We start from the raw sequence: 225,999 nt of genomic DNA, 5'->3' as shown, positions 1-225,999 counted from the left end.
GGATGAATCCAGCAATAACGCCATACGTTGCCGGTAACGAATCCCCAGATAACGCTCTCCGAACAACAGATAAAGCACCACCCCGACATAAGGCAGCAATGTAAGCAACAACAACCAGGACAGAGAAACGCCCACAGATGAGCGCTTTAAAATGACACGCACCGAAAACCCAACGATAAAGCAAAAGTGCAATACCACCAGAGCGGTGCTTAAAAAGCTCGACAGGGCGCCGGCGCTTTCAATGAACATGAATTCGTGCTCCTTTCCATGATGGCAAAACTTTACAGGGGCAGTCACACGAATTCAATGTTTTAGCAAAACCGGCCGACATAGCCGGAAGCAGACTAATTTGGAGTGTAATCCACGAAGAACATAGCAAACAGGCCTTCTGTGTTGTAATCGGTGATTTCGATATAGTCTTTATCCAGCACGTTATCAATACGAGCTCGCAATTTCACTTCCGGCGTTAATTGGTAGCCGGCACGCAACGCCAAGGTGCCGTATCCGGCAATATCTTCACCTGCATTATCCAGCTGTTTACTCTGCACGTACCATGATAGACCGAAACTGCCTTTACCGATGTCTTTATCCAGATCAAGCGAGGCAAATTTACTTGGAATTAAAGCAAGATCCTCTTTGCTTACTTCATCGATCGGGCGCTGATAGGTCATACTAATACCCGTGTTCACCCCGTAAAGCACCGTGCCCCACTGAAATTCAACGCCGGTCACCTTGGACTCCGCTATATTTTCAGGGCCGTATATAGCCGGGTTATATGCGATCAGATTATCCGCTTTGGTTTGGAAAAGATGCAATGAAGCAACGGAGTCATCGCGGTAAAAATCCAGTCCCAGCTCTGCCGTTTTGGATTCCTCAGGCAACAAAGTAGGATCGCCGTAGCCAGGAAAATACAAATCGTTATTACTCGGTGCCTTAAACGCATTACCGGCCGTGGCAGAAATACGTAACTGCTCATTAATCCAGTAACCAATTCCTGCGTCACCGGTCAGTTCACTACCAAACTGATCGTCATCGTCGTGGCGCACGCCGGCTTCCAGAACAAACCCGCCCAACTCCGTCCGCGCATTCAGGTAACCGGAAAACTGATCATGATCATCGGCATCGTAACGACCGAATCCCAATATGTATTCCGCATCGCTAACCGTATATTCCGCACCAAAATTAATTTTGGTCTTATCGTTTATCTGGAATACGTTTTCCCAAATGGTCTGATCCAAAACGCTGTGCAATTCGCCATAGTTAAAGGTGTTGCGGGGATCGGTTGAATCATCGCTCAACGCATCTTCTTTGTAACGGCCGTATTGCAACTTTGTGGTAATTTTCTCGAACCGGTATTGCCCTCCGATAGTCGCGATGGAGGCATCAGAATCCGTGTAGGGTTTTATACCGCCATCGAATTCACCGGAGTTCTCACTGCGATTCAGCGTCACAAATATTTCTGCATTGTCGGTGAGATCACTGCTGCCGCTAAAACTGAAGTCGCCCTTGCTATAGCTATCGTCGTCAAACGGATACGTGTTGGGTCCGGTCTGGGTGTCATCGCCATACTGCACATCGTAACCATCGGATTCTGAATATGACACTGTTGCATTATAAACCGCGCTTTGCGTGGAACCACTGGCACTGATCATGGTGTCGCGGGTATTGTCGCTACCGGCGCCCACAGAAACCGTAATGCCGTCTTTTTCCCCTTTACGACTGAATATTTGAATGACACCGCCCAACGCGGAGGAACCATAAAGGCTGGATTTGGAGCCGCGCACAATTTCAATACGATCAATCTGGTCAACATTAATCTGTTGCAGGTTGGTGGTCCCACTGGTGCCACTTTCAAGGCGAATGCCATCCATTAATATCAATGTTCCACCGGTAGGCATCCCTCTTAAGCTGACCGTGGTTTGGTTTCCCCGCCCACCGTTACGACGCACATAGACGCCCGGGGTCGTTTTCAGTATCTGATACACATTGCGGGCTTGTGAACGTTCAATCTGCTCACGATTAATCACACTGGTGGAGGCTAACGTTTCTTTAACTGTTTGTGCAGAACGGGATGCAGTGACAACGATCTCGTCACCAAGCCCCGGTACAAAGGCTTCGGCCAGTTGCATATTTTCTTGCGCAACGGCAGCAGCGACCGGCAGCAGGGTGCTACCGGCAATGAAAACAGGTCGAAATTTCATGGAATTTCCTCATGATACAAAACACAGAAAAAAAATTGCACTGGGAGGAAAGACCAAACACATCACGAAGAATTCGTGGAAGCAAGTGAGTCCACCCTCGGCTGCAGCACCTGGGTTTCGTCACCATGACGGTATCCGCACCAATAAAAACCCGTTACTGGTAGGTGACGAGCACAACGCTGTGCCGATTCAGGAGATTCGACAGGGGCAGTTGCGTGATGGCAGGTCTCCTGGCTTGCGTGTCATTGCACTTTTCGGCCTTCCCAGTTTCCCAGTGGCCGCGGGTGAAAAGCACTCTTCGCTTACAGTTGCGGGGACAGCCACGGACTCCACACATCGGTAATTGCGATGTGTTTCACCGTATTCCCATTTAATCCTTCGCAGGAACCATCGGCGGCATAGTCTAAATATTGTTCAGCATTAGTCAAGGCTTAACGTTCGCTTTCGAAAACGGATTAGGAAAGCAGCCCGGTTTTCAGCGAAGTTAGCGGTGAACGAAATGAGCGGTGGGCGACTTTAGACTTCAGCAACAATCGTCGCCCGTAACGGACCGGGATAGCCTTCCCGTGTTTTTGTCGGATCATCAGGGTCAAGAAAATCCGCAAGCGATTGGAAATTCATCCAGCGGGTGGATCTTTGCTCCTTTGTCGTCGTGGCACTGACATCCACACAGCGAACTTGCTTGAAACGGACTTTGTGCATCCACTGAATCAATGTCGGCACCGACGGAATGAACCAGACATTGCCCATCCGGGCATAACGACCATCCGGCACCAGCGTCTGCCCGGCATCCCCGTCGATTACCAAAGTCTCCAGCACCAGCTCACCGCCCGGCCGTAACAAATCCCGCAGCTCAATCAAATGATCGAACGGGGAACGGCGGTGATATAACACCCCCATTGAAAACACCGTGTCAAAGCAGCGCATTGCTTTGGGTAACTGCTCTATTCCGATCGGCAGATGAAACACCGGGTGCTTCCCGATAAAGTGCTCAATGGCCTTGAACTGCATGTTAAACAATAAGGACGGGTCAACACCCACCGTCATTGCAGCCCCCTCACCACGCATACGCCAAAGGTGGTAGCCACTTCCGCAACCAATATCCAGAATGGTGCGGTTTTTCAGTGGTTGTATATGGGGAATCACACGATCCCATTTCCAGTCGGAATGCCACTCGGTGTCGATGTGCACGCCAAACATATCGAACGGGCCTTTTCGCCAGGGGTGCAATCCCATTAATGCCTGCTCTATCTGTTGGCGGGTTTGAGCATCGCATTCACCCGCTGCGCCGGCGCTGACCGCGGCTTGGTTTAATGCAACAGACGAAGGCGTTAAATCCGGAAGTTGATCCAATGCCGCTTGCCAGCGGGCATAATCCCCGTGTCGATCCGGCACCACGTAATGTTGCAAATTCTGCCGTAACGGGGTGATCCAGGGTGCCAGTGGCGTGTCGGAGCAGTGCCGGAAAAAATCGGAAAAATCCATTATTTGATCGCCACCAGTGAAGCAAAATTAAAACATTGAAACCAGCAATAGGCTTCTGAAAATCCTGCGGATTGCAATCGTTGCTGGTGGTCTTGTAGCGTTTCCGGGACCAGTACATTTTCAATAGCCTGGCGCTTTTGACTGATCTCGAGGTCACTGTAGCCATTCAGACGCTTGAATTCGTGATGCCAATCCGTGACGCGCGCCTGCTCGATGCTGTCTGCACACTGTATTTTTTCAGACAGCACCAAGGCGGCACCCGGCAACATGCCTTGGTAAATATCGGAGATAAGCTGATCCCGTTGCGCTAACGGCACAAACTGCAAAGTGTAGTTTAAAGTCACCAGCGAGGCGTTTTGGATCGGTGTACGCTGAACGTCCTCACAGTGCAATTCCACCGGGGCAGGCGCCAGATCCGCTGCAACATTGCTTTGGCAACGATCGATCATCGCCTGGGAGTTATCCACCGCCACCAAAGTCACGCCGGCGCAGCGAATATGCCTGCGCAACGCCAATGTTGCAGCCCCTTGGGAACAACCCAGGTCATACACACGCGAGTTTGGTGTAACAAAACGACTGGCAAACACCCCCAACATGGCGATTACGGTTTCATAACCAGGCACGGAACGACGTATCATATCGGGGAATACACTTGCCACCTGCTCATCGAATACAAAATCCACAAGGTGGGAGAGCGGCTTAGCAAACAGGTCGTCTTTGGGGGGGGTGCTGGGCATGGGTTGGCTCAAAAGCGGAAACGGGCGAAGGCGGAATTCTACCCCGCCCCACCCTCAAATCCAAATGAGCTTAACGTTGGGCAGAGATGAGCAAGGTATCGAAGTAGTTAACCAGCCGCACCATTTGATCGTCATCCAGTTTCTTGAACACTTTGTTCACCACACCATGGCCCGCAGCCTGGCAGGTGGCTATCGCTCCGTCAGCGATCTTGCGTACCACAAAGCCCTGTTTTAACAGGCCCACCGATCGCTTCATCATGCCGTCCAGCAATAAATCCACAGTCAGGCTCATCAGCTCGGTCAGTTCACTGCGATTCGCGTCAATATTGCCGGCTCTGATTTCGCTGATAACGCGCTTTATACGCTGATAGGTGGTTTCGTCTATTTCACACCCCGTATGGGCTTTTCCGTCGACCGCCTCTTCCGGTCGCACATAAATCTCATCCACAAACCCCACCATCGGCGCCAATTCCTGATTGCTTTTCTTTTTCAGCAATTGCGGTACCAGCATGCGGCAGCTTTTACTGATGACATCCGCCGTGGAGTGAACCACTTTGGTAGCCATGCCGCTCAAGCCGATGGCATCCACGGTTCCCACCAGAAAGGCGTTCATCATTTCCGGAATAAACAGCTCCAGGGTATCTTCCATTAAAGGGATGTGGCTTTCTTTGGCACCGCGTTTGTGTCGGTCGATTAATTCCACTGCTGCACCTTCCAGATCCCTGGAAGATTCAAAACCCAGATAAAATTTCTCAGGCATAGTTAATTCCTTTGCTTGTTATTATTGGTGTGTCCTGAAAAGCATCACGTGCCCCATTTAAAAAATTCGTCTTTCTCGGACAGGTAATATTTCGACAACACCATTTTATGGATTTCCGAAGCACCGTCTACCAATCTGGCCTGTCGCGCGTATCGGTAAATCCATTCAATCATAGTGTCTTTAGAATAACCCCGTGCGCCGCACAACTGTATGGCCGTATCGGCGGCTTTGTGTAGCGTATCAGCCACCTGAATTTTGGCGATGGATATCTCTTTGCGGGCAAAATCCCCCTGATCCAGTTTCCAGGCCGCGTTCATTGTCAGTAGCCGTCCGATATGAATTTCCTTTGCCACCTCCCCCATCATCCACTGCACCCCTTCATGTTGCGACAAGGTGGAGCCAAAACTCATTCGGTTTTCTACGTACTGCGCTGCGACCTCCATACAGCGTTTCGCGAGCCCAAGCCAGCGCATACAATGCGTCAGCCGCGCAGTCCCCAGGCGAATCTGGGTCACTTTCAAGCCGTCCCCCACTTCCAGCAAACGATTTTCATCCGGAATTTCCAGACCATCAAATCGCAATTCGCAATGACCTCCATGTTCTTCCGGACCCATAATCGGAATCCGGCGGATGATTTCCCATCCGGGCTGGTCCTTGTCGAACAAAAAGGCCGTCAGTCCTTTTCGCTCATCGTCGGACGTTTTGGCGATCAGGATAAACGTTTGTGCGCCTTCGGCTCCGGTAATAAACCATTTGCGTCCATTAACGATCCATTTGTCGCCGACTTTTTCGGCGCGCGTATATGTCAGGCCGGGATCAGAACCGCAGCCGCCGTCCGGTTCGGTCATGGCGAAAGCAGAGCGCACTTTGCCGTCGATGATGGGTTGCAACCACCGATCTTTCAGCGCTTCGGTCTTAAGAATTTTATTTAACACAATCATATTGCCGTCGTCCGGCGGCGCGCAATTAAAAGCAACCGGACCAAAGGGTGAACGGGCTGCTTCTTCATACAACGCAGCCATGCCCACAACACCCAGATCCAGGCCGCCGCGGTTTTTCGGCAATTGGAACCCCCACAAACCCTGAGCTTTGGCTTTGCGACGTAATTCCGCAACAACGGATTCCAAAAGGTTCTCATGGTCATCAAAGCGGGACTTATCGGCTTCCAATGGCATCACTTCGCTTTCCACAAAGTGGCGCACTTTCAGTCTTAACTGCTCAATTTCAGCTGGTAACGTAAAATCCATAGTACCCTCGGCACAAAAAATCAGTTCAAAAATTTCAGTTCAATAAAAGTTATAATTTGCTGATCGAGTGGCCACCGTCGACCGTCATTACCGAACCCGTCATATAACGGGACGCATCGGACGCCAACAATATCAGGGGACCAAATAAATCGTCGATATCACCCAATTGCTTTTGCGGTATGCGCTGAATCATGCGCTTGCCGCCGTCGGTTTCAAAGTAGTCGCGATTAATGTCCGTCAGTATGTAGCCAGGACAAATCGCGTTGACCCGGATGCCGTAATCCGCCAGCTCCAGCGCCATCGATTTGGTGAGCTGAATCAGTCCGGCTTTGGAGGCGCTGTAGTGGCTCAGGTGGCTGGCCACCCGTAACCCCAGAATCGACGCTATATTGATAATGCTGCCGTGTTTGCCTTGGCTGTTCATGCGTCGCGCCCCTTCCTGCGCCACCATAAAGGCGCCCTTCAAGTTGGTGTCAAGCACCCTATCCCACTCGTCTTCCGTGACTTTCAGCAGCGGATTACTCAGACCGATACCCGCATTGTTGATGACCACATCGACACACCCGAAGGCCCCTTCCGCCTGGTCAAATGCACTTTTGATACTGGCCTGATCCGACACATCCATAACCACAGCCAAACAGCGGCCACCGTCCTGTTCGATGCTTTCCTCCAATGCCAGCAACGGGTCACGACGACGGGCAGCCACCACCACATTCGCACCCTGGCGCGCCAGCACCGGCGCGAAACGCTGGCCAAAACCGCTGGACGCGCCCGTCACCAGAACCACCTTGCCTTGCAGACCAAAATCGACATCACTCATGGAAAAACCCTTCTTCAGCGTGTTTATATGACTCAGTGGTCAACGAGGATACGGCAATCACTATCCGCTTCCAATTCACCACTCCGACAGATTTGTACCCATAAATAACAGCCAGCGTGTAAAATGACGAGCCCCGATGTTGTTTCAACCATGAGTGCAGTCCGTGAGCAAGCTGAATCCCCGCCAATCCGAAGCCGTCAAGTACATAGACGGGCCCCTACTGGTATTAGCCGGCGCCGGCTCTGGAAAAACCAGCGTTATCACGCAAAAAATTGCCTATCTGATTCAGCAATGTGATATCCCCGCGCACCGTATTGTAGCTCTTACCTTCACCAACAAAGCCGCTCGTGAGATGAAGGAGCGCGTCAGCCAGATCGTAAAGGGCAAGCAAGCCCGCGGATTGACCGTATCCACATTCCATAATCTGGGGCTGAATATTATCCGCAAGGAGCTGAGCGCGCTTGGACTTAAAAACGGATTCTCCATATTTGATGATCAGGACAGCCGCACCCTTTTAACCGAGCTGCTGCACAAGGACAGCGAAGTGGGCGCGGATGAGATCGGCCAGGTACGCAACGCCATCAGCAGCTGGAAAAATGATCTGGTGTCCCCTTCGATCGCAATCTCCCGCGCTGCAGATGAAGAGGACATGCGCGCAGCGCACACCTATGCCCAATATGACCGCATGCTGCGCGCTTATAATGCCGTGGACTTTGATGACTTGATTCTGCTGCCTAGCTTGTTACTGCGTGACAATGAAGACATTCTGGAAAAGTGGCGTAACCGTATTTATTACATGTTGGTGGACGAATATCAGGACACCAATTCGTCCCAATATTTATTGGTTCGCTTACTGGTCGGCAATCGGGCCCGCTTTACCGTGGTAGGCGACGACGATCAGTCCATCTATGCCTGGCGCGGAGCACGACCGGAAAACCTGGCGCAACTGGCGGAAGACTATCCCAGCCTGAAAGTGATTAAACTGGAACAAAATTATCGTTCTTCCGGACGTATTCTGAAATGCGCCAACCAGGTCATCGCCAACAACCCACACGTATTTGAAAAGCAATTGTGGAGCGAACACGGTTATGGTGATCCGATCAGGGTAAAACGTTGCCGCAGCGAAGACCACGAAGCGGAGAAGATTGCCGGAGATATTCTGAATCAGCACATGCAGAACAAACGGCCCTTTAAAGATTTCGCCGTGTTGTATCGGGGCAACCATCAATCCCGCTTAATCGAATTAAAAATGCAGCAATTCCAAATCCCCTACAAAGTCAGTGGCGGCTCGTCTTTTTTTTCCCGTGCTGAAATCAAGGATGTAATGGCGTATTTGCGAGTGCTGATCAACAGCGACGACGACAATGCCTTTTTGCGTATTGTGAACACGCCTCGCCGGGAGCTTGGGCCCACCACATTGGAAAAATTGGGCCAATACGCGCAAAACCGGGAACGCAGTTTGTTTTCCGTGTGCTGCGAAATGGGTTTGGGCGAAGTGCTCAACACCCGGCAGCATTCCATGCTAAAACGCTTCCACGACTGGATTGAAGAAACCCGCGACAATCTGCAACGGGGCCATGCAGTGGCTGCCATCAAACAAATGCTGCGTGACATAGATTACGAAAACTGGCTGGTAGAACAATCCTCCAGTTCCAAAATGGCCGAACGACGCATGGAAAACGTCTGGCACCTGGTGCAGTCCATAGAGCGCATGCTGGAAAAATCCGATGATGAAAACGATGTGGAATCGGTGATCAGCAAACTCATTCTGTTGGATATTCTGGAACAACAAAAAGAAGAGGACGATTCTGACAAGGTGCAGTTGATGACCCTGCATGCCTCGAAAGGACTTGAGTTTCCCTATGTATTCCTCATGGGCATGGAAGAAGAACTGCTGCCCCACCGCTCCAGCATTGAAGAAGATAATATCGAAGAAGAACGTCGCCTGATGTACGTGGGAATTACCCGCGCAAAGAAAGAGCTCACCATGACCTACACCGCTAAGCGCAAACAATACGGTGAAGAGTTTGAACCGACGCCAAGCCGCTTTCTGGATGAAATGCCACAGGATGATTTGGCCTGGGAAGGACGCGGCGAGAAAAAATCAAAAGAGGAAAGTCAGGCCTTGGGGCAGGCACATTTGTCGAATCTGAAAAATTTGTTTGATTAGGATGAAGGAATCCGGGCCAAAAAAAGGCTGGTGCGAACACCAGCCTACTCGGAGAGAAACGTTATCTCAAAACCTTAACCGTCAATTGGCAAGCTGTAATTCAGTACGAATTTCAGGTCGTCATCAACCTCTCCGTCGATCTGCTGACTTAATGTAAATGAAAGATTATCATTGTAAGCATAGCTGACATTAACGTGAGTCATGTTACTGCCCGTGGCAAATCCATCATCATCGGTTTCAGGGCCCCGGATATCATGCTTTCCTACCAAAATTGAGAAAGCATCGTAGCTATAGCCCACGGTGTAATAGGCGTTGCCTGACCCCCCGGCAATATTGTCGTATGCCGTTACGCTAAAACCTGCGAACCCCAGCGACAGAACCGCATCGGTCAATCCACCGAAATCATCAATAATACCACCGGTATCTGCCAATACCTCATCGGGTGCGGACGGATACATATAGTTCCAGAGACTCAGATCAACGCTGAAGCCACTAAATTCCGCACCATAACCTGCGAACAGGTCGTACTCAGTGCCCCAACTGCTATCACCTGAAGAGGCCCATAAACCGGTATAGAAGCCGCTGTTAGAATAGGTAAGATCACCGGAAACGGCTGCACTGCCGTTACCCAGATCGTACCCACGCCACAAATACATATTGGAAACCGCTACTGAAGCCGCTACTTCTGCATTGGCCGCAGAAGGAGCAAAGCTCATGGCACCGGCAATGGCCAATGACATGGCGCTCAATCGAAGCATTTTTGATTGTTTGTGTAACATAACTTTTTAACCCCCAGAGGTTAGACGATAAAGGCTGACGCCTTGGTTAACGAACTCCCGAATGCAAAAGCAACGAGTGTGCCAAATTGCGAATAGGTACAGGATTCGCGGCTCCTACGGGATTGAACGGAATAATCATTTCACATAAATGAAACAGTTGCACCATTGTCGGGCACGCACCAAAAGCGGGCGCACCAGAATAACACGTTGTTACGACTGTCACGGAGCCGATCGCCCTTTGCTGGGTTTAACGGTCGGGAAGCCCCTTGACTTGTTTCTCCAGTTGCTTGATCCGGACGTCCAAGGCTTCCATAGTCTGATTCATTTTGGTGCTCACTTGCTCCAGCTGCTCAGACTGGGATTGCACCGCTCTTCTTAAATCGTCTAATGATTGATCCGGTTTCGGTGGAACCGGCCTGGTCTGGGTTACTGCGCCTGCCACGAAGCCGCCTTTCAGAATGTCCACCGCACCTTTGGAACCGGCCGCGCCGGGCTGTCCAGACGCGCCCTCTTTGCCCTCATCGCCACCGGCTTTCCATTTCTTGTTCCCTGACAGGGTGCGCATATTGATGTATTTGCCGTCACTGCCTTCGCCGCCTTTACCCGGCTGGCCCGGTGCTGCGCCATTGCCCGCAGCCGCATCCACCTCAATCCGCTGGCTGATCGATCCGGACAGCCCGCTGGAAGGCAACAGGTTGTAGTAAATTCGCACATCGCCTCCATTACCCCCCCTGCCTCCGTTGCCAGCCGCACCGCCGGCGCCCCCATCCGGCGCACTACATACGTCGAATGCACCCGCTTGTTGACCCGACCCGCCGTTACCGCCGTTACCGCCTGCGCCACCACGGGTATCCACCTGCAATGAACCTAGCTGCTCTATACTCAACAACAGCGTAATGGCCGCACCGTCCGCGCCGGCCGCACCGGGCTGACCGTCGCCGCCTTGAGCGCCTTCAGCACAGGTTGCCGCTTGCCCGCCCTGGTTTTTTCCGTCGGCACCCGCCTTTCCGTTTGCGCCAGATGCAATAATTTTCACCTGTTTCCCTATGCGCGCTTTTTCCGCACTGATCTGCAATCGTTCCATACCGGCTGGAACCCGCAGAGTTGCACCGTCGTCCAGAATGAGTTGCTTCAGCATCAACTCTTGCGTGCCGGACGGCAGCGTATAATCCTGATTTGCAGTTACGTGCAATTGATCTTCTGCATGAGCGACGGCACACAAAACCACCATCAACCCACCTAAAATTCGCTTCATATCGATTCCTTTTATCTGAGCCTAGCACTAAAAGTGTTGGCTATCTTAACAACTTAATTTCGGGCAAGAAAAAACCCGGTCACCCAGCGGACTACGTTCTCGCCAGATGAGCCGGGCTTCCCGCCTCCCAGACTGCATGGATGGTGTCACACTGCAATAAATCGTCGCACAGTATCTTCTTCCATATCTTTTCCCAAACCGGATAAAACCACTTCACCTCTATCCATGACCGCATAATTATCGGCAAGTTCACGGGCAAAATCGAAGTATTGCTCCACCAAAAGTATCGCCATTTCACCCCGGTCCCGCAGCAGCGAAATCACTTTCTGGATGTCTTTGATAATCGAAGGCTGAATGCCTTCCGTTGGTTCATCCAAAATCAACAATTTGGGTTTGGTGATAAGGGCTCGGGCAATCGCCAATTGTTGCTGCTGACCACCGGATAAATCGCCGCCACGCCGTTTCAGCATTTTGTGCAGCACCGGAAATAATTCGAAGATCTCGTCGGAGACTTTGCGCTCTTTGTGGGGCAGAACGGAAAACCCGGTTTTCAGATTTTCCCACACTGTGAGCTGGGAGAATACATCCCGCCCCTGGGGTACATAGGCAATTCCGTTTTTTGCCCGCTCGTAAGGCGGTTGCGTACTGATGTCCATACCATCCCAGAGAATCTGCCCGCTTTTGATGCCGTGCTGCCCGGCGACCGCCCGCATTAACGACGTTTTACCGACACCGTTGCGACCCATCACACAGGCAACTTTGCCTATTTCAGCTTCAAAACTGACTTTTTTTAACGCCTGGCTGGCACCGTAGTAAAGATCTATATTCTCAATTTTTAGCATATCGCTGTCCTGTAAATCCTGATCCCGTGAAGACGGCTCTGTTAACGGCCCAGATAAACTTCAATTACCTGCTCGTTTTTCTGCACCTGTTCCAGTGTGCCTTCCGCCAATACATGGCCTTCATGCAATACCGTCACAGGACAATCCAGCGCCTTAATAAATTCCATATCATGCTCCACTACCACCACCGAATGTTCTCCGCTGATGTCTCTTAACAACTTCGCCGTAAGCTCGGTTTCGTGGTCTGTCATACCGGCAGCAGGCTCATCCACCAACAACAAATCCGGGTTCTGGTTTAACAGCATGCCGATTTCCAGCCACTGTTTCTGCCCGTGGGATAAATTCCCCCCCAGCCATTGGCGTTTTTCAGACAACCCCACCAATTCAATGGTTTCGTCAATGCGCTTCATCTGCTCTTGGTTCAATTTATGGAAAAGCGCCTTGAACACGTTGCGGTTTCCACTCAAGGCCAATTCCAGATTTTCAAACACCGTCAGGCTTTCGATCACCGTGGGCTTCTGGAACTTACGACCGATTCCCATATTGGCGATGTCCGCTTCATCGAACTTGGTCAGATCCACCGAATCACGAAAAAACACATCGCCTTCATCGGGTTTCAATTTACCGGTGATCACATCCATCATGGTGGTTTTGCCCGCGCCGTTGGGGCCGATAATCGCGCGCAGCTCACCCGGCTTAACCGTGAACGATAAACTGTTCAACGCCTTAAACCCGTCAAAGGATTTGGTCACCCCATCCACGTATAAAATATGCTTGGGAATATGCTTGGTCACAATACTCATGATGGTGCTCCCGAATCGGCGACGGGCGCAGATAGCGCTTTCTTCTCTGCCCGGCTGTCCTTCCATTGCTGAACCACCCCCACCACCCCTTGCGGAAGAAACAGGGTTGACACCACAAACAATCCACCAAGCATAAATAACCAAATCTCTGGAAAGGCACCGGTGAAATAGGTTTTCCCGTAATTCACCAGCACAGCGCCAATCACCGCTCCATACAGGCAACCACGCCCCCCGACCGCCACCCAGATAATAATTTCGATGGAATTAATCGGCGAAAACTCTCCCGGATTAATAATGCCGACCTGCGGTACATACAAGGCACCAGCAACACCGGCCAACATGGCACTCAGAACAAACACAAACAGCTTATAGTGCTCGACCCGGTAACCGGTAAAACGGGTACGGCTTTCGGCGTCACGAATTGCGACCAGCACCCGGCCCAGCTTGGATGAGACCACAAACCGGCATAAAAAATACGCCAGGATCAAGGCGAGTCCAGAACAGAAAAACAAGGTGTTTTTAGTGATATCGGATTGCAGACTGAAGCCCAGTATATCTTTAAAATCCGTCAAGCCGTTGTTGCCGCCAAACCCCATGTCGTTGCGGAAAAAGGCCAACAACAATGCGTAGGTCATTGCCTGAGTAATAATAGACAAGTACACGCCGGTGACCCGTGAGCGAAACGCCAGCCAGCCGAATACAAAAGCCAGTATCGCCGGCGCCACTAACACCATCAGCATGGCAAAACCGAAATTATCAAAGCCATACCAATACCAGGGCAATTCCTTCCAGTCCAGGAACACCATAAAGTCAGGCAGCTCCGGATTACCATACATCCCGCGATCACCGATCTGCCGCATCAGATACATGCCCATGGCATAACCACCCAATGCGAAAAAGGCGCCGTGACCCAAACTAAGAATACCGCAGTATCCCCATATCAGATCCACTGCCAACGCCAGCAATGCAAAGCATAAATACTTGCCCAGCAAACCGATGGTGAACGAGGACACATGGAAAAAGGAATCCTTGGGCACCATCGTATTCAACATGGGCAAAACGATGATTACGGCCAGCACCAACAGCATTAATCGCTTGCCTGCCACGTCATTCAATAACCAGTCTAAACGTTTATTCGTTGTCATAACTTAACCCTCCACAAACCGGCCTTTAAGCGCAAACAATCCGCGCGGCCGCCGTTGAATAAAGAGGATGATAAAAATCAGAATCAGGATCTTAGCCAATACAGCACCGGCCCAGGGCTCGACAAACTTATTCGCCACACCCAAACTCATAGCGGCGACCAGGGTTCCCCAAAGATTACCCACGCCACCAAATACCACCACAAGGAACGAATCGATAATATAGGATTGACCCAGATTAGGGCCGACGTTGGTGAGTTGGCTCAATGCCACCCCCGCGATCCCCGCAATACCGGAGCCCAACCCAAAAGTCATGGCATCCACCCAACCGGTGCGAATGCCCATGGAACTGGCCATGGTGCGATTCTGTGTCACTGCTCGCATCTGCAAACCAAAAAAGCTTTTTTTCAGCAGCAGCATCAAACCGAACAACACCACCAACGCGAAGATAATGATATAGAGGCGGTTATAGGTTAACGATAAAAATCCATTGATATGCAAGGACCCACTCATCCATTCCGGCGTAGTGACTGAACGATTAAGCGGAGAGAAAACCGAACGCACCAGTTGTTGCAGTATCAAACTGATGCCGAACGTGGCCAATAAGGTTTCCAGCGGACGGCCATATAAATGTTTTATGACTGTACGCTCGATAATGACGCCCATTAATCCGGACACCAGGAAAGCCGCCGGAACCGCTACGATCAGGGAAGCTTCAATATGGTTGGGCATCAACAACTGAATAACGTAGGTGGTATAGGCTCCCAGCATAATCATTTCGCCGTGCGCCATATTGATGACACCCATCACACCAAAGGTAATCGCCAAGCCCACCGCGGCCAGCAACAGCACCGAACCCAAACTCACCCCGAAAAACAAATCTTCAACGAACTTGTACCCGGTTTCCATAGCCTGCAACCCCTGCAGCGCGGATTCTGCACCTTCGCGCACCAGTTTGCTGGGCTCGGAAAAAGTTCCGTCGTCGTTCTTACGCACCACTTGCCGCAGCATGGCCATGGTGTACTTATTCGGAAAGCCGCCCATGTCTTTCACTGCCTGAATGCGATCCACCTCGTTTTCACTGTCTAAAAGAATCACCGCACGCGCTACTTGCAGCGCTTTTTTCACGGACTTCGATTTTTCTTTCTTAATTGCACCTTGCAGGACGTCCAGAAATTCCGGGCTGGGCGTTTTAATCAAATCCTCCGCTGCCGTCATACGCAGAGCCGCGTCTTTACTTAACAGCTTATAGCCTGCGACCTGAATACGAAGCTGCTTACGTAATTTGTTGTTGGTCGAAATTTTCTTTACATCGCGCTTACCTACAACACCCAGATCCTCTTCCGTATCAACGGAAGTGAGTTGATAGCCCTCTTCTGCGGCAGCAACGATTACAATGCGTTTATCGGATTTCCGGTAATACAGGTCACCCGCCAACATTGCCTCTAACAACGGCAACACACGTTCATCTTCCAGAGCGGCGACGGATTCTACGGCAGTGGCTTTTTTCTTGAAGCTGGACTGAGTAAGCCCGGCGGTCAGCGATTCAAAACTGGCTTCTTCTGTGTCTGCTGATACGTTGCTGGTGAACAACGACACCAAACAATAGAAAAGCACCAGAAAGACTCCCCATGAATTATTCATAGCGGTGATTTTCATATTGGTGATCTTCTTGTGGGAAGCCCCCATTGCCACAGGCAGGCACCTGTGGCAATGGGGGCTAAGGATTAACGTGCTTTAGTGATTAATAGTTCTGGCCTGAACACTTCTTGGTATCCGTGTTGTAGTTACCACACATTATTTTCGGATCTTTCCAGTCGGCTTCTATTTTGGCACTTTCCGCCAGGAAGTCGGTCCAGGCATCCCCCGGCACTTCTTTTTCAGTTTCCCATACCACTTCGAACTGCCCATCGTCCTGAATCTCGCCAATCAATACCGGCTTGGTGATGTGATGATTCGGCAGCATTTCAGCGCTGCCACCGGTCAGGTTCGGCACTTTTAATCCATAGATAGCGTCGCGCACTTTATCAACGTCGGTGGTTTTGGCTTTTTCTACAGCTTTGGCCCACAGATTGAAGCCGATGTACGTCGCTTCCATCGGATCGTTAGTGACCCGTTTTTTATCTTTTATAAAACCATGCCATTTCTCGATAAAGGCGTCGTTTTCTTCCGTGTCTACACTCATGAAATAGTTCCATGCAGCCAGGTGACCCACTAAAGGCTTGGTATCAAAGCCGGAAAGTTCTTCTTCACCCACCGAGAAAGCAACCACGGGGATATCTTCAGCTGACATGCCCTGATTAGCGAGCTCTTTATAGAAAGGAACGTTTGCATCGCCGTTGATGGTGGATACAACCGCCGTTTTTTTGCCGGCCGATCCGAATTTCTTGATATCAGAGACAATGGTTTGCCAGTCGGAGTGACCAAACGGGGTGTAGTTGATCATGATGTCTTTCGCGTCCACACCCTTTTGCTTCAAATAGGCTTCCAGTATTTTGTTGGTCGTGCGCGGATAAACATAATCCGTTCCGGCCAACACCCACCGTTTGACTTCAACCTCATCCATCAGATAATCGACGGCGGGAATGGCCTGCTGATTAGGCGCTGCACCGGTATAAAAAACATTTTTTGAGGATTCTTCCCCTTCGTATTGAACCGGGTAGAACAGCATACCGTTTAACTCTTCGATGACCGGAAGAACGGATTTACGTGATACCGAAGTCCAACATCCAAAAATCACATCAACTTTCTCTTTTTCCAAAAGCTCCTTTGCTTTCTCTGCAAACAGTGGCCAGTTAGATGCAGGATCAACAACAACCGCTTCCAGTTTTTTACCCATTAACCCGCCTTTTTTATTCTGCTCTTCGATCAACATCAGAACAGTATCTTTCAAGGTGGTTTCACTGATTGCCATCGTGCCGGACAATGAATGCAATACCCCAACTTTAATCGTGTCTGCTGCCATGGCAAAACCCGACACCAATGACAAAGATGCTGCAACCGCCGCCCCTTTTATAGATTTTTTCCATGCGAACTTGTTTTTCTTCATGGGAACTCCCCCGGTGAGTTATAGATTTTTTAGCGCAGGAAGGGGAAAGCATTTTCTATGCCATGGGATTTTCGTCAGGCAAACGGGCATTTAATCTGGTTATTTGGCTTCCTGTTCCGAATCCGGGCTCAGCGCCGCACCAATATGACGCACCCTCATGGGGCACCGTTTCAAAATGGTTCGATATAAGGCTTCCATCGCCAACCGGTTCGATACAGAGAAGAGGAGAGTGCGAAATAAGTGCAAATATGACAGATTTCCAGTGCTCAGCCGGATCTACTGGGGAAACCCGACCACAAAACTGATCATTAATTATGCGATTGCGCCCTAAATCGAGGCATTCGGGGCAATCCTTTGCCCCTTAGCGCCTTATTTCAGCATGCCGTGCTCACAAATAAACTCGATAATGTCCTGTAAGCCGGTCTCATTTTTCATATTGGCGAAGATAAAGGGCTTATCGCCCCGCATTTTTTTGGCATCCCGGTCCATTACGTCCAGCGATGCCCCGACTAACGGAGCCAAATCAATTTTATTAATCACCAGCAAGTCGGATTTGGTGATTCCGGGGCCGCCTTTACGGGGAATCTTGTCGCCTGCAGAGACATCAATAACGTAAAGCGTCAGGTCCGAAAGCTCCGGACTGAAGGTGGCTGCCAGATTGTCACCTCCGCTTTCAATGATCACCATATCCAGATCCGGATGGCGTTGATTTAACTCCGCTACGGCGGCCAGGTTCATAGAAGCGTCTTCGCGGATTGCGGTGTGCGGGCAGCCTCCGGTTTCGACCCCCATAATGCGATCGGGCGTTAACGCTTCGCTGCGGGTTAGGAATTCAGCGTCTTCACGGGTGTAAATATCATTCGTTACCACGGCAATATTGAAGTCTTTACGCATGGCTTCACATAGACGCAAAGTCAGGGCGGTCTTACCAGATCCCACCGGACCGCCTATTCCGACCCTGAGGGTCGGCTTACTGGAGTTGCTTTGTTGTGTCATAAATAACGTTCTCTGCTTGTGCTGGCTGCAAACGATGCCTATACGAGAGGCGTGATGGTGCGGTGAATACGTAGCAATTCCCGTTCCCCACCGGCGCACTGGTTGATTTGACCTGTTCGTAAGGTACTGGAATTACGGTATGATGTTCACCCATTTGATCCGAAAAGTGAACAGGGAGCGCCTTCTATGTCCAACACAGACCTTCAGAATAAACGCATTCTGGTCACTCACGCCGATGAATTTATGGGGCCGGCAATCTGCAATAACCTACGACAGAAACAGGCCCGGGTCATTGCTGACAATCATGCCCTGGGCAGCGAACAAGAAGTCCAGCGTGTCATTCAAGACGCGGGCAAAGTCGATATTCTGATCATCAACCTTTCCATCACGGCACCCACCTCCGCCGCAACCGACGTCACCGAGTCAGAGTGGAGCACCACCTTCGCCCGCCTGGTGGACCCTCTGCCCCGCTTGAGCAAAGCTATGCTGCCGCAGATGATTGAGCGGCAGAGCGGCAAAATCATCATCATCGGGAGTGCCGCGGCAATGCGCGGAATGAAGCGCACCAGCACCTACAGTGCCGCCCGGGGCGCTCAACTGGCGTATACCCAGGCATTGGGAGTGGAAGTGGCGAAACACAATATTCAGGTGAATGCGATTGCCCAGAATTTTGTGGACAATGCTACGTACTTTCCTCCGCACGTTCAGGCTGATGAACGTTTTATTGCGCGCCTGCAACGGGAAGTACCGTTAGGGCGATTGGTTTCCGCTGAGGAAGATGCGGAGTTTGTTGCTTATCTTTGCAGTGATGCGGCTAACTGTTTTGTCGGTCAGGTGTTCCCCGTATGCGGTGGCTGGGCTCACTAAATGTTCAATACAGATTTCAGATAACGAATTAAGGAGAAACACCCATGCGTTCATTGCGGCTAACCGGCATCCTGTCCCTGATGTGCCTTGTTCTAACCCTCAGTGGTTGCGGCATCAATAATATTCCGACCTTCGACGAGCAGGTAAAAGCCGCTTGGGCACAAGTGGAAAATCAATACCAGCGACGCTCTGATTTGATTCCCAACCTGGTTTCCACCGTCAAAGGTTACGCCAAGCATGAAACTGAAACCTTGCAGGCGGTCACCGAAGCCCGCGCCAAAGTCGGTTCCATGCAAGTGGATAAAGACATCATCAACAACCCCGAACAATTACAACAGTTTGAGGCTGCTCAACGTCAATTGGGTAGTGCACTGCAACGTTTAATGGTGGTGGTAGAACGTTACCCCGACCTGAAAGCCAACCAGAATTTTCTGGCGCTGCAGTCGCAACTGGAAGGCACCGAAAACCGCATTTCGGTAGCGCGCCGGGATTTCATCGCCAGTGTCGGCCAATACAATACCGAGATCCGTACCTTTCCCGGTCGCATCTGGCACAGCATCCTGTACAGCGATATGCCCATACGCGATACCTACGAAGCCACCACCGAAAATGCGGAAACCGCGCCCACGGTGAATTTTGAATGAGGGTAAACCGATTTCCGCCGCTGCTGATCTTTATTCTGCTTGCCGGGTTGTTGCTCAACCCGGCTCACGCCGATCCGGTTTTCCCCCAACTGACCGGGCAGGTTATGGATACGGCCAACATGATCAGCCCTGCCACGGAAGCGCAAATCCGCACCCTGTTAGATAGCCACATGAACGCCACCTCCAACCAGATTGTGGTCGCCACTGTACCCGATCTGCAAGGCTACGATATCGCCACTTTCGGATATCAATTAGGTCGTTTCTGGAAACTGGGGCAAAAAGAGGAGGACAATGGGGTATTACTGCTTATCGCCAGGCAGGAACGCCAGTTTCGGATTGAAGTGGGTTACGGACTGGAAGGCGAGCTCACGGATGCCATCAGCTCCAACATCATTTACAGTGTGATCCGGCCCGAGTTCAAACGCGGCAATTTTGACGGTGGCGTTACCGCTGGCGTTGAAGCGATCATTCAGGCACTGGGCGGGGAATATAAAATGCGCGAACGCTCCAACTCCCGCTCCGGTAAAGCGAACTGGGTTTCTCTCATTGTATTTTTGCTGATCGTGTTCGGTTCCATGATGGGCGGAGGAGGCGGCCTCACTGGACGCCGCACTTACCGTCGCGGAGGCGGCATTGGCGGCTACTACGGAGGTGGTTTGGGGGGCGGTGGCTTTGGCGGCGGTGGCGGAGGTGGTTTCTCCGGTGGCGGCGGCGGTTTTGGAGGCGGTGGCGCCTCGGGAGGTTGGTAATGTCATTATTAAATCAGCAGCAACTGGAAACCATTTCCAACGCTATTACCGAGGTAGAAAAACAGACCGATGCCGAACTGGTGACCGTGCTGGCCAGAAAATCCGATGATTATCTGTATATTCCGACACTCTGGGCTGCCTTAATCGCGCTACTGATTCCGTTGGTGTTGAGATTCACCCCCTTCTGGCTCGACGGCAACGAATTGCTCTGGGCGCAATGGTCTACCTTTGTGGTACTGGCCTGTGTATTCCGGATTCCGTTTATCACGTTGCGGCTGGTGCCCAAAAGCACCAAACGTTGGCGCGCCGCCAGCCTGGCGCGACGGCAGTTCCTGGAGAACAATCTGCACTGCACCAAAGATCAAACCGGCATACTGATTTTCGTATCAGAGGCTGAGCATTATGTAGAAATCATTGCCGATCGCGGGATTAGCCAGAAAGTCGACAACCTGATATGGGCCAAAATCATTGATGATTTCACCCGCCAGGTGAAATCCGGCGATACCCAAGCCGGTTTTATCAAATGCATCCAGCAATGCGGCGACCTGTTAAAGCAACACGCGCCCTACACCACTGAAAAGAATGAGTTACCCAATCACTTGGTGATAATTTAAACATACGAGCTTTAACTCTCATCAATAGAGGCTATATACAGACTATTTGAGTCTATATATAGCCTATTTGTCTTATTGATAGTCTATATTCTATGGAGGATGACTGATCTTTCGGATAGGTTTGGATGCCTTTGCCGCATTTTACGGACCACATAGCGGAGAAAACGAAAACCCTATTTTCGGCCCGATTGCCGCTGCAGGTAAGGGTTACGGCTTCCTGCGCTCTACTGATTCTTTCAGTCATGCTCTCGTTCGGGTCACGGGCGTCCGACAACGCCATACACATCAACGCGGACTTTGAACGCGTTTCCGCCAGCCTGCATTCGGAATACCTTCGCGCCGCCGGTGCCCAACTGGAACTGGGCGATATCCTTCAGTTACCAGCGCACCAATGGACAGCAACGAACAGCGAAGCGCCTTTTTTCGGCTATAGCCCAGACCAACTCTGGGTGCGTTTTGAGGTCCTGAACGAGAACCACCAAAAACACCACCTTTTGCTTGAGCTGCCTTACCCGCTACTGGACCAGGTTGAAGTTTATTTACTGCAAAACAGCTCCGTGATTCAGCACTACGTAACCGGAGATCAAGTTCCGTTCCAGCAGCGCCCGGTGGACGCCACTCACTTTGTGTTTCCGATCAACCTGGAAGCCGGGGCGCGCAATTCCGTATACGTCAAAGTAAGCACCAGCAGCGCTCTGGGTGCACCACTAACCCTGTGGTCCAGCGAACATTTTTTCGATCACCAGCAAGCCCCCTTGATGATACAAGGGCTCTACTTCGGCATCATCCTTGTCATGCTGTTGTACAACCTGTTTTTATTCGCCAGCATTCGTCACATTAGCTATCTGTACTATATCGGTGCAGTGCTCGGCTGTGCCACCTATGTAGCTTCTGTCTTGGGTTTCGGATTTCAGTTTTTATGGCCGCATACACCCTGGGTGAACACCTTTGCTGTACCGGCAAGCCTGGCTCTGTTCGGATTAATGGGAACGCTGTTCGCCACCTCGCTGCTGAATGTCCGTGACCGTTCACCGAATATGTATAAGCTACTGGTCGTGCTGGCCTGCTGCTTTCTATGTGTATTAATTTTGAGTTTTATACTGCCCTATCGTTATGCCACCATCGCCGTTTCCCTACTCGGTATGCCCACTACGTTGATCGTTATCGGCTGTGGCTTTGTTATGCTACGGCGCGGTGTGCGGACCGCCCGCTTTTTTGTGCTGGCATGGACCATTTTACTCTCCTCGGTGTTTATAACCGGACTTAGCAAATTTGGTTTATTACCAAGTCACCCGCTTATTACTTATTCCATCCCGTTGGCCTCGGCAATCGAAGTGCTGTTATTCTCGATCGCCTTGGCCGACCGCATTATAGAAATCAGAGAACAAACCTTTGCAGCCCAGAAAACCGCACTGGAAAAAGAAAAGATCGCCCGGGAAGAACACCATCGATTCCTGGAGTTGAAGTTCAGATCGGAACGCGGCGAACTGGCTGCAAAAAAAACGCTGTTGGAAGCCAAAGAGGACAACCGCGCCAAAAGCGAATTCCTGACAATGATGAGCCACGAAATTCGAACACCTCTTAACGGGGTTCTCGGCATGGTGGATTTAATGCGGGATTCTGAGCTGGATGACAATCAGCGGCACTTTCTGAGCGCGATCACGCACTCCGGCGCATCATTACTGGGCATCATTGACGACATATTGGACTACTCCAATATCGTCGCAGGCAAACTGAAATTAAAGACCAGCAACACCGATCTCCAGTTATTGTGCCAGGAATGCATCACCGTTTTCTCCTCCAACCGGGAGCGCCAACATCTCAAGCTGTTTTGTTCTTTTGCTTCGGGCACCCCCGACTGCATACAGGCTGATCCGGCAAGGCTAAACCAGGTCCTGTTTAATCTTTTGGGGAACGCTTTTAAGTTCACGCAAAAAGGTCATGTTTTTCTACAGGTGTCCTGTGACAATCAAAGTGCTGCAGATAGGGTAAGACTGCGATTTGATGTCATCGACACCGGGCCGGGCATTCCGCCCAAGAATCAACAAAAATTGTTCAATGCTTTCAGTCAGGCTGACACCAGTATCAACCGTGAATTTGGCGGCACTGGATTGGGATTGAGCATTTGCAAAAAACTGGTTGAGCTAATGGGTGGCAAAATCGGGGTGATCAGCGTGCCAGGCCAGGGCAGCCGTTTCTGGTTCAGCATCGACTGCCAGCAAGCGGACAACGATTTTCTTCAACAACACAAACTCCAGGCAGACGACCTTAAAAACAAAACCGTGTTGCTGATCAGTGAAACCCCCATTGCGTTGCAGATTTTATCCGATCAAACCAGCTCTGTGGGCATGCTGGCCGAAGTCGCGCACAACACGGACAACGCCATTGAGATTGTTAAATCAGACCGAAAACACTTCAATTTTGTCGTGTTCGACCTAGACGCAAACAACCCTGCATCGCTCGATCAAATACGCTCACTGAAACAACTCGAACCACTCAGGAATACCCATTTTGTTATATTAAGCACACCGGTTTTATTGCCAGACAGCGTCACGCTTCAAACCCTGGGCGTTGACACGGTTTTGCAAAAGCCATTTGCGCCCAAGTATTTTCTGCAAACCTTATCGCAAACCCTGTTAAACGCCAGCCGCCATCCGCTTTATGCCGGTTCCGCTAAATCAGATCACGCGGATACGGATGAATTCCCTCACTGCCATATTCTGGTGGTCGAAGATAATGTGGTCAACCAGATGGTAATATCGGGTCTATTGAAAAAATTGGCGGTACATTTCCGCATCGTGGAAAACGGAGCATCTGCCGTTGATTATGTTACCCAGTCGGGAGCAACGATTGATTTAATTCTGATGGATTGCGAGATGCCGGTGATGGACGGTTTTGCGGCGACCAGCGCCATCAGGGAATACGAATCGAAACAGAAGCTGTCACCCATTCCCATAATTGCGCTTTCTGCCCACGTATTACCGGAACACCAGGAGAAAGCGTTCGCCGCCGGAATGAATGATCACATAGCTAAGCCCATCGACTTTGCTGTTCTCAGAAGAAAACTCAGCCGACACCTTTAGCAACTGACATTTCAGGGGCTAACCACGTTTCAGGAACGAAACAGGCGACTGTATTGGCACTCGTGCCGCATGCTGGCCATGGCCACGCCGGGCAACGACAGGCCGATTTCATCATCTTCTATCAACCGGGCCTGTTCAAACCATGCGGGCAAAAACCCGGTTAAACTTTGATAAACACGTTGCCCCGCTGTCTGCCCTAGGGGGAATAGCTTCAATGCAGCGGCAATCTGGTTCTCCAGCCAGCTCCAAACATACCCAATGCAAGCGGCGTTAACAGGAATCGATTTTTCGCTGGCTGCCAGGGCGAAAGCAGAGACGTAGCTGATGGTTCCTGATCGCCATTGCCTGGCCTGATGGTAATCAAGATCCGTGATCAGGCGCAGTAAAGCAGCCCCCATCTGAACATCTTCCTGTCGTAATTCTGCGGTTTCTCTTAATGCCAGTGAAACCCCGTTCCAATGCACCAGCGCCTGCTGATTGCCCTGCTCTGCTGCTGCGTATAAGCGCATCAGTAACGGCCACTCCTGGTGAATAAAGCTGTGTTGTAATATACCCCGCAGCCAGTCAGAAAAATCCGCTTCGTTCTGTAACCAGCCTTGCTCAATCGCCCCTTCCAACCCTTGCGACCAGGCAAATCCCCCCACCGGCAATGTAGGACTGGTGAGCTGCAATAGTTGCAACAGGGGCAGGGAATCAATGTTCATGGTGGTGACCAGGGCTATCATCATGGCCGTGAGCATGCGCGACGGCATAAGCACCGTCCTCCGGTTCAAACGGGCGCTGCTCTGTGGTAACGGTTAACCCTAATCCACGCACCATGTCGTCCAGCACATGATCGTGCTGGTAACTCAGAAAGCCACTACCCACCTGCAGCGGCACATGTCGATTGCCAAGATGGTAGGCCGCGCGCATCAATAACAGAGCGCGCTCACTGCGCACCACACTCAAGCACTCTTGCGCCGCTTTCACCACGATAATGCGCCCGGTCTCGTCCCGTAACAAAGTGCCGTTTCGCAAAATCTGGCCACGGGGCAACATCAAGCCTAATGGCTCGCCACTTTCTGCGAGGGTCTTTAAGCGGCTTTTTTTGCGTTCATCGAACGGCAAACACACACTCAACTGTGCATCGGCCGTCGTCTCTTCTATCGTTTCGAACACTTTGATCATTGGATTGGCCTAAAACAAAAAGTAGCGTTGCGCTAACGGCAAAATTTTCGCCGGTTCGCAGGTCAACAAGACACCGTCGGCACGCACTTCATAGGTTTGCGGATCAACCGTGATATCCGGCTGATAGTCATTCAGCTTAAGATCTTTTTTGGTCACCGTCCGGCAACCTTTAACCGCCGCTAAAGTACGTTGCAAACCGAGCTGTTGTTTGATTCCGTTATCCAGCGCCGCCTGCGAAACGAAGGTGAGATTGGTATCCAATACAGAACGACCAACGCCACCAAACATCATTCGATAATGCACCGGCTGGGGCGTTGGAATAGAAGCGTTCGGATCGCCCATGGGGGCAGCCGCAATGGCACCACCTTTCAGAATCAACGAGGGCTTGACCCCGAAAAAGGCGGGCTTCCATAACACCAGGTCAGCCCATTTTCCCACTTCAATCGAACCCACTTCGTGACTGATGCCATGCGCAATCGCCGGATTGATGGTGTACTTGGCAATATAACGTTTGGCACGAAAGTTATCGTTGCGATCACTGTCCTCGGGCAACGGGCCGCGCTGCACTTTCATCTTGTGCGCTGTTTGCCAAGTACGGCATACCACCTCGCCAACCCGCCCCATCGCCTGGGAATCGGAAGAGATAATAGAGAAGGCGCCAAGGTCATGCAGAATATCTTCAGCGGCAATCGTTTCCCGGCGGATACGGGAATCGGCAAACGCCACATCCTCGGGTATACCGGAATCCAGATGATGACACACCATCAGCATATCCAGGTGTTCATCTACCGTATTAATGGTGTATGGCCGTGTGGGATTGGTGGACGAAGGCAGCACGTTGTCTTCGCCACAGACTTTTATGATATCCGGAGCATGGCCGCCGCCAGCCCCTTCTGTGTGATAGGTGTGGATGGTACGCCCTTTAAAGGCGGCCACCGTATCTTCCACAAAACCGGACTCGTTGAGGGTATCCGTGTGAATGGCCACCTGCACATCGGTTTTCTCGGCCACGCTCAGGCAGTTATCTATGGACGCCGGAGTGGTGCCCCAATCTTCATGCAGCTTTAAGCCCATCGCTCCGGCTACAACCTGCTCTTCGATTGCTGGTGCCAGACTGCCATTGCCTTTGCCCAGAAAGCCCAGATTCATTGGCAGGCCTTCAGCGGCCTTAAGCATTTGTGCAAGATGCCAGGCACCGGGTGTACAAGTGGTGGCATTGGTGCCGGTGGCGGGCCCGGTACCGCCCCCAATCATCGTTGTCACACCGGACATCAGGGCTTCTTCGATTTGTTGCGGGCAAATAAAATGGATATGGGCATCGATGCCGCCCGCGGTCAGAATCTGCCCTTCCCCGGCGATCACCTCGGTGCCTGGACCGATTATGATCGTCACCCCACTTTGAATATCGGGATTGCCGGCTTTGCCAATGGCCGCAATGCGTCCATCTTTCAGGCCCACATCCGCTTTGACGATACCCCAGTAATCCAATATCAGTGCATTGGTAATGACCGTATCCACGCATTCACTGCGCGGACGTTGGCTTTGCCCCATGCCATCCCGTATCACTTTGCCGCCACCGAATTTAACTTCATCGCCATAACGGGCAAAATCCTTTTCCACTTCAATCAGTAACTCAGTGTCGCCCAAACGCACTCGATCACCGACTGTAGGGCCGAACATTTCGCCATAGGCGCGTCTATCAATCTTTGCCATGTTAAATTCCTTGCTTGCCTATAGTTTGACTACAGTTTGCCCATCACCATGCCACGGAATCCGTACACCGCTTTTTCACCGGCGTATTCCACCAAATTCACTTCCCGGCTCTGGCCCGGCTCAAAACGAATGGCTGTGCCTGCGGCGATATCCAGACGAAAGCCTCTGGCCTTTTCCCTGTCAAAATCCAGCGCGCTGTTCGTTTCATAAAAATGATAGTGTGATCCGACCTGAATCGGTCGATCGCCTGTGTTTGCCACCGTGATGGTTCTTTTCGGCAATCCGGCGTTTAATTCCAACTCACCGGGTTCAGTTATTAATTCACCAGGAATCATGGGTTGTTCCTCTTCATAAGGCGTTCGGTATAGGGACGGTATCGAATCTAAACGATCGGGTCGTGTACGGTGACCAACTTGGTACCATCGGGAAAGGTAGCTTCCACCTGCACATCGTGGATCATTTCCGGCACGCCTTCCATGACCTCGTCACGGGTCAGCAATGTACGTCCATAGTCCATTAATTCTGCAACGGTTTTGCCATCCCGGGCCCCTTCAATAATTTCAAATGAAATGAGCGCGACTGCTTCAGGATAATTCAATTTTAATCCGCGACCCTTGCGACGTTCCGCCAACTGAAATGCAGCGAAAAGCAGCAATTTATCTTTTTCCCGTGGTGTTAATTCCATATTGTTGTCCTGTGGATAGTTAGCCGTATGCCCAAACAGATTATTGTAACTTGGACCTATCAGACTCAGGTAAACCAGATTCGCGGCGCGACCGCAGATTGCTTCAGCAACGCTTGCCGTAAGGTTCTCCAAATCTCGATAAATAGATTTCTTATCGGTGCAGCCTGGGCTGACGTAGCGCGTATTACTATGATTCCCGGTAGCTCAGTGGCCGCCGCCTGCAACACGACACCCTTGTGTACCATACACTGGTCCTGTAATAACTGAATCTCGGTTTTTTGCAATTGTTGTTCCGGGTTCATCGCACAAACCAATGTGCCGGTGGCAGTCGCACCGTTCAGGCCCCAGGGCTGGAACAGTAGCTCGCTGCCGCCCTGAAAACGATTGCGCTCTAACAACACCGGCACACCCTCCCGATACAAATCGAATTGCTGCACTAACTCACCCTGATCGAAACTGTCACCTGAGGCAGGACGCCCCAGGCATGTTATTTCCCAGCCGATAAAGGTGCTGGCGGATTGCAGGTGAATACGGGTGCAATTCCTCGCCTGAGCGCTGTTGAACACGATATTTTCCTGGGGCAGCCATTCGCACACGCCGTCTTCGGCCACACTCAGTTCAACGCTTTGAGTTTGCTGCAAGCGCTGCGCATTGGATTTATAAACCCGCCCCGCAGAGGGCGTGGTTAACAGGCAGTGGGCACCCGGATTCACTTGCGCGCGAATTGAAAGGCTGTCTCCGGCCACAATACCGCCGGGCGGATGCAGCAGATAAACGTGACATTGGCCGCTGTGTTCGGGATAGAAAGGACGCTGTACCCGCAATGGTCCCTGATGGCGGTTGCGAATCAGCGCTGTGCGCGCCCCCCGAAGCGCAAATTCCAGATCCAGCGTCGCCGACCAGCCGGTGTTCACCGGTGTCGCAATTGCATTCATGTTTATTGGCCCCACGGCTCCGCGTTATTATAAGAATAGTGGCGTCCAATATTAATGAGTCGGGTCTAAAAAGCAAAACCTAAACCGGATGAAAGACCAACAATCCGTTAAGCCACGGCACCAAATCCGATCAGGGTAGCCCATTCTGGTGCGCACCACACCCATTGTGCACCCATTGCAGCTGTGCTCACCGTCTTCTATCGTCGCAAGCGCTGACGGATACTTGTGGGAGAGAAATAGCCTTCCTGCGGCGGTTGCAGATAAAATTCCGTTCCATTACCGGCACTGCATTGCATAAAGTAGGCCCGCTGCCCGAAGTCATGATAAGCATCCAGGGATGAAAACATACCGGGCATATCTTCATAATAGGCAGAAAAACGCAGCGCAAAACGCCACAGATCGCCTTTCTTATCATAGTTATCTGCCATCACAATGCTCCAGGTGTCCTCATCGATATAAAAGGTTCGGTGAGCATAGATATGACGCTGCCCGGGTTTGAGTTTGGCCTCCACTACCCACACCCTATGTTTTTCGAAACGCATAGAGTGTGATGATAGATGATGCGGCGTTAGCACCAGACCGTCATCACACCGGTTATATCGCATCTTCTGATTATTATAGGGAATCAACATTTCCCTGCGCCCCAACAGGGTCCAATCGTAACGATCCAATGCACCATTAAACATATCTATTTCATCGGCAACCCGAATCCCTTCTGAGTTAAATAGCGGGGAATCGTAGCCTAAAACAGGTGAGCGCCGCATACGCCGTTCGCCTGCAACATAAATCCAAGCCTGTCTGGGCTTGTGCAACGGTTGCAGGGTGTCATGGATCAGCAGCCCACCACCAGCCAACCGAGCAGGACCAAGAATATAGGAAAAATACAAGGTACTGCGCCAATCCAGCGATGCGAAGGCACGGTCTTCACGATAGTAGCTCGCGTAGGTTTCGATTGAGGTTTCCAGAGTATCGATGGTGCCCCCGTCATACACCGTATTCTCAAACAAATGCAGACGGATAAATAAGCCCTTCCAGCGAGTCTGGTGATTCCACATAATTTCCATTGCGGATGAAGGAAGCGGAAAAGGTGTACCCGGCCAGGCTGCCAGCAACTCATCGCCGGACGGACTCAAGCGCGCATCGATTACATTTTTTCGAGTTGCCTCATAGGTCCACTGCGGTTGCCGCGCCGGTCGGTGAGTCGGATAAACCGGCATGAAAAATGTTTTGGGGTATTGCTGAAACATCTTTTGTAAACCGGCACTCAGCAGTGGTGCATATTGGTCCGAGTGGCCCGCATCGATGGTATATAACGGTTGTTCCTTTTCGATTTTCTGCATCCATTCTAAATGGGCTTTTTCCGTTAATTTATCAGCGTTCCAAGCCGGAATACTGCCATCGGAATTCGCGCTTCGTATCGCACCGATTGGCGTCAAGTCAAGCTCCAGCCTGTCTCCATTGGAAGGGTTGGCCTTCACCCTATCCATACAAAAAATCACAACACAGACCAACAACAGACTCCGTTTCATTCCGCTTTACCTACGACAGTCAAAGCACGGCTGCGCCGGGTCAACATCACCAGCCCCTGGTATAGCAAGTCACGATCCACCGGCTTTTTCATGAACCCGAGCATACCGGCGGCATAGGCCTGCTCTTCATAATCCGTAAGCACATGTGCAGTCAGTGCAACAATCGGTGTTTCCGGCTTACCTCGCCCCCGCTCCCATTCCTTAATTTTTTTGCAGGCCTGCAAACCGTCCATCTCCGGCATTTCCCAATCCATCAGTACACAATCAAACGGCACCTTTTGTTTGGTCACCTCCTGAAAGGCCTTCAGCCCGTTCTCTACAACCGTGACCGTCACACCCACTTTTTTCAATATGCCCTCAACCACCATTTGGTTGACCTTATTGTCTTCCGCGACCAACACCGTTTTGCCATTCAATTCAGAAATATAATATTCAATCCTGGAAACCGCATCCGCACTTTCCATTCCGGACAGCTTATTCTCATCTATGCGCTGCAATTCGATCGTAAACCAGAATTCAGAACCCGCCCCCACCTTACTGTTTACCCCGATGTCGCCGCCCATCAAATGACAAAGACTCTGGCTGATCGCCAAACCCAAACCGGTGCCGCCATACCGCCGGGAAATACTGGAATCAGTTTGGGAAAAATGTTTGAACAGATCCGCCAGTTGCGAACTGTCCATACCGATACCGGTGTCCCGCACGCTACAGGTAAGATAGTGCTTGCCTTGCTTCATATTGGCAGAAAACTCCACGCTGACCTTACCCTGGTCAGTAAACTTCATCGCGTTACCCAGCAGATTAAGCAGAATTTGTCGTAGCCTTGAAGCGTCACAGTTAATTAAATTCGGTACCCGTTGATCGAAACAAAATTCAAGCTCAATGCTTTTTTGTTTGAAAAGCGGTTGAAACAAGTTCTGAATTTCGTGTACTGACTGCCGTAAATTGAACACACCGTTTTCAATTTTCAGCTTGCCTGCCTCTATTTTCGAATAATCCAGTACGTCGTTAATCACCGAAAGCAAGGACTGACCTGAGCTCTTCAGTGCCATCAGAAAGGTATTCTGTTCTTCATTGAGCGGGGTTCCGGATAATAGATCCACCATCCCCAACACACCATTAATGGGGGTACGCAATTCATGGCTCATGGTTGCCAGAAATTGACTCTTCGCTTTATCTGCGGCTTCCGCTGCATTCTTTTCTTTGTGCGCACGCTCACGATTACGGGCGTCACGCAAATCAACAATATAGATAATAATAAAAATCAGCAGCAGCGATACCAGACCCGCGATATAGAAACGTTGCCTGCGCTCAACATCGGTTCGTTCACTTTCGTAACCGGCCAGGAGCAAGGCAAGGATCTGATTCCGGTCCTCCCCAGCAGACACCATATAAGCGCTCATTTGCTGGTAGTATTCACGCCAGGGCGTGTCCAGGTCCGGTGACTGAATGACCTTCCAGTCCAGCGTATCTGCCGCGTCTCTTAGCAAGCTCCAGGGAAGCGTCGAAAACGGTACCTGCAAACGCAACGCAGCGTGAGATTGTGCTAATTGATTGACCCGTGCATTTAGCCTTTCATGCTGCAACATCAACCGCTCATAAACCCGTTCGAGTGTCTCCACACCATCAGAGGGCACATGCCCGATACGCAAATAGAGGCTGCCATAGGATCGAGCCCGACCGAGCTCTACTGTGGACTCCTGAAATTCATCCAGCGCCAGATAAACAAGGTTAAGGGATAGTTCTTTTGAATCATTGAATAGTCCGCCCTGATCCGCCAAGCGAAACTGCATTTGTTGTAACATCTCCACGATTGGCTGATGCTCGCGAAATGCCACATCCGGGGTATAGAGTTCAGCCCCCAGAACAGGGCGCACACCGTCGATCAGATTCATCAGGCGAGGATAGCTGAATTGAACAACCGGATTGTCCTCTGTAAAACCGGAATCCTGAGCCAGTTGTTGCAACAGCGCCTTCAGGCTCGCACGTTGCCGGTTGTATTCTTCTTCAATGTTTTCACTACGGTCATAAACAACGATGACACTCAAATCACGCAACCGCTGCGCCTGATCCACCGCGCTCTGAACCATACGGATATCATTCACGGCGCTGATGCGGCGCTCGATCAGTTCAATCTGTTGGTCGCGACTGTATAGTAGCTGCACCAGCACCACCGCTAACGGCACCACCAGGAACAACGACAACAAGCCAATGCGGGTAGGTAAGTAGAATCGACCATGCTGATTAATCAAACGAGCATTCCCTGTCTATCTGATTTATCCATCACTCACTTAACAATATAGCCGCATCACACTGAATTTACCCAAAAAAAAGCCCCGGACGATTTCTCGACCGGGGCTTTTCTGACGGATCGCTTATTTCGATTCGCTAACCATGTAGTCAACGACGGCTTTAATGTCGTCTTCAGAGCAAGTCGCACAGGTACCCATCGGGGGCATGGCATTCAGCCCCTTGATTGCGTGGGTATACATAGTCTCATTGCCCTGCGCAATTCGGGATGTCCAGCCTGCTTTATCACCCACTTTAGGTGCTCCTGCGACGCCGGTACCGTGGCAGGCAGCACAGGTGGTGTTATAGATTTCTTCTGGCGATTTTGCTTCTTCCGACCCTGCCGCCACGGCGGGTTGAGCGCTGGCGCAATCTTCACCTTGCAAACAAACCTTGGCTGCCGGCTGGGTTCGCGCATCGATTTTAGCCGGGCTCATAATCGAACGCGAACCCAGAGGTTCATCACTACCGGATTGATCCGCTAATTTTGATGCCAGCGCCTGTCCGGAAACAAACAAACCGAGGAAAACAGCAACAGAAACAACAAGTTGCTTCAGCTTATCCATTCTTACGCCCATCTTATCAAGTCCTCTCTACAGATTTTTATTGGAATGCTTCAATGACGGCAGGCAGCCCCTCAGGTCGCCTAACATCGGATTCGAAACGGTTACAAAGCGTTGGAGCGCGCAAGTATACCGTTAAGGGGGAAAGTTGCCCAGCATCTCAGTGACCAGATCATTGATCAGGTCGCTGCGAACCGGTGGCTTCATGTCATTTTCCAGATTTCTATTGGCCTTCGCCGTCCACACCACGTTGCTGCTCGCGGTATCAATAATATCCAGCATCAGCCTGGCTTCCGTTTCCTGTTTTACCGGCGGCGATGTGCTGACGCCCACACCCACCGGGCCGCTTCCGAAACCGAACCCCAGGCTCAGGCCCGACTGCTTCGCTTTGACTTCCGGTTGCAAATAATAAGAAACCAGCATATCCGCCTGGTCCGCTTCTGCTATTTGGTAGCGCCCCTGCAACGACGATTTGATCGCTGCTTCTATGCGCCCGGAATCCAGGCTCTGATTGGCTTGTTTCCGGCTTTGCTGAATCGCGTAGGTTTTATAGCCCGTGAAGGCAGTGTCTGTGGCGTAATCGTAAGTGGCCATCTGCGTGCTGCAGGCTGACATAAACAGAATTGGAAAGAGAAGCAGAAAGCGTAGCATTGAGCGCTAACCTCGTGAACCGCAAGAGTGAAGGCCCAGAATAACCAAAAGCCCGCCAATAGAAAACCACGGCAGCTATTTATCCTAATCAAATCAATATCGTTTGGTCGTTGTATTATGACGCCGGTCGCGATTATAATGGCCCCGCTCAATCACTTGGCTTGTCAAGCACTTAAACAATGCCCTCCCCCGTGATTGAAATCGCAGTCTGTTATCACAACAGCACACGCGCCCGTAGCTCAGCTGGATAGAGTAGGTGGCTTCGAACCACTTGGTCGGGAGTTCGAATCTCTCCGGGCGCGCCATTTCACTATTCGACCCTGAAATGCCACCTAAAGCCTTGAAAGGCAAGGTGGTTTCAGGTTTCGAAAACCTTCTCCACGAACATACGCCAATCTGTCCGCAAAAGTGAGTTTCATCACTGCATGACGGCTTTCCATTCGCTCGGAAGCCCAGAGTTCATGCGGGTTTGCGAGAAAGTCCATCGCGGTTCGAAAACTATCGTCAAAGTCTCTGATTGGACGACCACATTTAGCGATCTTTTCCTGCATAACCTGCTTATCCAGTTGAAGCTGGCTGATGCGTTTCTCGTAGGCGCTCACCACGGTGTTATCCTCAGCCTCCACGATACGATCCAGCAATTGTTCGATCTTGCGCTCAGTCTTGTGTTAAACGTCAATTACTTTGGCCGGTTCGCGTCAATTAACTTGGCCGGTTGATATTTTGTAATTATCGTTAGCGTTTAGTCTGCTTTTCCCTCCTCTTCATGGACATCTTTTTACGGAAGCTTTCACCCTTTATTTCTAGAATGGTGGCGTGATGGACCAGCCGGTCAATCGCCGCCACGGTCATCATGTTGTCGTCGAAGATCTGATCCCAGGCACTGAACGGCTGGTTTGATGTAATAATGAGGCTGCCGGTTTCGTACCGGTGGGCTATTAATTCAAACAGTACCTGCGTTTCCTGGCTACTCTTTTTCACATAACCGATATCGTCCACGATAAGTACCGTGTACTTGTCCATACGCGTGAGTAGCTCCGCCAGAGTCAGATCTGCCTTCGCTTGTTGCAAGCTTTGTACAATACCGGTAGCCGTGGTGAACTTGATTCTGACACCTTGTTCGATCAGAGCGTATCCTATGCCGCATGCCAGGTGGGTTTTGCCTACGCCGCTGGCCCCAAACAGCAAGATATTCTCTGCTTGGTTCACCCATTGCCGCTGTTGGATCAAGGCTGTGATCTGGTTTTTATTAATGCCTAAGGTGCTAGTAAAATCAAATTGGCTGAGTTGCTTAGCCGGTGGCATTTGAGCCTCGCGCAGATACCGTTGTAGGCGTTTTTGATGGCGCTCACCCGCTTCCTGCTCGCACAGTTCTGCTAAATACGTTTGTGGCAGCCACTGTTCATCAATCGCTTTTTGCGCCAGAACTTCCCAATGCTTGGCAAAGTTTGAAAGCTTTAGTTCTTTTAGCAACACAGGTAGAGATGCGACGTTAGCCATGCTGCACCTCCTGCTCCAACAGCTGATCATAGTCGCTCAGGTTGTGCTGCTTGCTGGTAATCAGCGGGATGACCGTCGCCTCAACGCCAAAGCGTTGCCGGCATTGCAGCTCGCTGGGTAATGTGTCATCTACATGCTGCCAGATCCGGTGATAGTCGGGTGACGGCAGCAGGTCGTCGCGCAATTGTGAGTGTCTGAATGCCTGGGGTTTGCGTACGAGCGAGTCAATCACGTGGCGATAGTCGACGCATCGGCCTCGCTGTGTTTTAGTACCATAGACTCTGGGCAGTTCCAGGATTTTCTCGTGTCCATGGAACAGCTCCAAGCGCTCATCATATAGCTGAACATAAAGCCGCTCACCAATAAAGCGCGAAGGCACTGTGTAGATCACCCGTCTGAGATCAAAGGTACTACTGCTGCTAATCAGAACCCGGTACTCCGCATAATCCTGCGTACGTCGCTTGGGTAGCTCTTGTAGGTAAGCACGCTCTTCTTGGAAACGTGCAAGCTTCATGGCCACGAGCCGTATGCGTACCTGAAACACATTTTTAAAGAGCTACCTAAAGCAGAGAACGTAGATCAGTTCGAAGCATTACTGCCCTGGAATTTAGATGTGGACAGCGTAAAGGAAATGGCTCGTGCTGTTTAGTGTGCCGTTCGTGGAGCGGTTACGTTTGTATGTTACCTTTTACGAGTGTAGCAATAGAATTTCGAAGCATCTAGAGCAGCTCTTCTTAGACACCTATGATTTCTACTTGAACAAAAATGAAAACAATGGAAGTAAAACCTTATTTGCAGTATGGGACGAAGAGCGACATCATTTGGGTACAGAGATGCACGAGGTTAGTAGCCGCAGCAATATTCATGGGATCGATGATATTGAGTAGGAAATATCGCGAATACAGTAGATGAAGTAGCCCGTGAATTTACAACTCACGGCTTGCTCGAAAGCCATGCTTCGAGCTGCGCTTCAGTGATACCCAAGCCAATAATTGCGCCAGCATGTAGAGTGCTCAGATCAGCCAGTGTCATGGCTGTAAATTTATCGATATCAGCGATCCCTTGGTTCTGGCAGTAAGTTTCAATCAACTCTTCTGTCGTCGAACCATGTAAGCCTTGCTTTACGATTTGACTCATGATGGCTTTTCGCTGTTGGCGATATTGAATGCGAAAGGCATCAATTTCCCCAAGCGATTTCTTGACCACGCCATACTGTTTGCACGAACGAGTATAAGCCCAGGCAAATAACTCAAGCATGGGTTCAACATCATTTTTCTCGTAAATAGCCAGAAGAGCTGCGGTGTAATCATCCCGCGCAACACCGGTGAAACTAAGCGGACATAGATTGCTTTTGATGAACGGAATATTGCAGCTCAAGCGTGAGGTTCTTTTGTTCACATCCTCAAATGCCTGCAAATAGGATAAATGCACCAGTAAAAAGAAGCTTTGCTCGAAAGGGTCTTTGATCTTTTTTGCTTTCTGCAAAATCAGTTCAAAGAGTTCCTTTAAAACATGGGGATTTGCCAACGGCTTGTAGGTGGATTGGCCGATATCCACTTCCAGTGTTCGGATATTGCCACAAGCTTGAGGATTGGCGAGCAAATCCTGTGATAGCAGGTGGTGCAAATTGCGGATGGTCAGGCTGCTAAGCTCTATATCCTGTGCATTTTCTACCAGAAACAGGATGGCTTCCTTGTGGTTCATGATCATCACGGTTTCTTCATGAACCTTGCCTTCTGCGGATATGCCTTCTTCCACCAGTTTTTGTGTGTCCAAGCGGGAGTAAGTATTGCCTTCCAAGCGGCTGGAGTTATAGGACAGGTCGATCAATAGCCTCTGGCAGATTTGCCGGGCGTAAGTACCTGCCGCTAACTGCTCATCGAAGCGTTTGCCTTCTTGAAAGAGTGCTTCTCGCAGCTTTTTAGGGACATATTGGCTTTGATTAGGGACATAGAAGTCCAATAAATCACGGTTATAGGACACTTTTTCCCGAGCATGGAGGGGCGCATCCAGGAATTTGAGCTTTTCTTGGCTCTTAGGGCTAAATATATTGGCTGAGCTGTCCTTTAAGTGTCCTTTTTTTGTCTCTATAGAAGCTTCAAGAGGGTGATAGCGAGTCGCCTTCCGTTCACCTTTTCTGGCTATCTTGCCTTCATCAACAAGTGCCGTTAGCCGTCTTTGTAAAGTCTTATAATTTATAATAAAACTTAGGGATTCCGAGATTTGACCACGAGAAAGCCCTTCGGGCTTTTCACCCAGAAGGGTGATGATTTCTTCGTTTTGCTGCTCAATTTCTTGTGTCATATTCACTCTCAAAAATGTCCCTTAAATCAACTTAGCGCATTTATAGGACATGTTCAATGTATTTTTAGGACATTAATTCATTTAAAGGACACTAGATTTCCGGCTCATGCCCGCGATCTCGGCTCTTATCCCGCTTTGGCGCGGGTTTTCGCTCCTTCTCATGTTGCTCTGAGCACTTACGGTATTCATCCTTCAGATTGCTAGATTTTCCGGTTTTCAAATCTCGGTAATCCTCAATATCCTGGCGCAACAGCTCGATTTCTAGCTCATGGGTATGGATTTCGCTGCGCTGGCGCAGGCTGAGCTGCTGGCGTTGTTGGATATGCTTGAATATCAACTCGACTTTCTCCTGCCGATCTCGCTGGAAGGCGACAAGCGCATCGAGTTCATTTTGGCGTTTAGTCTTTTCGTACTTACCTGTAAGCCGATGCCAAATACCCATAAGCCCCTTGGATAGGCGCTGTGATCGCTCTTTTGTTTCTGTATCCCAGCGTTTGCTGTGGGATTGCTCCAAAAGTAGTCGCTCTTTGCGCTGTTCTTCCACTAGGCGTTGGCGCTTGAATTCAAAGGCTGCTGAGCGTTTGGTTTTGCATCGGCAAGGTGCTGCTGAAGCTTTTGGGATATATCTGCTGCGATTTTGGCTTTCGTTTGCTCAATAGATGGCAGCGTTTTCGGATCACCCGGGCGATCACGGACTTCTTTGGTCTTAACCCCTGTATATCTTGCGATAGCATAAGTTTCACCACGGTAATCGACCGCAACAAAGCCGCGTCGATCACCACGGGCCAGAACAAAGCCCTTGCTGTGCAGGGCTTGTGAAAAGGCATTACAGTTATCAGAGATGGCCCAGCATTCCTGGAAAGTGCGCTTAATCTCTTTAGGGTTTAGCCCCACGCGGCGGGCTTGTTGCCATTCCTCACGGCTGAAGTTGAGCGGGTTCCGATCCTTGCAGTCAACGATGCCTGGCGGAATTTTCCAGCCATGCTCCAAATACAGCTCCCTGAATAGGTCTTTTAGCTTCATTTTGTAGAAAGGCAGGTTGATGGCCTTCATCTCGTCTGTGTCGATCCTCGGCCAGACCACATGGGCATGGCGGCGACCTTCTTTCTCGTGGAATACGACTGCGCGAGGCTGATCTTCCAGTCCGAGCTTCTGTTCTATCTGCTCAATTGCCGTTTCAAACACCTCAATCGGCACACGCTCATTTGGTGGTGGGCTGAGACTTAGGGAGAAAAATGGCTGCTTTGCGCGAGTACCCTTGCTTGCGGCATGGATTTCATTGAAGGCAGAGGGCAGGTCTTCAGACATAAAGCCCCGCAGCTCATGAACCTCGACATGTTCATTGTCTTCGGTTTTGAGCAAATGAATGGCGAGCTGTCTGCCACCAGAGCGCTGCGCTCCCTTCAAGATCATGGCGGCCCCTTAGCAATCGGGAAGCCCAAAGCCTTCATAAGCTGGTTGCGCATTTCTTGCACGGCACCGCAGGCATCTTGAAGTGCTTTTTCTGTATCAGGGGTGACTGGCAGAGAGCCCGTATTGGCAGCTTTAGCTAACTGGTTAAGGTTATTGGCCAGCCGTGATTTACCCAGCTCACCGAGAACAGAGCCTAAAGCTTGATCATCCTTAAGTGGTTGCCGGGTGCGTGTGCGCACTTTTCGCGGTGTGTCTGTATCCGGTAGAACGATTGAGCGGATATAAGCGCCTAGAGGCTGGTTTCCAGCCTCTTTTTCCAGGGTGGCGCGTTCCTCAAAGGTCAGCCGCAGTGAGAATGGAGTAGGTAAGCTGCTGTTTTTACTCGAATTTGTCGGAGGAGTGCTCATTACGCCACCTCCTTGAAGAATGGCGCATACTTCTTGAGAAAGTCATTCCATTCCTCTAATGTCTGGAAAAGGCGGTTCGAAGTTTCTCCTTCGAAGTGCGCCATTTCAATATTCGACCCTGAAATGCCACCTAAAGCCTTGAAAGGCAAGGTGGTTTCAGGTTTCGAATACCATCGTCAAAGTCTCTGAAGCCTTTCTTGAAGCACATATAATAAGGATGGCGTTCATTTTTACCCTTTGACCAGCATGCCGTTAACGCGGCCCCTTTCTCTGGTCAAATTTTAGGCTCTTGGTTTTCGATGGCTTGCCGGTTTTTCCGGCGGTTGAGTTAATCCTCAAATGCAAAAGCATTGAGGAACTGTCTTTTCCAAAACAGTTTGCGATCAACTGCACTCAAATTTGCTTCATCGCAAACCTTATCCCAATTTAACTCAATCGCTTCGCGCTGCTTTTCGAAAACTACTTTGGCCTCACTTTCAGTTAGCTGGAAATGGGGCGCGGCATCCAGGCAAGACTTGAGTTTGCTTAATCTATTGTCACCAGAAATCAGCATAGCCTGAGTAGTTTTTTCGCGATCAAATCGCTCGATCAACAGAACGTCTTTTTGTGCAGCTTGCAACAGTTTTACATGCGCGACATTTATTCCGGCAAGCGCTGCCAATTGCGTGGCGATGTATTCTGCCTTCACCACACTGTAAAGGTCAGTGCGGGAAGAAAACTTCGCCACGTATTTAGTGCCCTGATCTTCGCCTCGTCCTTGGTATTCGATTAGCGCTTTGGGACGTGCGCCGCCGATAGCGCTGCCATGAAAGAGCGCCTGATCCCGCTCAGGGGTGAGCGGTACGCCTTGTTCAACCCGCGCTGCGGATTGCAGCAGTTCTTCCAGTGGAACATTGTTTGCCGAGCGCGGAACGTATTCACTGGGGGAGCGCTGAAAATCCAGTGCGCCATACGGTCAGAGCCGGATTCCAGCAAATAGGTTAATTCGCCGAGTGCATCGGTATCCGAATCTTTGCCTTTGCTCCCTAGCTTCTTGTTGATGATAACGCGCCGGCCCCAGGCATCCGGTGCGGAATCCCGGATGCATCCGGGCATAGTTAGCCCATCAAGCAGGGGCAACACGCCCGGTTTAAGCCGCAATTCCGGTTCCTTGGCATCAGGCAGCCATATCCAAACAAAAGCTTCTTTATCTGTGCGCTTAATGATGGGTTGTGGCGATGGCGTAACGGGTGCTACGGCCACCACCGGGTAATTTGTATAGGCATTGCTTGTTTAACAGGTCCGCCAGCTCGCGGGTGGCGGTGGCTTTACTCACTTGGGCGAGGCTCATGTATTTGCGGGCATTGATACCCTGGCTGAATTCTTCGCCCTGGCCATCCAGTAGTCGGTTCAGCACTTTGATTTGGCGTTCACTCAGCACGGTTTGTGCGTGCTGCTGCCAAAAGCGGGCTTTTTCGATGACCCGCTGAAAGCGCAGCTGCCCCTGTTGGATGGCGTCGACCAGTACTGAAAGGAACCAGCTTAACCACGGGGTGATGTCGATGCTGTCTGTATTGCTACTGTCAAGCCTTTGGGCTTGTTCCAGCTGTTGGTAGTACTCCTTGCGGCGCGCCATGATGGCCGCGCTTAAGGAGTAGAAACGAATACTGTTTTGCTCCACCTGAGCCAGGGCGCGATCGGTTACGGCTCGGGTAACCCGGCCATTGCCGTCGTCGAAGGGGTGCAAGGTGATCAACCACAGGTGGGCTATGCCTGCGCGGAGTATGCCGTCCAAGTTTCCCGGTGGTTGGTTAAACCAGCGGATAAAGCGTTCAACCTGTTGCTCTAATCCATCCCTTGGTGGTGCTTCAAAATGCACTGTAGGTTGGTCAATGCGTCCGGAGATTACCTGCATGGTGGCTTGGCTGCGTAGCTCTCCAATCAGTAGCTCTCCAATCTTCAGTTGGGTGAGCAGTGGTGGTTCGGGAAACAAGGCGGCTTGCCACTGGCAAAGAGTATTAAGGGCGAGAGGTTGATTGGGCTGGCTGGTAGCCTCAATCAGCAGCTTTACCAGGGATTCGGTTTGCGGCGTTCCACTGGCTTTGCTATCCACAAATCCGGCCCGCTCCAAGCCCAAATGGCGAACAACAGAGGATCGCACCGAGGCCACATTAAGCACCTCCCCTTCTATTTCGCTGGTGCGCAGGGCGGTTTGTAACAAGGCATCCAACTGGGCCGGTGCCTGGATATCATCGGGTAGTGATTCCGCATAGCCCAGCAAGCGGCCTTGTTGCAGGCGTACGTTTCCCACCTGTTCACGCAAGGTGTCTTCCAGCCAGGTAAACGGCGGTGTTGTTCCTTGGTGCCAATGGGGATGCTGCCAAATATAGTTGGGCATAGGGGGTGGAGGGTCCTATTTGCCTTATTTATTGTACTTGTTGTGTGTCGTGAGCCGATTAGATGCGCTTAAACGGCTCAATATATGAGCCGAATAATAGTAGTTATTCGGCTCATTGACCAGCTTCTTCTGCAAACAGGGCCTTTTACAATGGTTTGGATCGCTGCCATGCGGTTGCTATTAGCGTTGATAAAGGTGTTGAAGGCGTTGAGGTAATCCTCGGGCTTTGGACCATCACCGTATCCGGTGGTGACTTGGGTGACTTCATCTGCGCCGTCATGAAACACCACCGGCTTGGTGAAGGGCTGCGGACCTCTACTTTGGCATCCAGCAGTTCTCCAAGGCCGGGGTGCTGAGTAAACCGTTTAACCAGCCCACCACGAACGTCCGCTATCGGCAGCTGGTGCAGATCGTTCAATTCTAGAACTTCCGCGAATTATCGAATCATGAACAAATACCGGCTTTTGAAACTAACGACTTTACTACTCTCCCAGATAAACCTCTCTATTCTGTTAGATTATCGTTAACCACGCACGCACAACGCGAAGCTGAAATCGGTCGAATAGATTTTCCTAACTGGAAATCACCAACAATTTCTCCTTTGCTTGAGCAGCAGCCATACAATTTGCATATCGCTCTGTAGCTTACTTAACCCGGCAAGCAATGCCTGCTTACCTCAGCCTAAATCCGAGTCACCGCTTCCAATCTCTCCCGCATCTGCTGCGTAAGCCGACCAATACCCAGCGCCTGGGAAAACTCAACAAACTGCCCTTTATCACCGCAAAGCTCAAGAATGGCAATCAGCTCGTCAGCGCAAATAAAATCGAGTTTCTTAACATCATCATCACGGTTCAGAGTCCGCGCATAACGCTTGGAATTATTTTCGGGCCAATAAAAACTGCCAACCGTTTCCTGAATGCAGTTTCTTTTTCCTTCAGCAGCCAGCTTCACCCGATCCCGAATCTGCCTTCCTGCCCGCTGGAATCCATGCTCCCTGGCCAAGCGGCGAACAAGGATTTCTTCATGGATCGGACCCTCAGTGTCGATAATGTGCAACACCATATTCAATAAATCAGAATCATAGGCCGGTGAATAAAACTGCTCCGGATCAATTGAAAAGGACTCAAGTGACGCGCGAACGTAACGAGTCACAACGTCACCATCCTCAGCTTCAGACGCTGTTGGGGTCTGAGTATTAGTCTGAATCTGCTCAACAGTGCTTACCGGATTATCCTCAGCTACTTGCTCTGACGCTTCCTCTGCTCGCGCTGCTTCTTTTTGGGCGGCAGCTTCTCTCGTATGATCAAGATGACCACGCAGCGCAATATCAAGCTCATGCAAAGCTTTGGCTTTGTTGGTCCACCAGTCAGTGGACCAGACCCGGAACAGAGTCCAACCCAATCCTTCCAGAACGGCCTGACGAATTTTGTCTCGCTCCCGTGCAAATGCGGAACTGTGGTACATAGCCCCATCACATTCAATCCCAGCAAGATATAACCCTGGCTTGTCCGGATGAACAATTCCCAGATCTATGCGATACGCAGACACCCCGATCTGAGGATGAAGTTCCCACCCCTTTTCCTGTAGCGCTCTGGCTACTGCAATTTCAAACGGTGACTCAAAGTCTCCTAGCGAGCCGTGAACTGCAGCGCCAAGGGCAGATGCCCCACGTTCCGCGTACTCCAGAAAGTGCTTAAGATCCGCTACCGCCCGGGCTTGTGTTCTGGAAAGATCAATGCGCTCAGGCGGCATAGTAGAGAAGACCACCATCTCGGAACGGGCGCGGGTCATCGCCACGTTAAGGCGGCGCTCGCCGCCAGTCCTGTTGAGCGGGCCAAAGTTCATCGTCACATGCCCAGCTTCGTCTGGCCCATAGGTTATGCTGAACAGGATAACGTCACGCTCATCCCCTTGCACCGTCTCCAGATTCTTAACAAACACCGGTTCCAAGGTGGCTTCTTCCGAGAAGGCCCATTCAATCGCAGGGTCATCGGATCGAGCTTTATCCAGCAAGTCTTCAATCAGACTCTGTTGCTCCGTGTTGAACGTCACGACGCCAATGGACTGTGATCGAATGGTTGGATCGGACGAAGTCAAACGGCGCACAATTTCCGCCACTATCGCTTTTGCCTCACCTTGGTTGTGGCGGGCTTTGCCTCTGGCATAGAACCCCTCTGGTCGCACCAAAGACACACCTTTATCAGGGTGCACAGGTGCGGGGAAGGTAATCAACGAGCTGTCGTAATAACGGCTGTTTGAAAACGCAATCAAACTCTCTCTGCGTGAGCGGTAATGCAGGTTAAGCACTCGCTGGGGAATGCTCGCCCCGATCAATTCATCAAGAATGCTTTCGAGATCACCTTCCGCGTCAATATCGCCATCCGGATCATCATCGGACCGCGAGAAGAAATTAGTGGGTGGCATTTGCTTGGGATCGCCCGCCACAATCACCTGTTTACCCCTGGCAAGCGAACCAACAGCATCCCAAACCGTAATCTGGGATGCTTCGTCAAAAATAACCACATCGAAAAGCGCTTGATCAGCAGACAGGAACTGAGCGATCGACAAGGGCGACATCATCAAACAGGGAGCCAATGACGTAATGACATCCGGAATTTCTTCCATCATTTCCCTGACCGGCTTATGCCTTGTTTTCTTCTGCAGCTCATGGCGCAGCACGCCCCACGAGGAACTGCGCTTGATATCCTCAGGATCGGGAATGTCGCCCGACAATTTCGCAGCAATGTATTGTGCCGTGAGCTTGCTGAACTGATCGTCCATTTGACGGAACTGCAGGATGGCCGACTCATGCTCCGGTGACGAGAAGGTCCTTAAAATTTCATCTTCACCGATCACAGCAGATGACCACCAGGCACAATAAGCGGCCTCAAATACATCCACCACCTCATCGGAATCCACTGCACCCTGTTCCAGTGCCGCAACCAGATTTCCCAGCTGATAATCGAAAGCCTCGGATCGCCTGCGCACCCAGCCACACCAGTCTTTGAGAGAGATATGGTGCTCGATGACCTCATGACTAAGATTAGCAATGGCATCCAGTGCCGGTTGTTCATCAGGCAGATGATCATCAATCATATTACCGATCAGGCCTTCGAACTGCTCTTTCACGATACGGAACTGACCCAATGCTGCCAAATAGTCGGTAATGGTTCGACCTACGCTGGCTTCAGGCGCCAGCAAATCATTTGCATCAAACAACAATGTGCGAAGTTTTGAACGCATGGTTGCCAAAGTTTCTGCGTCTTCTGCGAGCTTTCCTACTGCAACCCGGGCACGACTGCCCAGCAACTTTAATGAGGCAATAGTTTCAGGGTCAGAAGAGTAGGAATTCCATTCCCGCAACCCATTCAGCACACCGTCCAAACTGTCAATATTTTGCCCTGTCTCCCGCAACTGCCGCAGCACAGGTATATCATTGTCCGGATCCGGAATGCCTTGGGCGCCATTTTCGCGCATAAGCTTGCGAACTTTTCGCTTGGCGAAGTAACTCTTTGGCCACCAGGTCTGATTCGCATTTTTCCAGTGCGTCCCCAAAACATCCGCATCCAGTTTTTTCCAGGCCAGCGCCTCATAACCACAACTCAGCTTGGACTGCGTTTCAATGTACACCTTCAACTGTCCAACGGCTTCTTCCAGAGCATCCAAACGGTCCGGAGCATCGGGCTCCAATGCAAATGATGCATGCTGGCGATACGAATCAAGCAACACCTGACCCAGCTCGGCAATGACCTCAAGCTTTTTTAAACTCACCAAGCCAAAGCTGAGGCCGATTGCATCCTGCAAGGCTGTCAGATGTCGCCCCACCTCCTTGGCATGGGTGGCAAGCTTGCGTGCAACACTGACCACCTCCTCCTGCCATTGGGGGCGCCAATCATAATTGGATATCGGCTGCAACGGGTGGGCAACCACATTGCCCACGGCCTTGGCCTGAATACCCAGCAGACTCACCAATTCTCGAAGCGCCTGAAGCTGAGCCTCATCGTGATGATCCGAGTTGGGCCAACTGAGCTTAACCTTGGCAGCCAAATCTTCATCGCGCACCTTCACACCAATAGCGTAGTGAGCGGTCAATCCATTCCTGCGGCGCTGATGCAGAGTATTCACCACCGTGTTCAGACGATCACGCAATACCTTGATACGATCCGCTTCCTGCTGCCATTCACTCACGCTGTTTTGCGAAAAGCTATTCCAGGAGGAACGAAGCTGCGCCAACACATCGGCCTTTTTGGCTTTATTGGAATGCAGTTCAAGACAAAAGTGCGCCAAACCAATATCTCTCAAACGACGATGCACCACTTCCAGTGCCGCTGTCTTTTCGGACACGAACAGCACACGCTTGCCTTTGCCCATCATATGGGCAATCAGGTTGCCGATCGTCTGACTCTTACCCGTCCCCGGTGGGCCAATAATGACAAAGTCCTTGCCACGATCCGCCGTAGCAATGGCCGACATCTGCGACGAATCAGCCGGTAACGGAGTTAGCAAATCGGCCGGAGCAAATTCCTTATCAATATCCGCCGCATCAACAAAACGAATATCACTCTCGAATGGGTCTCTGGGGGTTTCGAGCAAGTGATTGACCACCGGGCTTTGCTTTAGCGCCTCAGAGCGATCCACCAGGTCCTTCCACATGAGATATTTGGCAAACGAGAAATGGCCCAGCACCACCTCTTCCACCACCTCAAAACCGGGTATAGCCTTGATGGCGTGCCTGACCCGGTTCCACACCCCATCCACATCGACGCCACTTTGATCCTGAGGCAATTGACCGTGCAGCCCATTAATCTCAATACCAAAGTCTTTATGTAACATTTCCAACAGCGTTGTATTGAATCGAGGCTCATCGTCGCTGGCAATCATCTTCACACCACTGCGAACCGATTTTCGCTCAAGGGATACCGGGAGTAATATCAAGGGTGCCCGGTAGCGTCGATCCTCTTTCTCCTTTTGCTTCCAGAATAGGAAACCAACCGCCAGGAATAGCGTATTGGAGCCGCCTTCCTTTAATGAGGTTTGCGCTTTTCGGTAGATTTCCACCGCCCGCTTGTCCAGCTCCTCCTGATTAAGATCCACCAGAACCTGGTTCTTGGAAAGCGCATCTTTCGCATACTCTTCCTTCAAATCCTCGCCGGTGCGTTGACGGTAGATTTCTTCATCCTGATCCTGAGACTTAAATTTGGGGAACGGCGAAATAGAAATTCGAGCACCAGACGCCAACACATCTTCCAAGGCACCCGGGTCACTGCAAATAAACGTCAAACTGGTTTTGCCCGGTCTGTGGTTTAACAACGGATTGCGGGCAGACAAGTCCAGTAATTTACGTTGCCAGCGATCCAATCGCCCTTTCAGCGTCTCCTCCGCAGGCAAATCGGCTTCCAGGTGGGAGAAACCGGGCAGCGTCGGTGAATCCTCCAAGCCGGGCTCAAAGCCATCATCATGACTGCCGTCAACGGTTCTATTGCCAGGCGCATTCTGTAATCCAATAGGATTAATATGATGGCCCCGAGCCCGCCGCACGTCGATCGCGGCCTCAAACGTCTTATCCTTTTCAAGCGAAACAACCTGGCTTCCCAGTTGCACCGCCTTTGAAAACGGCACTATCGGATGGGAAGTGGTCGCCGTAGTCTCGATTAAAATAAGTTCCTTCAGCGGAATGCGTTGCCTTAATATTTCCGCCTCATCGATTACTACGCTGGAAAGGTCTTCTGGCTGCAACCACAGCCCCACCAGCGCATGGCCCTCAACCAAAATCAATATCGGGTTTAAGCCTGCCTGCTCGAAAGCCGCCGCAAACAAGAGCGTTGTATCCAAACAGGTGGCGACTCTTGCTTCTTCAATTTGACTGGGCAAGCGAATTTTTTGCCCGTTGCGTTCGAAGCTGCTGGGTGGCAGGGCATATCCAATCTGCATTTTGGCGACCGCGGAATAGATCGCTGACGCCATCAACCACACCCGTTCCCGACTCTGCGATCCATAACCATTTAATGCGTCGGGCTTGCCGGCTTTACGCAGAATCTGACTCGCCTGCCCTAATAGACGATCGACCGCCGGATCATTTGGAGTGGAGAACGCAGCGAGCAACTCCGGCATAAAACCAGCGCCGCCCCATTCATTTCTGGCGAGCAGTTCAACGGGGATAACCTGCTCATCCAAGACCTTATCGCCACTGGCAACGCGAATGGTGACTAACCCGCGCAGGGACTCTGAAAGCCCGAACAGAAAGCCGCCATCCAACTCGACGTCTCTGTCCTTAACCGACAAACTTGTCAATTGCGCTATCTTATCAATGGTCCAAGTCTTACCTTTGAGGAACGCTGGGGATGATTCCAATGTCACCTTGATATCTGAGAGCTCCGCCTCTTCGCTCAGATTTTCAATTTTGAGCTCGCGCAGCACCGCAAATGCGCTCTGATGGCAAGCAAAATTGATCTTCTCCACGAAGGTAACGTGAAGTTTGCAACGGCGATTTTCCAACTCAGACATATCAATTACCTAATTTAAAACGACAAATGCCAAATCTCTTTCAACCGTTTAACGGTATGAACCCACTTTGGCGTGCGAGGCCTGGCCACAGAGTTCTGGTTACCAAACAGACCCACCTCATTGACGGATTGTGCCTCTGATACCTGATGCAACCAGGAAACCGGCACAAAGTACTCGGCTTCATCTTCACCACAATCAGCCGCCAGATTGTAATGTCCTTTCAGGTTCAGCTCGGGCGTAATAAACTCATCCGCCATCACCGCATTATCCTTAACCTGAGCGACTCCGACGTAGCCAGTTCCGGGAATGTTCACCCAAACCCTATCTCCAGGTTTCAAACCAAATAACGTTTTACTATACCATCGGCCACCACCAGCGGAGATAAAGCCATAATTAACGGCATCCTCCCAATTACGACTACCCGGACCCACTCCATAACTACAGTAGAACTCGCCATTCCATTCGCCTACTTTGCCCGTATTCACTGCATGCTCTTCGGTCTCAACGGGATCGATCATCCAGGCTCGACTGAGATACTGATTATCCCCGTCCTGAAACACGGAAAAGAACACAGCATTCACTGCCACGCTGGCTTTATCATTTAGGTAATTGATGATCCGCTCGGTACTCGCATCCAATTCAGCAGCAACAATCACCATCTGGTGCGAGCTATTGATCTCGTCCTCAACAGGCAGCGCTCCGAATTTTGCCCGGAAAGCTTCATCAAATGTCTTCTCACCCAAACCCTGTTTAGTCGCAAACTCGGAGTAAATCTGAACAAATTTTTCAGGGGGCAGGTTTTCAATCCAGGCGGCATAATCAATGGCCTGCGCCACCACATCTCGGGGTGTTTTATGTTTCTTCAATTCGACAATGATGATTGAACCTGTGGCGTCAATGGCGAGCAAATCAATATACTTGCCAAAATCCGTATAGACCTGACGTCCGATTAACATCCAGCTGCTATTGAGAATTGATATATCGCGAGTGATCTTCTCTTCGAGCAGAGATTCGCTATCAAGCCTGACAGCTGCCAAAGGCTGAGGTTTATCACCGATTTTCCAGATGCCGTGTTGGACTGACATTAAAAAATCCGCCGCAATTTGTATTAATTTCTGACTGTTGCGAGACCGCGCCGACTCGACAAAAGAGCCACATCCTTGTTTCTGTTGATCTTTTGCAAGCGTTTAATCACTTTCTGCTGGGTCTCTGGAGTCCAGAAGATTTTTAATCGATCTCGAGTTCTTGTGATCGCTGTATAAAATATGCTATGGGAGATGTCGTCTTCGTTAGCATCAGTGATTACTACCTTCACAGAGTCATACTCCAATCCCTGAGCCTTATGTATCGATACTGCGTATGCAACCTGGAAAGGTACTGTTATATTGAAAGCATCATCATCGTCATCACTGTTTCTCAATTCATAAACACAAAAACGCACAGTCGATCCTTGCACCCACTCTAGCTCTGTGCCTATAACATCCAGCTCAGTCAAAGGTCGATCCAGATCGATGTCAAACTGGATATAGCCTACAAATCGCTCAATATGGACAATCCGTCCTTTGAGGTTGTTATATATAATCGGCCTGAATCGTTCAGCGTCAAAAAAGAGCACAGGATCTCCCACTTTATAAGTAGAATCCTCCCAAGTGATTGGCTCATTAGGATTGCTGCTCTGCAGGAATCGATTAATATTGTTAATACCATAAAGCCCGTCATAGTTTAGGCATAGAATAATTTCATCGTTTCCTTGGGGCTGAAAAATGCTGGCATCCAATACAGAGGAATAATTGTTTCTCGCCATCACCTCGGTCAAATCATCATCTATTGCGCGAACCTTACTCCAGAATTGCAACAAATAACTATTCTGCGTCCTAAACGGTGTCGTCAATTCAAAAATAGATGTACTTGGAATAAACGAGCGAACTACCTCGAACCAATTTCCAAATTGAATGGACTCAATTTGATAGACATCCCCAACAAGCACTATCAACTTTGCAGTGGTCTTTTCTATGACTTTTAAAAAGTCTGAGTTACTAACGGTACTGCATTCATCAATAACAAGAAGATCGTAATCTGGAAAGAATGCATTGTTGCTACGTATTTCGCCACTTACTGTACGAAAATCTGAGTTCTGCGCCATAACTTTACGCTTTAAATTGTCAATCGCTGGATTAGTATGAGCGAGAAACAACTTCTTTTTATCACTGAAATAGTGAGCAATGTGATCCACCATGGTGGACTTTCCAGTTCCAGCTGCCCCATAAATTAGAGCCACCCTTGATTCACTAAATAACTGCATTAATGCTTGGCTTTTTGCACTATCATCAATATAGCGAGCGGATTCACTCAACCAACGAGCTACAGATTTGCTATAACCAGCGACCCCAGTTGAAGAAAACTCGTTTAACTTATTCAGGATTCTGTAGGTATCTTCTTCATAACCATTGATAAAAACATGCCGCTTATCAAGAACAAGCTTGCGAATTTCCCTATGTTTTCTGTAAATCAAATCATTGTAGCGACCAATCAAATCCTTGAGATCATCGCCAAAGTCTACGAACTCCGTTATAGGGGAATATAAAACACCTCTGCTCTCGACATTAGTTCGCACTCGACGGGCAAGCAGCTCATGACGACGATCGCTCATATCGATACAATCAGTCAGATCCCAGAACCTTGGGTTATGTCCTGGAAGTGATGTACAAAGTGGCATTTGATCGAACGGTATACATCCATAGTGAAGGTTTAGGTTTGATAGCAGACCACAACCTTCTCGATAAAATTGCGATTTCAAAGTTTGGTTGTGCATCCTTAAAAGAAGATATCTGAGAACATTACCTCCTGCATGAAAGTTCCTAACTAGTCGGCGCACTTCGTCTATAACTGGGAATATTTGAGGTACAGCTGTTGAGTTAGTCGCCGCAACTTTCAACTGCTGATAGTGGTGATCAGTCATATCAAGCAAATCAACCAAATTTCGATGACCCTTCGTCAAAAAAGCCATCAAATAACGGTATTCATTAGATGAGGTAGGTCCAGTTATGGAAACACCCAAAATACGCGAAAAATTTTTAAGCTCGCAGGAACGAATCGAAACTTCCCAATCAAGAATTAGAGTAATAGGCATTGTTTGCCCTAACACTTCTATTTGATTCCGCCTGAGCGTCAGGTTAACTGCATATTTGTCTGACAACTCTAAGTCCGTAAATGCAATGACCCGGTCAAACTTACTTACTTTATTGACCGCTCGACAAAAGGTAACCTCATAATATATTCGTCCGCGGGTGAAAAACGGGCGAATTCTTTGAATGTAGTACCGATCTTTCTTGTCGCCAGCTTGACTGAAGCCACGCATAGCATCGATTCGAGAGGCTATTTTCTCATGGTACTCACGCAAAGAAGGGTCCAGGTCAACAGGAAAGGACTCTAGATTGGGAACTATATGAAGCGAACAGTACTGATGAACGCTGGCTCTAATTCGAAAAAGGTATTCGTAATACTTAAGCATCAGTCGCTCTGATGCATCTCCATCCAATGTATAATGCGACGCAATTTTCTGGATCAGATTATGAAACCGACTAATGAAATTTAGCTTTCCATTTGATTTTACGAACGCAAGACCAGGCTCAATTTGGTCATACTTAAATTCTTCATCTAATGATTTGGTGTAAAAAAGTACAACCACCCCTTCAACCAAATTCCTAATCTGTGAAAGCACGTTCTGAGATAGGAGTGCCCGGCTATCACATATCGATGTAATATTCTGGGAAATCGCGTTACTGGAGTTCTCTATTTGGTTTCGTACTGAAATCATTACCGATCTGCTCTTTTAGATTGCTGGAAAAGAAACATTGGCAAAACCATAAAAGTCGGATTCTTACCAAACATCCGCAGATTACAAATTGGAGAAATAGAAGCAATGCCACATGTTTGCGCACGCTCACCTAAACAATTAGCATTTACCCATGACTCGAAATCCAATTAAAACCCTCCAGCAAATGCTTTTTGACTAATTGATTCAAACAAGGGAATCTCGGCAGCCACTGCTCTCACGTTTTCAGATTGCAAAACAACCATCCTGATAGCATCGAATTTATTCTGCAGCCCTAAAGGTGGAACTCTAATTTTAAATTTTTTGCACTCCGGCACAGACAAATGTGTAACTGTGGAGCCCGCATGCATTTTTTCGATCTGCCTTTTCACTCCGCTTCCCATTAGCTCAAACATCAAGTACTCACTCGAAATTTGCTTTCTATCGGGCCGAAAGTGCATTGTTCGCTGGCCAAGAAATATTTTCTCATCTGTGGACACCACGGCCGCTTCACCTGCTGGCGCTTCACGGGTAAAAATTAGATCACCGATTTTAGGTTCCAGTCGGCGTATCCATTTCAAATAAGTATCTTGGCTCACATAACGAACATTATTAGTCTCAAGTGAATAGTTTCGAACATTAGTTGTTCGGATCATCTTATAGGGTGTTGGATAATCTACTGTAGGAGCTGTCCTATTCACACAGTCGACTATTTCCGTACAAAGTTCATCGATAGATCTGACATCCCACCCCTTCGGATTAGTAACCGGATCACCAAACATATCCAGGAACACAGCGCGGAGGAATTCGTCGGCGAGCTGGATGGCTTGCTGGCGTTTGCGGCGGATGGCATCGGCTTTGTCGAGGATGGCGGCGATGCGTTTTTGTTCGGGTAGGGGTGGGAGGGGGATTTCCAAATCTCGGATATTCCCAAGTGACACGAACTTCTGTGTTCCTCCCCTAGATTTATTCTCAAACTGACGTGTAGCTAATGGACTATTAAGAAAATGGTATATATATCTATTAAAAACTTCACTTTTTTCAAATTTGAACAGCGCTACATTTTTAATGGAAAACTCATGAGTTTTTTCCACTATCACCGGATTTCCTATTGTACCAATCATCGCGTAAAGAATATCACCATCATCCACCTTCGAGCGCTTTGATATTGCGTGATGGTCTTCCTCACTTATATAGCTACATGTCGAGAAATCTATCGAACCACTAATTAAGTTTTTAGAGGTTACCAAGGGTATTCCTTCCGCGACAGATTTTGGCGAATCATGCGTCCCGTCTCTAATATCGATGGAATCTTGGGCTTTGATCCAAGACCAGCCAGAAGGTAGGGACTCTGAACATCCAAGTTTGATCACAACATCCCCTCCAACTCGTCCAGATCCGCCATAATCTCTTTTTCCAGAGCTTGCAGTTTTTTCAGGATCACTTTCGGGTCTTCATACTGCTCTTCCTCATACACCACTTCTTTATAGCGGTTGATGGAAAGATCGTACTTGTTGTCGGCAATGAGGCTGGCGTCCACCACAAACGCTTTTTTGGTTTTATCGCCAAAGTGCTTTTCGATATCGTCGCTGCTGGCATTGGCCAATACCAGTTCACGGTATTGTTTCCATTTGGTGATGGCGTCGGGCAGGTCGTTGTTGCCATCGCCTTTTAATGGAGTGCGCTTGTCGTCCAGGCTGTAGCCATCGGCTTGCAGGTCGTAGAACCAAACGCGTTCGGTGCTGCCGCCTTTGGTGAACATGAGGATGGCGGTGCTGACTCCGGCATAGGGTTTGAATACACCGCTGGGCAGGCTGATGATGCCTTCCAGTTGGTTGTCTACCAACAGTTCCTTGCGCAGTTGCTGGTGGGCCTTGCTGGAGCCGAACAGCACACCGTCGGGCACGATCACGGCGGCACGGCCACCCAGTTTGAGGGCGCGCAGAATGTGGGCCACAAACAGCAGTTCGGTTTTTTTGGTTTTGACGATGCCTAGCACGTCGGGGTTGGTGTTGGCTTCATCCAGGCTGCCCTTGAAGGGGGGATTGGCCAGGATGACGTCGAAGTAATCCTGTTCCTGTTGCGGGTAGTGTTCCTTGACGGATTTGTTGAGGCTGTCCTGATAGAGGATGTTGGCGCCGTTAACGCCGTGCAGCATCATGTTCATGCTGCTGACCCGCAGCATGGTGGTGTCGAAGTCGAAGCCCCAGAACATCTGTTTGTTGATGTGGTCGCGGTAGGGTTCCAGCAGGTCGCCACTGTAGTGGGTGTTGCCGTCTTCATCCTGAAAGGTGCCCGCCTCGCTGGAGTGAACCCGGTTGAGGTATTCCATGGTGCGGGCCAGAAAGCCGGCGGTGCCACAGGCGGGATCGCCGATCACGTCGCTGGGCTGGGGGTCGATCAGTGCAATCATGGCGTCGATGATGTGCCGGGGTGTAAAAACAATGCCATCTTCAGTGTTCTGAAAAACTGTTACATAGAGATTTGGCGGGACCTGTAGGGCTGTAACACTTTTATCTTGATTGAGTGCTTAAAAGCTTAGAATTTCATTCTGACAGTTACCGAAGTGTTACATCAAGTGGCACCGCAGCAGTGTAGAACATCCATTAAGAGCAATAACTTAATATTTGACATTCGTTTGATTGTCACGCAATTTATTCAGAGCCTCGACATGCTCTTCAGCCAATTGGTCGTACATTGAATAGACTTGTTGAATATGGGCCAGTAAAGCAGGAACCTCGCTTTCTTGCTCCTGTTGAAGCTTCTGAGACTTTCTTTTAGCTGACGATAGTTTGTTTTTTAGCTTTTCTAGCTCTGCTCTATCCTTATCACGTTGCGACCGTTCAGATTGCTTTGTCTGCTCGTCTTTAATTATGCACTTCAAATCTGGATAACGGTTATAAATAACGGAATGACTTAATCCCGCTCTGTCAGCAACTGACTTAATGTTTACCTTTTTACCTTCGCCAACCAGTTCAAATAAGGCTTCTATTAGGATTTTTCTGGTATCTTCACTCATGCTTGATTAATCCCTTTTGAAGGTTCTAGCTGTTTAATAACAACTCTTGCTGCCGCCAAGTTACTTTTCAAAACGGTACTAAATGAATCCAACTTTGCTCGAACACCATCGGGAGCAGATTCTATTTTCTTGATTTTATCTTCGCAGTTAATCTCAATTGTTTTCCAGTAAGTTAAGTGCCTAGCTGTAGCAATGTATCCGTCGCAGTAAATACAATGGCTAGGATCAGCTACATTCTTAACCTTACAATCCTTGGCTTTCGTACAATAGCCGTGCCCAACTCCACGTAGGTCACTTGAGTTTTTCGATATAAAGTCCACCAATTGATTCATATCTTTGAAATGTGGTTGAACAGTGTCGGTAGCCTGGCTACCCAACATTTCTTTAACACGAGCAGAGAACCGAGCGCCGCCATGTCCGGCGATACTTCCATCCAGTGAGGCCTCGACAATCTCACTAACAGTAAGATTGGTAATATGATCTGAAAACTCGTCTGCTATATTTAGCAGTTCTCCAATAGACTCATACCCACGCTGGGCATAGACCAGCGTCATATTTTGCCATAAATGCTTGTACTGATATCTGATATCATCCAGCTCACCTAATCGGTTAGCGATGATAAACCAGGCAAATGTGTGCCTGAACTGATGAGGGGTAAAGTTGAAGTAATCTCCTGGTTTATAACGTTGATGCCGGTCAGAATTGTTAGGAGCAACTGATTTGTAATTACACCCAAGGCGCTCAAGTTGCTCTATGTCAGATGGGCCAACAGGAATCTTGAAAAAATCACTGATGTTGAACGCAGCTGAATTTGGCCTCTTGTTCATTCGATAGAATCCGCAGCTGGCAAGTGAGTAATTTGCCACAAATAAGTACTTATGTTTTAGTCCTTGTTGCAATTCATTTAGATAATCATCTGATACTTCAGATGACAAGTGCTCAATAATTACTCTGGCTTTCTCATAAACAACATCATTTAAAGAAGATATTAGGTTTAAATACTTTGCAACAACTTCTCCGCAAACCCATTCCACATGCTGAGAGCCTTCTGTTGTTTTTGTTAGTTCTGATATCAACGAGTATTGAACATCACCGGACTCTGACACTCTACTTGTCAAGCAATCATTAGCCAGAGATAAGACCTCTCCATCTCGCATTCCGGTGAAGGCTAGAACCAAGGTATTTACTAAGCCTTTCACTCTGCTAATTTTTGATGCTACTGAAGAAGCACCTGATCTTAATAGGCTTCTGTATCGACCATTCACAATTCTGAATTGACCACTTTCAATTCTACATATCTCTTCTGATTGAAGACGAATCCATTCATTTCGATGTTCTTCAACTATATCTAACTCGGAAATAACTTTTGATATTAGTTGCTTTAATACTTTGCTAGGGATAACTGGATGTTTCTTCCTAATATCCTTCTGATATGACGCGACGACAGGTCCAATCTTATTTGAGATTAAATTGAATGATTTATCACCTAACAATCCATAGCAATTCAGCCATTTAATAGCAGTGTTAATTGATACGCACAACCTAGGCTTACTGGTAGCTTCAATATAATTAATAGCCTCAGAACAATAGTAAGATCTTGCCAGAATTTTTAGTCCATCAAACTCCATCCACGAGTGAATATTCTTAACGAAAAGAAATTTGGCAATAGATCTTAAACTCCTTACCCCATGTGTAATGGTGCTCCATTTCAGCGGGGGCATACCTTCACCAATCCCTGATGTGTATAGAGCCAACATCAGTATCTTGAATTCATATTCAAACTCGACGCTGAGTTCATTGAACGATATCCCAATCTTTTCTCCGATCGGCTTCCATGCGGAATCTGAAAGCCTAACCTCCCGTGAGTAACCGATACGATCAGAACCACTCCAGACAATTTCATCGCGTAAAGATAGCCAACGTTTTTCGCAATATGGCTTTATATTGTATTCCCCAGTGCCACTGAGGCACTCGGAAAGTACGAAGGAAATACTCATACAACACCTGCGATATCAGATATGGCATAGTTCCAGACTGGATGCAGCCCATTATTTTTAAACAATGTTCGCCCCAGACTAACCTGACTAGAGTTTGTGATTTTTAGTCTGGATATGATTTCATCAACTCTTTCAGATAAAGCGTGATGAGCCTGCTTTTGCAGGCTAACATCGGAGAAATGCGCGATAGCCCCCTGCATATCGCCTAGGACATAATCTTTGAAAGACAGTAATTGCCACACATGATCGGCATCGGCTACAACCCGATAGTGTCTACACCATATGCACGCCATAAAATCACCGCATCTGTCGATTTCATTAGAAGCTAATATCCTGTTTTGCTTTGCATAATAGTATGCTTCTTTTGAGCCTTTCTCTGCGTTACACCCTCCTACCGGGGTTAGTTGAGTGTCAGATTCATATTCAGTGACAATTACGATATTAGAGGATAACTCCTTTCCAACAAAATACTGCTCCATAATCTTGGTTGCATCGCTCAGTGTTGTTTTTGAAGATGCCTCACTGACTCGTTGGTAATTTTTTATAAAGGTCGGGTATGAATGCTTAAAGGTATCTTTGTATCTTCTAAAATCTTTTGAAAGTTGGCGATAGACTTCATTAGAACCAGTTTTTCTGAGTTTTACGGAGTTGTATTTTACCGAGCACCCAAGCCCCATCAGAATCGTAGCTATCCTGGCTACAATAACGTTGTAATCTATCGTTTTGAGTTGGCCTAGCTCTTCATGAATAAATAGAAATCTTGAATTATCATGTCCACCATACTTTCTCCTGGTAGCGCTTGTTAATATATCCCGTACCTTTAGTAAATCATGAATAGCTGATCGCGATGATTTATAGTCAAAGTTGAAGTGATCAGTTTGATAGCCTTTTCGTGGCTTTTGAATAAGTATTGTAACCGGGCGTGTGCTGGTCGGAACATCAACCTGCCTAATGTCCGAGCACTCAAGATTTGCTATTACTGATGTATTCCAGCACGTCTTTATTTGAATTCTGGCAAAGTACATTGACAGCCTGTCTTGTAACGGCCAGTCATGTTTTACAATCCCTTTCTCTATATGAAACGCCAGCTCCCGTACTTCATCTAAAGTATATGTGTCACTACTTTTCATCCTCAAGGCATGAACAGCATGTCTATTGCTAGTTATCCGATACGCATTGATATATTTTTGACGAGTTATGCCGCATAGCCATCTTATCGAGGAAATATAGCCTTCAGCTGTTCGCCTTGAAACAGACTTTGCGAGAACATCTGCCTGTATTTTCGACAAAACATCAAGCTGAATCTCGCCGTCATTAGCAGATAAAAAGCTCACTCCAAGCCCATTTACAGTGACTCGGTCACAGTACGCTGAAAATACTTTTATTAGTTTTGAGAAGCGGGCATGAAGGGTTTCAGCCCCATAGTTTTTCTGGCTAAGAAGTTCGGTCTCTTCTTGGTGAATGGATACAATATCCTCCCTAAGCTTTAAGCATATTTCGGATACAATGGATATATCTAGGGTTCTGACTTTCCCGCTTTTATCGTTTTCAAAACATAATATGTCTTGAAATAATATTCGCTGGTTAACCTTCATCCCTGAATAGTGCTCGTATAGATTTGCAACTGCCGTGGCTTCATGTTGCTTGTAGTGCCGGAAAATATCTCTTAGTGGCTGATATCCTTCCGACGACAAGGCATCCAGCCCAATTTCCACAAACTGGCTTTTGAAATTATGATCCTTTTGGGAAAACCTTAGAATTGTTCTTATAGAGCATGATAGCCGCCCTTTAAGCCCGCTCGAACCATGTCCAAATTCGCCTGAATAATAGGCGTTTTCAGCGAGCGACTTTATCTGCATCAATGCTGCTTTTGATGTGGCATGGAGTTCAGTGACATCCAGGCTTCGTCCGCCAATCAACAGTTTTTGTCTATAGAAAAGATCGGGATATGCAGCCTCAACAAAAGACCTTAGCTGTGATCTAACAGGTATTACCCTGTGTCTCTTAATACCTGCATCGATCAGATGTCCCTCATCGAGCGCAGATTCTAGAAGCACTACAATATCAGAGTTCTCATCAGATGCTAACGCTTTAATAATGCTTACAACTTGTTGTACGATCGCTACTTTAGTGGCTTCAGATAACGCTTCTGAGTCAACAAATTTCGTTATTGCATTTTTTACAGAATCTCCAAGAAGCTCGGATTTCAGGTAGATATCTAATAACCCAACAAAGGTACCATAAACCGCAACAGAAGTTGGTTTGCCTGTGTAGTTCTCTGGATGTGTAAATCTATACAGGAAGTCCAATGATCGGGTGAATGCAACGGCCTTTTGCTTTTCCAAATTGCTAAATGCAGCAATTTCTAAACGAAGCCAATATTTTTGATCACTGAGTGCTTCCACTCCATAATTTTGAAGGTAAACAAGCTGATCTGCACACGATTTAGGCCAGGATTTCATGCCTTGTATAAGTCCAGCGCGATAACCATTCACTGTAACCTTGTTGGCCGTAATTGAACCATTTTCAAGTTTGTGTTGAAGCTCCTTGAATTCCCGTTCTAGCACCGGGGATATATCACAAAGCCTTTGTCTAGGATTGGTCATCATCCCCCCTTAGCAAGTGCTGATAATCGTCAACCAGCCGCTCATCAATGCCGTCGAAGATGGTGTCTGACCACCCTCTCATTTCACTATCGAATGTTACTGCGCGTGCAAAGTTTAAATACTTCCGGGTCGTCGAGAAATTTGAGTGTCCAAGTAAAGCCATCAGCTTAAACTCTATAAATCCGGGCTCTAAGCCTTTGTCGAGCATGTACTTGGCAAGGTTGGTTGCATATGTTGACCGTAAGTCATGAAAGCTTCGCTCCAAAGCAATGCCAGCAAGCGACAACTCTTTGCGAGCAAAGATTACAGTATTACTAACTGACTTTTCAGATACTCCTATGCCTGAACGATTTATGAAAAGTGGCTTTACGTGATAAATGCCGTTATTCACCTCCCACTTCATAACTCTATGCATTCGTTCATCGCTATTCTTGTAGACCCACAATCGTTGCATCAATGTCCGAGGTATTAATATCTGTCGCTCCTTATTCCCCTTGCCAGTAATGGTCGCATGATATGAAGGCGTATTGCTTGTAGAAGGATCGACCACATGAACTTCCTGAAACTGAGCAATTTCGAATGCCCTCATGCCAGTGAAAAGGGCTAAATCTACCCATAAGCGTCTTGCTGGAGACTTCAGGTATTGGGTGTCATATAGAGCGCAAAGCTCATCATGGGCGTATGGAGACAATTGATCACTAGGTAGTGACTTCTGCCGATATTTTCTTGGTATCGTTAAGTCGGATGTTTGAACGGTCAATCCTGCTGAACGATAGTTCGTAGAAAATATTGAGTTAATGTCCGAGTCTTCATTTCTGCGCTTTATATGCAGCTGTTGATATTCGAAAGGCAGTTTTTCGATAGTGCCTCTGCGACGAGCCCATTCGTAAAACTGTCTAACGTGCGTCATATACAGATTGGCGCTATCGCGGCCTAGAGCGTTCACCTGGACCAAATCGATTAGAAACTTTCTAAAACGGTATACAGGGAGCCAATATTTGGCACGTTGTGTCGTTGCCTGGGCAATGACCTGACGCCAATCAACCCCCTCCGCAGCAAGCCAAGAAAGAAAAACACACAACGAGTTGGCTATTGAGTGCAGCGTCTTTACAGATACACCGCCCAATGAATTCGCTCTAGCGGCTCGTCTAGGAGCGCGATACAGCCCTTTGTAGCGGTGTTCCAGATATAAGTTCATTTCCAGTGCATCAAACTGGCGTTCATGCGACCAGATGAGAGGGAAATTATCTACCCACTGGTCTTTCCTGTATTCAATGACTCTTATCCCCTGATTGTCAGCCTTGCCCGAGAACACTGGTAAGGAACCGACATTGAATCGCACCCTATACACTTTTGAGAGCTTTTTTTGCATCATCACCAATGACGTTATCCGTATAACCAACAAAAAGCCCTTGAGCAACTTTATTTGCATCAAAGGCGATGAAACAACTTTATCTTGACATTTGGCTGGAATCAACAGATTATTTCTGCATCATTGGCTATGAATAGATAAAGACATGAAGCTCAAACAGGTCGCAACCATCAATGCAGGCTATCCATTTAGGGGGAAAATCCCTGATGTGGCAGGCTCTGCTGTGGTCGCGGTTCAGATGAAGGATGTTTCCCTAACTGAAGGGATTCGTTGGTCAAGCTGCCTGGAAACAGAGCTAACCGGCAAACGTGAACCCGACTACCTCGCCACCGGCGATATTTTAGTGGCCGCCCGAGGTAGTCATAACTACGCCGTACATGTGGATGAGTCACTGGCCTTGACCGGCAAACAGGCCATCGCTGCGCCGCACTTTTTTGTGATCAGCCTGAAGAAGAAAGACATTCTGCCTGAGTTTATGGTGTGGTTACTGAATCAGACACCGGCTCAGCGTTACTTTGAGCAGAATGCCGAAGGCACATTAACAAAGAGCATTCGTCGCAGTGCATTGGAAGATGTCCCCGTAGTTGTTCCGCCCCTGGCAAAGCAGCGAGCGATTATTGCTATGGCGAGTACCCTGGGCGAAGAGCAAAGGCTGATACAGAAGTTAGCAAACAACGGCGAGCGCATGATGGGTGCAATCGCCAACGACTTATACCAGACGCATGGCCACTAAACAGGCAGCATAACGAATTTAAGACTTGAACCGGGCCAGCCAATGATTTGGCCCCACTAAAAGGAAGCAATGGATGAACGACAAGATTAACCAAGAAAGCATCAACAAAGCGCTGTGGAACGCCTGCGATACCTTCCGTGGCACCATCAGCGCCGACACCTATAAAGACTTCATCCTGACCATGCTGTTCCTCAAGTACATCTCCGATGTATGGCAGGATCACTATGATGGCTACAAGGCCGAGTACGGCGACGAGCCGGAACTCATCGAAGAGATGATGAAAAACGAGCGCTTTGTGTTGCCCAACGCGGCTAGCTTCTACGCATTGTACGAACGCCGTCACGAACCCGGTAATGGTGAACGCATCGACCAAGCGTTACACGCCATTGAAGAAGCCAACGGTACCAAACTCAAAGACGCCGGTAAAAGCGTGTTCCAGGACATCAGCTTTAACACCGACAAACTGGGTGAAGAAAAGCAAAAGAACACCATTCTACGTCACCTGCTGGAAGACTTTGCTAAGCCCGAGCTGAACCTCAAGCCCAGCCGCGTAGGCACGCTGGATGTCATTGGAAATGCTTACGAATACATGATCAAACTCTTTGCCGCTAGCGGAGGCCAGAAGGCCGGTGAGTTTTACACCCCACCCGAAGTCAGTGATCTGATAGCCGAGCTATTAGACCCTCAACCCGGTGACAGCATTTGTGACCCGGCTTGTGGTTCTGGCTCGCTGCTGATGAAGTGTGGCCGCAAAGTTGTGGCCAACCACGGTAGCAAGCAATACGCCCTGTATGGGCAAGAGGCCATTGGCTCGACCTGGTCGCTGGCCAAGATGAACATGTTCCTGCACGGCGAAGACAACCACAAAATTGAATGGGGTGACACCATTCGTAACCCCAAGCTGTTAGATAAAAACGGCGATCTGATGCTGTTTGACATTGTGACTGCCAACCCACCGTTCAGCCTTGATAAATGGGGCCACGATGAAGCCGAGCACGACAAGTTCAGCCGCTTCCGCCGTGGCGTTCCGCCGAAAACCAAAGGCGACTATGCGTTTATCCTACACATGATTGAAACCTTGAAACCAAAAACAGGACGAATGGGCGTTGTGGTGCCACATGGCGTACTGTTCCGAGGTTCCAGTGAAGGCAAAATTCGCCAGCAACTAATTGACGAAAACCTACTCGATGCCGTCATTGGTCTGCCAGAGAAGTTGTTTTACGGCACTGGCATTCCAGCGGCAATCCTGCTCTTTAAGAAAAATAAGAGCGACGATAACGTCATGTTTATTGACGCCAGCCGCGACTTCAAAGCCGGTAAAAACCAGAACCTGCTGACTGAAGAGAATATCGCCAAGATTGTAGCCACCTACCACGCTGGCAACAACGTGGACAAATATGCTCATGTCGCAAGCCTCAATGAGATAAAAGAGAACGATTACAACCTGAACATCCCGCGCTATGTCGATACCTTTGAAGAAGAGGAAGAGATCGACCTGATGGCAGTGCGTGCTGAGCGTGAGAAATTGAAAGCGCAACTGACCGAGCTGGAAACTGAGATGGCTAAGTATCTGGAGGAGCTGGGATATGGTGCCTGAAGGTTGGTTGAAGACTAATTTCGGCGCGGTAACCGAAATTGCTAACGGACAAGTGGACCCTAAAGTGGAGCCATACTCGAATATGTTGCACATCGGTCCAGAAAATGTGGTTTCAGACTCTGGTCAAATTGTCGATGTTGTAACCTGTAAAGAATCTAGTCTCATCTCTGGAAAGTACGAGTTTGATGAGAACGCGATTGTATATTCGAAAATCCGCCCGAATTTGAACAAAGTTTGTCGGCCTGGATTTAAGGGGGTTTGTAGTGCAGACATGTACCCAATATGGGCAAAGAGTGAATTAGATATTGAATTCTTGCTTCACTACATGATCGGTCCCCAGTTTTATAAGGTTGCTGTCGCAATGTCTATGCGCACGGGAATGCCGAAAATTAATCGAAGTGATTTGAATACAGTACCGCTTCTTCTTCCTCCAGTTGATGAACAAAAGAAAATCGCCCAAATCCTATCTACTTGGGATCAGGCCATCACCACCACAGAACAACTACTCGCCAACAGCCAGCAGCAGAAAAAAGCCCTAATGCAACAACTGCTCACCGGCAAAAAACGCCTGCTGGATAAGAATGGGCTTAGGTTTATTGGGGAGTGGAAGGTATCTAAGCTTTCAAAGCTATTCGCACGTGTAACGACAAAAAACAATGGTCAAAGCACAAACGTAGTTACCATGTCTGGACAACATGGCTTGATTCGGCAGGAAGACTTTTTCAAAAAAACTGTTGCTTCAGAAATTCTTGATGGCTACTTCCTGCTAAAGCAAGGACAGTTCGCCTACAACAAAAGCTATTCAAACGGCTATCCAATGGGTGCAATCAAACGACTGAATCGCTACCCAGATGGCGTTGTAACAACGCTCTACATTTGCTTTGAACTATTAGATTCGGATCGCGCCAATAGCGATTTTTGGGAACACTACTTTGAATCAGGCCTTCTGAATAAGGGGTTGTCTCAAATTGCACACGAAGGTGGTCGCGCTCATGGTTTGCTCAACGTAAAGCCTTCGGATTTCTTTTCGTTGAAGGTGCCTACCCCCAGTTTTGCGGAACAACAGAAAATCGCCGCCGTACTTTCCACCGCCGATCAGGAAATCTCCGCCCTGCAACAAAAGCTCAATGCCTTAAAGCAAGAAAAGAAAGCGCTTATGCAGCAGTTGTTGACGGGCAAGCGAAGAGTTTTGGTGAGCTAAGGGGGATGCACGTGGAGCTAACAAAGGACGTTGCATATCAAGCGATTGCTGAGTTTTTTACAGACAAGCCGTTTGTATTATTTGGCACAGGAACTTCATGTGCACTTGATCTGAATTTTGGGATGCCAGCTCTTGAGCGCCACCTTCGAGCCGAGCTTGATCATGGAATGACCGAAGCACAAGCACAGCAGTGGCTACAAGTGGTCTCTGCTCTTGATGCCGGTAGTCATGATTTTGAATCTGCAATGGACTTCATCAAAGATGAAGCTCTGACCAATCGAATAGTCGAACTTACTGCCAGCTTTGTTGCGCACCACGATACTGCTTACGCTCACTCAATCATGTCTGGCTCATGCGATTGGCCCGCAGGCTCGCTATTGAGAAAGCTGGTTGAAGCTTTGCCGCAGGCTGATAAACAACTTCACGTCGCTACGCCAAATTACGATTTGCTGGCTGAATACGCCTTAGTTCGGCACAAGATCCCCTACATTACCGGGTTTCACGGTGGGTTTCTTCGTCGCTACGACTGGGATGGGGCAAAAAAGTCAGTTCAATCCATTCAGAAAGGTCTTGGTAAGACAAGGCCGCCATTAAGAATTGTTGAATGCAAGCATATCCGACTACACAAGCCGCACGGTTCGTTAAATACATTTGAATGGGAGGCCCAGCTTATTGAATGTAACAGCTGGATACTCAACAAACCTGACGGCGTTGTGCGGGCCATGATCACTCCTGGTACGGCCAAATATCAACGATTACACCAGGACAGAGCACAGTTAGCCGAGTACGACACAGCTGTCGGAAACCATACTAGCTTCCTATTTTTGGGGTTTGGCTTTAACGATTCCCAGCTTGTTAACAACGCATTTAGGCAAAAGCTTGAACAAGACCAATGCCGTGCTTTGGTGATTACTCGGGATTCGAACCCGAGAATTGAAGAGTGGCTAGGCAAGTGTCCGAACATGTGGCTCATCTGCAAACAGACTGACTCAGACAAAAGCAGGATCTACAACTCAAAATTTGAAAACTGGCTACATATTGATGACAAGGAATTATGGCGTTTTGACGCTTTTACCAACGAATTTTTAGGAGGGTAACATGGCACTTTTTACTTTCAATGATGACAGCTACACGCTTGGCAACATCCGTGAAGTTGACACCCGAAAAGTAACCATTCTGGTTAACAGTGATAAAGATCTACGTAAAGCCAGAGTTGGACAGCTTGTAACCGTGCAACTCAGCGGTGCAACTGAATGTTGGCTGATTGGCATGATTGATAAAGTCATCAAAGCGGTGGTCACTCAGCCACTTACACCGGAAATAGCTGAAGATGATGCTGACGAGATAGATGCTTTTGAAGATAGCGTAGTCAATACAGTTAAGATCACCTTGATGGGTGCAGCCCGCTGGGATGCAGTCGATCAAAAATATAAGTTTTCACGATCACTTGATCACGTCCCAGAAATCGACTCAACCTGTTACGTACTTAAAGACGCTCACCTAGAAGAATTTATGCGTGTGATTTCTGAGTGTGGCGATGGAGAACACTCACTGGAACTGGGCTCTTATAAGCTTAATGAAAACGCACACGCTTATGTCGATGGCAATAAGCTTTTCCAGCGGCATGCCGCTTTACTTGGCAGTACCGGCTCTGGTAAATCATGGACGGTTGCCTCTATTTTGGAAAGAAGCTCGCAGCTACCTTCTTCAAACCTAGTTGTATTCGACCTGCATGGTGAGTACAAGGAACTTTCTTATGCTAAACAGTTGAGAGTACCAGGGCCGGATGAGGTTGACGTAGATGATGACTCTCTGCTCTTCCTGCCGTATTGGTTGCTCAATTCGGAAGAGATTCAATCATTATTTGTTGATCGCAGCGAGTTCAGTGCGCATAACCAAGTGGTGGTTGTACAAGATGCCATAACAGAGCAAAAGAAAGCATTCTTACAAGCGAATGGTCGAACCGATTTATTGCAATCTTTTACTCTAGACAGTCCAATTCCATACTCCTTGGATGAGGTTATTGGAAAGCTTCAATATCTGAATGAAGAAAAGGTTCAGGGAGCGAAAGGCCTAAAAAACGGTCCTTTCAATGGTGAATTCTCTAGGCTGTTAGTTCGCATGGCCAGTCGCTTGAATGACCGACGTTATGGCTTCCTCTTCAATAGCCCGGATAAATACAACCAATACGATTCGTTGAGTATGATTGCTGAAAAACTGATGGGTTTTGGCAATCAAAAGCAAAGCATTAAAGTAATCGACTTCTCAGAGGTTCCTGCTGACATACTGCCAGTCATCATTGGCCTGGTTGCTCGTATTATCTATCAGGTTCAATTCTGGACTGATCCGAATAGCCGCAGACCAGTTGCTTTTGTCTGCGATGAGGCTCACCTATATCTACCAAGAAAAGAAGGCAACCCAGTTGAGCGCAGAGCGGTAGAAGCATTTGAGAAGATCGCTAAAGAAGGTCGAAAATATGGCGTTGCACTCATGATTGTGAGCCAACGGCCTTCAGATGTAAGTGCCACCATTCTAAGCCAGTGTAACAACATCATTTCATTGCGTTTAACAAACGCGGATGACCAAGCAACTGTTCGAAAATTACTACCAGAAAGCCTAGAAAGCCTCTTAGAAGCATTACCCATCATGGATGTTGGCGAAGCCATGGTTGTAGGAGACTCGGTACTGCTGCCGAGTAGAATAAAAATTGATCCTCCTACTGAAAAGCCATTGAGCGCAACAATAGATTTCTGGTCTCGTTGGCAAGAAGACGTTACCAATGCCGATTTTGCATTGGCCGTAGAAAACATGCGCCGACAAAACAGAACAAAACCATAACCCGAAGCTGCACCTCGGGTATCAGGGGTTGAAGAGAGATAACGAATGACACAATACACACCCAAATTTCAGGAAGAATACAGTGCCAAGTTACCGGCTCTGACGCTATTGACCAACCTAGGGTGGTCGTTCCTCCCTCCTGAACACGCGTTAGCCGCCCGAAGTGGCAAGGCCGATGAAGTAGTTTTACGCCAGGTGCTGCGCGGTGAGCTTCAAAAACGTACTTTTACCTTCGCCGGTAAGAGCTACCCGCTGTCTGAAAAGGCCATAGACAACCTTATTGCCGAGGTGTGCAGCCCCGCGCTTAATGAAGGCCTGTTAACTGCCAATGAGCGCCTGTACAACCACCTGCTGTATGGCATTTCGGTCACTGAGTTTGTGGATGGTAAAAAAGCCAGCCCGACGGTTGCGCTGATTGACTGGCAGAACCCGGCCAATAACAGCTTTGTATTTACCGAAGAATTTACCGTTACCCGCTCGGGGGGAGTGGAAAGTCGCAGACCCGATATTGTGTGCTTTGTAAACGGTATTCCTTTGGTGGTGATAGAAGCCAAACGCCCGGATGGCATTGCAAAAAAGGGCCCCACAATTGACGAAGGGATTTCGCAAAGTCTGCGTAACCAGCGCCATGATGAAATCCCGTTACTGTTCGCCTATAGCCAGATGCTGCTTTCCATAAACGGCAACGAAGGCCGTTATGGTACATGTGGCACGCCCGCTAAATTCTGGGCCGCCTGGCGTGAAGAAGATATCTCCGATGCCGAGATGTACGCTATCAAAAACAGAAAGCTCAAAGACGAACAGCAGGCTAGTCTGTTCAGCCACCGACCGGCAAAAGACCTGGATTGGTATCAGAGCCTGACTGCTGCGGGCGAGCTGGCTGTTACAGGCCAGGATCAATTACTGATCAGCCTGTTAAGCCCTGCTCGGCTGCTGGAGATGACCCGTTACTTCACCTTGTTCGATAAAAAGGCAGGCAAGATTGTCGCCCGTTATCAGCAGGTGTTTGGCATTAAACGGCTAATTGAACGCATCAATACCCGCAGCAGCACCGGTGGCCGTGAAGGTGGTGTGATTTGGCACACCACGGGTTCTGGTAAGTCATTTACTATGGTGTTTTTAAGTAAGGCGCTGATCCTCCACGAAAGCCTAAAACAATGCCGTATCGTGGTGGTCACCGACCGGGTAGACCTGGAAACACAGCTCAGTAAAACCTTTGCCTCCGGCGGCGAGCTGGCCGGTAAAAAAGACAAAGAAGCGGCAATGGCCACTTCCGGTAAGCGACTGGCTGAGCAGATTGGTAAAGGCACGGAGCGGATTATTTTCTCACTGATCCAGAAGTTTAATATCGCTACCAAAATGCCTGAGTGTATCAACACCAGCTCTGACATCATTGTGCTGATTGACGAAGGCCACCGCAGCCAGGGTGGAGAAAACCATATCCGTATGAAGCAGGCGCTGCCCAATGCAGCCTTTGTCGCTTTCACGGGAACGCCGCTGTTAAAAGACGACAAGACTACCAATAAGTTTGGCCCCATTGTGCACGCTTACACCATGCAACGCGCCGTGGAAGACCAGACGGTTACGCCGCTGCTGTATGAAGAGCGTATCCCCGACTTAGATGTGAATGAACGGGCTATCGATAGTTGGTTTGAGCGTATTACTGAGGGGCTTTCGGACGACCAGAGAGCTGACCTGAAGCGCAAGTTTGCCAAGAAAGGCCAGGTATACGGTGCGGATGATCGTATTCGCTTGATTGCCTTGGATGTCGCCAACCACTTCGTTAAAAACATCGACGAGGGTTTAAAAGGCCAGCTAGCCTGCGACAGCAAAGCCTCTGCTATCAAGTACAAAAAGTACCTGGACGAAGCAGGCTTACTTGAATCTGCCGTAGTAATGAGCCCACCTGATAGCCGCGAAGGTAACACAGCTGTCGATGAAACCACCACTCCGGAAGTTACCCAGTGGTGGAAAGACAATGTTGGCAACCAGGATGAACAGGCTTACACCAAACACCTGATTGAGCGTTTTGACCAAGACGATTCACTGAAGATACTGATCGTCGTCGATAAGCTGCTCACCGGCTTTGATGAGCCGAAGAACGCTGTACTGTACATCGACAAGCCACTGAAAGAGCACAGCCTGATCCAAGCGATTGCACGGGTAAACCGTCTACACCCGAAGAAGAAATTTGGTTTACTTATCGACTATCGCGGCATTCTGTCGGAACTGGATACCACCATTCAGAAATATCAGGATTTGGCCTCCCGCACTCAGGGCGGTTACGACATCAATGATATTGCTGGCCTCTACAACCAGATGAGTACCGAGTACAAGCGCCTGCCACAGCTTTATAAGCAGCTATGGGCCATATTCGATGGCGTGAAAAACAAGAACGACATCGAACAATTGCGTCAGGTGCTGGTACCAAAGATTGATGAGCGTGAAGGCGAGCTGGTTGACGTGCACCTTAAAGTGCGTGAGGACTTCTACGAAGCCCTGACGGCCTTCGCCAGCTGCTTGAAGGTAGCGTTGCAATCAGCCACCTTCTTTGAAGACAAGAGCTTTAGCGACCAGGATCGTCGCCACTACAAAGAAACGGTGAAGCAATTCTCCAGCCTGCGTCAACTGGTTCAGCAAGATACGGGCGAAAGGATTGATTACGACGAATACGCCGAACAAGTAAAAAAGCTGCTGGATAAGCATGTGGTGGGTATTGAGGTTAAAGAACCCGGTGGTGTGTATGAAGTGGGCAAGATGGGGCAAAAGGGACAGCCAGAAGACTGGAGCGAAGATAAAACCCGCAACGAAACCGACATTATCAAAACCCGTGTGACACGCATGATTGAACAAGAGCTACGGGATGACCCTTACGCTCAGGAAGCGTTCTCCAAGCTGTTGCGCCAGGCCATTGAAGAGGCCGAAAAGCTATTCGACCACCCATTGAAGCAGTACATGCTGTTCCGTGAATTTGAAGAGCAAGTACAAGACAGACGCTTGAACGACATACCCGATGCGTTTGCCGGTAATCGTCATGCTCAGGCTTACTTTGGTGTATTCAAAAAGGTGCTGCCGGAAGCCTTAGCTTTGCTGGATCAGCAGGTCCAGGATAAGTGGGTCAAAGTAGCCTTTGAAATTGACCAGGCGGTAGAAACCTCTGTCGCGGAGAACTCCATCAACCCGCAAAACATTGAAGCCGACATTCGTAAGAAGCTACTACCGCGTATGTTCCAGGAATGCAAAGGCATTGGTGGCGGTATGGATCAGGCCAAGAAGATTGTTGAGATGATTGTTCAGATCACTCGTGTCGGCTTGAGCGAGAGTTGATATGAAAATTTATTTTTCTGATTTTTTCGAAGTGCCGCCCAAAGAGCTTGAGGCATATGGCGCATTTGACCCTTCTTTAATCAATGATCTTCCTCTTTTCATTGACCCCTTCCTCTTATTCAATAGCGACAAACCGGATTATCAGAAACTACACGATGACATTATCCAATATGTTGCATTTCTGCGTGACCGTTCTGAAAAGGAAGGAATCAGCAAAGGGTTAATAAAAGCATGGTTCTTATTCCCGGAAGTGAAACAAACATGGTTTGGTTACAGCAAAATTGGCAATGGTGGTAGCGGCCTTGGCCAGAAGTTCGCAAAGTCTCTTAACGAAAACCTAAATACAGTATTTACGAATTTTGGCACTGAGGAGATTACCAACGGCAGTCACCTTGAAAAGCTTTGCTTAATCAAAGATGGTGTTGGAAGAGATAACATAAGTGACTTCACAACCAATCTTATCAAAAAGTTTTTACTTGATTACACTCAAGCGTTCGCTCAGGAGCATATTGATACTCGTTTTTTATCCAATCATTTAGTTGAAAAAGTCGAGTTTAACTACAAGACAAGATCATGGATGGCGAAAACCTATACGCTACCAACATTTCAACATGATTATGTACTTTTGACTCCGAAAGACATCCTCACGAAAGATGAAAACTGGATTAACAAGTCCGATATGATTGGTGATTTTAGAGGTGTACTCGAAAGTATTCCCAATGACCAACTAAGAGCACAGTTGAATGATTATCTTGCCAGGATGCTTCCTGAAGATCCTAATAAAAAAGAGTTTGATAAAGCCGTCATAAGCACGATCATAAAATTCCCTCAATATATTGATTATTTCATAAAACTTAAAGAAGAGAATGGTGATCAGGCCGTTAAGCTTAGCGAACTGAAAGTGAATGAGACAGAATATCTGTTCATTCAGAAAGTTAAAGAGCTTGTAAGCAGTCTAGAGCAAGATACGTCATTTTATGATCAACCATCAACATCAAACTCCTTAGACGAAGCATATCAGAGGGTACTCTTTCTAAAGCAGATGATAGAGAACAATGATGGCTACAGGTTTTTCTATGTAAAAGGAAACCCAATAAAACGAGAGCAAGACCTTCAGCTCCTATTCAAGCTAACATGGTTTGCCAGTAAATATGATGTAAACGCAGAAGTTAATAATGGCCGGGGGCCTGTTGATTTCAAAATATCAAACGGGAGCAAAGATAAATCTCTGGTCGAGTTTAAGTTGGCATCAAACAAAAAGCTTAAACAAAACCTGAAACACCAAGTTGAGATTTATGAGGCTGCAAACTGCACTCACCAGTCAATTAAAGTTATTCTCTTTTTCAGCGATTCCGAACTCGAAACCATCAACAAGATTATGAGGGAATTAAAGCTAAAAGAAGACAAAGGCTTAGTACTAATCGACGCACGCCCGAATAAAGTATCCGCTTCAAATGTCAGAGATATGTTTGAAGATGACTGATTCTAAACTCTTTGAATTCCGCTACGGTGAGCATCTTATCTCGTTCATGCGAGTAACGAGAAAATCCGACTCACATAGAATACTGATCAAAGTTCATCCAGATTGCAGGGTAATCGTATCGAGCCCTGTAGATGCTAACAACGAAGAGGTTCTTTCTGCCGTTAAAAAGCGTGGCCGTTGGATATATGAACAACTCAGAGACTTCCGCAAACAGCTTGAGTTTAGCACCCCGCGTCAGTACATCAGTGGCGAAAGCCATTACTACCTCGGTAAACAGTACCTGCTTAAAGTGATTGAGGCTCCTGAGCAGGCTCAAGGCGTGAAACTGCTACGCGGTAAGCTGGAAGTTTCGGTACGAACTAAGAGTACTGAAAAAGTTAAAGAGCTGCTAACTGAGTGGTACAAGGTACGAGCAAAGGAAATCTTCGCCAAGCGCCTCGAAGCCATGCTGGAGCAAACCCTATGGGTAGATGAACGGCCACCGCTGCGCATACTGACTATGCAAACCCAATGGGGCAGCTGTTCACCCAATGGTCGAATCACTCTGAATCCGCACTTGGTAAAAGCACCTCGCGAATGCATCGACTATGTGATTTTGCATGAGCTTTGCCACATCGCCGAACATAACCATAGCGAGCGCTTCTACCGGTTAATGGGCCAAGTAATGCCGAACTGGGATCGCATTAAACATAGGCTGGATAGCCTAGCAAACCATACAATTTCAATCGAGAGCAATATTAAATGAAGAGCTTGTTATCTGAAATCAAGCAATTTTTCACCGTTAAATTGCTTATATCCATCGTTACCATTGGTGGAATATTGCCGTTAGTCCAGGCGCTATATTGGACATTTGAAGCCTCATATTTTGGATATTTCGGCGTCAGCCCTGAAATATTTAGTCGACCTATATTTTCCAGTGGTTTTATTAGCGTATGGCTTTTTGTTTCTTCGGCGTATCCTGCATTTTTAACATGGTCTGGACTTATGGGAATACTTTTTGTGTTCTTGACAGTTTTCAACTTTGAACCCCCTGAATTCGCGAAAACCAAAAGCTCAGACGGGGATCAGCCACAAACCAGAGAAAAAACGAGCGAACAAAACTCAAAAACAAAAAAACTCTCGAAACATACTCTCCAACTTATGTACAACCTCGTAGATGCGATCTCGAAGTCATTAAACTTACCACTTGTTTTTTGGGCGGGCGGCTTCTTGGTTCTTATGATTTCTCTTCTATTGTTTGTTGGTGCGGATAACGCTGGAAGAAAACTAGCTAAAGAACAGATAGATAACTATTCTAAAGAAAATTTTGAGTGCTTAGACGGCATTAATAATAACAATATTGGTTGCTTTTCAATAAGTGGGATTAAAGGCGATGATCATTTAGTTATTACCAACAATAAGACTCACTTAATTTACCTGAGCAGGAATAAAACCCCGGGAACTGATCAAGCATCTAAGACTAAATCAGCAGAGATCGAGCTTCACATCATTGAGAAAACGGATGCCCAAACCTTTCATATTTCAAGGAAATACAAGCAAAAGTTATAATAAATCCAACTACTTCTAAATTACTTATGCCAATGTTCCTGTAGGAAATTTGACACTTTATCGGACAAATTATACCAACAAGCTTCATTGTTTTTTGCATCGACAACAAATAATGAGTCGTTGGAATCCATCTTACCCCAAACTCTTTCAGCGGCTTTAGAGGCAGACAACGTCGAGTCCACAAACCAAAAAGATTTGTGAACTTTAGCCCAACTACCAAGCGACTTTATTTCCTCTATCACTGAATCATAGTTTTGGCCTGGAGCATATAAATCGTATGAAATAAGCAACGTGTTCGCCATAATATGATTCCTATTTTAAGATGTGTGGCAGGCGTTCGAGCAGTAGTAGCACCCATTTGACTTTGGGTACGTTTTCTTTGCCTCTGCTACTGCCTCATAACAAGTGTTGAATTTCCCCAGGTATAAAGCATTGTTATATGCAGGAAAATAACTACAACCTGTCGTATGAACTTCATGATCACCATTAAGCTGAGCATTTTTGTTTACGTAGTAATCTTTCATAATTGTTTCCTCGAATAGTTTAATTTGATATTACCGCCGCAATTCCAACAGAAGTGATACCAATAGCTAAAGCTGCGTATGGAATAGGACTTTTTTCAGATGGGGTTAGTGCGCAAGCCAATGCCACAGACGCAAATACAGCCTTAATTGCCGGGTTTGGAGCAATCAAGACCATCGCTGATGCGCCGCAAGCAATCAGATACTTCTGGACTTGTGTCGACTCAACATCTAAGCCATTGCACATGCGAACAAAGTGTTCGCAGTTACTTTGAAAGAGATCGTAAGCAGCCCCGACAAACCGGAGGGCACGGTCATACGCAAATGTATCTTTTCCAATAATGCTTGGACTCGGAAAAATTCTGCGGCCGCACGAAAACTCATTTTCAGTTTCTATAACTACCTTTTTATGCGCTTTTGAACAGTGGATAACATTTCCTCTGCCATCTGCAATACCGTAATGCCAATAGCTAATCCCCCGGTCTAGCATTCGAACCATGACCGTTGCTCCAACATCAAAAATGGTTAAGTTAGTCATGTTGATTACCTCCCCACCCGTTCCCAAGTCCTGCCCGGTTTTTGAGTAGGGGGTAGCGGCTTGTCACCTGGCTCAATTGTGACTTGGCGAGGCTTCGGTACAGAACCTCCCCGTGGACCTCTTTCTTGGTACTCACCAGGGCGTGGTGGGTTTTCTCCAGGTTTATACGTTTTAGTCATGATTTGTCTCCTTCAGGCAAGGTTCAATTTATTTATTGAACAATATAGAGCAAGACAACGTTCAAATCAATAATTGAACGTTAAATTTTTCTGGTTTACCTAACGGATGGGATAATAGAAGTATTCAAGCCCAGGCCCAGCTGTGGAATCCTGCGCTCTCAGAACAAACCCTTGCTCCAGAAGCTGCTTTAATTTGGTACTAGCATTTGTTAACTGAAGACTAAGTGCTTTAGCTAATTCAACAGCCGTTGCATGGCCATGTGATTGGATATAGTCCAAGATTGGCTGGTTTGTTTTAGATGGCGCATTTTCCCTATTAGGGCCGATAATCTGATAGCTATTGTCAATTTTAATAAAAACTGGCTGCTCAAGCTTAACTGCCGGAGAGAACAAATTATCTAGGTAGTCTGGATTTTCGATATCGGTAAGGCAAAACCCCTTACCAGGGCGATAGTTTTTTATCGTTTTGACAATTGCTTCACGACTAAAAGACGCATCAATATTTTCTATGCCCTCCATTGATAGATAAATGATATGGACACTGGTCAGTTTGTCTATTTCTTTAACCAAACGGCTACGAACCTCCACGCCATCATCGCTTCCCCATAAGGTGGGAGATGATATTGGAAGATAATCTTTTAGTGCTAGAGTACGTGAGGATAGGGCGTTCATAAAAAATATTGAAGCAGTTTGTCCTCACTAAGTCAAGTGATCAAGAGGAATCTGAAATGTTATATAGGTTCCATTCATGTGAATTAGGTTGTGAGGAAGCGGTTGCGTATCAATAACATAGTATTTACCGCAAGGCTTTAGCAAAGTCAGTGTATTGTTAGTTCTAATGCTAATAGTGGACTTGAACTTCATGGCTTGTGTTGCGCAGGAGACCAAACCGCTACCACCATCGTTGTCCCCCTTTGATGAAATTCCCTCTAGAAACATGTTTAGTATCAGTTCCTCATCGGGCATTTTTTGATACTCGGGGTGCTCCGAATAATGAATTGGGAGTGCTGGCCTAATAGTATCCAAAATTCCAACGCCGCTATCACAAACGCTAACATGAACAATAGGATTATTGTCTGGGGAGTACCTCTGACAAACAGCATAGGCTGGTAATGTCGATCTGCTGTGGAGACAAACATTGGACGTTAATTCTGAGAATAGTGTTTCTATAGCTGTTTTTAATCGCCTTTTAAGCTCTGGACTTAGGTCAGCCTCATTCACAACCCCTTCCGCTAGTCGGTCAGGAAGTGACGTGTCTTGACTATCCAAACTCAATTTTTCTATTTCCACAACCGAAACATTCTTTCTTTGATGTTGCGTTTCGCGGCTTCCCTTTCGAAGGACAGGCATAACGGAGACAGTCTGATCAAGCTGTTTGAAGAAATTGATCCTCTTTAAATAATTCATTGTTCCTGACCAACCCGCTTCGAACTCAATCGTTACGCTACAAGATAGGGCCAATAGCTGGTTAACAAACGATAAAAGCTGGACTGCCGCAGAAACCATAATGCTGCAGCCAGACGGAACAAAGATATGAATATTCGAGTGATTGGAAATCGGTGAACTAAACACTGTGGACAACGTTTTTTCTAACGTTAAATGGTCAATCCAAAATGCAGGCAACTCAACTCGTAAGGAGCCGGCGGCACATAATCGCTCTATAACTTCGAGCAGTGCCCGCTGGCGCCTTTTCTGGCTCCGGTGCCCAAGTTCCTTTTTGACGCCCTGGAGAACAGATCTATTGCTTTGGTTTTCTTCGACCAGTGCCTCCAATTGATCAATGGAGTACGATGAATACGCCCTCAAGCCGACATCCTATATCAATATCCAATTTCTGAAACATAAAATAAGGGAAAGCCCTAACAACTACTCAATTTAAATCGCTTGTTGTAAAACTAACATTCTAGCAGCTCACTTGCGTCGATGTTTAACGCCTCAGCAATCTGATAAATTTTAGTCAATGTAATGTTTTTTTCGCCGCGCTCAATATGCCCCATATAGCTTCTATCCACGCCAGCAATGTCAGCAAGGGCTTCTTGTGATAGCCCTTTTGATTTTCTGATTTCTCTTACTTTCTGGCCGAAAGCGACCAAACGAGCATCTTTCATGAAAGCCCTGCCCAAAAGACAGGACTATCACTTTTTGATGCCTATTGATCCACGGACTATAATACCCATTTTCAATAGAGGACAACAATGTGAACAATAGGCTGTGGCAGGCGAAATCACTATTATACACTTTGCCTTTAGAGAAACTCATAGAACTGTCTCAGGGGAAGCTGGCAATAGTCTGGAATGGGAATGCTTTTCAAATGGACGTAGCCGATCATGGGCCGCTTCAAGTGCTCTTCTCAGGGGATGAAAACTGGCTGGATACCCACGTTCCCGACGACGAGCGAGAAACTGAGTCAATACGTGATTATCTCATTTCCTATATAAATGAGATGTTTAAATACATTACCGAAGATTGGGAGTGGTAACAGTGACGTAGATTCTAGGTTACTTATCTAGGTTATAAATTTTGCGAATTTCTGAAAAAGCTAATTTACCTTCGATCACTTTGCCTTGTTCGAGATCTTTGACCCCTTCGGCAACTGCTTGTTTTAAAAAACTTTCTTTGTGCTTATCTAGGTCTTGGATAGTTTTATTTTCCATGGCAATTACTCAATCAGCATAGTTAGATTCGTCAGTATATTCGGTTAAAGGGCTCCATGACAGGAGCTTTACGCCAATTTAGCTAGAGCATTCTTTAATAAAAAACAGAAGTAACAGAATGCTCAAATTGGCCAAGATGGCATTTGTCGTAACATGTTGCAGATGACCTTATGCGGAACTGGCCGTTGATGCCCGCGGTGGTGAGCTTGCTGAGCAGGTATTCGTAAATGTCGCCTTTGACGTCACTCTGGTTAAGGGGCAGTTCGTCTACCATTTCCACGGCGGAGACCAGCACGGATTCGTTTTTGATTTCCAGATCGGCATCCTGCATGTATTCGCCGATGTGGCCGAGGGCTTCGATGGCACTGCCCTCGCCACCCAGGCCATCTTTGGCATCGGATTGCTGGCCCAGTCTGGCGAAGTAGGGGAATACGTTCTGCTTGAGGTGTTTGTGCAGTTCCTTGCCGCTCAGGTTTTTGAAGTTCTTCCAGCGCAGGAGCTGGCCATCCGGGGTATTGGGGAACAGGCGGTCAAAGTCTTTACCGGTGCGGGCGGCCTTGCGTTCGGCCACGTCTTCCTGCATGTCGAGCATGCGGGCGAACATGAGGTAGCTGATCTGTTCGATCACTGTTAAGGGGTTGGTGATACCACCGGTCCAGAATTTTTCCCAAAGTTTGTCGATGTTGTTACGGATTTGGCCTGTTAGCATGAGTTTCTCGTTTGGTTTTTCTTAAATTTGTTTGATGTGGAAATCTTTCATTTTTTGGTTCGTACGCGTTCTAGGGGTTTGCCGGCTTGCCGGGACCGGGTTCTTAATACCATCAGGTTATTTTTTAAGTCTGATGGATACGCCTCTAATGCCGCCTTCAGGAGCTGCTTTAGCGGCTCCATAAAGGCATAGCGGGGATTGAGTTCATAGTTTCGCACCGAGCCGATCAGATGGCTGACAATGACGCCATCGGATTCCAGGCGAGCCAGTTGCTTTTGTATGGGGTTGGTCGGCACGCCATAAAATTCGGCGATGCTTTTGCCATAACCGTCTCCCCTGGCCATCAGATACATCAATACTTTTTCCTGAGTTTCCGCCCTAAGCAGGCCTTTTAGTACAAACATGCGCACCTCACTGCCAAACCATTCAATGGTATTCGTATACCAATTATTGGTAAACCTATACCAACTATTGGTATAGAGCAAGAGAGAAAGCAGCACCCACTAGGCATCCGGCGTTTCCTGACGTAGGTAGGGTTTCAGCACGGCAATCAGTTCGCCCACATCATCGGGAGTAAAGACGCCATCAATGCCTTCGTGGGAAATGCTGTCGAACGGCGGTTCGTATAATTTTTCCACTACGATGGAGCCGTGCTGGGCGATGTAGTTTTTCAGCAGGTTCATAAAGCGCACCTGTTGCGCCGTTAACGTCGGGTGGGCATGCAGAAAATCTTTAAAATGGTCTTCGATGGCCTGGGGGTCCAGCCCGATGATTTCACGGACCGTCAGGTGGAGCTGGTCGGCGGTGCGGCCATAGAATTCGTTCAATAGATCCAGACTGACACCGGGGTGACTGGTGAGGATGGTGGACGTTAATGTTTTCAGTTCCAGCTCAGCCAGGGGCTCCCCTTTGCGAATTTTCTGCAAGGTGGGATTCGTCGGCGATGATCAGGTCAAAATAGCCGACATCCAGCTGCGCAAAGCGGTTCATCATGCCGGGATAGGTAGCGATGTATATCCGCGCGGTTTGGTCGATTTTATTGGTTTCACCGATGACACAGCGGGGCTCGGAAGGCAGATTCTGCTTGAAGGCTTCGTCGGCCTGGACCCGCAGCTCTTTACGATCGCATAGGAACAAAACGCGCTTGGCCCAGCCGGTGCGAAGCAGCAACTCCGCCAGGGCGATGGCCACCCGGGTTTTGCCGGTACCGGTGGCTTGGATAATAAGGGCTTTACGGCGCTGGCTTTGAAAATGGGCCGCCACGGATTTGATGGCTTCAATCTGATAAGGGCGATCAGCAATGCTGAGTTCCGGGTTGAATCTTTCCAGCTCTGCGGCTCGGTAGTGCCGTTGGTAGATCAGATAATCCAGGCTGTCTTTGCTGTAGAAACCATACACCGGGCGGTAGGTGTTGTACTGGTGGTCATCCCAGATAAAGGTTTCGTAGCCGTTGGAATAGAAGATCACCGGGCGCTGGAAGCCCATGAACTCAAAGGCATCCGCATAGCGGCGCGCCTGCTCACGGCCTGCCTGAAGATTGGTGTTACCGGACCTTTTGGCTTCGATCACGGCTAAGGGATGGCCGTTGTCGCCCCACAGCACATAATCGACTTTGCCTTTGCCGGTGGTATTACTGTTGGTATCAGGGGGGAACTGCACTTCCACTTCCCGCCCTACCTGATCGGGGTTTTTAATATCCCATCCCGCTTGCAACAACATGGCGTCGATCAGCATGTCTCGGGTTTTGGCTTCGTTCCATTGCAGGCTGTCGGCCACCTGCTGGCTTTGCTGCTGGCGCTTTTGCTGGTCTGGCTTGGCGGGTGGATCGATCTTATCGCTGTTTTTGGTGCGTTCGCGATCCAGTTGCTCCATTACCCGTTGTAATTCGTCCTGCTGTTTTTGCAGCTCTTTTTCGTAGCTGGAGACAGACTTTTGCAACTGGTTCAGTGTTGCTGTGGGGTCTTTGATATCCTCAAAGGCAGGAATCTGGTCTTTCTTTTTACAGTAGTACTTGATGGCCATGTACATGGCGAGTTGGTGAGCCGTGCCCAGCGCCATTTGGGCGTTACGCAAATCGCCTTCGGCGCCATGGGCCGTATCGTTACCTTGAATACGCAGAAAGTTAATCTGATGAATCAGTGGACGGGATACGCAATCTTCGAATACCGGGCTTTTGATCAGCTCATAGAAGCTGGATTGCGGCAGGCGCGGCAGCAGCTCTTCCTTGTAGATGGCTTTAGTGACTTCTTCGGCGAAGCTGCGCAAGCGGGTCAGGGCGCTGCCCGGATCGATGTGCAGTACGGCTTCAGCCAAGCCGCCCAGGTTAGCCAGCAGTTCGTTTTCTGGTCGTAGAAATTCGAAGTTCACTGATGTCATAAAAATAATTCTGTCCATGACCGGCTTATAGCGAAGGCCGTGCCAATGTTTGTTTTATCGTCAGGAAATGCCGTACTTTTCCATCCAATTGTTCAGGGTCTGGTAGTTTTTAAGGCCCAGCAGCTGGGCTGCACGGGTTTTATTTTGACCGCTACAGTCCAATGCCCGGCGAATATAGTCGCCCGCAAATTGACCTATTAACTGTTGTATATCAATACCTTGTGAAACATCCCTTTGCGTGATACCCGATTCCTTTTCGGGCATTTGGAACAGCGACTGACGAAGATCCTCAGCCGAGATGGTGTCACCCTGACACCAGAGAGCCGACCTCAACAGAGTAGACTGCAGCTCCCTCACATTACCCCGCCAAGGGTGCTTCAGGATAATATTTTTTGCGTCGGGAGAAATTTTTTTATGCTTTAGAGCCGCATCCTGGTCTCCCAAGCCCGCTAACAGCGTATCCGCTAGTAAGGATAGATCACCCTCACGCTCGCGCAACGGGGGCAGGTGCAATACACCAACGGCAACGCGGTAGAAAAGATCTTCACGGAAAGCCCCGCTGGAGACCGCTTCCATCAGGTTACGGTGGGTGGCGGTTATTAAGCGAACGTCTACCGACTCCTCTTTGGTGCCGCCTACCGGCGTGCAGATTCCTTCCTGCAACACCCGCAGCAGGCGTACCTGCACAACCGGCTCCAGCTCGCCAAACTCATCCAGAAACAGGGTACCCCCTTGAGCCTGCTGGAATACGCCGGGCTTGTCTGAGATCGCCCCGGTAAATGCACCTTTCTTATGACCGAACAGAACCGAATCCACCAACTCGGATGGTATAGCCCCACAGTTGAGCGCAATAAAAGGATTGCTGGCCCGGCTACTGGCGTTATGGATGGCGCGGGCAAACAGCTCTTTGCCGGTGCCCGTTTCCCCATAGATCAACACCGGGACTTCGCGCTGAGCCAAGATCTGCGCCTGCGCTTTAAGCGTCTGCATACGTGGGTTGCGGGTAACGATGTTATCGAACGCCGCGTTGATTGGGGCATTGGCCTCCGCCAGCTGACTGATTTTTGTGGCGCTTAGCCCGCTGGCGGCAGGGACGTATTCAACCGATAATTCAAATGGAATTTCGATCTTTTGCACACCTTGCTCCAGGGAGGACTGGTAAAACTGGCAGGGATAACGGGTTTTACCCAGCAAAATCCAGACAGCCTGCATCGCCGGTGTGCCTGGACTTAACAAAATAGAAAGCTCTGGTCCGCTTGATGTAATCCTTGCAAGGTGACTATCAGCTTGTTGGTAAATCTCACCCAGGTTCACCGGGGATGATAAGGAAACAGCATGAGCCTGAAAGTCGGCATTCACTTTTTCTGCTAACCAGACTAGATATGGCTTTACCTCGTCCTCCGGGTAGTTGTACAGCAACTCAACGCGATCGAATTCCACGGCCGTAAGCGTGGAGGCAAGCGGGCCTAGACCGTTTCCGTCCAACGCGTTGAGGTCATTGCGACCTATCCAGCTGATCAACACGCGGGGCTTGGCTCTATTCACCTACACACTCCAACACATCAGAGATCTTCATTTTCATTCCCCCATCAAGCTAGCAAGATGGCAACATATCATGGCTAAATCCTGTCACTTACGCGATTTAGCCTGATACTAACGGATCGATCGGAAAGATTTAAGTTGATCTAAAATATTTAGGGTTGAGAGGAAAGCCTAAGTTAATTAGCTCGCTTACACGAACAAACTTCCACTTGCTTCAGATGTCAACTAAAGTGTAAAGTGTCAACCCGTTTGTAAACCTAGCGAGCACTCAGGAGGCGTTATGGGCAACAAAATGAGCAATGCGCCGGTATTTTTCACGCTGGCCCAGGTGAGATTCAACCCACTTCTCAAGTTGAATGACTGCATTCCAGATATTCAGGAGAAGCTGAGAGTCGCTCACTTTCCAGACTTTCGCCAGGAAAACGTACAAGTCATAGCCTTCCAAAACGGAGGCACAAACACCACTCAACAGGCACGCTATGTGTTTGGCGACATCCCAGGCACATCCAATTTTGTGCTGGATAACAACTCGTTGACGTTTCAAACCACGGACTATGAGACTTTTGTCGAATTCTCAGACCGGGTTGAGCTTGGCATAGAAACTTTGAATGATTCCATTCCCAACGGACTGGATTATGTATCGCGTTTAGGCATCCGATATTTTGATGCGGTTCAACCGCAACCAGGCGATGCGCTTTCACAATACGTTGTGAAAGAGGTGATGGGGTTGTCTGAGCGCGTTAAGCAGCTCACCCACTCCTTTAGCGAAACCGTGTCGAAAAGCGAGCATGGCACCCTGATTACACGCGTTATCATTCGTGATGGTCAGCTTGCGCTGCCAGCAGAGCTGCACTCAATGGCGCCACAGCTGGACGAAAAGTTTCTGGCACACAAAGGACGACATGCCATTGTCGATTCAGATGCCTTTAATGATAGACGGCAGATTTTTAATCTAAGTAGCATCATGACCAACCTGACAGGCCTGCATGACGACATTGAGAGTTCGTTCAAGGAACTGATTACCAACCACGCACTGACAGTTTGGCAATAAGGAGGCTTTATGCTCGCTTACGATATCCGAGCCACCGGAGGCTGGACTGATGCCAGCCCGCAAACCGGAGAAAGCTCAACAACACAAAAAAGCGTTTTTCTGATGGCTTCGTTGCTTGGTGAAACCACAACACCCTTGTCAGTGTTCCTCCAGCATACTGGCTATGGAATCCCCACCAGCTCAATAGAGCACCCCTTCATCGTAAGCCCGGAGTCTCCGGCAGAGGGCGCATCCATTTCTTTGGATGCAGAATATGTTACCGACCGAATCAAGGAATTATTCGGTTTAAGCATTTCTCGACAAGCTCAACTTTTAGGGGTGTCTCGAACGGCAGTATATAACTGGCGAAATGGCGAAAAGCTTACAGAGAAAAACCTGGCGCGTTTAGCAGATCTCAACGATACAGCAGATCTGTTCGAGAACGAGAACGTCGAGGTTACCGGACTGTTAATGAAGCGGCCCTTTACGCAAGGCAAAAGCCTGTTGGATCTATTGGCCGGCGGTGAATTAATTTACGAGCCAAGCAAAAAGCTGATAGCACAAATCAAGCAAGAAGCTGAAGAACGTACCAGTCTGGCTAGCCGCCTGCGGAGCCGAAAATTACCGCGAATCGATACCAACATTGATTTGGAGTAATTCTCGCCAATGGAAACCTGGTCCAGAGCAACACCCTGGCGACAGGGTAAATTTCTAACTAAGAATTCTGCCACAGCACTGGGTCTGTCAGCAGATGGTTTCGACAGCCTGGTAGTAGTCGCGTCACACGACTGTGATTTGTCTCAGCTACCTGAATCCGAACCTTATGTGGAAGTTGTGGTGGGTAGGGAAGTTACCGGCGAAGAGTTAAACGGAAACTTCACCAATGGCAAAAATGCGCGGAAGCTGCACCTGCCGATTGAAGGCGGAGATACGCCTTATATTGAACTTGAAGTGCTGAGCAAACAATCTGTTTTAAAAACCGAGCTTGCCGAACACGCACCGTCGGATGTGCACCTCAATTAGTCTGCAAAGGTGATTTTTCAGCGCTGGCTGGCCAGCCGATACAGGCGCTCAGCCTTTCCCGATCAATTCGAGCAAAGATTGACTCGACACAAGCTGGATAGAAAGATTGTAGATGCTGGTAAAAAACTGGGTAGCGACATTGCAGCGATATACTTCGACCTAACCAATGAAGAAGCGAGCCCAGACGAAACCTACCTTCTGGGTATCGTTATTATGTATCAAACAGAGGATGATACGGCACGAGCCAAAGCAGCAGCAACGTCAATGAAGTCAAAAATAGAGACCGCTTTTCAAGCGAAGCTCTATAGTAATACCGACCACAAGTGGAAGGATATAGAGCTTGAATATGTTGATGTGATTTCCGATGAAGGGTTTAGCTACCGGATATCACAGATTCTGAAACCTTGGCGGTTGGAATACATCAGCCTCGGAGCAGACCCTCAACAACCAATTAATAAAGAGTCATAAATTCAAATTGGTCCAGACTCTTCACCGGAGCCACCTCAATCCATCTTCGCCTTAAAAACCAAAGCTGCAAAGTAAACCGTTCGCTTTTCCTACGCACTCAACGTCGCCCGTGCCGCTGGAATCAGTGCCAAACTAAAGTACACCGAACTTCCCAAAGAAACAGTCACTGACTTCACCGGCAAGAATGACAACTCTTCAAGCTTTCCACGTCATTGTGCTGGTTAATGTAATGGTGGGCACTGATGAGGAAACCGCCGGTGCCTGCGGCGGGATCAACCATGGCGTCGTCGAGCCGGGGCTTCATCAGTTGCACCATGGTGCTGATCTCCAGCAGGCCTTCATACATGTCCCCAAGGCTTTCGGTTTTGGCGCTGTACCAATCCAGTTTCTCTATTTCCACAATGAGTTTGTTCAAGGTGGCGGGTATGCGGATTACGGTACTGGCGTTGTTGTAGATGGCCTGGGTAATGCCGGAACCGTGGGCAACCGGGGGGGGGGGAAATCAGTTTATCCTGACCGTCATCTTGCACCCTTGATTTACCGGCCCACCCAGGACAGAACCCAACGCTTGCTCATCTTAAGTGGTTGCGGGATTCACGTGCGTACTTTCAATACTCACCCCCCCACTAACTGAATTAGCTTTGAATTCACCTCAAATTCACCCATAAAATGTTCAAATCCAGGATCCTTGCTTATTCTTAATGAGTACCCACACCAAGCAAGGAGCTGTTTTGAAATGAGTACAGCAGAGCTTACCCGCCCCGCCCTTGATATGCAGGACATTGACCAACTGGTTAAACATGGGCATCGCCGCAGGCACCCAAAAAACGGTCTGATTCTGGAGCCGGGAGACAACAGCGATAGCTTGTTTTACGTCGTGGATGGCACCGCAACCGTCAGCATTCAAAGTGATGAAGGTCGTGAAATCATACTGGCTTATCTTAATCCGGGCGCCTTCATAGGCGAGATCGGGCTGTTTTACCCTGACACGCCAAGAGAAGCCTATGTCCGGGCTAAAACCGATTGCGAATTGATCCAGGTTGACTACACCGAGTTCCGCGAACTAGCCAGGCAAATGCCGGATTTGCTGTTCGCCATTAACCGCCAGCTAACCAGGCGCCTGACCCAGGCGACCAAAAAGGTCGGTAATCTCGCCTTTCTGGATGTTGCAGGGCGGGTAGCTTCCACGCTTATTGACCTGTGCAAGCAGCCCGATGCTATGACTCATCCGGATGGTATGCAGATCAAGATCACCCGCCAGGAAATCGGGCGCATCGTGGGTTGCTCCCGGGAGATGGTTGGCAGGGTGTTGAAAGAACTGGAAGCAAAGGGGTTGGTGGACGTTGCCGGCAAAACCATGGTGGTACACGGCACGCGATAATCGCCCCTTAGGGAAACACATCCCTGCAACGCGCCTGAATACGCGATCGGCTGGTGCAAATTCCGATGGCGTAGGCGTTCTTGTATTTCGTAATGAGCTGCCCGATCGGACCACGTGCTTATACCGGGGTGGCAATGGATCTCTACGATTCAGGTAGGTAACGCAAACAATCCAGAGCGCGACGACTAACTACACCCCACAAAAATGTTCGTTCACCAACACCGCCTCCCCTTGCCAGCGATACGCTACCAACTTGCCGCCCTTCGCCACAGAATAATCCAGGCAGGCCACATTATCGGCCAGTTTTGTTGGCTGGCCTTTTAACCAATAATGGCCAACGAAGACCGGCTTCTCCGATTCAGGGTAACCTAACAGGTCGCTGGCAGCGACGGGGTGGTTAGCGATGGACTCCTCCAGGACATCTATCGGCATGCAAACTTCCCCCAAGGTGGAATTCTTTTTGATCCACCATTGCGTGCGGACCCTGCTGCGGGCATGACCGTCTTTATCAAAAAATACGCCACCATCAGGAAGTTCGATTTCAACCCCTTTTAATAATGTTTCGATGGCCTCATAGGCCGGTTCGCCTGCGGTGCTGGCAGCAACCAGCAGCTCTGGAGTCAGGGTGTTGTCGTGCGGTGTTCGGGTTTCCATCATTTCGATATACAGGGGATGCCAGCAAGCATGAACAACACGCAACCCATCCAGGTCCAGCCAAAGCGGCAACGAGCGGAAAAAGTCCAGCACGTCGTCTAATTCGTGCTTGCAATTTGGGCTCACATATTCCGCTAAAAATGCCAGGTGTTGAGCCATGTTTTTATTATTTCTGGGGCGCAGCCATTGCCCCGGCCTATGGGGATCAAGGGTATGGAAGGCCAAGGCATTAAATTCGTGATTTCCCATCACAGCCAGCGCCGCACCGGATTTCACCATGGGCATGACCACTTGCAAAACACCCCGTTGTTGGGGACCACGATCAATAAAGTCACCAAGGAAAATCACCTGCCGGTCAGGGTGACGGTAACCCACGCCGTCATGCCGATAGCCCATCAACTCAAGCAGCGCGACCAGCTTATCGGCGTGGCCGTGAATATCTCCGATAAGATCGTAGCCTTTCGTGTTCACATTCAATTCCTTGTACGCTGCGCCAGAACGGCAAAGGCTGGCAACGCTCATGAGGGGCGTGCCGACCTCTATGGCGTTAGCTTTATCCCGATCGAAATAGTGGACAGTGAAATATCCCGGCTGACCGCCGAGCCGGTTTCGAAATCCAGATACCTTGCAGCAACATAAAAGGCAGTCAGCTTGTCGTATTTCAGTTCGGCACCGATCCCGACAGGATAAGTAAGACCGTTATCGGAATCACTTAATCCGTAATCGGTGATGTCCATTGACATATCCCAGCGAGAAATCCCCAGGCTGGCAAATGCCGAAATTTTCTGCGTGAAAGGATAGCTGCCGCGAAAAGCCAGGGCTTTGTTTTTCACCCGGAAATTGCCTTTTATCGGAGCCGGCGGATCACCCGGACTGCTTCTCAGGTCAATGTCTGCATTGAAATTCTGGGTATCAAAATAGGACGCCTCAATCGAGAAATAAGGGTCAAACGCGTATCCAGCCAGAAACCGGTTTGAGGTTTTGTCCTCTTTAATATCCACGATGTAATCAGAATTGTAGCGAAACTTGGTATGCCCCAGCTCAAAGCCGAAATAGCCACCGGAGTAGCTGTTGCTACTGGCCACCAAAAGAATCAGGAAAATCCGTTTCATACGCTGCATCCCACCGCCCAAAGTCACAGCTAAGCTTAGCAGAAATAGAAACACCGATGGCCCATCAGGCCAATCCCGGCGATTTCAGGCCAAGTTCCTGTTTCGGGCATCACCGTAACGGGATGAATGTGGCCCATGCCTGCTTTCCAATTACCGCTTTCTGCTAGCGTCCAGCTGCATACAAGAACCAACAACAAGGACTGATTTTATGGAAAGGCACTTCATCCGCCTGGTCGGCACCGGCCTGGCCCTGTTACTTCCCACTCTCGCGCTGGCGGACGCCGAAGTCACCCGCAATAGCAATGGCTCCTGGCAATCCAGGGTCGAAGGTTCCACCGTTTACAACGGCTCCCGCTTCTTTGATGCGGTCAACGCAGCGGCGAATAGCATGGGGCCCGGCACCATCAACATACGCAACTCAGGCAATTCCGGCCCCGATGGCGGCAACGTCTACGGTATCCGCCCGCAGCCAAATCAAACGCTGGATTTTCATGACAATACCGTTCATGCGGATGGCGGAGAACTGATCGTGCCCGTGTACTGTGACCGGCGTGACAATATCACCGTACGCAATCTGAAAGTAACCGGCAGCCCGCGCTACGGCGTCTGGTTTCGGGGATGCTCCGACATCACCCTGGAAGACATCGAGATGGATCTGAGCTACCACCCGGCCGTGGGTCTGGGTATCCGCGTGGATTATTACACCGGGCCGTCCAGCAATCTGACCATCCGCGGCAATATCAATATCAACGGCTCCACCACCCATGCAATCGAAACCTACGGTGTTGAAGGGTTTAGTATCGGCGATGTCACCGTTACCAACAGCGGGGGTTCTGGTTTATTGCTGAACGACAGTCGCAACGGCACCGTAGGTCATGTACGCGGCCATCACAACAACCTGGGCGGAGGCTACGCTACCTTCCGCGTTGCCAACAATAATGGCCCCAATGTAACCGTGGAAAGCGTCTATTCACGGGATTCCGGGCGCGGTTTTTTCAGCGTCACCAACAGCCACGGCACCACCATTAAACAGGTCGATATCGCCAACAGCACCAAGCAAAATATCTTATTGCAGAACGCCTGGGATACCCACGTGTTAGCCGGCAAGGTATCCAACGGCAATCCCAATTGCCAACTGGTTTCCACCGACACCTCAAATTCCTCTTTGCGGGTCAGCGGCTGTAGTTACGTGGGGACACCGCCTTCCGATACAGGTGACGGCTCCGATAACGGATCGGGTGGCGGATCGGGTGGCAGTAACAGCAATGGCACCGTCAACGGCACCTATCAGATCCGGCCACTCCATAGCGGCAAAGCATTGGATGTTAATTACTGCAGCGCATCCAACGGCACTAATATTCAGCAGTGGGCATGGTTGAACAACGACTGCCAGAAGTGGAAGATCGAACCGGTGGATGGTATCTGGCACCGGATTTCACCGCTGGTAGCAAGCAATAAGGCACTGGATGTTTCGCGCTTTTCTACTTCCAACGGCGCAAACCTGATGCTGTGGGACTATTGGGGCAGCAGCAACCAGCAGTTTCGCTTTCAGTCAGCAGGCAGCGGCAAATGGCGTATCATTAATCGCAATAGCGAACTCTGTGCCGATGTGGCGAACCGATCCGCCGCCAACGGGGCAAACCTGGCGCAATGGGAGTGTATTGCCGGCAACGACAATCAGGTTTTCGAGCTTATAAGACCATAAATCTCCAGTAGCATTCAAAAGCGGCACAGTGGGGGTTATCGCTTCCCCCTGTGCCTTTTCCACTAACGCCCCCACTCAACACCACAACATTAGCCCGCGCGGGGTAAATCCCTCAGACAATTACACCCCCTTTGTAGAAATTACACGGAAGCGCGACTGTCGTGACGCGCCCCCGCCTGCAACACCACAGCAAGAATCACAGAAATTTCCGGACGATACCGTCTTTTTAGCGCTTTAGCGCACTAATTAGCTTCTGGCACGCTACTTGCGATACCACACATGAAACTTAATTAACGTATTTCAGGAGCTATCTCCGTGTTTGATAAATTACCGCTAGTCCTCGATATTATTCCGTCCAATACGATTGACGATAAGGCGGGTTACCCCATTGAGCTGGGCGTTGCTATGAATGGCAATGGGTTAACGTTCGCCAAACTGGTTCGGCCCGCAACTTGTTGGACCGAGTGGAACGAAGAATCAGAACGTCTTCACGGGTGTTCGCGCCAAAAGCTCATTACTGACGGCGAACCCGCCAGAAAAATTGCCAAAGAACTGAATCAACTGTTCCCGAATCAGACGTTGTATTCAGAACACTGGCAACGTGACCAAAGACACCTGGACCGCTTGTATGAAGTTGCAGGTATTGTTCCGCAATTGAAGGTGGAATGTATTAAACGAATTCTGAACAAGACGCAGTCGAAAGCGTGGTCCTCCAGTCGCAGGCGCGTTCTGGAACTGACCGGGTTATCACCGCGTCGGGCCGATACCTCTGCGCTGATTACCCGCAGTACCTATCTGTATTCTCTGGCACCGCAAACATTCGAAAGCCGCTTCGCTTTCAAACGCGACAGTGACTACCAGCAAAACATGACCGCAGCTTGAACTTGAATCAAGTCTAGATTTCGCCATCGCCTTCGGTAGATGAAACCGGCGCTTTGTGGCTCACAACATCGAAGCCTGTATCCGCCGCCGCTTGCTGCAACCGAATATCGTACATCAGAGCAGGTTCGCCGACAGCGCCCTTTTCATCCCGGACGGCGATAGCAACGTGGACCGTTGCGGGCTGAAGTGTCAAGTCAGTGGGTTCGGCTACATCGTACTCGAAGGCATACTCGCCAAACATATTGCCCGCAATTGTGGAAACCAGATTCGACTTGCTGAGCAAGCTCTCTTTGTCGGCGGACACATATAACAGATAACTCAAACTATCCTGCGCCCGTTTCTCGTCGCTGGCCGCCTGCCAGAGGATGGATATTCGGGTGGGGCTCAATCCGGTCACGGACTGAAACACCGGCTTCACCGGATTCAATATCAGGCTTTCTGTGGGCAGAAAATGCGCCTGCACCCGGCCACCGCGGTTCAGGGTGCATTCTCGTTCTGTGCCGGTACACGCGCCGGACCACTCACTAAAGGTGGCCGAGCCGTCGGAAGGATCCCTGGCGACCAGGGTGACGCTTTTCTCAAATTCGTTTGAACAATCGTTCCCGGCCCAGCAATTAAATTCACCATCTGCGGTGGACACACTGCCGAAACCTTCGACGTTAACCTGGACTTCAGAGCTACAACCCGCCATTAGCAATATCGCTACTGCGCCCAGTTGCTTAAATGTATTAGTCATCATTCCTTTGACCCGGATATAAATGTATTGGGATTTCATGTCATCAGATAATATTCAACCGGGACTCGTACAGAATGCGACGAACTGACGCGGGCTGCCTATTTCATTTTCAGGTGTTGCTTTTAGCTGGAATCAATCAAGTAGCGTCAATGTAACAAATTAGTTACAAAATCTAAACAGGTTCCCGACGACGTGCTCCGCGGCTATTTTTTCACCGGACGCTTTTGCAGTTTGCGCTGCAGCGTCCGGCGATGCATATTCAGCGCACGCGCCGTGGCCGATATATTGCCATCGTTTTCCATCAAAACCCGTTGCACGTGCTCCCATTCCAGGCGGTCCACCGACATCGGGTGCTCCGGTTCCACTTCTTCCTCATCCGCGGCTATCGGCTCCGCTTCAAACAGCGCAACAATGTCGCTGGTTTTGATCGGCTTACACAAATAGTTGTCCGCACCCCGCTTTATCGCGTCCACCGCGGTGGCAACGCTGGCGTAAGCGGTCAGCATCACAATGCGGGCTTCGGGCTGAATGCGTAACATGTCGATCAAAAGCTTTAACCCGCTCTCACCGGCCAGATTCAAATCCAACAGAACCAGATCAAAACGGCTGGCTTCGATCGCAGCCAGGGCCGCAGTAGATTCACTCAGCATTGTCACGTGAAATTGCTTACGTTGCAGCGAGCGACCCAGAGTCTGCAAAAACACCGGATCATCATCTACTAATAAAACGGATTTGCACGTGTCCATGGCGATGCTACTCCCCGGCCAATGGCAAGGTGACTTCCATAACCGTACCCAGCTCCGACGCCATTAAACTAATGGTACCCCCAAGGCGGTTAATAGTGGCATGGGACAGAAACAGACCCAGACCGAGGCCATCTTCCCGCGACGTAACAAAGGGTTCCCCCAGCTGGTTTTTGATGGCATCGGGGATGCCCGGCCCGTGATCCCGAATGCGGAAGCGCACCTGTTGTTGCACAACATCGGCCTGCAATTCAGGGTCATGCTCACTGACCCGGGCCGCATTATCCAGCAGGTTTAATAACGCCTGCAATAGGGTATCGTCCGCCAACACCTGTTCATGGAAAATATTATCTGCTTCGACTTTTAATGTGCGCAACGGATAGAGCAAATTAAATTGCTCCCGCAGCTGCTTTATTAAATTGGCAACGTTCATTGGCTCACGGGCGTTATTACGCAACTTGTCTGCCCGATTCATCAATTCGTGCAAGGTGGTTTTACATACATCAATTTGTTGCGCCATCAGGTCGGCTTCCTGCTGCCACTCACCACGCTCGCTTAATACCTCTTTTAAGTCTTCAGTCAACACAGACAAAGTGGAAAGCGGCGTTCCTAGTTTATGCGCAGCACTGGCGGCAAAGGTCGCCAGCGTTACTAGCTTTTCATCCTGCAACATCTGCTCGCGCTGCTGCGCAATCAGGCGCTGTTGCCGACGACCGGACAGGGCTAACGGCAGCACCAAACTCACCAGCAACAACACCGATAATGCGAACGTCAACCACATACCGATCAAATGCAGCTGCATAAAATGACTGCTGTGATGACCGTGCGCCTGCAGCGGAATATACACCTGAGTGAGCAAGGTATAAAGAGCAAGCACCGCAATCGCGATGATGCCGGTGGACTGCCACCCCAACAACGCTGCGCTTAGCGCCAGCGGTACCAGCAATAAGGAAATAACCGGATTAGTATGGCCGCCGGTGGCGAATAAATACCAACCCAGCAACAGGATAGAGGCCAGCACCAACAATAAATACAAACCCACACGAACGGACGTTCGGTGCCGGGCCGCTGCGAAGGTGATGAGTGCCAGCACAAACTGCAGCGGCATCAACAACCAGTAGATCGACGACGGTAAGGTTATGTCTTGGTAATAAAATGCGGTGGCAGACACCACCATCACCAACACCAGACTGAACATATACCAGGACAGGTAATGCAGACTCTTTTGTTGTATCGATTGGCGTATCCAGCAAGGTTCAATCATTTAATCTCTGCGTGAGTGGTATAAGGTCTCCTTCCAGACCAAGCCCAATGCTACACGCTCACCGGACTCAGGCATACTGTCGTCTATTGTGTATTCCAGGCGCAAAGACCAACCGGAATTTGCCCGCCACCGATAAACGATACCGCTGCGCTCCGGCTCATGCGCGTCATTATACAATCCGGTCAAACTCGCCAGCTCCTGTGCCGCCGCACCGGACACCCGATTTTCCAGCACCAGCTGTTCAAAGCGCACCCCAATATCGTGTTGGCCCACGCTGATCACGCCCTGCAACCAACTGCCGGTGTATTCCCCGGTGGTGGTGGCGATGCGGCTGGCATCCCTGATATCGCCTTCCGGTTCCACCTGCATCCATTGTCCTTCCAGAGCCAGTGCAATCTGCTCAGTAGCGTGCCAACGCGCTCTGATAAAGGTGCCTGCCGCATCCGTATCCCCGTCAAAGGCTACCTCCGGTGCGCTGATTTGAGCCGTGTTGCCATGGCTATGACCGCTGCCATACCGCTGATCCACCCGGCCCAGCGCCTGAGCCTGATACCCCCAGAGCCCCGCATGCCAATTCAACGGCCCTCTCCCGCCCTTGTAATGCAAGAACACATCATAGGCTCCCCCACTGGTGCCGGGTGTAGCGGGAAAGGCGCTGCCACGCCAACTTTCGATGCCCAAACAAAAGCCCGACCTGGCGAGCATCGCCCGCATGCCTTCGTCGTTCAACTGCCCGCCAAAGAACGCGTCCAACGCCAACGGCACCTCACTGAAAAGTCGCTGCGTCCCATGCTCAAGATTGGCCGGTGTCAACATCGCGGCCATTCGCCCCACTTCGGCCTGTAGCAACAGCGGCTGCGTATCGGATCGATATCCGGCATAGGCGTGGTGCATCTCTGCTTCCCGGCCATTATCGTGAGTGGCGACCTGAATGCGCCCATACCACCCTGAATCGTCAAAGTGATGCACATCCAGATAGGCATCATCCAACGCCACGCCCTCTTCCACCGGGTACGCTTCCCCACCCATCATGACACCGGGAATTTGCCAGATGCCGTTGCTATTCACAACCACGCCCTCATCACGCCAGGTGGCTGCGAGCGCCGCTTCCACCCGGGTGCCCGGCTCATAATCTGCTTCTTCGCCGTGGCCATAAGCGGAATTTAAAATCAATCCGTTGCCCACCGACAGCGCGACGATGGAAAGGGGCAATGCGAAGCAATAGGAAGATCGGTTCATCAGGGTGTAGTCCAGGGATCACTGAATCGTTCATTAGTGACGAAATCGGTATCGGTTAATGTTTTTAAAAAAGCAATCAGGTCGGCCTTTTCCTGGTCAGTCAAGGTAAAACCTTTAACAAAGCTGTCCTTGAATGGATTTGCCCGGCCATCTCCCGCCAAGGGCCCACTCGCTATATTACGGCCACCGGCTGCGTAAAATGCCACTACGTCTTCCAGGGTGGCAATACTACCGTCGTGCATATAGGGCGCAGTCAATTCGATATTACGCAGAGTGGGGGCGCGGAATTGCCCCATATCAGCAGGGTCGCCGGTGACCTCGAACGCCCCTTGATTATCCGCCGGGTAATCGCCGTTGCCTCCGATATTAAACAACCCCGTGTTATGAAAAGGACGTTCCACAAATGCAATCGTGCGGTCCACATTGGAATCAGAAAAGTTATAGCCGCCGTGGCAATGAAAGCACTCGGTTGTTTCGCTGAAAAACAGGGTTTGCCCGCGTTTGGCGGAAGCCGATATCGCGTTCTGATCGCCTTGAGCAAACTGATCAAACGCACTGCCGAACGAAATTAAACCGCGCACGAAACTGCCGATGGCATTGACGATATTAGGAAAATCAATCGGGCTGCCCTGATCAGGAAACGCCTCAGCAAACAGACCGGCGTACAGCGGCTCGTCGATAATCCGCTGCAACACTTCATCCCGGTTGCTGTCGTTGATACCTTGCTCCACCGGATCTTCGCTAAACAGAGGCACCTGCATTTGACTCTCAATGGAAATAAGCGCCGGATTGGCCCAGGTATAAGTAGCGTTATAGGCCACGTTGGTGAGTGTTTGTGAATTGCGGGGGTGGGCTTGACCGGTGGAGCCCTCTGCAACGACCAAACCATCACTGAACGCTTTGTCCTGATGATGGCAACTGCCACAGGACTGGCTGCCATTACCCGATAAACGCGCATCAAAAAACAAATGCCGGCCCAACTGAAATTTCGCTTCGGTTATGGGATTGCGTTCAGGCTCAACCGGCAAAGGCACGTCAGCCCGCACCCGCCATTCGAACGCGCTTTGATGAATGCCGCCATCGTTTATTTGAGTACTACTACTGCCGCCACAACCCTGGATCAGAATAACGGGCAAACACAGCAGTGCTGCTTGCACACCACGTTGGCTCAAACTGCTCTCATTCATAAACTACGGCGCTACAGAAAACACAGTCTGGGATAACACATTGTCGTTTTCGCCACTGGCCAGGTTTAATCCCAACTGGGTAAAGATCTCAACACAATCCGTATCGTCAACTCCGGACATGCATCCGGCTGCCCCGTTAATATTGGCCGACACATTACTTTCCTGCACTAAGGCGGCGTAATCCAATTGCACTGCATTCAGGTCCGGATCAAAGCCGAACAGCTCGATTTCAGGCCGGTTTGAATTAGTACATTCCACCACTGATTGCGCATTGGCAGCACAGCCGGTCGCGCCCAGATGCATGTTCCAGTCCGGAATATCGATGCGCATGAATTTATAACCGTTAGTCCAGCCCCAATTCAAATTGGTCACGTTGAACGGACTGACGCTGTTCTGTTCCGTGTGGTTAATGGATTCCGGTACCCCCACAGTAAAGCGAATTGCATTAAAGGTTTGTCCGTTGTCAGGCACCGTGCCGGTCACGCTACCATTAATTTCCTGCGTCCCCGTGCACAGACCAGTGGCATCTTCGTAATCCAGTAACGCCACATCCTGAGCCTGCCAATCAGTGGTATCCAGGGTCACAGGCACCTCCTCACCGCCGCTGGTAACCAATCGAATCCGGGTGACAAAAAGACGAAAATCCTTGAACTGAATAGTGGAACCGGCGGTGCCTACCAATTCGTAATCGGTGTTGCAGGCGGCGATCTCATTGCCAACCACAGCGTTAAAACGAATCGTGACCGCTTTATCCGGGGTGGAAAACCCGGGAATAACAGTGTCACTACTGCCACCCCCGCCACAACCAGACAAACACGCGACGACAATAACTCCTGCTCCGATTTCCCGGCCCCACACTTTCATTCCAAACCCCTTATCTATTTAGATGATTACTCAATTGCTTACTGGCGGCTTAAGATCCGCAGGTACGGTTGCCGCCGAACTCATTGCCGACGGAGCGGTATTGGTCAGTGTCGATTGTCCCACTGTGATTTGCCCCGGCGGAGACAGCCGTTGTTTTAACTCAGAAACACTGCGCCCCACATCACCACCCGGCGTAGGCACCTGATCCGCGTTCGAACCGCTACCGCCACAACCGGCGCAGAATACCACACACCACATCAGGCAGGCCGTAGATACGTTTCTATTAATTTGCATCTTGACCTCTTTAATATTTAACCCAAAATGTCTCACCCGGATGAATCTGGCCAAGCACGCTCACATCAGCATCGCTTTCAATCATTTGTACTGTAACCGGATTGGCACTGTAAGCTTCCACGTCGTTTTTCCATACAATCTCGGCATCATCGAAGATGCTCATATCGTGAAGATGGTCAGGTGCCACATATTGGTTCCAGCCAGGAAAACGTTGCGGGAAGATCATCAATGTAGGCGCCGGGTGACTGCCGGCTGCGTGATGATCGTGACCGCCTTCAGCCGGAAGTTCATCCCAGCTCACAAACGTTTCATTACCGTCGGGCGTTTGACAATATTGCGTGGTTGGCAAAGCGGCTACGGTAAACGGCGCGTCCGGCAGGGTGGCCCGAAAACTCAATTTATAATAATGGTCATCGGCAGCCAACGCGTTCTCCACCGGTTTGGTCCAGATTATTTTGCTGATGCCGCCTTCGGAATTGGTTTCAAAAGTTGCCGGGCCAAACACATTATCAATCGGTTGAACTGACGTGAACTGCTCCGGAATATCAACTTCAACCCGAAGCGTATCCATGCCGTCACAGCCATGGGGCACACTCAGGTCGACAATGGTTCTGTCGCCCGCAAACGCCGGACCGGATGCAACGCCGACATGACTTAGGGCGCTCCCGGACAGAATCGCCAGCCCCAGGCCAACTGCGCCGCTTTTCCATACTTGCATCAAAATAACTCCCTGAATTCGAGGTTTACCGTTGTCCGGCCAAACACAAATAACGCCGCAGCTTCGGTGCTGTGAAAGACAACGCGCGAATTGTAACGATGCGTCTGGCCCAGGAGAATGCGACATATTGTCGCAGGCGGGATTCACTTTAGAAGATTTACAATTTCAGCCGCAGGTTTACAACGTGCGACAAGTCCCGGCAAATAGCACCGAAGCCCCTTTTCCGCTATTACCGAAACCACGATCACCATCCAGAAAACTTTATAATCCAACGTTGTTAAGGACCGCGTTCTCAGAATAAATCCTGCGATTGGGTATACAGATCAACGGAACTTTCGTAGCGTGCAAGGTCAACTATAGATAAGGCTAACACTCCGTTTCGCCTCACTAACGTTATCCCTCACGCCGTAAAGGAGATTCCACCCCATGGACCCCAAATTGGATCTACAGGACTCATCAAGCAAAGAAACCTTCTTTGCACACATATTCAGTGCTGCGTTTTTGCAACTGGATCAAATCCGTCACGAGCATAACAGCGTACTCACTTCCGATCGTATGATGAATCAAAAGCTGGAATACATTGCCGGCGTTCTCAAACAACTTTCCGCTTCCGATGAAGCTGTGCCGGGTTCATTGGCCGAGTTAATCGCAGTGCAAATTTCCAAAACATCCCGCTACGCAAAAGACATGGCAGAAGAGGAACAGCGTATTGTGGCAGAAAGTCACAACGAAGCAGATGGCAACGAAGAAGAGGAAGCGGCGGAATACTTCGAAATGTCGGACCAACTTGATTATTGTGCCAAAACGTTACGTCGCAACCTCTATCATCTGGCGCACATGTAAACGAAAGAACCGACCCAGTAAAGACTCAATCAACGGATTAAATTTACCTGCTGTAGGGAGAACACAATGACATTTTTGACCATGATCCTTTTTTCCATCGTGGCGCTGTATATCAGAACCAAGCCCTCTGTCACGTTAATCGGTTTAGCGGTTATCGGGGTTCTGGGTTCGTGGTGGTCTGACTGGAGCGTGCTAACCATCATTAGCGCTTTAATTGTCTTTGGTATCGCTGCAGTGCTGGTTTGGCCCAATCCGTTGCGCAGAAATATCAGCGGCTCGATTTTGGGTTGGGTGCGCAATCAACTCCCCACCTTATCGGACACGGAAAGTCAGGCTTTGAAATCAGGGGACGTGGACTGGGACGGAGAATTATTTTCCGGTAAGCCGAACTGGAATAATTTGCTCAAAGAAAAACGATTCCAGTTAACCGCAGAAGAGCAAGCGTTTATTGACGGTCCGGTAAACCAATTATGCTCAATGCTGGACGACTGGAAGATTACCAAAGAGGATTATGATTTACCCAAACCAGTGTGGGAATTTATCCGTAATAACGGATTTTTCGGTATGGTCGTGGATAAAAAATACGGCGGCAAAGGTTTCTCCGCTGCGGCGCACTCGGAAACGGTAATGAAAATTTCCACTCGCAGCGTCACCGCCGCCGTCACCGTAATGGTGCCCAATTCCCTTGGCCCCGCCGAACTTCTACAACACTACGGCACCCAAGCGCAAAAAGATCACTACCTGCCACGCCTTGCCTCCGGCGCAGAAATTCCCTGTTTTGCCTTAACCTCTGCCATGGCCGGTTCCGATGCCGGTGCCATACCGGACGAAGGTGTGGTGTGCAAAGGGCAATGGAATAATCAGGAAGTCATTGGCTTAAGAGTTACCTGGAACAAACGTTATATCACCCTCGCGCCCATCGCGACGCTGATCGGTTTGGCAATTAAAGTGGTCGATCCAGACGGTTTGCTTAGCGTCGATATCAATCGCGGCATCACATGCGTCATGATTCCCGCTGACACCGAAGGGGTTCATCAAGGCGCGCGACATCTGCCGATGAACCAGGTATTTATGAACGGTCCGACCTGGGGCAACGATGTCTTCATCCCCATGGACTACATCATTGGTGGTGAGCAGATGATCGGCAACGGCTGGATCATGTTAATGGAATGCCTGTCGGTGGGCCGGGCCATCTCGCTGCCCGCGCTGGCTACCGGAGCCGGCAAACATTGCAGCCTTACCACCGGAGCCTATGCTGCAATCCGAACGCAATTCGGTCGTTCGATTGCCGACTTCGAAGGGGTCCAGGAAGCCCTGGAACCTATCGCCGGTTACACCTACATGATGGACTCTGCCCGCCGCATGACCGCAGCGATGCTGGACCGGGGCATCAAGCCCACCATTCCATCGGCGCTACTCAAATTTCGCAACACGGATCTGATGCGGGAAGTAGTGAACGATGCCATGGATGTGGTCGCTGGGCGCGCCGTCATATCCGGCCCACGTAATTTTCTGGCGCGGGTTTACCAATCGTTGCCCATCAGTATTACAGTTGAGGGCGCGAATATTCTAACCCGCAGCCTGATGGTCTTCGGTCAGGGTGCAGTACGCTGCCATCCCTTTTTAATTCAGGAAATCGAAGCCGCCTCAGCAGAGCCCAGCGACGAAGTTTATGCGAAATTCGATAAGGCCTTTTTCGGTCATCTTGCCCACGCGCTTAGTAACGTCACCCGAAGTTTCGTATTGGCGCTCAGTTTTGGATTACTCACCAGAGCACCGGGCGACAGCGGTCCGAAACAGCATTACCGCCAATTAAGCCGCTACTCTGCATCGTTCGCCATGATGACGGATATCAGCCTGGCCCTGGTGGGCGGTGAGCTGAAAGCAAAACAACGGCTATCCGGTAGTATGGCCGACAGTCTGGTCGGTTTGTATTTCGCGTCAGCATCATTAAAGCGGTTTAACGATGAAGGCTGTCCGGATTATCTGTTACCCCTGGTCGACTGGTCGGTGCAGAAATGCTTGTACGACATTCAGATGGCCCTGGATGACAGCATCCGCAATTTCCCGGTTGCCTGGATACGTCCGTTGTTGCGCGTGCTCGTATTCCCGCTGGGTTTACGCACTTCGGCTCCGAACCATGTACTGGGCACCGAAGTAGCACAGCTCATTACCCGTGCGGGTCACGCCCGCGACACGCTGACCCAGGGGGTGTATATCAACAACCGACCTGATGACGCGGTGGGACGGGTACTGAACGCTTTCAAATTAAATACCGCTGCCTACGAATTATCGAAAAAACTGCACCTGGCAGTAAGAAACAGCGACGAAGCGGATGGCATCAAACACCTGGAACTGCAGTTGGAGGATCATCGCGCCCTATTGCTGGACTGGGCGAAGAAACACGGTGTGTTATCAACGCAAGAGATTCAGCAACTGGATACAGCCATGGCGGCTGTTTATGACGCACTGCAGGTGGATGCGTTTGAGCCCGAGGCTTTCGAAGCAACCCAACGCAGCGGGTTATCGGAAGCCGTTGTGGAACAACAGCCACCGGTGGCGAACGTGTCCTGATCCCACACCAGGCAATCAATCCACAACGGCAGTGAAAATTCACTGCCGTTGTGGGAATCTGCAATCAAAAACCATACCCTTCAGCAAACCAATAATCGCAGGCCCCCTGCCGAAAGTTCTCACGATTCACCGGCTCACCGGTGATTTCCAGGTAGTTGTTCTGAGCGGAGTCAAACCCCTGCCACGGCAGCACGCCCTCTCCATTGGGGTTCCCGGTGCGGGCAAAATTACCCCAGTATTGTTGCATAGAACGACGCACCTCACGGTCCGACGGATTCACCATGGCGCTCAGCAGCGGGAAGTCAAACAGATAACCGATGTCTGCGGTGTGGAAGGTTCCGAGTTGCGGTGCATTGCGTTTGAAGCCCAATGATATAGCCGAGAACACCACGCTCTGCACATCCTCTTCCAAAGAATACATCCACACCGGATTGCCCTCACTGTAAAGCCGCGCCATATTCAGGGTCGGACACTTCATTATCATGTCGCCGCGCGCTGCCGCATGGGCGGAACCGGCATTATCATAGTCGTCGAAGGGATACTGGGATGCAATCTCGGCCCCCTCTACGGGATAACGGCTTTGCATAAACTCCAGATAGCCTGCTGCGTCATCCGGATGCGCCAGGAAGCCTGCAAACAAACTGCCCTCATCCTTGTTGGTGCCCAGTATCAACGGAATCTGTGGCGCGGATTCAGACAGTAGCTGCAGCGGACTGCGAGGGAAAACATCGCCATCAACCACCAAACCGATCTGGAACGGCCACTCATCCTGCCGCCAACCAAAGGCGGTAAACAAATTGGTTTTAACGGGCTCACGGATCGCTGCAATCGACAAATCACGAGCACATTGCAAAGGCTCCGGGGCGTCTGCGCACCCCAGGGTTTCGATAAATTCCAATCCGATTTGCCGGGCTTGCGCCAGACTCATAATACCCAGGGTATCGCAGGCGCCACTTTGCATAATTACTTTGTGCAACAGTTGTTGCGGGCTTTTGGTTTTAGGCGTGGCTAACAGAGCACAGGTATTGGTTGAACCGGCCGACTCCCCGAACACGGTCACATTGTCGGGATCGCCACCGAATAAATGGATTTCGCTTTGTACCCACTGCAATGCCAGAATAAGGTCCTTGATCGCCTGATTGCCGCTTAACGCCGGCTCGCTACCCAACGCGGGCGTTGCAAAAAAACCGGACACCAACAGACGATAATTCACAGACACCAATACCACGTCCTGTGCGGCAGCCAGTTTGGCCCCATCGTATTGCAGCTCAGCGGAAGAACCACTCATTTGCGCGCCACCGTGTACCCAAAACATCACCGGATGCGGGCCCGGTGTATTCGGGGTCCAGATATTCAGCGTCAGACAATCCTCGTCAGAGCCAACGATGGGCAGACCACTGCCGTATTGAGTACAGGCGTCGCCTTTTAATTTGGCTGGTCGCACCCCCTCCCAGGGTTGCGCCGGTTGCGGGTCCGCCCAACGCAGATCCCCCACCGGCGGCTGCGCATAGGGAATACCAAGAAACGCATTAACCTCACCCAAATCTTTGCCCGCCAATGTGCCGTAGGTGGTGTCAACCTGAACTTCCGGATTACAGGCACACAACAAAAATACAACACTTATGACAGCCGAAAACTGAACCGGCTTATTCAACCACCCCATCACGTAACCCCATTCTTTTGGTTTTCAGATTTATGCGGCCAGGATAGCGAAACAGACAGTCGAAATATTGTACGGAAGGGTTGATCGTTTAACTCAGGCGGTCATTCTGGCTTAGTAAACGGATCGCCACCGAGGCAGCGGCCGTCCGGTTTTCCACGCCCATTTTTTTGAACACCTGCTCCAAATGCTTGTTCACCGTGCGCGGACTCATCTCCAATATCTGGGCAATATCCCGGTTCGTCTTACCGTGTGCGATCCACAACAGGACTTCCGCTTCCCGGTCCGTCAGGTTAAAGGCTTTTTTCAATAAGTCTGAATCCGGAACGCCTTCCACATCGAACAACTTGAACAAATGTTCGTTATTGTTGACTTCACCCAAATACTTGCACTGCAATTTCTTTATCGGCGCATCCAGTACCAGCTTGCGACCGGTTTCCGGGGTGTGGGCAAGCCAGTTTCGCAACATCGGTGCCATCACCGAATCCAGCCAACCGGTTTCTGCCAAACCGGATTCAAACAGGGCAAAAACCTGTGGCGTACCCCACAACATACGCCCGTCGCTATCCGTGGTAAAAATATTCTGCCCGGCAGTATCCAGTGCCGCCCGTGCGCTTAAAGTCATGCGGGCATTACTCAGATGCACCCGCATACGGGCCAACAGCTCCATCGGGTTAATCGGCTTAGTGATATAATCCACACCGCCGGCCTCCAACCCCATCACAATGTGTTCCGTATCGCTTAATCCGGTCATAAAAATAATCGGAATATTTTTGGTAGTGGATTCCTGCTTCATGCGCCGACAGGTTTCAAAACCGTCCATGGTCGGCATCATGGCGTCCATCAGAATTATATCCGGCGCCATTTTTTTCGCGATATTCAGCGCCTGCTCGCCATCCAACGCAATCAAAACGGTCAGACCGGCGTCATCCAATGCCTGGCTTAACATGGAAAGGGTTTCGGCCGAATCGTCGACGACCAAAACCACATCCACATTTTTATCTGCTGAACTCATGATCCCTCCACCCTGCTTTTTGCAGCGCCCTTGGTGCCTTGCGTCACTTCAATAATCCGGTCCATCCTGACTTGCTGAATTGCCATTTCTAAATACCCAATGAAGTTCGCATCTGCAGTTTGATTCTGTTTCAGTTTCTGTAATTGCTTTTTCAATCCCTGCAAATGACCGATCTCTGCCATATCGTGCAACACACCCAGGGTTTGGGCATCCGGCAAATCCGAATGGTTGAATGTCTTGTGCGGCACCTGCAGCACGGGTTTCGGCCCTTCATCATAAAACCACTTCACATCGAGCAAGGCCGCCAATCGCTCCAACAGGTTGGTAACCCGTATCGGCTTAATCAGATAAGCATCGTGCAATACCGCGTAATCATCGCTATCCCTCTCTGCAATCGGCTGACCCTCGCTGGCATCGGCCGAAATCATGACGATCGGAACCTTAATATTCTGCGCACGCACATTCTCTACCAGCTCCCATCCGCTCATGCCGGGCATCGTCACATCCAGTAAAAAGATATCCGGTTGCCAACCCTGAATCAGACTCAAACACTCCTCAGCGCTGGCAGCCTGAGCAATTTCAAATCCAAGCGGGCCCAGAATATTCACAATCAGACTGCGTTGGTACACATCGTCGTCCACCACCAATACGCGTTTGCGCGGGCCGATATAGCCACGCACCTTTTGCTCCAAGGTGGGTTCAAAACTGGGGTTATCAATCCTCGACAACATCAACGACACGGTGAACGTGCTGCCAGTGCCCGGGTTACTACGCACGGAGATTTCGCCACCCATGATTTCGGTTAGCAAGCGGGTAATGGTCAATCCCAGGCCGGTGCCGGGAATCGGCGCGATGCCCGGCTGATAGATACGCTCGAACGGTTTGAAGATTGTCTCAATGTCAGTATCACTGATCCCGACACCGGAATCCACTACCCTAAATTCCGCTACCTGGTTGCGATAACGCACCTGCAATTCCACCGTACCCTGATGCGTGTATTTGACTGCATTCGACAGCAGATTGATCAGAATCTGCCGCAAGCGCTTTTCATCGGCAGAAACGTATTCCGGGATCGGGCCGTTTTGGGAAAACTGAAAATCAATGCCCTTGGCCTGAGCCTGGAGTTGAAACATGGTCACCAGTTGATTAATCAGTTTCGGTAGCCGAACTTCGTTGCGATGTAATTCCAATCGCCCTGCTTCAATTTTTGATATGTCCAGCAAGCCTTCAATCAGATCGGACAGATGTTCACTGCCACGCAGGATAACATTAACCGCTTCACGCTTGGATTCAGGTACTTCGGTATCGCGCTCCAGCAACTGGGCATACCCCATTACCGAATTGAGCGGTGATCGTAATTCGTGGCTGATACCGGTCAAATACCGGCTCTTGGCATTATTGGCGGCCTCGGCCAACTCCTTGGCTTTTTGTAATTGCATATCCGTTTGCTCGTGTGCCAATATTTCCTGATGCAGCAACTCCGTCTGACGTTCGGTTTCTTCGTGAGCCACCAAGCGGCTTTCATGAGCCAGCACAAATAACCATACGGCCACTCCGGCGACAATCAACAGAATAAAATATTCTTTCCAGATTAATTCACGAATCAACGCCTGCATGCCCGCATCGGGGGCAGACACTTCGAAATACACCATGGTCATAATCAATGACATAAATAATGCAGTCAGCGTCATCAGCGCGAGAAAATGCCCAAAGCGCGAGTTCAAACGAGCAATCAACGGTGACGGAAGAAAAACCCCTAAAAAACTCAAGATTTGTTCAGACAGGCGGGCATGGGGTTTACAACGATCCTGACAGCGCGCATCCAGAGTGCAACATAAAGAACAAATATAACCGCCATAGGCCGGGCATACCGCAATGTCTTCCTGTTCAAAACTGTGTTCGCAAATACAACAGGTCGCCATGTCGTTATCGGTCACGATTGTTTCCGGTTGCCGCGCGATGTAGTAGCGCCCCTGGGTTACCCAGGCGATGGTCGGGGCAATAACAAATGCGCTTACCAAAGTAATATAAGGGGCTAATGCCCGGCTCAGTTCGTTAAACACCCCCATATGCGCACTGATACCAATCAGCGAAGCCACGATCATCGAACCAAATCCCACTGGATTAATATCGTAAAGATAAGCGCGTTTGAATTCGATGCCGGGGGGGCTCAAACCCAGCGGTTTATTAATGATTAAATCCGCCACCAGCGAACCGACCCAGGCCACTGCAATAACCGCATAGACACCCAGAATTTCTTCCAATGCCCGATAGATGCCCAGCTCCATTAACAGCAACGCAATCACCACGTTAAAAATAAGCCACACGACCCGGCCGGGATGATTATGAGTTAAGCGGGAAAAGAAGTTAGACCAGGCAATGGAACCGGCATAGGCATTAGTCACGTTTATTTTTAACTGCGATAGCACCACAAAAACACCCGCCATGGCGAGCGCGAAATCGGGCGACGAGGTAAGGTAGCCGAACGCAATCCGGTACATGTGCGTTGGGTCGGAGGCATCTTGCGCCAACACACCATGGTTAAGCGCCAATACCGCTAAAAAAGAACCGGCAAAAATTTTCAGAATACCCGCGCCGATCCAGCCCGGACCGGCCGCCAGCATTGCCATCCACCAGCGCAGCGGGTGAGCGCTGTCCTTCGGCGGCAGAAATCGCAAAAAATCCACCTGCTCACCGATCTGGGCAATCAGCGAGAATATAACGGCAGAGGCAGCGCCAAATAAAAGCAGATTAAAGCTGCCGCCCGCTTCGTTATTCACACCCGCGAATTGCGACCAGTCCTCGACCGCGTTGACATCGTGAATCGCGATATAGATAAAGGGCAGTAGCTGTAAACAAATCCAAACCGGCTGTGACCACAACTGAAATCGACTGATCAGCGTGATACCGTGGGTTACCAGGGGGATAACAATCAGGGAACTGAGGATATAACCAATGGAAAGCGGAATGCCGAACAGCTGCTCCAGGGCCAGGGCCATAATCGCCGCTTCCAGTGCAAAAAAGATAAACGTAAAGGAAGCGTATATTAAAGAGGTGATGGTGGAGCCAATGTAGCCAAACCCTGCACCACGAGTGAGCAAATCTATATCGATGCCATATTTTGATGCATAGTAACTGATGGGCAGGCCGGTCACGAAAATAATGAAGCCCACTGCCATAATGGCAAACGCAGCATTAGTGAAACCGTAGTTAAGCGTGATAGCGCCGCCAATCGCTTCTAACGCCAAAAACGAAATGGCGCCGAGTGCGGTGTTACTGACGCGCGCAGACGACCAGCGCCGGGCCTTTTTAGCCGTAAAGCGCAGGGCATAATCTTCCAGGGTCTCGTTGGCTACCCATTGATTGTAGTTACGCCGAACACGAAAAATTCTCTGCCTAGCTGCCATATCACCGCTTCTCGAAGCCTAAAGCAACCTGCCTCCTTGCTGACTACCAGGCTCCACTCTTCAGGTTCACTTCTTAATACACTGTGGGGGCAAAATCGGCTTTCAGAGAATCCCTCAGCTAAAAAAGGTTAAACCTTGGAAGAGCAATTTGCGTACCAAACAAAAGCGATTAAGGACGCGGCTTGTTATCTACTCCTTGGCTGGCTTCAGATCAAATTCGATTTTACCGTCGACATTACGACCGTGCAGGGTGATTCCCGCCACTCTGCTCGCGCCAGCCTCACTCCCTTTATCGGCCTGCAACCGGTCCGCTGACAACAAGGCTTCGGCTAAGGGCACCATCAATAAATCCCGCACTTTTCGTTTAATTGAACGTGCCCCGAACAAGGGATCAAAGCCCTGGTCACGTAAATAATCCAGCGCTGACGGGTGCAGCTCAACCTGCACGCCTTGGCGTCGCAAGCGCTGGTTCAGTTGTCGCAGTTCCAACTCCACAATCGCGGTGAGGTGAGCGCTGGTAAGCGGTTCGAACAATTCAATGCGGTCAATGCGATTAATAAATTCGGGATCAAAATGGGAATGCATCGCCTCTTCAATCACGGTGGCACGGCTACGCTGGCGTCCAGTCAACCGGCTTTGCAGACTGGGCAACCACTGCTGCCATTGCCGTATACCACGGCTCCCGGAATGCCGCGCCGTTTGCGCCCACTGCTTCGAGCCAATATTACTGGTCATAAAAACCAGGCTATTGCAAAAAGACAGCTCGCGAGTTCCGGATGCCAGGCGCAGTTTTCCGCTATCAAACACATTCATTAGACTGCGCACCACCGCGGTGTCCGCTTTTTCAATTTCATCAAACAGCACAACACCGGGCCGGCTGCTGCTGCCGGTGATGGCGTCCTCGTTCAATAAAGTCAGGTTTTCCTTACTGCCCACATAGCCGGGCGGTGCTCCGGTGATGGCTGCGCTGTAATGACTTTGCGACAGCGTGTTCATATCGATGCGACAGAATCCCGGATTATTATCGCCGTGTATACAGCGCGCCAGTGTACGCACCAGCTCCGTTTTCCCCACCCCGGTGTCACCAATGAACAACAAAACACACAACGGGCGCTGGCTGTCATGCAAGCCAGCCTTGATCACTTTCAACTGCTGGCACAATGCATCAATAACCGCCTGCTGGCCAACAATGTGTTTTTCCAGTTCGATGCGGATTTGCTCCGGATCAAAAGCAAAACGGGAGCGCAGCCCGGACAAGGATGCCACTTCCCTGGCAAGCTGGTTAGACTGGCTATTGTCGGCCAACACATCGTTTATATACGGCATACGCAGCGCCTATTATTCACCGGCGGCCTTTTCCACTTCCGGCACCGGTAAATTACCCACCGGACATCCGGCAACCCCCACCGTATCCCGTGTCATGGCTTCCACATCCTGTTGAGCCTTCTCGGCATCCATAACCCAGGTGCGATAAAATTCGAACGGGCAATCCGCCACGCCTTTATCACCGTCTCCGGAGTTGTGTACGCCGGTATAACCCCGGTGCAATAATTTAAACAGATGATTTTGCGACTGGTCGTTGGCGCGGGCATCCCGAATTTGAGACACCGAAAGCTGGGCATACTGAATGCCCATATCTTCCTCACCGCATTCGCCCAATGTGCGCCCATCAAAGCCGACGATAGCCGAATGCCCGAAATACGAATACACACCGTCAAAGCCCGATGCATTCGCCACGGCCACATAACAGTTATTCGCCCAGGCCATGGTCTTGGCCATCATCACCTGCTGCTCCTTGGCCGGATACATATAACCCTGACACCGTACAATCAACTCCGCACCGCGCATCGCGCAGTCGCGCCAGATCTCCGGATAGTTGCCGTCATCACAAATAATCAGGCTGATCTTCATGCCTTTCGGACCTTCGGTAACATAGGTTCTGTCACCGGGATACCAGCCCTCAATAGGACACCAGGGTATACATTTTCTGTATTTCTGCACGATCTCCCCCTGATTATTGATCAACACCAACGTGTTATAGGGGGACTTATGGGGGTGCTCTTCATGTTGCTCACCGGTGAGTGAAAATACACCCCAGGTATTGGCCTTACGACAGGCAGCAGAAAATATTTCTGTCTCTTCGCCGGGCACGGTAGCGGCCGTCGCCATCATCTCGTCGGTATCGTACATAATGCCCATGGTGCTGTATTCCGGGAAAACAATCAGATCCAGTCCCGGCAACCCCTGCTTGATGCCGACGATCATATCCGCGATCTGGCGGGCGTTATCCAACACCTCAGCCTTGGTGTGCAAACGCGGCATCTTATAGTTCACTACGGCTACACCTACGGTATCCGCGCTACTGGAAATATCGCCGTGTCTCATGGTCTTTGCTCCATCGGTTAATGCATCAGACTGCAGACACTAGCCCAGCCGAATTTAATACAGTATGCGTCAAATGACGTAGTACCCTGAGTCATTCGCCCGATTGGCCCCTTAAGCTGCCCGCGTAATACTGACTGCCATGACACGATGCGTTTGTCTTTGCATTCGAGTGTCAGATTTGGGTCGTTATTAAAAGAGGTCGAACCATGCTGTCCAACTTACTCAACAAAAAACTGCTTAGCTCGAAAATTGCGACAGCCCTAGCGCTGTCAACTTCCATTCTGCTCTCCCCTGCGCTACAGGCTGATGAAGCCAACTCTACCGGTCTTGCGGTGACAGACAAAACCGTCAAGGTCGGCATCCTGCATTCCGTTACCGGCACCATGGCGATCAGTGAAACCGGGTCCGTTCAGGCAGAAAAGCTCGCCATAGATCAGATCAACGAAATGGGGGGCGTATTGGGGCGTAAAATCGAATACATCCAGGAAGACGGCGCCAGTGACTGGCCGACATTTGCGGAGAAATCCAAAAAGTTATTGGTAAGTGACAAGGTCGCCGCCGTATTCGGATGCTGGACCTCCGCTTCACGCAAAGCGGTTTTGCCGGTGTTTGAACAATATAACGGAATGCTTTACTACCCGACTTTTTATGAAGGGCTGGAAGAGTCACCCAATGTTATTTATACCGGACAGGAAGCAACGCAACAAATCCTGGAAGGCATTGACTGGGCATCCAAAACCAAAGGGGCGAAAAAATTCTTCTTACTGGGTTCAGATTACATCTGGCCACGCACCTCCAACAAAATCGCGCGCAAACACATCGACAAACTGGGCCTGAAAGTCGTGGGTGAAGAGTACTATCCCCTGGGCCACACGCAGTTCAACTCCGTGATCAACAAAATCAAGCTGAAAAAACCGGATGTGGTCTTCATCTCGGTTGTGGGCGGTTCCAACGTCGCATTTTACAAGCAGCTTAAAGCGGCCGGTATTGATATGTCCAAGGAGAAACCACTGTTCCTGACCATCTCGGTAACGGAAGATGAAATCCTGGGCATCGGCGGTGAAAACATCGAAGGTATTTATGCTTCCATGAAGTATTTCCAAAGCTTGCCTAACGACAACAACAAAGCATTCGTTGAAGCCTTCAAAGCCAAATACGGTAAAGACATCGTTATTGGTGACGTAACCCAGGCTGCCTATCTTGGCCCCTGGTTATGGAAAGCCGCTGTTGAAAAGGCCGGTTCCTTCGATATAGATAAAGTACGCGAAGCCTCACCGGGCATCGAATTGACCACCGCTCCCGAAGGTTATGTCCGCGTTCACAAAAACCATCACCTCTGGTCCAAAACCCGCATCGGTGTTGCCGAGCCAGACGGCCAATACAAAGTGGTTTATGAAAGTAAGGAACTGATCGAACCCGATCCATTCCCTAAAGGTTACCAATAAGGCAATCAGCGGTGGTGCGGCAACGCACCACCCGTTTCTCTCCACCCGATTTAAATACGTAGTTCCCGGAGGCCAATATGTTTGCCGACTATACCGCAGCGGAATTGACATCGATCTTTGCCATGCAGGGTTTCGCTGGTTTAACGTTGTTTTCTGTTTTTGTTTTAATGGCGCTGGGTCTGGCCATTATTTTCGGACAGATGGAGGTGATCAATATGGCGCACGGAGAATTCATGATTCTCGGCGCCTACACAACCTATCTGACGTCCACCCTATTTTCTGAATACATTCCAAGTTTGTTCTCGATGTATTTTTTTCTCGCCATGATATTAGCGTTCCTGGTGACGTTTGCCCTCGGAGCGTTAGTGGAATGGGCGATGATACGACATTTATACAAACGCCCGCTGGACACATTACTGGCCACCTGGGGTTTAAGTCTGATTCTGCAACAACTCTACCGCACTGTTTTCGGGGCGCGCGAAGTGGGAGTCACCCTGCCTGACTGGGTAATGGGTTCTTATCCCCTAACCGACACCATCGAAATTCCCATCAACGGTATTTTCGTAATGGCCATCACCATCATGATTTCCGTGGGTGTGTATTTAATGATGTTCAAATCCCGCTGGGGTTGCCAGGTTCGCGCCGTGGTTCAAAATCGTGAAATGGCCGGAGCAGTGGGCATCAATACTGAAAAAGTGGATCGCATCACCTTCGCTTTAGGCTGCGGTATTGCCGGGGTTGCGGGCAGCGCTTTCACCATGATCGGTTCGACCGGCCCCACTTCCGGACAGCTCTACATCGTAGATACGTTCCTGGTGGTGGTATTCGGTGGTGCACAAAGTCTGCTGGGCACCATTGCCTCGGCATTCACCATATCTCAGGCACAGTCCACCATGGAATTCTTCTTAAGCGGCTCCATGGCCAAAGTGCTTACCTTGTTGTTTGTTGTCGGCATTCTGATGATTCGCCCGCAAGGACTATTCGCTTTGAAAATCCGGGTTAAGTAAGGGGTACCGTATGTCTCAGGGATTTCGTTCGTATTTACCAAAATCCGATGCCTTAAACATGGCACTGCTGGCGCTGTTACTGGTCATCATCCTACCCATGTCGATGGACATTTTTCGCCTTAACCTGGTCGGCAAATATCTGACTTACGCGTTCGTCGCGCTGGGCCTGGTATTGTGCTGGGGCTATGGCGGCATTCTTAGTCTTGGCCAGGGTGTGTTCTTTGGTCTGGGCGGATATTGCATGGCCATGTTTCTGAAACTGGAAGCGTCTTCACCGGAAAATACCGCCATACAATCCACACCGGGGATTCCCGATTTTATGGACTGGAACCAACTCACGGCATTACCGTGGTTTTGGGAACCGTTCCACAATTTTAGTTTCACCCTGATTGCCGTGATTATGGTACCGGTGATATTCGCATTCATCATCAGTGTCGCCATGTTCAAGCGCCGGGTAGGCGGTGTTTACTTCGCTATTATTACTCAGGCCGTTGCCGCGATCCTGACCATTTTGATCATCGGTCAGCAAGGCTACACCGGCGGCGTTAACGGCATTACCGATCTTCGCACGCTCAAGGGTTGGGATATCCGTACAGACGAGGCCAAATACATTCTGTATTTCGTCTGTGTGGGATTCCTGTTTGCCAGTCTCTTCCTGGCGCAGTTTATTCGCAAGAGTAAGCTGGGAAGATTACTGGTTGCGATGCGGGACAAAGAAGACCGGGTGCGTTTCTCCGGATACGACGTCTCGAACTTCAAAATCTTTGTGTTCTGTGCTGCCGCTGCATTCTCTGCCATCGGCGGTGCCATGTTCACGCTGCAAGTGGGCTTTATGTCGCCTACCTTCGTCGGCATTGTTCCCTCCATCGAAATGGTGATCTTCTGCGCTGTTGGCGGACGCCTTTCCATCCTGGGCGCGGTGTACGGCACGCTCATCGTGAACTGGGCAAAAACCTCGTTCTCGGAAAGCTTTCCTGAACTCTGGTTGTTCGCCATGGGTGCACTGTTTATCGGTGTGGTAATGGCGTTCCCCGATGGTCTGGCCGGCGTCTACAGCAGCAAAATAGAACCCCGTTTAAAAGCGCTTTTAGCAAGCTTCCGGTCTGCAAAACCGCAACCACCTGCTCAATCCACCCCGCCAGCCGCCCCCAAAGCACCGGTTTCGCCAAAGCCTTTGGAAACGCTGGAAACTCTGGAATCCGGGAGCTGAACATGACTACACCCAACACAGCCACTAACACCGATTTCGTACTCGCGGTAGAAGGATTAACGGTCTCGTTCGATGGCTTCAAAGCCGTAAACGACCTCTCTTTTTATGTCGATGAAAATGAAATCCGCGTCATTATCGGCCCCAACGGGGCCGGTAAAACCACGGTGCTGGATCTGATCTGTGGCCGCACCAAAGCAACCGAAGGGTCTATCAAGTTCCGCAACAAAGAACTCACCAAAATGAAAGAACACCAGATCGTTCATGCCGGTGTGGGCAGAAAGTTTCAGAATCCTTCTATCTATGACGATCTGACCGTGTTTGAAAATCTGGAAATTTCTTTCCCGCGCGGACGCAATGTTTGGGGGGCACTGACTTTCAAACGCACGGCCGAAGTGATCAACAAGGTGGAAGAAATCGCCGATATGATCTTTCTGAAGGATCAACTGAACAAGCAAGCCGCCCTGCTCAGCCACGGCCAAAAGCAATGGCTGGAAATCGGCATGCTGCTGATTCAGGACCCCGAACTGTTAATGCTGGACGAACCGGTCGCCGGAATGTCGGTTGCGGAACGCAAACAAACCGCAGAACTGCTCAACAAAATCACCAAGAACCGATCGGTAATTGTCATTGAGCACGACATGCAGTTTGTAGCGGACATTGCCAACCGCGTGACCGTATTGCATCAGGGCAAAGTGTTATCAGAAGGCACTATGGATCGCGTGCAAAACGATCCTAAGGTCAAAGAAGTCTATCTAGGGCACTAATCTGTTAGTCATTAGGGTCTGAGGAGTTACCACCATGTTAAACGTATCGGATTACAGCGTGGCCTACGGGCAAAGTGAAGTCATCCACAATCTGAATTTTGAAGTCAAGCCCAACGAAATCGTCGCCATTATGGGCCGCAACGGGATGGGCAAAACCACGCTGATGAAATCCCTGATCGGTGTTCTGCCCTCCAGCGGCAACGTCAAACTGGGCAACGTCGACGTCGGCTCAATGAAAAGTCATCAGCGGGTCGCCAACGGTATGAGTTTTGTACCCCAGGGCAGGATGATTTTTTCCACCATGACGGTGAAAGAAAACATTGAAACCGGATTGACCTCCACCAAACAAAAGAATGTGCCACAGGATCTGTACGACATGTTCCCGGTGTTACTGGAAATGAAATCACGCCGTGGCGGCAACCTGTCCGGCGGGCAACAGCAACAACTGGCCATCGCCCGCGCCTTGGCCAGCAAACCCAAGTTACTGCTGCTGGATGAACCCACCGAAGGTATTCAGCCTTCCATCATCAAAGAAATGGCCAGAACCCTACGCCGTATACGCGATGAAAGAGGCTTATCTATTGTGGTTTCAGAACAGGTACTCAGTTTTGCACTGGATATTGCAGACCGCATTCTGGTGATTGAAAAGGGCGAGATAGTCGCGGAAGAAACCCGCGAAAACGTAAACGAAGAAAAGATCGCTGCTTATCTGGCTGTGTAACCCAACACACCGAAACAGCGCATTTAACCAACCAGCTGGAGGCATCTAAAAATGGCTGACACGATTATTAAAATAGATCTCAACAAATCTCCTTATGACCAGGACGATATTCACAATCGCTGGCATCCGGATATTCCCATGGTTGCCATGGTCAAACCCGGTGATGATTTTATTGTGGAGTGTTATGACTGGACGGGGGGACAGATAAAAAATGACGATGACGCATCCGATGTGCGTGATGTCGATCTGTCGCAGGTGCACTTTCTTTCCGGCCCGATTGGTGTCGAAGGCGCGGAGCCCGGTGACTTGCTGGTAGTTGATATTCTCGACATTGGCGCATTCAAAGAAAGCCAATGGGGCTTCAACGGCTTCTTCTCCAAACAGAATGGCGGCGGCTTCCTAACAGAGCATTTCCCGGAAGCGCAAAAGTCCATCTGGGATTTTAACGGCATGTTCACCAGCTCACGCCACATTCCCGGTGTAGAATTTGCGGGTTTGATTCACCCCGGACTGATCGGATGCCTGCCCTCCAAAGAAATGCTGAAGGAATGGAACACCCGTGAGAAAGAACTCTATGACACTGAACCGGATCGTGTACCGGGCTTAGCCAACCTGCCCTACGCAGAAACCGCACACATGGGCAAGCTGAAAGGCGAAGAGAAAAAATCAGCCGCAGCCGAAGGCGCCCGCACCGTTCCACCACGTGAACACGGCGGCAACTGCGACATCAAAGACCTATCGCGCGGTTCCAAAGTGTATTTCCCGGTGTATGTAAAAGACGGTGGCCTATCCGTGGGTGACTTGCACTTCAGCCAGGGCGACGGCGAAATCACCTTCTGCGGCGCTATTGAAATGGCCGGCTGGATTCACATGCGCGTCAACCTGATCAAAGACGGCATGGCAAAATACGCCATTAAAAACCCCATCTTCAAACCCAGCCCGATCACACCGAAATACGACGACTACCTTATCTTTGAGGGCATCTCGGTAGACGAGCAAGGCAAACAGCACTACCTGGATGTGCACATCGCCTATCGGCAGGCCTGTTTAAACGCCATTGAGTATCTGAAGAAATTCGGTTACACCGGCGCTCAAGCCTATGCAATACTGGGAACCGCTCCGGTGCAGGGTCATATCAGTGGCGTGGTAGACGTTCCGAACGCTTGCGCTACACTATGGCTGCCCACCGACATCTTTGAATTCGACATGCAACCCAATGCCGATGGCCCGACCAAATATCTGGACGGATCGATTGACGTTCCGCTCGCACCGGATAAAAAGTAAGGAGAAAGCCCATGCCTGTATATGATTACAAATGTAAGGATCACGGCGTGTTCTTTGAACTGGCCACCCTGGACGAACACGACAAACCCTGTGCCTGCCCGCAATGCGGATTGCCTTCGGCCCGGGTCATCATGATCGCACCGGAAATCCTGGCCATGGCACCGGAGCGCCGCAAGGCGTTCCAAACCAACGAAAAAGCGCAACACGAACCGATTGTTTCAACCAACAAAACCCGATCGGTATCAAAAGCCGATGGGGGCTGTGGTTGCAGTGATCATAAGAAAAAGAATTCAAAACTGATGTATACAGCGCAGGGGGATAAGTTTTTTCCTTCCATGCGACCGTGGATGATTAGCCACTAGGACCGTGGTGCTCGCAATAGTTTTATAAGTGTACAAGGGCAAACTGCAATCTTTTCGCGAACTCGGGGTTGTAGTTTGTCTGTTTTATCTGAGTTTCCCCTCTCCCCTCCCCCAACTCCTATCTGCTTTACACTCTGAATCGTATATAGCTGAGTAGTCGGTACATTTTTTACTTTTATGACTATTATGGGTTTTCAACTATATTTAATGTGGCTATTATTTAGTGCGCTGAGTGTGTGTTGTCCAGCCGTTTTCTGCTGATAAGGGATCACGGTGGTTTATTGAATCACTAGTTTTAAATTCGAAATGGATAGGTGAATCTAGGCTGTATTTCTTTGCGGCTTTGGGCTGTGTTGGATTGCAGACTGGGATTTTTTATCTGGGTATTTTACCGGATATATGGAATTTGGTGGTTGAATAGGGATGTTAAATGCCGGAAACGCCTCGTGCAAATAATCGGAAAATAGAGAGTTATTATGACAGAGAAAAAACATAGATATTCTATTAGCCAAGTGACTCAAGGGCGTCATAAGTTTTATACGTGTACTATTCCTAGCGATGTATTGGCAAGATGTTGCTTCGTAACTACTAGAGATGATGACCCTGTAAAGGGGTTTCAACGAGTCTTGGATAAAAAGCGAGCACAAGAAATTGCTAAGTATATTGACTCTGGGCTTGGAACAATTCCTAGCGCAATAATATTATCTGCACAAGACGAAGCTGATCTAAGGATTATCGGAAAGGGAAAAACGGTAGAGTTCAACGACACCCCGAAGGCTTTCCTAATTCTAGATGGTCAGCACAGGGTTTATGGATTTTCTATTGCAGAATCAAGCCTTCGAATCCCTGTGGTTATATACAATGAGCTTACTCGTCGAGACGAGTCGAGATTATTCATTGATATAAATTCAAAACAGCGAGGAGTTCCAAATGAGCTGCTTCTGGATATAAAAAAGCTAGCTGAGTATGAAAATGATGAAGAGAACCTTCTTCGAGAAGTATTTGATTTATTTAACAATGATGCGGATAGCGTTTTCCTAAATAAGTTTTCTGCTGCATCTAGAGCCAAGAAGAAAATAACTCGAGTGACATTTAATAATTCTATAAAACCCTTGTTTGGACTTTTTAGAGAAAAGGATGCGGAAGAAATATATTCGATATTGAACAGCTATTTCTCTGCTATGAAATCTGGTTTTGAAGAAATCGGGTGTGAAGATACATTGCTAGGTTCCGTTGTTTTTCGCGCCGTTTCAAGCTTCTTTCCAATATCGGCGTCAAAGTTAAAAGATAAATACGGTGCCGATTACACAGTGGATAATTTTTATGCTGTTATGGAGGGCATGTTTTCAAGGATAAAACCAGCGAAGCTTAATAACCCTGGAACTTCCTATAAAGCAATATCTGATTACCTGGAAAACAACATTAAATCTGAATTTACGCTGTAATGAAGCACTATGAGATGCTAAGGCCGCTACTGCTCCAAGGTCTACTAGAAAACGAGATTTCTGATCATTGTGTGGAGTTCAAAAAGTGGGTCTCTTCTGGAAACTATATTGTTCGAGATGTACCGACGAATAAGTCTATAGTAATCGAAGTCAACAATGAGTTTTCGTTTCATAATATGATGGCATTCGATATATGTAGAATGGCTGCCGCATCGTTTGAGACAATGCAGCACATACAGAAGAGTTCGACGTTACCTAAATCTTTCGGGTGGATTGCGATTAAATCATATTATGCGGCTTTTTTTTCAGCACATTCGATAATGCGCTGTTTTGGCTATTCCTGTAGTCAGCTCGAAAGAGGCCACGTGACACAGCTTAATTCCTTTGGGCAAGCGATTGGACTGAGTAACCTAATTAAACCAGAGGCCGGTTATTTTTCTGGTACGTATGATCAGAGTAATAGAATTTTAAAGCTTAAAAAAATGAACAACACACACGAGGACACGTGGCGAACACTTATAGATTGCTTAAATGAAGTGAGCAAAAATATTCTGAACGTGACTGGATTGAATTCTAGAAAGCAGCAGGTATCAGCAAAAATAAGTGATTTAATCGATATTATTACGGATAACGGTAGACTGACTAATGGCAGCTACCTTTCACATTTTAGAAATTCGGTTAACTATCGCCAGGAGCACGATTCTTGGTATCCATATGGTAAATGTTCCATAAAAGCTGAGAAAATCGTTTCTATGATGACTAAGTGGAATGCACAAGAAGATCTTTCCTTTCATATTTGGAAAGAATCTCGAGAGACTTATAATTTTTTTTCTGCCTGCCGAGATATAGTGAATTTAAATTTTGTACTCATTCAGGTTTTAAGTTCTGAATCTACAAATGTAAGGAATTTGTACAAGAGATGGCCAGAAAAATTAACAATGCTATGTTCTGCTGCATAAAAGCATTTAACAAGCGACTGTGATACCAAGTCAACCTATTGCACATAAAAATTACCTCTGTTTTCAGGCTTGTTGCCATGCTTTTCCGTCGCGCACCATCGCATTTAAAATAGTCATTAGTTTTCGCATACAAGCAGTTAATGCGACCTTCTTATGCTTGCCCTGTTCAACAAGTCGAACGTAGAAAGATTTCATAACTGGGTTGTGTTGTATTGCACACATCATGGCCATATAGAGCATCGTTCTGATGGGTGCTCGTCCGCCTTTGATGCGACGTTTCCCTCTCATGTTTCCACTGTCGTGGTTGTAGGGAGCTAGACCGGTTAAAGCTGCAACCTGACGTGAAGTGAGCGACCCGAGCTCTGGCAGTTCTCCAAGCAGTGTGAAAGCAACACCATCGCCGACCCCAGGCACAGAGGTAAGCAGATCATAGGTGGTTTTCCATTCTGCTATTGCGGAGACGCATTTCTCTAATCGAGCATTAACCCACTCTATCTCCTTGTCTAAGATCCTAATGAGTCTTCGGTGGGAAGAGGCTATTACCTTTTCAGCTTTCTGGGCGCGATTCAGTTCCTGGGTTCTGCTCTCTGTCAATTGGCGTTTGCGTGCCAATAAGTCTCTGATATGGCGTATTTTTATGCTTTGAATTGGGCGGACCTGCGGCTTCATAGTCGCGCCGAACTGAGCAAGCATACGAGCGTCGATTTTATCGGTTTTAGCTAGTACACCCTGAGCCTTGGCAAACTGCCTGGCTTGGACCGGTTGAACTACGACAACCGGTAGTCCTTTAGAGGCCAGTAGCTCAACAAGCTTACGTTCATAGCCACCGGTTGCTTCTACAATAATGCGGCTAAGTTTGTACCGGGCCAGCCTGGAAACCAAGGGCTTGATACCCGCTTCTGAGTTGTCTGATTGCCAGTGAATATCAGACTCCAGGACGTGGATATCCAACGTAGTCTTACTGATATCAATACCTACATGACGACCGTTACGATGTATGTTGGGCTTGGACATTGTGTTCATAACTCACCCTTGCTACATTCGAGCTCGAGGCTCCTTCGACTGTTCGAGTTAAAATTGGAGTCAGCATGGCGCCCACGCTTGTTAACGGGCTCGATAAATCGGCGCCTGTGCTGCACCGGGCTACCATGCTGAAAACCTGCGGCAACAGGTTTGAGCCTCACTTTATCGCTATTGTGACCGGGTGGGAAATTGGAGCTTTTTGAACCATACAAGTGGCTGCTAGGGACTGCATTGCGCTTCGCTTCATACAGCCCCAGAGCCAGGCGTTATAGCATCTAAGTGCCAATATTTAGGAATCAAAATGGAAATAAATAGCGTTGAGCTTAGAGAGAAGAGTGTTCTAATTGCGTGTCAACGATATCTCGATAATGAAAATTCCCATAAGAAAAAATATAGATATATTGCTATATTTTTCGTATTTATTGCTTTGTTAATTGGAGTATATATCTATATCGATCCTGAAATATCCTGGAAGAGCTATAAATTTGATTTGTTCTTGAGTGCTCTAGCTGGTGCGTTATTCGCTGGCGGAGTAATAGCCTTGATTCAGATCTCCCATTCCTCGTATTATCTCCGGTACTTTGACGCTCAAGCCATGTCTGATCGCATTGAAGAATTGGGTGGTGCTGATACGGCTCAATCGAGTTCAAGCCAATTTCTAAAAAATCTAATTCTCTGGATAATTATTGCGATAGTTTTATTGTCAATATTTAATCAATCAAAGCTATAACAAGTTGCAGCACGCAGACCCAGTTACGCCGCACAAATATGCGGTCGCTGCGCTTTTACCAGATATTTGTACGTCGCAACTGGGCTGGTGTGCAAGGCGTTATGAAATATGAGGTAAATTGGTGCTCCGCGAGAAACTAGTAAAAGTCACCCTTGAATGGCAAGAAAGATACGGTGTTGCGCCTCAAATCACAGCATCGCTTTCGGAATATGATGCTGCAATGATGGTGGGCATGACAGAAGATGAATATTCTGAATTCATGCAAGATAAAACCGCAGTATCAAAAGGCAGTGATTTTGTGTTTAAAACCATCCGCTATCAAGTAAAGGGGAATAGACCGAGCGGTAAGCCTGGAAGTGTAGTTACAATGGTGCCAAAGGCTACAAACTACGACTGGGATAGATTGATTTGGCTGTTGTACGATAAGCATTATGAAATCCAAGAGGCTTGGGAATGGAATGTGAAAAGCTACAAAGAAGAATTTGATACAATTAAAAGACTATCGCCTTCCCATTATCGAAAGGGAAAGTGTTTGTACGCTAAAAATTCATAACAAGCGCAAGCAGTCGGTCGCTGTTGCCCGGCATTATATGCCCGAAACAATGAAATCCAGCGCTGCAATTATTTCTGAGCGATAAGTTGAAAGGTCATACGCTTCTTTCCCAAGAGTAGATCTATCAACGCCAGCGATTTGTTGAGTCATAGCGACAAAAACCTTTCCCTCGATATCTATCTTTGGGCAAAGTTTCGAGATAGCTGCATTGCCAGATAAAGATTCTGGACTTAATGGGATAACGATAGTGGTGCGAATGTCGTCCAGTAGATTGGATTGAATATCCAGAAGGTATGGAAACAGCTTCTTTGTTCTGCTATTGGGATTTTTATAGGCAACGAACTGCGCCACTAAAAAGCCCTCAAGTCATCACTGAAAGTACCGTTTTCTTCAATCAGTTGATTGTATGCCGCAATAGCGTTCTGGTTTTCTTGTTTCCATAGCTCCCTTTGCTTTGCGCTAACTAACTCTATTAGAGCTTCTTCAAGGGTGGCTGAAAGGTTAATTTTCAAAGCCTTGGCTTTTGTCAGTAAGTCACTGTTTATGCTGACATTTGTTGGCTTTTTAGGGGCTTGGGTGTCAAATGCTTGCTGCATGGCTATTTGTCCAGTACGGTAATGCAGATAGTGTATGCGCATTTCTATTGTGCATCAAGCATATAACGCCCCTGTGCAGTGGACCAAGCTACGTTCCGCGTTTTTTATGGTTTGTCGCTGCGCTCCTCTTACCATAAAAAACGTTCCACTCCACTTGTCCACTGACAGGGGCGTTATGTTTTTAGGCAAGGATTGTTCTAACGTGAAAGTGTATTTCTTAGATTCCTTTTTGAGTTCGTTTTGGGAAGGTAGTGAGTATGAGAAAAAGGAATAGATCAGCGACAAGCCTAGTCAAGAAGAAATCGAGCAGGTGAGCAGGGTAAGGCAGGGGCAAAAAAATATCTATTGCGTCTATTGAAATAGGTGCTGAAGGGAAGACTGAATCAAGTAACAAATCAGAATCACGTATTAAGTTTTCAATCGCTATGGTGTTTCCTGGCATCGAAAATAAAAGTCAACTAGTGCATTTACAGGAAGCCAACTACGCGCACCACAATTGGCTCCACACCGCTGGCTCCCATGATGCCGACGTTATGATTTTTGCAGCTAGCGATTTAAATAGGAGAATATAATGGCGGGATTGCCAGCAATGCCTCCAGGGGCGTGTGTTGAAATGAATATATGGGCAGCTAAAACTCAAGTTGGTTTTGTTTTAGGGCCAATCGATTATGTCTGGTTTTACGAAATGGTTCGAAATGGTGGACCCTGGGATTATAAACAGCGGGATCGAATATGCGAAAACGATGGGTAAATAGTATTGCGTTAGCATTAACAATATTTTTGTCAGGCTGTACTCCTGACAATTATGAAGCAAGTGTGATCAAAACGATTTCTAGTCATGATAGGAATTTAGACATATCTATTGTTAAGTATGGCTACGATGCCACAGTGCCGTTTGTGTATAGAATATATGTTTTGAATGCCGGAAAAAGTCCACTAGAAATTGAGCCTGATTCTGATTATTTAAGAACAGATAGTATCGACAGTATGGAGTTAAGCTGGTCTACCCCATCCTCAGTTTCCATTAAGTGCGCTGAAGGAAAAGTTTATAAATTTAACAATTTCGGGTATTTGGACCAAACTGAGATACGGGTTAATCTTGATACGAATTGTCAGTAGCTTCGGTTTTTTTCTTATTATCAACGTTTTAAGTGCAACAATCACATAACCAAGCCAAGAAATGGAACCACTTAAGTTCTGCCCGTTATATGCTTGAGCACCCACGTCTAAATCAATCATTAACTTGACTTTTAATTAGCTGCCACTCAGGATTCGGAAATGAAATTAAATCTTACGCAAAAGACAGCGCGAATTATCATCATCATTCCATAGGGATGGTGGGATTGTTAATGCGTCACTGAATTATCAAACCCGCCCATGAGGCGGGTTTTCTATTTCTGCCTCTGGGTAATAGTCCTAGATGGAGGAACTAAAATGAAGAAAGTGGCGGTTATAGGGAAGCCCGCTAATGGGAAGTCCACTTTAAGTAGAAAACTTGCGTCAGCTACAGGAATCAAGTTGTATGCCCTGGATTCAATTTTGTACAAACAGAATGGCCAGGAGGTGGATAGGAGGAGTTATGAAGATGCCCACGAAAAGCTTATATCACTCGACGAATGGATCATAGAAGGCTTTGGACCATTAAGCTCAATGAATTCTTTCAACAGGCGCCTTGAAGCTGCGGACACAATTATCTATATAGAGTTGCCTTACTTTATTACCTATTGTTTAGTGACGAAGCGACTAATTAAAGGGTTATTCAAAAAGCCAGAAGGTTGGCCTGATGGAAGCTCCGTGTTAAAGGGAACACTAGAGAGCTACAAAGTATTGAAGCTTTGCCCAAGATTTTGGAATGATGGATTCTTGAAAAGATTGGAAGAATTGTCAAAAAACAAAACTCTACATGTCATTCGGTCAACTTCTGAGTTAAATAGCTTTGTTGATAAAAATGTGCAATAAATCGCATTATACCAGCAGCTGTAGCGGATCAAGTTACGCTGCACTTCAATTGCCCGCTGAGCTGGGCGTATGAGAGAAACAAATGGATAGTTGTTTATTATACGTAGGTGTTGCTGGGGCGGCTATTCTGCAAAACGTGTAGGGTTTCCTTATCTCGCGCCCCATCATCCGCACTAACTATATTGAACGCCTCCCCTGCCCCACCGGTCACATCCAAATGCGCTCGACCACTAGCTACTTGTTCTAAAAAGAATTTTAGTCTGTCTCTAAATTTGGCTTACGCTAACGGCAACCATTTTTATTACCAAATGTACGGGGTTTTCGTACCAGCCTAGCAAACGAGTTATAACAAGGGCAAAGATTGGAATTGCCAGCGTTAGCGTGTCGACTAATTGAGAAATCTTTTGATGTACATAAATTCGACTATAGTTTAGGTGCGAGTTAACCACAGCCAGATCATCTGTGCGTAAGGTAAATCCCTTCTTGCAATTGATAAATAACGGACCGGCTTACCGGTCCGTTACTTTCTGTGTGAATGGGAATAACAAATAATCATTGGGGATTGCTATGAAGCGATTTTTATTTTTACTTTTATTTATTCCGTTAGTTGCTTCAGCCGCAACCCAGAATGGTGCAATTGATTCTCCGGGAGATGTTGCGATCCTCGCCTACAATGGTTATGACGTCAGTCCTTCTGTCGTTTACAACGACGGACTTACTTTTATATTCCTCGATGACTGCCCGAATGGAACCACACTTACCTTCACTGATGAAGAGTGGGATGGTGTTGCATTTTCCACACCAACCGGTGAAGGTAATTTAACCTGGGAAAATAATACTGGCAGTGCTATCGCCAGAGGCACCGTTATCAAAATTAACAATGCGTCTGACGATCCCAGTACTAGTGGTATCGGTGTTAATGTCGGCACAGTTTCTGAAAGCGATACCGGCTTTAATATGATAAGTGGCGATCAGGTTTATATTTATACCGGAACACGGGCGGTTCCTGGTGTCTTTCTGGCTTTTTACGGTGACGAATCAAGTCTTGGTAATGGTGATGTGGCCACTATCGCGGGTACATCTCTTGTTAGCGGACAGACCGCTCAGCTCAATATCTCAGAGGGTTATTACACTGGCCCTGCATCTTGCAACTCGACACTGTCAGATTGCTTATCTCAAATTTATAATTCCTCGAACTGGTCTTTCACTGATAACCCAGGCTATCCAGGCACCTTACCCGATAGCTTTACCGGTTCGGTTTTTGTCACAAATATTGCACCAACGGCTGTAAGTTTTACGGCAAGCCCGATCTATCAGGGAACACCTTATGCATTTTCAACGGCGAATTTTTCGTATTCCGACAGCGACGGTGACCCTTTAGATCATATTCGTATCGCCAGCGCTCCGGCGAATGGCAGCCTTTGGATCGACAATGATGGCAGTGGCACTATTAATAATGCCGAGGCTGCATTAACGGATACCGCGCAAGTCAGTAAAACGAATCTGGATGCCGGGCGACTGAAATATATCAACAGCAATGGCAGCTCCGGCAACTTTACTTTTGAGGTGAATGACGGTATCAGTTACAGCGCCTCTGCTTACACGACAACGCTGACGGTTACCGCATATCCCGCCATTACATTTGCAGCCAGCAATACAAGCCCATTGGAATCTGCCGGTAGTGTTACGCTGACTGCAACCGCCAGTTATGCTTTTAACCAGAATATTACAGTTAATCTGGCGTATTCAGGAACTGCTACTGATGGTGATGATTATACTCCCGTTAGCAGCCTGACCATTACAACGGGCAATACCAGCGCTAATTCTGGCTTGGCTATTGCGGAGGATTTGCTTGAAGAAGCAACCGAAACCATCATCGTTGATATTTCCAGTGTGAGTAACGGCACTGAATCCGGTGTACAACAGCAAACGGTATCGATCACAGACAACGATCAGGTCTACCCGACAGTAGTTATTTCCGGCGCCAGTGGCAGTATTAATGCTTCTTTTACCGCGACCTTTACCTTCAGTGAAAACGTCAGTGGATTTTCTGTTGGCGATATTACGGCAAGTAATGCCTCTGTCAGTGCATTCAACGCAACCAGTGCATCGGTCTATACCGCGTTGATTACACCAACAACGGATGGTGCGGTGACGCTGGATATTGCCGGCGCAGCAGCCCAGGACGGAGTTGGCAATAACAGTTCCGCAGCAACCCAGCTTGCTGTTACTTACGATGCAACGGCACCGACGGTTACGATAAGTGGTGCCAGTGGCAGCATCAATGCGCCGTTTACTGCTACCTTTGCCTTTAGCGAATCGGTAAGTGGGTTTATCGTGGGCGATATCGTTGCCAGCAACGCAACGGTTGGTGCATTCAACGCGACCAACGCCTCCACCTATACCGCGCTCATTACGCCAACCAGCGATGGTGCGGTAACAGTGGATGTGGCCGGTTCAGTCGCTCAGGATGCTGCGGGAAATAACAATACGGCAGCGACACAGCTTGCAATTACTTACGATGGCAGTTTGCCAACAGTAGCGATCAGCGGCGCCAGTGGCAGTATTAATGCCCCTTTTACCGCGACCTTTACCTTCAGTGAAAACGTCAGCGGATTTACGGTTGGCGACATTACGGTAAGTAACGCGTCGGTCAGCACATTCAGTTCGACGAATGCCTCCACCTATACCGCACTCATTACACCAACCAGCGAAGCTGCAGTAACAGTGGAGGTGGCCGGCTCAGTCGCTCAGGATAGTGCGGGCAATAACAATAGTGCAGCTACGCAGTTGTCGATCATTTATGATACGACAGCTCCCGCTGTTACTGTCAGTGGCGCCAGTGGCAACATCAGTGCGCCATTTACTGCGACCTTTACCTTCAGCGAAGCGGTAAGCGGGTTTGTCGTGGGTGATATTACGCTAACCAATGCCAGTGGCAGTAATTTCCAGGCGGTTAGTGGTTCGGTATATACCATCGATATTACGCCATTGGCATTCGGCATGGTCACCCTCAGTGTGGCAGCCAATAAAGCCAACGATGCAGCCGGAAATAATAATACTTCAGGCAGCCTGTCGGTGGATTATCAGAATATCAATACCGATGGTTCTGTCACGGTTTCTGGCCTGGCTATCGAAAGTCAGACCTTGGTAGCTCAGGTCAATGATACTGATGGTATTGATAGTTCGACACTGACATATCAATGGCGACGGGGCTCTACTGTCGTCGGCAGTAGTTCGTCCTATCTCGTCGCTGCTGCCGATGTTGGCGAGCAGATTACTTTGCAGGTCACCTATACCGATGACCTTGGGCGTAATGAGGATCGAACCTCTGCGGCCACGGATACGGTGATCAGTTTGCAGCAACATTCCCTGGTGACTATTTCTGATTCTGCTGCTGGAATTGGTGCGTTCGCCTTAACTCAGAGTCAGTATCGTCAGGCTGGACTGGATTTTCAGGATAACGATACTTTTACCCGTATACTGCCGATTCTGAACAGTGCTGTTGCGCGTTCTCTGGCAGCTAATGTGGATACCCTGGCGGAATTAGAAGCATTAAGCGCTCGTATTATGGAAGCTCAGGATGACGACGGTGATGGTCTGCCGAACAGTTTGGAAGGTACAGCCATCACAGACCGTGACGGTGATGGCATTGTAGATCGTAAAGACACGGACAGCGATCAGGATGGTCTGTCAGACCGTGTTGAACTTGGTTTGGTTCTGTCTGACACCGATAGCGACGGCATTATCGATTTCTTCGATGCTGATATTGATAATGACGGCAATGTTGATGATGGCCGCACGGATGACAACCTCGATGGTGCAGACGACACTCTCATGACCGTGGAAGGTTATCGTGCCGCGAATGCACTGGTAGATGCAGACAATGATGGCCTACTGAATAGCCAGGATCTGGATTCTGATAATGATGGTATCGGCGACTTGGTGGAGAACCTTCTGACTGACACAGATGGTAATCTGATGAAGGATGATCCCGGCATTGAGATCGATGACAGCAACAGTCTGATTGACTATAACAACGATGGTATCTTTAACTTTCTGCAACTGATTAGCGAAGGTAATCAGACGGACTTCTCCCGCAGCGGTCTGCCGCCCCGGTTAGATGCCAATAATGATGGCATGCTCGACAAAACCGGAGATATCGATCGTGATGGCCTGGCAGACGTGGTCGATAACGCCGTTGGGGCGTTTGGTTCTCTAGCGGATATTGATGGCGATGGCATTCCGAATCATCTGGACGATGATGACGATGGTGATGGCATCCCGGATGCGGATGAAAATCCACAGCTGGTGTTTTTCACCGGTTTGGATGCGGACGCCGACGGCATTGATGATGGCGTTGATTACGACGTAAATGGTCTGCTCAGTAACACTGACAATAACGGCAACGGTGTGCGTGATGACCGTGAGCTACCGGATAAAGACAACGATGGCATCGCCGATCACCTGGACCCGGATTCTGACAATGACAACATAAATGACGGCGAAGACCCATCGATTAATACCGGTAACGATATCACTGTGGCTGGCGGTGCATTAGGTCCATGGATGCTGTTAACGCTATTGATGTTGGGTATGGCAAGACGTTTGTCCGGTGGTGCGCGTGCATTGCTGGTGGTGGGGCTGCTCTGGGTGCCGCTGTTACAGGCGAACCCGGCATCTGCGGCAGATGAGCTTTCCGCAGACAAAATGCACTGGCTGCTGGCGTGGGGTGTTGGTTACAGCAAGCTTAATCCGGAAGTGCATGGTAACAATAAAGTCACAGACGACGGTGGATTAGCGGTAAATATTGCCCTGGGAATGCAATTGAACAAAGCGTGGCAGGTACGTTATGAATACGGCATTCCGGGTGACGCCGAAGTGAACGGTGCACCGATTGAATACACAACTCACAGCCTGCTGGCACAATATAGCAGGCCGCTGTATGGCCAGTGGCGCTGGTTATTGGGCGCGGGTTACTCGCATATTGAAGCCGATGTGGCATCAGGTTTTAATTCTCGGCTGGAAAGTAAAGGCCAGCTGAGCCTGCAGGCCGGGGCAAACTATCTCCTAACCAATAATGTTCGTATTGGTGTGCAGGCAACCCGTTATTCAGATGATATAGGGACTATGATGCTGGGCTTCAGTTACTTAATTCCTTAATAAACGAACAGGCACGTGATCTCAAAGTCTTTCATCTACGCTTGGACTGCGTTTTATCCCGCGAGGGCGCTCTCTATTCCGATGATATACACGAGCGCCCCCTCTTTTTTCACGCTACGTCTCCTTACTTACTGCTCAGTTTTTTTGGTTGCGATTCTGTAAACACTCGTTGATGTGACAATTGGTTAAAGATTAGTATCTTTTTTTTCGATTACTAAACCGTCGGATTACCACATGCCTGAAGCCTCTGGAGCCAACTGGAGGTTAGCGGCCTGATAGAAATATAAAAATAATAAGGACAAGGCGCATGAAACAGGGCATTCTATTTTTGTTGTTGATGTCGGTATTAACCCGCACCACTTTCGCGAATGAGATCGAAGCGCCAGGTACTGATGGCCCCGGCGCATTGGCTGGCGATTTCTGGCAAGGCATGCTGGAGCTCGTGCTGAGCAGCCCCGTTATCAGCGCGTCCATCGATACGGTTGCCAATAAAAAGCCATTCTATATTCCGCAAGCCAAAAGCCATGGTCTATCCACCTTCAGAAACCGCCCCATCAGCTTTTCAATGCAGGCGAAGCATAGGTTGTCGTGGTGGGAGTGGAAAAGTCGTGACCGACTTTCGTTTGAGATCATCAGTGCCCCCAAGCATGGCCGATTGGAAGGCGACGCACCCAATCTGGTTTATATCCCCGAAGACGACTACACCGGCTTTGATGAAATCGTTTTTGAAGTATCGGACGGTTGGCACGGTGAGACTACCGGCACTATCGATATCAAAGTGCAAGGATCTTACACACTATTTGAAAGTGGCCAGGTTCGTCCTCTCGCCTTGAATTCAGACGCGTCCCGGTTATATGCACTGAACACCCCGGACGGCAGATTGGAAATTTTCGACGTCACCGGCGACATACCGGTGGCAATGCACAGCATTCCTGTGGGCCTGGAACCCATTGCCATCGCATTGCGCAATGATCAGGAAGCCTGGGTCGTGAACACGTTATCAGACAGCGTGAGCGTTGTGGACATCGCCGCAGCGGTGCCCCATGTGAAGCGTACCCTGCAACTGGGTGACGAACCTCAGGACATCGTGTTTGCCGGCCCTGGAGGCGATAGAGCCTTTATAGCCACAGCCCATCGCGGACAGAATTCACCTTCAGAACACCAACCTACCACACCCGGAATTGACCGCGCAGATGTCTGGGTGTTTGATGCTGACGCAACCCACAATGAACCTTTAAATATTGTCACGCTGTTTGGTATGCCGCCTCGTGGTTTGGCGGTAAGTCCCGATGGACGAACGGTCTATGCCGGCATCTACAAATCGGGCAATCAGTCCACCATTGCAATACATAACTATAAGACCAAGGGCGTCTACAGTACCGAAGACGGAAAGCCCGGCCCGAAGACAGACGCAACCGGAGTCAAGGCACCCAACACCGGTGTAATCGTGCGCTACGATGGCGAAGCATGGAGGGATTATTATGGGACCGACTGGAATCCTTACGTCCTGTTTAACCTGCCTGACTATGACGTGTTCGAGATTGACGCCATGGCGAACAGGCCTGCTGTTAGCAAGACTCACGCTCACGTCGGTAATGCCTTGTTTAATTTAGCGGTAAACCCCAGCACCGGCGCACTCTATGTCAGTAACCTGGAGGCGCGCAACGAACTGCGTTTCGAGGGACACGGCGAGCGCAGCGACGAACAGACTTTGCGTGGCCGCTTCATTGAAAACCGGATTACTGTGATCAAAGACGATGTGGTTATGCCGCGCAACCTGAATCCACACTTAAGTGACAGCAACCCCGATGGCAGCCCTTCAGAAAATGCCCGAAGTCTGGCACTGCCGCTGCAGATGCAGGTGAACAACGCCGGCGACACCCTGTATCTGAACGCGTTTGGTTCCTCTAAAGTGGCGGTATTCGATATTGAGCAACTGGAATCCGATAGCTTTAGCCCGAGTGAAGAAAGTCATATCGAAGTCACCGGCGGCGGACCCAGTGGCCTGGTTTTGGATGAGTCTCGCCAGCGTCTGTTTGTGTTAACTCGCTTCGATAATGGGATATCGGTCATCGACACCCAGACCAAAACAGAAGCCGCTCATATCACCATGTACAACCCGGAACCCGAATTCATCGTTAAGGGCCGCCCCTTTTTATACGATGCCCGGTACAGTTCCGGCCGCGGCGATTCCTCCTGTGCCAGCTGCCACTTGTTTGGTGATACTGATGGCATCGCCTGGGATTTGGGTGACCCCGATCTTAGCTGGTCTTACAACACCCGTGGCTACGTAAACTTCTTCATGCGCATGAATGCATTACGGGTGCATCATCCGTTAAAAGGCCCCATGCTGACCCAGTCTCTGCGCGGTATGGAATTTCAAGGCCCGCAGCATTGGCGCGGAGATCGTACCGGCGGCAGACGCTTCAACGGAGAATCAATGGAGCGGGCCGCCTTCAAAGAGTTTCGGGTCGCGTTCCCTGGCCTGCTGGGACGAGACGCTATGCCCACTGAAGACGAACTGGATTCGTTTGCGGATTTTGTTTTGCAGTTGCGCTATCCACCGAGCCCGATTCGCAATCTGGATGATTCGTTAACCGAGCTGCAAGAAGAAGGCAGAGACACCTACTTTAATGTCAAGACCACGGGTTTCATCGCACCGTCCGGTGGCAACGTGGCAATGATTCCCTGCAACGATTGCCACGAACTCGATCCGGACATTGAGCGCTTTGGTAGCAGTACACTGATGAGTTTCGAAGGCACCGAGACCACCCAGGACATGAAAGTGGCGCACTTACGTAATGTCTACACACGCAGCGGAATGTTCGGTTTGAAATTCCGGCACAAAACCTCCACCGATCGCTTTATGGGTGACCAGGTAACCGGATACGGATTGTCACACGATGGCGGCGCGGATACGCTGGAATCATTTTTGTCGCTTAACGTATTTCATGTACCCCCCGACCGTCTGGAAGGCGTAACCCAGTTTGTGGCAGCGATGCCCACGGGAATGGCGCCTATCGTGGGTCAACAAGAGACCCTGAATGGCACCAGCCCAGCAGCAGCGGATCAACGAATTGATCTCACGATCGAGCAGGCCCTGGCTCACTTGCAGGAAGGCGGCCCCAACAAACCCAAATGCGATTTGGTCGTGCACGGTATAATCGAGGGGCAAGCGGCAGCGTGGTTGATGATGGAGGACGGCCAATTCCACGGCGACAGCGTGGTTTCCGGCACGTTAACCGATGCGGCGTTACGCGAACTGGGACGCAGCCAAAGCAACAGTCTGAACTACCAATGTGCACCACCGGGAACGGGTGTTCGTATCGCATTGGATCGGGATGAGGACGGCATCAAGAATGGGGACGATCCGTTGTTGATGGGCAAAGCCAACACTTCTTTGCAAAATGCCGACCCTGATGCCGAACCCGAAATCGATGAAGTAGTGGATGCGGTTACGGGTGGTTACCAGCGCGAGGAATCCCAGAAAAAACGCGGCATATTCCCTAGCTTTAAAGATTATTGGGCCTTCTGATACCGCCAGCGCCAGGGCATTGTTCGGCAATAGAAAAATGGCAAACCGCAGATCCACCTACGAATTCAGGGTTGCGGTTTGCCTGCTTATTTAGATCAACTGTTTAGCCGTTTTCTGCTGATAAAGGATCATGGTGGCTTATTAAATCATTGATTCTAAATTTAAAATTGGATGGCTCGATCTGGGCTGTGATGGTTTGCGGCATCGTGCTGCATTTAAATGCGGGATTGAGCTGTGTATTTAGATATTTTTCAGTGGATTGTGGGATTATGCGGCTTAATAATAATGTTATGTGCTGGCAAGGTTCCAACCGTAACCTCGTCTATACAAGCCCCTAATATATGATAGAATTTCTTTAATCATGCTGTACATTTGGTGCATTTTATTATGAATATTCAAGAACTTAGCATTTCCGAAAGAATTCTACTTGCCGAACAATTATGGGATAGTGTGGTAAATAGCGGTGTAGAGATAGAGCTTACCGAAGCACAGCAATTAGAGCTCGACAAGCGACTTCAAAGCTTCTCGGAAGATGGGAATCCAGGTTCAACTTGGACTGAAGTAAAAGACCGAATTTTATCTTCGAAATGAGCTATTCGCTATCGATCAGAAGTGAAGCGGAAGCCGATATCGCTAAACAATTCTCATACTACGAAGAGGTCAGGCTGGGGCTTGGTCATGATTTTATTCTTTGTCTTGAAGAGGGGTTCTCGAAAATACAAAGAAACCCACATAACTACCGCGTAATCTATAGAGATCTCAGGTGTGCTGCTATTCGGCGGTTTCCTTTTAGGATATTTTATTTGGTTCAAGAAAAATCTATTGTTGTCATCGCAGTTTTACACGCCCAGAAAAATCCACAAACGTGGTTAAATCGCGCATAACCAAAACAAGCACAGGACCAAGTTACGCTCCGCAATTTTTGTGGTGACGCTTCGCTTGTACCACAAAAATCACTCCACTACACATGGTCCCATGTTGTTGGCGTTCAAGCTGTAGGAAGCGACTTGCTTTTAAGTTAATTGTTCTACAGCTTGGCAATGCAATATTATGCATTACCAAAGTGTATCAACGATAGTAGATTCCCTCAGGTTGGAATCTGCAGTAACTAGCTGAGCATTATGAATGACGGAGGTTGCAGCGATAATTCTATCGGCGGGATCATTATTTATTTCAGGCCCGAAGTTAGTTGATAATTCCGCGATTTCGGGTGATATCGAAACGACAGATATATTGCGTGATTCTAAGAAGAGATTAATGAAATTTGCCGCGGTTGTGTCGACTTCTAGGCGCGAACGTTTAATCAGCATTGCTATCTCCCAGATTGAAATGTCCGAGATTATTAGGGCGTTGTGAGCATCCGCTTTTTCAATGGCAGTTCTGGCTTTTTTAGTTAGTTTTGACTGATCAAGTGCATCCCAGATGATTGCACAGGTATCTAGCAGAATCACAACATAGAATCCCATTGATCATCTAACGGACTGGTTACATCTTGAATTTTGGCAGTAGCAGACAGTTCACTAAGCTGTTTTCTCGCCATAGCTTTTCTATCTGATGGAGGGGCTATGGTCGCAAGAACCCTACCGTTTGTAGTGACAGTGATTTGCTCGCCATGACTCGCTTTTTCTAGATATTTCAATAGGTTGGCTCTAAGCTCGCTTATATTGACAGTCAGCATCGCTTGTTTTCCAGGTTTTGTACAAATATTTTGTACAACGATACACGCAGATGCATAACAAGCGCAAGCACTGGACGCAGTTTTGTTGGTGCGCTTCGCTTGTACCACCAAAACTGCTCCACTACACTGCGCCAGTGTTGCGAGCGTCAACGGATTCTTTAGTGACGAGCATGAACGAACTTCAGTACATAAAATTTGATTCCGTTGACGAGAACGAATTTATCTCTATTCTAAATCGACAAAGAATAAGGGAGCATTTGATTGAGCATGATTTTTTCGATGGGAATTCAATTAGGGATTGGATCGAATTGAAAATGTCAGTTGACTCGACGCCTGGCTGCAAGATTCGGGCGATAAAGTTCGAAGGAAAACTCATAGGTTGGTGCGGCATACAACTAGAGTTAGAGAAGTACGAGATCGCTATCGTCTTGGATCATGCCGCCTGGGGTAAAGGGAAACGCGTATTTGCTGATCTAATGGCATGGGCTAAAGAGCTTGGGCACAAAGATATATTTATAAATTTGCTGCATACTCGTCGAGAAAATAGGTACTTGGCTAGAATGGCCATAAACATTTCTCACTCCGAGATTCATGGTAGTAAGTTTACGACTTATCAGATAAATCTGAACTAATTATTTTGAGTCAGCCATACTCAAATCGATAGTTTTATAGGGTAGTTTGCTCGCTATGCTTAAAGAGCATAATGTGCGCTTACAATCACAAGTATTAGACCAACATTTCGTTTCGCCAAGCCCGTGATTCGCTGCGCGAACTTATCACGGTTTGGCTCCACTACATTTAGTCTATGTTGTAGGCGTATGGGCTGGCACCGTACAAGACAACCAACAAAGCTGCCTGTGACGGACTGCGGTTACTACAAGAGAGAACAGCAGAATCAAAGCTGAAGCAGCTTCAGCGCCTCATTGAAGACGGTAATAAAAGCCTCGAACTAAAGGACTGGAATGCGGATTGATTTTTGAGACGTATGAAAATGAAATATGGATTGAAGCTGTGTTACTTTCCAATCCTGAAATACGTTCAGCTATAGGTTGATATATGGAACGTTTACTAGATCGCGGAGCATTGCTCATTGTTGCACTGATATGCGCTTTCTTGTCCTGGTGCTTTTGGCATTTTCTTGGCCAAAACGCATTCGATGTTTTTGCTTTAATATTTATGTTTTCATTGTTGAGTGAAAATTATTTTTTGAAAAAAGAGTTAAAAAAATATAGAGAAAGCAAACACAAGAAAGCGCCAGAAAATTAAATACGCGCTATCTTTAAAATCCAAAGCTTGCCTCACCCTGCCACCGGACACGTCTTCATTGGCGGCAACATGGCATCGTTTTTTAATGTACTGCAGCCGGTTGCAGAGTGTATTGGTCATAAAGATTAACCGTTGGAGAGCAAAGTCGCCGATAGAATTGCTGATGGGCGTACTTATTATTACGGTTACAGGGGCAAAAAGATTTATAGTTTAATACTCAAAATCGAATTTTCCCGTCAACCCCGAACAGATCTACATCCTGATCGTCAAAGAAAATCCGTTTCATGTGAGCACTAATTGCAAACTGATCGGTTACATTGTATTGAGCCGCCACCCCCAGTAAAAAATCCGTGCCGCCGTCCAGGTCCGGTTCCACCGTGGCACCGGAAATATCGATTTTACCGTCCCATCGATATAAGCCTACTTCCGCCGATAGGGTGGTTTGTTGCTGCACCGGCCACAGAAAACGATTGGACAACGTAAAGCCTTCGCTGCTGACAGGGTAATGCTGTTCCAGGCCCGCCCTTAAGTTGTCTGGGGTGCCGGTGGCACTCATGTCTACGCGCACATCACCCAAATCCAGAAAACCCAGCTCCAGTGCCAAGTGCGGGTGATAGCCGTAACCCAGCGTAAATTGATACGCCGTGCGGGTAGTGTCATAGCTGCTTAGCGTTACATTAACCCCGCTGGCGGCCATGCCCTGTTGAAAATCCGCTTCGCCCTGGCTGCCTTTGGCGCGATAAAACGCCAGTGCGGCATAACCGTGTTCCTGCAACTGCTGTTTGGCTTCGTCCCATTCAAACGCTTCTGCGTTTTGCACAGGCAGCAAACTGGCGCCTGTGCTGGCCAGCAACGCGAGCGCCAGATGCGGGGCGGAACGAGTCCGCCGCCGCAAAAACAGCGTTGCACCGAAGATCAGCAGCAGGCCGCCACCCATTGAGCCGCCAGAGCCTTTACCCTTGCTGGTAATGGTTGGGAATGTCGGCACTCCGTCGTCGGTAGACAGGGTCTGTGTGCCGACTCCGCCGGGATCTTCGATACTGCCATTCGCAAGGCCATCAGCGTCGTTAGGACCGCCATCTTCAATGGTCAACTGCACGCAATAGTCACCTTCAGTCAGGCCAGGTTGCCAGCTGTCGTCTCCCGGTGGCGGGCAGTAACCCAGATTGCCGGGTGCGGAGTGAACTTGGTTATTGGCATCGTCGACAAAGTCCTGCCAGCGACCATTCGACAATTTGCGATACACTGCGTTTTCCGGAATGGCGCTGGTTTGCGGCAAGACAACCTTCACACTTTGGCCCAACGATGGCAGGTCGTGCATTTCAAAATCGAAAATGCCACCGCCATAAGCATACTCCGTATCGGTTTCAATACCTTGGGCCGAGAGTTCTGTTTGCAGCACACTCGCACCGCCGCCCTCGCCCTGCAACGCAAACTGACCAACCCGGCAACGGATATCAGGATCACATTCCATCAGGAAAGCACTGGTTTCGTCTGCCTGCTCCGGCAGTACGTTGACAGCACTGATGTTATCCAGATAGTCCGGTATGCCATCGTCATCGCTGTCGGCAGTGCCTTCTGTCGCATCATCAGTACCATCGCCATCGGTATCCTCTGAACCCAGAGTAGGCAGCGCATCGACTAGCTTGAAGTACAGCGAGGCGGTGTCTTGTGCTCCGTTATCATCGGTAACCGTGACGCGGACTTTATACACTCCACTGGCCAGTTCGCCAGGATCAAACACCAGATTGGCATCCGTGTTATTACCATCGGTTTCCACCAGAGCGGCATCCGTGGCTGACCAATCCAGAGTGTGTTGATCGCCGCTATTGGGGTCAGACACGGTGGCCGTGACGGTGACAGCGCCCCCCGTAGTGGTAATCAATACAGTGTTTGTACTGTTCTGGCTTAGTCGCAGAGAAACGTCCGGTGCCACATTATTTTCAGTCACCGTGATCTGATGACGGTTCTGGGCACCGCTGTTAATGTCATAGATATCCGGCGAGACAGGGTTGTAGCCATTGGCCAGATCCTGGGCATTACTGGTTCGGTCGTCCAGGCGTACAATCAACGTTTCATCGCCCTCACTCACCCCATCCGCTGTCAATGCGATGCTGACACTGGCAACGGTTTGGCCGTTAGTGAATTGCACAGAGCCGTTCACCAGGTCATGATCAGCTGCATTGGTGGTGCTGGCGCTGTCAATCACATAGGGCACTGTTAGCGGGTAGAAAGGAGATTGGCCATTCAAAATCACGCGGAACTGCACGGTTGCACCTTCTGCGCTGATCTGATCTTTATTCACCGACACCAGTGGCCTCACGTTAACGATCTGAGTGGCTGTGCCTTGATTGCCTTTACTGTCCACTGCGCGATAGGTCACGGTATTGCTGCCGGGTGGCAGTAACAAAGCACTGTTCACCATGCCGACTACCTGGTTGTTGCAGCAACCGGCACCATCGACATTGTCGTACACCAGATCACTCAGACCATCCTGTAAATCGGCTGTTGTCGTGGTGCTGCCCAGATCCAGCAATTGGTAAAGCGGTACCCGGGTGTACAAGCCGGTGGCGTCAATCACCAAGTCCGCCGGAGCCGTTACGATTGGCGCAGTAACGTCGCTATAGTCAGTTGCGTCGTCCGGATCGGTGTTGTCCAGGGATTCCTGCAGATTTGTCACACTGTCGCCGTCCCGATCCTGTGCCGCATCACTCGCATCCAATGGGTTGAAACCATTGCTTTGCTCGTAACTGTCGCTCATGCCGTCATTGTCGTCGTCAGTATCGACCGTGTTGGCGATTCCATCGGTGTCGTTGTCACCCACCACCGTGATGTTAAAGGCCGCCAGTGTCGCGCTATCACTGCCATCCGTAATACTCAGGACAATATTAGAGTAGCTACCTGCATCGCCTACTTGAGGCGTTCCGGTAAGGGCGCCGGTTGCGCTATCCAGAACCAGCCAGCCAGGCAGGTTGGTGGCGCTCACGCTCAGGTTGGTGCTGTCCTCATCCCCGAGTGTCGGGGTGAAACTGTAAGGTTGCCCTTCCAGTACACTCAGCACCGGACTGCCGCTAATGGTCGGCACATCGTTCACTGCTCTTATGCTGATGGATACCATTGCGCTGTTGGAGCTGGAGGCATCGTTGTCCCGCACGCTGTAGGTAAAGTGATCGCTACCATAGCTGTTGGCCGAGGGCGTATAGGTCAGGGTGCCATCATTATTATCAACCAGGTTGCCGCTCGCCGGTGCGGTGCCGATGGTGATGCTGGTATTGTCCAGTGTTCCGTCCACATCGGCATCGTTCAACAGCACACTGATAATCACCGGGCTATCTTCAGTGGTGGTGGCGCTGTCGTTATTAGCCAGCGGCGCGTTGTTTACCGGCTGCGAAGTCAGCGTCACGGTGGCGATGTTGGACCATGTGCCTGCATTATCCTGTACCCGGTAAGTGAGGCTGTCGCTACTAAAACTACCCCCTGGGGTATAGGTGATAGTGCCGCCGCTGATGGCTGCGGAACCATTGGAAGGAGCGCTCACAATCTGAAGTGTGCCGCTTTGGATTGTGCCGTCCACATCGGCGTCATTACCCAGAACGTTTATCTTATAAGGGGTACTTTCTTGTATTGAAACCGTATCACTGTTAGCAGCGGGTGCATCGTTGATGCTGTTGACCGTGAGGGTCACGGTAGCCACATTCGAGGTGGCTCCGCCGTTGTCCTGTACGACATAAGTGAAGCTGTCACTGCCGTGGTAATCCGCATCGGGTGTATAGGTGGCCTGACCACTCACGTCTACATTCACTGATCCGTTAACGGGTTGCTCTATTATGGCCACGCTGGAAACGTCGACGCTGCCGTCTGCATCGCTGTCGTTGTTGATCAGGTTTATATTAACCGCGGTGTCTTCATCGGTCGTGCCGCTGTCATTAACAGCCGTGGGTGCACTATTAACACCGCTGACATTGATCTTCACCGTCGCGACGTTGGAAGTGGCACCGTTCTGATCGTCAATCTGATACGTAAAGCTGTCACTGCCACTGAAGTTGGCAACCGGCGTGTAAACCACCTGGCCTGCACTGACGACGGCGCTGCCATTTACGGGTAGTGTCACCAGGCTAATGGTGGCGGTATCAACACTATCGCCGGTATCCACATCGGTATCGTTAGCGCCAACACTGATATTCACGGCGGTGCCTGTTGCGGTATTCACCACATCGGCTACTGCCACCGGAGCATCGTTAACCGCATTAATGGACACATTGACTGTGGTATTGGCAGAAGTGCTACCCAGCACATCGTCAACCGTGTAAGTGAAACTGTCGCTGCCGTTGTAGTTGGCATCCGGGGTAAAGGTGATTACGCCGGTGCCGGTGTTAATCCGGGTGCTGCCATGGCTGGGCGCACTGGTGATCGACACACTGGCCGCGTTAAGGCTGTTATCACTGTCGCTATCGTTAGCCAGCACGTTGATCGCTACCGCGTTATCTTCGTCAGTAGTTGCATTGTCGGCTGTGCCGGTGGGGGCGTTATTGACCAATACACCGGCGGTGCTGCCGACGCTGTTCAGGGTGAGCGTCATGTTATTACTGGCGGCATCCCGCAGCGTGCCGCCATTGGCGGATAAGGTGCCAATCGCAATACCGTCGGTATCACTGTCGCCCGCCTGGATGGTGTAACGGAACAACAAGGCACTGCTGCCGCTGCCACTAAGATAGGAGGCCTGCCGGGTGGTGGCGCCCACAGTCAAACTCAATTGAGGCGTACCCCCCCCGGTATTCACGGTCACGTTCTTGTTGGTGTTCACCACAAAGTCCAGGTTCTGGCCTGCAATATAGGTGGCATTGGCAGGCACACTGACGCTGCTCACCGTGGGTGCTGTTGCATCCACCAACACGCTGGCGGTGCTGCCGACACTGTTCAGGGTGAGCGTCATGTTATTACTGGCGGCATCCTGCAGCGTGCCACCATTGGCGGATAAGGTGCCAATCGCAATACCGTCGGTATCACTGTCGCCGGCCTGCACCGTGTAACGGAACATCAAGGCACTGGTGCCGCTGCCATTCAGATAGGTTGCCTGTCGGGTGGTAGCGCCCACCGTTAAGCTCAATTGAGGCGTGCCACCCGCGGTATTCACCGTGACGCTCTCGCTGGTGTTCACCGTAAAGTTCAGGTTCTGGCCTGTTAAATAGGTGGCATTGGCGGGCACACTGACGCTGCTCACCGTGGGTGCTGTTGCATCCACCAACACACTGGCGGTGCTGCCGACACTGTTCAGGGTGAGCGTCATGTTATTACTGGCGGCATCCTGCAGCGTGCCACCATTGGCGGACAAGGTACCGATCGCAATACCATCGGAATCATTGTCGCCGGACTGCACCGTGTAACGGAACAACAAGGCGTTGGTGCCGCTGCCACTAAGATAGGTTGCCTGTCGGGTGGTGGCGCCCACCGTTAAGCTCAATTGAGGCGTGCCACCCCCGGTATTCACCGTGACGCTCTCGCTGGTATTCACCGTAAAGTCCAGGTTCTGGCCTGTTACATAGGTGGCATTGGCGGGCACACTGACGCTGCTCACCGTGGGTGCTGTTGCATCCACCAACACACTGGCGGTGCTGCCGACACTGTTCAGGGTGAGCGTCATGTTATTACTGGCGGCATCCTGCAGGGTGCCGCCATTGGCGGACAAGGTACCGATCGCAATACCATCGGAATCATTGTCGCCGGACTGCACCGTGTAACGGAACAACAAGGCGTTGGTGCCGCTGCCACTAAGATAGGTTGCCTGTCGGGTGGTGGCGCCTACCGTTAAGCTCAATTGAGGCGTGCCCCCCGCGGTATTCACCGTGACGCTCTCGCTGGTGTTCACCGTAAAGTCCAGGTTCTGGCCTGTTAAATAGGTGGCATTGGCTGGCACACTGACGCTGCTCACCGTGGGCGGTGTGCTATCGACAACACCAGTCATCTGACTGCTGTTAGCGGTAGACAGCCCCCCGGAAGACGCTTGCAGATTAAAGTTTTCTGACGTGCTCCCCGATGCGGTATAGGTGATTTGAACCGTCGAAAAGGTGGCCACACCTGACGTTGGCGTGAGGGTCACCGAGGCTATGCTGCCATCGGTATCTCCTGCTGCAGATAGCGTTGCTGAACCGGCGCCATTGACTTCTGCCAAGGTAATACCGGTGCTGTACCCGGTGTCCACTATGTTGTCGGCATCCATTGCCGATACCACCGGCACAGTGCTTAGTGCAGTAGTTACACCGCTGTTCACCGACAATGGTGCAGGCTGTGTACTGAAAATCAATTTCGTCGCCACGACATCGCTGGTCACGGCATTAGCATTTACCGTAGGCAAGTTAGAACCCACGCCGTCCTGGTCGTTGGCTGTCAGGGTAAAACTTTGCTGATCGGCTGATGCTGTGTAGGTCAGCCCCGTGAAGATCGCAACACCGCTCGTTGCCGCTTGAGAGGCATTGCTCAAGGTTCCGCTGCTTGCTTCCGTTAATGTAATCACCTCGGTGAAATTGGTATCCGTATTACCAAATGCATCCCGGGCCGCCACAGAGGGTTGTGTAGTTAACGCCGAACCCGATGTCGAACCTGCCGGCTGAGTGCTAAACACCAACGCCGTTGCTTCAATATCAGAGGTCGTGCCCAAGCCGTTGGTGACCGGTGTTGTCGTCCCCATTTGCGTGCCAGCGCCGCCCACAACAAGCCCCGTGTCCCCGTCGATGGAAAACACCACCGCCGAACCATCGGTTAAGCCGGTGTTGTCGTTGTAATATGCGCTTAACGTGTAAGTGTTGGTGCCCCCTTCGGCCACCGTAATGCCCAGGCTGCTGAAGGACAATGTAGTGGTCGGCCCATTAAATGAACCCACAGCATCGGTCACACCTGGACCGTTTAGCAACCAAGTAATTTTCACGCGATCGCTCGCGCTCATCGAGCCACTGACAGAAAGATCCAGACCGGACACAAACAAAGACAAGCCATCGCCGCTGCCATCAACAATATTAAAGTCAAACACCGCTACCGCTTCACCGCTGGTATCGATCGTACTGCTCAAGCCCACCGGTTCTGACACCGTGCCTGAGGCGGTGAGGTCGCCATTGGTATTGGAAGCCGTGGTGGTAAAATTCACCAACGTTGCGGAACCCTGCACATTGGGCGTGCCTTCGTCGTCTTGCGCCACCACATACAAATCGTAGGCGGTGCCTTGAGTCAGGCCGCTGAACGCTTCGCTACCGGTGGTACTGCTGGTGGTGAAATCTCCGCTGACCAACGCCGTACCGCCTCCGCTGTCTTGGCCCGCTTTAACTTGGGCGACACTGGGTGCACCCGCACCATCGGTCACCACCACGTAATAGACGGTACCGTCTTCATCAAGGTTGGCAGATACTGTGCCACCCGCCACCGTCAGACTGCCAACGGTGGGTGTGGTATCGAAGATCGGCGCTGTCGTATCCGGTGCTTTGAAGTTATCGACCGTCAGAGAGCGCAGCACCAAATACCTGTCGTTTGGTGGGGTTCCGTTGTAATTAATTACAAAGCGTACAAGATCTTTTCCGGCGCCAAAGGTACCCGATACATCCACAATATCGACATCGTTGGAGTTCGCCCCGTAAACACAGGCTTTGGTCGTGACCGAGACATTCACACTGCCCGCGCTGGCGTTGTTGGCGTAAAAGCCGCTGATTGTTAAGTTGGTTGTAAATTCCGCCGACGGGCCAAATGCTCCGGAGTCATTACACAACAACAGGGAATTCAGTTCGAACGTGGACGCCAGCGAGCCATCCGCTGCCACTTGGAACGGCCGACCGTAGTAGTTGCCGCTTCCATCCACAGCTAACGACATACCGTAAGCTGTCTGCCCATCATCGAAAACACTGATTTTCCCACTGGGAGAAGACAGCAAAAGCTTTCCATCCGCCGAATCAATCGAACTTACTTGGAAATACGAACCTGGATTCGCGTTGTAGAATCCCAGCATGTGGTACGCCGTGGGCGCCAAGACTCCCTGAAAATCCTTGAGCGCTTTATCACTGAACGGAAGCGTCGCCTCAATATCACCGCGAGCAATTTCCAATGTCCAGTCACCACCAAGGGTATGATTCCCGGTTAGATCATTGGAGGCCGCAACATCGGCCTGTGTACCCCGGGACACCACATCCAACCACGCTTCACCCACTTCGCTCTTTGCCAAATCACAACCGTAAAACAGCACATCGCCATCGGCTTTCAGTGCCGACTGGATTGCATTGAAAAAACGTGGATCGGACTCCACCGTTGCAGTGTCCAATAACTGGTTACCCAGCAACAATATCCCATCGCGCGCGTGCGATACGACATGAATAGCGGATAATTGCTGATAGCTGGCCAGTGCCTGCGCCAACTGCGCCAAACCATCCTGATTACGGTCCAGTTCGATCACCGCGACCCCGGGTTTGAGGTGCTGCAATAAAGTCGATTTATCGGCCACCGAATCGTCGATCACCATCAACTCAACTACCGTGCGGCCGCGTTCCAGGGTTAGCCCTGCGTCGCTACTGACAGACACCGGTTCATGAACCCCATCGCTGACGATCTTCGCGTCGTGGCGCAATGACAGCTCCCGGGCACCGGCCGGACGGGCTTGATACGCACCCGTCAACAGACTCGGCGCGGCATAGGTGGCGAACGGAAACAACAGCGGAGCCAAGCCGCCCAATATGCGTTTACTCATGATGATTCTTTACCTGTTGAAGCAGACGTTGACGGTTTGGCAGCAATAAGGTGGGCGGATGTGCCCACAGTGTCCTGCCAAAAATCCATCTCTTGATATTTCACAAACAAATCCGGTGGTAAGATGCTGCGACGGGGCGTGAAGCGCACTTCTTTCTTCACCGAGTGCAGACCTTTTACCCCCAACAAACTGTCGAATTCCCCTTCTTCGTATTCCACACAATCAAAATCGTGATCGAACACCGGTTCATCTAAAAAGTCGTACAGCAATTCCAGGGAGCGCTGCGGATGGCGCGTAAGTATGTCGTAGTCCACCAAAAGCAAACGTTCGGATGCGTCACCGTAAAAGGCTTCTTTTAGCGCCGTCCAAGCACCGCCTACCACACCACCACCGCTCATCATGCTCTCGCAACGGCTGTATACCGTCTGCCGACTGGCGGGGCTGTACATGCGACTATAATCAAACGGATTTTTGCGGTAGATGCATTCAAAACTGTCCATGATCCAGGCGGGGTTGCGGACGCAGCAAATCACCTTGAAATCATCAAACAACTCCACCAATTGGTGCAGCCGCGCAGTCCAGATGCGATTGGTATCAAAGACCACCTCGCGATCGCCAGCGTCGGCGTAATAGGTATCGAACAACGCACGGCATATCGCCTGACGTTTTTCCGGTGTGAAAAACGGATAAAATTCAGAGCCCGCGCCCATTTGCTCCAGTGCGCCGTTAATCAAATTGGCCACCGGGCTCGACATCGCAGCATGGAAACGGGGATTCTGGCGTAATATGCCGGCTAACAGAGTGGAGCCTGATCTTGGCAGGCCAGAGATGAAATGAACAGATTGGCTCAAGGTACTGTATATCCTTATTAAATATAAACTTTTATTGAGCCATACCTAACTAAATCAGTAGCATTAACAACTCAAAACAAAGCGTGTAGCGTACCTTTCAGCCAAGCAGCACCATGGTGGTTTTTCAAGAAGAAGTTGGAAAAGAATTGAGGGCTATTGCCAGGCCGTACGCTTCGGTACCGGCAACACTTCCACCGTTACTGGTTGCAACAACCGAATGCGTTGCCAACCGCCAGTGGATAGCCCAGAGGGCAAAAAATAGCTAGTGGATCCATCGGACAGAAGCAGACCCTGAAGCGGTACTGTCTGATCGATGGTGTATCTAAGCTGCCTGTGCGGCAGCGAACTAGTATTGTCTTAACTGATCAAGATGACTTAATTTCTAAGCTGCCTGTGCGGCAGCGAACGTATTGTCATTGAAATAAGCATTGACGGTATATTTCTAAGCTGCCTGTGCGGCAGCGAACCAGGCTCAGGGATCGCTTCTGGATCGACACAATTTCTAAGCTGCCTGTGCGGCAGCGAACAACGCAATGCCTTTCCTCGGCCTTACCCTTGCTTTCTAAGCTGCCTGTGCGGCAGCGAACAAGCGCGAGGTTTCTGCGATGAGAGAAGCAATTTTCTAAGCTGCCTGTGCGGCAGCGAACGTGCCCGACGTCCCGGCCAGCGTAAGCGTGACTTTCTAAGCTGCCTGTGCGGCAGCGAACGCTGGAACGACTCGGGTTTGAAGGTGCTTATTTTTCTAAGCTGCCTGTGCGGCAGCGAACTCTCTTCTGGGTCGACGCAAGGGATCGCCATATTTCTAAGCTGCCTGTGCGGCAGCGAACTCGTTTGACTTCGTTCGGGATTAGCTTTAGTTTTTCTAAGCTGCCTGTGCGGCAGCGAACCTGGATTTTTAACTATCTGTATTAGTTCATCTTTTCTAAGCTGCCTGTGCGGCAGCGAACAACGAGATGATTGAGCGCTTGATGGCTGAAAATTTCTAAGCTGCCTGTGCGGCAGCGAACACATTTCCGAAACGCAATCAGAAGCCTTTTTCTTTCTAAGCTGCCTGTGCGGCAGCGAACCGGTCGATATCGCTAAACAGGTCTGACTTGATTTTCTAAGCTGCCTGTGCGGCAGCGAACCCGTCTGCGTTATCAGTCCAGGGCGAATTGGTTTTCTAAGCTGCCTGTGCGGCAGCGAACGTGGTTATTCGCCCTCTTGCGCTCGGAATAATTTTCTAAGCTGCCTGTGCGGCAGCGAACTCGCCCTCGGCAGCGGGGGCTTTTTTCAAAGATTTCTAAGCTGCCTGTGCGGCAGCGAACTTCCTTTGCGCAACCATTCGCTTCGCTCTTCATTTCTAAGCTGCCTGTGCGGCAGCGGACCTGACGATGCAGGATTTGATCGGGTCGACGATTTTCTAAGCTGCCTGTGCGGCAGCGAACTTCTATCTCTTCTCTATCTCTTCTCTTCTCTATTTCTAAGCTGCCTGTGCGGCAGCGAACAACCGCCCAAGGCACATCGCATTTAATTTCTATTTCTAAGCTGCCTGTGCGGCAGCGAACATATTCTGTTTTCGGCTATGTCTGCAGCTTTGTTTCTAAGCTGCCTGTGCGGCAGCGAACCAGATATAAACTGAGGAACAGCAGACCCAGGATTTCTAAGCTGCCTGTGCGGCAGCGAACGTATGGGGCCAGGAACATAATCAGCGATTGAATTTCTAAGCTGCTTGTGCGGCAGCGAACCTCTCCGTGGCCCATTGACCGTGCCACTTGCATTTCTAAGCTGCTTGTGCGGCAGCGAACTTGACTGGCTATTTCTTTGTGGTGAGGCATTTTTTCTAAGCTGCTTGTGCGGCAGCGAACAGTAGCCAAACCCAACTATATCATTGATTTTTAAAGAACAAATGATAACTTCACCATTTTTACCCTTTTATGGCGAATCACCGGAGAACCCATATATTTCAGATACTTACCGAGACCGCTAAAAAAAGGGTCAGAACCATGGAACGGTGGCAGACGAACTCAAACCGTACGAGGAATAGGTTCCTGTCATGGGTTGATCTTTAAGGCTTCCATGCTCTATGTATACACGCATTAAATTATCATTAGACAAACTTCTTAGCTGAGCAAATGGCAATTGCAATGCTTTCTGCTGCGTTTCGGGTATTTTAGTGAAAGCTTCAGATTCCGTGAGCCAACCTTTCCTTATGGATCGAGATCGCTTGTTATGGGCGCTTTTTGCCTGAACACGTTTAACGATACAATGCTTGTGCTGTCCCGGAATTTCCTGAATTTCCGAGGTAGTGCAATAATCCCTTAACCCCGTCATCCAAGCCTCCTCCATCAAACGCTTCAAGTCCTGTGATGTACCATGCAGCCGGAGTAAACCGCCTAGCGTCTTATCGTAATTTGGAAAACTTACACCGATACGTCCTTCTGCTTTTTGCCCCAATATTCTATGCAGCTTTGAGTAGAGTGCATTCATCAAAACAGTTTCTTTAAACTCCGGATCAGGTAACACCTGTATATCAATGTGATGATCCATATCCTAATCCTTATTCTGATTTCTCACCAAAAACGCCACCCCGAATCAAAGCCGCAATCACGTAATGCTGTTGCTCCAATTCTGGCTTTTTACCCTTTAATACCCAGTTATCGAGCAAAGAATAAAAATCCATTTTCTGACTTGGCTGGCGGTACGCCACACCTCGGCTGGTGACTGACCCAAATGGCTCAACGGAAATAGGACCGAACTTATCTGCATCCGGATACCATGTATCTATGGTACGTAGTGCATTACCTATTTTTTGCGAATGCAAACCGGCAATATCTTGAACTTGGTATAAGGTTTTGCTTTTATCGCCTTTATCGTTGCTTTTGTTAAGGATCAATTCCTCTGAAGGAAATACTTCCTGCCCTTGACCCAGCAAAGCAAATGCTTCAATTTTCAGAAAAACAAACTCTTCGCCTTTAAGCCCTCCACCGATAACAACGGCCAATTCACTTATATTCGGATGGTTGATATCAAAATTTCTCAGCGAGAATTCACTTGAGTCAAACTTCCATTGCTTCAATATTTTTTGCTTTTCATATTGGGTAACACGCACACAAACATCACCGGCACCTACACGATTTCTCCACAAAAATCGCCCATTTGCTAAATTCAAAGCATATCGTTTTGAAAGCTCGTCAAAACCATTCTCTTCAATATAACCCTGGATCAAACCAGCCAATGCCGATTGATACTCTGGCTTATTACAAGCTGAAGGAATATCTAAATTACCCAGAATCCTCAAGGTAAATTCAACCTTCAGAGTGTCTTTATCGAACGGTAACGCGGCTACATCAACTGTTTGTAGGTTCGCTTTTTGTATCTCCTTGTCTAGCTTTAATGGATCGCTCGCGATTCCGGATTTTTGTCTGTTTGATATAGTTCCTCTAACCGATTTTTCTTTTACGGGGATCGATACCCACGTATCAGCGCTATCAATATCTGACCAACTACCGGAATACATAATTCCGTCTGAATTCGCTAACTTACGCTCGAATGCCAAGACCTCTGCGGTTTTAAGTGCTGCCATTTTTTATTCTCCTTGAAGTATTTTAGTTCTATGCAGATTGATAATGGTTAATACAAATATAATCACCTGATTCTGAAACACTATTCTGCCAAATCAGTTGTTCAATATTTTTTATTCTGTGAGGGCTAAGCCATTCACCAATCGAATATAAATTCTCCACAAAACCGGCGGGCGTATTTGCATCACGCACCTTTGCTACAACTCCGGCTTCATACACCTCTGAAATAGGGCGATACCCAATGGATATAGGCTTAAGCCAACCTCGAAAAGGACTAACCCGCTCCCATTCAACCTTTTCAGGTGACTCTGGCCTTGCTCCCGAAACCGGTCGGTAGGTTAAAGAAGAGAAACTCAACCACGCCTGTAACTCCGGGTTTTCTATATCTTGCTCTATAAAATTTCTCTGTTGCTGCAATAGAAGATCATGGCGGCTAACCAGCGCAAACCCAGGTAACAAACTAAACATCAATGCTCTATGATTTTCTTGAAGCTTTTGATAAGAGAGAAAACTAATTTTAGGTTGATTACCAATGAGACCACCTGCTAAGTGTTGCATCTGCACGTTTTTACCTAAACTATCCACTAACTCATTAACATGTTTTGTTTCTAAAAACATATTATCAACAACAGATATTAGAAGAGTCACCTCCATATTCATCCGGCCTTCTTCTACGAATGATGCCGATGCCCCGGTCTTTGTAAGTGGATTCCGTGTTAATGCAAATGAATAATCTGCAAAACCTTTTGGTTGGTATGCTTGTGTTTTATGGTTATGGCAGATCACAGCACAACCGCTGAACTCAATATCAAGATGATCCGGCAACTTACGTTGCAGGGCATGAACGTAACCCAAAAAATTAGAAATCGCCGGAAACCCCCATGTAAAACCCGCTATGGCGTTCGCTGCGCTGACCTGTATATTGCGAATTACAATCATTGCGTCCATCACAATACAATCCCCTCTATACTTTTGAGATTATGGTTCAGTTCCGGCTCGATCAATGCGCGAAATTCTCTCTGTTCGACTGCACCAAATGCCATGTCCTTTGTTTCCAGTTTTCCAGCCAGCCAGCGCGAAAAATTCCTGGCAACCGCGCCCTGCCACTCCCCCATTTCCCGCTCCAACCTGAACTCTTCATCAAACTGCTGCCTCTTTGGGTCGAGCCACAGCTGCTCCTCCCGAGGAAGCTTGCATTCAGCATGATCAGTCCAGCCTGCCGGAAGCATTTGTATTGATGCTGACAAGTTAAGTATTGAAGATACAATGTCATCCAACCCCCTATCCCTTGCCATTTGCATCCACATGTTGCTATCCCGGTCGATATACTTCTGCAAAATATTCCGAATTGATTTTAAGTATGGATAAACTCGCCTCTCAAAATATCGGCTAAAGATTGAATCAATATTAATTGGCGGTTTATTTTGATCCCGCCAGATGGGAGGAGCCGTGGAGAGCAAATAGGACTTACCATAACGTTGGCTATTCAGCTGGCTTATATTCTGGGGTTTAGTCCCGCCATAGCTTTGGATTGCTGTGTTGATATATCGAATATCAGGCTTCTCCGAATACGCGCTTTTGCGGCGTTTTTCCCGCGCATCCTTACTTTCTTCCGAAAAGCGCTCATCCCTGATCGTACGATAGATCTCATGCGCGAAAGAAGTCGCATAAAGAGGCATCAACAAATGATATTGATTATTTTCGAGTGGCCAAAAAATTTGTTTGGCAAATTTATGCGAGGCAATTTCTGACGCCTGAAATACTTGACTAAAACCGTCGACCCACTCCAAAGCCTGACTTTCACTTTCTGCAATGGCATGGAAAACTGATGGATCCGATCTCTTTATAAAATCGATAACAGGAGTCCCATCCAGATCTAGCAGCAGCATTTTCCCCACATCCAATGCGGCCGCATTGCCCACCACATCATATTCCAGGTTGTGAATACTCATACTGCCAATATAGCTGGAGTCAACACCTGAGCCCGCCATGTAATAAAGGTTGGTGCCCTTCGCATCGGAATGTATGAATTTAAGTGAATGCGTAACGAACTTAAGCTGCTTGGCTCGCTGTGCCGCATCTGCCATCCAACGACTGGGCTTGTACTTATTGACTTCCTCTTCCCGAGCTTTCATTGTCTGGGCTTTAAGTTCCGCAAATTGAGCCGGCTCGGCACTGTTTAGCTTTTTCTCTGTTTCTTTATCAAATTTTTCTAGCCTATCGACTTCTCTATTTTTTATGTACTCGATAATAAGCTGAGCCAACCCACCTGACGCCACCTCTGAGGTCATTTTCTAGTTCCTATTTTTTAATCAGAGTCCATTTTCTATGCCTGCCACATCGGTTATGCAGACCTAGCCGTAAACCTAACGCTGTTAGCATTTATGATTGTACTCATAGAAAAAGCATCATATCAACCTGTAAATATTTAAGATTTTATTAGACATAGAAGCCAAAACTGAACACACTTACCCCATGACTGTCGCGCAGGCAGCTTAGAAATGTAAGTATTCAAGATTATTATTATCTGCCGAACAGGCAGCCTACTAGGTATCAGGTACTCACAACTATTCGTGCCTGATATCTATTCATTTGACACCAAATCACTATCGATCCAAATAAGGGGCCCAGTAAATTTGTTGAGTAGTGACAGGAGCTAATAGCAGAATCAAAAAGCTGGAGTACGGATAAGCTTTTGAATTGTGCGGTAGTGAAATCTGAAAAAATACCTGAAAACAAATCAGCCTAATCAATCAATTTGTAGAAACCCAATTCAGGTGTATAACACCATTGTTTGTTTGAATCTGACTTCAACAAAGAAAAAGCACCGAACGTTTTGCTGGTTTCTGATATATCTTCGTTTAAACGCTCAGCTCGATCCGCCATCAATTCAATATAGTTGGTATGGCCCCAAATTCTATTTCCATTATTAATCTCTAACGGCCTATTCATTAATTCCGAACATGGTTTCGATTCTCCATTTTCATGCCATTTAAAGCACTCTATATCACTTTGATCTTCTTCAACCAAAAAATAATATTCTTCACTGGGCTGGGAGCTTCGGAACCGGGTTTTTTGCTGCAATTCGGAAGTGTAGGTTGCATTGTCTTTAAGCCACTTGTGTGCAACGGGTTCTCGTGGATTATCGGAATTAAATACCAGTTTTATTTCCTGCTGCTCTAGATCCGCTAGATTGTCACGAGGAAATGTTTCGTTCCTTACTTTAATGCAAGGTTGCGAGTCGATTTTACCGTATTGTTTTGGTTCTAACGCATCTAACAAGCTATGACTGGCAAGTGGCCTGTCATAATGTTCAAATCCTGGCTTGTTGAATGCAATTTTAGCGTCACCGTAACCTTTGATATTTTTCTCGAGCACATACATGTTTGGATGACTGGATACAATTCTTCGATGTCTCTGAATCCTACCAGCCAATTGCACTAGTGAGCGCATGGAGCTAGGTTCAACAATAGCCCAGTCATAATCATGATCTCTCCCTACTTCTGCTACGGGGGAAGCTAACACTACAAATATGTGATCTTTTTTTGGGTCAGATACAAAAGCTTTCGATATTATAGACTGCCTCCACAGGCTATCCGGATCCTTACGATTCAAGACCTGATCCAATTGATTTTCCAAAGCTGACCTAACAATCAACGGGTGCTGGCTGTGATAAATGCAATAATGAATGATCGTATTTTCGGGAGGCTCAAGCGTCAGAAGCTTCCGGGCAATACATACCAGGGGATTAATATTGGCTATCCGAACTAAACCAATACTTATTAAGCCCGGAAATTCAGGATGCCTAGCACTATGAAGCTTATGGAGCCTGCCAACTCCATGATGAATTTTTTCACTAACGGCATTTATAATGTCGGGCTTGGTTTTAGATTTAATATCTACGGTTAGAATCTTGGCCTTTCGCAACGGAACTTCTGATTCCAGTTTATCAATTCGCTTTTGCACAAACTGGTTATGCTGATGCAGATACACCTCAGTATCCGAAGCATCTATTGCTTCACAACCCCATTCATCAAACCAGGCACAACATACACCCTTTCGAGGATTCAATTCTCCGCACGCTTCTTGATACTTTTCACGACCGGACTGATAGGCTGTAAACAGTCCACTTACGATACCTGGAGACAGCGTCGCAGATGACATCAACACTCGTGCGCCCAGCAATCCGGCCCAATGCACCAACCGGCATAATGCAGGTATGTCGTCTAGCCCAAAGTCATCCGGCTCATCTAACACCAAATCAGAACTTAATAATCTAAGCATCGGGGCTATTTGCTTTCCGCCCCTGGTCCCCTCGGTGGCTGGCATAAGATGATCAATGGTACTCACCAAAACCGGAGCACTCACCAGACGATTCAATTTTGGTGACTGTTCAAGCCAATGCTTTAGTGCTCCGTCAGATAACGCACCCTCATAACTTACATAACAGTCCTCTTCCAAAAGTTCCGCAGACGATTCTGATCCTGTATCAGAGGCTTTGTAATTCTCCTCATGCAACGCCCGAACTGCTGCCGATCCAACCAATACGGCAAGGTCATCTTCATCCAGCTTTAATTTCTCCCGGAATGCATCGCCAGTTTGCAGCGTTAAGGTTCTTAATCCCAACGCTACAGAAAATCGACAACCCAAACGTGAGTCCGCCAGTGCATACATTATTCGCGCATTAGCAAATGTCTTTCCGCACCCTGTCGACGCCAGATTCACACCAAAAAAACCTTGATTATGGCTACGCTCATTTAGCGTTACAGCCAGATCAAAAGCTTTATCCTGCCATTGAAAACGCTTATCCGCACTGCGCCTCTTGAACCCTGGATGGCGTGTAATAGCCGGAAGCAGTGTTCTGAGCGCCGGAAGCATTCGCGACAGACTATGTGCATTTCGATAGACACCAATCAAGTGCTCGTCCAAACGCTGCTTGGGCTGACCCGTTTTACGATCTGTATTCGCTATCGGCTTGTAGGCACTATCCCTATACTCAACCCTGCCTTGAATCGAAGAGAAATAATGATCTGACAACATCAAAACCATTCGTGAGACATGTAATGTAAAAATATCATCAAACCAGTTTTGACTGTATAGCTGTGATCTATTTAAAGCACGCGAGGCCACACGATGCGCTTTCTTACACCATGTTTCACTCCTCAATGGAGTACCTAAAGGAAATACCCAGACTGCATCAAGCTCGTCGCGCTGTTTTTTGTTTCCATCTTTAACGTACTGAGTAATCTGAGGAGAATTCCAGCTAGGATCTATTATTTTATGTAGAAAGCCTTCTATAAATTTAAAATTAACCAGGCTTTCGCTATCGTTACGATCAGAGCAAGGCAACTTATGATGTGTCAGGATCAGCCAACCTACGACACGAGCAACTAACGGCAATGCGGCAAATGGATTCGTATAATGCTGCCGATTATCCGGATGGTCCTTAATTGCACTCAGAGTTTCAATAAGCTTACCCTCGTCCTCCTTGGTAACTCGCTTCAGTTTTTCTAGCCACCCCTGATCATCCAAATCACCCACGAATGCTTGAAACATTCTTAAACTAACCCATTCGTGACGGTATGGTTCGTGCTGTACTCTTTTCGCCTTTAACTTTTTCTGGAACAGGGTATTGGCTTTTCCAAAATCATGAAACAATGCAGCTATTGTAGAAAATAATGCAATATCCTCTGCACGATGCCATGAGTTCTCATCGGAACTTTTCAATACATTTCGTTGCGTAAAGTTCGTTGGGACTGTTCCCAGCTCGTTAAATTTTCGTATATTTCCGACAATCCACAGCAGCTCACTATGATTCTTTCCACCAATTCGATGGCAGGCTATTGCTGTATTACGCCGCGCTGATTTCTTGAGCATTTTCCTTAGAGTATTCAAGCCTTGCAGTGTTATGGCTGTTTGCCACGTTCTGTCACCTTTACGCTCAGCAAACTGATCTAATATTCGACGGGATTCCGAAAGCGCGTTTTTGTTGCACTGGGATACAATCAGCACATTCATGAATGGGGCCCACCAAACTCATCAGCTACGGCTTTGACGCTATCGATCATCACATCCAGCGCCTCCGACTGGTTAAAATTTTCAATGCATCTTCGCCGGAAATCTTGAGCTTCGTCGCCCGCCATGGCCGCAATAAAAGCCTGAGGTAAAATCAATGAATCTTTTACTAAATCAGCTATATCAAAGACCAGACCACCCCGCCGCGTTTTACCATGCAGAACAGCCAACCCATGAGGCAAACCTAAAACCCAAGCTGCCGTGGCGGCCAACCCATAAGTGAGATAATTTCCGTGGTCTAGAAATCTATTAGCGATGTCGGTTCCGGTGCCTTTCTTTGCCCTGGTAAACTCCCCATAGCTCACCGCATTCACGGCTAATTTATATAGCCCCTTCGTGGTTTTAGCCTCGAGCGCCATTATTTCATTGACATTCCGACAATGCTCAACTCTGCTCCGACAATCAGAAACCAACCCCATAAGCTGATCCACATTAGGGTTGAACTGCTCCTCTCGCTGCATTTTAGAACTCAACCAATGTCGTTCGATTTGATCAAGCCGGATCAGTTGAAACACCTTTGCTGCTTGCAGTCTCTTTTCATCCTGAAACCAGAATCTTACCCACTTTTGAAGATATTCCGTTGGCCTATACTCACTTTGTGGTGAGAACCAAAGGACATCACACTCCACTTCATTCGCACTGAATAACGGCGTACCACCTCCACCACAAAATCCCACAAGCACACCAGCTTTCGCTAATTCACGCATAGCAGCCTGTGTTACAGATGTACCAGTCCCTAATAATACAGTTGTGGTGTTGGCTATAGGAATATTCCAATACAGTGACTTCTTACCTTCATCAGTGACATACTCAACACGCCCGCCATTCACCAACACCCTGCAGTATTGTAGATAATAAATGTTTGCACGTTTGGAATGCAGGATTGTTTTCAGATCGGATGGTGATAGGTCTTCCATTTAAATCGCGCCCCAACAATTTACAAACAAAATTGCAATCGTACCGCCATTAACATTATGGGATCTACATTTTCCTTAGCATATTTAACTGCACTGGGCTTATGTAAAGGCCAATTTCAAATGCCCAAGGGTTTACCATCGGTAATAGCGCCCTATCAATTCACAAAAACATGTCAAACCGCAAACCTCACGAGCTCAAGATCGCGGCTTACTTTTTTATACATCTATAAAAAACACCTATCTAATGCCATTCAGACTATCTGCGTGGTTGTATCAAAGTCCACCCGCATTTGAAGACTGGTGAAGCAGCGGAGAAAGATCAGATTTAAAACTGGTTTTCATGAATGACCAAGATCTTTGTGCAAGAACGGCTCAATTTTTAGCTCCGGTGTTTTGGGATTCACAGGTGATGTCCGTCTATTTCTTTTACACATTTCAATTTTTGATTCGCGCGAGCTAAGGGTAGTACAATGGTTAATTTTTGTTCGAAGAGTGCTTTATTAAAGATTTCATTACTTTTTTTACTTCCCATTATGATCTCTGCCTGTGGAGGGGGGGGCGGTAACGATGAGCCCGCACCACCGGCACCAAATGAAATACCCCGCGACACCGATCAGCCCGAGCCTGAGCCCGAGCCTGAAGCACCCACCGACAATGTCCCTCCTGTGGAAACACCAACGCCAACTGATATTCCTGGCTTTAAACAAACTTTACTTAATTACCGCCTTAAGTCCGCCACTATTGACTTTGACTTCAATGGAACGCCTGACGAGGTCGTCAATTTCACCTATGATGCAACGGGCAAGCTAACCAATCTGGACTCTGTATATTCCGGAGATAGTGCTGAAGATAATCAGCTCATTCATACAATGAAAGCCACACCCTATTTCGCTTTCAACTTTAAAGAAGTACACGAGAGTACTGTTTATGACACCGAAGGAAAACCTACTACTATTAATAACTCTTACAGCCTGACACAACCGCCCGTTATACAAAAAACAACTTCCGAATTACTGTATGGGCCTGAAGGGCTTATCAGCATTACCGCAAATCATCTCGATGAAAACCGCGCTGTTCAGGCTATTACTAAAGTGTCTTATCTCGATTTTGTGAACGGACTACCTAACCGAATCACGAATGAATATGAACCGGCAATTACTACCAACCCAGCCGTGATTGCAGAGGTCCGCTTGAATCGCGACAGCTGGGGACGCGTCGAGTTTTTTGAACGGACCAATAGTGATGGGCAAGTGATTGACCGTAACACAGTAGTGTGGGATGGCGATTTAATTTCAAAGTTTGAGACCGAATCAGGGAACGTTGATCCAAATTTAGCTACGTCTGATACCATTGACTTTGAATACGAAGGCAATTGTATAAAGCAAGAGCGGTTTGTATCCAAGTCGGTTTTTTTAGGTTTCGCCACTGAGTACCTCACCACCGCCAGCTATATCTATGATGAAGCTACTGGAAGACCGCTATATCTTGATATTGACAATGATAGTGACGGGTCAATTGAAGCTCGAATGGAGTTTGAATTTGAAGATGCACCCCACTTAATTCAAACCTACGTAACAACGACCCACCTTGATCGTAGTGACATAATGGAACACACATTTTACTGTATGGCACCACCCAAACCCCTATGAAGTTAATGTGCAGTTCAATAGCCTACCTCTCAATATTTAAACGCACACAGCAAGGGACTATATGAATAAGGTGCCGGGTAGTGACCCTACCGGCGCCTCGCGCCCCATGCGAAGCAAATAACATAAAAATATTTGCCCACAGGGTTAGTGCTGATTTTTATTTTCTAATTCCTACTCTGACGATGCGGCCCTCCCCCCGCAACCAAGCATTAACCCAAATCCAGGAAAGCCTCTCCTTTAAATAAGCAACTTTAAATTTCCGGTCGGTATTTTGCGTGCAGTATGTCTATATATCACTGTGGCTGCCTTGGAGGGCAAATGGATGTCTCAACATATCGACATGACGTACGACAGTACAATACAGCTCGACCAGAGAAGTCGAGAAGCGGTCGAACGGATTAACCGTTTGATCGACCAGTCAGGCGGAATGGCTTTTTTGCTTGCGGTGGCACATATTTTTGGTTGGCTTGATCGAGACGTCGGGTTGGCCACTGTCGCAACCAACGATTGGGACGGATTCTACCGGACCTTGTGTCGAATGGAGATAATTGAGTTGGAGGCCGTGAGAAGAGTTGCAGCCAGTCAGTTATTGCGATTTACATTTTCTGATTCCAACGGTCAAAAAGGGTTTTGGGAAGGCGTGGTTAGCTCCGCAGAAAAAGCAAAGAGGAAGAGTATTCGATGATAGGTTTATTCAGATGTTTCATTATTTTTTGTTTTGCTACTGGCTCGACATTAGTCTTTTCATCAGAAACCGAATCAACATTCAAATTGATCCACGGCAAACAAATAAATGGGTATACCGGTAAAGCCGTAGTAATAAATGATGATGCCATATTTGTCGGTGATTTGGTCGATGGCAAACCTAGCGGCAATGGCGTGATGATCACAGATGACAAAGAAGTAGCTTATGGACGCTGGGTGGACGCTTCACTGGAGGGAAGCGGCGCTATAATTTCATTACATCCCAGAACCGTTACTGCCGGTAAAATGCATTTAGGCAGTCCCGAAGGGAATGGTGTTCTTATGTTTAACGATATTGCATATGAAGGACCATTCAAGCTCGGCATTCCGCACGGAAAAGGAAAGTGTTTGAAAGGGATTAACTCAGTAGATTGCGAGTATGTGGAAGGAAAACGAAAGGAACAGTGACGGCTTTAAATCCGGTTACCCGGCTCAGTTTTACAACGAAATACCGGTGAGAATAAAAGCCCCAATTTTGATAGCATCAAGAGGGCAGCCCCTACCATAATTAGTTTTAACAAAACCGCAACCCTCACGCACGCAGGATTGCGGTTTGCTTATTTTTACAAACTATTGCGTATTACCAGTTTTTATATTCCGAATCGTAAATACCGGAACAGTAAGTACAGTTCGGAGCAATAAAGTCGGCTTTCCGCTCGTCTTCTCCCGCCAGATACCAGCGCAACCATGCCGTGATAATCGGCATACCGTTGCGGGTGGCCGTTATGTGGTCGGTGTCGTCCAGAATAGTGAAGAAAACCGGCACGTCGGTGTTTTGATAATCCCGTGTTGCATTGGAAGTCGCGAAATCTTCAGTACCGCCTACATACAACGCCGGATTACGCAGGTTGTCTGACCCGTTGCCGTCAAAGGATCCACCGGCCACATGGATTGTGGTGGTTAAGCGTGGGTCATCTGCCATAGCAAAGGTAGAGATGGAACCTCTTGAATGACCGCCTGCGGCGATGCGGCTCACATTGATGTTTTGGTAAAGCGGGCTGGACGCATTTTCATTTTGCTGCTGCAGCCAGGTGATGGCGGATTTCAATTCTGATCCACTACTGGTGGACACTTCAGAATAAACAATGAAGCCGTGTGACGCCAAGCGCTCAAGAAACCACTCGTATTCTGCCGGGCCGGTTCCGGCACCTGGCCCCCAAACCAACACCGGATGCTTCACCCCGTCCTGGCCAATGTTTCTTGGATAGGCAACCCAGCCCTGACGACCCGAACCGGCATTTTTGTCGATCGTGGGCGTATAGGGACCGTTGCGCTCCACACTGCTCACAGCGGGAAGATCGGAATCTTCACCTTCAGGAGGAGTAACGATCACCCCGCCATCATCGTCGTCACAATCCTGCCAAGGGCGACAATTGTCGCCACCAACGTTGATCGCAACCAATTCATTCACATTTACTCCGGCCACTGTTTGTTGTGATGCAGCCGAGCCCGCCTGCACAGAACCTACACTCAACGCCAGCAGCGCTGCGGCAACGGCACTCAACGAGAATTTTGCAATATTCAGATTGATCTGTTTCATTTTAAAGTCCTTTAGTCTCCGGCTTTCACCGATTGAAATGAATTACCAATTTTTATATTCGGAATCGTAAATGCCTGAACAATAGGTGCAGTCCGGCGCAATAAAGTCCGTTTTACGCTCGACTTCTCCGGCCAGGTGCCAACGCAGCCACGCCGTAATCAGCGGCATACCATTGCGGGTTGCGGCTATGTGATCGGTATCGTCCAGAATGGTAAAAAACACCGGCACGCTGTCTGTATTCTGATAGTCGCGGGTGGTGTTTGAAGTCGCGAAATCTTCCGTGCCCCCGATATACAACGTTGGATTGCGCAGACTGTCGGACCCATTGCCATCGAACGAGCCGCCTGCAACATGAATGGTGGTAGTCAGGCGCGGATCATCCGCCATCGCAAAGGTGGTAATCGACCCCATCGAATGGCCCCCGGCAGCAATACGGCTCACGTTGATATTTTGATACAACGGGCTTGAGGGATTGTCGTTCTGCTGCTGAAGCCAGGTAATAGCGGATTTCATTTCTGTACCGTTGCCGGTGGACACTTCTGAATAAACAATAAACCCGTGAGACGCCAATCTATTCAGAAACCAATCGTATTCCGCCGGCCCCGTACCGCCACCCGGCCCCCAAATAAGAACCGGATGCTTAACGCCATCTTGTCCGATGTTTTGCGGGTAGGCCACCCACCCTTCCCGGCTGGAACCAACGTTTTTATCTATGGTGGGCGTATAAGGCCCGGCGGCTTCCACACTGCTCACTGCCGGCAAGGCAGAATCATCGCCTTCGGGCGGGGTAACGATGACACCGCCGTCATCGTCATCACAATCCTGCCAGGGCCGACAATCGTTGCCTCCGCTGTTGAATGCGACCAGACTATTCACATCGATTCCTGAAATTGTGTTTTGTGTCGTTACGGAATCGGCCTGAACGGCGCCGACACTCAGGGCGAGCAACGCACCGGAGATAGCACTTAAAGAGAACAACGTTCTTGTATCCTTGGGGTGTTTCATTATAAGGGTCCTTTTTATAGGCCGGGTACTCACCAGGCGCGACGCGCTCGTATCAAATAGTGACTACAGCCGGCAAGTGGCTTTGGGGTGTAAAGCAACGTGAGGAAATCTCGTTTGAATGCCAAATCTATGAAAGACTTTGCAGATTATCAGTAAAGTTACCGAGCTAATTCCCGGCAGTCATATTAGCGAGTTCAGCTCATTATTAACCGGGGTGGAGAGGACACTTTCCAGCAGTTGACCATACGGCCTACTTTCAGGGCCGGATCAATCGGGATTATGGGGTTCAGCGTGGGGCGCAATGTCCAAATTTGTGCGGCAATACCATTTTCCGAATTCACGGTGCTGCTGTGGCTGGAGTGGCTTTTATCTCATATTTGTCTGACTTCCATTTAATACCGGCTAATCGGGAACTGAAAGTTCACGATTAGCCCCCTAACTCAAAACCGGTTCGACGCCACCAGCTTTTTCAATCCGTTCAAGGTTTTCACCGGCACTTCTGTGGACAACTGGTTGGTTAGCCAGGTTGGCAATTCGCCACCGGGATCAGCGTGGCCAAACGTACGCACTCGGGTTTTACCGTCGTCCAGCGGGGTTAACTCCCAAATCACCGTGGCCTCCTCAATACGGATGTGCTTATCCTTGGGCGCAAGAATGTCGCGAGTGGCGACACCCACAGCGTGAATCACTTTGGTTTCCGGGTCCTGATTCCAGGTTATCCGCGCCAGGGTGTCCCGATCTTTCACGGGGAACGGCATATCACTTGAGGTATAAACCAGATCCACATTCGGGGTTTCCCGGGAAACGCGATAAGACTGACCGCACCGATAAACCCATTTGGCGCAGGTTTGCGGGTTTCTGATGATCGCCACCAGATCATCAACATGGGCATCGACTACGGTAACTGCCAGATAGGCCCGATGCTCCGACTCCGGCACCGTGGCGGTCAACACCCGTATATCGTCATTCTCCTTTTTCAGCTTCCAATCCAGACTGTCGATTTCAATAATGGCGGCGCTGGCCCACTGGGCACACAGCAAAGCGAGTACAACAAGTAATGATTTCATGAAGGCATCCTCGGCGAATTAAATGGTTTCAAATAGATATACGAAACCCACACCGAAAAAGTTGCACCGGAAAGCGCAACGCAAACTGTGAAAATTACCTATTGGTCCGCCTCCCCCGAATAGGACGCGTAAGAGGTAATTGGCTGCGCGCCCGGCGTTCGCTATATTCGGTTGAAATACAGAGGAGAATCCACAATGGAAAAGCTAATCACGGCCCTGCTGGTGCTAGCAGGGATCATTCACCTATTACCCGTTCCCGGTGTGCTGGGTGCGGAACGGCTGTCTGCGTTATATGGAATTTCCCTGGCAGAGCCCAATATCGACATATTGATGCGCCACCGCGCCATCTTGTTCGGCATTCTTGGCCTGTTCCTGCTCTACGCCGCATTCCAGCCATCACTACAAACCCTGGCCATGGTGGCCGGTCTGATCAGCGTGGTGTCCTTCATTGCCATCGCGTGGTCGGTCGGCGGATATAATGAATTCATTCAAAAAGTTATCTTCGCTGATATGGTGGCAACCATCGCGCTTGTTGCGGCAGCGGTGATTCGAGCCATCGACCCGACATCGAGTTAACCAGACTGATTTAACGAACATTTATGGTTTTCAACTGGCGCCATTGTGGCTATTATTTAATGCGCTGAGTAAGTGTTGTCCAGCCGTTTTCTACTTCTAGGGGATCACGGTGGTTTGTTGAATCTTTAGTTATTACATTGAAAATGGATAGATCGATTCGGGTCGCTAATTGATGTGGTTTAATGCTGCGTTTAATTGTGGTCTGGGTGTTTTGTATTGGGGTTATTGGGTGGATATGGGGATTTTGGGGGTTGAATATAATGTTAAACATCTGGAGAGATCACTTTGAAAATTATTCTTACAGCTTTTGATGATGCTCTTGAAGATGCATGGAATAAATTTTGTGGAAATCTGGATTGTGTCGAGGTATATCGGGGCTCAATTCTGGATGTTGCGTGCGACGCTGTTGTAAGTCCGGCCAATAGTTACGGCTATATGGATGGCGGAATTGATATGGTTTACAGCAAACATTTTGGTTGGGGTGTCCAGGAGCGTCTACAAACTGTCATTAAGACGGACCATCGAGGCCAGCTTTTGGTGGGGCAAGCTCAATTAGTGGAAACTGAAAACAATTTGATTCCCTATCTAATTTCAGCACCGACTATGCGAGTACCACAAACACTGCACAATTCCGCAAATCCATACTTGGCAATGCGAGCCATTTTGATTCTTATTGCCCACGGCGAGTATGGTGGTGTTCCCGTTTCTGAGATGATCGAGACTGTAGCAGTTCCTGGCTTGGGAACTGGAGTAGGAGAAGTTCATCCCGTGGTTTGTGCCAAACAGGTGCAGTTTGCGATCAAGGAAGTTGTTTACCACAAAGCAGAGTTTCCAGATTCATGGCTCAGTGCGCAGGCGTTACATTACGACTTAGTGCAGGAACCGCGAAATGCTTAACAAGTCAAGCCACATGGACGCCAAAACCGCTGCGCGGTTTCGCCGCCAGTGCTTGAAACGTTAGGCTCACGTTTTAATCTGAATCTTTCAGTAAAGATCTAGAAGGAAAATTGATGAATATACTAGATTGGGTTGATGTAGGTAAGGTATCAGCAGAACGAGATGACTTGCTGTCAGAATACTTTTTTGATAATGGTGTTTTAAAAAGCGTAATAGAAAGTCCCTCTTCATTCTTAGTGTTAGGAAGAAAAGGCGCAGGAAAGACGGCGGTTTTTAAACACCTATCAGACAATAAAAATAAATTCATAGGTGAAGATGACATGCTAATTCCCCTGTCCTTTGAGGATTACAATTGGAATGTTCATGCCTTATTAGTTGATGAAAATAAAGCTCAATCTTTAGCATATAAGCAGTCCTGGAGATTTGTAATATTAATTGAATGTATCAAGGCATTCAGAGAGTGGTTTATCCAACACGGCAAGAAAGTTCCTGAGCAGCTTGAAAATGCAAATAAGCTACTGGAAAAACTATTTGATTCACCTGTTCCATCAATATCACAGCTTGTTGGCAGAAAGCTACTGTCACTTTCTGGTATTTCTCTACCAAAAGGTGGGCTAGATCTAGAGGATGGTGGCCTGGATTCGATTAATGTTAGTGGTGGCAATGTATCTTTTGATGATGTTAAGAAAGATAGATCTCTCCAGCAGCACCTATCAGAAAATATAGAAAATCTAATCAGGTATTTGGATGCAGTATTAACGAACATAGTATCTGATTGCCCAAATATTTATATTTGCTTTGATCGTGTAGACGAGGCCTGGGATGATGTGTCTTATGATTCTTCTAAGCGAGTTATAGCTGGTCTAGTATCGGCAAGCGACTCTATCACTGCACAATACAATGGACTTATAAGACCTATAGTTTTCTTACGAGAAGATATATTTGATGTATTAAGCATTAATGATGCGAATAAACTTAGAGAGGACTGTGGAGCATTGCTCCATTGGGCAAAGCCATCATTAGCAAACCTTATGCTGCGGCGTATTAACTACTATGCCACAAGTAGTGGTGTGGATATGGTTGAAGATCTTGATTCGATGTTCGATAAGAAGGAAATGAGACAAAGAACAAGACCTTTTAATTATCTGTTGAAGCGAACCATGATGAGACCAAGGGATTTAATCTCTATTATGGGGAAAATAATTCAAACAATGAGGGAAAAGGCTGACGATCCGTTTGCAGATGGAAAATTAACTTTTGAAAAACTCGAGGCTGAATCAATATATTCAGCAGAGCCAGGATATTCAGATTGGCTTAAGCAAGAAATATTGGATGAATGGGGAGTTCAAAAACCTGTTATTGTTCAGCTTTTCAATGCAATTCAGAATAATGCTTCTACAAATTTTACTAGTGATGATCTCGCCCGAGAGTTAGAAAATCTAAATATCGATGCAAATAAAAGCGAAGTCTTATCCCACATTAGGTTTCTCTTCGATAATTCGATAGTAGGCTTTAAACTCGGTGAATCGAAAGAATGGCGCTTTAAGTGCTTTTACCCTGCACAGGGATTTTTGGATTCAGATGAGTATCGAGTCCATGAAGGGCTAGTTAGAGCACTGAATTTACGTGAAAACAGAGATCGCGATTAGCCTAACAAATCAAAGCACTCGGACGCAGCAAAGCTGCGCCGGTGTTTGAGGCGTTAGCACACTAGGCGAGTATCAACCTCAAACGCCAGTTATTGGCAACAATGGATAATAAATTTAGAGGAAATTAGCAGTGAAAATAATTTCGGTGTTCAATAATAAGGGAGGTGTGGGGAAAACTACTCTAACCTACCACGTTTCACAAGCGTTGGCTGAAATGGGGAAAAAAGTACTAATTATTGATGCCGACCCTCAATGTAATCTCACTATATATTCTTTGAACCAAGAATATATTCACGACCTTTGGGCCGAAGAGGACGGATTCATAGATGAAGGCTATGAATCATCCAAGAAGAAATGTAACGATGATGAATATGAAAAAATAATATCAAAACCAAGAAGCTTGCACTTCTTGTTAAAGCCAACCGAAGAGGGTACTGGCGACCATGACCGCCTTCCTCCCCCTGCCAACCTAGCTAAAAATTTGGATATTATTCCTGGAAGGCTGACATTACATCTGTACGAGGAGAAAGTTGCAAGCCGTTGGACAGATATCTACAGAGGTGAGCCTCTCGCAATTAGAACCATAACTAAGATTAGGGAGCTATCTGAAAAATATTCAGAACTATACAGTTATGATTATGTGGTAATAGACACGTCTCCAAGTTTAGGTTCGCTTAACAAAGTTATTATTTCAACCGTAGATGGCTTTTTTGTTCCAGCTTCACCAGACTTGTTCAGCCTATATGGAATAAAGAACATCGGTAAAGCGCTGTCTTCCTGGAAAGATGAGTTTAATATTGTCTATAAGCTTATTTCCGATGAAAAAAGACATGCTTTCCCTGAAAGTTTTGTTACCTTCCTTGGGTATACCATTTATAACGCCAAAAGATATGGTGGACTAAATAATAAATGGGATCTCGCTCATGCCCACTTAAATTACGCAAACCAAATACCTGCCATCATTGAAGAAAATATTCAAGAAGACATTAGATCCCATTTGACCCCTGAATTATTGGCTGCACCAATAGGTGGGACTTCAGTTATGCACACGCATAATACATTCCCATCTATGGCACAGCATTATAACAATCCAATGTGGAAAGTTCCGGACTTGCCAAACTTGGAGAAGGAGCACATAAACACGTTGCGTGGCGCAGGCAACAAATATAGAGAAACGAGACGAAGCTATATTGAGTTTTGTGAGGATCTTCTCTCTCGTATTGAGTTATTGGGGTGAGAAATGGACAACCATATAGTAGACGATATTGTGCAGCCCTACGTTGATGAAAAGCACCTATTTGAGCGTTTTATGAATGCTGTGGTAGATACGTTTAGGCTGGAGCCGGAACTAAACAAATACGGAAATCCAATCATTTACACTATTAAAAATCGCTTAAAAGATATTGATCATTTAAAGGATAAAGTTGAAAGAAAGTGGGATGAAAATGACCCGCTAACTCCCGAAAACCTCTTTGAGCGAGTAACAGACTTGGCCGGAGTAAGGGTTTTGCATCTTTATCAAGATCAGTTTTCGAAAATACATGAACTGATAAAGCAGCAAGTGAATAGTGGAGATTGGTTTTTTCGTGAAACTCCCGTCGCTTACTCATGGGACCCTGAATCAAGTAGCTATTTCAAAGAGCTGGGGTTGGAGCCAAAAATTAAAGACTCTTATTACACAAGCATTCATTACGTAGTGATGCCTAAAGAGGGCTCTAATATATGTTGTGAGATTCAGGTAAGGACTTTGTTTGAAGAGATTTGGGGAGAAATTGATCACACTATAAATTATCCACATCCCACAGAAAAAAATACGTGTAAGGAGCAGTTGAGGGTATTGTCAAAACTGGTATCAACAGGCACAAGGCTTGCTGATTCTATTTTCCGGGCTCATAACGAGTAAGGCGCTAACAAAACATTGCACCGGACAAGCCGGTGAATGCGGCGTTCAAGCTGTAGAAAATTAGATTACTGCGGGATTTCACAGGCCAGTTTCATTAAAATAGCCGTATAAACAGTTTATCGGATTCTCGAATGCCCAATTATCTGACCGACAATCTAAATCAAAGCGTATTTCTCGATATAAACTATCTTGATGTGCTGGGTCACAATACTTTCGAATATAGCCTCTATAAGTTACTCACAGAAACACTGGATCTAGCCGAATTTCATCAGCGTTACAAAAATAGTAACGTAGGTCGCAAGGCTTACCCACCTGAATTATTGTTGCGAGTGATCTTCTACGCCTACTATCGCGGAGTGACATCCAGTCGCTCGATAGAAAGGCTCTGCAAAACAGACCTGAAGTTCATGGCGCTTGCAGCGGGTAGGCAACCTCATTTCACCACCATTGCCGATTTTGTCAGTGGTCACTGTGCAGAGATGAAGACGTTATTCCATAAAATTTTGATGATCTGTTGTCAGTGTGGCTTGGTTGGAAGAGAGCATTTTGCCATTGATGGCTGCAAGCTTCCATCGGATGCATCAAAGGCTTGGAGCGGATCGCACAGTGATCTTCGTAAGAAATCAGCCAAACTCAGGCAATCCGCAGAGCGAACCATCGAGCGCCATAAAGCCAACGACAGTGACAAAAGTAAAGGTGATAAAGAGCGCGAGCTTAAGACCATTGATACCCTCATTAAAAGCGCTAATAAGATTGATGAGTTCTTGGGCGTCAGTGAAATGAAGATGGGAACAGGTCGTCGCCCGAAAGAGGTCAAAAGCAATGTGACTGATAATGAAAGCACGAAGATGACCTGTTCTAAAGGTACGATACAAGGGTTTAATTGCCAGGCCGCTGCGGATGAGCTTTATCAAATTGTGGTAGAAGCAAAAGCAGTCGGCGTTGGCCCGGATCACTCTTTATTGAAAGAAATGGTTGAGGGAATTAAGCGAAACTTGTCAGAAGACGTGTTCACTAGCGGCGCATTGTTAACAGCGGACACGGGATATTCCAGTGAAACGAATATGGAATATCTATTCGAAGACGGGATCAATGCGATTGTTCCAGATACGAATTTTAGGCAAAGAGATCCTCGTTTTGCGGAGTCGGAAACGTATCTGGAACAAAAGAAGAACCGACAAGAAACACGAAAAGACAAACGAACACGGGCAGCCACGATTCCGGCTAGTGAATTCAAAGTGAATATGGACAGCAAGACCTGTGTTTGTCCGGCGGGCAAGGAGCTCCTCTATTTAGGTGATGAATTTGAAAGTCCGCGAGGTAACTACATTCGCTTTCGAGGTCGAATTAATGATTGCCGGCATTGCGCATTGCAAACACAGTGCATGAAAAAGCCAATCAAAGAGCAAGGCAGACAAGTCTCCTTTCTGATAAATGGAAAGTCGAAAAGTAGTTATCTGGATCTGATGAAACAAAAGATAGACTGCGAGGAAGGTAAGAAAGCCTACGCAAGACGCATGTGGACGATTGAGCCTGTGTTTGCGAATATCACCAGCAACAAGGGTTTAAATAAAATCACATTGCGTGGTGAAGCCAAGGCAACGGCACAATGGTTAATGTACTGCATGGTGCGTAATATAGAGAAGATGTGGCGCTATGGGTGAAAGCAGCACTTAGACCGGTATATTCGGCCCTGGTGCTGATTTTTAGATAATATCAGTATTTTTATAGGCTGAATTTATAATTCATTCGATCCCTGAAGACAATTTCTCAGATTTTTATTTGGGGGATGATATCAGTGACTAAAGTGTAATTTTCTACAGCCTGGTTATGTATTCTTTAGGAGAGTCCGGTGATTTACGAAGGTAGTTGCCATTGTGGCGCTGTCAAATTTGGGATCGATGCACCTGCTCAAATTGAGGCAGATTACTGCAACTGTTCGGTATGCAAGAAGTCGGGCTTTTTGCATCTGATATTGCCCCTGAGTAAATTCCGGCTGCTGACTGGCTCTGAATCGCTTTCGACATATACTTTCAATACGGGGGTCGCCAAACATACCTTCTGCAAAGTCTGTGGCATCAAGCCTTTCTACACGCCGCGGTCTAATCCAGACGGTATTGATATCAATGTGCATTGTCTTGACACTGAGCCAGAATCCGTAACCATTACCGAGTTCGACGGCAAGAATTGGGAGCAACATGCGCACAAAGTTGCACACAGAAGCAAAGAAACATAACCAGACGTTGCAGTGGATGCTCTACACTCCGCGCTTTCTTGCGCAAGCCAGCACTCCGTTCCGGTCACCACTGAACTTGGCGTCAAGATGAAAGAAATTACGAGACACCATACGGGATTTTTTGAACTCTTTGAACCAACTGCGGAGTTGGTCTATGAGTGCATATTTGAGGAAAAAAGGTCAGAGATATCAGCTATTTTGCAATCGATATTGTTAATCGAAGCTGCTGCGAATTGTTGTATTTTCGATCTTAACTTGAACAAGAAGCTAGGAGATGAGCTAGATAAACTTTCAATTTTTGCGAAATTTGATACATACCTTCTAGTAAAGACCGCTGGCAGTAAATCTCTGAATCGTGGGGATTATCATTGCCAGAATGTAGCCGAGCTAATATCTCTTAGAAACTCAATCGTTCATCCTAAATTATACCGAATGAATTGGCTAGTCGAATCAGATGAGCATGAAAGTAGCACAGGCTACCACCTAAAGACCGATAGGCTTAAAATATCTCAAACTTGCTCAGGGTGGGTTCCAAATGACTCTATCACGGTATTCAAAGCAGTAGTTGAGTTTATTAGTTACTTCTTTATTGATACATGTAATTTAACTGAGCAAAAAACTCGACTTTTATTGCTAACCACGCCAGATGACGATGCCGATGATATATGGGTAGATTCAGTTAGGCTAAGAGCGCTTCAGGATAGGTGCAATATTAAGTTACAGTTATGGGGTGTAGGCGTTGAGTAAACCAAATCTTAACAGGTGGTGCAGTGGACCCAATTACGCTCCGACATTTTTACGGTATCGCTTCGCTCTTTTTACCATAAAAATAGCTCCACTACACTGGCCCACTGACCACGGCGTATGAGCCCTAAGTAGCTATGAGAATCCTACCCATTTTATTTTTAGTGGTTTCCCTAAGTTCGTATGCAACCGATGAAGCTTGGGTCCCCGAGGTAAACTTCAAACTGGAAACCAGTGACTTCTATCAAACGCTTCAATGGGTTTCAGGAGTTGCATATATATTATCTAAATTTCAGGAAACCGGAACAGGAAATTTCTGCGGGGCACCAAAAACATTTGGCTCCAGAGAACTATTGAACTACCTAAACAATGCACATTCTGGTTTAGTAATTACCGCTGAACAAGCAATCGATACAATATACAATGAGCTTAAATCAAAGTACAAATGCGAGTGAAAACTCATAACAAACCGAATCAATCGTTCCCTTCGGTCGCTGGGACGTAAGCAATATGAGAAAAGTATAAATGAGTAAACTTGTAACGTGGAGGAGGTGGTGCTGTAAAATCGAAGAGGAAATATTGATTCCCTATAAGTTCAACAAGCTCGTGGCAGAATCATATTTTGATATAATTAAGCCCCATTTAGACGCTGGCAGGCCAGCTACATTCCACAATTGGTGCTCAGATAATTATGCCATCTCAATACTGCTAGCCCTAAGAAAGTTGACCGACAATGATCCAAGGGTATATAGCGTTCGAAGACTGGTCGGTGATATACAGGCAAACAATAGATGTATTAGAAGAGAAACATATATACGTAGATATCCGAGCCATTTTAGATGCTTGGCCGAGGAAAACTGGACTAAGAATATCTCAGAAAAGCTAGACTACTTACCTAAGAAGATTCCATCTGCCCATCTGGATGAAATAAAGCTCATATCAGAGCGGATGAATGGGATAACAAATAGATTCGTTGCACATCAGAATAGGGCAAAGAACAAGAAATATACTATCCACTTTGATGATGTATATGCAGCGATCAAGCGATTAATATCAATCGCTGCGTTGTACTCAGACCTCGTTGGAAATGCAATTCCAGATGATGATTCAAATGTTTCAGACCCGACAAATTGGGAAAGCATATTTGAAGTGCCATGGCGGGTTCGCTAACAAGCACATGCGTGGGACAAAGTTTCCCGCCGCCGAAAACCCGGTATCGCTGCGCTCATTTTACCCGGTTTTCAGCTCTGGTACACTTTGCCCAGGATGTGAGCGTTAATTGCCCGCGTAGAACATAGCATGAAAGTTTTATCAATATGGAAATTATTTTTGACTTATCTTCAGAAAAAATAATGGTGGCAACATCATCTATAGCTTTTACTTTGCCAGCTACAAGTGGACGTGGAGCGTGCGAGAATAGCGGCTCAAAAAGCTGCTTATTAGCACCATTTGAAGGGCCGATTCCTATTGGGATGTATTTTATAGATCCGAAAGATTTGAGTGATCCTAATTTAATTGGTGATGTTGCTCGGAATTATAGACCAGATTCTCCCGGGGATTGGGGTGACTTTCGAGTTAGGCTGCAACCGCTATCCACAACTAACACTCATGGACGTGATGGCTTTTTTCTCCACGGAGGGAGTTATTCGGGATCTGCTGGTTGCATAGATGTCGGAGGGGGACTTTCAGGAAACTCCAGAACTGACCTGTTGAAAATTGCGATCAAGGCTTCGCCGGGAAATATATTTTTAGAGGTAAGACCATGATTAAGGGATTAACTATCTATTCCGCTGGATTGCTATTCTTGTGCGTGCTCACGGTAACCGTACTCAGATTAGCGATCCCTAATGATCACAGTTACGCTAGTATGGCGCTAATGGTTCTTGTTTTTGCATATCCGTTTTTTGTTAAAGCAAGAGTACTGAATGCATTGTGTTTTGGGGTTGCATACACTTTTTTATTGTCTATTGATTCTATAATGGAGATATGGTGGCTAGGTGGCCCAAAATCGGGTGAATCAGTCGTTCTGCTATTGGTAGCTGGCGCAATTTTGACTGCACTAAATATACTGGGGATCGTAATTTCAAAGCTGCTTAATCAGTTCTTTACTGTAAATAGCAACTAACAATGCGTTGCACGTGGACGCAAACTGCGGGGCGCAGATTTGTGGTTCGCTACGCTCACGTTACCACAAAATCACACCCCGCAGTTTGGGTCAGTGACCTGAGCGTTAAAAGTCTAAAATTATATATTGCCTGCCCCTCCATAAAGGTATATTTTTTATACCTATGTATTCTTTTGAATTTGACCCAAAGAAGAGTGAATCTAACCAGAAAAAGCATGGGATTGACTTTATTCAAGCCCAGGCTGTCTGGCAAGACCCTGATTTTATTGAAATTATGGCTAAGTCACTGGACGAGCCCAGGGCCTTGGTGGTCGGCATGATCGGCGGGAAGCATTGGTCTGCCATTATTACCCACCGTGAGGATAAGGTTCGGATTATATCTGTCAGGCGGTCCCGGGAAGCTGAGGTGGCACTGTATGAAAGCTAAATCACTGGATAAGAAATTCGACGACAACCAATCGGATATCGTCGATGAACTTGATCTATCAACAATTAAACGCCCCAATCTAACTCAGAAGCGAGTCAACGTTGATTTTCCAACCTGGATGATTGAGTCCCTCGACAAGGAAGCTTCACGTCTAGGTGTCACGCGCCAGTCCATTATCAAGGTATGGCTTGCTGAACGTTTGGAGCAATCAACTTTTAACAAGTCAAGAAACCGAACGCAATAAACTGCGCCGGTTCTTGAGGCGTTAGTGTTTTTTACAGCAGTGGCATTTTGGGTTTTGGTTTTCGGAAAGTTCGGCGCATTAAACGGTGGTTCCGGCACGCGGTGTGGTAAAAATTAGCAGCGTGAAATCGAGGCCCCACTATATGGCATCGGCAAGCCGGCTTTTGAATATTTGCCGGCATCTCTATTTGTGTTGTGCCGCTTGCCGATAATTGTCGGCTTCGCCCAGGTGGGAAACTGAAGATCTCTGCCAGTCGTGGCGGCACCGCACAGAGGTTTTTCCAGGTACAGAAAGGCCTATTCGCGTTCTTTCTTTGCGGTGGTAACAACAAGTCAAGAAGTGCTAAAGCGAGTTGTCATTGCCCCGAAACACTAACAAGCTATCTATTTGGTACGCCTTTTGGGCTATATCAATAAACCTCGTATTTCGTGGTCAGTCCACTGAGTATTATGGACAGATGGCGGTAACAATGAATAATTGGGAATTGGCTGAAATCTTTATTGGCTTTCTTGTAGGGCTCGCCTTCTTTCTTCCAGGTGTACGATTGAAATTCGATGTTGAGGTGACAACCAGATAACAAACCGGTGCATCGTGGACCTTATGTTTTCGTATTGACGCCTGAAATGGGGGGATGTGCTTGTGGCTTATTTCGGTAGTTGCCTTTGTGGACAGATTAAATACAAGGTTACGAGTTTTGAAAAGGACATGGCACATTGTCACTGTTCAATGTGCAGAAAATTTCATGGTTCTGCTTTCGCTACATTTGGTGAAGTCAGAGCCGAGAATTTTGAATGGGCGTCTGGCCACGGTAAGTTAAAGAGTTATACGGCACATAATGGAACCGTTCGAAAATTGTGTGACGTATGTGGTTCTAGCTTGATATTCGAATCAGAAGCGTCAAAAAGAGGTGGTGTGCTTGAAATAGCGATAGCTTCCCTTGATGAGGGTTCAGGTTTATTGCCGGTACTTAGAGAGAAAGATGTCAAGTTTGGTGGCAGCTAAAATTAAATTATATTTAGAATGCGAATGCTAGGCCTTCTAACAATCACATGCATTGTGACGCACTTATGTGTGGCGATAGCACTCTAAGGAGATTAAGTGATGCCTAATCACAAAATTTGCTCTATGGCATTCTCAAAAATCTATTCTCTCTATGTCCAAAAGGCAGAGAAGAAAAACAGAACGGAAGAGGAAGTCATTCAAATCATTTGTCGGCTCACAGGTTATAGCTCTGATTGCTTGGCTAATTATGTTGACGGCGAGACTGACTTAGCTACATTCTTTGCCGAGGCACCGACACTTAACCCCAACGTATCTCTCATCAAGGGGGTTGTATGTGGAGTTCGTGTTGAAGAGGTCGAAGATCCACTGATGCGCAAGATTCGATACCTCGACAAGTTAATTGATGAGCTTGCCAAGGGCAAATCAATGGAAAAGATTTTGCGGTCATGAATTGGTGTAGGAGTCAAAGTGCTAACAAATGGCTGCACCGGAATGCTGAGATAGTGAAAATTGAGGATATATGAAAATTGGTGTTGAGCTATCAAGCAGCAGTTACAGCGGTTATGTTTAGGGCAACTATGGGTATGGCGATCTCTCCGATTGTTGGCAAAGTGGCCACATTGGGTGTGGCAGTAGGAGCATCCTACCATGTCGGTGCTGTAATTGGCAGTAGCGCTGTTGCATTAGGGAGAACTTTATCATGTGGCACTAGCATAGCTGATGCTTTAGCGATGGCAAGGGAAAATCAGATTTATGCCTCTTGGTTGGAGGCAGAGCTTTTAAAGCATCCTGAATTTCTTCGGAGTGCAGCATAAATGAAATTGCTCGCTCTAGTTACTACATCGATACTTTTTATTTTGTTCCTTTACTTCTATTTATATGTCAAACCAAGTGAAAAGAGCTTGGTCAGGCGTGGTGTTCTACCTAAGCCAGACGATACAACAATTGAAGACATCAAACGACTCAAGTTGAATGAGAAATATAGTAAATGGGCTTTGATTAGGCTAATGCAAATGCCGGAGTATAAAGACTTACCCCATCATGAGTTGAAGAAAATATTAGATAGGCTTTGAGGCAGCGTATAACAACCATGTCATTGACCCGTGCGGATAAATGAAGAAAAGTCGTCTTGTTACGGCATACTTCGATGACTTCATCGAGGTATTTCTTACTTTTAATGGTGACCGCATTGCACCTAAATTTACTGCACCCTTATTGGTAAAGGGAACCAGCTTTGACCCCATAATATTACGTACTAAACAGGAAATTAGCGACTACTTTCAAGCGTATCTCGATAAGTATAAAAAACTTGGATATGCTAGCTGCTTTTACAGCGATCTCGATATCAAGTGGCTTGGTAACGACAATGCAATGGCAACGCTGGAATGGAGCATGGTAGATAGCTCAGGCGCCATTAAAACTAAGTGGATTGAGTCATATTTATTGACAGTCTCGGATTGCAAAACTGTAGCATACTGCACGATTGATCATGATCTTGAGATCGAGTAAACCTATGCCATGTATGTCACATAACAACAGCAAGCAGTCGGTCGCTACGCTCCCTTGGACAGCCTTGTTGCCCGGCGTTATGCCTGCTTCTAGTTTCTAAGCACTGGCTTGTATATTGAGAAATCCATGAAGATAGTAGTTAACGAGAAAGAATTTCTTGCAGAGTTTATACGACTGAATGAGGAATGGATTTCACATTATTTCGATCTCGAAGAAGTTGATCATAATCTTGCTAGAAATCCAGGAAGGATTATTGATGACGGTGGTTATATATTTTCGATTTTGGAAGGTGAAATAGTGGTTGGGACTTGCGCACTTTTCTTTGAGGGTGAAGGCGTATACGAATTAGCCCGCATGGCAGTCTCTCCTCAGCACCGAGGAAAAGGCTTCGGACGCAATCTGATGGAGGCGTGTTTGAATAAGTTAGCTGAGATTGGTGCGAAAAAGGTATATCTGGTATCAAATACAAAACTGGAATCAGCTATAGCTCTTTACAAATCAAAAGGGTTTATAACAGTTTTTCAAGGAAAGCATCCAGTTTATTCAAGGGCAAATATAGTCATGGAGCTGGCTTTATCATAACAAACGCATACTGGTGGAGCAGCCCTGTTATTGTTAGACCTAACAACTAATGCTTTTAGCGCGGGATATACATACGAAGCAACTAAAAAATGACAAATTTAAATTATGAAATTATCGGCTTGGCATCAATTTGCGCTTATTTAGTAATCTCACATAAGGTATTGTTGATCATTATATCTAAGATGAAATTGCCGAGTGGAGTATTTGAAGATTTAATCCCTATTTTTTTAGTTGTTATTTTGTCTTTTCCGGTCATCTATGCCTATTTTAAGTATTATCCAGAACCTTCTAACCCCTTTACGATAACAGTGATACTTTTTACTGTTGCGATTAATATATTTACAATATTTAGAACAGGCAATCTGTCTTCTGACAATAATATTCGTTAATGAACGGTGGGAGCCCGTACTTATTAAAAACCGGTATATTTTCAGATTTTTATCTCAGGGACTTCAAAATAAAAACTGCCTTACTGTTCGATGCACGCGGACCTGACAAAGCAGTCACCCTAGCCCCGTCACAATCTGATAAATTTATCCAATCGATCCGGGAAGTGGATGGTCAGCGCCTGCGACTGGACATATTATGTCTTTCCGGCGGACTAAATCAAAGGTTCATTAAGTTGTGGTCTCTTGTGATAGGATTTCTCCCAACAAGGGCAGTTTAACTCGATAGACGATCAGCACATGGACGGAAAAATGATTATGAACAAGCAATCAATCAAGCTGGTCGCCCTGACAGGGCTGCTCGCCAGCGCACCATGCTATTCTGCAACAACATCCATTATTTCCCAGGCTTACGACGGCACACGAACGACAGCCGACTCCAGATTTCCACAAATCAGTGCCGATGGACAATATGTCACTTTTGTTTCCAGCTCCGATAACTTGGTGATGAACGATACCAACGGCAAAGACGATGTTTTTGTTTACCACTATGCCACCGGCACCATGGAGCGTATATCGGTGTCCGGTAGTGGAGTGCAGGCCAATGGGGATTCTTTTTTCCCTTCCATCAGTGCCGATGGCCGCTATATTGCCTTCGGATCTACCGCCAGTAACTTATCGCCGGATGATCTCAACACCCGGCGTGACATCTTCCGCCACGATCGAGTAACAGGAGAAACACTGCTCATCACTCGAAGTACAAGCGGCGGTGCAACCAATGGCGGTTCGGGTTTACCCAAGATCAGTGGTGACGGCCAGGTCATCGCTTTTGAATCCGTCGCAACGAACCTGGTGCCGGGCGACACCAACGGGTTGCGGGATATTTTTGCCTATGATGGTGCTACCGACAGCATATCTCGAGTATCGCTCACCGCAGACGGTTCTCAAATTCTGGATGGCGGTCGCGAGGCAACGAAGCCGACCATCAGCGACAATGGTCGCTATGTTACCTATCAAACTTGGGCAGATGATGTGGTACCAAACGATGATCGTCACACCTCCGACATTTTCCGTTACGACCGACAAACCGGAGAAACGCGGATAGTTTCGTTAAGCTCAGCGGGGGAGTATGGCAACAACCAATCCGAAGAGTCCAGTGTAAGCGGCGACGGTCGTTATGTGCTTTTCAATTCTTCTTCCGACAACCTGGTGCCGGGCGACGATAATGATGAAACCGATATTTTTGTTCACGACACGATGACAGAGCAAACGCTGATGGCCTCGGTAAAGAACGACGGCAATCCAAACAATGGCTTCGAATTTTCCGGCGATATTAGCGATGACGGGCGATTTGTGGTGTTTTCTTCCACAGCGACGAATATTGCGCCGAATGACAACAACCACAACCCGGATATCTTTCTTCGTGACCTGCTGCAAAATACCACCACGCGGATATCGGTTTCTGACAGCGGCGTTCAGAGCGACCGGGCCTCGCTTTTTCCCTCCATCAGCTCGGACGGTACGCGGGTAGTATTTCAATCCCAGGCCAGTAATTTAATCGACGGCAACCCGCAACCGGGGTTATTGAAAAATATCTATTTAATCGAATTGGATCCTGCCTCATCGGTTGTGCCCGCCAAACTCAAGGTAGCTGCCAGCATAGACGGCCAAAGCACTCTAACCAAGCCCGGGCCGGCATTGCCTAACAGCGGCAGCACGGCCACATGGGATTTCGTTGTCAGCAATACCGGTGATGAGGAGGCCACTGGCGTTAAGCTGTTTATAAAGCGGTTTGAACCACAATTGGATAATACCTGGAGCCTCCTGTGCGAACTGGGCGACATCACCGGTGCAGGCGATGCCAGTTGCAGTGATACGACCTTAATCGTTGACGGGGCGTTTAAGATGCTTATCTCCGCTCAGGGTTACGACAAAAATGGCGATAAAACCATAGGGGACACCCCCGCTTGGTATGTGGGCGGCAGCAACAGCACTGTGCCATCACTCGATCTTACCGTATTACTGAATGGGCAAGACAACGATAACGATGCGCCAGGGCAAGCATTTAACACGGGAGAGCCCGTCAGCTACACCTACTCAGTGACGAACACGGGGCCATTTGAGTTGACCTATGTGCGTGTGTATAGCCGCTTTTACGCCGACGCTGAATACTCTCCACCGAATTCCAAATGGAAACGTACTTGTATCTTTGCGAGCATGCAGCCGGGGCAGACACTCACCTGCACTGAGCAGGTCACCGTTCCAGCCGGTGAAATACGGCGCGATATCAGGGCACAGACCTTTTATCATTCGGATAAAATCACTCGCGACGAACAAAGCTACTTTATCGGGCAATAGTCCGAACCGGGCACTGTACTTTGCAGGCTGATTAAAATAACCAGAGAGTTGAGATCGTCATGGATAGAAATAAAGTTGGGGCCTGAACTCGAATTCCACATGAAGCCGCTGAAAACCTTTTTGACAAGCGGCTCATTCGATTTTCTGGGCTTTAGCTGAGGTGAGGGGCGCTTGGGCGTACTCTAGGGTGTGGTACAACAATTTCAGATGCGATGCAGTTGTGACACACCTAAAATCATCACCTTCATAAAACTGTTCATCCATACAGCTTTCATGCTACGCTTTCGCAGACAGAATACCTCATACTTGAAGGTGCGATATGATGAAAGGAAGCTGTTGTTGTGGAGCGGTACAGTTTGAATTAACCGAGATGCCTAGCATGATGGGCATGTGTCATTGCAGCCGTTGCCGTAAAGTCGGGGCTAGCGCTTTGGCATTCGTAAAATCCGATAAATTTCATATTACTGCTGGCCGCGATAAGATATCAGTCTACAAGGCCGTATCACCTTATAAATATGATCGGTGTTTTTGTTCGGTTTGTGGTTCTGCTCTTGGCGAGGTTTTTTCCAAGATGGAATCCTTCCCAATACATGCCAATTGCATTGATGGTGATATTGAGATTGAAAATTTATTCCATGAGTTTGTTTCCGAGAAACCGGGCTGGTTCAAAATTGGCGATAACGCGAAACAATTCGATGAACATCCGCACGAATAGTCGGGATATGCAGTCATCCTGGCGTTAGCAGGCACGTGGCATGAACAACCTTTTTTGCCCTGTAATTACGGCGTCACCCATAGGAATAAGTGATGCATGAAATTATTCAAGGCCAAATATTATTACCGGCGCTGGCATTGGTTGGCCTGACGCTTATAGTTTTGTTGCAAATTCCATATAGAAGATTCAAGGCTGCGTTCGAAGGTAAGATAACGGCGAAGGATTTCGAGCTGGGTGAATCCAATCGCGTTCCGGAATACGTGTCCCTCGCCAATAGGAACTACATGAATCTATTGGAGCTGCCAATAGTATTCTACTTTGCGTGTACTCTCTATTATTTGCTTGAGGCAGTTGACATAAAAGTGCTCGTATTGGCATGGGTTTATGTAATCCTACGCCTCCTGCATAGCCTGATACATCTTTCATATAATAATGTCATACATCGTTTAATCGCATTTGCATTGAGTAATTTGGTTCTAGCCTGTATGTGGCTTTTCCTTGTATCACCGATATTATTAGTGGCAGGTGTATAGTAGTGGCTGGCTATAGCGATAGATCCGAACGCAGAGGGACAGAACATTGATTCATGCCTGGATTTTCAATAGGGCCGTAAAGCGGGTTTTGCGCCCTGCTCTACCGAGCCATAGAATAAGAAAAATTCTGGATTTAACAGAAGGCGAATATAAGAAGCTGCCTAAATCGGACCGTAAAGAAACGCTAGGCATGTCATTTATCATTGCAACGTGCCAGCGCAATATCGCCTTCTACCAGTCGACGCTACAATCCGGCATTTCTGAACAAGATGCAAAACTGCATATCGAGAATATTAACTGGGAAATTACTCAATTATTGGGATCGCCCATGTGGCACTTATCTATCACAAGGGGACTGAATTCAATATCCCGAATTTACTGGATTGATAAAGTGTTATGGGGGCTTCTTTTTACCAGACCTTTTGAGCGAGTTTTTACCTCATCGGATGCGGACCTTTCTTTTGATGTTGTGACCTGCCCTATTCAAGCGTATTACAAGTCCCAGGGGCATCCGGACCTATGTTATCACGCAGCATGCGTTCAAGATTATAAATTGGCAGATAGATGGCACGCTGATTTCACCAGGACTCAGACCCTTGCGAGTGGAGCCAAGAGCTGCGACTTTAAATTCTATGTCAGTAAAGACCAGCGTGTTTAAAGTGGAATAGAAAAACACCTTATGACCTACGAAGTATCTTAGTGAATCGTACAGACTGGTGACCTTAACTCTGACAAAAAAGGACAAGGCATGCCTCAGCAAGCAATAACCGATGAAGAAATAGAAAGCTGCTTTGATGTAATGTCAGAGCTCCGCCCTCACCTGCAGCGCGAGTCATTTTTGACACAAGTCCGCGACATGGAAATTGAGGGTTATAAGTTGGCTTATTTGAAGGATGACGATAAGGTGGTGGCGGTGGCCGGATACCGTATCTGTTCCAACCTGTTTATGGGAAAACACCTTTACGTGGACGACCTGGTTACGTCGGATGCGAAGCGATCTAAAGGGTATGGCGAGACAATGCTGTCCTGGTTACGCGCTCAGGCGGTCGATGCCGGTTGCCACTATCTTCATCTTGATTCAGGAACCCATCGACATCAGGCACATAAATTTTATTTCAGGCAAGGTTTGACTATTGCCAGCTATCACTTCAGTGAAAAATTGGAGGTTTCATAGGGGGCAGTTGCTTTTACTATGGAGGATCGATGTTAAGACTTAAAAACAAAACCGTATTGGTAACCGGCGCTGCCAGAGGCATTGGAAGAGCCATTGCCGAGCTGTTTTCAGAAGAAGGTGCAGTGGTTTTAGTCACTGATATTAATGATGATTTGGGCAACGAAGTCGCTACTGGCCTGGGTGAACCTTCCTGTTATTTTCACTTGAACGTGAGCAAAGAGGAAGATTGGAAAGCAGCCAGTGACTTTGTCAAAAGCCAATACGGCGGCCTGGATGTTGTTGTGAATAACGCGGGCATCGCTGGTATATTCGAGACTTCAGGGCCCCATGATCCAGAAAATCTGGACATTGAAAGTTGGCACAAAGTGCATGCCACCAATCTGGATGGTGTTGCTCTTGGTTGCAAGTACGGTATTCAGTTAATTAAAAATGCTTCGTCGGGCAGTATCGTTAATATTTCGTCACGGTCGGGCATTATCGGCATTCCGTTTGCCGCCGCCTATGCTTCCAGCAAAGCCGCCGTTCGCAACCACACCAAATCCGTTGCGCTTTATTGTGCGGAAAAGAAGTACCCCATACGATGTAACTCTATCCACCCCGGTGCTATCTATACCCCTATATGGGATGCAATGCTGGGTGAAGGAGAGCAACGGGAAAGTGCCATTAAAGTAATCTCGTCCGAGATCCCACTGGGCGTTATGGGTGAACCAAAGGACGTTGCCTATGCGGCGTTGTTCCTTGCTTGCGACGAGTCTAAATACATAACCGGTATTGAGGTAAATGTAGATGGCGGCATTCTGGCGGGTAGTGCCGCATCGCCTCCCAGTCAGTAACGCTGAAGCTGCGATGCGCAGAGCCGCGTTGTTGGCGATTCCGAACAATCAGAATAAATGGAATTTTATTGCACTTCGCTACTCAAAAGACCATCAATTTAATGTCCCATAACAGTGCTTCGGGAGGGGAAGATGGCATCGGACAATGAACATGCCGGCTGCAACGGATCTGATGTAGTTAAGCGTAATATTCTTTTCATTGCGGCGGCCGCACTGACCTTATTGTGTATCGTGCTCGCGTTCAGCAACGCGGTCTGGCTACTGGGCTGTATCATCAGCGTTCCGTTCCTGATAATGGGCTTCTATGATTACAACCAGCAACAGTTGACGCTTACCCGCAACTTCCCTATTGCTGCCCGCATTCGCTGGTTGTTTTACGACTTAAGGCCCTATCTACGCTCTTATATTGTGGAAGGCGATCTGGAGGGCAAACCGTTTAGTCTGGATGCACGTAATCTGGTGCACGCTCGGGCACAGGGCAAACGCGACACGCATCCTTTCGGCACCGAACGGGACACGGATTCCGGGGAGTATGAATGGATGAGCCATTCCATCGTACCCGCCGCTCACCCCGAAGAGGATCCGCGGATTACGGTCGGTGGTGAGCAGTGCAGCCAGCCATACAATGCATCTGTCCTTAATATTTCTGCGATGAGTTTTGGCGCTCTGTCAGCGAACGCCATTGCGGCGCTGAACAAAGGTGCGCAGCTGGGTAACTTTTATCACGACACAGGCGAAGGGGGCATCAGCTCCTATCATCTGGAACACGGTGGCGATCTGGTTTGGGAGATCGGCTCCGGGTATTTTGGCTGTCGAGATGGTAACGGACATTTTGATGCCGGATTATTCCAAGAACAGGCAAGCAGTGATGCGGTTAAAATGACGGAAATAAAGCTCAGTCAGGGAGCCAAACCCGGACACGGCGGTCTTTTGCCCGGCGCTAAGGTTACCGAAGAAATCGCCGCTGTGCGTAAAATCCCAGTGCACCAGGATTGTTTATCCCCGCGGGCTCATTCCGCGTTTTCTACACCCATTGAGCTATTGGAATTTGCCGCCCGCATGCGTGAGCTTTCCTGTGGCAAGCCCGTTGGCATCAAGTTGTGTGTGGGTCATATTCATGAAGTATTAGCGATCATGAAGGCCATGTTGAAAACCGGAATTTATCTGGACTATATCGTGGTAGACGGCGCCGAAGGCGGTACCGGAGCTGCCCCGCTGGAGCTTTCGGATTTTGTCGGCATGCCGCTCACTGAAGGATTGATCACCGTGCGTAATGCGTTGGTGGGCACCGGATTGCGCGACAAGGTAAAACTAGCCGCCAGTGGCAAGGTCTATTCCGGTGCCGGGCTGGCGCGCAATCTTGCTATCGGCGCTGACTGGTGTAACGCGGCCCGCGCGTTTATGTTTTCTATCGGCTGTATTCAGGCGCAGCGTTGTCATACCGGTACCTGCCCCACTGGTATTACCACCCAAGACCCTGGCCGTCAGAGGGGCTTGGTGGTGGATGTGCAGGCCGAGCGTGCGGCCCGCTTTCACCAAAAAACGTTACTGGCATTAAGCGATATTGTAGCCGCTGCCGGTTTGACTCATCCCTGCGATTTGCAACCACACCATCTCGTGCATCGTATCGGTGCTACCGACTCCAAAATGATTGATCGCATTTATCGCTTTCTGCCAGAAAACAGTTTGATTGAGGCGCCGGACGACACCCACTATAGCCAATGGTGGCACGCGGCAAGCGCAGAAAGTTTTAAGGCGCAAGTGGATATGGTGCCACTCCGCGCGAAATCCAATCACGGCGAGCAGCCCAAAGGGTCTTTGTAGACGTTCTTTGTAAACCCAACAACGCTTTTGGCACCACGTTAATTGATCGTCAGTTCCACGGTGTATTTTGCGTCTTGTGAGGTCGTGATACAGCCCCAGCCTAACTTCTGGGTGAGTTGCCCGGTCAGCTTTAAGCCCAGCCCAAAGCCGAGATCGGTCTTGGCTTCTTCTGGAGTGGATTCACGGTTGGTGATTACCACGATATTGTCGATCAACGTAATCTCCACTTGCCCTTCCACTGTATGCTGAAAGGCATTCCGGATAAGATTCCCCAGTACGATGCGAGTGGCGGCCTCGGGCACATCCAGCTGCACCGGGTTCAATGATACGGCTACGGTAACCGGTTTACCCTGGAGCAAATAGCGCAGCGGCTCCATAATATCTTCAATCAAGGCGTCCATCCGCAACCGGGTTTTATCCAGCGAATTCAGTTCGTCTTTGTTCAACCACAATAACGTTTCCGTCATCTGTTTCATTGCTAAACTGGCACGGTCGATCCGCTGAAGAATTTGTTCATCCACGTCTTTGCTATTGGATTTGAGTTGAATTTTTTTAGCCAGTTCGACATTCGACCGAATCACACTAATGGGTGTTCGTAATTCATGACTGGTTTGCCTTAACAGTTGCTGCTCACGTTCGATACCGGCTTTGGCCGAATACAAACTGCCATGGACCAGGTGCGCGAAACCGTTCAATTCAGGATAGATGAAATCCGGTATCGGTTCATTCAGGTTGTGCTCGTTCAGCGCTTGCGCCCACCGATTCAATCGGGAAATGGGGTTCTGTATTCGCCGTAAGAACCACCAGATAATCAAGCTGATCGCCAGCGTGATGCCCAGCGCAATAAACAGCAAGCGATTCATGTTCTGGCGCACGTTGACGCCGACCAGATGCGCCATACTACGGGGGGACATATGAAAACTGGAATACCAGATTTCATTGTCGATTTTTTGTTTTAGTGCAAACAGGATTCTTTTTTTGCCATTCAAATGGGTCTTATACAGTTTGTCTGGTTGAACCGGACCCTGGGGCAGGTAAACCCTGACCGATGCCGGCTGCTCAGCCCAGGTTTTCGTCAAATTGATCTGCTTGAACGGATTATCACTCAATTCTGGCTGCACTTCGTTGCGCATGGCACGCGCCATATTTGCAGCTACGATGTTATCCATCCCAGCGATAAAATAGCTTGCTGCCAATATCGAGTAGCCGATGACCAAAGTCAGTACCACACAGACAATCGCAAGTAACACAGAGCGTTTTAGATTGAGGTAAGATTTCATTCGGTGTCGTCACCGTCCGCTGAATACAACGCAAAACCGTATCCTTTTACGGTATGCAGTAGGGTTTGTTCAGAATCACTTTCCAATACTTTACGCAGGTTATACATATGGACCTTCAGGCTGTTGCTGTCCGGAGGATCGTCGCCCCACACAGAGGCTTGTAATTTCTCACGCGATACGGCGGCGGGCGATTCACGCAGCAGTGCCTCCAGCAATTTCCAGCCGACCGGAGATAGATGCAAGGGTTGTCCACCCCGCTGCGCCTGCCTACGGGTTAAATCCATAGTCAGATCACCACAGGCCAGTCGCTGTACCTGTCCGCTGCGGCGACGGGTTAATGCCTGCACCCGCAACACCAACTCTTCCATGTCAAAGGGCTTCACCAGAAAATCATCGGTTCCGGCGTGAAAGCCTTCAATTTTATCGGAAAGCTGGTCGCGCGCAGTGAGCATTAAGACCGGCGTATCATTACCACTGGCACGAATATTTTCACATACGCTGATGCCGTCCATACGTGGCAGATTCAAGTCCAGCAATAATGCGTCATAGCGATTCTTCTGCAATAAATGAAGTCCACTGATGCCATTGTTGGCGTGATCACACTGAATTTCTTCCAATTGCAGATACTGAACCACCGTTGCCGCCAGGTCGAGATCATCTTCCACCAATAAAACCGAAATCATGAGGTGAGTTCCTTACCAACAATCCTGGCACTTAAAGATTTGATGACGTCTTTCGCATCTTCCTGAATCATAACCAACGCCGGAATAAAAATCAGAGTGATGAGGGTGGCAAATAGAATGCCGTAGCCCAGGGATACCGCGGCCGGAATCAGAAACTGCGCCTGCATTGAGGTTTCGCCCAATAACGGCACCAATCCGGCAAAGGTGGTAACAGAGGTAAGTAAAACCGCTCGTAAGCGCCCGGTACACGCTTCAACAATCGATTCCATCCGGCTACCCTGCCCCTCTTCTTCCAACTCATTATAACTGCTCACCAGCAGCAGGCTATCGTTCACCACCACACCGCTTAAAGCGATGATACCGTTCAATGATAAGATCCCCAAGGATAGATCGTTGAGCCAATGCCCGAGTATGGCCCCGACCACGCCAAAAGGAATGGCCGTCATTATCAGCAACGGCTGGATATACGACTTTAGAGGTACGGCCAACAACAGATAGATGATCATCATCGCCATCAGGAACATGTGGCTCATGGAGGAAGCGGTTTCGGCCTGTTCCTCCGCCTCGCCGGCAAAGTGAATATCCAGTGTGGGGTATTGGCGTTCCAGGCGCTCGGCGATACCGGCTTTCAGTACGTTGACCAACTCGGTCGCCGAGATCAGCGTTTTATCAACGTCTGCTGATACATACACTGCGCGTTTGTTGTCGATCCGGGTTATGGAATCCCGGGTATAACCATAGGCAATGTTCGCCACCGTCGCCAGGGGCACAACCTCGCCGTCCGGGGTACGCACCCGTGACGACAACACGCTATTGATGGACTGACGATCCCGCTCAGGATAGCGTACTTTGACTTCGATCTCGTCTGAGTTGCGTTGGTAACGTTGCACCACTTCGCCGCTGAACGCCTGATAGATTTGAGCGGCCAGTTCATCGGTGTTCAAACCCAAAGACCGACCCAAAGGGTTCAGCGTTAATTGTATTCGGGGTTGGCCCGGATCCAGGTTAGAACTGATGCCACTCACTCCCGGCGTGGTTTTTAGCAAGTCGCGAAAATCGGCACCGGCACTTTCCAACACCTCGTCGCTGTTGGCGCGAAGTTCTATTCGCAACGCGTCCACCTGCCGGCGGGCATTGAGGATATTCAACGTGAGCACCCCCTCCGGCTGCCCTGCCAATTGCTTCCAGCGACGGGTAAATTCATTAATGTTATAGGGTGCATCATCGGCCAGCTCCACCACCACGCCCCCGCTTTGATCGGCCTCGGATAGCACTTGCAGGTGGGCTATGGCCATATCGGATGCGCTCTCACCTTTGTCGGTGCGAAGCATTTGATCGGCTTGCAACGCTGACTGCTCCAGATCCAACAACGCCGAATGGGTTTGTCCATAGCTGGCGTCATTCAGCATCGTGACCTCGGCACGCACCGTTTCACCCACAATATCAGGAAAAAAGCTCATTCGAACGGTACCGTTGAACGGCATACTCATCACCAACACGAACAAGGTCAGGGCAAGCACCACAACCGCATAGCGATAGCGGACAAACAACATGATTGCGGGACGATAGAGTCGATCGTTAAACCGGTTTAATCCAAAATCAGCGCCATTTTGCATCGCCTGCCAAAGCCGCGCTACTGGATTGGTCTTTTTGCCATTCCGGTGAGTGCGCAAGTGGGATAAATGAGAAGGCAAAATTAATTTGGATTCGACTATCGACAGTAGCAAACAAATGGTCACTACCGCAGCAAATTGCGCATAGAGTTTACCCAGCATGCCGGACACTTCGGATAGAGCCATAAAAGCAACCACGGTCGTGAACACCCCGAACAAGGTGGGAACGGCGACTCGCATGGTGCCCTTGATGGTGTTTTCTACTGTATCACCGAAGCGCGATCGGGTTGAATAGATGCTCTCACCAATGACCACTGCATCGTCCACCACAATACCCAAGGCCATAATAAAACCGAACGTCGTGAATTCGTTAAGCGTCAACCCGGCAAAATTATCGCCCATAAAGTACAGTGTGCCAAAGCAGATAAACGGCAAGCCTGCCGCAACCCAAAACGCGACACTCAGATTGAGGAAGAGGGCTAATAGAATAAACACCAACAAAATACCAGTGCCGGCATTACGTACCAACAATGACAACCGTTCTTCGATGCTCTGGCTGCTGTCATACCAGGTTTCAAGTTCAAGCCCTTCCGGTAAACGGCCTTCAGAACGCCATTGCTGCACCAGCTCATTGGTAGCAGTCACGGTATCGGTAATATCATCAGCACCGGTTGCGATCACTTCCAGACCCAGGCTGTTGACCCCATTGAAACGCGACAAAGACGACGTCGTGTCGTCGAAGGTATCGCGGATCGTCGCCACACTTCCCAAACGAATCACACTGCCTGTGGCCGTTGTCAACAGCGGGATCTCTGCGAACTCATACTTAAAATAGGCCTGCTCTGATGCTTTCAGTTGCAGGTACAGATTCTCATTTCTGAGCACTGCGGTATTGGTATTGGACGAGTTGTTATTGATCGCAGCTTCCACATCAGACAAAGTCAGGTCATAGGCCTGTAACCGCGCTTCGTCTATTTCTATGGCCATCATCGGATCCAGCCATCCACTGTAACTGACCGAATTGATATTCGGGCTGATAAGCAAATCATCACGCAGGTTTTCAGCCACCTGCTGCAACAGGCTGCGATCCGCTTCCCCATAAAGCTGAATGGTTATGGCGTGGGCTTCGCGCACCGCTTTTTCAACAATCGGATTTTCAGCCAGAGCGGGGAAGTTCGAGATACTGTCCACTTTATTTTTAACGTCAGTCAGCAAGGTATCCAGATCGTAGTCGGACTGCTTTTCTATGGTCACCGTGGCACCCGACGTGGTTGCACTGCTGGTAATTGTTTTGATGCCGATAACATCTTCCAGCGCATCTTCTATTTTAATGGCAATGCCTTCTTCCGATTGGCTTGCTGAGCCGCTTTTATATTCCACAGAAACCGTAATTTTGTTCGGTTCCGTAGCAGGAAAGGCCTCTTTGCGTAGACTCCCCATGGTTGAAATCCCGGCCGCGATGATCAGCAGCATCAGCAAATTGGCTGCAACCGGGTTGGAAGCAAACCAGGCTATTATCCCTCGCAGGGGTGATTGATCACTCATTGTTGTCGGCCTCCCGTGCCATCACCGGAGTACCCGTTACATAACTGTTCATCGGGCTCACTAGTACCTGCTGAGGCGTAGCGCTTAATGCTTGCGGGGGATGGACAAAGATATCCCCGCCATCGACAAAAATCGGTTCGGCGTCGAAGTTTTGCAGGGTTCCCTGCTCGTCGATATACCAGACTTTGCCACGCTGGCTCAGGCTGGTGCTGGGTAATCGCCACAAACCGGCCACGTCTAGGCCAGGTAAAGTAGCCTCCACAAAGGTGCCGGGCATCAGCGCCGGGTCTTGCTCAAATGGCTGCTCCACTGCAATAACAATGGACCGTTGGCGAGTCGCCGAATCGAGCTGCTTTTCTTCGCGCAGCACTCGCCCCACCCATTGACGGCCGGTTTCGACATCGACTAATCCCACCTCCTGTGCGCTTAGCTCGGAGAGCGTTGGCAGCATTGCCCACTCTTGGGATGACAAAGGCACTGCGATTTCAACCCGATCACTACTTATAATTTCGCCCAGTTCACTGCCTGCGCTAATGTAACTGCCCGGTGCAACCGACCGTGCGGTAACGATGCCATCGAAAGTGGCACTTACGCGGGTGTCCTGCAGGTTTTTTTCCGCCACCTCATAGTTAGCGCGCGCCTCCTGCAGTTGCGGCTCATAAAAAACCAGTGGTGATTCCGGGTCGCCCTCCAGCCCGGAACTGGTCCACTCTGTCCGCGCCTGTTCGGCCTCCCGTAGCGCTTCCTGATAAGCAAGGTTAGCGCTGGCCAGGGCGGCCTGATAGCTGCTGTTTTCCAACATCATCAACACTTCGCCTTTCTGTACTTTGCGACCGGTTTCAAAGTCTTGGTTAACTTGCGTTACCTGACCGGAGACCCGACTGTTCAGCGTTAACTGATAGTGTGCCGCAACGCTGCCGTAGCCTTTTATCGCCGCTTGATAGGGCTGCGCTGAAACGGCGGTCACCTTCACCGTGGGGGTTGTGCTTTGGGTTGATGCCTGTTTTGATACTGGATTTACTGCGCCTGGAGGCTTTGGGTTGCCGATCGCTTGCAGACTGGCAAACAAAACCAGGCCAAAGACAAAAAGCGCTGCAACAAAGGTAATTAACGGTCGTCTGGACGCCAGGTTCATACATCTACTCCCAAGCCCAAGGCCAGAGCCAAGGTAATGCGGTTACTAAGTCGGTTTAAAATCAATACGTCGAGCTGACTTTGCAGATCAAAGTGCGTCTGTTGCACAGACAACAAATCAAGAATAGAGACGGCCCCAGTGCGGTATTTACGTTGGTATTGTTGCAAATTGTTTTGCGCGCTGAGCAGCGCCTGTTCAATATGTGCTTGCTGCAGTTGCAGAGACTGCTCCTGGGATAACGCGTTATCCACCTCCTCTACGGCATTAAGCAAACTTCCCCGATACGCTTCATACGCGGTCGACGTGGCAAGCTCCTGCTTATTCACTTGCGCCCGCAATGCGCCGCCATGAAACAACGGCAACGTCAGTTGTCCCAACAAATTCCATATAGGGTCCGTCAATAAGGCCTCTCCGGGTTTGGCGGCCATATCATTCAAAGCCGCCTGCACATTGATACTGGGTAACAAATCTTTGTACGCCACCCGTGTACGCAGCTCTTCCGCCAGGATGGAAGCATACGCAGCCTGTAAATCAGGGCGTCGTTGCAGACTGACTTCCGGTAATTCCACCAGCGGCTGCAATACATCCGGATAGCTCCGGGGAATGGCTAACGGGTCGGCGCGGGTTCGTCCCAGTAGCGTTTGCAGCGCCCGTTGCTGTTGTGACAGGTTTTCCTGATAGCTCACCACCGTGGCACGTCCCGAAGCTAACGATGTTCGGATGGCGTCCAGATCCTCTAACGTACCCAGCCCTTTGCGATAGCGGCCTAATACCACGGACTCATTCAACTCGTAGCTGGCCAAACGCTGTTGTTCTATATCCAGTGCCCGCTGCAGGTAAATCAGATTCAGCCAGGCGGTCATAACGTCCGTGGCCAGGGTGTCCCGCGCAGACTGATATAAAAGCCGCTGCTGGGTGACATCCTGCTGCACCGCGGCGCTGGCATTTGCCTGCTGCGCCCACAGATCGAGCTGCCAACCCACCGTTACCGAACCCGTATAAGTGGTTGCGGATACGGCTTCCACTCGCTCTGCCTCGAAGCCGGCGTCCACTGTCGGTAAGCGTTCCGCGTCACTCAATTTCAAATCCACCATCGCGGACTGCAACGTCAGCAGCGTTTGTTGCAAGCCGGGGTTGTGAGCCAGCGCTTCGTTCACCAATGCTTCCAGCTCGACGCTATTAATCAACGCCTGGATTTGGGCAACACCGGACTGGGTTGACCAATGCGGTATCTGATTGACCTGCTGATCGACCCGGGTCTGGTAGTCCGGCTGCGGATCATGCATCGCGCAGGCACTCAGCCCCAACAGAATAATCCCTGTGAAAACAGGCGCTAAAGGATGAAAAGTAGAAGAGGAAAAACGCATTCAGAGAGCTCACGTACCGATATTAGTCATTGATGGTCTCTGTTATAACCTGGGTGAGGGTTAACGACGGGTTAACGATTGATGTGGATTCTGGTTATTATGTTATTGAATTCAACTGTAACGGACGCGTATTTATGAAAACGCTGCTGGTCGTCATCCACGCCCCCTCACCCAATACCGCGCGGCTGCGGGATGCTGTATTGGAAGGCACCCGTGACCCGAATGTCACTGAGGTAACCGTCAATGCGATCGCGCCCCTGCACGCCACGGCAGAGGATGTTCTTGAGTGCGACGCCATTATTCTGGGCACCACTGAAAACCTCGGCTATATGAGTGGCGCTCTGAAAGACTTTTTTGACCGCATCTATTATCCATGCCTGGAAAAAAAGCAGGGCTTGCCGTTTGCACTCTTTGTGCGGGCGGGGCATGACGGAACGGGCACCTGCCGGGCGGTAGAAACGATTACTACTGGGTTACGCTGGAAGATGGTGCAACCGCCTTTAGTTTGCCGGGGTGAATGGAATGAGGAATTCATCGACCAGGTCACTGCATTGGGGACCACCATCGCCATGAGTCTGGACGCCGGAATCATCTGATAGCCCCGGCTGAATCAGGTCTGGTTAGATTTGTAGTGGACCTGCAGAGTCAGTCTCGTATCGAACGCTTTTTCGAACTGCGTTAACTTTCTAATGTGGTTTTCTGTCAGCACACTGCCCGCGGACAGCATCACCAACCCATGGTGATTTAGCAAATCCTGGCTTAATTTCATACCCGCGTGCGCCTTGTCCAACGACAGCACAACTTCCTTCGTTATCGATATTAGCTTTTGAATGCGTTCGAACGCATTTTCAAATATTGCCACTATCTGAGGATCATATCGCCTGCCGGATTCTTGCAAAATAAAGTCGCGCGCATGCACATCAGTAAGCGCTTTCCCTAGAAAATTGTTAGGCATCTGCAAATTATCGTAATCATTAGTAACCGCCACCAAGCGAGCGCCTAAGGGAATCGTCTCACCCGCTAATTTTCCCGGAAATCCCTTACCATCAAAACGCTCGTGATGGCAGCGCACAATCTGTACCGCTTCTCTTAATGGATCGAGCGCGAGCAATGCACTCTCACCCAACAATGGATGCTGTTGATACTGCTTCAATTCCACTGGTGACATTTCCTGGGGGCTCTTACCTAGAATCGATTGTTCGATTCCTATTTTACCAATGTCATGCAGTAACGCCCCTATGTAGTATTGCCTTAATTCATGGTCTGACACCTGCATCTCTTTTGCCAGTACCTGAGTCATATCGGCTACCCGTTTGGCGTGATTCTTTTTATGACGCTCGTTCAGTTCAATAAGATTGGCCAACAAGGGCACCGACTGAAAATAGCTTTCCTGTAGCTCCTGATAAGCGATCTCAATCTGCGACGCAGTCTGTTCCAGCTCGGCAGTACGACTCTTGATAATGGCTTCCTGGCGTTCGGTCAATTCCTGTAGCTGAAGACGCTGCTCTTCCTTCACGATGAGAAGCTGGCGATTGGATTCCTTTAAGCTCTTGACTTCCAGCACTTCACGCACTCGCCTCAATAGATCCTCATCGTCCCATGGTTTGGAGATATAGTGTGATATCTTACCTTCATTGATGGCTTGAATTGCCGACTGGACATCGGAAAACCCGGTCAGCAATATGCGCCCGGTATCAGGCCATCTCTGAGCAGCCTGACTTAAGAAGGTTGCTCCGTTCATAACAGGCATCCGCATGTCCGAGATGATAAGATCAACATTCTGCCGTTCGAGCAAATCCAACGCTTCAGTAGCCGAACCACAACACAACACCTCAACGTTAGGTTCTTCTTCAAGGAGCCGGGTGAGACTTGCTAATATCTTTTCTTCGTCATCAACCAACAATAATGTTTGGATTTTCTCAACTAAATAATTGGATTCAGGCATCGCCGCTCGCCTCGCCCTCTTGGATAGCCCGCTTTATGGGTAATGTAATTGTAAAAGTTGTGCCTACGCCAGGTTCGGATTTTACGCTAAGAGTACCATTGTGCTTTTGCACAATCCCGTAAGAAAGTGACAGTCCCAAACCGGTCCCTTTACCCACTTCTTTTGTAGTGAAAAACGGATCAAATATCTTATTAACAATGCTGTCGGGAATGCCGCACCCATCATCCTCCACTTCGATAACGACTGAATCCGCGTACTGCCGGGTACGCAGGTAAATGTTTCCAGTGGTTTCCATAGCATGGGCAGAATTGACCAGCAGATTTAGAATAATCTGATTTATCTGGGAAGGCACACATTCCACCAACGGTAGCTCACTGTATTCCTTATGTACTTCGGCTTTGTATTTTATCTCATTCCACGCAATATTCAGCGTACTATCAATACCTGCATGCAGGTCAACCCGCTGCCACTCTGCTTCATCAATACGAGAGAAATCTTTTAGATCCTGCACGATCTGCTTAACACGCTCAACCCCTTCCTGCGACTCCACAACAACATCAATCATATTTTTGAGTAAGCTCTCGTATTTGAACTCTTTCTTTTTCTTCTCAATCCAGGATCTTTGATCTTCGTCTGGCGTGGATTCCGCTATTTCATTTAATATTGATATAAGCTGCAAGGAACGCTCAGAATACTTTTTCATCATTGTTAGGTTGGAATTGATAAAGCCCACCGGATTATTAATCTCGTGGGCAACTCCTGCTGCAAGCTGGCCCAATGATGCGAGTTTTTCTTGTTGAATCAGTTGATCCTGAACTTCGTCAAGTTTCTTGTTTGCGTCCTGAATTTCGATATTCTTTTGCATCAGCTTAGCTTGAAAATCTATCCTGCTAATTATCTCATCCGTAAGCTCACTGTTAATTGCCGTGAGTTCACTGGTCCTTTGGACTGCAAATTTTGCAAGCTTTCGAATAGAACGTTTGGCGTATACATATTGGACACCAATGAGTATTGTAAAGATAAAACTGAATGCAATGAGAACCCATTTAAAGTTTTCTATATGCCGGACAGGTAAAAGACTCAAGTCGACAGCAAGTTCAACTTTTAAATTCTCAAAGGGATGCTGGATCTGATAGAGATTGTCGTATTCGTCATCCAGAAAATCCTTATACTCCACACTAACACCGGAAGCATCTGACACTTTGATTTCTATATTCTGTGGTATGTATTCTGGATTCAAAACCAAATTTTGCACGTTTACGCCCGAAAGAAGAAATATTCCGCCAGGATAGTCCGGGTGAGACAGCGTCCTAAAATGAACCACATAGCCTCCATTCCGCGCAGAACCACTCAGCACAAAATACTGGTCTTTACCGCTGGCAGTTAACGACTGCAAATAGTCTTGGGTTTTTTCTTTGCTTAAAATTTCTGCTATCTCCTCCTTAATATGTTTATTTTCCACTCCCAAATAATCGAGGCCAAAATGGTTTGAATAGCCCGTCATATAGACAAAATCCGCTGTTGATTCGAGGGAAACCAAGGGACCGGAAAAAGTTGCAAACTCGTCTGGTGATACATACTCAGATGACATTATGAAGCCCGCCAATACCTTGGTATTGCGTGGCATTAGCCCCAAAGAAGAATCAATCTGATTAAAATAGATGGTCTCCGCTATTTTAGAAACCGTGTAGTCCACATGCCGCTCCCACTGCATTGCAGCCACAACGGATAGTAGCGTCGCAATCAACCCCACGAAAACAATTATAATCAATGTCAGGTTGCGGTTAAGTACGGCTCGTGCACCAGGCGAGTCTGAATCAGCCATCATTTGCGCCAACACAACTAGCTGATCGGTTGAGTCATCTTTTTGGTTCATGACAGCTGCTCGAGTAGATCACTTAACGTATCGGGATTGGAAAGCAAAGTTTCCACGATGAAAGGGTCAAGCTGTACCCCAGAATGATCTCGAAGTGCGTTCTCAACATGACTGAGAGGTTGTTCAGGAAATCGCCCCATCGTTTCTACAATAAGGTAGGCTGCGGCATGTAACCGGGCCTCGATCGGTATATCGGTTCCTTTCTTTCGATACGGATACCCGCTTCCATCAAAGTTCTCACGGTGGGATAGACAAATGTGATAGGCCTGTTTCAGTAAATTGCTGGTAGCACCCTCAAATATCTCCGCTCCCTTGATCGTGTAACTAAGAAGCACTGTCATCTGATCCTTATTAAGGTTTTCGATAGGCGTCTCACACAACTTATCCGGCAATGAAAGGAGTCCAATGTTAAAAACCAACGCGGAGAGCGAAAGATTTTCGCTTTCGTCAACGGGCAAGTCACAAATCCACCCCAATGCCGCTACGCATAAACTGAGCTTACGTGGATCAATATCCGCTGAGCCATGCCGATAACCAGCCAACTTGGCAATCCGTGTGATCATGTCTCGATAAGCTCGGGAATTCTGCTTTTCGGTTACCTTCAGCTTTTCGTATGTCTCTCTCAGCTCCTTGGTTCTATCAGCCACTAGGCTTTCCAGCATTTTGTTAAAATGATTGAGTTCCTGCTGATAGCGGCTGATTCTTAGTAACGAGATGATTCTTGTTTCGAGCTCGATCGGATCCAACGGTTTATTAATAAAGTCATCGGCACCCAAGTGAATGGCTTTTCTTCTTGTCTCAGCATCATTGAAGGCCGTCATGATACAAATAGGTGGCCGTGGTTGCACATTTGCAAATCGTTTCAGAAACTCAAACCCATCCATAACCGGCATTTTAATATCCAGCAGAATCAGATCAAACGAATTCGTTTCCAGAATATCCAAAGCGTCCTGCCCATGCTCAGCTTGCACGAATGTAAAGTCGGAATCCTCAAAAAGGCGAATAATTGAATTTCGATTGTTTTTTTCGTCGTCTACAAGGAGCACTTTACTCGTATTCATAAAAAATCACCGTTTAGATTGCACATCCTGTTGCAGAGCGTCTTCCAGGAATTGAGCTAGAGGTGGGATTAAGGGGATTATGTGTTCTGGATATGAATTTTCTTGGCTATCGTTGGTTCGCAGCTCCCCTGGTGACGGGTAACCTTGCTCTACCGCAATAGCGTGGGCGTAATAAACCAGCTCAACGAGTTTACTGAACTCTTTCGGTGCGGAGTCTGGGCTACGATGATATTGGATACAGGCACGCAGCTCGTCTGGCAAGTGCCATCGCCGAGCTAGAACATCGCCGATCTCGATGAAAATCTCGATAAACGCTTGCTTTTCACCCTCCTCCTCGGCGGCCATATACTCACTGAAGCTATCAGGAAACTCAGCCATCATTACTTGCTTTCCAAGCTCATGTAGCAAACCGGAAGCATACCCTGCGCCCGCCGTTACCGCTGATGTATGTTTCTCTAGCTGGCTACAAATGATCGCGGTAGACAACGTATGCTCCCTCATTTTCATGCGCCACTCGACATGGGGGCCTTTATGGGTCGCCTCGTTCAGTGCCGACGCATAAATTATATTTTTCAACTGATCGTAGCCTAGCAATACGCAGGCGTCCTGAATGGATCGTATCCGGCCGGACAACCCATAGAACGGTGAATTTGCGATTTTAAGGATAGAAGCAGAAGTATTCGCATCAGATTCAATAATATGTTTTAAATCGGATGCTTGGCTTTCCTTATTCTGTAACGCTGCAAGCAAATCCAACATCACCGGATTCAACGGACTGATACGATTAACCTGATCAATCAGATACTGGTGCTTTTCATCCATCGCAGGCTTCCTTGTTAGCCGGCCGCCAAAACAATAAGCTGACCAAACGATTTCGCTTCCCTGTCTAGCCTGAATATACTGACGTTATGATTGTTCAGAGAAAAATGAATAGGGTTTTGCTCTGAATCGAGATTAAACCGCTCCGCCTGAGAGATCAGAATTGCCCAATCGCCTTCGACTGCCTGGTCCAATTGAAAGCCGATCAAGCTTGTTTTCGTTTTCGATATCATGTCCCTGGCGGCTTTGTTTTCCAGAACAATGTTTCCGGACGGATCAATACCAAGAACCCCAAAAGGGAAATATTCCATGGCTTCCTGATACGTTTTTAAAGATGCAACATGCAGTTTGAGCTTGTTTGCCTTTTCGTCAACCAGACGTTCCAGGTTCCGATTAAGTTCAGCTAGCTGATGATTGGAGCTTTGCAGCTCTTCTGTCAAATGGCGGTTGTGTTCTGCCAGCTCAAAATACTCGAACGCTTCCTTCACCGTATTCAGCAGAAGAAAGTCATCCCAGGGCTTGCTAACGAACTTGAAAATTGAGCCTTCATTGATTGCTTGCGTGATTGCATTAAGCTCTGAATAGCCACTCAAGATCATGCGAACGACGGATTCACGGGTTTCTTTGACCGCTTTAAGAAATTCAGTCCCCGTCATACCCGGCATTCGCTGATCCGACAGAATCACGCCGATCTGCGGATTGCTATCAATGACCTGCAACCCTTCTTCGCCACTGCTCGCACGATGAACTACGAACCCACCCTCATCAAGCAGCCTGTCCAATGCGCTAAGAATATTGGCTTCATCATCAACAATTAATATATGTCGTTCCATCGAGTACTTCGTGTTCCAGTGAGCTAATTCATTCAGACATCTTATTAATCATAGCAACGCAGCACCGGGCGCTTAGATAGTTTTGGAATAATAGGCGCGTCGATTCCCTAACCCCTTCCAGGCGATTAGCAGGCTTTGTGGTTGACGTTTTCTTGATCATTAATGGGCACGAATCGACATTTTTTTACACGGACCTGGCAGTCAGATCGACTCAAATCTCGTGCACATGTGCCAACTTGATCAATTTAAAACACGCATCACATTAGTGCATATTAGCCAGCACCCAAGCTGCCTTAATATTTGTATATCCAAACAACTTGACTATCCTAATTTTATATAGGCATTACCTCATATGAGTGATCCTGAACATTGTTGGATACACGCGATTGCGCCTATCGCTAACCGAGACGATCGTACAGACAACCCAAATCAGCCATATGTGATTTTACAAGCTATTGAAACAGAGCACGTTTTAAGTCGAAGGGAAGTAATCAAACCAAATGAAGCGAATTGTTTGTATAGGAATGCTGCCCCTTGCGCCACAAAGTCGTCTGTCTGCTCCCCTGATGAGCAGCTATGATGAATCGCGAAAATTCAATAGCCAGCACGATGTGAACGGCGTGTTCGTTGTCTATAAAAATATCGTATTGCAAGTGCTGGAAGGGGAAGCGACGGCTGTTGCCAGCGCGGCGTACAGAATAAGGCGGGACAGCCGATTCGAACGCTGCAGTATTATTGTTAATTGCGATATTGAAAAGCCCTACTTTAATACCTGGTTTATCCGGCTAGTCAAACCTGGCGTGAAAACCCCGCAGACCTTTCTTGCCAAACTCAAAAAGGTATTGGAAAAAGACTTTGTATTTGAATCACCTAAAGACAGAAAGCTGTACGAAGACATCTTTATCGCCGAACGAAATCTGACTCCAGAGGCAGACGATTCCCTGCAGAAAAATGAAGGTGCGGGTCCTGCCCCAATAAAGCCGCACCCGATAAAGCCGGCCCCCATCACGCAAGCGGTTGAAAGTGCTCCCGCATCAAAGCCGGCGAACCCGACTCAATTTGTCGGATGTGCTTTGTCGCTTTCATCCTGGCCCAAGCCAACGCAAATGCGCTTGAACCCGAAAGGGATGAAAACCTGTTCACTGTTAAGCCATCGCTATGTGTCCTATCAACACATACTGAGCAAAGAAATATGGCCATCGGAATCTGAGCTTGTTGAGTTTTTAATCCAGTTGCAAGATGCCGGGACCCTGCTGGTAAAAACGGGCTCCGACGCCGACACGCCTATGCCTGTGAAAGCCCAGAACCCGGTTCCAGAAAAAGCAGATCGGTTCAGCCATCTGCTGAAGAAATTTATTACCACACCTAAAAAGCAAGCGAATTGAGACAGTATGAGCAAGATCTATAAAAAACTTGCGGTGGTCGGAGAAGTCGGAGCTGGCAAGACTCAGCTAATCAATACGATCAGCGAGATATCCCCTTTTGCTACAGAGGCAAAATCAAGCGTCGATATCGGCAAAGAATTTACCACTGTCGGCATCGACTACGGAAGGCTGTCGTTGGCCGAGGATGTTGCTTTAGGTCTTTACGGACTACCGGGTCAGAAACGCTTTTCACTTTTATGGGACATGGTCTCGCAGGGGCTTTGGGGCCTGCTAATATTAGTGAAATACGGGGACGGATTCGATTCCGAGCAACTGGATAATATCATCAACCACTTCTCGCCTTACGAAAAAAACATCCCCGTAATGATCGGCGTGACTCACTGTGAGGAAGCCGATGAAGGCGAGCTGGATACATTATATGAATTCATACAGATGGTGTTGGATGACTACGGGTTAACGCCACCCATCTATCCTGTTGATCCTCGAGATGTGGAATCATCATTTATGATTTTGCAGCTATTCGATGCCATCAATGAAAATAACACACCTGAAGATTACGAGCGATTTGAAGAAGATGTCGGATAATAGCAACGTGGCGCACGCCGCCGGAATTGTATTCCAGAAATATATGGAACTGTATGACGAAGTTGAAGTAGTCAGTCTTGCTACTACAGATGGATTTCCTGTGCAGAACCAATCTCGCGAATCCATTAGTTTTGATATTGACACTATGGCCGCCGCATCAAGCACGCTTTACTCAGTGAGCAATGCGGTTTCAAAACAAATTTTATCAAAGCATTTCAAAATCACGTTTATTGAAGCTGAGCAGGGCAACATCGCGTTTGTTTCTTTAAGTTTCGATGCCAGGGATTTCGTGTTGGCCATGTCCGCAACCGAATCCATGAATATCGGAAAAGTTAGGGTCTTAATCAATCGACTTGCTGAGGATATAAGACAACAAATCCAAGCTGAACAAGCTTAATATTTTTTAAGCACATAACCACAACTCTTAATACGTTTTAATCAAGGAGAAGAAACATGTCAAATATATCCGATACCATAAACGGGCTAATGGAAATCGACGGAGCACTCGGCTGTGCTATTGTTGATTACACCTCTGGTATGCTGCTGGGCAGCCAAGGTGGCGGTGTTGATCTTGAGTTAGCGGCTGCCGGCAATAGTGACGTAGTTAACGCGAAGTTAAAAACCATGAAATCCCTGGGCATCTCCGGTGGCATTGAAGACATTTTAATTACGCTGGATAAACAAATTCACATTATCCGCCCCAGCATTTCAAACGAAGGCTTGTTCATTTATATGGTGCTGGACAAAGGTAAAACCAACCTGGCATTGGCACGACGCAAAGTACTGGATCTGGAGAAACAACTGCAACGGGTTTAACCGAAGACTTCCCGATACATCGCCCGCTCCTGCCGGAGTGGGTGTGGCGGGGAATGCCGTCTATTTTGCCAATGAACCAAGCTCCCCACGTTAGCACTTAAAAGAGTGCCCCCCATTACGCTTGCCTGGATGCAAGAAGCGTCTAATTCCGTTAAAATGTCCGCTCTTTTTACCTTCTGATGTACCTACTTCCTATGCAAGCTGCTAAATCCCTGTTTACTTACCCCCGTTACTGGGCGGAATGTTACGGCACCGCGCCCTTTTTACCCATGTCCCGCCAGGAGATGGATGCGCTCGGCTGGGATAGCTGCGACATTATCATCATCAGCGGGGATGCCTATGTAGACCACCCCAGCTTCGGCATGGCGGTAGTCGGTAGGTTGTTGGAATCACAGGGGTTTCGGGTTGGCATCATTGCGCAACCGGACTGGCAATCAGCAGACGCATTCCGTACGCTGGGTCAGCCTAATCTGTTTTTTGCGGTGTCCGCCGGTAATATGGATTCCATGATCAACCGCTATACCGCCGATCTGAAAATCCGTCACGACGATGCCTATACCCCCAACAATGAAGGGGGCAAACGCCCTGACCGGGCTGTGTTGATTTATACCCAGCGCTGCCGCGAGGCCTATAAAGACACTCCGGTGCTGGCAGGGGGCATTGAAGCCAGCCTGCGCCGCATCGCGCACTACGATTACTGGTCCAATAAAGTCCGCCGCAGTGTGCTGATGGATTCCAAGGCCGACTTGCTGGTGTACGGCAACGCAGAACGGGCGGTGGTGGAAGTGGCTCACCGGGTGGCAGCCGGCCAGGAAATGAAAGAAATCCGTGATGTACGCGGCACGGCCTGCATGCTGTCGGAACTGCCGGTGGACTGGGAAGTGAAGGATTCCACCCGGATTGACACCCCCGGGCGCGTTGATGCTCATAAAAACCCTTATCACTGGGAAGAAAACAACGTTGCCATGGAGGCACCCTGCGCCACACAGGGTGGCGCGAAAGAAGACGCACCGGTGACAACGGGCGCCCAGGTGGTTTATATCCGTCCTGCGGCTGGCAGTAAGCAACAATACGTGCTGTTACCGTCCTACGAAAAGGTCAGTAAGGATCCCGTGCTCTATGCGCACACGTCACGGGTTCTGCACCTGGAAACTAACCCTTCCAACGCCCGCACACTGGTACAAAAACACGGCGACCGCTATGTCTGGCTGAACCCGCCACCTGTGCCCCTGAGCACCGAGGAACTGGACGACGTTTTTGAGTTGCCCTACCAACGGGTACCCCACCCCGCATACGGCGACGCCAAAATTCCCGCCTATGACATGATCCGCTTTTCCGTGAACATTATGCGAGGTTGTTTTGGCGGCTGCTCGTTCTGTTCCATTACTGAACACGAGGGCCGGGTAATACAGAGTCGGTCAGAAGATTCTGTGGTTCGGGAAATTGAAAAAATCCGTGACATGACACCGGGTTTCACCGGCACCATTTCGGATCTGGGTGGCCCAACGGCCAACATGTATCACCTGAATTGCGTCAGCGAAGAGATCCACGCCAACTGCCGGCGTTTATCTTGTGTGTTCCCCACCATCTGCAAAAATCTGGTCACCGACCAATCCCCGACCACGCGGTTGTATCGGCGTGCCAGGGAGTTGAAAGGCATAAAACGGGTAATGATCGCTTCCGGCTTACGCTACGATCTGGCGGTTCTGGATCCGGAATACGTTAAGGAGCTGGTGACCCACCATGTGGGCGGCTATCTGAAAATTGCGCCGGAACACACCGAAAGCGGTCCCCTTTCCAAAATGATGAAGCCCGGCATGGGGGCTTATGATCAGTTCAAAGAAATGTTTGATCGGTTTTCAAAAGAAGCAGGCAAAGAACAATACCTGATCCCGTACTTTATCGCTGCCCACCCCGGCACGACGGATGAGGACATGTTGGGGCTGGCGTTCTGGTTAAAGTCCAATGGCTTTCGCGCTGACCAGGTGCAAACCTTTTATCCTTCCCCGATGGCCATGGCCACCACCATGTACCATACCGAGAAAGATCCGATTCATCGGGTGAATTATAAATCCGACAAGATGGTGATTCCGAAAGGGGAGCTGAAACGTCGTCTGCATAAAGCGTTTTTGCGTTACCACGATCCGGATAATTGGCCGATATTGCGCGAAGCGCTAAAAAATATGGGTAAAGCGCATTTGATCGGCTACGGTAAAAAGCATCTGATTCCGCCCACTCAACCGGCCAACCATGCTTCTTCAAAAACCGCTGCGAAACAATCAGCCGGCAGAGCGAAAGCGGGGCGCGGAAAAATTCTGACGCAACATACCGGTTTGCCACCCAGGGCGGGTAACCGACCGGGAAAAGCTGCTCGTAAAGCGATTAAGCGGGGTGGAAAACCGAAACGTTAGGGTCTGTCGGCCCTAATCGGGGTTCACCAGCAGATTATTCTCACTCAGCTGCGTGACAAACCCGGCGGCATTTTTGTGCCCGCCGCCGCCAAACAACTCGGCAATTTTGGCAACGTCGGCACCGTCTTTGGCCGAACGCAGCGACCAGCTTCTGCGGGTGCCTTTATCGCTGTAACCCGCTGCAAATGGCTGCCCTTCTGCTAGTTCTCCCACCAGTTCGCTGACAATCGCTCGCGGGCAATTCACAATCGGCACGCTGATTCCCGCTACTTCACCCATCATCGCTGCACGCTTATGCTGCTCCACCATCTGCGCACGAAAACGATTTATTGCCGCGCCCTCATGCACCAGCTTTTGCCATGCCTGCTGATCGTTGGCTACCTGGTGCCATCCTTCAAATGAAAACGGGTGCGACATTAAGCCGGTATTCACATCCATGCTATCGGGTACATTCCAGCGCCACAGATCCCGATCCTGGATACAGGCGATTAAGTTGGGCGCCGGTTCCTGATGGAAATATTGCCAACTGATCATCGCCCCCGAACGCTCCATATCCAAAACCAATTCCAAATTCTGAAACTGCTCATCCAAACCCACCAATGCGTCTTTCGCCGTGATGTGATGATCCAGCACGACCACTTTTTCAGCCTGACTGCAAACCTGCTCCATGGCCGGTCGCTTATATGCATAGTCCAGAATGTAAACCGTACGACCGCTTACATCCGGCGGTGCGTCGCCATGACTGGCAGGCAAATATTCTGCATCCACATTATGTTTTAATTTGAAATGCACATAGGCGGCATAGGCACTACCAAAACCATCCAGGCAACTGGCGTGAAAAATAACCAAGGGGGAACTCATGCGGGTAAACTTCTCTTCTTATTGCATTTCACGAAAATATAGCATGAGGGGCGCGGATCACGTAGTGCAATGTGGTGGAATTATGTTACCCGGTTCAGGCTCTGGAATGACCCAACAACAAATCGCCCTCCACTGGAATAAAGGTCGTCGCAGCATGAACCAAAGATAGGGCGGTTAACTTGGGGACGCCATAAACTTCAACCTGCGCATCCAGATCAGTCTGGATTTTGTTGATCAGTATTTCAAAATCGCCGTCACCGGATACCAGCACCACCACATCCGCCTCTTTGGCGCAATCCAATGCATCGATCGTAATGCCGACATCCCAATCGCCTTTTGCTGAACCGTCGGCACGCTGAATAAACGGTTTTAATTTCACCTCAAAACCGATGGCTCGCAGGATATTCTGGAACTGCCGCTGCTTTTCATCGCCACGATCAACCGCATAGGCAATGGCGCGAGTCACTTTGCGATTGGCGGTAACCCGGGCCCAGAATGCGTTGTAATTAAAATTGCAGCCGTAAGCCTGACGCGTAGTGTAATAGATATTTTGAACGTCCACCAGAATGGCTAGGGATTCCATTACAGTATCCCGAGAGCTTTTAAGGCGGCTTTACCGATTTCGATCCTGATGGGCGCATCGGATTCCTGTTGCATCTGCATATTCAGTGCAAATGCGTAATGCCGATCGTCTTTTTGCACCCAACCCACCCACCAGCCAACGCCTTCATTCGGGGCATTTTGCCAACCGGTCTTACCGTACAATTTGTGATGATCATCCTGTTCAATCAGCAGGATTTCACTGGTGGCCTGCTGAAATTCTGCGGCAACCGGCAATTGGTTTTTGGCCAACGCAGCCAAAAATTGCACCTGTTCTATCGCACTTATTTTCAGCGGGCCTTTCAACCAAAAGGTTTCTACGGCAGCACCGATATCCTGGTTACCGTAGCCCAGTTTAATCACGTTCTGCTGCATACGTTCCAATCCGGTCCTGCGTGCAAGCTCCTGATAAACCGGCACATTGGAAATGACAATCGCATCCCGTAGCGACATATCTTTTTCCCATGTTTTATAGGGCTGCGGTTTGCCGCCATAGGGCAGTACTTCATCGACGCTATTGACCGAACCCACGGTCAGTCCGATGAGTGTATTGGGAATTTTAAAAGTGGAAGCCGGAATAAAGCGTTGCGCAGCGCGGCGCTCATTATGGCCGGTGAGTTTGCCGGCAGTAACGTCGTAAACCACAAAGGTACCGTTCACACTGTGTTTCTGGAATAAAGCGGTAATGTCCAGGTTCGATGTCCATTCCATTGCATGCACCTGGAGCGTCGCCAGACAAACGATTATGCCTATAGCAATTCGTTTCATTTGTTTAACCATCCCCTTCATGTTCTATTCATCCACTCGGCCGCGTAATTGTTTCAGGCGGCCATGTTTGACCTTGCTATCAACCCGTTTGCGCTGGGAACTTTTGGTGGCTTTGGTCGGCCGCCTGGCTTTCTGCACCACCATTATACTTTTGATCAAATCCCGCAGGCGCTCCAGTGCATCGTTTCTGTTTTTTTCCTGGGTGCGGAATTGCTGTGCTTTAATCACCACAACACCCTCCTTACTGATGCGGCGATCATTCAGATCCAACAATCGCTGCCGGTACACTTCCGGCAACGAAGAGGCATTAATATCGAAGCGCAGATGAATGGCTGAGGATACCTTATTTACATTCTGCCCCCCTGCACCTTGTGAGCGGATGGCCAGCAATTCAATTTCGTCATCTTCGAGACTAAGATTGGAGGAGATTTCTAACACAACGACAACAAACCTGACTGATTTCTTCTGAGCATGAACCCCGCATCATGCCACAAACCACAAACTATTTCAGAATGCGGCTGCGGTGCAGGCCATTGAATTACCGTCGATCAGTCAGCGTTTGAATCTGATCATACAAAATGGGCGGGTATCAGGGATATCCCGGCACAACTATGGCAAAATATTGAGTTATGCAAACACCCAGCCCACTACCCATTGACCAGGTCATTGACCCGCTGCTGCAATCGGCACTTATGAACCAAACCCTGGTGGTTCAGGCTCCACCCGGCGCCGGGAAAACCACCCGGATACCCTTGGTGCTTCAGGATCAGCCCTGGATCGATGGCAAGATTATTCTGATCCAACCCCGCCGACTGGCAGTGTTGGGTGCGGCCAGCCGATTGGCGTTCAATCTGTCTGAGCCCATAGGCGAACGCGTGGGTTTGCGCACTCGGTTTGATAACCAGGTTGGAGCCAACTGCAAAATTGAAGTCATGACCGACGGTATTTTTTTGAATCAGATTCAAAACGATGCCGAACTCGCCGGGGTATCGATGGTCATCTTCGATGAATTTCACGAGCGCTCGGTCAATATGGATCTGGGTCTGGCGTTTGCGTTGGAAACCCAAGCGGCGTTTCGAGATCGCAACCACCCCCTGCGTTTACTGGTGATGTCTGCCACCCTAAATGGCGACCATTTATCACAATGGTTAGAAGCGCCGTTGATTCAATCCCGGGGCCGAAGTTACGAAGTAACAACCCATTACCGTCCCTTGCCTGGCAATTTGTTTATCGAGCAACACATTACCAATCTGATCATGACCTCGTTGCAACACGACGAAGGCAGTCTGCTGGTGTTTTTGCCGGGGATGAAACAGATACGGATCGTGCAACAACAACTGGAAGCGCGGCTGACTGCAGACAACATCGATATTTGCCCGCTCCATGCCAGCTTGTCCGCACAGCAGCAGCAGCGGGCGATCCAGCCGGATGCCCCAGGTCGTCGCAAAATCGTGCTCGCCACCAACGTTGCCGAAACCAGCGTCACCATCGACGGTATCCGCGTGGTGATTGACAGTGGACTGGTGCGGGCCGCCCATTACGATGAACGCCGGGGTATGGACAATTTAATGACGGTGCCCATCTCCGCCGCTTCCGCTGAACAACGTCGTGGACGGGCAGGAAGAACCCAACCCGGTGTTTGCTACCGGGTGTGGAGCGAAACCGAACACCAAAGTAAAAAGCCCTATACCGATGCCGAAATCGCGGTGAGCGATCTGGCGCCGGTCGCGTTGCAACTGGCGGCCTGGGGTAACAGTGACGCCAAGGATCTCAAGCTGTTAGACCCGCCGGATGCGCAACAGCTACAACGGGCCCAGGAATTTTTAGCGCAACTGGGGATACTGAACAATAACAGCACCGGTGCGAATAAAACCCTGACCAACCTGGGTACGCAGGTAGCCCGGCTGGGATTACCACCCCGTATTGGTTGCCTGGTCTGGCAGCACCGCCACAGCGAGTTAAAAAATGCCACCGTGAACTGCGCCGCTATTTTATCTGAGGGCGACCCGTTACGCCTGGAGCGGGATCAACAGCAAGCGGATATTCTGCTACGACTGGATGCATTAGCAGCAGATTCCCGCGCGGCTCATGCAACCCGCCAGGGATCGAATAAGGGTACATTCCGACGGCTGCATGCCTTACAACGCCAGCTCTTAAACCGGCTACGTCACTCACCAGGGGACAAGGACAGCGCCACCATTAAATCCTCGGAGCTCGCCGCCGCTCTGGCGCACTCTTTTCCGGACCGGATCGCACAACAACGTCAACCGAACTCTTCCCGCTATTTAATGAGCAATGGTAAAGGCGTGCAGCTGACGCCCCAGGACCCGCTACGCCAGCACCCCTATCTGGTGGTGATGGACTGCGACGGCCCCAGCCGGGAACCCACCATTCGTCTAGCCTGCGCCATTAGCCTGAACACGTTGACCCAGGCGCTTAACGATCAGATCGAAACGGAACCCGTCGTCTACTGGGATTATGAAAAAAAAGCGGTAGTGGCTGAAACTCAAACCCGCTTGGGGGCATTAGCTTTAAAACAAACGCCGCTGAGTCAGCCGTGGCCGGAGGCAGCGCAGCAGATAATGCTTAACGTTATTCTGGAAAACGATTTGAATGATCTGCCCTGGAGCGATGACGCGCTCCGTCTGTTGTCGCGTCTGCGCTGGCTTCAACAACACAACCCGGCTGCAACCGGGGGATGGCACGATTTTTCCGCGCAAGGTTTAAAAGACAGCGCGGAAAGCTGGTTGCGGCCTTTTTTAACCAGCGTCTACCGCATAGCCGAGCTGAAATCATTCCCGTTGCTGTCCGCCCTCAACTGCCTTTTGAATCACGAGCAAAAGAAATTGCTCGATCTACAGGCCCCGGAATTCTGGACCCTACCCACAGGCAATTCGAAAAAAGTGGATTACCCGGCTGGCAAAGCACCGGTAATACGAGCCAGAATGACCGAGTTTTACGGGCTCAGTCAGCACCCCACCCTGGCCGACGGTACTGCGATTACCCTGGAGCTGTTGTCGCCTGCACAGCGCCCCCTGCAAATCACCCAGGACATCGTGGGATTCTGGCAAGGCAGTTATCAGGCGGTTGCCAAGGAAATGCGAGGCCGTTACCCAAAGCACTTTTGGCCGGAAGATCCCTTGACCGCCGCCCCCACCGCCAGAACCAAAAAAGGCATGACCCGCAACGATGAAAATACCTGATCAATGACCGATACTGCCATGAGAAGATTATCCGCTACCGGCGATGCCCTGGCCGATGCGGTTGCGATGCGAATCGATCGCCGACGACCTTCTCGCATGATGGATGAAGTTCACTACCTTGCAAAAACCGAAATCGGCGTTTATCAGGAGCTGATTGACCATCTGTGGAGCATTCCGGATTGGGTGGACTGGCAATTAATCGATCGCGCCCAGAAGCTGCAAAACGTGTTCAATCATGCCCGAACCCTGGCCATATTGACCGGCAGTTTGATCGAAGGCTATTGCCAGAACCGCGCTTCCGTCGCCCTGGTGACCAGTGGCCACCTGAATCAGGAGGTGGTGCGTCGGGTATACGAAACCAATCAGCTTATTCACAGCACAACCCAGGCTGGTTGCTTACAACCGGGAGCCAGCGGGCACCGGGCGTTAGCGGAAATACGTTTGTCTAACGCGCTAATGCGCAAAAGCCTGGTGACACGGGATTGGTATGGACGCCATAAAAGTCCACCTTTAAGCCAGCTCGATATGGCCTATGACATACTGGAATTCAGTCATATAGCCAAGATTGGCATGCAACGACTGGGGATTGAATTCGACGCCCATGATCAACAGGCGATACATCATTTCTGGCGCTACTGCGGTCATTTATATGGACTGGATGAGGACCTGCTTACCAACACCCTGGAACAAGAATCGCAACTGCATCAGACCCTAAGCCAACGACAAGAGACCGTCGACAAGGCACACCAGCTTTTGGCGAAAAATACCCTGCAATGCATTGCCAGTCACGGACTTGTGAAACTGCCGGCCGACCTGATCCTGGCGTGCAGCCGCCTTTGCCTGAGCCCGGCACGGGCCGATGAACTGGGTCTGCCCCAGAATAGAGGATGGCGCCGAACCACTCATTTTTATAGGACGGCCAATCGCAGTGCCACTTTTTTGCATTATAGGATTCCGGGAATGAGCCTGGTCAATAGCCGCCTGAACCGGTACGTTTCGCAAAATATCGTGTTGCCCAGACCGCCTTTGGAGCACAAGCCTCCGTTTAAAAAATAGTTTGAACCGACCCGGTTGCCTGGCGTTGTTCACGACACATTGGTTTTCGCTACAACAGAACGATTCCGGCCACTGTTTTTGGCTTGATAGAGCGCGTCATCCGCCGCCCCGATCAATTGCCCCGGTGTCATTACGCGTCCCATTGCGACCCCCGCCACACCCAGACTGGCGCTCATGGGAATACGGCTTCCACCGTAGATTAAATGTATCTTAATGATTTCACTACGGATGCGTTCTGCCACCCGATAGGCATCGTCTTCCGTGGTGTCGGCCAGGATGACAACAAATTCTTCACCGCCGTATCGGGCAATCAGATCCGTGCCCCGGGTCACCAGTTTTTTCAATGTCGCTGCCACCAAACGCAGGCAATCATCGCCGGCCAGGTGCCCGTAATTATCGTTAATTTGTTTAAAGTGATCGAGATCGACCATCACCAAAGCCAATGGCTTCTGTGTGCGTTGAGAGCGCTGCAGCTCACGCTCGAGCACCTCGTCAAAATAGCGCCGGTTGCTTAATGTGGTTAACGGATCCGTCACACTGAGCTTTTCAAGTTCGCTATTGGCGGCTTCCAGTTCGGACATCGCTTTTTCCAGCTCATCGGTGCGTTCTGATACGCGGCATTCCAGTTCTTTATTGGTTTGCTTTTGCAGCTCCAAAAGTTGTTGCTGAGCCTGTACCCGATCTTCACGTTCATCACTGATTTCAGTTTGCAACTGCAGCGCGACCTGCTGAGCTTCTTCACGCTGTTTACGCTCTCGGTTAATACGTTCAGCCAACGCGAATGACAACAACAACATTTCCAAAACAAAACCGATAATCTGCCCGTATTGAGTGAACGCGTTATAGGGCATACTGCCGTTCAGCATCATTACCGTCCCCATGGTAAAGACAATCAAGGCAGTCCAGGCGATGGTAAAGTAGCGCGCCGAAACATTGCCTTTTTTCCACAGATACATACTGGTAATGAGCGCGGCAAAGCAGGTGAACAACGACATGGATTCAGCCAGCCCATAGACTTCGGTCACCCCCAAAAGGACTAGCAAACCGGAGCCGGCCCAAAACGCGACGGTTATGCTATTCAACCATTTGCACCAGCCTCCATACTGCTCCAGGCCCAAAAAGTAGCGGGCAAACAGGCTGCCACACAAAAAGCTCATATTTATGCTGAGAACGAACACGTTGAGCCGAGCCCATTCCGACCAGCCCCATAGATAACGGTTACCGATGCCGGTCGCGGAGATTTCGTAAATTAGAATCGACAACGCATATAACGAATAGAAGTAATAACTGCGGTCACGGGTGAACACATAAAGCGAGGCGTTATACAACATCATTGCCAGCAACGCACCAAATGCCAGGCAATACCACATCAATTGATTACCGTGATCCGCAATAAACAGATCGCGATCCCAGATAAACAACGGCAAGAACAAATACGAATTACCATGAACGCGAATCAGAACATCAGACGATTCCCCTGCCGCCAGTGGCAGCGGAAAAAGGTAACTGGTGTTATTCATATAATGTTCAAAACCATTGACCGAAAGCCCCACTTTGAGATGAATAACTTCGCCACTTGCCCGGCGTTGATAAAAATCAATATCGCGAAGGTGCGGCCAGCGCAGCTCCAGGAGACGGTCCACGTCTGTGTTGAGTTCGTTTTTTATATGAAAACGAAACCAGGCAGCATGTTTTTGCGGGCCGATGTTAATGGTCGCTTTTTCGGGAGCGGCCCATTCCCCAGCCGCAAGATCGAACACCTGCTGTGCCGACAACGGTGCTAATTCAAGGTGATACCGGGCGTGTACGGGCTGCAGCTCCAGCAAGCCCGGGCTGCCGACGTGGATAGTAGCAGGCAGGGATTGCTCCGCGCTGGCATCGGCGGCCGCTGCAGTTAGCGGCCACAAGACGTGTATCAGGCATAGCAGCAATGTAAGGGGCTTTAACAACAACGTCACTGGAATGGGGGACACCGATTGATCAATATTGAGCCAAGTATAGATGCAGTTGCGATGTTTGGAGCCGCCAAGCTATCCCCCTTAACAATAAATTACAGCTAACAACATACGGGCAACAAGAGGACAAAAACGGCTGCCTACGTGGTTTAGCAGCACGCCGGCATCACGCCTTTGTTGCAGCGCCAAGCCAATGCCGCCATTGCCCGAACTGCCTGGCCACCGGACTCGTAAAAGGTTTTGCCTTGCACGCGGCGTTTTTGTTAACGTCATGACAGATAATCACTGAATTTACCCGACCGAGCTCTTAAACTTCATGCAAAACAATGAGATAAGCCCGATACACTACAGCATCACCCCGTCCGACCCCTACGCCCATGTATTTGATTTGCGTATTCATATACCCGCGCCACTGGCCAGTGGCCAGTTGCTGCGGCTGCCAGCCTGGATACCGGGCAGCTATATGATCCGGGATTTCGCCAGGAATATCATTGCTGTTCAGGCCCGCAGTGGCGATCAGAACGTCGCACTCGGCAAAATCGATAAGGATACGTGGGCGCTAGGCGCCTGCACCGGCGCGGTCGACATTGAGTATCAGGTTTACGCCTGGGACATGTCGGTAAGAGCCGCCCACCTGGATCAGACTCATGCCTATTTCAACGGCACCAGCGTGTTTCTACAAGTCGTCGGTCAATCGGACACACCCTGCCGACTGGACATTAATAATGCCAATATTGAAGAGGCGCGGCACTGGCGTGTGGCCACCTCGTTAACCAGCGCAGGCGCAGATGCCTATCAATTCGGCACCTACCAGGCTGAAAATTATGACGAGCTGATTGATCACCCGGTCGAGATCGGGGATTTTGATTGTGTGACATTTGAAGCCCGCGGTGTGCCCCATGACTTTGTCGTCACCGGAAAACACAGCGCAGACCTGCCACGCATTGCCCAAGACCTGACAACAATCTGTGAACACCAGATTCGACAATTCGGTGAACCGGCTCCGTTCGAACGTTATGTGTTTATGACCTGGGCCGTAGGCAATGGCTACGGGGGATTGGAACATCGGGCTTCCACCAGTTTGATCTGTAACCGGGATGACCTTGCCGGCCGCAACGAATCCGGCAAAGTCAGCGAAGGCTATAAGACCTTTCTGGGATTGTGTAGCCATGAATACTTTCATAGCTGGAACGTGAAGCGCATCCGACCGGATATTCCTTATGATCTGAGCAAAGAAAACCACACCCCGTTGCTATGGGCTTTTGAAGGGATTACGTCTTACTACGATGATTTGATATTAATGCGCACCGGCTTGATTTCCCGCCAGGAATACCTGGAACTGGTGGCTAAAACGATCACCCGCCTGCTACGCAATCCGGGCCGCTTCAAACAAACCACCGCACAATCCAGTTTTGATGCCTGGACCAAATTTTACAAACAGGATGAAAACGCCGCTAACGCCATCGTCAGTTACTACACCAAAGGGGCGGTCATTGCCTTGGCTCTGGATCTGAACCTGCGCCACGAAAGCAACAATAAACTTAACCTGGATCAGGTGATGTCACTGTTGTGGCAGCGCCACGGGCAAACCGGCGTGGCGGTTGCAGAATTCGATATTCAGAATCTGTGTCTTGAGTTGTGCAGGAATAACGACGTCCCGCAACCGGCGCAACAACGCTTACAGCAGTTCTTTGAGGACGCAGTTTACGGCACCACTGACATGGATTTTAGCGCCCTCTTTGCGCCGTTCGGAATCGCCTTTAAACTTCGCCAAGCCGGCTCCATGAGTGATGCTGGCGGCAACGACAAAAGTGTCGACGATAATCGGGTTGACCTCGGCGTTCTGGTGACAGCGGATGCCGCTGGCAGTAAGGTGACCCGTGCGCTGGACAACAGCAGCGCCCAGTGCGCCGGCATTTCTGCCGGAGACGTGTTAATCGCGGTGGACGGACTGCGTGTAGAAAACGGCAACCTGGAGAAATTATTGAGCCGCTTTCAGCCTGGAGATCAGCTCACCCTGCACGGCTTCCGCCGGGATGAACTGATGACGTTTGAAGTCACCCTGAAAGCCCCGCTCGCCGATACCGTGTACCTGGCCATCGAAGACGAAAGCAAACTGGCGCGGTGGTTGTAACCGGCGTCTATTGCTGTGGCACCACCAGCTGAGGGTCCAGTTTTGTCTGATACCAGTTCAGGCGCCAACATAGGTGCGGGCCGGTGGCCCGCCCCGTCGCCCCCACCAATCCGATCGTCTGGCCCTGTTTTACGGAGTCACCGCCCTTCACCAGCATTTTGCTCATATGCAGGTAGCTGGTGCTGATGCCGCGGCCGTGATCAATCACCATGGTCGCCCCGGAAAAAAACATATCCGGGTGCGCCAATGTCACCACGCCGTCAGCCGGGGCCTGGATTTCAGTGCCTTCCGCAGCGGCGATATCGACACCGAAATGGGGGCGACGGGGTTCGCCGTTAAAAACCCGCTGACTGCCATAAACACCGGTAACCGGACCTTTTACCGGCCAGATAAATCCTTGAAGATACCCGCGAAGATCGCTATCGGTGTAGCGGGCCCGGCTTACTTGACTGCCCTCTTCGCGGATGCGCGGCAATGAACTGGTGTCCGGGTTGACTGTGCGCGCCGGCACGCCTTCTATACGTTGAATATCGTATTCCCGGGCTTTCAATTGCAGGTTGATCGGCGTGACTTTGCCATCGGAAGTGACGATTTTCAGGGATTGTTCCAGCTTATCGTCTCGTCCGAACCCCAACACGAACTCGCCTTCGGCAGAGAGGGCTAACGAGCGCTCGCCAAACTTCACGGTACTGCCCGGTGGCGCACTCCCGATCAACATACCTCCTGGCTCGAACTGCCCTTTAATCACGATATCGCCAAAGGTACGGGTCTCTGCGCTGACGTTGAGCGGCATCCACAGCAATGCGAAAAAGCCAATGACAAGACGCTGCATCATGAGGTTATTCCTGCTTTCAACCGGGCAATCACATCTTCACTGGGGAAACCGTCCGCCACCATATTTTTACTCTTCTGGAAATCCCGCAACGCGCGCTTGGTACGGCTCCCGAAAATACCATCGGGCTCACCCGTGTCATACCCCAGACTGTTGAGTGCTTCCTGAATCCAGCGCACATCATCCCGATTCATCCGTTCGGTTTGCGGTGGTGGCACTTTTAACGCGCCTGCGCCATTGATCCGGTCTGCCAATCGACCCACAGCAATGGCATAAAATTCAGAGCGGTTCCAATCCATAATCACATGAAAGTTATCGTAAACCATAAAGCTGGGGCCGTTGTGCCCCGCTGGAATAATAACGGAAGATTTCAAATCCAGTTCCGGCAACGCATTTCCTGTCACATCGGTGATGCCCATTCGCGACCATTCTTTTAACGGTTTGGTCACATCCCGGCCTGCCAGAGCGTAATCGAATTTTTCCGGCAAGCGTATTTCACGCCCCCAGCGTACTTCTTTTTCCCAACCAAGATGTTGCAGGAAATTGGCTGCAGAGGTAAACGCGTCCGGCAAACTGTTCCACAAATCCGCCTTGCCATCGCCATCACCATCGACGGCAAAGCGGCGGTAGGCGCTGGGCATAAATTGCATATTGCCCATCGCTCCGGCCCAGGAACCCAACATGGTGTCGTGATCCGCAACACCGGTTTCCACCAAGCGTAATGCTTCCATTAATTCTTTGGTAAAAAATTCACTTCGACGCGGATCGCAGGCCAGGGTGGCCAGCGAATCCAATACATTCATCTTGCCCAAATAGGTACCGAAATTCGTTTCAAGCCCCCAGAATGACACAATATATTGCGGCGGAACGCCATACTGATGAGTCAGTTTCAGCAGTAGGTCATAATGCTTTTTCAGTAGCTCCCGCCCCTGGGAGATGCGCTGATCATTAACCCGTAACGTAAGATAGTTATAAAACGTTTCACTGAATTCCGGCTGCCTGCGGTCCAGTTCAATCACCCGTGCTACATACTGCACCGCGCCCAATTGCTTTTCGACCACATCGTCGGCAATCTTTTCTGCTCGGGCCCGTTGCTGCAAACGGGGGACGCAACGCTTGAATTCCGCCTCTACATCCGCAGCCACCGGAGCAGGCGCTTCTTCAGCATACAGCGGCGTCACTGAAAAGCTCAGCAGAGCCAAAGCCGTTGCTATATTCATTTTTTTTATCAATGTCATATAAAGAGTCCGGGGCTGTGGTTGAAGTAGGTGAATTAAGTTATAGAAAATTAAATGCGCTATTAATACCAAAAAAAGCCTCATCGGATGCTAACAAAAAGCCTGAGGCATAGCAGCAGATGACGTCGATTAAAACCGGTTAGCACCTACTATTGTTCAGACTTTCGCCAATGGCGTTTGTTCACTGCCAATCCGATTTTCATTAAATTTGAGGTATAAGCTGAATTTTCTTAAGGTAGTGCGCTAATAAATAGAAATACGCTGTGTTCTTATGCCCTCACTCGCCACCTTAGATTACGTTATTATCGCCATCTACCTGCTGGTGGTCATTGGCGTTTGCATCCGCGTAACCAAACGATCCCCCGATGCCGATGAATTGTTTTTGGCCAGTCGTAGCCTGGGGCCCTGGGTCATTGGCCTGTCGCTATTTGCTTCCAATATTTCCTCAACCACCTTAATCGGTCTGCCCGGTGCAGCCTGGGAAACCGGCATTTCGGTAGCGAATTACGAGTGGATGGCGGGGCTGGTATTAATGCTCACTGCGCTTTTTGTTGCGCCGGTGTTTATTAAACAACGGATCAGTACAGTGCCGGAAGTGCTGGAACGGCGCTTTGACCCACGCATGCGGAAATACCTGTCCGGTACGTCACTGTTCCTCAGTATCGTGCTGGACACCGCAGGCAGCCTGTACGCTGGCGCACTGGTTCTGATGATGTTCTTTCCGGGCTTGGCCCTGGCGCCCACCTGCGCCGCGATGGCCTTGTTCGCCGGTATCTATACCACCGCCGGCGGTTTGCGGGCGGTGGCCTACACCGATGTGCTGCAAACCCTGGTGTTATTGGCTGGCTCGTTACTTCTATCCATCATTGTGTTTGGCCAGTTCGATTACAGCTGGTCGCAAGTCACTTCCCGACTCGACGCCCAGCACTTGTCCTTGATCCGGCCGCTGGATGATCCGGCCCTGCCCTGGCTCGGCACGCTGATCGGGTTGCCGATTCTGGGCTTCTATTACTGGACCATGAATCAATACGTGGCTCAACGCTTGCTGGGCGCACGGGATGCCGACGCCGCGGGCAAAGGCGCGTTGATTGCCGCTGCACTCAAACTGCTGCCGTTATTTTTCATGGTGCTGCCGGGGGCCATGGCGGCAGCGCTGTTCACCGATCTGGAACGCTCCGATACCGTTTTCCCTCGCTTGATTGCTGAATTTGCGCCACCGGGGCTGGCCGGACTGATGTTAGCCGGATTAATGGCGGCCATTATGTCCAGTGTCGATTCCACCCTGAATTCTGCGTCCACCCTGTTTATTATGGATTTTGTAAAACCGAAAAAGCCCGCCATGACCCACCAGCAAATGGCCACCTGGGGGCGCTATTGCACGCTGATATTAATGGTATTGGCCGCACTCTGGGCACCGGCGATTGATCATTTTCCGGGGTTATTTGCTTATCTGCAGCAAGCCTTTGCTTACGTTACCCCGCCGCTGGTGGCGGCCTTCGCGATGGGGTTTTGCAGTAAAAAAATCGGCGCCGGGGCGGCGTTCCGGGGTGTGATCGCAGGTCATATTATCTCTGCCGTTTTGTTTGCAGGGTCGAAATTGGGCTGGCATGACATTCATTTTACTTTGATCGCAGGATTACTGTTCTTCGTCACCCTGGTGTTAATAACGCTGTTTCAATGTTCACCTTCGGCATCGTCACCGAGTGAACAACAAACGGCAACCACGGCACAGAAAAATGCCGATCCGGTTGCACCTGCCATTAAGACCGGTGCTCTCGTTCTGGTACTGTTGACCCTGGCCTTGGTTATCAGCTTTTGGTAAAACCCGGCGGTCGCTTTGAGCGGATCGATATGGCTTATGAAAAATCCGCTCGCAACTGTTCCACGCTTCGCTGATAAGGCTTCAGTGAGGCGAACAAAAGCACTATCGCCAAGCCCGTCGCGATACTACTGATAATCAACAGGGAATAACGCAATGCGTTATCGTCTGCAAACACGTAATCCGTAACCAATGCCACGGCAGTCGGACCGACCCCCAAGCCAAAGAACGTCACGACGAACAGGTACACCGCCGACGCCTGACCGCGCATTGGGTTGGGCATGATTTCCTGAATCGCAGCGGGTGCCACACCAAATGGCATTGCCAGTGTGAATGCGCCCATACCGATGGCCGCAATCGCCACATTCACGTTATCCGAGGCATAGCCCAGATACGAGGGTAACGCGAGGCAGGCAGCAATCAGGCCCACCCGCATGGGCGCAGCCGTATACCCTTTCAGAGTTAAGTAATCCGATAACCGGCCACCCACAAGAATGCCTAAAGAGCCGAACACGCCGACCAGAATCCCGTAGGTAAACCCCACTTCGGAAGGCGCCATTTGATGGCTGCGCATAAAAAAGGCCGGAACCCAGGAAGCGGCACCATAGGCACTGAACGCCAGACAGGCAAAGCTCAGATTATGCAGCAATACGGTTTTACGGTTTTTGTTAATATACGCAGCCACTTCCACAAAGGAGACCTCCGTGCCGGCCCCGGCACCCTGCCTTACCGGTTCTTTCAGAAAGGCCAGCAAGACACAAAAGATCACCCCGGCGGCACCGAGCATCAAAAAGATCAGCTGCCAGGGCCGGGTCTCACCGATCACCGGCAACATAATATCCCCTTGCGCCGAGGCAAAGTGGATCACCACGCCGCCCAGCAGAAACGCCAGCCCGGATCCCACATAAATACCCATTGAATACACACTGATCGCGGTAGCCCGTTTTTCAGGAGGGAAGCTGTCTGCGATTAATGAGTAAGCGGCCGGTGAAAGGGCCGCCTCACCAGCGCCGACACCCACCCGGGCGAACAGAAATTGCCAGTAGTGTTTTGCCATACCGCAGGCGGCGGTCATCGCACTCCATACCAGTACCCCCGCTGCAATCAAACCACGCCGACTGGTCTTGTCTGCCATGCGTCCAAGGGGAATACCGCAGATGGTGTAGAACAAGGCAAAAGAAAAACCCATCAGCAAACTCATCTGGGTATCCGAGATTTCAAGATCACGCCGTATCGGCCCGACCAGTAAATTCAGGATCTGGCGATCGATAAAAGACAGGATATAGGCCACCATCAAAATACTGACGGTTAACCAGCCTCGTGCAGTTGAGGGGTATGGAACGGACGTTTTCAAATCGGACCTCTTATTATTTTGATTGGAGAGAGGATTAGCTCTTCAAGCATGGATCATTTCCGTAATCACCACAAACCAGAAGCGCCCTAGCCATCAGGAAACGACCAAAAACCCCCTCTTTAGTCCTGTTAACCCATTCCGTGTGTCGACCGCCGCAGACAAAATCCTGAATTTGGCTGCCGCTTGTTCCACAGCTTTATGCGAATGAACGTTCCAGCCCCAAACGGCACTGATTTTGAATACCTGGTTGGTTTGTGCAATATTAAATAAGTAACTCTCCGGACTGAACTTTTATGGGCATACACAACGATCGCTTTCCGCCGATTATCATGGATATTGAAGCCTCCGGATTCGGGCCCACTGGCTATCCCATTGAAATCGGTTACATCGACTCTTCAAGCAAACGCTTTTGCGGGTTAATACAACCGCTACCGGACTGGAATCACTGGGATGATCAGGCCCAGCAAACCCATGGTATTAGCCGCAAAAAACTGCAGCGGCACGGCATGACCGCAATGGATTTGGCGCAGGAACTGAACCGGCAACTGGAAGGCAAGACCGTGTATAGCGACGGCTGGGTGGTCGATCACCCCTGGCTGTTAAAGTTATTCTTTGCGGTAAGGCTGGTTCCCACATTCAGGCTGTCTTCCATTGAATTGATTCTGAATGAACGGCAGATAGAGATCTGGGATGCCACCCGCCGCCAGGTGATCCAGGAAAACCAATTGAAGCGCCACCGCGCCAGTATCGACGCCTATATCATTCAGCAAACCTGGATCCGGACATACCAGGATACCCGCCTGCAAAAAAAAGCCGTTGTTATGTAAAACCGACAATGGTTTCTGTGTTTTTTTCGATATTGCGCACCAAAAATAGACACGTATTATTTTTCTGCGCCACATCGAAGCGTACGCATGATTAGATAACAATCAATCATTCCGAATTCTGTGATTTTTTTCACTCTAATGGTCTTCACCCTCTCCATAAAATCAGAATTGGCATCGTGCTTGCTTGGAACATGACATAGAGTCAAATTTTTCGGACTCGACCCGTTTTAGCCGACCCTTGTTGTCACTTTGGGAACACACACGTTTTAGAAATGGATCTTCAGCGTGTGTTTTACCCTGACTCAATTGCTTTTGCCCCTCCCTCTTCCAATGTGTATGATTCCTTCCCACTTACCGTATGCCTATGGTTTTCTTATTCATACCATGTCGAACAGCCAAGACGCGCTCAACCTGGACCGCTTGCGACAACAAGATCACTTGGCCTTTGAAGCCTTGGTGGCCGCCCATCACCGACAACTGGTTGCCGTCGCCCGCGCCATTATCGGCGATAGCCTGGCGGAAGAGGTAGTGCAGGAAGCCTGGGTTTCCGTGTACAAGGCACTGCCTAAATTCGAAGGCCGATCCAGTGTCAGAACCTGGCTTTATACCGTAGTCAGTAACGGCGCAAAGACACGCCTGCGACGGGAAAAACGCAGCGTTTCTCTGGAGGACATCAGTGATGACGGTAATATCGATTATCTAGGTCAGGATCGTTTCTCGCCGGGTGGTCACTGGAAAAATCCGGCACCCGGCTGGCACCTGGATTCACCCGATCAGTTGCTGGAAGAACAGCATCTGCAAAAATGCATTGAGCACACCGTATCCCTGCTTCCGGATCAACAAAAAGCCGTGTTTATACTGCGTGATCTGGAGCAGGAAGCGTTAACGGAGATCTGTAACATTCTGGATGTGTCTGAGTCCTATGTGAGAGTGCTGTTACATCGAGCCCGGGTGAAACTAATGCAAGTAATTGATCGTTATCAGGAAACAGGTGAATGTTAAAATGTCGCGATGTCGCGCATCAAGCCAGCGACTACATCGATAATAATATGCGTGGTTGGGAGCTGTTCCGCTTTCGGCTGCACTTGTTCATCTGTTTTTATTGTCGTCGTTTTGTGCGCCATGTACGCATCACCCGAGATTTTGTTCGTAGCCGGCCAGTACCAAAAGCAAGCAGCGCGGAAATTGAAACCGTAATGAAAGTCGTGCAGCAAACCCGGGACTAACTTGTCGCTAGCTGGATTTATCCTGCGGGGAAGCGGCGGGTGCAGGACGACGATTGGAGCGTTTGTCATCCCAATTCAGTTCTTTGGGGTCATACCAGTTTATGTCCTGCAAGACTTTCTCCCGGGTTGCCCTCGACAAGGTCACCCACAGCTCCTCATAACCCGTCAAGCCCTGCTCACGCCGTCGCGCCACCTTACTTTTTAATCGTGAAATAATATTGGGCAAATCCAAAGCTTCTCCCAATTTCCCCGGCACGGTATAGATCTGTCCCAGATACTTACGCCGGTGAGTTCGCTGTTCCAGCACGGCCTGCAATGCCAGAGCAGCTGCCAGCGCGGTGTCTTCATCAAACTCGGCATTGATTGTTCTGTCACTGTTTACCATGGAATTCTGATACAGCTAACTCTTTCAGTTTATGGGACATTTTCGGGCCGACGACCATTTGCGGCTTGGATGGTGTTAAATCTTCCTCCGATTCCCGCGCTTCGATCCAGGTGGTCGCGTTTTTAAATATAGTTTGCCAACTGTCTTGTTGCGTAAATGATTCGGCGAAAAAGGCTTTACCAAAATAAGTAAAGTCAGATTCGTCAGAGCAGCCAAACGAAGTCCGGTCAGCGGCGGCGGATGTGATGATCATCCGGGTGTCGGCCTGCAAAGCGGGAATAAAGCCGCCAGAATAGCAGGCGGATATCATGATCATCTGCCATTTGATACCAGAATTTTGCAGAATTTGTGCCAGATCATCAGCCTCTATCTGTGGCAGGGTGATGCCTTTTTGCTTGATGACAAAGCGGTGATCACTGCTGCCATGACTGGTCATATAGATCAACAACACGTCCTCGTCTTTATCCATTTTGTTAGCAATGGCCTGCACCGATTTTTCAAGGCTGGTGCGGGTCGCCATTACCACTTCGCCGATCTGCGTGCGGTCGTTAATCAGGACAACGGATTTATCCTTATTATGAAAGCGGGAATCAATTTTATCGCTGATGTATTTCATTTCCCGGCCAAACACTCTTTGCGTACCGTCCCCTGCGACCCCGAGAAAATAAACATCGGTGACGCCGGGTGTGTGATCTGCAATCGTTGACAACTGCTGCTGCAGGCGCAGCTCTTCGCTGTATAACGCCGCTTCCAGCTTCTCGGAGTAACGATCAATAAACGCGTCCGGCTGTGCGTGCACCACGCGCCCGTTTTGCCAGCGACCACTGTACTGTTTGACCCCATGGGCCTCTTCGGCCAGATACATAACGCCCTCACCATTCGGTTGCCCCTGGCGGAATTCACCCTCGTAACGGTCTCCACCGGCATAGTATAAAATGCCGTTGCCCTGATAGCGCCAGTTTAAAAAAGCGCCCACGTAACGCTCGCCATCGCCGTCATTATGTTCACCGTCGCCACTGAGCTGACCATCGACAAACGCCCCTTTCCAGCTTTGCCCGGCGGAAAAAAATTGCCCGGCACCGTGGTACAGCCAATTTCTGAAGCCGCCTTTATAGACTAACTCGCCACTGACCGTGTGTTCGCCTTCGCCGCGGAGTTCGTCGTCGACAAACTCGCCGCTATAAACCGAATCTTTCTGGACATAGCGGCCCTGTCCATTAAACGAACCCCGCTTGAATGAGCCGATGTAGGTGTCACCGTTGGCATAGCGTAATTCGCCCTGGCCACTAAACTCACCACGCCCGAACTGACCAAAATACTCACTGCCATCAGCCATTTTCAGGTGCCCCCGACCAGAGAACACACCCTCTTTGAATTCACCCCGATAGTAACCGCCGTGCGCCCAGTGGATTTCACCTTCGCCCTGCAATACACCGTCTTTGACGGTGCCCCGATAGACACCGCCATCCGCCAATACCGGAATGGGCTGAATAATCTGCTTATGTAGAACCAATCCTGTGAGCACCCCGATTATCAGCGCGCCTAGAAGTACGAATTTATTCAAACAACACCTTTGCCAAAAAAACACGGGACATAGCAACCTCCCAGTGTCGCATAGACCTTTTTAAGATGCCATCCAAACCCCCGAAGCCACCGTTTCGGCGATAATAATAAAGGTATAAAACACTATGATGCGCTCAAAGACGATTGCCGCCATCCTGCTGCCCACGTATGTTCTGCTTGGCTGCGGCGCGGAGCCCTTTGATAGCCGCCGCTCCACGACCAACAGTCCTGATCTGACCGGCTTGTGGCGATTGAATCTGGAGACCGCAAAATCCGGCCTGTCTGCCAACGCCAATATCACGTTTACCTTGCTGGATAGCGCATCGGATAGCGTGAAAATGGTGGCGTGCTCCGGACGTGAAACAGAGCAACTGGGGCGCGAAGGTAACAAATTATCGGGGATGCCGGTGGGGGTCACCAGCGTAGTGAACAATGACAAACTCACCGCAAACAGTGAGCTGGGCAAAAGTGTTGCAACCAAAATGTCCACCAGCGCCCTATTTGATATGGGCAAGTTAAGCATCAACGGCGGCGATCTGGGATCCATAGCCAGCAGCAATCTGTGCGTGCAATCGGATTATGCCAGCGTGCTGGGACAGGCTACCCAAGACCGCTTCTCTGCCACCATCCCGCTTCAGGGTAAACCTTTAACGTTTGATATCAGCCGTATGGGCAGATTGAGCAAAGGAACCTATGAGGTGAACCTGCGCAATGGCACCCTCACCATCACAGAAGACAGCGACGTTTGGTTCAAGGGAAATTTCAGTGCCGACATGCCCAATGGCCAGACCGTTAGCGGGAACTTTGAATTCGAAAAGCCTTAATCACTTCCTGCCAATGGAAACCACCTGAATCTGCGTGCAGCGAACAGGTGGTTTAGGCTTTGTCGTTCACCAACGCGAGTTCCTGGGCTTTTACCACCGCTTCCGTCCGGTTGCGCACCTCCAGCTTGCCGAAAATATTCTGCAAGTGCCATTTAACCGTAGTAAGTGCGATTTCGGATCGACGTGCGATGCGCTTATTGCACAGCCCTTCTGTTAGCAGACTCAGAATTTTCAGTTCTTTCTCGGTTAGACCAAAACAATCCGGCCGCAGCGATGAACGCACCTTGCGGTGCGCAAACACAGTCTCGGCGATCGGCGAAGCTGAAGCAGGTGAACTCGACATGTGATCCTTTTTTGCAATCAGGGCACGTAAACCGGAGATAAATTCGTTGCTGAGCTGTGCTTCAAAATCGTTATTTTTATCCATGATCCGCCATAAATCAGACCAGCCAAAATCGTCTTCTGCTATAACGTACTGAAACTGAAACCTTTGCGCCAGCACCATCGCGCCGTTCATGCTTTCGCGCGCCTCACTGTAACGCCCCTGTTTAAACTCGCACAAGGCTTTGACACCAGAAAACAGAATCCGGTGTCGCAGATCACCCACCTGCATACTTTTAATCAACCCCTGCATAGCATAATTAAGTGCAGAGAGTTCGTCGCCGTCATCCACCAACATCAACAACTGACATTTCAATGCGAAAACCGCTTCCCGATCTTGTTGCCCGTGAAATAAAGATTCCAGGCTGATATGAGCAAAGCAATCGCCGTATTGTTCCTGCAGTGAACCTAAATCCAAACCCATGCGCCGATACGCTCTCATCAACTCGAAACAAAGTTCGGGTAGCAGATCCGAGATTAGCGGTTGCCGGGCTAATCGAAAACGAAGTTGCACTAGCAACAACAAGGATTCTTCGCAACGCCCCTGGGTGGTTAAACAGTGCGCCAGATGATCGTAGGAAATTGCCCGCTCGGTTTTATTATTGTTATCGGGTAACTTACTTTTCTTCATTCTTACTTTCTAAATGAAAATACAGCCTGGTGGGACGGCTCGCAAATATATGGCAGCGACAAAACCACCAACCACAGCTTACGCATCATGCAGGACGGAAAGATGCGAATGGTCAACGGCCGCTTGCCTATCGGAAGCGATGGTATCCCGGAAACCGGCTTTAACCGCAACTGGTGGGTTGGGCTGGAATTGATGCATACTTTGTTTGTGTCAGAACATAACGCGATCGCCGATCATCTAAAGCAGAACCATCCCAATTGGAGTGATGAGCGACTGTTTCAAACTGCCCGACTCATCAATGCGGCCTTGATGGCGAAGATACACACCGTTGACTGGACCCCAGCCATTCTTAAAAATTACACGCTGCGGGAAGCCATGTTTGCCAACTGGCGCGGATTTTTACCTTACGGCTTTCCCGAATTCGGTAACCCTGCAACCGACGGCATCATGGGAGGTGAACGGGATCTGGCGAACGTGCCGTTTAGCCTGACTGAAGAATTCACGGCGCTTTATCGAATGCATCCTTTACTGCGCGATAGTTTGCAGGTACGTAATTATCAAAACAATAACTTGCTGACCACCAGCAACACGCAGGATCATGCCTTCCAAGGCGCTACTGCACTGACCGATACCTATGGTCTGACTAACTTGTTCTATTCCTTCGGCCTCAACCCGATCACTGACTTCACTGATATCAACCCCAATAGCGCTTTAGCGGAAAAACTGCGTGATATTTATAACGACGACGTGGAGATGATTGATGTGATGATCGGATCCTATGCCGAAGGCTACCGCCCGCCGGGTTATGGATTTGGTGAAACGTCCTTCCAGATCTTTATTGCAATGGCGTCCCGAAGATTAATGGCAGACCGCTTTTTTACTGACGATTTTCGTGCCGAAATCTATTCTGCCGAAGGTCTTGATTGGGTGGATGACAACAACTTTCAAACGGTTTTAATTCGTCATATGCCGGAACTGGCCGGCCAGTTGGAGAAAGTAGAAAATCCGTTCTTTCCCTGGGATGAAGAGAATGAATGGTTCCTGGAAGAATATCGGGTGCGGCGTTAATTATTGTTGAATTAAGGCGATGCAAAAAGCCCGGCTAAGAAGCCGGGCTTTTTTCTATCTTCCCATGTTGCGTATCGGAGCGTCCAGCATCCAATCGCTTTGGTCTTGCCCCTCGATTTCAGATAGCGCCAGGCCATTCATCAAGCTATCGTCTTGCTGAACTTCGATGAGTATCGGCGTTACGCTGTGATTTCCGGTATCGTTCCGCATTGCTTTTGCTTTAATGTTTTCCAATGCCCGGCCTACCTGAGCTTTGTCTTCTGAACGGTTGCGATCCCGCTGCGCTCCGAATACCAGCTGGTACAGATCCTCATCTTTATAATCATCAGCGCGCTTTTGGCGCGTCACAAGTTGTGCACGCATATAGAAAAATGCCAACATAAATGTAAGGGGCAACAAAGCCAGCAGATACCAAAATCCGGCTTGCTCTTTTTGTTCAACGGCAGCCTGAACTGCATTCTTGCTACTCAGCAGATCCTGCGCTGTTAAATGCTGTAACAACGCTCCGCTGGGAATAGGTAGCCCGATGTTACCGGATAGCGGGATTGCGCTTTGTTGTGCAGCAGGGGAAGCACCCGCTCCTATAGCAAGCAACGGGCTCGCCACGGGCTGAACATGCGCGGCCTCGACCGGCTGCTGCTGTGCAGCCTGCGGTACCGGCTTCTGAAGATCGTCTATCGCTAGCGTAGCCACTTCTGAAGCCGGAGCGGCCGACAATAAATCACCATTGGCGACCCTGGTCTGCACCAGCTTCAAGCTATCCAGCTCCGTTCGGATCGCATTCCGGCGTGCCAGCAAAGCTGCTCGCTCGCGTTGCAAACGCAGTAATTGGGCTTTCAGAGAATTCATCGTGTC

The 225,999-nt window shown here is 49.0% G+C and carries 196 protein-coding genes, 1 tRNA gene, 2 pseudogenes, 1 CRISPR repeat array and 1 riboswitch (1 of these 201 cut by a window edge); of the genes and pseudogenes, 88 read left to right on the top strand and 111 right to left on the bottom strand.

Annotated elements, in window-relative coordinates; translation table 11 throughout:
• The 7 genes from FT643_RS09585 to FT643_RS09555 form a co-directional block, all read right to left on the bottom strand.
• Window positions 1-249: PLDc N-terminal domain-containing protein (locus tag FT643_RS09585; RefSeq protein WP_198043442.1), on the bottom strand; the 249-nt coding region annotated here is incomplete at its 3' end.
• Window positions 250-344: 95 nt separating this feature from the next.
• Window positions 345-2,201, bottom strand: coding sequence for a TonB-dependent receptor domain-containing protein (locus FT643_RS09580; RefSeq protein WP_156871141.1), 1,857 nt, complete (start codon window positions 2,199-2,201; stop codon window positions 345-347).
• A gap of 203 nt (window positions 2,202-2,404) precedes the next feature.
• Window positions 2,405-2,608: riboswitch (cobalamin riboswitch) on the bottom strand.
• Window positions 2,609-2,717: 109 nt separating this feature from the next.
• Window positions 2,718-3,689, bottom strand: a complete 972-nt coding sequence (gene cmoB / locus FT643_RS09575) for a tRNA 5-methoxyuridine(34)/uridine 5-oxyacetic acid(34) synthase CmoB (RefSeq protein ID WP_317621987.1) — start codon at window positions 3,687-3,689, stop codon at window positions 2,718-2,720.
• Window positions 3,686-4,423: a carboxy-S-adenosyl-L-methionine synthase CmoA gene (gene cmoA, locus FT643_RS09570; RefSeq protein WP_156871139.1), complete on the bottom strand. Its 738-nt coding sequence runs from the start codon at window positions 4,421-4,423 to the stop codon at window positions 3,686-3,688. Before cmoA ends, cmoB begins: the two co-directional genes overlap by 4 nt.
• Window positions 4,424-4,493: 70 nt before the next feature.
• Window positions 4,494-5,183, bottom strand: a complete 690-nt coding sequence (locus FT643_RS09565) for a hypothetical protein (RefSeq protein WP_156871138.1) — start codon at window positions 5,181-5,183, stop codon at window positions 4,494-4,496.
• A gap of 44 nt (window positions 5,184-5,227) precedes the next feature.
• Window positions 5,228-6,430 carry an acyl-CoA dehydrogenase family protein gene (locus FT643_RS09560; protein ID WP_156871137.1) on the bottom strand — a complete coding sequence of 401 codons (1,203 nt, stop codon included), beginning with the start codon at window positions 6,428-6,430 and terminating at the stop codon, window positions 5,228-5,230.
• 49 nt (window positions 6,431-6,479) lie between these two features.
• A complete protein-coding gene (locus tag FT643_RS09555) occupies window positions 6,480-7,250 on the bottom strand; it encodes an SDR family NAD(P)-dependent oxidoreductase (protein ID WP_156871136.1) in 771 nt (256 codons plus the stop codon).
• Between the two features lie 163 nt (window positions 7,251-7,413).
• On the opposite strand from FT643_RS09555, the gene rep reads away from it, so the two are divergent.
• Entirely contained in the window at window positions 7,414-9,420 is a 2,007-nt protein-coding gene (rep, locus tag FT643_RS09550) for a DNA helicase Rep (RefSeq protein ID WP_317621982.1), read from the top strand.
• A 74-nt stretch (window positions 9,421-9,494) separates the two neighbouring features.
• Here rep and FT643_RS09545 read toward each other — a convergent pair whose 3' ends face one another.
• The 8 genes from FT643_RS09545 to ureG form a co-directional block, all read right to left on the bottom strand.
• The gene (locus FT643_RS09545) at window positions 9,495-10,199 is read right to left on the bottom strand and encodes a TorF family putative porin (protein ID WP_198043441.1); all 705 of its coding nucleotides are present in this window, start codon (window positions 10,197-10,199) and stop codon (window positions 9,495-9,497) included.
• Window positions 10,200-10,446: 247 nt separating this feature from the next.
• Window positions 10,447-11,454 carry a hypothetical protein gene (locus FT643_RS23785; protein WP_156871135.1) on the bottom strand — a complete coding sequence of 336 codons (1,008 nt, stop codon included), beginning with the start codon at window positions 11,452-11,454 and terminating at the stop codon, window positions 10,447-10,449.
• A 146-nt stretch (window positions 11,455-11,600) separates the two neighbouring features.
• Window positions 11,601-12,296, bottom strand: coding sequence for an urea ABC transporter ATP-binding subunit UrtE (gene urtE, locus FT643_RS09535; RefSeq protein WP_156871134.1), 696 nt, complete (start codon window positions 12,294-12,296; stop codon window positions 11,601-11,603).
• A gap of 41 nt (window positions 12,297-12,337) precedes the next feature.
• Window positions 12,338-13,099, bottom strand: coding sequence for an urea ABC transporter ATP-binding protein UrtD (gene urtD, locus FT643_RS09530; protein ID WP_156871133.1), 762 nt, complete (start codon window positions 13,097-13,099; stop codon window positions 12,338-12,340).
• Window positions 13,096-14,187: an urea ABC transporter permease subunit UrtC gene (gene urtC / locus FT643_RS09525; RefSeq protein WP_411267805.1), complete on the bottom strand. Its 1,092-nt coding sequence runs from the start codon at window positions 14,185-14,187 to the stop codon at window positions 13,096-13,098. Before urtC (FT643_RS09525) ends, urtD (FT643_RS09530) begins: the two co-directional genes overlap by 4 nt.
• 60 nt (window positions 14,188-14,247) lie before the next feature.
• The gene (gene urtB, locus FT643_RS09520) at window positions 14,248-15,900 is read right to left on the bottom strand and encodes an urea ABC transporter permease subunit UrtB (protein WP_156871131.1); all 1,653 of its coding nucleotides are present in this window, start codon (window positions 15,898-15,900) and stop codon (window positions 14,248-14,250) included.
• Between the two features lie 85 nt (window positions 15,901-15,985).
• Entirely contained in the window at window positions 15,986-17,290 is a 1,305-nt protein-coding gene (urtA, locus tag FT643_RS09515; RefSeq protein WP_156871130.1) for an urea ABC transporter substrate-binding protein, read from the bottom strand.
• Between the two features lie 369 nt (window positions 17,291-17,659).
• Window positions 17,660-18,286, bottom strand: coding sequence for an urease accessory protein UreG (ureG, locus tag FT643_RS09510; protein ID WP_156871129.1), 627 nt, complete (start codon window positions 18,284-18,286; stop codon window positions 17,660-17,662).
• A 186-nt stretch (window positions 18,287-18,472) separates the two neighbouring features.
• Between ureG and FT643_RS09505 the strand changes: the two genes are divergently transcribed.
• The 5 genes from FT643_RS09505 to FT643_RS09485 all read left to right on the top strand — a co-directional run bounded on the left by FT643_RS09505 (window position 18,473) and on the right by FT643_RS09485 (window position 24,243).
• The gene (locus FT643_RS09505) at window positions 18,473-19,153 is read left to right on the top strand and encodes an SDR family NAD(P)-dependent oxidoreductase (protein WP_156871128.1); all 681 of its coding nucleotides are present in this window, start codon (window positions 18,473-18,475) and stop codon (window positions 19,151-19,153) included.
• 44 nt (window positions 19,154-19,197) lie between these two features.
• Window positions 19,198-19,797 (top strand): LemA family protein, encoded by a 600-nt coding sequence (locus tag FT643_RS09500; protein WP_156871127.1) that lies wholly within the window; start codon window positions 19,198-19,200, stop codon window positions 19,795-19,797.
• The gene (locus tag FT643_RS09495; RefSeq protein WP_156871126.1) at window positions 19,794-20,546 is read left to right on the top strand and encodes a TPM domain-containing protein; all 753 of its coding nucleotides are present in this window, start codon (window positions 19,794-19,796) and stop codon (window positions 20,544-20,546) included. Before FT643_RS09500 ends, FT643_RS09495 begins: the two co-directional genes overlap by 4 nt.
• A complete protein-coding gene (locus FT643_RS09490; RefSeq protein ID WP_156871125.1) occupies window positions 20,546-21,160 on the top strand; it encodes a TPM domain-containing protein in 615 nt (204 codons plus the stop codon). The genes FT643_RS09495 and FT643_RS09490 overlap by 1 nt, the downstream gene beginning before the upstream one ends.
• Window positions 21,161-21,285: 125 nt before the next feature.
• Window positions 21,286-24,243: a hybrid sensor histidine kinase/response regulator gene (locus FT643_RS09485; protein WP_156871124.1), complete on the top strand. Its 2,958-nt coding sequence runs from the start codon at window positions 21,286-21,288 to the stop codon at window positions 24,241-24,243.
• 29 nt (window positions 24,244-24,272) lie between these two features.
• Here the strand turns inward: FT643_RS09485 and FT643_RS09480 are convergent, their stop codons facing one another.
• The 10 genes from FT643_RS09480 to FT643_RS09435 form a co-directional block, all read right to left on the bottom strand.
• Window positions 24,273-24,995 (bottom strand): urease accessory protein UreF, encoded by a 723-nt coding sequence (locus FT643_RS09480; protein ID WP_232340007.1) that lies wholly within the window; start codon window positions 24,993-24,995, stop codon window positions 24,273-24,275.
• Window positions 24,937-25,410, bottom strand: a complete 474-nt coding sequence (gene ureE, locus FT643_RS09475) for an urease accessory protein UreE (RefSeq protein WP_156871123.1) — start codon at window positions 25,408-25,410, stop codon at window positions 24,937-24,939. The genes FT643_RS09480 and ureE overlap by 59 nt, the downstream gene beginning before the upstream one ends.
• A 9-nt stretch (window positions 25,411-25,419) precedes the next feature.
• Window positions 25,420-27,123: an urease subunit alpha gene (gene ureC / locus FT643_RS09470; RefSeq protein WP_156871122.1), complete on the bottom strand. Its 1,704-nt coding sequence runs from the start codon at window positions 27,121-27,123 to the stop codon at window positions 25,420-25,422.
• Between the two features lie 29 nt (window positions 27,124-27,152).
• Window positions 27,153-27,458, bottom strand: coding sequence for an urease subunit beta (locus FT643_RS09465; RefSeq protein WP_156871121.1), 306 nt, complete (start codon window positions 27,456-27,458; stop codon window positions 27,153-27,155).
• A gap of 47 nt (window positions 27,459-27,505) precedes the next feature.
• Window positions 27,506-27,808: an urease subunit gamma gene (gene ureA / locus FT643_RS09460; RefSeq protein WP_156871120.1), complete on the bottom strand. Its 303-nt coding sequence runs from the start codon at window positions 27,806-27,808 to the stop codon at window positions 27,506-27,508.
• Window positions 27,809-27,873: 65 nt separating this feature from the next.
• A complete protein-coding gene (locus FT643_RS09455) occupies window positions 27,874-28,743 on the bottom strand; it encodes an urease accessory protein UreD (RefSeq protein WP_156871119.1) in 870 nt (289 codons plus the stop codon).
• 197 nt (window positions 28,744-28,940) lie between these two features.
• Window positions 28,941-30,272 carry a DUF1329 domain-containing protein gene (locus FT643_RS09450; protein ID WP_156871118.1) on the bottom strand — a complete coding sequence of 444 codons (1,332 nt, stop codon included), beginning with the start codon at window positions 30,270-30,272 and terminating at the stop codon, window positions 28,941-28,943.
• Window positions 30,269-32,524: a hybrid sensor histidine kinase/response regulator gene (locus FT643_RS09445; protein WP_156871117.1), complete on the bottom strand. Its 2,256-nt coding sequence runs from the start codon at window positions 32,522-32,524 to the stop codon at window positions 30,269-30,271. Before FT643_RS09445 ends, FT643_RS09450 begins: the two co-directional genes overlap by 4 nt.
• 123 nt (window positions 32,525-32,647) lie before the next feature.
• Entirely contained in the window at window positions 32,648-33,127 is a 480-nt protein-coding gene (locus FT643_RS09440) for a c-type cytochrome (protein WP_156871116.1), read from the bottom strand.
• Between the two features lie 132 nt (window positions 33,128-33,259).
• Complete coding sequence (locus FT643_RS09435; RefSeq protein WP_198043440.1) at window positions 33,260-33,718, bottom strand: DUF4136 domain-containing protein; 459 nt, start codon at window positions 33,716-33,718, stop codon at window positions 33,260-33,262.
• Between the two features lie 285 nt (window positions 33,719-34,003).
• Here FT643_RS09435 and FT643_RS09430 point away from each other — a divergent pair.
• Window positions 34,004-34,080 (top strand) — tRNA-Arg (locus FT643_RS09430).
• A gap of 27 nt (window positions 34,081-34,107) precedes the next feature.
• On the opposite strand, the gene FT643_RS09425 is transcribed toward FT643_RS09430, so the two are convergent.
• The 3 genes and pseudogenes from FT643_RS09425 to FT643_RS09415 form a co-directional block, all read right to left on the bottom strand.
• Window positions 34,108-34,401 carry a hypothetical protein gene (locus FT643_RS09425; protein WP_198043439.1) on the bottom strand — a complete coding sequence of 98 codons (294 nt, stop codon included), beginning with the start codon at window positions 34,399-34,401 and terminating at the stop codon, window positions 34,108-34,110.
• Window positions 34,402-34,510: 109 nt separating this feature from the next.
• Window positions 34,511-35,275: an IS21-like element helper ATPase IstB gene (istB, locus tag FT643_RS09420; RefSeq protein WP_156871113.1), complete on the bottom strand. Its 765-nt coding sequence runs from the start codon at window positions 35,273-35,275 to the stop codon at window positions 34,511-34,513.
• A pseudogene (locus tag FT643_RS09415) lies at window positions 35,268-35,777 on the bottom strand (Mu transposase domain-containing protein); the annotation flags it as partial. The pseudogene FT643_RS09415 and the gene istB, both read right to left, overlap by 8 nt.
• Between FT643_RS09415 and FT643_RS24035 the strand changes: the two are divergent.
• On the top strand, window positions 35,769-35,924 hold the full coding sequence (locus FT643_RS24035) for a transposase domain-containing protein (protein WP_156871111.1): 156 nt from the start codon (window positions 35,769-35,771) through the stop codon (window positions 35,922-35,924). The pseudogene FT643_RS09415 and the gene FT643_RS24035 overlap by 9 nt on opposite strands.
• A gap of 284 nt (window positions 35,925-36,208) precedes the next feature.
• Here the strand turns inward: FT643_RS24035 and FT643_RS09405 are convergent, their stop codons facing one another.
• From FT643_RS09405 to FT643_RS09335, 17 genes are all read right to left on the bottom strand, one after another.
• Window positions 36,209-37,579 (bottom strand): Fic family protein, encoded by a 1,371-nt coding sequence (locus FT643_RS09405; RefSeq protein ID WP_156871110.1) that lies wholly within the window; start codon window positions 37,577-37,579, stop codon window positions 36,209-36,211.
• Between the two features lie 91 nt (window positions 37,580-37,670).
• Window positions 37,671-38,123 (bottom strand): hypothetical protein, encoded by a 453-nt coding sequence (locus FT643_RS23140; RefSeq protein WP_198043438.1) that lies wholly within the window; start codon window positions 38,121-38,123, stop codon window positions 37,671-37,673.
• Complete coding sequence (locus tag FT643_RS09400; protein ID WP_198043437.1) at window positions 38,123-38,992, bottom strand: relaxase/mobilization nuclease domain-containing protein; 870 nt, start codon at window positions 38,990-38,992, stop codon at window positions 38,123-38,125. Before FT643_RS09400 ends, FT643_RS23140 begins: the two co-directional genes overlap by 1 nt.
• Window positions 38,989-39,399, bottom strand: coding sequence for a plasmid mobilization relaxosome protein MobC (gene mobC / locus FT643_RS09395; RefSeq protein WP_156871109.1), 411 nt, complete (start codon window positions 39,397-39,399; stop codon window positions 38,989-38,991). The genes FT643_RS09400 and mobC overlap by 4 nt, the downstream gene beginning before the upstream one ends.
• A 328-nt stretch (window positions 39,400-39,727) precedes the next feature.
• Entirely contained in the window at window positions 39,728-40,168 is a 441-nt protein-coding gene (locus FT643_RS09390) for a HipA domain-containing protein (protein WP_317621986.1), read from the bottom strand.
• Entirely contained in the window at window positions 40,168-40,539 is a 372-nt protein-coding gene (locus FT643_RS23390) for a hypothetical protein (protein WP_232340006.1), read from the bottom strand. Before FT643_RS23390 ends, FT643_RS09390 begins: the two co-directional genes overlap by 1 nt.
• Before the next feature lie 58 nt (window positions 40,540-40,597).
• Complete coding sequence (locus FT643_RS09385) at window positions 40,598-41,776, bottom strand: Fic family protein (protein WP_156871108.1); 1,179 nt, start codon at window positions 41,774-41,776, stop codon at window positions 40,598-40,600.
• Between the two features lie 145 nt (window positions 41,777-41,921).
• The gene (locus tag FT643_RS09380; protein ID WP_156871107.1) at window positions 41,922-42,194 is read right to left on the bottom strand and encodes a hypothetical protein; all 273 of its coding nucleotides are present in this window, start codon (window positions 42,192-42,194) and stop codon (window positions 41,922-41,924) included.
• Between the two features lie 263 nt (window positions 42,195-42,457).
• Window positions 42,458-48,280, bottom strand: coding sequence for a DUF3320 domain-containing protein (locus tag FT643_RS09375; RefSeq protein ID WP_156871106.1), 5,823 nt, complete (start codon window positions 48,278-48,280; stop codon window positions 42,458-42,460).
• 14 nt (window positions 48,281-48,294) lie between these two features.
• Window positions 48,295-49,365, bottom strand: a complete 1,071-nt coding sequence (locus FT643_RS09370; RefSeq protein ID WP_156871105.1) for an endonuclease NucS domain-containing protein — start codon at window positions 49,363-49,365, stop codon at window positions 48,295-48,297.
• A 23-nt stretch (window positions 49,366-49,388) separates the two neighbouring features.
• Window positions 49,389-52,097, bottom strand: coding sequence for an ATP-dependent DNA helicase (locus tag FT643_RS09365; RefSeq protein WP_156871104.1), 2,709 nt, complete (start codon window positions 52,095-52,097; stop codon window positions 49,389-49,391).
• A 167-nt stretch (window positions 52,098-52,264) separates the two neighbouring features.
• Entirely contained in the window at window positions 52,265-53,467 is a 1,203-nt protein-coding gene (locus tag FT643_RS09360) for a restriction endonuclease subunit S (protein WP_156871103.1), read from the bottom strand.
• Window positions 53,464-54,540: an HsdM family class I SAM-dependent methyltransferase gene (locus FT643_RS09355; RefSeq protein ID WP_317621985.1), complete on the bottom strand. Its 1,077-nt coding sequence runs from the start codon at window positions 54,538-54,540 to the stop codon at window positions 53,464-53,466. Before FT643_RS09355 ends, FT643_RS09360 begins: the two co-directional genes overlap by 4 nt.
• Window positions 54,541-54,714: 174 nt before the next feature.
• Window positions 54,715-55,113 carry a DUF6262 family protein gene (locus FT643_RS09350; protein ID WP_156871102.1) on the bottom strand — a complete coding sequence of 133 codons (399 nt, stop codon included), beginning with the start codon at window positions 55,111-55,113 and terminating at the stop codon, window positions 54,715-54,717.
• Entirely contained in the window at window positions 55,110-57,110 is a 2,001-nt protein-coding gene (locus FT643_RS09345) for a site-specific integrase (RefSeq protein ID WP_156871101.1), read from the bottom strand. Before FT643_RS09345 ends, FT643_RS09350 begins: the two co-directional genes overlap by 4 nt.
• On the bottom strand, window positions 57,107-59,716 hold the full coding sequence (locus FT643_RS09340; RefSeq protein WP_156871100.1) for a hypothetical protein: 2,610 nt from the start codon (window positions 59,714-59,716) through the stop codon (window positions 57,107-57,109). The genes FT643_RS09345 and FT643_RS09340 overlap by 4 nt, the downstream gene beginning before the upstream one ends.
• Complete coding sequence (locus FT643_RS09335; protein ID WP_156871099.1) at window positions 59,703-61,193, bottom strand: tyrosine-type recombinase/integrase; 1,491 nt, start codon at window positions 61,191-61,193, stop codon at window positions 59,703-59,705. Before FT643_RS09335 ends, FT643_RS09340 begins: the two co-directional genes overlap by 14 nt.
• A 40-nt stretch (window positions 61,194-61,233) precedes the next feature.
• On the opposite strand from FT643_RS09335, the gene FT643_RS09330 reads away from it, so the two are divergent.
• The 9 genes from FT643_RS09330 (at window position 61,234) to FT643_RS09290 (ending at window position 73,815) form a co-directional block, all read left to right on the top strand.
• Window positions 61,234-61,821 carry a restriction endonuclease subunit S gene (locus FT643_RS09330; protein ID WP_156871098.1) on the top strand — a complete coding sequence of 196 codons (588 nt, stop codon included), beginning with the start codon at window positions 61,234-61,236 and terminating at the stop codon, window positions 61,819-61,821.
• 73 nt (window positions 61,822-61,894) lie between these two features.
• The gene (locus FT643_RS09325; RefSeq protein ID WP_156871097.1) at window positions 61,895-63,418 is read left to right on the top strand and encodes a type I restriction-modification system subunit M; all 1,524 of its coding nucleotides are present in this window, start codon (window positions 61,895-61,897) and stop codon (window positions 63,416-63,418) included.
• A complete protein-coding gene (locus tag FT643_RS09320) occupies window positions 63,408-64,619 on the top strand; it encodes a restriction endonuclease subunit S (RefSeq protein WP_156871096.1) in 1,212 nt (403 codons plus the stop codon). The genes FT643_RS09325 and FT643_RS09320 overlap by 11 nt, the downstream gene beginning before the upstream one ends.
• A gap of 11 nt (window positions 64,620-64,630) precedes the next feature.
• Window positions 64,631-65,716, top strand: coding sequence for an SIR2 family protein (locus tag FT643_RS09315; protein ID WP_198043436.1), 1,086 nt, complete (start codon window positions 64,631-64,633; stop codon window positions 65,714-65,716).
• Window position 65,717: 1 nt separating this feature from the next.
• Window positions 65,718-67,457: an ATP-binding protein gene (locus tag FT643_RS09310; RefSeq protein WP_156871094.1), complete on the top strand. Its 1,740-nt coding sequence runs from the start codon at window positions 65,718-65,720 to the stop codon at window positions 67,455-67,457.
• 45 nt (window positions 67,458-67,502) lie between these two features.
• Entirely contained in the window at window positions 67,503-70,784 is a 3,282-nt protein-coding gene (locus FT643_RS09305; protein WP_156871093.1) for a type I restriction endonuclease subunit R, read from the top strand.
• 1 nt (window position 70,785) lies between these two features.
• Window positions 70,786-72,267, top strand: coding sequence for a hypothetical protein (locus tag FT643_RS24165; RefSeq protein ID WP_198043435.1), 1,482 nt, complete (start codon window positions 70,786-70,788; stop codon window positions 72,265-72,267).
• The gene (locus FT643_RS09295; RefSeq protein WP_156871092.1) at window positions 72,260-73,012 is read left to right on the top strand and encodes a M48 family metallopeptidase; all 753 of its coding nucleotides are present in this window, start codon (window positions 72,260-72,262) and stop codon (window positions 73,010-73,012) included. Before FT643_RS24165 ends, FT643_RS09295 begins: the two co-directional genes overlap by 8 nt.
• Window positions 73,009-73,815, top strand: coding sequence for a hypothetical protein (locus FT643_RS09290; RefSeq protein ID WP_156871091.1), 807 nt, complete (start codon window positions 73,009-73,011; stop codon window positions 73,813-73,815). Before FT643_RS09295 ends, FT643_RS09290 begins: the two co-directional genes overlap by 4 nt.
• A gap of 20 nt (window positions 73,816-73,835) precedes the next feature.
• Here the strand turns inward: FT643_RS09290 and FT643_RS09285 are convergent, their stop codons facing one another.
• From FT643_RS09285 to FT643_RS09260, 6 genes are all read right to left on the bottom strand, one after another.
• Window positions 73,836-74,117 carry a hypothetical protein gene (locus FT643_RS09285; protein WP_156871090.1) on the bottom strand — a complete coding sequence of 94 codons (282 nt, stop codon included), beginning with the start codon at window positions 74,115-74,117 and terminating at the stop codon, window positions 73,836-73,838.
• A gap of 241 nt (window positions 74,118-74,358) precedes the next feature.
• A complete protein-coding gene (locus tag FT643_RS09280) occupies window positions 74,359-74,874 on the bottom strand; it encodes a C40 family peptidase (protein ID WP_156871089.1) in 516 nt (171 codons plus the stop codon).
• A gap of 5 nt (window positions 74,875-74,879) precedes the next feature.
• Window positions 74,880-75,053, bottom strand: coding sequence for a YjzC family protein (locus FT643_RS09275; protein WP_156871088.1), 174 nt, complete (start codon window positions 75,051-75,053; stop codon window positions 74,880-74,882).
• A 99-nt stretch (window positions 75,054-75,152) separates the two neighbouring features.
• Complete coding sequence (locus FT643_RS09270) at window positions 75,153-75,725, bottom strand: MarR family transcriptional regulator (RefSeq protein WP_156871087.1); 573 nt, start codon at window positions 75,723-75,725, stop codon at window positions 75,153-75,155.
• A gap of 27 nt (window positions 75,726-75,752) precedes the next feature.
• On the bottom strand, window positions 75,753-76,859 hold the full coding sequence (locus tag FT643_RS09265) for a hypothetical protein (RefSeq protein WP_156871086.1): 1,107 nt from the start codon (window positions 76,857-76,859) through the stop codon (window positions 75,753-75,755).
• 89 nt (window positions 76,860-76,948) lie between these two features.
• Complete coding sequence (locus FT643_RS09260; protein WP_156871085.1) at window positions 76,949-77,161, bottom strand: helix-turn-helix domain-containing protein; 213 nt, start codon at window positions 77,159-77,161, stop codon at window positions 76,949-76,951.
• An 89-nt stretch (window positions 77,162-77,250) separates the two neighbouring features.
• Between FT643_RS09260 and FT643_RS09255 the strand changes: the two genes are divergently transcribed.
• Window positions 77,251-77,532 carry a hypothetical protein gene (locus tag FT643_RS09255; protein WP_156871084.1) on the top strand — a complete coding sequence of 94 codons (282 nt, stop codon included), beginning with the start codon at window positions 77,251-77,253 and terminating at the stop codon, window positions 77,530-77,532.
• Window positions 77,533-77,551: 19 nt separating this feature from the next.
• On the opposite strand, the gene FT643_RS09250 is transcribed toward FT643_RS09255, so the two are convergent.
• The 6 genes from FT643_RS09250 to FT643_RS09230 all read right to left on the bottom strand — a co-directional run bounded on the left by FT643_RS09250 (window position 77,552) and on the right by FT643_RS09230 (window position 82,337).
• The gene (locus FT643_RS09250) at window positions 77,552-77,707 is read right to left on the bottom strand and encodes a hypothetical protein (protein WP_156871083.1); all 156 of its coding nucleotides are present in this window, start codon (window positions 77,705-77,707) and stop codon (window positions 77,552-77,554) included.
• A 94-nt stretch (window positions 77,708-77,801) separates the two neighbouring features.
• Window positions 77,802-78,416: a type I restriction-modification system subunit M N-terminal domain-containing protein gene (locus FT643_RS09245; RefSeq protein ID WP_232340004.1), complete on the bottom strand. Its 615-nt coding sequence runs from the start codon at window positions 78,414-78,416 to the stop codon at window positions 77,802-77,804.
• Window positions 78,417-78,463: 47 nt separating this feature from the next.
• The gene (locus FT643_RS09240; protein ID WP_156871082.1) at window positions 78,464-78,820 is read right to left on the bottom strand and encodes a winged helix-turn-helix domain-containing protein; all 357 of its coding nucleotides are present in this window, start codon (window positions 78,818-78,820) and stop codon (window positions 78,464-78,466) included.
• Window positions 78,821-78,919: 99 nt separating this feature from the next.
• The gene (locus FT643_RS23385) at window positions 78,920-79,342 is read right to left on the bottom strand and encodes a type I restriction-modification enzyme R subunit C-terminal domain-containing protein (protein WP_232340003.1); all 423 of its coding nucleotides are present in this window, start codon (window positions 79,340-79,342) and stop codon (window positions 78,920-78,922) included.
• Complete coding sequence (locus FT643_RS09235; RefSeq protein WP_232340002.1) at window positions 79,308-80,792, bottom strand: DEAD/DEAH box helicase family protein; 1,485 nt, start codon at window positions 80,790-80,792, stop codon at window positions 79,308-79,310. The genes FT643_RS23385 and FT643_RS09235 overlap by 35 nt, the downstream gene beginning before the upstream one ends.
• Before the next feature lie 60 nt (window positions 80,793-80,852).
• On the bottom strand, window positions 80,853-82,337 hold the full coding sequence (locus FT643_RS09230; protein WP_317621981.1) for a sigma-54 interaction domain-containing protein: 1,485 nt from the start codon (window positions 82,335-82,337) through the stop codon (window positions 80,853-80,855).
• Between the two features lie 277 nt (window positions 82,338-82,614).
• Between FT643_RS09230 and FT643_RS09225 the strand changes: the two genes are divergently transcribed.
• From FT643_RS09225 to FT643_RS09210, 4 genes are read left to right on the top strand one after another with little or no spacing between them, the layout of a single operon-like run.
• On the top strand, window positions 82,615-83,385 hold the full coding sequence (locus FT643_RS09225) for a TIGR04255 family protein (RefSeq protein WP_156871081.1): 771 nt from the start codon (window positions 82,615-82,617) through the stop codon (window positions 83,383-83,385).
• A 9-nt stretch (window positions 83,386-83,394) separates the two neighbouring features.
• Complete coding sequence (locus FT643_RS09220) at window positions 83,395-84,021, top strand: hypothetical protein (RefSeq protein ID WP_156871080.1); 627 nt, start codon at window positions 83,395-83,397, stop codon at window positions 84,019-84,021.
• A gap of 9 nt (window positions 84,022-84,030) precedes the next feature.
• Window positions 84,031-84,387, top strand: a complete 357-nt coding sequence (locus FT643_RS09215; RefSeq protein WP_156871079.1) for a hypothetical protein — start codon at window positions 84,031-84,033, stop codon at window positions 84,385-84,387.
• A 9-nt stretch (window positions 84,388-84,396) separates the two neighbouring features.
• On the top strand, window positions 84,397-84,855 hold the full coding sequence (locus FT643_RS09210) for a hypothetical protein (RefSeq protein ID WP_156871078.1): 459 nt from the start codon (window positions 84,397-84,399) through the stop codon (window positions 84,853-84,855).
• Window positions 84,856-85,027: 172 nt separating this feature from the next.
• Here FT643_RS09210 and FT643_RS24025 read toward each other — a convergent pair whose 3' ends face one another.
• Entirely contained in the window at window positions 85,028-85,159 is a 132-nt protein-coding gene (locus FT643_RS24025) for an N-6 DNA methylase (protein WP_411267803.1), read from the bottom strand.
• 432 nt (window positions 85,160-85,591) lie between these two features.
• Between FT643_RS24025 and crp the strand changes: the two genes are divergently transcribed.
• The gene (gene crp / locus FT643_RS09200; RefSeq protein ID WP_156871076.1) at window positions 85,592-86,236 is read left to right on the top strand and encodes a cAMP-activated global transcriptional regulator CRP; all 645 of its coding nucleotides are present in this window, start codon (window positions 85,592-85,594) and stop codon (window positions 86,234-86,236) included.
• Window positions 86,237-86,425: 189 nt separating this feature from the next.
• Here crp and FT643_RS09195 read toward each other — a convergent pair whose 3' ends face one another.
• Complete coding sequence (locus FT643_RS09195) at window positions 86,426-87,361, bottom strand: metallophosphoesterase (RefSeq protein WP_317621980.1); 936 nt, start codon at window positions 87,359-87,361, stop codon at window positions 86,426-86,428.
• A 68-nt stretch (window positions 87,362-87,429) separates the two neighbouring features.
• Window positions 87,430-88,002 (bottom strand): outer membrane beta-barrel protein, encoded by a 573-nt coding sequence (locus tag FT643_RS09190; RefSeq protein ID WP_198043433.1) that lies wholly within the window; start codon window positions 88,000-88,002, stop codon window positions 87,430-87,432.
• A gap of 208 nt (window positions 88,003-88,210) precedes the next feature.
• Between FT643_RS09190 and FT643_RS23130 the strand changes: the two genes are divergently transcribed.
• A complete protein-coding gene (locus tag FT643_RS23130) occupies window positions 88,211-89,707 on the top strand; it encodes an RICIN domain-containing protein (RefSeq protein WP_198043432.1) in 1,497 nt (498 codons plus the stop codon).
• A 315-nt stretch (window positions 89,708-90,022) separates the two neighbouring features.
• A complete protein-coding gene (locus FT643_RS09180) occupies window positions 90,023-90,589 on the top strand; it encodes a hypothetical protein (protein WP_156871073.1) in 567 nt (188 codons plus the stop codon).
• A gap of 13 nt (window positions 90,590-90,602) precedes the next feature.
• Here FT643_RS09180 and FT643_RS09175 read toward each other — a convergent pair whose 3' ends face one another.
• The 8 genes from FT643_RS09175 to FT643_RS09140 all read right to left on the bottom strand — a co-directional run bounded on the left by FT643_RS09175 (window position 90,603) and on the right by FT643_RS09140 (window position 97,634).
• Complete coding sequence (locus tag FT643_RS09175) at window positions 90,603-91,328, bottom strand: hypothetical protein (RefSeq protein WP_156871072.1); 726 nt, start codon at window positions 91,326-91,328, stop codon at window positions 90,603-90,605.
• A gap of 200 nt (window positions 91,329-91,528) precedes the next feature.
• Window positions 91,529-92,071: a response regulator transcription factor gene (locus tag FT643_RS09170; protein ID WP_156871071.1), complete on the bottom strand. Its 543-nt coding sequence runs from the start codon at window positions 92,069-92,071 to the stop codon at window positions 91,529-91,531.
• A 7-nt stretch (window positions 92,072-92,078) separates the two neighbouring features.
• Entirely contained in the window at window positions 92,079-93,332 is a 1,254-nt protein-coding gene (locus tag FT643_RS09165) for a sensor histidine kinase (RefSeq protein WP_156871070.1), read from the bottom strand.
• Entirely contained in the window at window positions 93,333-94,571 is a 1,239-nt protein-coding gene (locus FT643_RS09160) for a hypothetical protein (protein ID WP_156871069.1), read from the bottom strand. It lies immediately after the preceding gene.
• Entirely contained in the window at window positions 94,571-95,758 is a 1,188-nt protein-coding gene (locus FT643_RS09155; RefSeq protein WP_156871068.1) for a methanobactin export MATE transporter MbnM, read from the bottom strand. The genes FT643_RS09160 and FT643_RS09155 overlap by 1 nt, the downstream gene beginning before the upstream one ends.
• A 3-nt stretch (window positions 95,759-95,761) precedes the next feature.
• Complete coding sequence (locus FT643_RS09150) at window positions 95,762-96,622, bottom strand: MbnP family copper-binding protein (protein ID WP_156871067.1); 861 nt, start codon at window positions 96,620-96,622, stop codon at window positions 95,762-95,764.
• A gap of 30 nt (window positions 96,623-96,652) precedes the next feature.
• On the bottom strand, window positions 96,653-96,916 hold the full coding sequence (locus FT643_RS09145; protein ID WP_156871066.1) for a hypothetical protein: 264 nt from the start codon (window positions 96,914-96,916) through the stop codon (window positions 96,653-96,655).
• A 10-nt stretch (window positions 96,917-96,926) separates the two neighbouring features.
• Window positions 96,927-97,634 carry a YcnI family copper-binding membrane protein gene (locus FT643_RS09140; protein ID WP_198043431.1) on the bottom strand — a complete coding sequence of 236 codons (708 nt, stop codon included), beginning with the start codon at window positions 97,632-97,634 and terminating at the stop codon, window positions 96,927-96,929.
• 426 nt (window positions 97,635-98,060) lie between these two features.
• On the opposite strand from FT643_RS09140, the gene FT643_RS09135 reads away from it, so the two are divergent.
• Both FT643_RS09135 and FT643_RS09130 read left to right on the top strand, forming a co-directional pair.
• Entirely contained in the window at window positions 98,061-98,477 is a 417-nt protein-coding gene (locus FT643_RS09135) for a hypothetical protein (RefSeq protein WP_156871064.1), read from the top strand.
• 66 nt (window positions 98,478-98,543) lie between these two features.
• Window positions 98,544-101,051, top strand: coding sequence for an acyl-CoA dehydrogenase (locus FT643_RS09130; protein ID WP_156871063.1), 2,508 nt, complete (start codon window positions 98,544-98,546; stop codon window positions 101,049-101,051).
• A 64-nt stretch (window positions 101,052-101,115) separates the two neighbouring features.
• Here the strand turns inward: FT643_RS09130 and FT643_RS09125 are convergent, their stop codons facing one another.
• The 5 genes from FT643_RS09125 to FT643_RS09105 all read right to left on the bottom strand — a co-directional run bounded on the left by FT643_RS09125 (window position 101,116) and on the right by FT643_RS09105 (window position 109,518).
• On the bottom strand, window positions 101,116-102,714 hold the full coding sequence (locus FT643_RS09125) for a carboxylesterase/lipase family protein (protein WP_156871062.1): 1,599 nt from the start codon (window positions 102,712-102,714) through the stop codon (window positions 101,116-101,118).
• 88 nt (window positions 102,715-102,802) lie between these two features.
• Window positions 102,803-103,726 (bottom strand): response regulator transcription factor, encoded by a 924-nt coding sequence (locus tag FT643_RS09120; RefSeq protein ID WP_156871061.1) that lies wholly within the window; start codon window positions 103,724-103,726, stop codon window positions 102,803-102,805.
• The gene (locus FT643_RS09115) at window positions 103,723-107,133 is read right to left on the bottom strand and encodes an ATP-binding protein (protein ID WP_156871060.1); all 3,411 of its coding nucleotides are present in this window, start codon (window positions 107,131-107,133) and stop codon (window positions 103,723-103,725) included. The genes FT643_RS09120 and FT643_RS09115 overlap by 4 nt, the downstream gene beginning before the upstream one ends.
• A 189-nt stretch (window positions 107,134-107,322) precedes the next feature.
• Complete coding sequence (locus FT643_RS09110) at window positions 107,323-108,459, bottom strand: AAA family ATPase (RefSeq protein WP_156871059.1); 1,137 nt, start codon at window positions 108,457-108,459, stop codon at window positions 107,323-107,325.
• A gap of 12 nt (window positions 108,460-108,471) precedes the next feature.
• A complete protein-coding gene (locus FT643_RS09105) occupies window positions 108,472-109,518 on the bottom strand; it encodes an aliphatic amidase (protein ID WP_156871058.1) in 1,047 nt (348 codons plus the stop codon).
• A 206-nt stretch (window positions 109,519-109,724) separates the two neighbouring features.
• Here FT643_RS09105 and urtA (FT643_RS09100) point away from each other — a divergent pair, with 206 nt between their 5' ends.
• The 9 genes from urtA (FT643_RS09100) to FT643_RS09060 all read left to right on the top strand — a co-directional run bounded on the left by urtA (FT643_RS09100) (window position 109,725) and on the right by FT643_RS09060 (window position 118,715).
• The gene (gene urtA / locus FT643_RS09100) at window positions 109,725-110,963 is read left to right on the top strand and encodes an urea ABC transporter substrate-binding protein (protein WP_156871057.1); all 1,239 of its coding nucleotides are present in this window, start codon (window positions 109,725-109,727) and stop codon (window positions 110,961-110,963) included.
• A gap of 77 nt (window positions 110,964-111,040) precedes the next feature.
• On the top strand, window positions 111,041-111,970 hold the full coding sequence (urtB, locus tag FT643_RS09095) for an urea ABC transporter permease subunit UrtB (protein ID WP_156871056.1): 930 nt from the start codon (window positions 111,041-111,043) through the stop codon (window positions 111,968-111,970).
• A gap of 10 nt (window positions 111,971-111,980) precedes the next feature.
• Entirely contained in the window at window positions 111,981-113,180 is a 1,200-nt protein-coding gene (urtC, locus tag FT643_RS09090) for an urea ABC transporter permease subunit UrtC (protein WP_156871055.1), read from the top strand.
• A gap of 2 nt (window positions 113,181-113,182) precedes the next feature.
• On the top strand, window positions 113,183-113,944 hold the full coding sequence (gene urtD / locus FT643_RS09085) for an urea ABC transporter ATP-binding protein UrtD (RefSeq protein ID WP_156871054.1): 762 nt from the start codon (window positions 113,183-113,185) through the stop codon (window positions 113,942-113,944).
• A gap of 34 nt (window positions 113,945-113,978) precedes the next feature.
• Entirely contained in the window at window positions 113,979-114,665 is a 687-nt protein-coding gene (urtE, locus tag FT643_RS09080; protein WP_156871053.1) for an urea ABC transporter ATP-binding subunit UrtE, read from the top strand.
• 51 nt (window positions 114,666-114,716) lie between these two features.
• Window positions 114,717-115,949, top strand: a complete 1,233-nt coding sequence (fmdA, locus tag FT643_RS09075) for a formamidase (RefSeq protein WP_156871052.1) — start codon at window positions 114,717-114,719, stop codon at window positions 115,947-115,949.
• Between the two features lie 11 nt (window positions 115,950-115,960).
• Window positions 115,961-116,311: an FmdB family zinc ribbon protein gene (locus tag FT643_RS09070; protein WP_156871051.1), complete on the top strand. Its 351-nt coding sequence runs from the start codon at window positions 115,961-115,963 to the stop codon at window positions 116,309-116,311.
• Window positions 116,312-116,787: 476 nt separating this feature from the next.
• On the top strand, window positions 116,788-117,756 hold the full coding sequence (locus FT643_RS09065) for a DGQHR domain-containing protein (protein ID WP_156871050.1): 969 nt from the start codon (window positions 116,788-116,790) through the stop codon (window positions 117,754-117,756).
• Between the two features lie 365 nt (window positions 117,757-118,121).
• Window positions 118,122-118,715, top strand: coding sequence for a hypothetical protein (locus tag FT643_RS09060; RefSeq protein WP_156871049.1), 594 nt, complete (start codon window positions 118,122-118,124; stop codon window positions 118,713-118,715).
• A gap of 63 nt (window positions 118,716-118,778) precedes the next feature.
• Here the strand turns inward: FT643_RS09060 and FT643_RS09055 are convergent, their stop codons facing one another.
• Window positions 118,779-119,738 carry an IS110 family RNA-guided transposase gene (locus FT643_RS09055; RefSeq protein WP_198043430.1) on the bottom strand — a complete coding sequence of 320 codons (960 nt, stop codon included), beginning with the start codon at window positions 119,736-119,738 and terminating at the stop codon, window positions 118,779-118,781.
• Window positions 119,739-120,039: 301 nt separating this feature from the next.
• On the opposite strand from FT643_RS09055, the gene FT643_RS09050 reads away from it, so the two are divergent.
• Both FT643_RS09050 and FT643_RS09045 read left to right on the top strand, forming a co-directional pair.
• Entirely contained in the window at window positions 120,040-120,468 is a 429-nt protein-coding gene (locus FT643_RS09050) for a hypothetical protein (protein ID WP_156871047.1), read from the top strand.
• Between the two features lie 121 nt (window positions 120,469-120,589).
• Window positions 120,590-121,021, top strand: coding sequence for a hypothetical protein (locus FT643_RS09045; protein WP_198043429.1), 432 nt, complete (start codon window positions 120,590-120,592; stop codon window positions 121,019-121,021).
• 33 nt (window positions 121,022-121,054) lie between these two features.
• On the opposite strand, the gene FT643_RS09040 is transcribed toward FT643_RS09045, so the two are convergent.
• Window positions 121,055-121,372, bottom strand: coding sequence for a CcdB family protein (locus FT643_RS09040; protein WP_317621979.1), 318 nt, complete (start codon window positions 121,370-121,372; stop codon window positions 121,055-121,057).
• Entirely contained in the window at window positions 121,372-121,617 is a 246-nt protein-coding gene (locus FT643_RS09035; protein WP_156871045.1) for a type II toxin-antitoxin system CcdA family antitoxin, read from the bottom strand. Before FT643_RS09035 ends, FT643_RS09040 begins: the two co-directional genes overlap by 1 nt.
• A gap of 732 nt (window positions 121,618-122,349) precedes the next feature.
• Here FT643_RS09035 and FT643_RS09030 point away from each other — a divergent pair.
• The 6 genes from FT643_RS09030 (at window position 122,350) to FT643_RS24020 (ending at window position 133,158) form a co-directional block, all read left to right on the top strand.
• On the top strand, window positions 122,350-122,736 hold the full coding sequence (locus tag FT643_RS09030; RefSeq protein ID WP_156871044.1) for a hypothetical protein: 387 nt from the start codon (window positions 122,350-122,352) through the stop codon (window positions 122,734-122,736).
• Between the two features lie 315 nt (window positions 122,737-123,051).
• Window positions 123,052-123,576, top strand: a complete 525-nt coding sequence (locus tag FT643_RS09025) for a P-loop NTPase family protein (protein WP_156871043.1) — start codon at window positions 123,052-123,054, stop codon at window positions 123,574-123,576.
• Between the two features lie 567 nt (window positions 123,577-124,143).
• Complete coding sequence (locus FT643_RS09020) at window positions 124,144-128,739, top strand: Ig-like domain-containing protein (RefSeq protein ID WP_156871042.1); 4,596 nt, start codon at window positions 124,144-124,146, stop codon at window positions 128,737-128,739.
• Window positions 128,740-129,046: 307 nt separating this feature from the next.
• On the top strand, window positions 129,047-132,274 hold the full coding sequence (locus tag FT643_RS09015) for an Ig-like domain-containing protein (protein WP_198043428.1): 3,228 nt from the start codon (window positions 129,047-129,049) through the stop codon (window positions 132,272-132,274).
• 387 nt (window positions 132,275-132,661) lie between these two features.
• A complete protein-coding gene (locus FT643_RS09010) occupies window positions 132,662-132,865 on the top strand; it encodes an addiction module protein (RefSeq protein WP_156871041.1) in 204 nt (67 codons plus the stop codon).
• Window positions 132,862-133,158, top strand: a complete 297-nt coding sequence (locus FT643_RS24020) for a type II toxin-antitoxin system RelE/ParE family toxin (protein ID WP_156871040.1) — start codon at window positions 132,862-132,864, stop codon at window positions 133,156-133,158. The genes FT643_RS09010 and FT643_RS24020 overlap by 4 nt, the downstream gene beginning before the upstream one ends.
• Window positions 133,159-133,329: 171 nt before the next feature.
• On the opposite strand, the gene FT643_RS09000 is transcribed toward FT643_RS24020, so the two are convergent.
• On the bottom strand, window positions 133,330-133,725 hold the full coding sequence (locus FT643_RS09000) for a type II toxin-antitoxin system VapC family toxin (protein WP_198043427.1): 396 nt from the start codon (window positions 133,723-133,725) through the stop codon (window positions 133,330-133,332).
• Window positions 133,722-134,060: a type II toxin-antitoxin system Phd/YefM family antitoxin gene (locus FT643_RS08995; protein WP_198043426.1), complete on the bottom strand. Its 339-nt coding sequence runs from the start codon at window positions 134,058-134,060 to the stop codon at window positions 133,722-133,724. Before FT643_RS08995 ends, FT643_RS09000 begins: the two co-directional genes overlap by 4 nt.
• A 62-nt stretch (window positions 134,061-134,122) precedes the next feature.
• On the opposite strand from FT643_RS08995, the gene FT643_RS08990 reads away from it, so the two are divergent.
• Together FT643_RS08990 and FT643_RS08985 are read left to right on the top strand one after the other, a co-directional pair.
• A complete protein-coding gene (locus FT643_RS08990; protein ID WP_156871038.1) occupies window positions 134,123-134,584 on the top strand; it encodes a GNAT family N-acetyltransferase in 462 nt (153 codons plus the stop codon).
• Between the two features lie 424 nt (window positions 134,585-135,008).
• Entirely contained in the window at window positions 135,009-135,218 is a 210-nt protein-coding gene (locus tag FT643_RS08985) for a hypothetical protein (protein WP_156871037.1), read from the top strand.
• A 217-nt stretch (window positions 135,219-135,435) separates the two neighbouring features.
• Here the strand turns inward: FT643_RS08985 and FT643_RS08980 are convergent, their stop codons facing one another.
• From FT643_RS08980 to cas1f, 8 genes are all read right to left on the bottom strand, one after another.
• Window positions 135,436-143,937 carry a tandem-95 repeat protein gene (locus FT643_RS08980; protein WP_156871036.1) on the bottom strand — a complete coding sequence of 2,834 codons (8,502 nt, stop codon included), beginning with the start codon at window positions 143,935-143,937 and terminating at the stop codon, window positions 135,436-135,438.
• Entirely contained in the window at window positions 143,934-144,788 is an 855-nt protein-coding gene (locus FT643_RS08975; RefSeq protein ID WP_156871035.1) for a sulfotransferase family protein, read from the bottom strand. Before FT643_RS08975 ends, FT643_RS08980 begins: the two co-directional genes overlap by 4 nt.
• A gap of 319 nt (window positions 144,789-145,107) precedes the next feature.
• A CRISPR array of direct repeats spans window positions 145,108-146,635; the repeat unit is 28 nt; unit sequence TTTCTAAGCTGCCTGTGCGGCAGCGAAC.
• A 130-nt stretch (window positions 146,636-146,765) separates the two neighbouring features.
• The gene (cas6f, locus tag FT643_RS08970; RefSeq protein ID WP_156871034.1) at window positions 146,766-147,317 is read right to left on the bottom strand and encodes a type I-F CRISPR-associated endoribonuclease Cas6/Csy4; all 552 of its coding nucleotides are present in this window, start codon (window positions 147,315-147,317) and stop codon (window positions 146,766-146,768) included.
• 10 nt (window positions 147,318-147,327) lie between these two features.
• Window positions 147,328-148,353 (bottom strand): type I-F CRISPR-associated protein Csy3, encoded by a 1,026-nt coding sequence (csy3, locus tag FT643_RS08965; RefSeq protein WP_156871033.1) that lies wholly within the window; start codon window positions 148,351-148,353, stop codon window positions 147,328-147,330.
• 28 nt (window positions 148,354-148,381) lie between these two features.
• Window positions 148,382-149,299, bottom strand: coding sequence for a type I-F CRISPR-associated protein Csy2 (csy2, locus tag FT643_RS08960; protein WP_156871175.1), 918 nt, complete (start codon window positions 149,297-149,299; stop codon window positions 148,382-148,384).
• Entirely contained in the window at window positions 149,299-150,642 is a 1,344-nt protein-coding gene (gene csy1, locus FT643_RS08955; RefSeq protein ID WP_156871032.1) for a type I-F CRISPR-associated protein Csy1, read from the bottom strand. The genes csy2 and csy1 overlap by 1 nt, the downstream gene beginning before the upstream one ends.
• A gap of 454 nt (window positions 150,643-151,096) precedes the next feature.
• On the bottom strand, window positions 151,097-154,369 hold the full coding sequence (gene cas3f / locus FT643_RS08950) for a type I-F CRISPR-associated helicase Cas3f (protein ID WP_156871031.1): 3,273 nt from the start codon (window positions 154,367-154,369) through the stop codon (window positions 151,097-151,099).
• Complete coding sequence (cas1f, locus tag FT643_RS08945; RefSeq protein WP_156871030.1) at window positions 154,366-155,343, bottom strand: type I-F CRISPR-associated endonuclease Cas1f; 978 nt, start codon at window positions 155,341-155,343, stop codon at window positions 154,366-154,368. Before cas1f ends, cas3f begins: the two co-directional genes overlap by 4 nt.
• A 470-nt stretch (window positions 155,344-155,813) precedes the next feature.
• Here cas1f and FT643_RS08940 point away from each other — a divergent pair, with 470 nt between their 5' ends.
• From FT643_RS08940 to FT643_RS08930, 3 genes are all read left to right on the top strand, one after another.
• Window positions 155,814-156,992 (top strand): hypothetical protein, encoded by a 1,179-nt coding sequence (locus tag FT643_RS08940; protein ID WP_156871029.1) that lies wholly within the window; start codon window positions 155,814-155,816, stop codon window positions 156,990-156,992.
• A 322-nt stretch (window positions 156,993-157,314) separates the two neighbouring features.
• A complete protein-coding gene (locus FT643_RS08935; RefSeq protein WP_156871028.1) occupies window positions 157,315-157,677 on the top strand; it encodes a hypothetical protein in 363 nt (120 codons plus the stop codon).
• On the top strand, window positions 157,674-158,144 hold the full coding sequence (locus FT643_RS08930) for an MORN repeat-containing protein (RefSeq protein WP_156871174.1): 471 nt from the start codon (window positions 157,674-157,676) through the stop codon (window positions 158,142-158,144). Before FT643_RS08935 ends, FT643_RS08930 begins: the two co-directional genes overlap by 4 nt.
• Before the next feature lie 172 nt (window positions 158,145-158,316).
• Here FT643_RS08930 and FT643_RS08925 read toward each other — a convergent pair whose 3' ends face one another.
• The 3 genes from FT643_RS08925 to FT643_RS08915 form a co-directional block, all read right to left on the bottom strand.
• The gene (locus FT643_RS08925) at window positions 158,317-159,276 is read right to left on the bottom strand and encodes a poly(ethylene terephthalate) hydrolase family protein (RefSeq protein WP_156871027.1); all 960 of its coding nucleotides are present in this window, start codon (window positions 159,274-159,276) and stop codon (window positions 158,317-158,319) included.
• A 42-nt stretch (window positions 159,277-159,318) separates the two neighbouring features.
• A complete protein-coding gene (locus FT643_RS08920; protein ID WP_156871026.1) occupies window positions 159,319-160,281 on the bottom strand; it encodes a poly(ethylene terephthalate) hydrolase family protein in 963 nt (320 codons plus the stop codon).
• Between the two features lie 440 nt (window positions 160,282-160,721).
• Window positions 160,722-161,348, bottom strand: coding sequence for an START domain-containing protein (locus tag FT643_RS08915; protein ID WP_156871025.1), 627 nt, complete (start codon window positions 161,346-161,348; stop codon window positions 160,722-160,724).
• A 195-nt stretch (window positions 161,349-161,543) separates the two neighbouring features.
• Here FT643_RS08915 and FT643_RS08910 point away from each other — a divergent pair, with 195 nt between their 5' ends.
• The 23 genes from FT643_RS08910 (at window position 161,544) to FT643_RS08800 (ending at window position 183,065) form a co-directional block, all read left to right on the top strand.
• On the top strand, window positions 161,544-161,924 hold the full coding sequence (locus FT643_RS08910; RefSeq protein ID WP_156871024.1) for a phosphopantetheine adenylyltransferase: 381 nt from the start codon (window positions 161,544-161,546) through the stop codon (window positions 161,922-161,924).
• A gap of 285 nt (window positions 161,925-162,209) precedes the next feature.
• A complete protein-coding gene (locus FT643_RS08905; protein WP_156871023.1) occupies window positions 162,210-162,821 on the top strand; it encodes a macro domain-containing protein in 612 nt (203 codons plus the stop codon).
• Between the two features lie 113 nt (window positions 162,822-162,934).
• Window positions 162,935-164,470 (top strand): P-loop ATPase, Sll1717 family, encoded by a 1,536-nt coding sequence (locus FT643_RS08900; RefSeq protein WP_156871022.1) that lies wholly within the window; start codon window positions 162,935-162,937, stop codon window positions 164,468-164,470.
• Between the two features lie 130 nt (window positions 164,471-164,600).
• On the top strand, window positions 164,601-165,707 hold the full coding sequence (locus tag FT643_RS08895; RefSeq protein WP_198043424.1) for a ParA family protein: 1,107 nt from the start codon (window positions 164,601-164,603) through the stop codon (window positions 165,705-165,707).
• A gap of 3 nt (window positions 165,708-165,710) precedes the next feature.
• Complete coding sequence (locus FT643_RS08890) at window positions 165,711-166,373, top strand: RelA/SpoT domain-containing protein (protein WP_156871021.1); 663 nt, start codon at window positions 165,711-165,713, stop codon at window positions 166,371-166,373.
• A 131-nt stretch (window positions 166,374-166,504) separates the two neighbouring features.
• Window positions 166,505-168,037 carry an IS1182 family transposase gene (locus tag FT643_RS08885; protein ID WP_156871020.1) on the top strand — a complete coding sequence of 511 codons (1,533 nt, stop codon included), beginning with the start codon at window positions 166,505-166,507 and terminating at the stop codon, window positions 168,035-168,037.
• A gap of 188 nt (window positions 168,038-168,225) precedes the next feature.
• The gene (locus FT643_RS08880; RefSeq protein ID WP_317621978.1) at window positions 168,226-168,609 is read left to right on the top strand and encodes a GFA family protein; all 384 of its coding nucleotides are present in this window, start codon (window positions 168,226-168,228) and stop codon (window positions 168,607-168,609) included.
• A gap of 87 nt (window positions 168,610-168,696) precedes the next feature.
• Window positions 168,697-169,356, top strand: a complete 660-nt coding sequence (locus tag FT643_RS08875; protein ID WP_156871019.1) for a hypothetical protein — start codon at window positions 168,697-168,699, stop codon at window positions 169,354-169,356.
• A 522-nt stretch (window positions 169,357-169,878) separates the two neighbouring features.
• Entirely contained in the window at window positions 169,879-170,523 is a 645-nt protein-coding gene (locus tag FT643_RS08870) for an AbiU2 domain-containing protein (RefSeq protein WP_156871018.1), read from the top strand.
• A 146-nt stretch (window positions 170,524-170,669) separates the two neighbouring features.
• Window positions 170,670-171,119: a DUF2778 domain-containing protein gene (locus FT643_RS08865; protein WP_156871017.1), complete on the top strand. Its 450-nt coding sequence runs from the start codon at window positions 170,670-170,672 to the stop codon at window positions 171,117-171,119.
• A gap of 522 nt (window positions 171,120-171,641) precedes the next feature.
• Complete coding sequence (locus tag FT643_RS08860; RefSeq protein WP_156871016.1) at window positions 171,642-171,905, top strand: BrnT family toxin; 264 nt, start codon at window positions 171,642-171,644, stop codon at window positions 171,903-171,905.
• The gene (gene brnA, locus FT643_RS08855) at window positions 171,895-172,149 is read left to right on the top strand and encodes a type II toxin-antitoxin system BrnA family antitoxin (RefSeq protein WP_156871015.1); all 255 of its coding nucleotides are present in this window, start codon (window positions 171,895-171,897) and stop codon (window positions 172,147-172,149) included. The genes FT643_RS08860 and brnA overlap by 11 nt, the downstream gene beginning before the upstream one ends.
• Before the next feature lie 639 nt (window positions 172,150-172,788).
• Complete coding sequence (locus FT643_RS08850) at window positions 172,789-173,151, top strand: GFA family protein (protein ID WP_198043423.1); 363 nt, start codon at window positions 172,789-172,791, stop codon at window positions 173,149-173,151.
• A 99-nt stretch (window positions 173,152-173,250) separates the two neighbouring features.
• Window positions 173,251-173,601: a DUF2200 domain-containing protein gene (locus FT643_RS08845; protein ID WP_156871014.1), complete on the top strand. Its 351-nt coding sequence runs from the start codon at window positions 173,251-173,253 to the stop codon at window positions 173,599-173,601.
• 663 nt (window positions 173,602-174,264) lie between these two features.
• The gene (locus FT643_RS08840) at window positions 174,265-174,660 is read left to right on the top strand and encodes a hypothetical protein (RefSeq protein WP_156871013.1); all 396 of its coding nucleotides are present in this window, start codon (window positions 174,265-174,267) and stop codon (window positions 174,658-174,660) included.
• A 126-nt stretch (window positions 174,661-174,786) separates the two neighbouring features.
• The gene (locus tag FT643_RS08835) at window positions 174,787-175,242 is read left to right on the top strand and encodes a GNAT family N-acetyltransferase (protein WP_156871012.1); all 456 of its coding nucleotides are present in this window, start codon (window positions 174,787-174,789) and stop codon (window positions 175,240-175,242) included.
• Window positions 175,243-175,946: 704 nt separating this feature from the next.
• Window positions 175,947-177,986 carry a TolB family protein gene (locus FT643_RS08830; protein WP_198043422.1) on the top strand — a complete coding sequence of 680 codons (2,040 nt, stop codon included), beginning with the start codon at window positions 175,947-175,949 and terminating at the stop codon, window positions 177,984-177,986.
• Window positions 177,987-178,305: 319 nt separating this feature from the next.
• Window positions 178,306-178,701, top strand: a complete 396-nt coding sequence (locus FT643_RS08825; RefSeq protein ID WP_156871010.1) for a GFA family protein — start codon at window positions 178,306-178,308, stop codon at window positions 178,699-178,701.
• A 92-nt stretch (window positions 178,702-178,793) separates the two neighbouring features.
• On the top strand, window positions 178,794-179,234 hold the full coding sequence (locus FT643_RS24015; RefSeq protein WP_156871009.1) for an MAPEG family protein: 441 nt from the start codon (window positions 178,794-178,796) through the stop codon (window positions 179,232-179,234).
• A 46-nt stretch (window positions 179,235-179,280) separates the two neighbouring features.
• Window positions 179,281-179,892, top strand: a complete 612-nt coding sequence (locus tag FT643_RS08815) for an L-2-amino-thiazoline-4-carboxylic acid hydrolase (RefSeq protein WP_156871008.1) — start codon at window positions 179,281-179,283, stop codon at window positions 179,890-179,892.
• 90 nt (window positions 179,893-179,982) lie between these two features.
• The gene (locus tag FT643_RS08810) at window positions 179,983-180,408 is read left to right on the top strand and encodes a GNAT family N-acetyltransferase (protein WP_156871007.1); all 426 of its coding nucleotides are present in this window, start codon (window positions 179,983-179,985) and stop codon (window positions 180,406-180,408) included.
• 29 nt (window positions 180,409-180,437) lie between these two features.
• Window positions 180,438-181,241, top strand: a complete 804-nt coding sequence (locus FT643_RS08805; protein ID WP_156871006.1) for an SDR family oxidoreductase — start codon at window positions 180,438-180,440, stop codon at window positions 181,239-181,241.
• A 132-nt stretch (window positions 181,242-181,373) separates the two neighbouring features.
• Complete coding sequence (locus FT643_RS08800; RefSeq protein ID WP_156871005.1) at window positions 181,374-183,065, top strand: FMN-binding glutamate synthase family protein; 1,692 nt, start codon at window positions 181,374-181,376, stop codon at window positions 183,063-183,065.
• Window positions 183,066-183,103: 38 nt separating this feature from the next.
• Here FT643_RS08800 and FT643_RS08795 read toward each other — a convergent pair whose 3' ends face one another.
• Genes FT643_RS08795 through FT643_RS08775 form a run of 5 tightly spaced genes read right to left on the bottom strand, consistent with a single transcriptional unit; the run spans window position 183,104 to window position 190,688 of the window.
• A complete protein-coding gene (locus FT643_RS08795; RefSeq protein ID WP_156871004.1) occupies window positions 183,104-184,345 on the bottom strand; it encodes a sensor histidine kinase in 1,242 nt (413 codons plus the stop codon).
• The gene (locus tag FT643_RS08790) at window positions 184,342-185,028 is read right to left on the bottom strand and encodes a response regulator transcription factor (protein ID WP_156871003.1); all 687 of its coding nucleotides are present in this window, start codon (window positions 185,026-185,028) and stop codon (window positions 184,342-184,344) included. Before FT643_RS08790 ends, FT643_RS08795 begins: the two co-directional genes overlap by 4 nt.
• On the bottom strand, window positions 185,025-188,186 hold the full coding sequence (locus FT643_RS08785) for an efflux RND transporter permease subunit (protein WP_156871002.1): 3,162 nt from the start codon (window positions 188,184-188,186) through the stop codon (window positions 185,025-185,027). Before FT643_RS08785 ends, FT643_RS08790 begins: the two co-directional genes overlap by 4 nt.
• On the bottom strand, window positions 188,179-189,321 hold the full coding sequence (locus FT643_RS08780) for an efflux RND transporter periplasmic adaptor subunit (protein WP_156871001.1): 1,143 nt from the start codon (window positions 189,319-189,321) through the stop codon (window positions 188,179-188,181). Before FT643_RS08780 ends, FT643_RS08785 begins: the two co-directional genes overlap by 8 nt.
• Complete coding sequence (locus tag FT643_RS08775) at window positions 189,318-190,688, bottom strand: TolC family protein (RefSeq protein WP_156871000.1); 1,371 nt, start codon at window positions 190,686-190,688, stop codon at window positions 189,318-189,320. Before FT643_RS08775 ends, FT643_RS08780 begins: the two co-directional genes overlap by 4 nt.
• A 134-nt stretch (window positions 190,689-190,822) precedes the next feature.
• Here FT643_RS08775 and FT643_RS08770 point away from each other — a divergent pair, with 134 nt between their 5' ends.
• Window positions 190,823-191,284: a flavodoxin family protein gene (locus tag FT643_RS08770; protein ID WP_156870999.1), complete on the top strand. Its 462-nt coding sequence runs from the start codon at window positions 190,823-190,825 to the stop codon at window positions 191,282-191,284.
• 14 nt (window positions 191,285-191,298) lie between these two features.
• Here the strand turns inward: FT643_RS08770 and FT643_RS08765 are convergent, their stop codons facing one another.
• From FT643_RS08765 to FT643_RS08745, 5 genes are read right to left on the bottom strand one after another with little or no spacing between them, the layout of a single operon-like run.
• Window positions 191,299-192,633 carry an HD domain-containing phosphohydrolase gene (locus FT643_RS08765; protein WP_156870998.1) on the bottom strand — a complete coding sequence of 445 codons (1,335 nt, stop codon included), beginning with the start codon at window positions 192,631-192,633 and terminating at the stop codon, window positions 191,299-191,301.
• Window positions 192,626-194,509: a sensor histidine kinase gene (locus FT643_RS08760; RefSeq protein WP_156870997.1), complete on the bottom strand. Its 1,884-nt coding sequence runs from the start codon at window positions 194,507-194,509 to the stop codon at window positions 192,626-192,628. The genes FT643_RS08765 and FT643_RS08760 overlap by 8 nt, the downstream gene beginning before the upstream one ends.
• Window positions 194,506-195,570 carry a response regulator gene (locus FT643_RS08755; protein WP_156870996.1) on the bottom strand — a complete coding sequence of 355 codons (1,065 nt, stop codon included), beginning with the start codon at window positions 195,568-195,570 and terminating at the stop codon, window positions 194,506-194,508. The genes FT643_RS08760 and FT643_RS08755 overlap by 4 nt, the downstream gene beginning before the upstream one ends.
• A gap of 6 nt (window positions 195,571-195,576) precedes the next feature.
• Window positions 195,577-196,392, bottom strand: a complete 816-nt coding sequence (locus FT643_RS08750; RefSeq protein WP_156870995.1) for an HDOD domain-containing protein — start codon at window positions 196,390-196,392, stop codon at window positions 195,577-195,579.
• Window positions 196,393-196,406: 14 nt separating this feature from the next.
• A complete protein-coding gene (locus FT643_RS08745) occupies window positions 196,407-197,222 on the bottom strand; it encodes a response regulator (protein ID WP_156870994.1) in 816 nt (271 codons plus the stop codon).
• Window positions 197,223-197,722: 500 nt separating this feature from the next.
• Between FT643_RS08745 and FT643_RS08740 the strand changes: the two genes are divergently transcribed.
• The 5 genes from FT643_RS08740 to FT643_RS08720 all read left to right on the top strand — a co-directional run bounded on the left by FT643_RS08740 (window position 197,723) and on the right by FT643_RS08720 (window position 202,419).
• Window positions 197,723-198,607 carry a BLUF domain-containing protein gene (locus FT643_RS08740; RefSeq protein ID WP_156870993.1) on the top strand — a complete coding sequence of 295 codons (885 nt, stop codon included), beginning with the start codon at window positions 197,723-197,725 and terminating at the stop codon, window positions 198,605-198,607.
• Between the two features lie 6 nt (window positions 198,608-198,613).
• Window positions 198,614-199,192 (top strand): GTP-binding protein, encoded by a 579-nt coding sequence (locus FT643_RS08735; RefSeq protein ID WP_156870992.1) that lies wholly within the window; start codon window positions 198,614-198,616, stop codon window positions 199,190-199,192.
• Window positions 199,182-199,589, top strand: a complete 408-nt coding sequence (locus FT643_RS08730; RefSeq protein ID WP_198043421.1) for a roadblock/LC7 domain-containing protein — start codon at window positions 199,182-199,184, stop codon at window positions 199,587-199,589. Before FT643_RS08735 ends, FT643_RS08730 begins: the two co-directional genes overlap by 11 nt.
• Before the next feature lie 56 nt (window positions 199,590-199,645).
• The gene (locus tag FT643_RS08725) at window positions 199,646-200,008 is read left to right on the top strand and encodes a hypothetical protein (RefSeq protein WP_156870990.1); all 363 of its coding nucleotides are present in this window, start codon (window positions 199,646-199,648) and stop codon (window positions 200,006-200,008) included.
• Window positions 200,009-200,202: 194 nt separating this feature from the next.
• On the top strand, window positions 200,203-202,419 hold the full coding sequence (locus FT643_RS08720) for a YgiQ family radical SAM protein (RefSeq protein ID WP_156870989.1): 2,217 nt from the start codon (window positions 200,203-200,205) through the stop codon (window positions 202,417-202,419).
• A gap of 12 nt (window positions 202,420-202,431) precedes the next feature.
• Here FT643_RS08720 and FT643_RS08715 read toward each other — a convergent pair whose 3' ends face one another.
• The 4 genes from FT643_RS08715 to arfB form a co-directional block, all read right to left on the bottom strand.
• On the bottom strand, window positions 202,432-203,280 hold the full coding sequence (locus FT643_RS08715; protein WP_156870988.1) for a DHH family phosphoesterase: 849 nt from the start codon (window positions 203,278-203,280) through the stop codon (window positions 202,432-202,434).
• A 94-nt stretch (window positions 203,281-203,374) separates the two neighbouring features.
• Window positions 203,375-203,863, bottom strand: a complete 489-nt coding sequence (locus FT643_RS08710) for a LabA-like NYN domain-containing protein (protein WP_156870987.1) — start codon at window positions 203,861-203,863, stop codon at window positions 203,375-203,377.
• Window positions 203,863-204,648, bottom strand: coding sequence for a class D beta-lactamase (blaOXA, locus tag FT643_RS08705; protein ID WP_198043420.1), 786 nt, complete (start codon window positions 204,646-204,648; stop codon window positions 203,863-203,865). The genes FT643_RS08710 and blaOXA overlap by 1 nt, the downstream gene beginning before the upstream one ends.
• A 24-nt stretch (window positions 204,649-204,672) precedes the next feature.
• The gene (gene arfB, locus FT643_RS08700; RefSeq protein ID WP_317621977.1) at window positions 204,673-205,086 is read right to left on the bottom strand and encodes an alternative ribosome rescue aminoacyl-tRNA hydrolase ArfB; all 414 of its coding nucleotides are present in this window, start codon (window positions 205,084-205,086) and stop codon (window positions 204,673-204,675) included.
• Window positions 205,087-205,277: 191 nt separating this feature from the next.
• On the opposite strand from arfB, the gene hrpB reads away from it, so the two are divergent.
• Window positions 205,278-207,851 carry an ATP-dependent helicase HrpB gene (hrpB, locus tag FT643_RS08695; protein WP_156870986.1) on the top strand — a complete coding sequence of 858 codons (2,574 nt, stop codon included), beginning with the start codon at window positions 205,278-205,280 and terminating at the stop codon, window positions 207,849-207,851.
• Between the two features lie 18 nt (window positions 207,852-207,869).
• Window positions 207,870-208,907 carry an oxygenase MpaB family protein gene (locus tag FT643_RS08690; RefSeq protein WP_198043419.1) on the top strand — a complete coding sequence of 346 codons (1,038 nt, stop codon included), beginning with the start codon at window positions 207,870-207,872 and terminating at the stop codon, window positions 208,905-208,907.
• A gap of 29 nt (window positions 208,908-208,936) precedes the next feature.
• Here the strand turns inward: FT643_RS08690 and FT643_RS08685 are convergent, their stop codons facing one another.
• Window positions 208,937-210,880: a sensor domain-containing diguanylate cyclase gene (locus tag FT643_RS08685; RefSeq protein WP_156870984.1), complete on the bottom strand. Its 1,944-nt coding sequence runs from the start codon at window positions 210,878-210,880 to the stop codon at window positions 208,937-208,939.
• Between the two features lie 298 nt (window positions 210,881-211,178).
• Here FT643_RS08685 and FT643_RS08680 point away from each other — a divergent pair, with 298 nt between their 5' ends.
• On the top strand, window positions 211,179-212,996 hold the full coding sequence (locus tag FT643_RS08680) for a M61 family metallopeptidase (RefSeq protein WP_156870983.1): 1,818 nt from the start codon (window positions 211,179-211,181) through the stop codon (window positions 212,994-212,996).
• A gap of 7 nt (window positions 212,997-213,003) precedes the next feature.
• Here the strand turns inward: FT643_RS08680 and FT643_RS08675 are convergent, their stop codons facing one another.
• Window positions 213,004-213,831 carry a M23 family metallopeptidase gene (locus FT643_RS08675; protein ID WP_156870982.1) on the bottom strand — a complete coding sequence of 276 codons (828 nt, stop codon included), beginning with the start codon at window positions 213,829-213,831 and terminating at the stop codon, window positions 213,004-213,006.
• Window positions 213,828-215,066 carry a lytic murein transglycosylase gene (locus FT643_RS08670; RefSeq protein WP_156870981.1) on the bottom strand — a complete coding sequence of 413 codons (1,239 nt, stop codon included), beginning with the start codon at window positions 215,064-215,066 and terminating at the stop codon, window positions 213,828-213,830. Before FT643_RS08670 ends, FT643_RS08675 begins: the two co-directional genes overlap by 4 nt.
• A 271-nt stretch (window positions 215,067-215,337) precedes the next feature.
• Here FT643_RS08670 and FT643_RS08665 point away from each other — a divergent pair, with 271 nt between their 5' ends.
• On the top strand, window positions 215,338-216,888 hold the full coding sequence (locus FT643_RS08665; protein WP_156870980.1) for a sodium:solute symporter family transporter: 1,551 nt from the start codon (window positions 215,338-215,340) through the stop codon (window positions 216,886-216,888).
• Between the two features lie 34 nt (window positions 216,889-216,922).
• Here the strand turns inward: FT643_RS08665 and FT643_RS08660 are convergent, their stop codons facing one another.
• Entirely contained in the window at window positions 216,923-218,179 is a 1,257-nt protein-coding gene (locus tag FT643_RS08660) for a spinster family MFS transporter (protein WP_156871169.1), read from the bottom strand.
• Window positions 218,180-218,532: 353 nt separating this feature from the next.
• Between FT643_RS08660 and FT643_RS08655 the strand changes: the two genes are divergently transcribed.
• The 3 genes from FT643_RS08655 (at window position 218,533) to FT643_RS08645 (ending at window position 220,292) form a co-directional block, all read left to right on the top strand.
• The gene (locus tag FT643_RS08655; protein WP_156870979.1) at window positions 218,533-219,066 is read left to right on the top strand and encodes a hypothetical protein; all 534 of its coding nucleotides are present in this window, start codon (window positions 218,533-218,535) and stop codon (window positions 219,064-219,066) included.
• 384 nt (window positions 219,067-219,450) lie between these two features.
• The gene (locus FT643_RS08650) at window positions 219,451-220,068 is read left to right on the top strand and encodes an RNA polymerase sigma factor (RefSeq protein ID WP_156870978.1); all 618 of its coding nucleotides are present in this window, start codon (window positions 219,451-219,453) and stop codon (window positions 220,066-220,068) included.
• Window positions 220,062-220,292 carry a zf-HC2 domain-containing protein gene (locus tag FT643_RS08645; RefSeq protein WP_156870977.1) on the top strand — a complete coding sequence of 77 codons (231 nt, stop codon included), beginning with the start codon at window positions 220,062-220,064 and terminating at the stop codon, window positions 220,290-220,292. The genes FT643_RS08650 and FT643_RS08645 overlap by 7 nt, the downstream gene beginning before the upstream one ends.
• 7 nt (window positions 220,293-220,299) lie before the next feature.
• On the opposite strand, the gene FT643_RS08640 is transcribed toward FT643_RS08645, so the two are convergent.
• Entirely contained in the window at window positions 220,300-220,677 is a 378-nt protein-coding gene (locus tag FT643_RS08640; protein ID WP_156870976.1) for a hypothetical protein, read from the bottom strand.
• Window positions 220,664-222,241, bottom strand: a complete 1,578-nt coding sequence (locus FT643_RS08635; RefSeq protein WP_198043417.1) for a C13 family peptidase — start codon at window positions 222,239-222,241, stop codon at window positions 220,664-220,666. The genes FT643_RS08640 and FT643_RS08635 overlap by 14 nt, the downstream gene beginning before the upstream one ends.
• A gap of 124 nt (window positions 222,242-222,365) precedes the next feature.
• On the opposite strand from FT643_RS08635, the gene FT643_RS08630 reads away from it, so the two are divergent.
• The gene (locus tag FT643_RS08630) at window positions 222,366-223,064 is read left to right on the top strand and encodes a hypothetical protein (RefSeq protein WP_156870974.1); all 699 of its coding nucleotides are present in this window, start codon (window positions 222,366-222,368) and stop codon (window positions 223,062-223,064) included.
• Window positions 223,065-223,116: 52 nt separating this feature from the next.
• On the opposite strand, the gene FT643_RS08625 is transcribed toward FT643_RS08630, so the two are convergent.
• A complete protein-coding gene (locus FT643_RS08625; protein ID WP_156870973.1) occupies window positions 223,117-224,076 on the bottom strand; it encodes a helix-turn-helix transcriptional regulator in 960 nt (319 codons plus the stop codon).
• Window positions 224,077-224,094: 18 nt separating this feature from the next.
• On the opposite strand from FT643_RS08625, the pseudogene FT643_RS23375 reads away from it, so the two are divergent.
• Both FT643_RS23375 and FT643_RS23370 read left to right on the top strand, forming a co-directional pair.
• A pseudogene (locus FT643_RS23375) lies at window positions 224,095-224,730 on the top strand (peroxidase family protein); the annotation flags it as partial.
• Window positions 224,725-225,144: a peroxidase family protein gene (locus FT643_RS23370; RefSeq protein WP_232340056.1), complete on the top strand. Its 420-nt coding sequence runs from the start codon at window positions 224,725-224,727 to the stop codon at window positions 225,142-225,144. The pseudogene FT643_RS23375 and the gene FT643_RS23370, both read left to right, overlap by 6 nt.
• Before the next feature lie 54 nt (window positions 225,145-225,198).
• On the opposite strand, the gene FT643_RS08615 is transcribed toward FT643_RS23370, so the two are convergent.
• Window positions 225,199-225,999: the 3' portion of a type IV pilus assembly protein FimV gene (locus FT643_RS08615; RefSeq protein WP_156870971.1), read on the bottom strand. Its footprint extends 519 nt past the window's final position; the window shows 801 of its 1,320 coding nt (coding positions 520-1,320); the start codon falls outside the window, past its right edge — the gene reads right to left on this strand; its stop codon occupies window positions 225,199-225,201.

The sequence above is a fragment of the Ketobacter sp. MCCC 1A13808 genome (genome assembly GCF_009746715.1).
Classification (GTDB): domain Bacteria; phylum Pseudomonadota; class Gammaproteobacteria; order Pseudomonadales; family Ketobacteraceae; genus Ketobacter.
The sequence above is the reverse complement of the archived record's forward strand: the minus strand, read 5'-3'. Positions and strand labels throughout refer to the sequence as shown.

What these genes read in the sequence shown, in the direction of transcription:
- FT643_RS08840 (WP_156871013.1), top strand. Translation starts at nt 174,265, where the DNA reads ATGAAGAAAAGTCGTCTTGTTACGGCATACTTCGATGACTTCATCGAG.
- FT643_RS08725 (WP_156870990.1), top strand. Translation starts at nt 199,646, where the DNA reads ATGTCAAATATATCCGATACCATAAACGGGCTAATGGAAATCGACGGA.
- FT643_RS08780 (WP_156871001.1), bottom strand. Translation starts at nt 189,321, where the DNA reads ATGAACCTGGCGTCCAGACGACCGTTAATTACCTTTGTTGCAGCGCTT.
- istB (WP_156871113.1), bottom strand. Translation starts at nt 35,275, where the DNA reads ATGGCTAACGTCGCATCTCTACCTGTGTTGCTAAAAGAACTAAAGCTT.
- FT643_RS08940 (WP_156871029.1), top strand. Translation starts at nt 155,814, where the DNA reads ATGGTTAATTTTTGTTCGAAGAGTGCTTTATTAAAGATTTCATTACTT.
- FT643_RS09070 (WP_156871051.1), top strand. Translation starts at nt 115,961, where the DNA reads ATGCCTGTATATGATTACAAATGTAAGGATCACGGCGTGTTCTTTGAA.
- FT643_RS09050 (WP_156871047.1), top strand. Translation starts at nt 120,040, where the DNA reads ATGGAAATAAATAGCGTTGAGCTTAGAGAGAAGAGTGTTCTAATTGCG.
- FT643_RS09350 (WP_156871102.1), bottom strand. Translation starts at nt 55,113, where the DNA reads ATGAGTGAAGATACCAGAAAAATCCTAATAGAAGCCTTATTTGAACTG.
- FT643_RS09145 (WP_156871066.1), bottom strand. Translation starts at nt 96,916, where the DNA reads ATGCAAATTAATAGAAACGTATCTACGGCCTGCCTGATGTGGTGTGTG.
- FT643_RS08860 (WP_156871016.1), top strand. Translation starts at nt 171,642, where the DNA reads ATGTATTCTTTTGAATTTGACCCAAAGAAGAGTGAATCTAACCAGAAA.
- FT643_RS09140 (WP_198043431.1), bottom strand. Translation starts at nt 97,634, where the DNA reads ATGCAAGTATGGAAAAGCGGCGCAGTTGGCCTGGGGCTGGCGATTCTG.
- FT643_RS08830 (WP_198043422.1), top strand. Translation starts at nt 175,947, where the DNA reads ATGAACAAGCAATCAATCAAGCTGGTCGCCCTGACAGGGCTGCTCGCC.
- FT643_RS09505 (WP_156871128.1), top strand. Translation starts at nt 18,473, where the DNA reads ATGTCCAACACAGACCTTCAGAATAAACGCATTCTGGTCACTCACGCC.
- urtA (WP_156871057.1), top strand. Translation starts at nt 109,725, where the DNA reads ATGCTGTCCAACTTACTCAACAAAAAACTGCTTAGCTCGAAAATTGCG.
- FT643_RS09055 (WP_198043430.1), bottom strand. Translation starts at nt 119,738, where the DNA reads ATGAACACAATGTCCAAGCCCAACATACATCGTAACGGTCGTCATGTA.
- FT643_RS09375 (WP_156871106.1), bottom strand. Translation starts at nt 48,280, where the DNA reads ATGTCTGAGTTGGAAAATCGCCGTTGCAAACTTCACGTTACCTTCGTG.
- csy3 (WP_156871033.1), bottom strand. Translation starts at nt 148,353, where the DNA reads ATGGCAGCACTTAAAACCGCAGAGGTCTTGGCATTCGAGCGTAAGTTA.
- FT643_RS08785 (WP_156871002.1), bottom strand. Translation starts at nt 188,186, where the DNA reads ATGAGTGATCAATCACCCCTGCGAGGGATAATAGCCTGGTTTGCTTCC.
- FT643_RS09010 (WP_156871041.1), top strand. Translation starts at nt 132,662, where the DNA reads ATGAATATTCAAGAACTTAGCATTTCCGAAAGAATTCTACTTGCCGAA.
- FT643_RS08790 (WP_156871003.1), bottom strand. Translation starts at nt 185,028, where the DNA reads ATGATTTCGGTTTTATTGGTGGAAGATGATCTCGACCTGGCGGCAACG.
- FT643_RS08720 (WP_156870989.1), top strand. Translation starts at nt 200,203, where the DNA reads ATGCAAGCTGCTAAATCCCTGTTTACTTACCCCCGTTACTGGGCGGAA.
- FT643_RS08890 (WP_156871021.1), top strand. Translation starts at nt 165,711, where the DNA reads ATGGACAACCATATAGTAGACGATATTGTGCAGCCCTACGTTGATGAA.
- crp (WP_156871076.1), top strand. Translation starts at nt 85,592, where the DNA reads ATGAGTACAGCAGAGCTTACCCGCCCCGCCCTTGATATGCAGGACATT.
- FT643_RS09135 (WP_156871064.1), top strand. Translation starts at nt 98,061, where the DNA reads ATGGACCCCAAATTGGATCTACAGGACTCATCAAGCAAAGAAACCTTC.
- FT643_RS08765 (WP_156870998.1), bottom strand. Translation starts at nt 192,633, where the DNA reads ATGCCTGAATCCAATTATTTAGTTGAGAAAATCCAAACATTATTGTTG.
- FT643_RS24025 (WP_411267803.1), bottom strand. Translation starts at nt 85,159, where the DNA reads ATGAAGCCCCGGCTCGACGACGCCATGGTTGATCCCGCCGCAGGCACC.
- FT643_RS09345 (WP_156871101.1), bottom strand. Translation starts at nt 57,110, where the DNA reads ATGAGTATTTCCTTCGTACTTTCCGAGTGCCTCAGTGGCACTGGGGAA.
- FT643_RS09490 (WP_156871125.1), top strand. Translation starts at nt 20,546, where the DNA reads ATGTCATTATTAAATCAGCAGCAACTGGAAACCATTTCCAACGCTATT.
- FT643_RS08935 (WP_156871028.1), top strand. Translation starts at nt 157,315, where the DNA reads ATGTCTCAACATATCGACATGACGTACGACAGTACAATACAGCTCGAC.
- FT643_RS08980 (WP_156871036.1), bottom strand. Translation starts at nt 143,937, where the DNA reads ATGAGTAAACGCATATTGGGCGGCTTGGCTCCGCTGTTGTTTCCGTTC.
- FT643_RS09130 (WP_156871063.1), top strand. Translation starts at nt 98,544, where the DNA reads ATGACATTTTTGACCATGATCCTTTTTTCCATCGTGGCGCTGTATATC.
- FT643_RS09500 (WP_156871127.1), top strand. Translation starts at nt 19,198, where the DNA reads ATGCGTTCATTGCGGCTAACCGGCATCCTGTCCCTGATGTGCCTTGTT.
- FT643_RS08750 (WP_156870995.1), bottom strand. Translation starts at nt 196,392, where the DNA reads ATGGATGAAAAGCACCAGTATCTGATTGATCAGGTTAATCGTATCAGT.
- FT643_RS08755 (WP_156870996.1), bottom strand. Translation starts at nt 195,570, where the DNA reads ATGAATACGAGTAAAGTGCTCCTTGTAGACGACGAAAAAAACAATCGA.
- FT643_RS08795 (WP_156871004.1), bottom strand. Translation starts at nt 184,345, where the DNA reads ATGAAATCTTACCTCAATCTAAAACGCTCTGTGTTACTTGCGATTGTC.
- FT643_RS09280 (WP_156871089.1), bottom strand. Translation starts at nt 74,874, where the DNA reads ATGACTAACTTAACCATTTTTGATGTTGGAGCAACGGTCATGGTTCGA.
- ureG (WP_156871129.1), bottom strand. Translation starts at nt 18,286, where the DNA reads ATGACACAACAAAGCAACTCCAGTAAGCCGACCCTCAGGGTCGGAATA.
- FT643_RS09150 (WP_156871067.1), bottom strand. Translation starts at nt 96,622, where the DNA reads ATGAAAGTGTGGGGCCGGGAAATCGGAGCAGGAGTTATTGTCGTCGCG.
- FT643_RS24015 (WP_156871009.1), top strand. Translation starts at nt 178,794, where the DNA reads ATGCATGAAATTATTCAAGGCCAAATATTATTACCGGCGCTGGCATTG.
- FT643_RS08925 (WP_156871027.1), bottom strand. Translation starts at nt 159,276, where the DNA reads ATGAAACAGATCAATCTGAATATTGCAAAATTCTCGTTGAGTGCCGTT.
- FT643_RS09325 (WP_156871097.1), top strand. Translation starts at nt 61,895, where the DNA reads ATGAACGACAAGATTAACCAAGAAAGCATCAACAAAGCGCTGTGGAAC.
- FT643_RS08680 (WP_156870983.1), top strand. Translation starts at nt 211,179, where the DNA reads ATGCAAAACAATGAGATAAGCCCGATACACTACAGCATCACCCCGTCC.
- FT643_RS09235 (WP_232340002.1), bottom strand. Translation starts at nt 80,792, where the DNA reads ATGACATCAGTGAACTTCGAATTTCTACGACCAGAAAACGAACTGCTG.
- FT643_RS08715 (WP_156870988.1), bottom strand. Translation starts at nt 203,280, where the DNA reads ATGAGTTCCCCCTTGGTTATTTTTCACGCCAGTTGCCTGGATGGTTTT.
- FT643_RS09115 (WP_156871060.1), bottom strand. Translation starts at nt 107,133, where the DNA reads ATGGCAGCTAGGCAGAGAATTTTTCGTGTTCGGCGTAACTACAATCAA.
- FT643_RS09295 (WP_156871092.1), top strand. Translation starts at nt 72,260, where the DNA reads ATGACTGATTCTAAACTCTTTGAATTCCGCTACGGTGAGCATCTTATC.
- FT643_RS09480 (WP_232340007.1), bottom strand. Translation starts at nt 24,995, where the DNA reads ATGCCGTCGCGCATGCTCACGGCCATGATGATAGCCCTGGTCACCACC.
- FT643_RS23785 (WP_156871135.1), bottom strand. Translation starts at nt 11,454, where the DNA reads ATGAAGCGAATTTTAGGTGGGTTGATGGTGGTTTTGTGTGCCGTCGCT.
- FT643_RS09245 (WP_232340004.1), bottom strand. Translation starts at nt 78,416, where the DNA reads ATGCTAACAGGCCAAATCCGTAACAACATCGACAAACTTTGGGAAAAA.
- FT643_RS09175 (WP_156871072.1), bottom strand. Translation starts at nt 91,328, where the DNA reads ATGATGACTAATACATTTAAGCAACTGGGCGCAGTAGCGATATTGCTA.
- urtC (WP_156871055.1), top strand. Translation starts at nt 111,981, where the DNA reads ATGTCTCAGGGATTTCGTTCGTATTTACCAAAATCCGATGCCTTAAAC.
- FT643_RS08670 (WP_156870981.1), bottom strand. Translation starts at nt 215,066, where the DNA reads ATGACATTGATAAAAAAAATGAATATAGCAACGGCTTTGGCTCTGCTG.
- cas3f (WP_156871031.1), bottom strand. Translation starts at nt 154,369, where the DNA reads ATGAATGTGCTGATTGTATCCCAGTGCAACAAAAACGCGCTTTCGGAA.
- FT643_RS09485 (WP_156871124.1), top strand. Translation starts at nt 21,286, where the DNA reads ATGCCTTTGCCGCATTTTACGGACCACATAGCGGAGAAAACGAAAACC.
- FT643_RS09440 (WP_156871116.1), bottom strand. Translation starts at nt 33,127, where the DNA reads ATGGATAAGCTGAAGCAACTTGTTGTTTCTGTTGCTGTTTTCCTCGGT.
- FT643_RS08930 (WP_156871174.1), top strand. Translation starts at nt 157,674, where the DNA reads ATGATAGGTTTATTCAGATGTTTCATTATTTTTTGTTTTGCTACTGGC.
- FT643_RS09450 (WP_156871118.1), bottom strand. Translation starts at nt 30,272, where the DNA reads ATGAAACGGAGTCTGTTGTTGGTCTGTGTTGTGATTTTTTGTATGGAT.
- brnA (WP_156871015.1), top strand. Translation starts at nt 171,895, where the DNA reads ATGAAAGCTAAATCACTGGATAAGAAATTCGACGACAACCAATCGGAT.
- FT643_RS09165 (WP_156871070.1), bottom strand. Translation starts at nt 93,332, where the DNA reads ATGATTGAACCTTGCTGGATACGCCAATCGATACAACAAAAGAGTCTG.
- FT643_RS09565 (WP_156871138.1), bottom strand. Translation starts at nt 5,183, where the DNA reads ATGCCTGAGAAATTTTATCTGGGTTTTGAATCTTCCAGGGATCTGGAA.
- FT643_RS08900 (WP_156871022.1), top strand. Translation starts at nt 162,935, where the DNA reads ATGAATATACTAGATTGGGTTGATGTAGGTAAGGTATCAGCAGAACGA.
- cas1f (WP_156871030.1), bottom strand. Translation starts at nt 155,343, where the DNA reads ATGGAAGACCTATCACCATCCGATCTGAAAACAATCCTGCATTCCAAA.
- FT643_RS24020 (WP_156871040.1), top strand. Translation starts at nt 132,862, where the DNA reads ATGAGCTATTCGCTATCGATCAGAAGTGAAGCGGAAGCCGATATCGCT.
- FT643_RS09160 (WP_156871069.1), bottom strand. Translation starts at nt 94,571, where the DNA reads ATGAACCGATCTTCCTATTGCTTCGCATTGCCCCTTTCCATCGTCGCG.
- FT643_RS09275 (WP_156871088.1), bottom strand. Translation starts at nt 75,053, where the DNA reads ATGACTAAAACGTATAAACCTGGAGAAAACCCACCACGCCCTGGTGAG.
- FT643_RS09400 (WP_198043437.1), bottom strand. Translation starts at nt 38,992, where the DNA reads ATGATCTTGAAGGGAGCGCAGCGCTCTGGTGGCAGACAGCTCGCCATT.
- FT643_RS09290 (WP_156871091.1), top strand. Translation starts at nt 73,009, where the DNA reads ATGAAGAGCTTGTTATCTGAAATCAAGCAATTTTTCACCGTTAAATTG.
- FT643_RS08665 (WP_156870980.1), top strand. Translation starts at nt 215,338, where the DNA reads ATGCCCTCACTCGCCACCTTAGATTACGTTATTATCGCCATCTACCTG.
- blaOXA (WP_198043420.1), bottom strand. Translation starts at nt 204,648, where the DNA reads ATGAAACGAATTGCTATAGGCATAATCGTTTGTCTGGCGACGCTCCAG.
- urtC (WP_411267805.1), bottom strand. Translation starts at nt 14,187, where the DNA reads ATGCTGTTGGTGCTGGCCGTAATCATCGTTTTGCCCATGTTGAATACG.
- FT643_RS09545 (WP_198043441.1), bottom strand. Translation starts at nt 10,199, where the DNA reads ATGTTACACAAACAATCAAAAATGCTTCGATTGAGCGCCATGTCATTG.
- FT643_RS08875 (WP_156871019.1), top strand. Translation starts at nt 168,697, where the DNA reads ATGAAAGAAATTACGAGACACCATACGGGATTTTTTGAACTCTTTGAA.
- FT643_RS09220 (WP_156871080.1), top strand. Translation starts at nt 83,395, where the DNA reads ATGCTCGCTTACGATATCCGAGCCACCGGAGGCTGGACTGATGCCAGC.
- urtB (WP_156871131.1), bottom strand. Translation starts at nt 15,900, where the DNA reads ATGAAAATCACCGCTATGAATAATTCATGGGGAGTCTTTCTGGTGCTT.
- FT643_RS08660 (WP_156871169.1), bottom strand. Translation starts at nt 218,179, where the DNA reads ATGGTGGCCTATATCCTGTCTTTTATCGATCGCCAGATCCTGAATTTA.
- FT643_RS09105 (WP_156871058.1), bottom strand. Translation starts at nt 109,518, where the DNA reads ATGAGACACGGCGATATTTCCAGTAGCGCGGATACCGTAGGTGTAGCC.
- FT643_RS09250 (WP_156871083.1), bottom strand. Translation starts at nt 77,707, where the DNA reads ATGGAAAATAAAACTATCCAAGACCTAGATAAGCACAAAGAAAGTTTT.
- FT643_RS08625 (WP_156870973.1), bottom strand. Translation starts at nt 224,076, where the DNA reads ATGAAGAAAAGTAAGTTACCCGATAACAATAATAAAACCGAGCGGGCA.
- FT643_RS09125 (WP_156871062.1), bottom strand. Translation starts at nt 102,714, where the DNA reads ATGGGGTGGTTGAATAAGCCGGTTCAGTTTTCGGCTGTCATAAGTGTT.
- FT643_RS09385 (WP_156871108.1), bottom strand. Translation starts at nt 41,776, where the DNA reads ATGCCCAACTATATTTGGCAGCATCCCCATTGGCACCAAGGAACAACA.
- FT643_RS09240 (WP_156871082.1), bottom strand. Translation starts at nt 78,820, where the DNA reads ATGTTTGTACTAAAAGGCCTGCTTAGGGCGGAAACTCAGGAAAAAGTA.
- FT643_RS08730 (WP_198043421.1), top strand. Translation starts at nt 199,182, where the DNA reads ATGTCGGATAATAGCAACGTGGCGCACGCCGCCGGAATTGTATTCCAG.
- FT643_RS09015 (WP_198043428.1), top strand. Translation starts at nt 129,047, where the DNA reads ATGAAACAGGGCATTCTATTTTTGTTGTTGATGTCGGTATTAACCCGC.
- FT643_RS08915 (WP_156871025.1), bottom strand. Translation starts at nt 161,348, where the DNA reads ATGAAATCATTACTTGTTGTACTCGCTTTGCTGTGTGCCCAGTGGGCC.
- FT643_RS08870 (WP_156871018.1), top strand. Translation starts at nt 169,879, where the DNA reads ATGAGTAAACTTGTAACGTGGAGGAGGTGGTGCTGTAAAATCGAAGAG.
- FT643_RS09065 (WP_156871050.1), top strand. Translation starts at nt 116,788, where the DNA reads ATGACAGAGAAAAAACATAGATATTCTATTAGCCAAGTGACTCAAGGG.
- urtB (WP_156871056.1), top strand. Translation starts at nt 111,041, where the DNA reads ATGTTTGCCGACTATACCGCAGCGGAATTGACATCGATCTTTGCCATG.
- FT643_RS09465 (WP_156871121.1), bottom strand. Translation starts at nt 27,458, where the DNA reads ATGATTCCTGGTGAATTAATAACTGAACCCGGTGAGTTGGAATTAAAC.
- csy1 (WP_156871032.1), bottom strand. Translation starts at nt 150,642, where the DNA reads ATGACCTCAGAGGTGGCGTCAGGTGGGTTGGCTCAGCTTATTATCGAG.
- FT643_RS08865 (WP_156871017.1), top strand. Translation starts at nt 170,670, where the DNA reads ATGGAAATTATTTTTGACTTATCTTCAGAAAAAATAATGGTGGCAACA.
- FT643_RS08800 (WP_156871005.1), top strand. Translation starts at nt 181,374, where the DNA reads ATGGCATCGGACAATGAACATGCCGGCTGCAACGGATCTGATGTAGTT.
- FT643_RS09260 (WP_156871085.1), bottom strand. Translation starts at nt 77,161, where the DNA reads ATGAAAGATGCTCGTTTGGTCGCTTTCGGCCAGAAAGTAAGAGAAATC.
- FT643_RS09025 (WP_156871043.1), top strand. Translation starts at nt 123,052, where the DNA reads ATGAAGAAAGTGGCGGTTATAGGGAAGCCCGCTAATGGGAAGTCCACT.
- urtA (WP_156871130.1), bottom strand. Translation starts at nt 17,290, where the DNA reads ATGAAGAAAAACAAGTTCGCATGGAAAAAATCTATAAAAGGGGCGGCG.
- FT643_RS09155 (WP_156871068.1), bottom strand. Translation starts at nt 95,758, where the DNA reads ATGAATGAGAGCAGTTTGAGCCAACGTGGTGTGCAAGCAGCACTGCTG.
- ureC (WP_156871122.1), bottom strand. Translation starts at nt 27,123, where the DNA reads ATGGCAAAGATTGATAGACGCGCCTATGGCGAAATGTTCGGCCCTACA.
- FT643_RS08655 (WP_156870979.1), top strand. Translation starts at nt 218,533, where the DNA reads ATGGGCATACACAACGATCGCTTTCCGCCGATTATCATGGATATTGAA.
- FT643_RS09330 (WP_156871098.1), top strand. Translation starts at nt 61,234, where the DNA reads ATGAAGCTCAAACAGGTCGCAACCATCAATGCAGGCTATCCATTTAGG.
- urtD (WP_156871133.1), bottom strand. Translation starts at nt 13,099, where the DNA reads ATGAGTATTGTGACCAAGCATATTCCCAAGCATATTTTATACGTGGAT.
- FT643_RS09305 (WP_156871093.1), top strand. Translation starts at nt 67,503, where the DNA reads ATGACACAATACACACCCAAATTTCAGGAAGAATACAGTGCCAAGTTA.
- hrpB (WP_156870986.1), top strand. Translation starts at nt 205,278, where the DNA reads ATGCAAACACCCAGCCCACTACCCATTGACCAGGTCATTGACCCGCTG.
- FT643_RS08920 (WP_156871026.1), bottom strand. Translation starts at nt 160,281, where the DNA reads ATGAAACACCCCAAGGATACAAGAACGTTGTTCTCTTTAAGTGCTATC.
- FT643_RS08990 (WP_156871038.1), top strand. Translation starts at nt 134,123, where the DNA reads ATGAACGAACTTCAGTACATAAAATTTGATTCCGTTGACGAGAACGAA.
- FT643_RS08675 (WP_156870982.1), bottom strand. Translation starts at nt 213,831, where the DNA reads ATGATGCAGCGTCTTGTCATTGGCTTTTTCGCATTGCTGTGGATGCCG.
- FT643_RS08745 (WP_156870994.1), bottom strand. Translation starts at nt 197,222, where the DNA reads ATGGAACGACATATATTAATTGTTGATGATGAAGCCAATATTCTTAGC.
- FT643_RS09560 (WP_156871137.1), bottom strand. Translation starts at nt 6,430, where the DNA reads ATGGATTTTACGTTACCAGCTGAAATTGAGCAGTTAAGACTGAAAGTG.
- FT643_RS08885 (WP_156871020.1), top strand. Translation starts at nt 166,505, where the DNA reads ATGCCCAATTATCTGACCGACAATCTAAATCAAAGCGTATTTCTCGAT.
- mobC (WP_156871109.1), bottom strand. Translation starts at nt 39,399, where the DNA reads ATGAGCACTCCTCCGACAAATTCGAGTAAAAACAGCAGCTTACCTACT.
- FT643_RS08810 (WP_156871007.1), top strand. Translation starts at nt 179,983, where the DNA reads ATGCCTCAGCAAGCAATAACCGATGAAGAAATAGAAAGCTGCTTTGAT.
- FT643_RS09020 (WP_156871042.1), top strand. Translation starts at nt 124,144, where the DNA reads ATGAAGCGATTTTTATTTTTACTTTTATTTATTCCGTTAGTTGCTTCA.
- FT643_RS08985 (WP_156871037.1), top strand. Translation starts at nt 135,009, where the DNA reads ATGGAACGTTTACTAGATCGCGGAGCATTGCTCATTGTTGCACTGATA.
- FT643_RS09030 (WP_156871044.1), top strand. Translation starts at nt 122,350, where the DNA reads ATGCGAAAACGATGGGTAAATAGTATTGCGTTAGCATTAACAATATTT.
- FT643_RS08650 (WP_156870978.1), top strand. Translation starts at nt 219,451, where the DNA reads ATGTCGAACAGCCAAGACGCGCTCAACCTGGACCGCTTGCGACAACAA.
- cas6f (WP_156871034.1), bottom strand. Translation starts at nt 147,317, where the DNA reads ATGGATCATCACATTGATATACAGGTGTTACCTGATCCGGAGTTTAAA.
- FT643_RS23130 (WP_198043432.1), top strand. Translation starts at nt 88,211, where the DNA reads ATGGAAAGGCACTTCATCCGCCTGGTCGGCACCGGCCTGGCCCTGTTA.
- cmoA (WP_156871139.1), bottom strand. Translation starts at nt 4,423, where the DNA reads ATGCCCAGCACCCCCCCCAAAGACGACCTGTTTGCTAAGCCGCTCTCC.
- FT643_RS08735 (WP_156870992.1), top strand. Translation starts at nt 198,614, where the DNA reads ATGAGCAAGATCTATAAAAAACTTGCGGTGGTCGGAGAAGTCGGAGCT.
- FT643_RS08760 (WP_156870997.1), bottom strand. Translation starts at nt 194,509, where the DNA reads ATGAACCAAAAAGATGACTCAACCGATCAGCTAGTTGTGTTGGCGCAA.
- FT643_RS09285 (WP_156871090.1), bottom strand. Translation starts at nt 74,117, where the DNA reads ATGGCGAACACGTTGCTTATTTCATACGATTTATATGCTCCAGGCCAA.
- FT643_RS08775 (WP_156871000.1), bottom strand. Translation starts at nt 190,688, where the DNA reads ATGCGTTTTTCCTCTTCTACTTTTCATCCTTTAGCGCCTGTTTTCACA.
- urtE (WP_156871134.1), bottom strand. Translation starts at nt 12,296, where the DNA reads ATGCTAAAAATTGAGAATATAGATCTTTACTACGGTGCCAGCCAGGCG.
- FT643_RS09365 (WP_156871104.1), bottom strand. Translation starts at nt 52,097, where the DNA reads ATGATTTCAGTACGAAACCAAATAGAGAACTCCAGTAACGCGATTTCC.
- FT643_RS08710 (WP_156870987.1), bottom strand. Translation starts at nt 203,863, where the DNA reads ATGGAATCCCTAGCCATTCTGGTGGACGTTCAAAATATCTATTACACT.
- FT643_RS09110 (WP_156871059.1), bottom strand. Translation starts at nt 108,459, where the DNA reads ATGCCGTATATAAACGATGTGTTGGCCGACAATAGCCAGTCTAACCAG.
- FT643_RS08910 (WP_156871024.1), top strand. Translation starts at nt 161,544, where the DNA reads ATGGAAAAGCTAATCACGGCCCTGCTGGTGCTAGCAGGGATCATTCAC.
- FT643_RS09455 (WP_156871119.1), bottom strand. Translation starts at nt 28,743, where the DNA reads ATGAATGCAATTGCGACACCGGTGAACACCGGCTGGTCGGCGACGCTG.
- FT643_RS09310 (WP_156871094.1), top strand. Translation starts at nt 65,718, where the DNA reads ATGGCACTTTTTACTTTCAATGATGACAGCTACACGCTTGGCAACATC.
- FT643_RS09170 (WP_156871071.1), bottom strand. Translation starts at nt 92,071, where the DNA reads ATGGACACGTGCAAATCCGTTTTATTAGTAGATGATGATCCGGTGTTT.
- FT643_RS08640 (WP_156870976.1), bottom strand. Translation starts at nt 220,677, where the DNA reads ATGGTAAACAGTGACAGAACAATCAATGCCGAGTTTGATGAAGACACC.
- FT643_RS09120 (WP_156871061.1), bottom strand. Translation starts at nt 103,726, where the DNA reads ATGAGTTCAGCAGATAAAAATGTGGATGTGGTTTTGGTCGTCGACGAT.
- FT643_RS08740 (WP_156870993.1), top strand. Translation starts at nt 197,723, where the DNA reads ATGAAGCGAATTGTTTGTATAGGAATGCTGCCCCTTGCGCCACAAAGT.
- urtD (WP_156871054.1), top strand. Translation starts at nt 113,183, where the DNA reads ATGACTACACCCAACACAGCCACTAACACCGATTTCGTACTCGCGGTA.
- FT643_RS09270 (WP_156871087.1), bottom strand. Translation starts at nt 75,725, where the DNA reads ATGAACGCCCTATCCTCACGTACTCTAGCACTAAAAGATTATCTTCCA.
- FT643_RS09035 (WP_156871045.1), bottom strand. Translation starts at nt 121,617, where the DNA reads ATGCAGCAAGCATTTGACACCCAAGCCCCTAAAAAGCCAACAAATGTC.
- FT643_RS08690 (WP_198043419.1), top strand. Translation starts at nt 207,870, where the DNA reads ATGAGAAGATTATCCGCTACCGGCGATGCCCTGGCCGATGCGGTTGCG.
- csy2 (WP_156871175.1), bottom strand. Translation starts at nt 149,299, where the DNA reads ATGGACGCAATGATTGTAATTCGCAATATACAGGTCAGCGCAGCGAAC.
- FT643_RS09225 (WP_156871081.1), top strand. Translation starts at nt 82,615, where the DNA reads ATGGGCAACAAAATGAGCAATGCGCCGGTATTTTTCACGCTGGCCCAG.
- FT643_RS08805 (WP_156871006.1), top strand. Translation starts at nt 180,438, where the DNA reads ATGTTAAGACTTAAAAACAAAACCGTATTGGTAACCGGCGCTGCCAGA.
- ureE (WP_156871123.1), bottom strand. Translation starts at nt 25,410, where the DNA reads ATGATCAAAGTGTTCGAAACGATAGAAGAGACGACGGCCGATGCACAG.
- FT643_RS09580 (WP_156871141.1), bottom strand. Translation starts at nt 2,201, where the DNA reads ATGAAATTTCGACCTGTTTTCATTGCCGGTAGCACCCTGCTGCCGGTC.
- FT643_RS09555 (WP_156871136.1), bottom strand. Translation starts at nt 7,250, where the DNA reads ATGAGTGATGTCGATTTTGGTCTGCAAGGCAAGGTGGTTCTGGTGACG.
- FT643_RS09435 (WP_198043440.1), bottom strand. Translation starts at nt 33,718, where the DNA reads ATGGCCACTTACGATTACGCCACAGACACTGCCTTCACGGGCTATAAA.
- fmdA (WP_156871052.1), top strand. Translation starts at nt 114,717, where the DNA reads ATGGCTGACACGATTATTAAAATAGATCTCAACAAATCTCCTTATGAC.
- FT643_RS08825 (WP_156871010.1), top strand. Translation starts at nt 178,306, where the DNA reads ATGATGAAAGGAAGCTGTTGTTGTGGAGCGGTACAGTTTGAATTAACC.
- FT643_RS09340 (WP_156871100.1), bottom strand. Translation starts at nt 59,716, where the DNA reads ATGACCAATCCTAGACAAAGGCTTTGTGATATATCCCCGGTGCTAGAA.
- FT643_RS09190 (WP_198043433.1), bottom strand. Translation starts at nt 88,002, where the DNA reads ATGAAACGGATTTTCCTGATTCTTTTGGTGGCCAGTAGCAACAGCTAC.
- ureA (WP_156871120.1), bottom strand. Translation starts at nt 27,808, where the DNA reads ATGGAATTAACACCACGGGAAAAAGATAAATTGCTGCTTTTCGCTGCA.
- FT643_RS09320 (WP_156871096.1), top strand. Translation starts at nt 63,408, where the DNA reads ATGGTGCCTGAAGGTTGGTTGAAGACTAATTTCGGCGCGGTAACCGAA.
- FT643_RS08630 (WP_156870974.1), top strand. Translation starts at nt 222,366, where the DNA reads ATGATGCGCTCAAAGACGATTGCCGCCATCCTGCTGCCCACGTATGTT.
- urtE (WP_156871053.1), top strand. Translation starts at nt 113,979, where the DNA reads ATGTTAAACGTATCGGATTACAGCGTGGCCTACGGGCAAAGTGAAGTC.
- FT643_RS08845 (WP_156871014.1), top strand. Translation starts at nt 173,251, where the DNA reads ATGCCTAATCACAAAATTTGCTCTATGGCATTCTCAAAAATCTATTCT.
- FT643_RS09370 (WP_156871105.1), bottom strand. Translation starts at nt 49,365, where the DNA reads ATGTCAGTCCAACACGGCATCTGGAAAATCGGTGATAAACCTCAGCCT.
- FT643_RS08835 (WP_156871012.1), top strand. Translation starts at nt 174,787, where the DNA reads ATGAAGATAGTAGTTAACGAGAAAGAATTTCTTGCAGAGTTTATACGA.
- FT643_RS09215 (WP_156871079.1), top strand. Translation starts at nt 84,031, where the DNA reads ATGGAAACCTGGTCCAGAGCAACACCCTGGCGACAGGGTAAATTTCTA.
- FT643_RS09405 (WP_156871110.1), bottom strand. Translation starts at nt 37,579, where the DNA reads ATGACACAAGAAATTGAGCAGCAAAACGAAGAAATCATCACCCTTCTG.
- FT643_RS08770 (WP_156870999.1), top strand. Translation starts at nt 190,823, where the DNA reads ATGAAAACGCTGCTGGTCGTCATCCACGCCCCCTCACCCAATACCGCG.
- FT643_RS08645 (WP_156870977.1), top strand. Translation starts at nt 220,062, where the DNA reads ATGTTAAAATGTCGCGATGTCGCGCATCAAGCCAGCGACTACATCGAT.
- FT643_RS09495 (WP_156871126.1), top strand. Translation starts at nt 19,794, where the DNA reads ATGAGGGTAAACCGATTTCCGCCGCTGCTGATCTTTATTCTGCTTGCC.
- FT643_RS24165 (WP_198043435.1), top strand. Translation starts at nt 70,786, where the DNA reads ATGAAAATTTATTTTTCTGATTTTTTCGAAGTGCCGCCCAAAGAGCTT.